Annotated in this window: 203 protein-coding genes, 5 tRNA genes, 2 pseudogenes and 1 riboswitch; of the genes and pseudogenes, 100 read left to right on the forward strand and 110 right to left on the reverse strand. The window is 73.3% G+C overall.

Features of this window, described 5'->3' with window-relative positions; genetic code table 11:
- Positions 1–433 precede the first annotated feature (433 nt).
- Together AC1C2W_RS10470 and AC1C2W_RS10475 are read right to left on the reverse strand one after the other, a co-directional pair.
- On the reverse strand, positions 434–1,480 hold the full coding sequence (locus AC1C2W_RS10470) for a beta-ketoacyl-ACP synthase III (protein WP_495413057.1): 1,047 nt from the start codon (positions 1,478–1,480) through the stop codon (positions 434–436).
- Positions 1,481–1,586: 106 nt separating this feature from the next.
- On the reverse strand, positions 1,587–3,464 hold the full coding sequence (locus AC1C2W_RS10475; protein ID WP_495388806.1) for a glycoside hydrolase family 2 protein: 1,878 nt from the start codon (positions 3,462–3,464) through the stop codon (positions 1,587–1,589).
- Positions 3,465–3,514: 50 nt separating this feature from the next.
- On the opposite strand from AC1C2W_RS10475, the gene AC1C2W_RS10480 reads away from it, so the two are divergent.
- Positions 3,515–4,546 carry a LacI family DNA-binding transcriptional regulator gene (locus AC1C2W_RS10480; RefSeq protein ID WP_495413058.1) on the forward strand — a complete coding sequence of 344 codons (1,032 nt, stop codon included), beginning with the start codon at positions 3,515–3,517 and terminating at the stop codon, positions 4,544–4,546.
- Positions 4,547–4,594: 48 nt separating this feature from the next.
- On the opposite strand, the gene AC1C2W_RS10485 is transcribed toward AC1C2W_RS10480, so the two are convergent.
- The 5 genes from AC1C2W_RS10485 to AC1C2W_RS10505 all read right to left on the reverse strand — a co-directional run bounded on the left by AC1C2W_RS10485 (position 4,595) and on the right by AC1C2W_RS10505 (position 11,016).
- Positions 4,595–6,994 carry a glycoside hydrolase family 31 protein gene (locus tag AC1C2W_RS10485; protein ID WP_495413059.1) on the reverse strand — a complete coding sequence of 800 codons (2,400 nt, stop codon included), beginning with the start codon at positions 6,992–6,994 and terminating at the stop codon, positions 4,595–4,597.
- A 49-nt stretch (positions 6,995–7,043) separates the two neighbouring features.
- A complete protein-coding gene (locus tag AC1C2W_RS10490; protein ID WP_495388809.1) occupies positions 7,044–7,946 on the reverse strand; it encodes a carbohydrate ABC transporter permease in 903 nt (300 codons plus the stop codon).
- Positions 7,943–8,896 (reverse strand): carbohydrate ABC transporter permease, encoded by a 954-nt coding sequence (locus AC1C2W_RS10495; protein WP_495388810.1) that lies wholly within the window; start codon positions 8,894–8,896, stop codon positions 7,943–7,945. Before AC1C2W_RS10495 ends, AC1C2W_RS10490 begins: the two co-directional genes overlap by 4 nt.
- A complete protein-coding gene (locus tag AC1C2W_RS10500; RefSeq protein WP_495413060.1) occupies positions 8,893–10,191 on the reverse strand; it encodes an ABC transporter substrate-binding protein in 1,299 nt (432 codons plus the stop codon). The genes AC1C2W_RS10495 and AC1C2W_RS10500 overlap by 4 nt, the downstream gene beginning before the upstream one ends.
- A gap of 120 nt (positions 10,192–10,311) precedes the next feature.
- Complete coding sequence (locus AC1C2W_RS10505; protein ID WP_495388812.1) at positions 10,312–11,016, reverse strand: FadR/GntR family transcriptional regulator; 705 nt, start codon at positions 11,014–11,016, stop codon at positions 10,312–10,314.
- A 190-nt stretch (positions 11,017–11,206) separates the two neighbouring features.
- On the opposite strand from AC1C2W_RS10505, the gene AC1C2W_RS10510 reads away from it, so the two are divergent.
- The 5 genes from AC1C2W_RS10510 (at position 11,207) to AC1C2W_RS10530 (ending at position 15,493) form a co-directional block, all read left to right on the forward strand.
- Entirely contained in the window at positions 11,207–12,013 is an 807-nt protein-coding gene (locus AC1C2W_RS10510; protein ID WP_495388813.1) for a (Fe-S)-binding protein, read from the forward strand.
- Positions 12,010–13,563 carry a LutB/LldF family L-lactate oxidation iron-sulfur protein gene (locus AC1C2W_RS10515; RefSeq protein WP_495388814.1) on the forward strand — a complete coding sequence of 518 codons (1,554 nt, stop codon included), beginning with the start codon at positions 12,010–12,012 and terminating at the stop codon, positions 13,561–13,563. Before AC1C2W_RS10510 ends, AC1C2W_RS10515 begins: the two co-directional genes overlap by 4 nt.
- Complete coding sequence (locus tag AC1C2W_RS10520; RefSeq protein WP_495413061.1) at positions 13,560–14,354, forward strand: LutC/YkgG family protein; 795 nt, start codon at positions 13,560–13,562, stop codon at positions 14,352–14,354. Before AC1C2W_RS10515 ends, AC1C2W_RS10520 begins: the two co-directional genes overlap by 4 nt.
- 97 nt (positions 14,355–14,451) lie before the next feature.
- Complete coding sequence (locus AC1C2W_RS10525) at positions 14,452–15,096, forward strand: uridine kinase family protein (protein ID WP_495388816.1); 645 nt, start codon at positions 14,452–14,454, stop codon at positions 15,094–15,096.
- 76 nt (positions 15,097–15,172) lie between these two features.
- Positions 15,173–15,493, forward strand: coding sequence for a hypothetical protein (locus AC1C2W_RS10530; protein ID WP_495388817.1), 321 nt, complete (start codon positions 15,173–15,175; stop codon positions 15,491–15,493).
- A 17-nt stretch (positions 15,494–15,510) separates the two neighbouring features.
- Here AC1C2W_RS10530 and AC1C2W_RS10535 read toward each other — a convergent pair whose 3' ends face one another.
- Positions 15,511–16,530 carry a LacI family DNA-binding transcriptional regulator gene (locus AC1C2W_RS10535; RefSeq protein WP_495388818.1) on the reverse strand — a complete coding sequence of 340 codons (1,020 nt, stop codon included), beginning with the start codon at positions 16,528–16,530 and terminating at the stop codon, positions 15,511–15,513.
- Positions 16,531–16,723: 193 nt separating this feature from the next.
- Here AC1C2W_RS10535 and AC1C2W_RS10540 point away from each other — a divergent pair, with 193 nt between their 5' ends.
- From AC1C2W_RS10540 to AC1C2W_RS10560, 5 genes are all read left to right on the forward strand, one after another.
- On the forward strand, positions 16,724–17,860 hold the full coding sequence (locus tag AC1C2W_RS10540; protein ID WP_495389131.1) for a Gfo/Idh/MocA family protein: 1,137 nt from the start codon (positions 16,724–16,726) through the stop codon (positions 17,858–17,860).
- 104 nt (positions 17,861–17,964) lie between these two features.
- Positions 17,965–19,212 (forward strand): dihydrodipicolinate synthase family protein, encoded by a 1,248-nt coding sequence (locus AC1C2W_RS10545; RefSeq protein ID WP_495389132.1) that lies wholly within the window; start codon positions 17,965–17,967, stop codon positions 19,210–19,212.
- A gap of 85 nt (positions 19,213–19,297) precedes the next feature.
- The gene (locus tag AC1C2W_RS10550; RefSeq protein ID WP_495413062.1) at positions 19,298–20,191 is read left to right on the forward strand and encodes a sugar phosphate isomerase/epimerase family protein; all 894 of its coding nucleotides are present in this window, start codon (positions 19,298–19,300) and stop codon (positions 20,189–20,191) included.
- Between the two features lie 72 nt (positions 20,192–20,263).
- Positions 20,264–20,413: a hypothetical protein gene (locus AC1C2W_RS10555; RefSeq protein WP_495388820.1), complete on the forward strand. Its 150-nt coding sequence runs from the start codon at positions 20,264–20,266 to the stop codon at positions 20,411–20,413.
- 14 nt (positions 20,414–20,427) lie between these two features.
- Positions 20,428–20,859 carry a hypothetical protein gene (locus AC1C2W_RS10560; RefSeq protein WP_495388821.1) on the forward strand — a complete coding sequence of 144 codons (432 nt, stop codon included), beginning with the start codon at positions 20,428–20,430 and terminating at the stop codon, positions 20,857–20,859.
- A 20-nt stretch (positions 20,860–20,879) separates the two neighbouring features.
- Here the strand turns inward: AC1C2W_RS10560 and AC1C2W_RS10565 are convergent, their stop codons facing one another.
- Together AC1C2W_RS10565 and AC1C2W_RS10570 are read right to left on the reverse strand one after the other, a co-directional pair.
- Positions 20,880–22,130, reverse strand: a complete 1,251-nt coding sequence (locus AC1C2W_RS10565) for a glycoside hydrolase 5 family protein (protein WP_495413063.1) — start codon at positions 22,128–22,130, stop codon at positions 20,880–20,882.
- Between the two features lie 65 nt (positions 22,131–22,195).
- Positions 22,196–23,209 (reverse strand): LacI family DNA-binding transcriptional regulator, encoded by a 1,014-nt coding sequence (locus tag AC1C2W_RS10570; protein WP_495413064.1) that lies wholly within the window; start codon positions 23,207–23,209, stop codon positions 22,196–22,198.
- 147 nt (positions 23,210–23,356) lie between these two features.
- On the opposite strand from AC1C2W_RS10570, the gene AC1C2W_RS10575 reads away from it, so the two are divergent.
- From AC1C2W_RS10575 to AC1C2W_RS10630, 12 genes are all read left to right on the forward strand, one after another.
- Positions 23,357–24,640 carry an ABC transporter substrate-binding protein gene (locus AC1C2W_RS10575; RefSeq protein WP_495413065.1) on the forward strand — a complete coding sequence of 428 codons (1,284 nt, stop codon included), beginning with the start codon at positions 23,357–23,359 and terminating at the stop codon, positions 24,638–24,640.
- Positions 24,641–24,665: 25 nt separating this feature from the next.
- The gene (locus AC1C2W_RS10580) at positions 24,666–25,604 is read left to right on the forward strand and encodes a carbohydrate ABC transporter permease (RefSeq protein ID WP_495413066.1); all 939 of its coding nucleotides are present in this window, start codon (positions 24,666–24,668) and stop codon (positions 25,602–25,604) included.
- Positions 25,605–25,644: 40 nt separating this feature from the next.
- The gene (locus AC1C2W_RS10585; protein ID WP_495413067.1) at positions 25,645–26,499 is read left to right on the forward strand and encodes a carbohydrate ABC transporter permease; all 855 of its coding nucleotides are present in this window, start codon (positions 25,645–25,647) and stop codon (positions 26,497–26,499) included.
- Positions 26,496–28,784: a glycoside hydrolase family 3 protein gene (locus AC1C2W_RS10590; protein WP_495413068.1), complete on the forward strand. Its 2,289-nt coding sequence runs from the start codon at positions 26,496–26,498 to the stop codon at positions 28,782–28,784. The genes AC1C2W_RS10585 and AC1C2W_RS10590 overlap by 4 nt, the downstream gene beginning before the upstream one ends.
- The gene (locus AC1C2W_RS10595) at positions 28,772–30,085 is read left to right on the forward strand and encodes a glycoside hydrolase family 125 protein (RefSeq protein ID WP_495413069.1); all 1,314 of its coding nucleotides are present in this window, start codon (positions 28,772–28,774) and stop codon (positions 30,083–30,085) included. Before AC1C2W_RS10590 ends, AC1C2W_RS10595 begins: the two co-directional genes overlap by 13 nt.
- Positions 30,086–30,118: 33 nt before the next feature.
- A complete protein-coding gene (locus AC1C2W_RS10600) occupies positions 30,119–30,454 on the forward strand; it encodes a PadR family transcriptional regulator (RefSeq protein ID WP_495388825.1) in 336 nt (111 codons plus the stop codon).
- Positions 30,454–30,936: an HAAS signaling domain-containing protein gene (locus AC1C2W_RS10605; protein WP_495388826.1), complete on the forward strand. Its 483-nt coding sequence runs from the start codon at positions 30,454–30,456 to the stop codon at positions 30,934–30,936. Before AC1C2W_RS10600 ends, AC1C2W_RS10605 begins: the two co-directional genes overlap by 1 nt.
- A 15-nt stretch (positions 30,937–30,951) precedes the next feature.
- Positions 30,952–31,122 (forward strand): hypothetical protein, encoded by a 171-nt coding sequence (locus AC1C2W_RS10610; RefSeq protein WP_495388827.1) that lies wholly within the window; start codon positions 30,952–30,954, stop codon positions 31,120–31,122.
- 206 nt (positions 31,123–31,328) lie between these two features.
- Positions 31,329–32,234 carry a Rho termination factor N-terminal domain-containing protein gene (locus AC1C2W_RS10615; protein WP_495388828.1) on the forward strand — a complete coding sequence of 302 codons (906 nt, stop codon included), beginning with the start codon at positions 31,329–31,331 and terminating at the stop codon, positions 32,232–32,234.
- Positions 32,235–32,257: 23 nt separating this feature from the next.
- Entirely contained in the window at positions 32,258–32,458 is a 201-nt protein-coding gene (locus AC1C2W_RS10620; protein WP_495388829.1) for a hypothetical protein, read from the forward strand.
- Positions 32,445–32,675, forward strand: coding sequence for a hypothetical protein (locus AC1C2W_RS10625; protein ID WP_495388830.1), 231 nt, complete (start codon positions 32,445–32,447; stop codon positions 32,673–32,675). Before AC1C2W_RS10620 ends, AC1C2W_RS10625 begins: the two co-directional genes overlap by 14 nt.
- A 10-nt stretch (positions 32,676–32,685) precedes the next feature.
- Positions 32,686–33,024 (forward strand): hypothetical protein, encoded by a 339-nt coding sequence (locus AC1C2W_RS10630; RefSeq protein ID WP_495413070.1) that lies wholly within the window; start codon positions 32,686–32,688, stop codon positions 33,022–33,024.
- On the opposite strand, the gene AC1C2W_RS10635 is transcribed toward AC1C2W_RS10630, so the two are convergent.
- Positions 33,021–33,962, reverse strand: coding sequence for an alpha/beta fold hydrolase (locus AC1C2W_RS10635; RefSeq protein WP_495413071.1), 942 nt, complete (start codon positions 33,960–33,962; stop codon positions 33,021–33,023). The two genes, AC1C2W_RS10630 and AC1C2W_RS10635, sit on opposite strands and share 4 nt — an antisense overlap.
- A gap of 61 nt (positions 33,963–34,023) precedes the next feature.
- Here AC1C2W_RS10635 and AC1C2W_RS10640 point away from each other — a divergent pair, with 61 nt between their 5' ends.
- Positions 34,024–34,485, forward strand: a complete 462-nt coding sequence (locus AC1C2W_RS10640; protein ID WP_495413072.1) for a MarR family transcriptional regulator — start codon at positions 34,024–34,026, stop codon at positions 34,483–34,485.
- 360 nt (positions 34,486–34,845) lie between these two features.
- Positions 34,846–35,364 (forward strand): ATP-binding protein, encoded by a 519-nt coding sequence (locus tag AC1C2W_RS10645; protein ID WP_495388834.1) that lies wholly within the window; start codon positions 34,846–34,848, stop codon positions 35,362–35,364.
- Here AC1C2W_RS10645 and AC1C2W_RS10650 read toward each other — a convergent pair.
- The 5 genes from AC1C2W_RS10650 to AC1C2W_RS10670 all read right to left on the reverse strand — a co-directional run bounded on the left by AC1C2W_RS10650 (position 35,349) and on the right by AC1C2W_RS10670 (position 41,699).
- Complete coding sequence (locus tag AC1C2W_RS10650) at positions 35,349–36,818, reverse strand: rhamnulokinase (protein WP_495413210.1); 1,470 nt, start codon at positions 36,816–36,818, stop codon at positions 35,349–35,351. The two genes, AC1C2W_RS10645 and AC1C2W_RS10650, sit on opposite strands and share 16 nt — an antisense overlap.
- Positions 36,819–36,823: 5 nt before the next feature.
- On the reverse strand, positions 36,824–38,890 hold the full coding sequence (locus AC1C2W_RS10655) for a bifunctional aldolase/short-chain dehydrogenase (RefSeq protein WP_495413073.1): 2,067 nt from the start codon (positions 38,888–38,890) through the stop codon (positions 36,824–36,826).
- A gap of 38 nt (positions 38,891–38,928) precedes the next feature.
- The gene (locus AC1C2W_RS10660) at positions 38,929–39,891 is read right to left on the reverse strand and encodes an alpha/beta hydrolase fold domain-containing protein (RefSeq protein WP_495413074.1); all 963 of its coding nucleotides are present in this window, start codon (positions 39,889–39,891) and stop codon (positions 38,929–38,931) included.
- A 2-nt stretch (positions 39,892–39,893) separates the two neighbouring features.
- Positions 39,894–41,075: an L-rhamnose isomerase gene (gene rhaI, locus AC1C2W_RS10665; protein WP_495388837.1), complete on the reverse strand. Its 1,182-nt coding sequence runs from the start codon at positions 41,073–41,075 to the stop codon at positions 39,894–39,896.
- 249 nt (positions 41,076–41,324) lie between these two features.
- Positions 41,325–41,699: an L-rhamnose mutarotase gene (locus AC1C2W_RS10670; protein WP_495413075.1), complete on the reverse strand. Its 375-nt coding sequence runs from the start codon at positions 41,697–41,699 to the stop codon at positions 41,325–41,327.
- A gap of 88 nt (positions 41,700–41,787) precedes the next feature.
- Between AC1C2W_RS10670 and AC1C2W_RS10675 the strand changes: the two genes are divergently transcribed.
- The 3 genes from AC1C2W_RS10675 to AC1C2W_RS10685 all read left to right on the forward strand — a co-directional run bounded on the left by AC1C2W_RS10675 (position 41,788) and on the right by AC1C2W_RS10685 (position 47,000).
- Positions 41,788–42,807 (forward strand): LacI family DNA-binding transcriptional regulator, encoded by a 1,020-nt coding sequence (locus AC1C2W_RS10675; protein WP_495388839.1) that lies wholly within the window; start codon positions 41,788–41,790, stop codon positions 42,805–42,807.
- Between the two features lie 138 nt (positions 42,808–42,945).
- Positions 42,946–45,069, forward strand: a complete 2,124-nt coding sequence (locus AC1C2W_RS10680) for a beta-galactosidase (protein ID WP_495413076.1) — start codon at positions 42,946–42,948, stop codon at positions 45,067–45,069.
- 221 nt (positions 45,070–45,290) lie between these two features.
- Positions 45,291–47,000, forward strand: coding sequence for an ABC-F family ATP-binding cassette domain-containing protein (locus tag AC1C2W_RS10685; protein WP_495413077.1), 1,710 nt, complete (start codon positions 45,291–45,293; stop codon positions 46,998–47,000).
- Positions 47,001–47,131: 131 nt separating this feature from the next.
- Here the strand turns inward: AC1C2W_RS10685 and AC1C2W_RS10690 are convergent, their stop codons facing one another.
- The 15 genes from AC1C2W_RS10690 to AC1C2W_RS10760 all read right to left on the reverse strand — a co-directional run bounded on the left by AC1C2W_RS10690 (position 47,132) and on the right by AC1C2W_RS10760 (position 65,547).
- Entirely contained in the window at positions 47,132–50,332 is a 3,201-nt protein-coding gene (locus tag AC1C2W_RS10690; protein WP_495413078.1) for a glycoside hydrolase family 2 TIM barrel-domain containing protein, read from the reverse strand.
- A 7-nt stretch (positions 50,333–50,339) separates the two neighbouring features.
- Positions 50,340–51,260, reverse strand: a complete 921-nt coding sequence (locus AC1C2W_RS10695; RefSeq protein ID WP_495413079.1) for a carbohydrate ABC transporter permease — start codon at positions 51,258–51,260, stop codon at positions 50,340–50,342.
- Positions 51,257–52,234 carry a carbohydrate ABC transporter permease gene (locus AC1C2W_RS10700; RefSeq protein WP_495388845.1) on the reverse strand — a complete coding sequence of 326 codons (978 nt, stop codon included), beginning with the start codon at positions 52,232–52,234 and terminating at the stop codon, positions 51,257–51,259. Before AC1C2W_RS10700 ends, AC1C2W_RS10695 begins: the two co-directional genes overlap by 4 nt.
- Complete coding sequence (locus AC1C2W_RS10705) at positions 52,231–53,565, reverse strand: ABC transporter substrate-binding protein (protein WP_495413080.1); 1,335 nt, start codon at positions 53,563–53,565, stop codon at positions 52,231–52,233. Before AC1C2W_RS10705 ends, AC1C2W_RS10700 begins: the two co-directional genes overlap by 4 nt.
- Positions 53,566–53,860: 295 nt before the next feature.
- Positions 53,861–54,127, reverse strand: a complete 267-nt coding sequence (locus tag AC1C2W_RS10710) for a hypothetical protein (protein WP_495413081.1) — start codon at positions 54,125–54,127, stop codon at positions 53,861–53,863.
- A gap of 75 nt (positions 54,128–54,202) precedes the next feature.
- Positions 54,203–54,928, reverse strand: a complete 726-nt coding sequence (locus AC1C2W_RS10715; RefSeq protein ID WP_495388847.1) for a hypothetical protein — start codon at positions 54,926–54,928, stop codon at positions 54,203–54,205.
- Positions 54,929–54,978: 50 nt separating this feature from the next.
- A complete protein-coding gene (locus AC1C2W_RS10720) occupies positions 54,979–55,944 on the reverse strand; it encodes a carbohydrate ABC transporter permease (RefSeq protein WP_495413082.1) in 966 nt (321 codons plus the stop codon).
- A complete protein-coding gene (locus tag AC1C2W_RS10725; RefSeq protein WP_495389134.1) occupies positions 55,941–56,894 on the reverse strand; it encodes a carbohydrate ABC transporter permease in 954 nt (317 codons plus the stop codon). Before AC1C2W_RS10725 ends, AC1C2W_RS10720 begins: the two co-directional genes overlap by 4 nt.
- An 11-nt stretch (positions 56,895–56,905) precedes the next feature.
- Positions 56,906–58,216, reverse strand: a complete 1,311-nt coding sequence (locus AC1C2W_RS10730; protein ID WP_495413083.1) for an ABC transporter substrate-binding protein — start codon at positions 58,214–58,216, stop codon at positions 56,906–56,908.
- Positions 58,217–58,418: 202 nt separating this feature from the next.
- Positions 58,419–59,930 carry a mannitol dehydrogenase family protein gene (locus AC1C2W_RS10735; RefSeq protein WP_495413084.1) on the reverse strand — a complete coding sequence of 504 codons (1,512 nt, stop codon included), beginning with the start codon at positions 59,928–59,930 and terminating at the stop codon, positions 58,419–58,421.
- Positions 59,920–60,873, reverse strand: coding sequence for an ABC transporter permease (locus tag AC1C2W_RS10740; protein ID WP_495413085.1), 954 nt, complete (start codon positions 60,871–60,873; stop codon positions 59,920–59,922). Before AC1C2W_RS10740 ends, AC1C2W_RS10735 begins: the two co-directional genes overlap by 11 nt.
- Positions 60,870–61,796 carry an ABC transporter permease gene (locus tag AC1C2W_RS10745; RefSeq protein WP_495388852.1) on the reverse strand — a complete coding sequence of 309 codons (927 nt, stop codon included), beginning with the start codon at positions 61,794–61,796 and terminating at the stop codon, positions 60,870–60,872. Before AC1C2W_RS10745 ends, AC1C2W_RS10740 begins: the two co-directional genes overlap by 4 nt.
- Positions 61,793–62,941 (reverse strand): ABC transporter ATP-binding protein, encoded by a 1,149-nt coding sequence (locus AC1C2W_RS10750; RefSeq protein WP_495388853.1) that lies wholly within the window; start codon positions 62,939–62,941, stop codon positions 61,793–61,795. Before AC1C2W_RS10750 ends, AC1C2W_RS10745 begins: the two co-directional genes overlap by 4 nt.
- A 289-nt stretch (positions 62,942–63,230) precedes the next feature.
- Positions 63,231–64,466, reverse strand: a complete 1,236-nt coding sequence (locus tag AC1C2W_RS10755) for an extracellular solute-binding protein (protein ID WP_495413086.1) — start codon at positions 64,464–64,466, stop codon at positions 63,231–63,233.
- A gap of 82 nt (positions 64,467–64,548) precedes the next feature.
- Positions 64,549–65,547: a LacI family DNA-binding transcriptional regulator gene (locus tag AC1C2W_RS10760; RefSeq protein WP_495413087.1), complete on the reverse strand. Its 999-nt coding sequence runs from the start codon at positions 65,545–65,547 to the stop codon at positions 64,549–64,551.
- A 281-nt stretch (positions 65,548–65,828) separates the two neighbouring features.
- Here AC1C2W_RS10760 and uxaC point away from each other — a divergent pair, with 281 nt between their 5' ends.
- From uxaC to AC1C2W_RS10780, 4 genes are all read left to right on the forward strand, one after another.
- Positions 65,829–67,247 carry a glucuronate isomerase gene (uxaC, locus tag AC1C2W_RS10765; protein WP_495413088.1) on the forward strand — a complete coding sequence of 473 codons (1,419 nt, stop codon included), beginning with the start codon at positions 65,829–65,831 and terminating at the stop codon, positions 67,245–67,247.
- 40 nt (positions 67,248–67,287) lie between these two features.
- Positions 67,288–68,403, forward strand: a complete 1,116-nt coding sequence (locus tag AC1C2W_RS10770) for a mannonate dehydratase (RefSeq protein WP_495389135.1) — start codon at positions 67,288–67,290, stop codon at positions 68,401–68,403.
- 134 nt (positions 68,404–68,537) lie between these two features.
- Positions 68,538–70,706 (forward strand): alpha-glucuronidase, encoded by a 2,169-nt coding sequence (locus AC1C2W_RS10775; protein ID WP_495413089.1) that lies wholly within the window; start codon positions 68,538–68,540, stop codon positions 70,704–70,706.
- 455 nt (positions 70,707–71,161) lie between these two features.
- Positions 71,162–72,646, forward strand: a complete 1,485-nt coding sequence (locus AC1C2W_RS10780) for a serine hydrolase domain-containing protein (protein ID WP_495413090.1) — start codon at positions 71,162–71,164, stop codon at positions 72,644–72,646.
- Here AC1C2W_RS10780 and AC1C2W_RS10785 read toward each other — a convergent pair.
- On the reverse strand, positions 72,595–73,272 hold the full coding sequence (locus AC1C2W_RS10785; protein WP_495413091.1) for a response regulator: 678 nt from the start codon (positions 73,270–73,272) through the stop codon (positions 72,595–72,597). The two genes, AC1C2W_RS10780 and AC1C2W_RS10785, sit on opposite strands and share 52 nt — an antisense overlap.
- Entirely contained in the window at positions 73,269–74,120 is an 852-nt protein-coding gene (locus tag AC1C2W_RS10790; RefSeq protein WP_495413092.1) for a sensor histidine kinase, read from the reverse strand. The genes AC1C2W_RS10785 and AC1C2W_RS10790 overlap by 4 nt, the downstream gene beginning before the upstream one ends.
- 210 nt (positions 74,121–74,330) lie before the next feature.
- On the opposite strand from AC1C2W_RS10790, the gene AC1C2W_RS10795 reads away from it, so the two are divergent.
- The 3 genes from AC1C2W_RS10795 to AC1C2W_RS10805 are packed head-to-tail and all read left to right on the forward strand — an operon-like array spanning position 74,331 to position 77,520.
- Positions 74,331–75,725 (forward strand): FAD-binding oxidoreductase, encoded by a 1,395-nt coding sequence (locus tag AC1C2W_RS10795; RefSeq protein ID WP_495413093.1) that lies wholly within the window; start codon positions 74,331–74,333, stop codon positions 75,723–75,725.
- Positions 75,722–76,684: an ATP-binding cassette domain-containing protein gene (locus tag AC1C2W_RS10800; RefSeq protein WP_495413094.1), complete on the forward strand. Its 963-nt coding sequence runs from the start codon at positions 75,722–75,724 to the stop codon at positions 76,682–76,684. Before AC1C2W_RS10795 ends, AC1C2W_RS10800 begins: the two co-directional genes overlap by 4 nt.
- The gene (locus AC1C2W_RS10805; RefSeq protein ID WP_495413095.1) at positions 76,681–77,520 is read left to right on the forward strand and encodes an ABC transporter permease; all 840 of its coding nucleotides are present in this window, start codon (positions 76,681–76,683) and stop codon (positions 77,518–77,520) included. The genes AC1C2W_RS10800 and AC1C2W_RS10805 overlap by 4 nt, the downstream gene beginning before the upstream one ends.
- Positions 77,521–77,702: 182 nt before the next feature.
- Here AC1C2W_RS10805 and AC1C2W_RS10810 read toward each other — a convergent pair whose 3' ends face one another.
- Complete coding sequence (locus AC1C2W_RS10810; RefSeq protein WP_495413096.1) at positions 77,703–77,909, reverse strand: hypothetical protein; 207 nt, start codon at positions 77,907–77,909, stop codon at positions 77,703–77,705.
- Positions 77,910–78,034: 125 nt separating this feature from the next.
- On the opposite strand from AC1C2W_RS10810, the gene AC1C2W_RS10815 reads away from it, so the two are divergent.
- Positions 78,035–78,628, forward strand: coding sequence for a substrate-binding domain-containing protein (locus tag AC1C2W_RS10815; protein ID WP_495413211.1), 594 nt, complete (start codon positions 78,035–78,037; stop codon positions 78,626–78,628).
- Between the two features lie 58 nt (positions 78,629–78,686).
- Here the strand turns inward: AC1C2W_RS10815 and AC1C2W_RS10820 are convergent, their stop codons facing one another.
- Together AC1C2W_RS10820 and eda are read right to left on the reverse strand one after the other, a co-directional pair.
- On the reverse strand, positions 78,687–79,793 hold the full coding sequence (locus AC1C2W_RS10820) for a sugar kinase (RefSeq protein WP_495388869.1): 1,107 nt from the start codon (positions 79,791–79,793) through the stop codon (positions 78,687–78,689).
- 5 nt (positions 79,794–79,798) lie between these two features.
- On the reverse strand, positions 79,799–80,476 hold the full coding sequence (gene eda, locus AC1C2W_RS10825; RefSeq protein ID WP_495413097.1) for a bifunctional 4-hydroxy-2-oxoglutarate aldolase/2-dehydro-3-deoxy-phosphogluconate aldolase: 678 nt from the start codon (positions 80,474–80,476) through the stop codon (positions 79,799–79,801).
- A gap of 70 nt (positions 80,477–80,546) precedes the next feature.
- On the opposite strand from eda, the gene AC1C2W_RS10830 reads away from it, so the two are divergent.
- From AC1C2W_RS10830 to AC1C2W_RS10845, 4 genes are all read left to right on the forward strand, one after another.
- Entirely contained in the window at positions 80,547–81,290 is a 744-nt protein-coding gene (locus AC1C2W_RS10830; RefSeq protein ID WP_495388871.1) for an IclR family transcriptional regulator, read from the forward strand.
- A 173-nt stretch (positions 81,291–81,463) separates the two neighbouring features.
- Positions 81,464–83,008: a M81 family metallopeptidase gene (locus AC1C2W_RS10835; RefSeq protein WP_495413212.1), complete on the forward strand. Its 1,545-nt coding sequence runs from the start codon at positions 81,464–81,466 to the stop codon at positions 83,006–83,008.
- A gap of 73 nt (positions 83,009–83,081) precedes the next feature.
- Positions 83,082–83,213 (forward strand): hypothetical protein, encoded by a 132-nt coding sequence (locus tag AC1C2W_RS10840; protein ID WP_495388872.1) that lies wholly within the window; start codon positions 83,082–83,084, stop codon positions 83,211–83,213.
- A gap of 70 nt (positions 83,214–83,283) precedes the next feature.
- Positions 83,284–83,967 (forward strand): HAD hydrolase-like protein, encoded by a 684-nt coding sequence (locus tag AC1C2W_RS10845; RefSeq protein WP_495413098.1) that lies wholly within the window; start codon positions 83,284–83,286, stop codon positions 83,965–83,967.
- A 12-nt stretch (positions 83,968–83,979) separates the two neighbouring features.
- Here AC1C2W_RS10845 and AC1C2W_RS10850 read toward each other — a convergent pair whose 3' ends face one another.
- The 4 genes from AC1C2W_RS10850 to AC1C2W_RS10865 form a co-directional block, all read right to left on the reverse strand.
- Positions 83,980–84,987, reverse strand: a complete 1,008-nt coding sequence (locus tag AC1C2W_RS10850) for a DUF2804 domain-containing protein (protein ID WP_495388874.1) — start codon at positions 84,985–84,987, stop codon at positions 83,980–83,982.
- Complete coding sequence (locus AC1C2W_RS10855; RefSeq protein ID WP_495413099.1) at positions 84,984–86,864, reverse strand: glycoside hydrolase family 2 protein; 1,881 nt, start codon at positions 86,862–86,864, stop codon at positions 84,984–84,986. Before AC1C2W_RS10855 ends, AC1C2W_RS10850 begins: the two co-directional genes overlap by 4 nt.
- Positions 86,861–88,204, reverse strand: coding sequence for an MFS transporter (locus tag AC1C2W_RS10860; protein ID WP_495413100.1), 1,344 nt, complete (start codon positions 88,202–88,204; stop codon positions 86,861–86,863). The genes AC1C2W_RS10855 and AC1C2W_RS10860 overlap by 4 nt, the downstream gene beginning before the upstream one ends.
- A gap of 228 nt (positions 88,205–88,432) precedes the next feature.
- Entirely contained in the window at positions 88,433–91,000 is a 2,568-nt protein-coding gene (locus tag AC1C2W_RS10865) for an ATP-dependent Clp protease ATP-binding subunit (RefSeq protein WP_495388877.1), read from the reverse strand.
- A gap of 202 nt (positions 91,001–91,202) precedes the next feature.
- Between AC1C2W_RS10865 and AC1C2W_RS10870 the strand changes: the two genes are divergently transcribed.
- Entirely contained in the window at positions 91,203–91,964 is a 762-nt protein-coding gene (locus AC1C2W_RS10870) for a hypothetical protein (protein ID WP_495413101.1), read from the forward strand.
- Between the two features lie 3 nt (positions 91,965–91,967).
- Complete coding sequence (locus tag AC1C2W_RS10875) at positions 91,968–92,978, forward strand: universal stress protein (protein ID WP_495413102.1); 1,011 nt, start codon at positions 91,968–91,970, stop codon at positions 92,976–92,978.
- Between the two features lie 73 nt (positions 92,979–93,051).
- Here AC1C2W_RS10875 and AC1C2W_RS10880 read toward each other — a convergent pair whose 3' ends face one another.
- The 5 genes from AC1C2W_RS10880 to AC1C2W_RS10900 form a co-directional block, all read right to left on the reverse strand.
- On the reverse strand, positions 93,052–94,275 hold the full coding sequence (locus AC1C2W_RS10880) for a cystathionine gamma-synthase (RefSeq protein WP_495413103.1): 1,224 nt from the start codon (positions 94,273–94,275) through the stop codon (positions 93,052–93,054).
- Between the two features lie 25 nt (positions 94,276–94,300).
- The gene (locus AC1C2W_RS10885) at positions 94,301–95,710 is read right to left on the reverse strand and encodes a cystathionine beta-synthase (RefSeq protein ID WP_495388881.1); all 1,410 of its coding nucleotides are present in this window, start codon (positions 95,708–95,710) and stop codon (positions 94,301–94,303) included.
- An 81-nt stretch (positions 95,711–95,791) separates the two neighbouring features.
- Positions 95,792–97,828: an ABC1 kinase family protein gene (locus AC1C2W_RS10890; protein WP_495413104.1), complete on the reverse strand. Its 2,037-nt coding sequence runs from the start codon at positions 97,826–97,828 to the stop codon at positions 95,792–95,794.
- A gap of 127 nt (positions 97,829–97,955) precedes the next feature.
- Positions 97,956–98,426 (reverse strand): hypothetical protein, encoded by a 471-nt coding sequence (locus tag AC1C2W_RS10895; RefSeq protein WP_495413105.1) that lies wholly within the window; start codon positions 98,424–98,426, stop codon positions 97,956–97,958.
- Between the two features lie 216 nt (positions 98,427–98,642).
- Positions 98,643–99,323 (reverse strand): pentapeptide repeat-containing protein, encoded by a 681-nt coding sequence (locus AC1C2W_RS10900; RefSeq protein WP_495413106.1) that lies wholly within the window; start codon positions 99,321–99,323, stop codon positions 98,643–98,645.
- A 114-nt stretch (positions 99,324–99,437) separates the two neighbouring features.
- Between AC1C2W_RS10900 and AC1C2W_RS10905 the strand changes: the two genes are divergently transcribed.
- Positions 99,438–100,019 (forward strand): alpha/beta hydrolase family protein, encoded by a 582-nt coding sequence (locus AC1C2W_RS10905; RefSeq protein WP_495413107.1) that lies wholly within the window; start codon positions 99,438–99,440, stop codon positions 100,017–100,019.
- Between the two features lie 207 nt (positions 100,020–100,226).
- On the opposite strand, the gene def is transcribed toward AC1C2W_RS10905, so the two are convergent.
- Positions 100,227–100,919: a peptide deformylase gene (def, locus tag AC1C2W_RS10910; protein ID WP_495413108.1), complete on the reverse strand. Its 693-nt coding sequence runs from the start codon at positions 100,917–100,919 to the stop codon at positions 100,227–100,229.
- Positions 100,920–101,088: 169 nt separating this feature from the next.
- On the opposite strand from def, the gene AC1C2W_RS10915 reads away from it, so the two are divergent.
- Both AC1C2W_RS10915 and AC1C2W_RS10920 read left to right on the forward strand, forming a co-directional pair.
- The gene (locus AC1C2W_RS10915; protein ID WP_495388887.1) at positions 101,089–101,814 is read left to right on the forward strand and encodes an ABC transporter ATP-binding protein; all 726 of its coding nucleotides are present in this window, start codon (positions 101,089–101,091) and stop codon (positions 101,812–101,814) included.
- Positions 101,811–103,217 carry an FtsX-like permease family protein gene (locus AC1C2W_RS10920; protein ID WP_495413109.1) on the forward strand — a complete coding sequence of 469 codons (1,407 nt, stop codon included), beginning with the start codon at positions 101,811–101,813 and terminating at the stop codon, positions 103,215–103,217. Before AC1C2W_RS10915 ends, AC1C2W_RS10920 begins: the two co-directional genes overlap by 4 nt.
- A 44-nt stretch (positions 103,218–103,261) precedes the next feature.
- Here the strand turns inward: AC1C2W_RS10920 and AC1C2W_RS10925 are convergent, their stop codons facing one another.
- Positions 103,262–103,576, reverse strand: a complete 315-nt coding sequence (locus AC1C2W_RS10925; RefSeq protein ID WP_495388889.1) for a DUF3467 domain-containing protein — start codon at positions 103,574–103,576, stop codon at positions 103,262–103,264.
- A 633-nt stretch (positions 103,577–104,209) separates the two neighbouring features.
- Here AC1C2W_RS10925 and AC1C2W_RS10930 point away from each other — a divergent pair.
- From AC1C2W_RS10930 to AC1C2W_RS10945, 4 genes and pseudogenes are all read left to right on the forward strand, one after another.
- Positions 104,210–104,854, forward strand: coding sequence for an ATP-binding protein (locus AC1C2W_RS10930; RefSeq protein WP_495388890.1), 645 nt, complete (start codon positions 104,210–104,212; stop codon positions 104,852–104,854).
- A gap of 404 nt (positions 104,855–105,258) precedes the next feature.
- A pseudogene (locus AC1C2W_RS10935) lies at positions 105,259–105,396 on the forward strand (leucine zipper domain-containing protein); the annotation flags it as partial.
- Between the two features lie 49 nt (positions 105,397–105,445).
- On the forward strand, positions 105,446–105,823 hold the full coding sequence (locus tag AC1C2W_RS10940; RefSeq protein ID WP_495413216.1) for a hypothetical protein: 378 nt from the start codon (positions 105,446–105,448) through the stop codon (positions 105,821–105,823).
- Positions 105,808–107,157 (forward strand): integrase core domain-containing protein, encoded by a 1,350-nt coding sequence (locus AC1C2W_RS10945; RefSeq protein ID WP_495413110.1) that lies wholly within the window; start codon positions 105,808–105,810, stop codon positions 107,155–107,157. The genes AC1C2W_RS10940 and AC1C2W_RS10945 overlap by 16 nt, the downstream gene beginning before the upstream one ends.
- Positions 107,158–107,845: 688 nt before the next feature.
- Here the strand turns inward: AC1C2W_RS10945 and AC1C2W_RS10950 are convergent.
- The 6 genes from AC1C2W_RS10950 to tmk all read right to left on the reverse strand — a co-directional run bounded on the left by AC1C2W_RS10950 (position 107,846) and on the right by tmk (position 114,131).
- A tRNA-Thr gene (locus AC1C2W_RS10950) sits at positions 107,846–107,921 on the reverse strand.
- Positions 107,922–108,001: 80 nt separating this feature from the next.
- A complete protein-coding gene (locus tag AC1C2W_RS10955; RefSeq protein ID WP_495413111.1) occupies positions 108,002–109,570 on the reverse strand; it encodes an alpha/beta hydrolase in 1,569 nt (522 codons plus the stop codon).
- Positions 109,571–109,770: 200 nt separating this feature from the next.
- Positions 109,771–110,346, reverse strand: coding sequence for a hypothetical protein (locus tag AC1C2W_RS10960; RefSeq protein WP_495413112.1), 576 nt, complete (start codon positions 110,344–110,346; stop codon positions 109,771–109,773).
- Positions 110,343–112,028, reverse strand: coding sequence for an enoyl-CoA hydratase-related protein (locus AC1C2W_RS10965; RefSeq protein ID WP_495413113.1), 1,686 nt, complete (start codon positions 112,026–112,028; stop codon positions 110,343–110,345). The genes AC1C2W_RS10960 and AC1C2W_RS10965 overlap by 4 nt, the downstream gene beginning before the upstream one ends.
- Positions 112,029–112,200: 172 nt before the next feature.
- Positions 112,201–113,364 (reverse strand): DNA polymerase III subunit delta', encoded by a 1,164-nt coding sequence (locus AC1C2W_RS10970; RefSeq protein WP_495388894.1) that lies wholly within the window; start codon positions 113,362–113,364, stop codon positions 112,201–112,203.
- A complete protein-coding gene (gene tmk, locus AC1C2W_RS10975; RefSeq protein WP_495389138.1) occupies positions 113,361–114,131 on the reverse strand; it encodes a dTMP kinase in 771 nt (256 codons plus the stop codon). The genes AC1C2W_RS10970 and tmk overlap by 4 nt, the downstream gene beginning before the upstream one ends.
- 115 nt (positions 114,132–114,246) lie before the next feature.
- Between tmk and AC1C2W_RS10980 the strand changes: the two genes are divergently transcribed.
- Positions 114,247–114,666 (forward strand): pyridoxamine 5'-phosphate oxidase family protein, encoded by a 420-nt coding sequence (locus tag AC1C2W_RS10980; protein ID WP_495388895.1) that lies wholly within the window; start codon positions 114,247–114,249, stop codon positions 114,664–114,666.
- A 194-nt stretch (positions 114,667–114,860) separates the two neighbouring features.
- On the opposite strand, the gene AC1C2W_RS10985 is transcribed toward AC1C2W_RS10980, so the two are convergent.
- Both AC1C2W_RS10985 and AC1C2W_RS10990 read right to left on the reverse strand, forming a co-directional pair.
- On the reverse strand, positions 114,861–115,925 hold the full coding sequence (locus AC1C2W_RS10985; RefSeq protein ID WP_495413114.1) for a Gfo/Idh/MocA family protein: 1,065 nt from the start codon (positions 115,923–115,925) through the stop codon (positions 114,861–114,863).
- A gap of 4 nt (positions 115,926–115,929) precedes the next feature.
- On the reverse strand, positions 115,930–116,442 hold the full coding sequence (locus AC1C2W_RS10990; protein WP_495413115.1) for a MarR family winged helix-turn-helix transcriptional regulator: 513 nt from the start codon (positions 116,440–116,442) through the stop codon (positions 115,930–115,932).
- A 63-nt stretch (positions 116,443–116,505) separates the two neighbouring features.
- On the opposite strand from AC1C2W_RS10990, the gene AC1C2W_RS10995 reads away from it, so the two are divergent.
- Entirely contained in the window at positions 116,506–116,718 is a 213-nt protein-coding gene (locus AC1C2W_RS10995; RefSeq protein ID WP_495388898.1) for a hypothetical protein, read from the forward strand.
- A gap of 244 nt (positions 116,719–116,962) precedes the next feature.
- On the opposite strand, the gene topA is transcribed toward AC1C2W_RS10995, so the two are convergent.
- Positions 116,963–119,737 carry a type I DNA topoisomerase gene (topA, locus tag AC1C2W_RS11000; protein WP_495413116.1) on the reverse strand — a complete coding sequence of 925 codons (2,775 nt, stop codon included), beginning with the start codon at positions 119,735–119,737 and terminating at the stop codon, positions 116,963–116,965.
- A 112-nt stretch (positions 119,738–119,849) separates the two neighbouring features.
- A complete protein-coding gene (locus AC1C2W_RS11005; protein ID WP_495388900.1) occupies positions 119,850–120,842 on the reverse strand; it encodes a phosphatase PAP2 family protein in 993 nt (330 codons plus the stop codon).
- 121 nt (positions 120,843–120,963) lie between these two features.
- Here AC1C2W_RS11005 and AC1C2W_RS11010 point away from each other — a divergent pair.
- Positions 120,964–121,104: pseudogene (locus AC1C2W_RS11010) on the forward strand (TetR family transcriptional regulator); the annotation flags it as partial.
- Between the two features lie 296 nt (positions 121,105–121,400).
- Positions 121,401–121,622: a hypothetical protein gene (locus tag AC1C2W_RS11015; RefSeq protein WP_495413117.1), complete on the forward strand. Its 222-nt coding sequence runs from the start codon at positions 121,401–121,403 to the stop codon at positions 121,620–121,622.
- An 82-nt stretch (positions 121,623–121,704) separates the two neighbouring features.
- On the opposite strand, the gene AC1C2W_RS11020 is transcribed toward AC1C2W_RS11015, so the two are convergent.
- The 4 genes from AC1C2W_RS11020 to AC1C2W_RS11035 form a co-directional block, all read right to left on the reverse strand.
- On the reverse strand, positions 121,705–122,250 hold the full coding sequence (locus tag AC1C2W_RS11020; RefSeq protein WP_495388902.1) for a hypothetical protein: 546 nt from the start codon (positions 122,248–122,250) through the stop codon (positions 121,705–121,707).
- A 136-nt stretch (positions 122,251–122,386) separates the two neighbouring features.
- A complete protein-coding gene (locus tag AC1C2W_RS11025) occupies positions 122,387–124,009 on the reverse strand; it encodes a DUF7059 domain-containing protein (protein WP_495388903.1) in 1,623 nt (540 codons plus the stop codon).
- Positions 124,006–124,593, reverse strand: a complete 588-nt coding sequence (locus tag AC1C2W_RS11030) for a hypothetical protein (RefSeq protein ID WP_495388904.1) — start codon at positions 124,591–124,593, stop codon at positions 124,006–124,008. Before AC1C2W_RS11030 ends, AC1C2W_RS11025 begins: the two co-directional genes overlap by 4 nt.
- Positions 124,594–124,644: 51 nt before the next feature.
- A complete protein-coding gene (locus tag AC1C2W_RS11035; RefSeq protein ID WP_495388905.1) occupies positions 124,645–125,187 on the reverse strand; it encodes a hypothetical protein in 543 nt (180 codons plus the stop codon).
- Positions 125,188–125,313: 126 nt separating this feature from the next.
- On the opposite strand from AC1C2W_RS11035, the gene AC1C2W_RS11040 reads away from it, so the two are divergent.
- Positions 125,314–125,856 carry a DinB family protein gene (locus AC1C2W_RS11040; protein WP_495388906.1) on the forward strand — a complete coding sequence of 181 codons (543 nt, stop codon included), beginning with the start codon at positions 125,314–125,316 and terminating at the stop codon, positions 125,854–125,856.
- Between the two features lie 21 nt (positions 125,857–125,877).
- On the opposite strand, the gene AC1C2W_RS11045 is transcribed toward AC1C2W_RS11040, so the two are convergent.
- Positions 125,878–126,114 carry a hypothetical protein gene (locus tag AC1C2W_RS11045; RefSeq protein ID WP_495413118.1) on the reverse strand — a complete coding sequence of 79 codons (237 nt, stop codon included), beginning with the start codon at positions 126,112–126,114 and terminating at the stop codon, positions 125,878–125,880.
- Between AC1C2W_RS11045 and AC1C2W_RS11050 the strand changes: the two genes are divergently transcribed.
- Positions 126,113–126,979, forward strand: coding sequence for a hypothetical protein (locus tag AC1C2W_RS11050; RefSeq protein ID WP_495413119.1), 867 nt, complete (start codon positions 126,113–126,115; stop codon positions 126,977–126,979). The two genes, AC1C2W_RS11045 and AC1C2W_RS11050, sit on opposite strands and share 2 nt — an antisense overlap.
- Before the next feature lie 6 nt (positions 126,980–126,985).
- Here the strand turns inward: AC1C2W_RS11050 and AC1C2W_RS11055 are convergent, their stop codons facing one another.
- Together AC1C2W_RS11055 and AC1C2W_RS11060 are read right to left on the reverse strand one after the other, a co-directional pair.
- Positions 126,986–129,643, reverse strand: a complete 2,658-nt coding sequence (locus AC1C2W_RS11055; RefSeq protein ID WP_495413120.1) for a M14 family zinc carboxypeptidase — start codon at positions 129,641–129,643, stop codon at positions 126,986–126,988.
- 147 nt (positions 129,644–129,790) lie between these two features.
- Positions 129,791–130,168 (reverse strand): MmcQ/YjbR family DNA-binding protein, encoded by a 378-nt coding sequence (locus tag AC1C2W_RS11060; RefSeq protein ID WP_495388910.1) that lies wholly within the window; start codon positions 130,166–130,168, stop codon positions 129,791–129,793.
- An 88-nt stretch (positions 130,169–130,256) separates the two neighbouring features.
- Between AC1C2W_RS11060 and AC1C2W_RS11065 the strand changes: the two genes are divergently transcribed.
- Complete coding sequence (locus AC1C2W_RS11065; protein ID WP_495388911.1) at positions 130,257–130,835, forward strand: DinB family protein; 579 nt, start codon at positions 130,257–130,259, stop codon at positions 130,833–130,835.
- A gap of 67 nt (positions 130,836–130,902) precedes the next feature.
- Here the strand turns inward: AC1C2W_RS11065 and AC1C2W_RS11070 are convergent, their stop codons facing one another.
- Complete coding sequence (locus tag AC1C2W_RS11070) at positions 130,903–133,191, reverse strand: sodium-translocating pyrophosphatase (RefSeq protein ID WP_495388912.1); 2,289 nt, start codon at positions 133,189–133,191, stop codon at positions 130,903–130,905.
- A 202-nt stretch (positions 133,192–133,393) separates the two neighbouring features.
- Between AC1C2W_RS11070 and AC1C2W_RS11075 the strand changes: the two genes are divergently transcribed.
- Genes AC1C2W_RS11075 through AC1C2W_RS11085 form a run of 3 tightly spaced genes read left to right on the forward strand, consistent with a single transcriptional unit; the run spans position 133,394 to position 136,810 of the window.
- A complete protein-coding gene (locus AC1C2W_RS11075; protein WP_495413121.1) occupies positions 133,394–134,044 on the forward strand; it encodes a sigma-70 family RNA polymerase sigma factor in 651 nt (216 codons plus the stop codon).
- Complete coding sequence (locus tag AC1C2W_RS11080) at positions 134,041–135,465, forward strand: hypothetical protein (RefSeq protein WP_495413122.1); 1,425 nt, start codon at positions 134,041–134,043, stop codon at positions 135,463–135,465. The genes AC1C2W_RS11075 and AC1C2W_RS11080 overlap by 4 nt, the downstream gene beginning before the upstream one ends.
- Before the next feature lie 31 nt (positions 135,466–135,496).
- On the forward strand, positions 135,497–136,810 hold the full coding sequence (locus AC1C2W_RS11085) for a M18 family aminopeptidase (protein ID WP_495413123.1): 1,314 nt from the start codon (positions 135,497–135,499) through the stop codon (positions 136,808–136,810).
- A gap of 34 nt (positions 136,811–136,844) precedes the next feature.
- Here AC1C2W_RS11085 and AC1C2W_RS11090 read toward each other — a convergent pair whose 3' ends face one another.
- Complete coding sequence (locus tag AC1C2W_RS11090) at positions 136,845–137,645, reverse strand: transglycosylase family protein (protein WP_495388916.1); 801 nt, start codon at positions 137,643–137,645, stop codon at positions 136,845–136,847.
- 194 nt (positions 137,646–137,839) lie between these two features.
- Between AC1C2W_RS11090 and AC1C2W_RS11095 the strand changes: the two genes are divergently transcribed.
- The 3 genes from AC1C2W_RS11095 (at position 137,840) to AC1C2W_RS11105 (ending at position 143,295) form a co-directional block, all read left to right on the forward strand.
- Positions 137,840–140,401 (forward strand): DEAD/DEAH box helicase, encoded by a 2,562-nt coding sequence (locus AC1C2W_RS11095; RefSeq protein WP_495413124.1) that lies wholly within the window; start codon positions 137,840–137,842, stop codon positions 140,399–140,401.
- Positions 140,398–141,267, forward strand: coding sequence for an HpcH/HpaI aldolase/citrate lyase family protein (locus AC1C2W_RS11100; RefSeq protein ID WP_495388918.1), 870 nt, complete (start codon positions 140,398–140,400; stop codon positions 141,265–141,267). Before AC1C2W_RS11095 ends, AC1C2W_RS11100 begins: the two co-directional genes overlap by 4 nt.
- 75 nt (positions 141,268–141,342) lie before the next feature.
- Positions 141,343–143,295 carry a CocE/NonD family hydrolase gene (locus tag AC1C2W_RS11105; protein ID WP_495413125.1) on the forward strand — a complete coding sequence of 651 codons (1,953 nt, stop codon included), beginning with the start codon at positions 141,343–141,345 and terminating at the stop codon, positions 143,293–143,295.
- 22 nt (positions 143,296–143,317) lie between these two features.
- Here the strand turns inward: AC1C2W_RS11105 and AC1C2W_RS11110 are convergent, their stop codons facing one another.
- From AC1C2W_RS11110 to AC1C2W_RS11150, 9 genes are all read right to left on the reverse strand, one after another.
- A complete protein-coding gene (locus AC1C2W_RS11110) occupies positions 143,318–143,797 on the reverse strand; it encodes an Rv3654c family TadE-like protein (protein ID WP_495413126.1) in 480 nt (159 codons plus the stop codon).
- Complete coding sequence (locus AC1C2W_RS11115; RefSeq protein WP_495388921.1) at positions 143,794–144,156, reverse strand: TadE family type IV pilus minor pilin; 363 nt, start codon at positions 144,154–144,156, stop codon at positions 143,794–143,796. Before AC1C2W_RS11115 ends, AC1C2W_RS11110 begins: the two co-directional genes overlap by 4 nt.
- Positions 144,156–144,359 (reverse strand): DUF4244 domain-containing protein, encoded by a 204-nt coding sequence (locus tag AC1C2W_RS11120; protein WP_495388922.1) that lies wholly within the window; start codon positions 144,357–144,359, stop codon positions 144,156–144,158. Before AC1C2W_RS11120 ends, AC1C2W_RS11115 begins: the two co-directional genes overlap by 1 nt.
- A gap of 113 nt (positions 144,360–144,472) precedes the next feature.
- Positions 144,473–145,171 (reverse strand): type II secretion system F family protein, encoded by a 699-nt coding sequence (locus AC1C2W_RS11125; protein ID WP_495413127.1) that lies wholly within the window; start codon positions 145,169–145,171, stop codon positions 144,473–144,475.
- Complete coding sequence (locus tag AC1C2W_RS11130; RefSeq protein ID WP_495388924.1) at positions 145,168–145,863, reverse strand: type II secretion system F family protein; 696 nt, start codon at positions 145,861–145,863, stop codon at positions 145,168–145,170. The genes AC1C2W_RS11125 and AC1C2W_RS11130 overlap by 4 nt, the downstream gene beginning before the upstream one ends.
- Complete coding sequence (locus AC1C2W_RS11135; RefSeq protein ID WP_495413128.1) at positions 145,851–147,005, reverse strand: TadA family conjugal transfer-associated ATPase; 1,155 nt, start codon at positions 147,003–147,005, stop codon at positions 145,851–145,853. The genes AC1C2W_RS11130 and AC1C2W_RS11135 overlap by 13 nt, the downstream gene beginning before the upstream one ends.
- Positions 147,002–147,826, reverse strand: coding sequence for a P-loop NTPase (locus AC1C2W_RS11140; protein ID WP_495413129.1), 825 nt, complete (start codon positions 147,824–147,826; stop codon positions 147,002–147,004). The genes AC1C2W_RS11135 and AC1C2W_RS11140 overlap by 4 nt, the downstream gene beginning before the upstream one ends.
- A gap of 90 nt (positions 147,827–147,916) precedes the next feature.
- Positions 147,917–149,245 (reverse strand): MFS transporter, encoded by a 1,329-nt coding sequence (locus tag AC1C2W_RS11145; protein ID WP_495388927.1) that lies wholly within the window; start codon positions 149,243–149,245, stop codon positions 147,917–147,919.
- A complete protein-coding gene (locus tag AC1C2W_RS11150; protein WP_495413130.1) occupies positions 149,242–149,898 on the reverse strand; it encodes a winged helix-turn-helix domain-containing protein in 657 nt (218 codons plus the stop codon). The genes AC1C2W_RS11145 and AC1C2W_RS11150 overlap by 4 nt, the downstream gene beginning before the upstream one ends.
- Before the next feature lie 92 nt (positions 149,899–149,990).
- Here AC1C2W_RS11150 and AC1C2W_RS11155 point away from each other — a divergent pair, with 92 nt between their 5' ends.
- A complete protein-coding gene (locus AC1C2W_RS11155; RefSeq protein WP_495413131.1) occupies positions 149,991–150,830 on the forward strand; it encodes an HAD family hydrolase in 840 nt (279 codons plus the stop codon).
- Positions 150,831–150,892: 62 nt separating this feature from the next.
- Here AC1C2W_RS11155 and AC1C2W_RS11160 read toward each other — a convergent pair whose 3' ends face one another.
- Together AC1C2W_RS11160 and AC1C2W_RS11165 are read right to left on the reverse strand one after the other, a co-directional pair.
- Positions 150,893–151,249: a hypothetical protein gene (locus AC1C2W_RS11160; protein WP_495413132.1), complete on the reverse strand. Its 357-nt coding sequence runs from the start codon at positions 151,247–151,249 to the stop codon at positions 150,893–150,895.
- Positions 151,250–151,498: 249 nt separating this feature from the next.
- Positions 151,499–152,068, reverse strand: coding sequence for a GNAT family N-acetyltransferase (locus tag AC1C2W_RS11165; protein WP_495388932.1), 570 nt, complete (start codon positions 152,066–152,068; stop codon positions 151,499–151,501).
- A 144-nt stretch (positions 152,069–152,212) separates the two neighbouring features.
- Here AC1C2W_RS11165 and AC1C2W_RS11170 point away from each other — a divergent pair, with 144 nt between their 5' ends.
- The 5 genes from AC1C2W_RS11170 (at position 152,213) to AC1C2W_RS11190 (ending at position 159,125) form a co-directional block, all read left to right on the forward strand.
- Positions 152,213–152,473: a hypothetical protein gene (locus AC1C2W_RS11170; RefSeq protein ID WP_495413133.1), complete on the forward strand. Its 261-nt coding sequence runs from the start codon at positions 152,213–152,215 to the stop codon at positions 152,471–152,473.
- Between the two features lie 122 nt (positions 152,474–152,595).
- A complete protein-coding gene (gene acs / locus AC1C2W_RS11175) occupies positions 152,596–154,611 on the forward strand; it encodes an acetate--CoA ligase (RefSeq protein WP_495413134.1) in 2,016 nt (671 codons plus the stop codon).
- Between the two features lie 72 nt (positions 154,612–154,683).
- Complete coding sequence (gene mshD / locus AC1C2W_RS11180) at positions 154,684–155,634, forward strand: mycothiol synthase (RefSeq protein ID WP_495413135.1); 951 nt, start codon at positions 154,684–154,686, stop codon at positions 155,632–155,634.
- A gap of 78 nt (positions 155,635–155,712) precedes the next feature.
- The gene (locus tag AC1C2W_RS11185) at positions 155,713–158,082 is read left to right on the forward strand and encodes an RNA degradosome polyphosphate kinase (RefSeq protein ID WP_495413136.1); all 2,370 of its coding nucleotides are present in this window, start codon (positions 155,713–155,715) and stop codon (positions 158,080–158,082) included.
- 47 nt (positions 158,083–158,129) lie between these two features.
- Entirely contained in the window at positions 158,130–159,125 is a 996-nt protein-coding gene (locus AC1C2W_RS11190) for an NUDIX hydrolase (protein WP_495389139.1), read from the forward strand.
- Between the two features lie 76 nt (positions 159,126–159,201).
- Here the strand turns inward: AC1C2W_RS11190 and AC1C2W_RS11195 are convergent, their stop codons facing one another.
- From AC1C2W_RS11195 to AC1C2W_RS11205, 3 genes are all read right to left on the reverse strand, one after another.
- Positions 159,202–160,206, reverse strand: a complete 1,005-nt coding sequence (locus AC1C2W_RS11195) for an inorganic phosphate transporter (RefSeq protein WP_495388937.1) — start codon at positions 160,204–160,206, stop codon at positions 159,202–159,204.
- A gap of 2 nt (positions 160,207–160,208) precedes the next feature.
- Positions 160,209–160,829, reverse strand: a complete 621-nt coding sequence (locus tag AC1C2W_RS11200; RefSeq protein WP_495388938.1) for a DUF47 domain-containing protein — start codon at positions 160,827–160,829, stop codon at positions 160,209–160,211.
- Between the two features lie 305 nt (positions 160,830–161,134).
- The gene (locus AC1C2W_RS11205) at positions 161,135–161,734 is read right to left on the reverse strand and encodes a hypothetical protein (protein ID WP_495413213.1); all 600 of its coding nucleotides are present in this window, start codon (positions 161,732–161,734) and stop codon (positions 161,135–161,137) included.
- A 130-nt stretch (positions 161,735–161,864) separates the two neighbouring features.
- On the opposite strand from AC1C2W_RS11205, the gene AC1C2W_RS11210 reads away from it, so the two are divergent.
- The 4 genes from AC1C2W_RS11210 (at position 161,865) to AC1C2W_RS11225 (ending at position 166,172) form a co-directional block, all read left to right on the forward strand.
- Positions 161,865–163,304: a sugar porter family MFS transporter gene (locus AC1C2W_RS11210; protein ID WP_495388939.1), complete on the forward strand. Its 1,440-nt coding sequence runs from the start codon at positions 161,865–161,867 to the stop codon at positions 163,302–163,304.
- Positions 163,305–163,495: 191 nt separating this feature from the next.
- Positions 163,496–163,939: a MarR family winged helix-turn-helix transcriptional regulator gene (locus tag AC1C2W_RS11215; RefSeq protein ID WP_495388940.1), complete on the forward strand. Its 444-nt coding sequence runs from the start codon at positions 163,496–163,498 to the stop codon at positions 163,937–163,939.
- The gene (locus tag AC1C2W_RS11220) at positions 163,936–165,573 is read left to right on the forward strand and encodes an MDR family MFS transporter (protein ID WP_495388941.1); all 1,638 of its coding nucleotides are present in this window, start codon (positions 163,936–163,938) and stop codon (positions 165,571–165,573) included. Before AC1C2W_RS11215 ends, AC1C2W_RS11220 begins: the two co-directional genes overlap by 4 nt.
- A 113-nt stretch (positions 165,574–165,686) precedes the next feature.
- Positions 165,687–166,172, forward strand: a complete 486-nt coding sequence (locus tag AC1C2W_RS11225; protein WP_495388942.1) for a MarR family winged helix-turn-helix transcriptional regulator — start codon at positions 165,687–165,689, stop codon at positions 166,170–166,172.
- A gap of 149 nt (positions 166,173–166,321) precedes the next feature.
- Here the strand turns inward: AC1C2W_RS11225 and AC1C2W_RS11230 are convergent, their stop codons facing one another.
- The 3 genes from AC1C2W_RS11230 to AC1C2W_RS11240 all read right to left on the reverse strand — a co-directional run bounded on the left by AC1C2W_RS11230 (position 166,322) and on the right by AC1C2W_RS11240 (position 169,055).
- Positions 166,322–167,095 carry a tyrosine-protein phosphatase gene (locus tag AC1C2W_RS11230; protein ID WP_495413137.1) on the reverse strand — a complete coding sequence of 258 codons (774 nt, stop codon included), beginning with the start codon at positions 167,093–167,095 and terminating at the stop codon, positions 166,322–166,324.
- Between the two features lie 18 nt (positions 167,096–167,113).
- Positions 167,114–167,518 carry a peptide-methionine (R)-S-oxide reductase MsrB gene (gene msrB, locus AC1C2W_RS11235; protein ID WP_495388944.1) on the reverse strand — a complete coding sequence of 135 codons (405 nt, stop codon included), beginning with the start codon at positions 167,516–167,518 and terminating at the stop codon, positions 167,114–167,116.
- An 88-nt stretch (positions 167,519–167,606) separates the two neighbouring features.
- Positions 167,607–169,055 (reverse strand): DEAD/DEAH box helicase, encoded by a 1,449-nt coding sequence (locus AC1C2W_RS11240; protein ID WP_495388945.1) that lies wholly within the window; start codon positions 169,053–169,055, stop codon positions 167,607–167,609.
- A gap of 218 nt (positions 169,056–169,273) precedes the next feature.
- On the opposite strand from AC1C2W_RS11240, the gene AC1C2W_RS11245 reads away from it, so the two are divergent.
- The gene (locus tag AC1C2W_RS11245; RefSeq protein WP_495388946.1) at positions 169,274–170,029 is read left to right on the forward strand and encodes a M50 family metallopeptidase; all 756 of its coding nucleotides are present in this window, start codon (positions 169,274–169,276) and stop codon (positions 170,027–170,029) included.
- A gap of 34 nt (positions 170,030–170,063) precedes the next feature.
- On the opposite strand, the gene AC1C2W_RS11250 is transcribed toward AC1C2W_RS11245, so the two are convergent.
- Both AC1C2W_RS11250 and AC1C2W_RS11255 read right to left on the reverse strand, forming a co-directional pair.
- Positions 170,064–170,891: a DUF1206 domain-containing protein gene (locus AC1C2W_RS11250; RefSeq protein WP_495413138.1), complete on the reverse strand. Its 828-nt coding sequence runs from the start codon at positions 170,889–170,891 to the stop codon at positions 170,064–170,066.
- A gap of 184 nt (positions 170,892–171,075) precedes the next feature.
- Entirely contained in the window at positions 171,076–171,360 is a 285-nt protein-coding gene (locus AC1C2W_RS11255; RefSeq protein WP_495388948.1) for a Fe-S cluster assembly protein HesB, read from the reverse strand.
- 271 nt (positions 171,361–171,631) lie between these two features.
- On the opposite strand from AC1C2W_RS11255, the gene AC1C2W_RS11260 reads away from it, so the two are divergent.
- A tRNA-Lys gene (locus AC1C2W_RS11260) sits at positions 171,632–171,704 on the forward strand.
- A 37-nt stretch (positions 171,705–171,741) separates the two neighbouring features.
- Here AC1C2W_RS11260 and AC1C2W_RS11265 read toward each other — a convergent pair.
- Entirely contained in the window at positions 171,742–172,215 is a 474-nt protein-coding gene (locus AC1C2W_RS11265) for a hypothetical protein (protein WP_495388949.1), read from the reverse strand.
- 82 nt (positions 172,216–172,297) lie between these two features.
- Here AC1C2W_RS11265 and AC1C2W_RS11270 point away from each other — a divergent pair, with 82 nt between their 5' ends.
- Both AC1C2W_RS11270 and AC1C2W_RS11275 read left to right on the forward strand, forming a co-directional pair.
- Entirely contained in the window at positions 172,298–172,942 is a 645-nt protein-coding gene (locus tag AC1C2W_RS11270) for a TetR/AcrR family transcriptional regulator (protein ID WP_495413139.1), read from the forward strand.
- A 153-nt stretch (positions 172,943–173,095) separates the two neighbouring features.
- The gene (locus AC1C2W_RS11275; protein WP_495413140.1) at positions 173,096–173,881 is read left to right on the forward strand and encodes a glycerophosphodiester phosphodiesterase; all 786 of its coding nucleotides are present in this window, start codon (positions 173,096–173,098) and stop codon (positions 173,879–173,881) included.
- On the opposite strand, the gene AC1C2W_RS11280 is transcribed toward AC1C2W_RS11275, so the two are convergent.
- Positions 173,878–175,446 (reverse strand): mechanosensitive ion channel family protein, encoded by a 1,569-nt coding sequence (locus AC1C2W_RS11280; protein ID WP_495413141.1) that lies wholly within the window; start codon positions 175,444–175,446, stop codon positions 173,878–173,880. The two genes, AC1C2W_RS11275 and AC1C2W_RS11280, sit on opposite strands and share 4 nt — an antisense overlap.
- A gap of 346 nt (positions 175,447–175,792) precedes the next feature.
- Between AC1C2W_RS11280 and AC1C2W_RS11285 the strand changes: the two genes are divergently transcribed.
- A complete protein-coding gene (locus AC1C2W_RS11285) occupies positions 175,793–177,031 on the forward strand; it encodes a M15 family metallopeptidase (protein WP_495413142.1) in 1,239 nt (412 codons plus the stop codon).
- A 77-nt stretch (positions 177,032–177,108) separates the two neighbouring features.
- Here AC1C2W_RS11285 and AC1C2W_RS11290 read toward each other — a convergent pair whose 3' ends face one another.
- The gene (locus AC1C2W_RS11290) at positions 177,109–177,471 is read right to left on the reverse strand and encodes a metallopeptidase family protein (RefSeq protein WP_495388954.1); all 363 of its coding nucleotides are present in this window, start codon (positions 177,469–177,471) and stop codon (positions 177,109–177,111) included.
- Between the two features lie 91 nt (positions 177,472–177,562).
- Here AC1C2W_RS11290 and AC1C2W_RS11295 point away from each other — a divergent pair.
- The 5 genes from AC1C2W_RS11295 to AC1C2W_RS11315 all read left to right on the forward strand — a co-directional run bounded on the left by AC1C2W_RS11295 (position 177,563) and on the right by AC1C2W_RS11315 (position 178,894).
- A tRNA-Glu gene (locus tag AC1C2W_RS11295) sits at positions 177,563–177,635 on the forward strand.
- 147 nt (positions 177,636–177,782) lie between these two features.
- Positions 177,783–177,856, forward strand: a tRNA-Asp gene (locus AC1C2W_RS11300).
- Between the two features lie 50 nt (positions 177,857–177,906).
- Positions 177,907–177,982: transfer RNA gene (locus AC1C2W_RS11305), tRNA-Phe, on the forward strand.
- Positions 177,983–178,160: 178 nt separating this feature from the next.
- Positions 178,161–178,580 (forward strand): phage holin family protein, encoded by a 420-nt coding sequence (locus AC1C2W_RS11310; protein ID WP_495388955.1) that lies wholly within the window; start codon positions 178,161–178,163, stop codon positions 178,578–178,580.
- Entirely contained in the window at positions 178,577–178,894 is a 318-nt protein-coding gene (locus AC1C2W_RS11315) for a DUF3618 domain-containing protein (protein ID WP_495388956.1), read from the forward strand. Before AC1C2W_RS11310 ends, AC1C2W_RS11315 begins: the two co-directional genes overlap by 4 nt.
- A gap of 27 nt (positions 178,895–178,921) precedes the next feature.
- Here AC1C2W_RS11315 and AC1C2W_RS11320 read toward each other — a convergent pair whose 3' ends face one another.
- Positions 178,922–179,128, reverse strand: a complete 207-nt coding sequence (locus tag AC1C2W_RS11320) for a BldC family transcriptional regulator (protein ID WP_344246829.1) — start codon at positions 179,126–179,128, stop codon at positions 178,922–178,924.
- A 402-nt stretch (positions 179,129–179,530) separates the two neighbouring features.
- On the opposite strand from AC1C2W_RS11320, the gene AC1C2W_RS11325 reads away from it, so the two are divergent.
- Positions 179,531–179,737: a DUF3073 domain-containing protein gene (locus AC1C2W_RS11325; RefSeq protein WP_495388957.1), complete on the forward strand. Its 207-nt coding sequence runs from the start codon at positions 179,531–179,533 to the stop codon at positions 179,735–179,737.
- Between the two features lie 75 nt (positions 179,738–179,812).
- On the opposite strand, the gene purM is transcribed toward AC1C2W_RS11325, so the two are convergent.
- The 10 genes from purM to AC1C2W_RS11375 form a co-directional block, all read right to left on the reverse strand.
- A complete protein-coding gene (gene purM / locus AC1C2W_RS11330) occupies positions 179,813–180,919 on the reverse strand; it encodes a phosphoribosylformylglycinamidine cyclo-ligase (protein WP_495388958.1) in 1,107 nt (368 codons plus the stop codon).
- Positions 180,920–181,007: 88 nt separating this feature from the next.
- Complete coding sequence (gene purF, locus AC1C2W_RS11335) at positions 181,008–182,555, reverse strand: amidophosphoribosyltransferase (protein ID WP_495388959.1); 1,548 nt, start codon at positions 182,553–182,555, stop codon at positions 181,008–181,010.
- A gap of 48 nt (positions 182,556–182,603) precedes the next feature.
- Positions 182,604–183,068: a hypothetical protein gene (locus tag AC1C2W_RS11340; protein WP_495413143.1), complete on the reverse strand. Its 465-nt coding sequence runs from the start codon at positions 183,066–183,068 to the stop codon at positions 182,604–182,606.
- Between the two features lie 79 nt (positions 183,069–183,147).
- Complete coding sequence (locus tag AC1C2W_RS11345) at positions 183,148–185,982, reverse strand: ExeM/NucH family extracellular endonuclease (protein ID WP_495413144.1); 2,835 nt, start codon at positions 185,980–185,982, stop codon at positions 183,148–183,150.
- Positions 185,983–186,200: 218 nt separating this feature from the next.
- Positions 186,201–186,575, reverse strand: a complete 375-nt coding sequence (locus AC1C2W_RS11350) for a sterol carrier family protein (RefSeq protein ID WP_495388962.1) — start codon at positions 186,573–186,575, stop codon at positions 186,201–186,203.
- 169 nt (positions 186,576–186,744) lie between these two features.
- A complete protein-coding gene (locus tag AC1C2W_RS11355) occupies positions 186,745–187,572 on the reverse strand; it encodes an ATP-binding cassette domain-containing protein (RefSeq protein WP_495413145.1) in 828 nt (275 codons plus the stop codon).
- Positions 187,569–188,489, reverse strand: a complete 921-nt coding sequence (locus tag AC1C2W_RS11360) for an ABC transporter ATP-binding protein (RefSeq protein WP_495388964.1) — start codon at positions 188,487–188,489, stop codon at positions 187,569–187,571. Before AC1C2W_RS11360 ends, AC1C2W_RS11355 begins: the two co-directional genes overlap by 4 nt.
- Entirely contained in the window at positions 188,486–189,532 is a 1,047-nt protein-coding gene (locus AC1C2W_RS11365; protein ID WP_495413146.1) for an ABC transporter permease, read from the reverse strand. Before AC1C2W_RS11365 ends, AC1C2W_RS11360 begins: the two co-directional genes overlap by 4 nt.
- Positions 189,525–190,517, reverse strand: coding sequence for an ABC transporter permease (locus AC1C2W_RS11370; RefSeq protein ID WP_495388966.1), 993 nt, complete (start codon positions 190,515–190,517; stop codon positions 189,525–189,527). Before AC1C2W_RS11370 ends, AC1C2W_RS11365 begins: the two co-directional genes overlap by 8 nt.
- A 130-nt stretch (positions 190,518–190,647) precedes the next feature.
- Positions 190,648–192,396 (reverse strand): ABC transporter substrate-binding protein, encoded by a 1,749-nt coding sequence (locus tag AC1C2W_RS11375; protein ID WP_495388967.1) that lies wholly within the window; start codon positions 192,394–192,396, stop codon positions 190,648–190,650.
- Positions 192,397–192,646: 250 nt separating this feature from the next.
- Here AC1C2W_RS11375 and AC1C2W_RS11380 point away from each other — a divergent pair, with 250 nt between their 5' ends.
- Positions 192,647–193,087: a YybH family protein gene (locus AC1C2W_RS11380; RefSeq protein ID WP_495413147.1), complete on the forward strand. Its 441-nt coding sequence runs from the start codon at positions 192,647–192,649 to the stop codon at positions 193,085–193,087.
- Positions 193,088–193,155: 68 nt separating this feature from the next.
- On the opposite strand, the gene AC1C2W_RS11385 is transcribed toward AC1C2W_RS11380, so the two are convergent.
- Positions 193,156–194,643 carry an RNB domain-containing ribonuclease gene (locus tag AC1C2W_RS11385; RefSeq protein ID WP_495413148.1) on the reverse strand — a complete coding sequence of 496 codons (1,488 nt, stop codon included), beginning with the start codon at positions 194,641–194,643 and terminating at the stop codon, positions 193,156–193,158.
- A gap of 150 nt (positions 194,644–194,793) precedes the next feature.
- Between AC1C2W_RS11385 and AC1C2W_RS11390 the strand changes: the two genes are divergently transcribed.
- Positions 194,794–197,025: an NADP-dependent isocitrate dehydrogenase gene (locus AC1C2W_RS11390; RefSeq protein WP_495388970.1), complete on the forward strand. Its 2,232-nt coding sequence runs from the start codon at positions 194,794–194,796 to the stop codon at positions 197,023–197,025.
- A gap of 138 nt (positions 197,026–197,163) precedes the next feature.
- On the opposite strand, the gene AC1C2W_RS11395 is transcribed toward AC1C2W_RS11390, so the two are convergent.
- Positions 197,164–197,562, reverse strand: coding sequence for a hypothetical protein (locus tag AC1C2W_RS11395; RefSeq protein WP_495388971.1), 399 nt, complete (start codon positions 197,560–197,562; stop codon positions 197,164–197,166).
- Positions 197,563–197,627: 65 nt separating this feature from the next.
- On the opposite strand from AC1C2W_RS11395, the gene AC1C2W_RS11400 reads away from it, so the two are divergent.
- Both AC1C2W_RS11400 and AC1C2W_RS11405 read left to right on the forward strand, forming a co-directional pair.
- On the forward strand, positions 197,628–198,104 hold the full coding sequence (locus AC1C2W_RS11400) for a hypothetical protein (RefSeq protein WP_495413149.1): 477 nt from the start codon (positions 197,628–197,630) through the stop codon (positions 198,102–198,104).
- 135 nt (positions 198,105–198,239) lie between these two features.
- The gene (locus tag AC1C2W_RS11405; RefSeq protein WP_495413150.1) at positions 198,240–200,060 is read left to right on the forward strand and encodes an FUSC family protein; all 1,821 of its coding nucleotides are present in this window, start codon (positions 198,240–198,242) and stop codon (positions 200,058–200,060) included.
- Between the two features lie 850 nt (positions 200,061–200,910).
- Here AC1C2W_RS11405 and gdhA read toward each other — a convergent pair.
- Positions 200,911–202,248: an NADP-specific glutamate dehydrogenase gene (gdhA, locus tag AC1C2W_RS11410; RefSeq protein ID WP_495388974.1), complete on the reverse strand. Its 1,338-nt coding sequence runs from the start codon at positions 202,246–202,248 to the stop codon at positions 200,911–200,913.
- A 321-nt stretch (positions 202,249–202,569) separates the two neighbouring features.
- Here gdhA and AC1C2W_RS11415 point away from each other — a divergent pair, with 321 nt between their 5' ends.
- On the forward strand, positions 202,570–203,055 hold the full coding sequence (locus AC1C2W_RS11415; protein WP_495388975.1) for a Dps family protein: 486 nt from the start codon (positions 202,570–202,572) through the stop codon (positions 203,053–203,055).
- 108 nt (positions 203,056–203,163) lie between these two features.
- On the opposite strand, the gene purL is transcribed toward AC1C2W_RS11415, so the two are convergent.
- Complete coding sequence (gene purL, locus AC1C2W_RS11420) at positions 203,164–205,515, reverse strand: phosphoribosylformylglycinamidine synthase subunit PurL (RefSeq protein ID WP_495388976.1); 2,352 nt, start codon at positions 205,513–205,515, stop codon at positions 203,164–203,166.
- A 277-nt stretch (positions 205,516–205,792) separates the two neighbouring features.
- On the opposite strand from purL, the gene AC1C2W_RS11425 reads away from it, so the two are divergent.
- Positions 205,793–206,311 carry a putative immunity protein gene (locus AC1C2W_RS11425; RefSeq protein WP_495388977.1) on the forward strand — a complete coding sequence of 173 codons (519 nt, stop codon included), beginning with the start codon at positions 205,793–205,795 and terminating at the stop codon, positions 206,309–206,311.
- Positions 206,312–206,347: 36 nt separating this feature from the next.
- Here AC1C2W_RS11425 and AC1C2W_RS11430 read toward each other — a convergent pair whose 3' ends face one another.
- A complete protein-coding gene (locus tag AC1C2W_RS11430; protein ID WP_495413151.1) occupies positions 206,348–207,244 on the reverse strand; it encodes a hypothetical protein in 897 nt (298 codons plus the stop codon).
- 26 nt (positions 207,245–207,270) lie between these two features.
- Between AC1C2W_RS11430 and AC1C2W_RS11435 the strand changes: the two genes are divergently transcribed.
- Both AC1C2W_RS11435 and AC1C2W_RS11440 read left to right on the forward strand, forming a co-directional pair.
- On the forward strand, positions 207,271–207,789 hold the full coding sequence (locus AC1C2W_RS11435; RefSeq protein WP_495388979.1) for a hypothetical protein: 519 nt from the start codon (positions 207,271–207,273) through the stop codon (positions 207,787–207,789).
- A 98-nt stretch (positions 207,790–207,887) separates the two neighbouring features.
- Positions 207,888–208,226: a hypothetical protein gene (locus tag AC1C2W_RS11440; RefSeq protein ID WP_495388980.1), complete on the forward strand. Its 339-nt coding sequence runs from the start codon at positions 207,888–207,890 to the stop codon at positions 208,224–208,226.
- A 74-nt stretch (positions 208,227–208,300) separates the two neighbouring features.
- Here AC1C2W_RS11440 and AC1C2W_RS11445 read toward each other — a convergent pair whose 3' ends face one another.
- Positions 208,301–210,394 carry an acyl-CoA dehydrogenase family protein gene (locus tag AC1C2W_RS11445; protein ID WP_495413152.1) on the reverse strand — a complete coding sequence of 698 codons (2,094 nt, stop codon included), beginning with the start codon at positions 210,392–210,394 and terminating at the stop codon, positions 208,301–208,303.
- Positions 210,391–211,167 carry a TetR/AcrR family transcriptional regulator gene (locus AC1C2W_RS11450; protein WP_495413153.1) on the reverse strand — a complete coding sequence of 259 codons (777 nt, stop codon included), beginning with the start codon at positions 211,165–211,167 and terminating at the stop codon, positions 210,391–210,393. Before AC1C2W_RS11450 ends, AC1C2W_RS11445 begins: the two co-directional genes overlap by 4 nt.
- An 88-nt stretch (positions 211,168–211,255) precedes the next feature.
- Between AC1C2W_RS11450 and AC1C2W_RS11455 the strand changes: the two genes are divergently transcribed.
- From AC1C2W_RS11455 to AC1C2W_RS11470, 4 genes are all read left to right on the forward strand, one after another.
- Positions 211,256–212,638 (forward strand): acetyl-CoA C-acetyltransferase, encoded by a 1,383-nt coding sequence (locus AC1C2W_RS11455; RefSeq protein WP_495388983.1) that lies wholly within the window; start codon positions 211,256–211,258, stop codon positions 212,636–212,638.
- A 14-nt stretch (positions 212,639–212,652) separates the two neighbouring features.
- Positions 212,653–214,017, forward strand: coding sequence for a 3-oxoacyl-ACP reductase (locus tag AC1C2W_RS11460; protein WP_495388984.1), 1,365 nt, complete (start codon positions 212,653–212,655; stop codon positions 214,015–214,017).
- A complete protein-coding gene (locus tag AC1C2W_RS11465) occupies positions 214,014–215,111 on the forward strand; it encodes a MaoC family dehydratase (RefSeq protein WP_495413154.1) in 1,098 nt (365 codons plus the stop codon). Before AC1C2W_RS11460 ends, AC1C2W_RS11465 begins: the two co-directional genes overlap by 4 nt.
- Positions 215,112–215,240: 129 nt before the next feature.
- Positions 215,241–216,161, forward strand: a complete 921-nt coding sequence (locus tag AC1C2W_RS11470) for an LLM class flavin-dependent oxidoreductase (RefSeq protein ID WP_495388986.1) — start codon at positions 215,241–215,243, stop codon at positions 216,159–216,161.
- A gap of 13 nt (positions 216,162–216,174) precedes the next feature.
- Here the strand turns inward: AC1C2W_RS11470 and AC1C2W_RS11475 are convergent, their stop codons facing one another.
- Entirely contained in the window at positions 216,175–218,286 is a 2,112-nt protein-coding gene (locus AC1C2W_RS11475; protein WP_495413155.1) for a CocE/NonD family hydrolase, read from the reverse strand.
- 41 nt (positions 218,287–218,327) lie between these two features.
- The gene (locus AC1C2W_RS11480) at positions 218,328–219,824 is read right to left on the reverse strand and encodes a peptide MFS transporter (protein ID WP_495388988.1); all 1,497 of its coding nucleotides are present in this window, start codon (positions 219,822–219,824) and stop codon (positions 218,328–218,330) included.
- A gap of 197 nt (positions 219,825–220,021) precedes the next feature.
- Here AC1C2W_RS11480 and AC1C2W_RS11485 point away from each other — a divergent pair, with 197 nt between their 5' ends.
- Positions 220,022–220,600, forward strand: a complete 579-nt coding sequence (locus AC1C2W_RS11485; protein ID WP_495413156.1) for a dienelactone hydrolase family protein — start codon at positions 220,022–220,024, stop codon at positions 220,598–220,600.
- 53 nt (positions 220,601–220,653) lie between these two features.
- On the opposite strand, the gene AC1C2W_RS11490 is transcribed toward AC1C2W_RS11485, so the two are convergent.
- Positions 220,654–220,818 carry a hypothetical protein gene (locus AC1C2W_RS11490; protein WP_495413157.1) on the reverse strand — a complete coding sequence of 55 codons (165 nt, stop codon included), beginning with the start codon at positions 220,816–220,818 and terminating at the stop codon, positions 220,654–220,656.
- 113 nt (positions 220,819–220,931) lie between these two features.
- Here AC1C2W_RS11490 and AC1C2W_RS11495 point away from each other — a divergent pair, with 113 nt between their 5' ends.
- Positions 220,932–222,401, forward strand: a complete 1,470-nt coding sequence (locus AC1C2W_RS11495) for an amidase (RefSeq protein WP_495413158.1) — start codon at positions 220,932–220,934, stop codon at positions 222,399–222,401.
- Positions 222,402–222,549: 148 nt separating this feature from the next.
- Positions 222,550–222,723: a CsbD family protein gene (locus AC1C2W_RS11500; RefSeq protein WP_495388992.1), complete on the forward strand. Its 174-nt coding sequence runs from the start codon at positions 222,550–222,552 to the stop codon at positions 222,721–222,723.
- A 72-nt stretch (positions 222,724–222,795) separates the two neighbouring features.
- Here the strand turns inward: AC1C2W_RS11500 and AC1C2W_RS11505 are convergent, their stop codons facing one another.
- The gene (locus AC1C2W_RS11505; RefSeq protein WP_495413159.1) at positions 222,796–224,283 is read right to left on the reverse strand and encodes an aminotransferase class V-fold PLP-dependent enzyme; all 1,488 of its coding nucleotides are present in this window, start codon (positions 224,281–224,283) and stop codon (positions 222,796–222,798) included.
- Positions 224,284–224,317: 34 nt separating this feature from the next.
- A riboswitch (SAM riboswitch) is annotated at positions 224,318–224,434 on the reverse strand.
- A 108-nt stretch (positions 224,435–224,542) separates the two neighbouring features.
- Between AC1C2W_RS11505 and AC1C2W_RS11510 the strand changes: the two genes are divergently transcribed.
- Both AC1C2W_RS11510 and AC1C2W_RS11515 read left to right on the forward strand, forming a co-directional pair.
- Positions 224,543–225,205: an RNA polymerase sigma factor gene (locus tag AC1C2W_RS11510; RefSeq protein WP_495413160.1), complete on the forward strand. Its 663-nt coding sequence runs from the start codon at positions 224,543–224,545 to the stop codon at positions 225,203–225,205.
- The gene (locus AC1C2W_RS11515; RefSeq protein WP_495388995.1) at positions 225,205–226,431 is read left to right on the forward strand and encodes a serine/threonine-protein kinase; all 1,227 of its coding nucleotides are present in this window, start codon (positions 225,205–225,207) and stop codon (positions 226,429–226,431) included. Before AC1C2W_RS11510 ends, AC1C2W_RS11515 begins: the two co-directional genes overlap by 1 nt.
- Positions 226,432–226,445 lie beyond the last annotated feature (14 nt).

Here is a 226,445-nt window from a genome sequence, read left to right on the forward strand (position 1 = left end):
AATCCCGCCACGCACCATCCGAAACACCCCATCCAGAATCAGGGTGTTGCGATGACCGGTTGAGACCGCCTCCCAGACCCGGCGAGGTAGTCCGAAACCCGGCGAGGTAGTTCGAAACTCGGTGAGGTAGTTCGAAACTCGGCGAGGTAGTTCGAAACTCGGCGAGGTAGTCCGAAACTCGTCGAGGTAGTCCGACCGCACGACGAAAGTGCCGAGCGAGGCCGGGCTTCGTGTCGCGAGGCTGGTCGGGTCTGGCGGGAGGTCGCGAGGAACGCCCTTCGACAGGCTCAGGACCCGCGGCCGGATGGCGCGCCTCGCGACACGAAGCCCGGCCTCGCTCCGCCCGACCCGAACTACCTCGCGGAGTTTCGAACTACCTCGCGGAGTTTCGAACTATCTCGCGGAGATTCGAACTACCTCGCGGAGATCGGGACTACCTCGACGGCGTCAGCACGACCTGGCCGGCCCAGGTGAAGCCGCCGCCGAAGCCGAAGAGCAGGGTGGGCGTGCCGGCCGGGATCTTTCCGGCGTGCCACCACTTGGACAGGCCCATCGGGATGGAGGCGGCCGAGGTGTTGCCCGACTCCGTGATGTCGGTGACGACGACGCGGTCCTCGAGGCCCAGCGACTTGGCCAGCGGCTCGATGATCCGCAGGTTCGCCTGGTGGGCCGCCAGGACGCCGATGTCGTCGAGCGTCAGGCCGGAGGCGTCGACGATGCGCCGTGCACGGTCGGCGGCGCGGGTGATAGCCCACTTGAAGACGGCGCGGCCGTCCTGGGCGAACTTCCCGGCGGGCTGCTCGATCACCACGGCGGGGGTCAGCTCCGGCTCGGAGCCCCACACCACGGGACCGACGGCGGGGGTGTCGGCCGCCTGGAGCACCACGGCGCCCGCGCCGTCGGCGGTGAGGATGCACGTGCTGCGGTCCGACCAGTCCGTGACGGAGGTGAGCTTCTCCGCGCCGATCACCACGGCCGTGCGCGCCGAGCCGGTGCGGATCGCCTGGTCGGCCAGGCCGACGGCGTAGGCGAAGCCCGAGCACGCGGTGTTGACGTCGATGACGCCCGGGCCGACGACGTTGCGCAGGTCCGGCTCCTCCTCGCCCTCGGGCGTGCTCGCTCCGGGCTGCACGCCGGTGCGCAGCGCGTACGCCACCCGCCCGGCGGTGTTCGGCGTCCGGTCCACCGCCGTCGTCGTGGCGACGATCACGAGGTCGACGTCGGTGCCCGCCACTCCCGCGTCGTCCAGCGCGTGCCGCGCCGCCGCCGTCGCCATGTCCGCGACGGTCACGTCGTCCGCCGCGACGTGCCGCGTGACGATACCGGTCCGCGAGCGGATCCACTCGTCGTTCGTCTCGACGAGGCGGGCGATGTCGTCGTTGGTCATGACCCGCTCGGGCTGATGGTGCCCGAGCCCGACGATGCGGGAGCCGGCTGCGCCGGCGGGGAGCGACAGTACGGGAGCGGAGGGCTCAGTCATAGGGGCGATCATCCCACCGCGCCGCGGTGGGATGTCACGCCCGCCCGCACGGCGAGAACGGGCGACGCCGGCACCTGATGAACGACGGCTCGGCGATCGACGCCGGCTACCCGGCCGCGCCGAGTACCGCGCGGCGGATCTGTTCGACGGGGACCTTGGGCTCGCGGTCGGCCGTCAGCAGGCCGTTGGTCTCCTGCATCGTGTCAGTGAGCTGCGTGTAGCAGGAGCCGGCGAGGAAGTCGCTGGCGCGCACGGCGTCGTAGAGGGCCCCGACGCGGGCGATCCAGTCGTCCCCGTCGTCCGCGGTGGTGTAGCCCCAGCCGTCGTCGCGGCGGGCGCCGGCCTGGAAGCTCACCCCGCCGAACTCGGTGAGCATGACCGGCTGCCCGGCGTCGCGCGCCCCGCCGACGAGCTGGCGGCGGTGGGACGGGGCGATCCCGCTGACGATCCGCGCGCGGGCGTCGGCGTCGGCGTAGGTGCGGGCGAGCGCGGCGCCGTCGCCCTCGTAGTCGTGCACGGTGAGGATGTCGGTGTTCTGCTGCTCCCACCCGTCGTTGGAGATCACGGGGCGGGAGGGGTCGAGCGCGCGCGTGAGGTCCGTCAGGCCCCGGGAGTAGGCCTGCTGCTCCACGTCGTCGGCGACGTGCTGGATGCCCCACGACTCGTTGAACGGCACCCACGTCACGATCGAGGGGTGGGACACGTCGCGGTCGACGGCGTCCATCCACTCGCGGGTCAGCCGCTGCACCGCGACGGACGAGAACTCGTAGGCGCCGGGCGTCTCGCCCCACACCAGGATCCCGAGGCGGTCCGCCCAGTACAGGAAGCGCGGGTCCTCGATCTTCTGGTGGATGCGGCAGGCGTTGAAGCCGAGCTCTTTGACGAGCTCGACCTCACGTCGCAGGGCCGCGCGGGAGGGGGCGGCGAGGTGGCTGTCCGGCCAGTAGCCCTGGTTGAGCACCGACCGGACGTCGCAGGGCTGGCCGTTGAGCAGGAACTCCCCGCCCGCGATGCCGACGGTCCGTACGCCCAGGTAGGAGCTCACCGCGTCGAGGGTGGCCCCGTCGGCGTCGTGCAGGGAGACCACGGCGTCGACGAGCCGCGGCGTCCGGGGCGACCACGTCAGCTCGTCCTCGGCCTGCCCGTTGCGCTGGCGCGGGATCGGCACGCTCACCTCCACGGTGGAGCGCGTGCCCCTCACGGACACCTCGATCGTGCCCAGGTCCTCGTCCCGCTCGTCGAAACGCAGCGCGACCCGCACGGAGGCCCCGGCCGGGAGCGGCCCGCGGAACCGGACCGTCAGGTCCGCCGCCGCCGGCCCCTGCGGCAGCCACCGCAGGTGCTCGATGCTCGTCGACGGCACGGCCTCGAGCCACACCGTCTGCCAGATGCCGGTGGTGCGGCGGTACCAGATCGCGTGCGCGTCCTCGTGCCAGTCCTGCTTGCCGCGGGGTTGGGTGAGGTCGTGCGGGTCGTCCTCGGCCCGCACGACGACGACGTGCTCGCCGTCGTCCGCCACGTGCCCGGTCACGTCGAACGTGAACGGGGTGTGCCCGCCCTCGTGCTCGCCGACGAACCGGCCGTCGATCCACACCGACGCGCGGTAGTCGACCGCGCCGAGGTGCAGGAGCACCCGCGGGGCGTCGGCGGACCTGCCGGCGGCGGCGAGGTCGCCCGGGCCGATGCTGCGCGCGTACCAGACCACCGGGTGGAACCCGGGCTCGTCGACGCCCGAGGCCGCCGACTCCGGGGGGAAGGGCACGGTGATGGGCCGGCTCCCCGGTGACGCCGCGCCCCACCCGGCGGCCCATCCGGCGTCGATGCCGACGCCGTCGTCGTCGTGCCGGAAGGACCAGGTGCCGTCCAGGTCGGCCCAGTCGCTCCGCAGCATCTGCGGGCGGGGATAGCTCCCGTCCTGCCGGGTCGCGAGCGGCAGGCGGTCGAGCGCTGGACGGGTGTCGGCGGAGGTCGCGGCGTGGGTCACGCGGCGAGTTTACAGCGCTAGAAATCACTGTCAACGGTACGGTTCGCGGTGTGAAGAGGGTGACGCTGCAGGACGTCGCGATGCGGGCCGGCGTCTCGATGAAGACGGTCTCCAACGTCGTCCGCGACTACCAGCACGTCAGCCCCCGGATGCGGGAGCGCGTGCAGGCCGCCATCGACGAGCTCGGGTACCGGCCCGACGCGCGCGGGCGCAGCCTGGCCACGGGGCGATCGAGCATGCTGGCGCTGGCGTTCCCCGACCTGCGTTGGCCCTACTTCACGGAGCTCGCCCACCTCTTCGCCCGCGCGTGCGCCGAGCGCGGATACCGGCTCCTGCTTGAGGAGACCGGCGGCACCACCGAGGGCGAGCTCGCCGTGCTGCGCGACCGCGACGCGGGCATCGTCGACGGCATCGTCCTGCACCCCCAGGCGCTCTCGGCCGAGCAGCTGGAGGCGCACGGCCTGGACACGCCGATGGTGCTCCTGGGCGAGGCGCCGCGACCGCCGGCCATCGACCAGGTCGCCATCGACAACGTCGCGGCCGCCGACGAAGCGGTGGCCCACCTCGTCGCCGACGGCCGACGACGGATCGGCTTCGTGGGCCACGAGGCCGGCGAGTGGTCGCACACGTCCCGGCTGCGTATCGAGGGCTACCACCTCGGCCTGGAGCAGGCCGGGCTCCCCGTCGCCGACGACCTGCTCGTGCCCCGCCACGCGGGCGACGCCCGCGGCGCGGAGGAGGCGCTCGGCGCCGCCCTCGACGCCGGCCTGCGTGTCGACGCGCTCCTGTGCCGCGACGACCACGCCGCGATCGGCGCGCTCCGCGCGCTGCACCTGCGCGGGGTCGACGTCCCGGGGGACGTCGCCGTCGTCGGCTGGGACGCCACCGTCCTGACGGCGAGCACGACCCCCAGCATCACGAGCATCGCGCCGGACACGCCCGCGCTCGTCGCGCGCACGCTCGACCTCCTGCTCGAGCGCGTGGACGGGTCGGACGCCGCGGGCCGCTCCGTGATCGTCGGACACCGCCTGCTCATCCGCGAGAGCGCGCCGGAGCCCGCCGGGACGTCCGGCCCCCGCTGAGGCGCGACCTCCGCGGGGGCCGGACGCACCGGGCTGGTGCCGGGTCGATCAGGCCGGGTCGTCCACCAGCGTGGCGAGGAGCTCGACGACCGCGCCGCGGACGTCCTCGTGCAGGTCCAGGCTGTCGAGGCCGGCGATCCCCTCCGCGGTCGCGCGCCCCGCGGAGACGACCTCCCACGCCGCGAGCTTGACCGCGTTGCCGGTCTGGGCCCGCTCGAGCACCTCGCGCACCGCCGCCCGCGGGTCGACGCCCAGCCGCAGGCGGCCCCCGACGACCACCACCGCCCCCGCGCCGGCCGCGGCCTCGAACGACACGCTCCAGCGGCCGTCCCGCCCGGTCACCGGCACGACCTCGCCGTCCACCGTGACCTCGCCCTCGGGGCGGCGGGCCAGGAAGGTGATCGTCCACTCCCGGACGGACGGGACGACATCGGCCCGGCCGGCGACGGCGCCCACCCGGAGCTCGCCGCGGTCCCGGTCCCAGCGCATGAGCGTGGTCGCGGCCGCGTCGGCCGACCCCTGCGCGTCGTCCTCCGAGTCCTCCGCGAGGTCGAGCTCGCCCGAGGCGCCGGGCGCGACGAGCACCTCGAGCGCCCGCGGGTTGCGGGTGGCGTCCCGCTCGTCGGGGCCGGCGAGCGGCAGGATCCCGCCGTCGCGCAGCAGCACGGGCACCGACTCGATCGGCCGGTGCAGCTCCACGTGCCGGTCCCCCGCGTAGACGGCCCCCGTGAACACGTCGGTCCAGCGGCCGGCCGGGAGCCAGGCCCGGGTGCGGCTCAGGCGGGAGACCTGGCTCCGCGCGGTCACGACGGGCGCGACGACCAGCTCGGTGCCGAAGGCGTACTCGTTCGGGACGCGGTACGCCTCGTCCCGGTGCGGCTCCAGGTGGTACATCGGGCGCACGAGGGGCGTGCCCGCCGCCGCTAGGTGGTTCATCGTGTGCAGGTACGGCACCAGGCGGTGCCGGAACCGCAGCGCCTCGCCCATGGCCTGGCGGTGCTCGGCCGGGAAGAGCCACGGCTCCTTGCGGATGAACGGGTTGTTCGCGGAGTGCAGCCGCATGATCGGTGAGAGGACGCCGAACTGCACCCACCGGGTCGCGAGCTCGTCGTCGCGGACGCCGCGGGTGTGCCCGCCGATGTCGTGGCTCCACCAGGCGTACCCGATGTTGGCCGCGGTGGCCGTGAACTCCGGCTGGAACGCCAGCGACTCCCACGACACCACGGCGTCGCCGGAGAAACCGACGGCGTACCGGTGGCTGCCCGGCCCCGCGTACCGCGAGAACGTCATTCCGGGGCCGCCGTGCCGGGCGGCGTCGAGGTGGTGGAAGTGGTTGAGCAGCCACAGCGGGTCGGCGCCGGGCAGGTTCGACGTGCCGCCCTGCTGCCAGTCGATCCACCAGAAGTCGACGCCCTGCTCCTCGAGCGGGTGGTGCAGCAGCTCGAAGTAGGCGCGCACGAAGTCGGGATCGGTGAGGTCGTGGGACACCGGCACCTCGGAGGTCGGGTCGATCCCCATCGCCTCGGCCACCGCCGGATAGGCGTCCTCGAACGCGCGCACGCCATCGGCCGGGTGCAGGTTGAGGGTCGTGCGCATCCCGCGCTCGTGCAGTGCGCCGAGGAAAGCCGCCGGGTCGGGGAACAGCGACCGCTCCCACGAGTAGCCCGTCCAGCCGTTGCCGTACTGCGGCGGCACGGAGCCGACCCGGTGCCAGTCCATGTCGATCACGGCGACGGACAGCGGGACGCCCTCGTCGTCGAACCGGTCCATCAGCTCCAGGTACGAGTCGGCCGAGTAGGGGTGGTACCGGCTCCACCAGTTGCCCAGCGCCCAGCGCGGCAGGCGCGTCGGCGCCCCGGACAGGGCGTACAGCTCGCGCACCGCGCGGGCGTAGTCACGACCGTGCGCGAAGACGTACAGGTCGCGGCGGCCGGCGGTCCGGGTGCCGAGCCGGCCATCGCCCTCGAAGAGGAACGAGTCGCTGTCGTCGATGGCCGCGATCCCGTTCGGGGACGCCACGCCCGGCTCCAGCTCCACGCGCCCGTCGACGTCGTCGAGGGTGCGCGCGGTGCCGCCGAGGTCGTGGGTGGCCTCCCCGTAGCGCCACCGGCCGGAGTCGGCGCCGACGAGCTCGACGACGAACCCGTGCGCGGACGGCTCGCGGCCGTCGAACCGCAGCCGCGCCCGCGACGTCGTGATCTCGATCCCGTCGCCGACGGGCCGGGCCGAGTACTCCGCCGGCCCGAGGTCGCGCCGGACGGCGAACGTCGACGCGCGGTCCTCGAACCCGCCGTCGGCGGACCACTCGACGCGGAACAGGCTGTCGGTCAGGACCGTCACCCGCCAGCGGTCACCGCGGACCTGCTGCTCGGCGCAGGCCTGCGGGGCCGCGCCGGGCAGGGGTCGGACGACGGGCAGCGGGTGTCGGGTGTCGACGACGTCGGTCACGGGTACTCCTCGGAGGTGGTGCAGGGTGGTCGGCGGGCCACGAGAGGGCTTAGCTCTTGACGGCGCCCTGGGTGATGCCGCTGATCACCCAGCGCTGCGCGATCAGGTAGACGACGACCGTCGGGGCCATCGCCATGAGGTACGAGGCGAACGCCACGTTGTAGTTCGTCCCGAACTGGCTCTGGAAGATGTTCTGCACCACGGGCAGCACCTGCAGCGTCGGGTCCGACACGATCATCGACGGCAGCATGAAGTCGTTCCACGACGCGAGGAACGCGAAGATGCCGACGGTGGCGATCATCGGGCCCAGCAGCGGCAGGATGATGCGCCAGAAGACCTGCCACGTCGTCGCGCCGTCGATGCGGGCGCTCTCCTCCAGCTCGACCGGTATCGAGCGCAGGTACGCCGAGAACAGCAGCACGCTGAACGCGAGCTGGAACATGGCGTGCAGGATGGCGACGCCCAGCGGGTTGTCGAGGCCCGTGAGCGCGGTGAGCTTGATCTCCGTCAGCGCGATCACGGGGAACGGCAGGAACATCGACGCGAGCAGGTAGACGAACGACCAGCGGAAGAACCGGTGCGACCAGTACCGCACGATCGCGTACGACGCGAGCGAGCTCAGCAGCAGCGTCAGGGCGACGGTGAGCGCCGCGACGCCGACGGAGATGCTGAACGACACCGGGAAGCGGGTCAGCTGCCACGCCTCGGCGAAGCTCTCCGGGTTGAACGGTGCCGGCAGCGCGAAGGCGTTGCCGGCCACCGACTGCTCGCTGGTCTTGAACGCCATCGTGAGGGTGACGTAGAGCGGCGCGAGCACGGTGAGGGAGCACAGGGCGAGCGCGACGGTGAGCGGCCAGCTCGTGCGGCGGCGGCCCCGGGCCGGACGACGGCGGGGCCGGTCGTCGGCCGGTGCCGGGGCGCGACCTTCGAGCGCGGGGGCGGTGGCGGTCACAGGCGGATGGTCCTTCCACGGGAGACGACGAGCTGGAGCACGGAGATGAGCACCGTGATCACGAAGAAGACCGTCGCGTTGGCCATCTGGTAGGCGTAGTCGCCGCCCGTGAAGCCGCCGAAGATCGTCATCGCGACGCTGCTCGTCGCATTGCCGGGGCCGCCGCCGGTGAGTCCGACGATGACGTCGTAGACGCCGAGGTACCCCTTGATCCCCAGGATCGTGTTGATGAGCACGAAGCCGGCGATGAGCGGCAGGGTGATGGAGCGGAACTGCCGCCAGGACCCGGCACCGTCCAGGGAGCTCGCCTCGTACAGGTCGCCGGGGATCGACGTGAGCCCGGCCGTGTAGACGAGCAGGGCGCCCGGGATGGTCTGCCAGGCGGACACGATGACGATGGCGAGCCAGGCCAGGTCGGGGTTGCCGAGGATGCTGTCGGTCAGCGGGTCGAGGCCGACCGCCGTGGCGAACGCCGGCAGGGTGTTCGAGAACAGGTAGTTGAACACGTACGCGACGACGATCCCGGAGACGACCATCGGGATCACGAAGATCGCCCGCAGCCCCGCCGCGAAGCGGATGCGCTTCGACAGCCCGATGGCGAGCACGAGGGCGATCGCCTGCGCCACGACCACCGTCACGACCGCGAAGCCGAGGGTGAACCCGTAGGCCTCGCGGACGCCCGGGTCGCCGAGGAGCGCCGCGTAGTTCCGCAGGCCCAGGAAGCTCCAGCCCCCGAAGCCGACGTAGTCGGTGAAGCTGTAGAAGATGCCCACCAGGGCGGGGACCACCACGAACACGGTGAACACGAGGAGGGCGGGGACGAGGAAGAGGTAGGCGATCGGCTCCGGTCGCCCATGGCGCCGTCGCCGGGTCCGGGCGGTCGGGGCGGTCGTCGCGGGCGTCGCGGGCGTCGATCGCGTGGCGGGCGCCGTCGTGGTCGAGGTGGTCATACCGTCGCCTCCCGGCTCGCGAGCCGGCGCCAGTCGGCGTCGAGCTGGTCGAGCATCGCCTCGAAGTTGCCCGACCGGATCGCGTCCTGCAGGTAGTTGCCCAGCGGGATCGACGTCGGGACGAAGGTGCCGGCCCCCTGGTAGAAGGCGGCGGAGTCGACGTACTGCTGCAGCCCGGCCAGCCGCTCGTCCTGCTGCGGGGGCCCGCCCTCGAGCGTCGAGTACGCGAGGTTGTCGGCGTTGTACGCGTTGAGGATCTCCGGGCGCATGAGGAACTCCACGAGCTCCTCCGCCTCCGCGCGGTGCGGGGTGGCGTCGGGGATGTACAGGCAGAGGTCGATGTTCACCCGGGCCTGGCGCTCGTCGGGGTTCTCGCTCACCGGCAGGACGAACGTCCCCACGTCGAGCTCCTCGTCCACCATGGCGATCTGGCTCAGCGCCCACGGGCCCTGGAGGTACATCGCGGCCCTGCCCTGACCGAAGGCGAGGTTGCCGTCGGCGTAGCCGCGCACGGCGTGGTCCGGGTTGAAGTACGACGAGATCGTCTTGGCCCGCTCCATCGGGACCGCCAAGGTCTTCGCGAACGAGACGTCCGAGTCGGGCCCGACGTCCGTCCCGAGCTCCTTCATCCGCCCGAAGAACTCGCCCGGGTCGACCAGGCTGCCGACGGAGTAGTCGAACAGTCCCTGCCACAGCGTCCAGGTGTCCCGGTCGGTCGCGTAGATCGGCGTGACGCCGGCCTTCTGCAGCGCGGTGCAGACGTCGACGAACTCGGACCATGTGGTCGGGACGGGGAGGTCGTGCTCGGCGAAGATCGCCTTGTTGTAGATGACCCCGGCGGCCGCCAACGAGTACGGCAGCACGCTCGTGCGCCCCGCATAGGTGGCGTACTGATCCGTGAGGCCGCTGATGTCCGTGCGCACGGTCGCCGCCGACGGCAGCCGCGACAGGTCGCCCATCTGGCCCCGGGAGACGTAGCGGGCCAGCTCCAGGTTGTCGTTGAAGCAGCCCACGTCGCCCGGCTGTCCCCGCACGAACTGGGGCGCGATCGCCGTCGTCGAGTCGTGCACGACGTGGAGGTGCGGCTGCTCCCCCTCGAAGCGTCGCAGCAGGTCGTCGAAGTAGGCGATGACCTCCTGCTTCTGCTCGTAGAACGTCAGCGTGGTGCGCCCGCCGGCATCCTGCGGCGCGGCACACCCGGCCAGCGGGACCGCCCCGAGGGCGAGGGTCCCGGCGGCCCCTGCGAGGAACGATCGACGACTCATCGCCGCGCCCCGCCGTTCGATCTTGCCCATATGTCGTCTCCTTCGACCACCATCGACTGCGACCGGAAACTTACAGCGCTGTAAAGCCTGGGTCAACCATGTCGCCGACGACCTGCTCGGGGACGAACCGGAACGGCCGGCGAGCGCCCGCTACACCCCTGCCTCGCGCGAGAAGCCCTCGATGTGGGCCTTCACCGCCTCCGCCGCGGCGTCCGCGTCGCCGGCGGCGACGGCGTCGAGCACCGTGCGGTGCTCGGAGCGCAGGCGGCCCGCCGTGCGCGGCCACGAGGGCAGCCGCTCGATCCCGACGGCGACGTACCCGCCGATCGCGCCGCGCAGGCCGGTCATGACGGCCTCGACCAGCACGTTCCCGGCCATCCGCACGAACTCGAGGTGGAACGCCTGGTCGAGCTCGAGGAACGTCGGCGGCGCGACGTCGGGATCGTCCATCAGGGCCAGGAGCCGCCCCGCCTCGTCGACGTGCGCTGCCGTGCCCGGCGCGCGGACGGCGACCCGGCCGGCGGCCTGGGCCACGGCCCACGACTCCAGCAGCACCCGGGTGGCGACCACGTCGCGCACCGGCAGCGTGCCCGTGGCGACGTGCAGCCGCACCGCGGCGCCCAGCCCGGCCGCCGGGCGGTCCACGACGATCGCGCCGGACTCCGGCCCCGACCCGACGCCGCTACGCACGATGCCGAGGGCCTCGAGGATTCGCATCGCCTCGCGCACGGAGGGTCGGGAGACGCCGAGATCCTCGGCGAGGGTCCGCTCGCCGGGCAGGCGGGCGCCGAGACCCCAGCGGCCGGCCGCGATGCCCTCCTCGAGGTGGACGAGGACGCGTTCATGGGTGCGCACCGGGCCAGCGTATCGGGCGTCCGTTATGTGGTCAGACCACATCGGGTACAGTGACCGACCGTGGTTCGGGCCCCGTACCGTCGTCGCCGCACCGAGGCAGCCGTGGCGACCTCGAGCAGGCCCGGCCATGCTGGACGAGCCGCACCGAGCCGCACCGCCGCCGCACCGAGAAGCCGCACCGAGGAGTCGAATGCGCATCGCTCTCGCCGCCACCTGCCTCGCCGACACCCTGTTCCCGGGAGCCCCGCGCGCCACCGTGCGGCTGCTGGAGCGGCTCGGCCACGAGGTGGTCTTCCCCACGGACCAGGCGTGCTGCGGGCAGATGCACGTCAACACCGGGTACTTCCGCGAGGCCGTGCCCGTGATCCGCAACCACGTGGAGACGTTCGCCCCCGTGGCCGACGGCGAGTGGGACGCCGTCGTCATGCCGTCGGGCTCGTGCACGGGCTCGGTGCGCCATCAGCAGGCGATGGTCTGCCGCCGCGCCGGCCTGGACGACCTCGCCGCCACCGCCGAGGCCGTCTCCGCCAAGACGTACGAGCTGTCCGAGCTGCTGGTCGACGTGCTCGGCCTCTCCGACGTCGGCGCCTGGTTCCCGCACCGCGTCACCTACCACCCCACCTGCCACTCGCTGCGCATGCTGCGCGTGGGCGACAAGCCACTGCGGCTGCTGCGCGCCGTCGAGAGCGTCGACCTCGTCGAGCTGCCTGCCGCCGACACGTGCTGCGGCTTCGGCGGCACGTTCGCGCTGAAGAACGCGGACACCTCGGCGGCGATGCTCGAGGACAAGGCGGCGAACGTGCGCGGCACGGGCGCCGAGGTGCTCACCGCGGGCGACATGTCGTGCCTCATGCACATCGGCGGCGGGCTGTCCCGACAGGGCACCGGCATCCGCGTGCTGCACCTGGCGGAGGTGCTCGCCTCCACCCGGGCGGAGCCCACCCCGCTGCCGGAGACGACCTTCAGCCGCCCCGAGCGGACGGAGGCGACCCGATGAGCCGCACCTTCCTGGGCCTGCCGCGCACGCTGCAGCGCCCCGACGACGCGGGCGCCGACGAGCCCTTCGGCCGGGTCCCGCACCCGCGGGAGCCCCTGCGCTGGGGCGACGCCTTCCCCGCCGCCGCGAAGCAGACGCTGGCGAACGACCAGCTGCGCCGCAACCTCGGCCACGCCACGCAGGTCATCCGCACCAAGCGGGCCGCCGTCGTCGGCGAGGTGCCCGACTGGGAGGCCCTGCGCGACGCCGGGTCGGCCGTAAAGCAGCAGGTCATGGCCCACCTGCCCGAGCTGCTGGCCCAGCTCGAGGAGAACGTCGTCGCGCGCGGGGGCGTCGTGCACTGGGCCCGCGACGCGGCCGAGGCCAACCGCATCGTCGCCGACATCGCGAAGGCCAAGGGCGCCGACGAGGTGGTCAAGGTCAAGTCGATGGCCACCCAGGAGATCGGGCTCAACGAGGCGCTGGCCGACGTGGGCATCGCCGCCATCGAGACCGACCTGGCCGAGCTCATCGTGCAGCTCGCCGACGACATGCCGTCGCACATCCTCGTGCCCGCGATCCACCGCAACCGCTCGGAGATCCGCGACATCTTCCTCGCCCGCATGGGCGACGCGCCGCCGGACCTGTCCGACGTCCCGCGCGAGCTCGCGATGGCGGCCCGCGCCCACCTGCGCCGCAAGTTCCTCTCCGCCAAGGTCGCCGTCAGCGGCGCGAACTTCGCCGTCGCCGACACCGGGACCCTCACGGTCGTGGAGTCCGAGGGCAACGGGCGCATGTGCCTCACGCTGCCCGAGACGCTCGTGACCGTGATGGGCATCGAGAAGCTCGTGCCCACCTTCGACGACCTCGAGGTCTTCCTGCAGCTGCTCCCCCGCTCGTCCACCGGCGAGCGCATGAACCCGTACACCTCCCTGTGGACGGGCGTGACGCCGGGTGACGGGCCGCAGGAGTTCCACCTGGTGCTGCTCGACAACGGCCGCACCGACGTGCTCGCCGACGAGGTCGGCCGCGCCGCGCTGCACTGCATCCGCTGCTCCGCCTGCCTCAACGTGTGCCCCGTCTACGAGCGGGTGGGCGGCCACGCGTACGGCTCCGTGTACCCCGGGCCGATCGGCGCCATCCTCACCCCGCAGCTCACGGCGTCGACGGGCGGCGTGTCCGGGCACGACGACCCCAACGCGTCCCTGCCCTATGCCTCCTCGCTGTGCGGCGCGTGCTACGACGTCTGCCCGGTGAAGATCGACATCCCGTCGATCCTCGTCGACCTGCGGGCGCGGGAGGTCGACGCCGACCGGTCCAAGCGCGGCGTCGACCCGTGGAAGGCGGCCATGAAGGCCGCGGCGTGGGTCATGACCGACGGCGACCGGTTCGCCCTCGCCGGGCGGGCGGCCACGCTGGGCAGCGGCCTGGGTGGTCGTGACCACGCCATCTCCCTGGCGCCCCCGCCGGCGTCCGCGTGGACCCGTTCGCGCGACCTGCCGGCGCCGCCGCGGCAGACGTTCCGGCAGTGGTGGGCGGCCGAGCACGAGACCGAGGAGGGCACACGATGAGCGACGCACGGGCCGAGGTGCTCTCGCGGGTGCGCGCGGCGCTGGGGCAGGCAGGCGCCGGTACGACGCCGTCGGGCGCGGTCGGGACGGCGCCCCACCCGGAGCCCGTGCCGCGCGAGTACCGACCGGCCGGGGAGCACGCGCCCGGCTCGGCGGAGGTGCTCGAGCAGCTCGTCGACCGGCTGGTGGACTACAAGGCGCACGTGCACCAGGTGTCCGCCGACGCCCTGCCCGCCACCATCGCGACCCTCGTCACCGAGTTGTCAGGACCACGCGCAGGTATTCATGCTCCTGGTCCTGACAACTCTCCGGCGCCCGAGTTGTCAGGGCCAGGAGAAGGTATTCATGGTCTTGGGCCTGACAGGTCGCGCGGGGCGCAGGTCGTGGCGCCGACGGGGCTCGACGACGGGTGGCTCGCCGCGCTGCCCGCGGGCACCGACGTCGTGCGGGACTCCCGCGAGGACCCGCACGCCGCGACGGAGCTCGACGCTGCGGACGCCGTCGTCACCGCCGCGCGGGTCGCGATCTCCGAGACGGGCACGATCGTGCTCGACGGCGGGCCCGACCAGGGGCGCCGCGCGATCTCGCTGGTGCCCGACGTGCACCTGTGCGTCGTGCTCGCCGACCAGGTGGTGCAGACCGTGCCGGAGGCGGTCCGGCTGCTCGGCGAGCACCCGGACCGCCCCCTCACCTGGATCTCCGGCCCCAGCGCGACGTCCGACATCGAGCTGGACCGGGTCGAGGGCGTGCACGGCCCCCGCACCCTGCACGTGCTGCTGGTCGCCGGCTGACGTCAGGGCGGGACGCCACCGGCGGGGGGGATCTGAGGCACCACCAGCCGCGCGGACGGTGCTCGGCGTCGGGCAGAGTCGGACAGAATGGTGTCCCGTGACCGACCCCGAGCCCCCGACGTCCGACGCCCTCTTCGACGTGCCGGAGGGCGCGCGCCGGCCCGGACGGCGGATCGTGCTGCTGACCGGGCCGTCGGGCTCGGGCAAGACGGCGCTCACGCGCCGCCTGGGCCTTCCCGTGATGAACCTCGACGACTTCTACCGGGACGTCGACTACCCCGGCATGCCGATGCGCTACGGCATCGTCGACTGGGACGACCCGCGCAGCTGGGACCGCGACGCGGCTCTCGACGCGCTTCGCGAGGTGGTGCGCACCGGCCGGGCCCAGGTGCCGGTCTACGACATCCCCACGTCGCGCCGTACGGGCGGCACGGTGCTCGAGACGGGCGACGCCCCGGTCGTCGTCGCGGAGGGGATCTTCGCCGCGGAGCTGGTGCGGGCGTGCCGCGCCGAGGGCTTCCTTGCCGACGCGATCTGCCTCACCCAGCCCCGCCTGCTGACGTTCTGGTTCCGCTTCCTGCGCGACGTCGCGGAGGCGCGCAAGCCGCTGACCACGCTGGTGCGCCGCGGCTGGGGGCTGCTCCGCGCGGAGCCGGAGCTGGTGCGCCGCTGGGTGTCGCTCGGCTGCCGCACGGCCACGCGCGCGCAGGCCGAGCGGGACATCCGGGCGCTCGCGCGCTGACCGACACGCCGCGGGCCGCTTCCCGGCCACCGCGCAACACCCGCAAGACGTCATGAAGTTGTCACACGCCGGCCATGTGCCTCACATCAACTCCCCTGATTCTGGCGGGAGGAGGTGGTCCCCATGGTCCGACCCCGAGCACCAGGGGTCGGGCCTGGGGCACCAGGGGTCGGGCCTGGGGTACCTGCTGCGCGCGGCCGACGCCGGCCGGCTCGCCGCGGTCGTGTGCTGCGCGGAGTCCACGCGCGCCGCCTACGGGGCCGCGGGCATGAGCCCCACCAACCCGGAGCTCTCGGCGGACCTCGCGGACGCCTTCGCCGACCGGCCGGACCTGCGCGGGCGGGTGCACCTGCTCGGCGTGCGGCACGACATGGAGCTCGTGCTCGCGCGCGCCTGACGTCGTACCGCCCGCCGTCAGCGGGTCGAGTCGCGCAGCAGCACCTCGAACTCCACTTCGGTGACGGTGCCGGGCGCGTCGTCGTCGTCGACGGCGGCCTGCACCGCGATGCGGCCCATGTCCTCGAGCGGGATGCGCACGGTCGAGAGCGCCGGGACGTGGTCGCGCAGCGTGGGGACGTCGTCGAAGCCCGCGACGCGCACGTCGCGCGGCACCTCCACGCCCAGCTCCCGCAGCCGCGCGATGAGCCCGATCGCCATGACGTCCGTGACGGCGAAGACGCACACCGGCTCGCCGCCGGCCCGCGCGTCCCGCACCATCGCCGCGACGTCGTCCCCGGCGGCGTACCCACCGTCGCGCGAGAACTCGGTGACCAGGAGCTCCTCGACGACGCCGCCCCCGGCCAGCGCGGCCTGCGTGAAGGCGTCGGCGCGCTCCCGCGACGTCACGACGCGCGACGGCCCGCCGAGCACCGCGAACCGGCGCTGCCCCCGGCCGAGCAGCGCCTCGGCGAGCGCGCGGGCGCCGGTCGCGTTGGGCGGGCGCACCACGGACCCCCCGCCGACCGGCTGGCCGACGATCACGGACCGCCCGCCCGCGGCGACGAACGCGTCGAGCTCGGCCGCGAGCGCGGCGTCCTCGTCGGGGGTCCACCGGGTACCGGCGACGACGACGGCGTCGACCCGGTGGGCGGCGAAGGCCGCGACGGCCTCGCGCTCCGCCTCGGGGTCGCGGCTCGTGGACGCCAGCAGCACGAGCCGGCCGCTCGCTCGGGCGGCGACCTGCGCCCCGGCCGCGATCGACGAGAAGTACGGGTCGGAGATGTCCTGCACGACGAGGCCGAGCAGGCCCGAGCGGGCGCGCGCCAGCGCCTGCGCCTGCGCGTTGACGACGTAGCCCAGCTCCGCCGCGGCGGCCCGCACCCGGCCGACCAGCTCGGCGCCGGGCTGCCGTGCCGACCCGTTGAGCGCCCGCGACGCCGTCGCCAGGGAGACCCTCGCGCGGTCGGCGACGTCCTGCAGCCTCGCTCGTGCCACCTGCTCCTCCAGCCCCGTCCGGCGGGACGCCTTGACGCGCTCGCCGGGGACACCCTACCGTGGCCTGGAAAGCGCATTCCTCAGCCTTCCCGCGGGTGTGTGCGCCCTGCCACCCGGCGCCACCGCACCCGCGGGGTCGCCGACGACGAAGGAGTCCCGAGTGAGCACATCCACGCGCACCCTGCGCATCGCGATGAACGGCGTCACCGGCCGTATGGGCCACCGCCAGCACCTCGGGCGCTCGATCCTGCCGATCCGCGAGCAGGGCGGCGTCGAGCTGGCCGACGGCACCCGCGTGCAGGTGGAGCCCGTGCTCGTGGGCCGCAACGAGTCCAAGCTGGCCGAGCTGGCCGAGCAGCACGACGTCGCCGAGTGGACCACCGACCTGGACGGCATCGTCACCGACGCCGCCACCGACATCGTCTTCGACGCGTCGATGACGTCGCTGCGGGCCAAGACCCTCACCAAGGCGATGCAGGCGGGCAAGCACGTCTACACCGAGAAGCCGACCGCGGAGACCCTGGCCGAGGCCGTCGAGCTGGCGCGGCTGCGCGACGAGACCGGCGTCACGGCCGGCGTCGTGCACGACAAGCTGTACCTGCCCGGCCTGGTCAAGCTGCGCCGGCTCGTGGACGAGGGCTTCTTCGGCCGCATCCTCTCGCTGCGCGGCGAGTTCGGCTACTGGGTGTTCGAGGGCGAGCACCAGGCCGCGCAGCGCCCGTCGTGGAACTACCGCAAGGAGGACGGCGGCGGCATGACCACGGACATGTTCTGCCACTGGAACTACGTGCTCGAGGGCATCCTCGGCTCCGTGAGGACGGTCTCGGCGCAGACCATCACCCACATCCCGACCCGCTGGGACGAGCAGGGCCGCGAGTACCCGGCCACGGCCGACGACGCCGCATACGGCATCTTCGAGGTCGAGACGCCGGGCGGCGACCCGGTCGTCGCGCAGATCAACTCCTCCTGGGCCGTGCGGGTGTACCGCGACGAGCTCGTGGAGTTCCAGATCGACGGCACCCACGGCTCGGCCGTGGCGGGCCTGCGCACGTGCGTCGCGCAGCAGCGGGCGCACACACCCAAGCCCGTGTGGAACCCGGATCTGCCCGTCACCGAGCCGTTCCGCGACCAGTGGCTCGAGGTGCCCGCCAACGCCGACCTCGACAACGGCTTCAAGCTGCAGTGGGAGGAGTTCCTGCGCGACGTCGTCGCCGGGCGCCCGCACCGCTTCGACCTGCTGTCCGCCGCGCGCGGCGTGCAGCTCGCCGAGCTCGGCCTGCGTTCGTCGGCCGAGGGTCGCCGCCTCGACGTCCCGGAGATCACGCTGTGACCGCCCGATCGCTGGTCGCCCTTCGACAGGCTCAGGAACCGCGTGGCGAGGCCCGACCCTTGAACCCGGCGCTCCTCCCTGCGCTCGAGCCCAGCGGCGTCACCGTGCGCCTCCCCCGGTTCGATGCAGACGGCCGCGCCACCGGCGTCGAGGTGCGCGAGCTGAACGCACCGGGCCCATGGACCACGCCGTCCGCCCCGATCGTCTCCCGCGTCGCGTACGCCGCCGCGCACGTGGTGCCGCAGGTCGGCGCCGAGAACGTGCCGGGCGCGCCCGCCGTCGTCGACTGGGACGCGACGCTCGCCTACCGGCACCGCATCTGGTCGGCCGGGCTCGGCGTCGCCGACGCGATGGACACCGCCCAGCGCGGGATGGGCCTGGACTGGGCCGCGACCCAGGAGCTGGTGCGCCGCTCGTCGGCCGAGGCGGCGTCCGTCGGAGCCCGCATCGCCTGCGGCGCGGGCACGGACCAGCTCGACCCCGCCGCGGTGGCGACGCGGGAGCCGGGCGACCCCGCCGCGCTCACCGCCGTCACCGACGCGTACCGCGAGCAGGTGCGCGTGGTGCAGGACGCCGGGGCGCAGGTCATCGTCATGGCCTCGCGCGCGCTGGCGCGGGTGGCCCGCTCCCCCGAGGACTACGCCCGCGTCTACGACGCGGTTCTCGCCGAGGCGGACCGGCCCGTCGTCCTGCACTGGCTGGGCACGATGTTCGACCCTCAGCTCGCCGGCTACTGGGGCGCCGAGGACCCCGGGGACGTCGACGCCGCGACCGCCGTCTTCACCGACCTCATCAAGGCCCACCAGGACAAGGTCGACGGGGTCAAGGTCTCGCTGCTCGACGCGCAGCACGAGATCGGCCTGCGCCGGTCGCTGGCCGCCCTCGACGGCTCGCCCGTGCGGCTATACACGGGCGACGACTTCAACTACCCGGAGCTCATCGCGGGCGACGACCAGGGCCACTCGGACGCGCTGCTCGGCATCTTCGCCGCCATCTACCCGGCGGCCTCCACGGCGCTGCAGGCCTTCGACGCCAGTGTGGCAGCGGGCGACGCGGCCTCGTCCCAGGAAGCCGCCGCCCGCGGGCACGCCATCCTCGCCTCGACCGAGAAGCTGGGGCGGCACATCTTCGCCGCGCCCACGTACTACTACAAGACCGGGGTGGCGTTCCTGTCCTGGCTCAACGGCTTCCAGCCGGGGTTCCAGCTGGTGGGCGGCCTGCAGTCGGGCCGGTCGCTGGCGCACCTCGTGGAGCTGGCCCGCCTCGCCGACGGCTGCGGCATGCTGCTCGACCCGGCGCTGGCGGCCCGCCGCCTCGACGCCTTCCTGACGACGAACGGGGTGGACGCATGAACGCGAGGAGCCCCCGCGGAGGTACGCCGAGGAACGAGGTGTGCCGGAGCGAGGCACCGCAGCGTTCATGCCAGGGAGGAGCCGCATGAGCACAGGAACTCAGGACCTGAGCCGCTGCTCCCTCAACACCGCGACGGTCAAGCACGCGACGCTCGCCGAGGCGGTCGACGCTGCCGCGTCGGCGGGGCTGGGCGCCGTGGGCCTGTGGCGCCACCAGGTGCAAGAGCACGGCGCCGAGAAGGCGGCGCGGATCGTGTCGGACGCCGGCCTGCGCGTCTCGTCGCTGTGCCGCGGCGGCTTCCTCACCGTGGCGGACGACCCCGGCATCGCCGCCGCGCTGGCGGACAACCAGCGCGCGATCGAGGAGGCGGCGGGCGTCGGGACGCGCGAGCTCGTGTTCGTCGTCGGCGGCCTGCCCGCCCTCAGCGAGCCCGGCGGGGGCCCGCGCCCCGACGCAGGGCCCGGCGACCGCAACCTCGTCGCCTCCCGCGCCCGCGTGGCCGACCGCCTCGCCGACCTCGCGCCGTTCGCGGCCGAGCACGGCGTGCGGATCGTGCTGGAGGCGCTGCACCCGATGTTCGCCGCCGACCGCGCGGTGATCTCCACGCTCGGGCAGGCGCTCGACCTGGCCGCGTCGTTCGCCCCCGAGACCGTGGGCGTCGTCGTCGACACGTACCACGTGTGGTGGGACCCCGACCTCCGCGGGTCGATCGCGCGCGCCGGGGCCGAGGGCCGCATCGCCGGCTACCAGGTGTGCGACTGGAACCTGCCGCTGGCCGCGGACCCGCTCAACTCCCGCGGGCACGTGGGCGACGGCTACATCGACTTCCCCACCATCTCGCGCTGGGTCGCCGAGGCGGGCTACGCCGGGGACGTCGAGACCGAGATCTTCAACGAGGAGATCTGGGCCGCCGACCCCCGCGACACGGCCCGCACCGTCGGCGAGCGCTACGCGCGGCACGTGCAGCCGCACGTCTGACGCCGTACGCCCACGTACACCCACGAGGGCGTGTCGCTCGGTCCGGGGTTGCGGCTCTCGAGATGGGCGAGCGTGGTGGCGACGATCGACCGGATCGTCGCGACCGCCGGCATCTCACGCCGCTCCTTCTTCCGCTACTTCCGCAACTGGTCAGGAACGAAGAAGCGCCGCGCCCGGGCGCTCTCTAGCCTGGGAGCGACGCGCAGGGAGCGCGCCACCTGAGCCGGGAGGGTCACATGGCCACGTCCGAGGGACTGAGCGCCGACGAGCGCGCGGCGGTCAAGCAGCGCGCCAAGGAACTGCGCGAGCAGGAGAAGGCGGGCAAGAACCGCGCCGCCGGCGAGCAGGCGGTGCGCGAGGCGATCGAGCCGCTCGAGGGGAGCGACCGCGACATCGCCGAGGGGATGTACCGGGTGGTCTCCGACGTCGCGCCCGGCCTCGTACCCAAGACCTACTACGGCATGCCGGGGTTCGCGAACGACGACGGCAAGATCGTGCTGTTCGTGCAGCCCGCCGCGAAGTTCGGCACCCGCTACGCGACGGTCGGCTTCGAGCCGACGGCGCCCCTCGACGACGGCGACTTCTGGCCGACGTCCTACGCCGTCCTGGCCTGGACCCCGGAGTTCGAGAAGACGTTCTCGGCGCTCGTACGCGCCGCGGCCGGCTGACCCGTCGCCCTCGTCCGGGCTCAGCGCACCTCGGCCCGCACGAGCTCGGTGACGCCGCGGGCCTCGAGAGCCGCGGGGTCGGCCGCGGTCGCGCTCGTCACGACGGTCACGTCCCCGCCTCGCTCGCGCAGGTCGTGCCAGAGCTCGAAGACGGCGCCGCCAGGGCCGAGCGACGGCCGCGAGAGCGGCAGGTCCGCGCCGTCGACGTCCACGACCACGCCGACCGTGCGCGGCTGCACGAGCGGCAACGCGCCGCGCCGGGCCTCCGCGACGACCTCGGCGAACCGGCGGCCGAGCGGCTTCACCCGGTTCTCGGTGTCGAGCAGGCCGAGCGAGTACTCGAGGTCCTTGTAGTCGGCGAGGTCGCGCGTGACGTCGTGCGAGCACCACCACGTGACGGCGAACAGGTCGCTCGTCGTGAGGGCTGCCTCGATCGTCCGGGAGCAGAACTCCGGCATCTCGGCCTCGGCGAGGTTCATCGACGGGGCGCCGACCTCCTGCAGCCACACCTGCCGGCCCGGGTCGGTCGCGAACGCTTTCGACAGCTCGATCATCCACTCCGCGTGCCGCACCGACTGCGGCGACAATGCGCCGTAGCGCGTGGCCGTGCCGTTGAAGATCCAGGAGTGCACGGTGGTCATGTCGCCGAGGCGGGCGGCGTGCTCGGGCAGGAACGAGTGGTCGTCCCAGTACCAGAGGTGGTCGTTCTCGCTGTGCACGACGACGTGGCGCGGGTCGCGGTCGCGCGGCGCCTCGAGCAGCGAGCGCAGCCAGTGGGTCACCTGGTCGGCCGTGGCGGGCATCGCCGCGGGGTTCGGCTCCAGGAACTGGTTGAGCTCGTTGCCGAGGGTGAGGCCCAGGAAGTTGGGGCGGTCGCGCACGGCGTCGTAGACGGCGGCGACGAGGGCGGCCTGCGCGTCGATCGCGCGCTGGTCGGCGAACATGTTGCCGTCGTGCCAGTTCACGAGCCAGGCGGGGACGAAGTCGAAGCCCGACATGTGCCCCTGGATGACGTCGACGGCGACGTCGAGGCCGAACTCGGCGGCGACGTCGGTCACGAGCGCGATGTCGTCGAGCGCGCGCCGCCGGATCAGCGTGCGGTTCGGCTGGAGCTCCGGCCACAGCGGGAAGACCCGGACGTGGTCGACGCCGAGCCCGGCGATCGCCTCGAAGTCGGCGCGGACGACGTCGGGGTCGACGGCCATCCACTGGAACATCCAGTCCTGGGACGGGGTGTAGTTGACGCCGAAGCGCGGCACGGTCGAAGTCAAGGGGCTTCCTCGCTGTCTCGGTGTGGCAGGTCTCGGTCTGGCAGGTCTCGGTGGTGCGGGGGTCGTTACCGGCGAGCCGGCGCCGTCGACTCGCGCACGACCAGACGGCGTCCGCTGACGGTCTGCGACGCGGCGTGCTCGCCGCGGACGAGGCGTTCGAGCAGCGCGACGGCGGTGCGCGCGCTCTCCTCCACGGGGGCGTCGAGGGCCGTGAGCCGGGGCCGCACGAGCGTCGAGACCCAGGAGTCCTCCCAGGCCACGACGGACAGCTGCTCGGGCACCCGGACGCCCACCTCGGGCGCGTGCGCGACGATCTGGGCGGCGATCGACTCGCTGTCCACGACGATCGCGGTGGCGGCGCCGAGCCGACCGAGGAGGTCGGCGACCGGGTCGTGGGCCGCCGGGTCCCACGCGGCGAACGAGGCGTCGATCCCCTGCTCGGCCGCGGCGCGCGAGAAGCGCTGGTCGCGGGACCGCGTGTGGGCCAGGCCGGGGGCGTCGGTGACGCGGGCGACGCTGCGGTGGCCGAGCCCGGCGAGGTGGTCGAGGACGGTGGCGAACGCCGTGTCGTCCTGCACCGTGACGGCCGGGACGCCGTCGTCGACGGGCGCGCCGAGCAGCACCGCGGGGGCGCCGAGGTGCTCGACGAGCCCGAGCCGCGGGTCGTCGTGGCGCACGTCGACCAGCAGGAACGCGTCGACGCGCTGCTCGCCCCACCACTGGCGGTAGACCTGCGCCTCCTCGTCGGCCTGCACGAGGGTCAGCGAGAGGGACCAGCCGATGTCCGCGAGCGGCTCGGTGAGGCCGGCCAGCAGCCGCATGAAGAACGGGTCGCGGCCGAAGGTGTCGCTCGAGCGCGCGATGACGAGGCCCAGGCTGCGCCCGCCCTGGCCGGAGACCTTGCGGCTCGCGTAGTTGGGCCGCCAGTTGAGCTCGTCGGCCGCCGCCCGGATCCGGGCGGCCGTCGCCTCGGACACGTTGGGCCGCCCGTTGAAGGCGTGCGACACCGCGGAGGGCGAGACGCCGGCGCGGCGGGCGACGTCCGAGATCGTCACGCGTTTCGGGCTCGTTGCAGTCATGGTGCGTCCGAGAGTAGGAGGTTGACCCCCTGAAGTAAAGCGGTATACGTTGCACGCCACTTGATGTGTACCGCTTTACAAGAAGCGGCGGCGGAGGCAGGTCTTCGCCCACCCCGAACGACGCACCGTAGCTCTCAGGGAGGCTCCGTGACCCAGGACGTCAGCCGGCGTGCCGTGCTCAAGGCCGCGATCGGCGCCGGCATCGTCACGCCGCTGCTCGCGAGCTGCGGCGCGCTCGTCCCCGCGTCGAACGGACCGCGGTCGGTGTCCGTGCACACCCAGCTCAGCGGCGCCGTCGCCGGCGCCCAGGTGTTCTCGGACGTCGTCGCCGCGTACCAGCGCAGCACCGGCCGCACCGTGGCCCAGCTCAAGAACGGCTCCGACCTGCCCATCGTCTTCGAGACGAGCACGCTGGCAGGGAAGGAGGCCGACGTCGCGATCGTCAACATGATGGGCCGCACCCTCGGGTGGACGGCCGCCGGCGCGACGATCCCGGTCACCGACCTGCTCGACGAGTGGGGCCTGCGCGACAAGATCGTCCCCGAGGCGGTCGCGGAGTGGACCGACGACGAGGGCCGCCTCCGGGCGTTCCCCTTCACGCGCACCAACTGGCCCGTCTCGTTCAACACCGGCCTGCTCGAAGAGGCCGGCGTCGAGATCCCCACCACCTCCGACGAGCTGATCGCGGTCGCGGACGCCCTGCGGTCGAAGGGGATCGGGCCCGTCACGGTGGGTGGCTCCGACTGGAGCGGCCAGAAGATGTTCCTGCAGGTGATCCAGGGCTTCGTCACCCAGGAGGAGGCCCGCACGATCTTCTCGACGGGCAAGATCTCCGAGAGCGCCGGCGCCGTCGCCGCCGTCGAGCACTTCATCGAGCTGCGGGACGCCGGCGTCTTCGTCGACGACGTGCAGGGCTACACGTCCGACTCCCAGCTGACCCAGTTCAACACCCGCAAGGCGGCCATCGTCCCCGCCATGTCGTCCGCGCTCGCGCTCGTGCCGGCCGAGCGTGCCAAGGAGGTCACGGTGGGCGGCTGGCCCGTGCCCTCGAGCGGCGGGGTGCTGGACCGCCCCAGCGTCATCAAGAGCTACAACGGCCACGGCATCTGGATCAGCGAGAACGGCGCCGACAAGCTCGACCTCATCAAACCGCTCGTCCAGCACCTCTACTCCGACGAGGTCACCGACGCGTTCATCCTGGGCTCCGGCCGCGACATGAACCGCGTCACCGACACCGTCAGCACGGACTTCCCGCTGGTCGCGCAGGCCTCCCGGCTCACGGACGACCAGGTCACGCCCGTCATGCTGCCCGACCTGCTCATCCCCGACTCCGTCTTCGAACCGATGATCAAGGTGACCGCGGCGGCCTACGGCTCCGCGTCCGCCGAGCGGATCATCGACGCCTTCGAGAAGGCCTACGCCGCGGCCTGACCGCCGGCGCCAGGAAAGGATCCCCATGACCGCGCTCGTCGAGGCAGGCACGGACGCCGCTGCCCGCCCCACGCCGCCAGGCGTCCCCGCGGGGGCGCGCCGCCGCGCGTCGCTCCGCGAACGCTTCCCCGGCCTCGCCCTGCCCGCGCTCGTCTGGTACGCGGTGTTCATGATCGGCCCGGTGGTGGCGATGTTCGTCATCGCCTTCCTCTCCTGGCCGGGCATGCTCACCACGCCGACGTTCGCCGGCCTCGACAACTTCGCCAACGTCTTCGCCGACGAGACCTTCTGGGCCGCGACGCGGAACTCGGCGGTCCAGATCGTCGTCGGGCTGCCGGTCATGATCGTGCTCGCCTTCCTGCTCGCGTTCTACGTCGTGCAGAAGCCGCGCGGCCATCGCGTGCTGCGGTACCTGCTCTTCATCCCGGCGCTCGTCTCGGCCCCCGCCACGGCGATGGTCTTCTACTCGATGCTCAACCCGGACGGCCTCGTGAACGGCGTCCTGCGGCCCCTCGGGTTCGAGGGCACGGCCTGGCTCGCCGACCCGAGCACCGCCCTCGGCGCGATCATCGCCGTCGAGCTGTGGAGCGGCATCGGCTACTCGGCCGTCCTCATCGCCTCGCGGCTCGACGGCGTCGACGGCGAGATCGTCTCGGCGGCGCGCATCGACGGCGCCGGGGACTGGCGCATCGCCTGGCGCATGTACTGGCCGATCGCCCGGGACTTCATCGGCGTCGTCACGATGCTGCAGTTCCTGTCGATGCTCTTCAACTCCGCGCAGAACGTGCTGCTGCTGACGCAGGGCGGGCCGGGAACCTCGACGACGACGCTCGCCTACCTGATCTACCAGAAGGCGTTCGTCGAGGCCGACCTCGGCTACAGCCAGGCCGTCGGCGTCATCCTCTTCGTGATCGGGCTGCTGGGCATGGGCGCCATCCGGCGCGTGCTCCGCGCGACCCACTGATCCCCGACCTTGCCCTGACAAAAAGCCCGAGGAGACCGCCATGGCCCGGCGCACCGCAGCCCTTCCGTTGCGCGACCGCATCGGCTCGATCACGAGCGGCACGCTCGCGTGGATCTACGCCGCCCTGCTGATCGTGCCCTTCTACTACTTCATCGTCTCGTCGTTCAAGGACAACGAGCAGATCTTCGAGTCGCCGCTGGCGCTGCCGACCACGTGGGACCTGTCGAACTTCTCGACGGCGATCCAACAGGCCGAGCTGGGCCTCGCGATCGCGAACTCGGTGTTGACCACCCTCGCCGCCCTGGCGCTCACGCTGCTGCTGGCGCTGCCGGCGTCGTTCGCGCTCGCCCGCGCCCGGGGCCGTGCCGGCAAGGTCGTCGAGGGCGTCTTCGCGCTCGGCTTCCTCATCCCGTCGTTCGCCGCGCTCTTCCCGACGTTCCTGCTCGCGGCGGCGCTCGGCCTCTTCCACACCCGCACGTTCGTCATCTTCCTGCTGCCCGCGACGGCGCTGCCGCTCTCGATCGTCATCCTCACCTCATTCATGCGGACCATCCCGCGCGAGCTCGAGGAGGCCGCGTCGATGGACGGCGCCACCTCGCTGCAGGTGCTGCGCCAGGTCTACCTGCCGATCTGCATCCCCGGCATCGCGACCGTGCTGCTGCTGAACTTCCTGTCGTTCTGGAACGCCTATCTGTACCCGCTGATCCTCATCGGGCCGGACACAGCGCAGCGCACCATCCAGGTCGCGCTGCCCACCCTCAAGGTCGACGCGGGCACCGACTACGGCGTCCTCATGGCGGGCACGCTGTTCACGCTGCTGCCGGTCTACCTCGTCTACACGGTGCTGCAGCGCCAGATGCAGCGCGCGCTGCTGTCGGGAGCGGTCAAGGGATGACGGTCGCGACACCCCGGGCATCCTCGCTGCCGCTGCGCACCCGCGTCGGCCAGGTCAACCAGCGGCTCAAGGGCTGGGAGGCGGTGCGCTGGATCGGCGGCGCGCCCCGCGTGACGGACGTGCTGCGGCGGGAGGTCGACCGCTGGGGCGGGCTCGGTGCCCTCTACGGCGTCCTGCGCGCCGACCCGTGGTCGGCCGCGCGCTGGGAGAACGGCATCCCGCCCGAGCGCAGCGCCGAGGCGTACGCCGCCGTGCAGGAGCACGTGACCCGGTACGGCGACGGCCTGCCCGTGCTGTTCGTCGAGGAGGCCCCGCACGGGCTCATGGCGCTCGGCGGCACGACGCTGCCGGTGAACCTCGCGCTCGGCGCGGGGATGGACGCGGAGCTCACCGAGGAGCTCGCCGCCGCCGTCGCCGCGGAGGCGCGTGCCCGCGGCACCCACGTCGCGCTCGTCTCGGGTCTCGACGTGCTCCGCGACCCGCGCTGGGGCCGCGCGGAGGAGTGCTTCTCGGAGGACCCGGCGCTGGCCGCGACGCTCGTCGAGGCGACCGTTCGCGGCATGCAGGGCACGGCTTCGTGCGACGACCCGATCGACGGCGGGCACGTCGCCGTCGTCGCCAAGCACCTCGCGGCCCAGGGCGCGGGCATCGGCGGTCGCAACGGCTCCGGCGCCCCGATCGGCCGGCGCGAGCTCGGCGAGATCCACCTGCGGCCCGCCTTCGCCGCGGCCCGGGCGGGCGTCGCCGGCTACATGGCCGCCTACAACGACGTCGACGGCGTGCCGTGCAGCGCGAACGAGGAGCTGCTCACCGGCACCATCCGCGAGCGGTGGGGCTGGCGCGGCCTCGTCATGGCCGACGGCACGGCGATCGACCGGCTGCGTGACAGCGCGCCCGACCCGGCGTCCGCCGCGGCGCTCGCGCTGCAGGCCGGCGTCGACCTGAGCCTGTGGGACGAGGCGTTCACGCACGTCGAGGAAGCGCTGGACCGCGGCCTGCTCGGCGAGGACGTGCTCGACCGCGCCGTCGACCGCGTGCTGGCCCTCAAGCACCGGCTCGGCCTGCTGGGCGAGCCCGCGCCTGCGACCGCTCCGTCGCCGGCCCCCGAGCGGGACGTCGTCGCTCTCGTCGACCGCGCGGCCCGGCAGTCCGTCGTGCTCGTGCACGACCGCGGCGTCCTTCCCCTGCCCGGCGGCGCGACCGTTGCCGTGGTCGGCCCCAACGCCGACGACCTGGACGCGCAGCTCGGCGACTACACGCCGCCGCGCCCGCCGGTCGACCCCGGGGCGTCCACCGTGCTCTCGGCCCTCGCGGACCGGCTCGGGGCAGGGTGCGTGCGGCACGCGGTCGGCAGCCGGTTGCGGGGCCCGCTCGACGGCCAGCTCGACGAGCCCCGCGCGCTCGACGCCGTACGCCGGGCGTGCGAGGCGGCGGACGTGGCCGTCGTCGTGCTGGGCGGCACCAGCCGGCGCAGCTACGACGACGAGTTCGCGGAGAACGGCGCCGTCGAGGGCCCCGCCCCCGACACGACCAACGGCGAGGGCGTGGACCTCTCGGCCGTCGCGCTGCCGCAGGCGCAGCTCGACGTCGCGCGCGCGGCGCGGGCGGCGGGCAGGCCGGTCGTCGGCGTCGTCCTCGACGGGCGCCCGCGGGTGCTGACCGAGCTCGGGCCGCTCGTCGACGCCCTGCTCGTGGTCCCTTTCCCGGGGCCGGGCGGCGGCGCGGCGATCGCGGACGCCCTCCTCTCCGGCGCGGCCTCCGGGAGGCTCCCGGCGACGTTCCCCGCCGCCGACGGTGTGCTGCCCGTCGCGCACGACGAGCGTCTGGAGACGGCCCGCGCGTACTCCGACAACCCGGTGCTGCGCGGGCTGCCGTTCGGCACGGCGCACACCCCCGGGATCACGACCACCGTGCGCGAGGCCACGTCCGTCCGCGCGGACGAGCTGGCCGGCGGCGAGGCCGCGACGCTCACCGTCGACGTCACGAACGACGGCCCGGCGCCCGCCACGGTGTCGGTGCCGCTCTACGGGCGGCGCCACGAGCGGGGGATCCGGCCGCGGCGTCGTACGCTCCTCGGCGTGCAGCGCGCGACGGTCGAGCCGGGCGCGACGACGTCGCTGACGTACCGGCTCGGCCTCGACGAGCTCGGCTCCTGGGCGACCGGCGAGCCCGTCGCCGTGCCCCTGACCGTCCGCGCGTGGTGCACCCCCGACACCGACGAGCCCGCCGGCGCCACCACCGTGCGCGTCACCGACCAGGAGGACACCACCCCGTGGGAACGCTGACCACCCACCACCTCGACCCGGCGATCGACGCCACCTTGCGGGACGCCGCCAACCGGGTGCGCGCCGCGGCGGGCGAGCGGATCGGCACGATGGTCGAGGCCGCGCTGCGGCGCACCCTCACCGACACGGTGACGATCGGGGCCGACGGCAGCGCGTTCGTCATCACGGGCGACATCCCGGCGATGTGGATGCGCGACTCGACGACGCAGCTCACGCCGTACCTGCGGTTGCTGGGCGAGTGCCCGCCGCTGGCGGACCTCGTGGCCGCCGTCGTGCGCCGCCAGCTCGCGTGCCTGGACCACGACCCGTACGCCAACGCCTTCAACGACGGCCCCACAGGCGCGCACTACGACCCCGACGACGTCTGCGACGACCCGCAGGTGTGGGAGCAGAAGTACGAGGTCGACAGCCTCGCCTACCCCGTGACGCTGGCGCACCGGCTGTGGCGCGAGACCGGCGCCACGGAGGTCTTCGACGGGTGCGCGCACCGCGTCCTGCGCGCCGTCGTGCGCCTGCTGCGCACCGAGCAGCGGCACGACGCGTCGCCGTACCGCTTCTCCCGCGACACGACCATCCCCACCGAGACGCTCGCACGTGAGGGCCGCGGCACGCCCGTCGGGTTCACCGGCATGACGTGGAGCGCCTTCCGCCCGTCGGACGACGCCTGCACGTTCGGCTACAACGTGCCGGCCAACCTCTTCGCCGCGCAGGCGCTGCGGGCCGTCGCGGAGATCGCCGACGAGGTCTACGCCGACGCCGCCCTGGCCGACGACGCCCGCGCGCTCTCGCGGGAGCTGGTCGACGGAGTCGCCGCGCACGGGGTGGCGCCCTCCCCTGCGGGCTCCACGGATGGCGAGCGCATCTACGCCTACGAGGTCGACGGGCTGGGCGGCGTGCTGTGCATGGACGACGCCAACACCCCGTCGCTGCTCTCGCTGCCGCTGAACGCCCCGGACGTGCTCGACGACGTCGTCTGGCAGGCCACGCGCCGGTTCGTGCTGAGCCCGGCGAACCCGTACTTCTTCACCGGCAGCGAGGCGAGCGGCGTCGGCAGCCCGCACACAAAGGCCGGCCGCGTGTGGCCCATCGCGCTCGCCGTCGAGGGGCTGACCGGCACCCCCGAGGATCGCGTGCGCCTGCTGCGGCTGATCGCCGACACCGACGGCGGGACCGGCCGCGTGCACGAGAGCTTCGACCCCTCCGACCCGACGGCCTACTCCCGGCCCTGGTTCTCGTGGGCCGACTCGATGTTCTGTGAGCTGGCCCTCGCCGTGGCCGAGGACGGCCGGCCGGCCCTCTAGCGTGCTGTGCAAGGTACTGCTACGTTGTGATGCATGGTACCGACTCCGGACATGGTCCTCACCCAGCTCCGCAAGGGAGTCGTGGAGTACTGCGTCCTGGCGTGCCTGCGCACGGCACCGGCATACGGGCTCGAGCTCGCCGAACGCCTCGGCGACGACCGGACCCTGCTGACCAGCGAGGGCACGCTGTACCCCCTCCTGTCCCGCCTACGGCAGCAGGGCTGGGTCACCACGACGCAGGTCGCATCCGCGGTGGGCCCCCCGCGCCGGTACTACGAGCTCACGGCCGAGGGGCGGGCGGCACTCGAGACCTTCACCGCCACCTGGGCCAGGTTCACCGCAGACGTCCACACGACCCTGGAGACCTGATGACCGCATCACCCGCCTTCCCGCCGCTGGTCGAGGCCTACCTCGCCGACCTCGACCGCGCCCTGTCGGCCGCCGACCCGCGCGAACGTGCGGAGACCCTGGCCGCGGTGCGTGAGCACGCGGCCGAGTCCCTCGCCGCGCACGGCACGGACGACGACTCTGCCCGCCGCGTGCTCGACGAGCTGGGCCCCGTCGACGCCATCGCCGCCGAGGCGACGCCCGCCACGCCCACGCTCGCGGCCTCCCCCGCCGCGCCGGCCCCCACGCCTGTCGCCGACGTCTGCCTCCTGGTCCTCTCCATCGTCTCCCTGGCGACGTACATCGTTCCCGTCCTGGCGGCGGCCACGGTCGTCTGGGCGATCTTCAGGCTCCGCGCCGGCGCGGGGAACCGTGCCCTGCAGCGGTTCGCTCTCGTGCTCGGCGCCATCACGCTCGTCGCATCCGCTGCCCTCTTCGTCTCCCACGTCCTCGCCGCTGGATAGCCGGGGCCCGGCCCGGTGGCCCGGTGGCGGCGGGCCGCCGCAACGACCTCCGGCATCGACGAGTACCTGCTGCTCGAGAGCGACACCCTGGGCCGCATCCTCGCGCGCGCCGGGCTGTCGGCGGAAGAGCTCACGGCGATCGCCGACACCAACCGCCGCATCGCCGAGCGAGGCGCGAACGGCTGACGCGGAGGGCCCCGTCGAGGCTGCCGACGTGCGTGCACACCACTCTTGCAGTGTCCTGGACCCAGGAGGCATGTCGCGGTAGCGGCGCGGTCGAGGTTGCACCGTGTCGGCGGGCAGGCCTCTGACTGCGGCGTCCTGAGCGGAAGGGTCGGCGGCTTCGGCCGCTACCGGTCAGGTCGACCACCCAGCGAAGCGAGGAGGAGTCGATGTCCAATCCGATGACGTGGTTGGGGCGTCAGGCCCGACGCGGCCTGACCGATCTTCCGCGCAACGTCCTGTGGGTGCTGGACGTGGCCGTGAAGGACCCGGTCAAATCGGCCGGCCACACCGCGCAGTCTGCGGGTCACAGCCTGCAGACCGCCGGGCAGCATGCCACGACGACCCTCGCGGACGCCAACCCGTTCGCCGACGGCTCCGACAGCCGGCTGAACCGCGTGGACGCGGCGATGGAGCGCGCGCACGAGCTCGAGACGCGCGCCCACCAGGCGGCCACGAACGCGAAGGAGCAGGCGGACGCCGCGAATGCCGCGGAGGTGGAGGGCGACCGGACGATCTCCGCGGTGCGCGACGAGGGGGACCGCAAGGTCGCCGAGGTGGTCGCGGACGCGCAGCGCGAGGCCGACGACTACGTCGCGGCGAAGCGGAACCAGGCGGAGCAGATCGCCGCCCGGCAGGTGGCCGCGGCGAAGGCTGACGTCGACAAGCGTCTGGAGAAGGCCCACGAGCAGGCCGAGAAGGCTCGCGCGCAGGCCGAGCAGGCGATCGAGCGTGCCCGTCAGCAGATGACGCGGGCCCGCGAGATGGCCGAGGAGGCGGCGGTGGCCGCACGCCAGGCGGCCGACGAGGCGCGTGCCCGGGCCGAACGCCTGGCGGACGAGGCCAAGGAGGACGCCCAGCACGCCCAGAAGAAGGTCTACGAGGCCGAGCGGCGACGGAAGGCGATGGCGTCGGAGGGGCAGCAGCTCGGCGCCGACGCCGACATCGACCCGTTGGACCTCGACGACCTGACCAAGGCCCAGCTGCTCGCCCTCGGGACGGAGATGGGCCTGGACCTCAACTCGTCCATGCGCAAGCCGGAGCTCGTCGCGGCGGTCCGCAAGGCACGCGGCTGACCACGATCGGAGACGGGAGCACCATGTTCACGATGTTCCGCAAGAAGTCGTTCATCGACCGGGTGGGCGCGGCGCTGGGCCGCAAGCCGAAGCACTCCGGCACCACGTCGGTGCGGTCCGGCCTGATCACGCTCGGGTCGGTGGTGGGGGTGACGGCGATCAGCGCGGCCGCGTCCGCGATCCGGGAGCGGAAGCACCGGGAGGACGAGGATGATCGGGAGTAAGACGCTCGGCCGCGCGATCTTCTTCGGCCTGGGCTACCTGGCCGGGACCCGCGCCGGCCGGGAGCGGTACGCCCAGATCGAGGCGGCCGCCAGGGCGGCCATCACCAGGCTCCGCGAGCGCTACGACGAGTCCGACGGAGTGTCGTCGTCGAGGACACCGACGACGACGACGCCGGACGCGTCCGACCTGTACCGCGACATCAAGCTCGGCGAGTAGCCAGGCGACCATGCTCATCAAGGTCCACCTCCTGGCACGCCTGCTCCGCATCCCCCTGCTGAGGGTCGAGGGAGTGGTCGCCATCAGCGACACGGACGGGCTGGGTGCCGGGGGCGGCATACCCCTCGGCATCGCAGACCTCGGCGCCGCAGGTCTCGGCACACCCGCGGACACCCGTGCCGGCAACGCCCCGTCCCTTCAGGGCGGGCCGGCCACGACCACGGCATTCGGCCGGAACCTGGCCGCCGCCGAGCACATCATGGCCGAGCTCTCTCAGCCCGATCAGCCCGACCGACCGGGCAAGACCACTGTCCCAGCGACGAGACGGAAGGCGACCACGACGAACTAAGCAACCCGATCCTCGACGCGGACCGGCCGAACCCGGACGTCGTCCGCGTCGGCGACGACTGCTGGCTGATCGCGTCGAGCTTCGACCGCGCCCCCGGGCTTGGTGACGGCCCCCATGGCGGTCGCCTCGTCCAGCACTTCCAGCAACCGGCGCGCGTAGGCGCGGGGGTGGCTCAGGTTGCCGTTGTGCCCGCCCGGGAAGAGCCGGACCGGGCCGGCGACGCGGGAGGCGAGCGCCTCGGCGCAGCGGCGGTCGAAGACGTCGCCGGAGGTCGCCTCCCCGGCCGCCGGGACCACCCGGGTGCGGAGCCCCACGAGCCGTGCCGGGTCGAGGCGGTCCTCGATCGCGGCGGTGAAGTCGTGGTGGATGAAGTGATCGAAGTTCGCGGCGCGGGCAGCATCCATCGGGAAGGGGGTCAGGTCCCGCTCGCTCTGCGACCCCGACGGGTCGATCCCCAGAGACCGCACGATGGCCGGGAGGGCGCTCGTGAGCCCGCCGGACCGGTACGCCTCCTGGATCTCGGCGAGCTCCCGGCGGTGCTGCTGCGCCTCGTCGTCCGGCAGCAGCCACGGTGCGATCGGCTCGTGCGCGACGAGGGTGCACAACCTGCCGGGCCGGGCAGCCGCGAGGTGCAGGCCGATCGCCGCCCCGAGGCTGCAGCCGAGCATCATCGCCGGCGCGTCGGTGACGTGCGCGAGGAGCCGGTCGAGGTCGTCGGCGTGGTCGGCGATCGCCGCTCCCCCGCGAGGTTCGTGGGGGCGGCTGCGGGACAGGCCCCGGCGGTCGTAGGTGAGCACGGTGAAGCGATCCGTCAGCCGCGGGACGAGGTCCGCGGTGCGGTCCGCGTCACCCTCCCCGCTCTGCGAGATCACCAGCAGCGGGCCGGACCCGACCGTCTGGAAGTGGATGCTGGCCCCGGGTACCTCGATCTGTGACATACGGGGAGATTACATCGTGTTCGATGCATCTTGCTAGATGTATCTCGAGTAGGCTGCCGGGATGAACGGAGTCGACCTCTTCCTGCTCGGCCGCGCCCTGATGAAGATCGGGGAGAACGCCCTGCCGGAGCCGCCGGGGGACGAGGCGAGCCATCCCGGCAGCGCGCGCGCAACCCTGATCGTCGCCGCGGACGTCGCCGAGCACGCCAGCTCGACCGTCGGCGAGATCGCCGCGCACACGGGCCTCCCCCAGAGCCAGGTGTCGACGGCGGTCGCTCGGCTCCGCGCCGCCGGCGCCGTGCGGACGGAGAGCGACCCGGCGGACCGCCGGCGCACCCGCGTCACCCGCGAGCCCGGCGCCTCGACCCGGCTCGCTGAGATCCGGTCGACGTCGGTCGTCCCCGCGCTGGCCCGCCACCTGGGCACCGACCAGAAGGACGCCGCGCACGTGGCCGCCCTGCTCGACGAGCTCGGCGGCGCCCTCCTGCCCGGTCGCATCCCCCATGGTGATGTGGCCCGCTGAACCATTGACGCGGGCGGTGGTGCCGTCGAGGCGTGCGGCTCACCGGCGACGACGGCTGGCGCCCGTGGCGTCGCTGGCCGACCACCGGTGTGTGGGCGTGAGAACGGGGTGATTTTCGCGGAGATTTGCCCCCTTCTCGCGCCCACAACGAGGGTCGCCCGCCCGCGCGCGCACCGGGCTCCCGGGCAGTAGGCTCGACGCCGAGCAGGGGCTGCACCGGCCCGGAGCGAGACTCGGGCGACGGACGCCAGGCGGCAGAGTCGCAGGTCAGGCGTCCCCCGAGGCAGCAGTCGCAGGACGACGGACACGACGTGGCGCCCCGGCGCCCGGGGGGCGGCGATGGGGCGGACGGTGGGTCGGGTGAGCCCGATCGAGGGGATGCCTCCCGAGCGGCTCGCCGTCATCGGGTCCTGGACGCTCGGCACGGCCGACGACATCGCCGACGTGCGCGCGGAGCTCGAGTGCCGGCTGACCCGCCACGGCGTCACGACCCGCGTGGAGCCCACGGACGACGTCGGCGGACTGACCGGCAGGCAGCGCATGGTGCTCGTCGCGAGCGAGCTGGTCGCGAACGCGCTCGAGCACGCCCGCCCGCCCGTCACGGCTCGGCTGCTGTGCGACGGGAGCGTCGCGGTGCTCGACGTCGTGGACCGCAGCCCGGAAGCACCGCCGGTCGTGCCCCTCGACCGGGAGCCCGGCGAGGGCGGGCACGGCCTGCGCCTGGCCAAGACCGTCGCCGACTGCGTCGGCTGGTACCGCACCGGCGGCGAGAAGCACGTCTGGGCCCAGTTCGCCATCCCCGTTCCGGCGCGCGTCGCGGCGCCCGACGGCGTGCCCGCCGGCGTGCGGACGGGCGGCGGGGGCTACCGGGGCCTGTAGCGCTCCGGGGTGAACGCGGCGGCCACGAGCGCGCGCAGCTCCTCCAGGTCGCCGTGTACCAGCCCGCGGGCGCGGGCCTGGACCAGCAGGTTCCCGATGGCGGTCGCCTCGACCGGCCCGGCCACCACCGGCAGCCCGGACCGGTCCGCGGTCGCCTGGCACAGCAGCGTGTTCTGCGCGCCGCCACCCACCACGTGGATGGTCGACACGGCGCGCCCGGCGAGCCGGGCCGCGGTGTGGACGGCGTCCGCGAACGCCTGCGCGAGGCTCTCCACGATGCTGCGCACGAGTTCGCCTCGCGTGGCGGGCACGGGCTGGTCGTGCTCGCGGCACCACTCGGCGATGCGCGCGGGCATGTCCCCCGGCGGCAGGAACCGCGAGTCGTCGACGTCGAAGACGGTGACCGGGGCGGTCACGTGCGCCGCCTCGGCGAGCAGCTCCTGCAGGGTGCTGGACCGCTGCGCGGCCGTCGACTCGCGCTCCCAGGCACGGATGGACTCCGACAGCAGCCACAGCCCCATGACGTTGTGCAGGAACCGGGTGCGGCCGTCGACGCCGCCCTCGTTGGTGAAGCCGGCGAGGCGCGCGTCGTCGGTGAGCACCGGGCCGTCCAGCTCGAGGCCGACCAGGCCCCACGTGCCGCACGAGACGTACGCGACGTCGCGGTCCGTGGCCGGCACCGCGACGACCGCGGAGGCGGTGTCGTGCGAGCCGACGGCCGTGACCTCGAGCGCCCGGCCCACCACCTGGGCGACGTCGGGAGAGAGGCTGCCCAGAGCCGTCCCGGGGTCGACGAGCCGCGGCAGGATCGCCGCCGGGATGCCGAGCGTGTCCGCCAGCGCGGTGTCCCACTCCCCCGTGCGGGGGTCGAGCAGGCCCGTGGTGGACGCGTTGGTGCGCTCGGCCACCTCCGCCCCGGTGAGCCAGTGCGCGAGCAGGTCGGGCACCAGCAGCATCCGGTCGGCCAGGCCGAGCAGCGGGCCCTCGGCGGCGAGCTGGAACACCGTGTTGAACGGCAGGTGCTGCAGCCCGTTGCGGCGGTAGAGCGCCGCGGCGTCCAACTGCGCGTGCACCCGCTCCACGCCCGCGGCGGTGCGCCCGTCCCGGTAGTGGTACGGCACGCCGAGCAGGCGGCCGTCGCGCAGCAGCCCGTAGTCCACGGCCCACGAGTCGATCCCGACGCCGAGAATCTCCCCCGGCGCCTCCCGCTCGGCCGCGGCGAGCCCTTCGACCACCTGCCGGTACAGCTCCAGCAGGTTCCAGTGCAGCCCGTCCGGCGTGCGGACCGGGTCGTTCGCGAACCGCGCGACGTGCTGCAGCCGCATCCTCTGCCCGCGGCGCCCTGAGCCTGCGCCGTCCTGAGCGTGTCGAAGGGTCGAAGGGAAGTGGCCCAGGATGACCCGGCCGCTCGTGGCGCCGAGGTCGACGGCGGCGAGCGTGCCCGACGCCCTCACCGACGTCACCGCAGGAATGCCTGCGCCACGCCCGCGTCGACGGGCACGTGCAGGCCGGTGGTGTGGGAGAAGTCCGAGGTGCACAGCGCGTAGACGGCGTTCGCCACGTGCTCGGGCAGCACCTCGCGCTTGAGCAGGGTGCGCTGGGCGTAGAACTCGCCGAGCTTCGACTCCTCGATCCCGTAGGTCTTGGCGCGGTTCGCGCCCCAGCCCGAGGCGAAGATGCCGGACCCGCGCACGACGCCGTCGGGGTTGATGCCGTTGACCTTGATGCCGTGCTCGCCGAGCTCGGCCGCGAGCAGCCGCACCTGGTGTGCCTGGTCGGCCTTGGTGGCCGAGTAGGCGATGTTGTTGGGCCCCGCGAACACGGAGTTCTTCGACGAGATGTAGACGATGTCGCCGCCGAGCCGCTGGTCCACAAGGATCCGCGCCGCGTTCTTGGCCACGAGGAACGAGCCCTTGGCCATGACGTCGTGCTGCAGGTCCCAGTCCGCCTCGGTGGTGTCGAAGAGCGACTTGCTCAGCGACAGGCCGGCGTTGTTCACGACGATGTCCACGCCGCCGAAGGCCAGGACGGCCTCGCGCAGCGCGGCCTGCACCGCAGCCTCGTCGGCGACGTTGGCCGCGAGCCCGACGGCGACGTCGGTCGAGCCGAGCATCTCGTTGATCTCGGTCGCGGCGGCCTCGGACTTCTCCCGGTCGAGGTCGGCGATGACGACGCACGCACCCTCGGCCGCGAGCCGGGTGGCGATGGCCTTGCCGATGCCCGACGCCGCGCCGGTGACGAAGGCGATGCGGGTGGCGAGCGGCTTGGGCTTCGGCCTGCGCTGGAGCTTGGCCTCCTCGAGCGCCCAATACTCGATACGGAACTTCTCCGACTCGTCGATCGGGGCGTACTGCGAGAGCGCCTCGGCGCCTCGCATCACGTTGATCGCGTTGACGTAGAACTCCCCCGCCACACGCGCGGTCTGCTTGTCCGCGCCGTAGGAGAACATGCCCACGCTGGGCACGAGGACGATTGCCGGGTCGGCGCCGCGCATCGCGGGCGGCTCCTCGCCCCGCGAGCGGGCCTCGGCGGCGCCCCGCTCGTAGTAGGCGGAGTAGTCCGCGCGGTAGGCCTCGTGCAGCCGCGGCAGGCGCTCGACGATCTCGTCGACCGTCGCCGTCGCGGGCAGGTCCACGACCAGCGGCTTCACCTTGGTGCGCAGGAAGTGGTCGGGGCAGCTGGTGCCCAGCTCGGCCAGGCGCGGGTGCTCCGTGCCCGCGAGGAAGTCGAGCACCACGTCCGCGTCCGTGAAGTGGCCGACCTGCGGCCGGTCCGCCGAGGCGATCGCGCGCAGGTGCGGCGCGAGGGCCGCCGCCTTGGCGCGGCGCTCAGCCTCGGGCAGTGCGCCGTAGCCGCCGAGGGCCGGGCCGAACGGCGCCGGCTTTCCGTGCTCGGCGATGTACGCGGCGGCGGTCTCGATGATCCACAGCGAGTTGGCCTCGGCCTCCTCGGACGTGGCGCCCCAGGCGGTGATGCCGTGCCCGCCGAGGACCGTGCCGACGGCGTCGGGGTGGGCCGCCTTGATCGCGGCGATGTCGAGGCCGAGCTGGAAGCCGGGCCGGCGCCACGGCACCCAGACCACCTTGCCGCCGAAGATCGTCTGCGTGAGCTCCGGGCCGTCCGCGGCGGTCGCGATCGCGATGCCGGCGTCCGGGTGCAGGTGGTCCACGTGCGCCGCGTCGACCAGGCCGTGCATGGCCGTGTCGATGCTGGGGGCGGCGCCGCCCTTGCCGTGCAGGCAGTAGTCGAACGCGGCGACCATCTCGTCCTCGCGGTCCACGCCCGGGTACACGTCGACGAGCGCGCGCAGCCGGTCGAGGCGCAGCACCGCGAGGCCCTTCTCTGTGAGGGTGCCGAGGTCGCCGCCGGAGCCCTTGACCCACAGCAGCTCGACGTCCTGCCCGGTGACCGGGTCGGTCTCCGTGCCCTGGGCGGACGTGTTGCCGCCGGCGTAGTTGGTGTTGCGCGGGTCGGCGCCCAGGCGGTTCGACCGCGCGACCAGGGAGGCGACGGTGTCGTTCGTCATCGGATGCTCCGGTTCGTGGTGCTGGGAGGTCGTCGACCTCACGGGAGGATGTCGGTAGTGAGCTCGGTCGTCAGCCAGGCCGCGAGGCGCGCGATGCTGCGCGCGCAGCCCGGGTCGGCGGGTTGGTTGAGGTGGCCGTGGTAGGTGCCGTCCTCGCGGACGACCATGACGTCGACCCCGGCGGCGACGAGCTCGGCCGCGTAGGCCTCGCCGCCCGCGCGCAGGGCGTCGTGGTCGGAGTTCACGACCAACGTGGGCGGCAGTCCGCGCAGGTCGTGGCCGCCGGGGAAGGCGTACGGCGACGTGGCGGGCCCGTCGTGGCCGAGGTAGTTCGCGTTCATGGTCCGGACGGCGTCCGGCTCGAAGTTCCGCTCCGGCGGCAGCACGGCGATCTTGGCGGCCAGCTCGGCCGTGGGCTCGGGCAGCACCTGGTGCGTGACCGGGTAGGCGAGCACGACGCTGCGGGGGGTGGTCGCCGCGGCTCCCCCCTGCCCGAGCGGCACGGCGCCGCGCCGTCTTGAGCCTGTCGAAAGGTCGCGCAGGCGCAGCGACGCCCCGGCGGCGAGGTCGCCGCCGGCGCTGGCTCCGCCCAGCGACCAGCGGCCGGCGGGGACGTCGAGGTCGGCGGCCTCCCCGCCCGTCGCCCAGACGAAGGCGAACGCGACCTCCTCGGACGGCACCGGGAAGCGGACGCCGTCCGTGCCGGGCGCCGCGGCCGGGTCGCGGTAGTCGATGGCGGACACCAGCCGGTACTCGACGCTGACCACGGCGACGCCCGCGGCGGCGAGCCCCCGCGCGACGCCGTCGGCCTCGTGCATGTCGAGATCGCCGTGCGCGAACGCGCCGCCGTGCGCCCACACGAGGCCCGCGACCGGCGTCGCCCCGGGCCGGTAGACGCGCACCCGCAGGTCGCCGTGCGGGCCGTCGAGCACCCGGTCGGCGACCGTCACGGCCGCGCCGTCCTTCGACGCGGCCGCGACGGACGTCGTCGTCGTGGTCATCGTCAGGCGCCCCAGCCCGCCTGCTGGCCGCCCACGCGCTCCGCCGCGATCTGCTCCGCGTAGCCGGAGGCGGCGAAGGCCCGCATCGGGTCGGCGGCGAGCCCCTGCTCGGTGCGCAGGTCGGCGAGCAGCCCGCGGACGTCCGTGTTGTAGGCATCCATGAGCACGCCGTTGGCGTCGAGCACGTCGCCGGAACGCTGTGCCGCGTCGAGCTCCTCGGCGTCGACGAGCAGCGCCTTGGCCGTGGCCTCCTGGACGTTCATCACCGAGCGGATCTGGCCGGGGATCTTCTCCTCGATGTTGTGGCACTGGTCGAGCATGAAGTTCACCCCCGACTCCGGGCGCAGCGCTTCGGCCTGCACGATCTCGTGCATGATCCGGAACAGCTGGAACGGGTCCGCGGCGCCGGCCATGAGGTCGTCGTCTGCGTAGAAGCGCGAGTTGAAGTCGAACGCGCCGAGCCGGCCCTGGCGCAGCAGCTGGGCCACGATGAACTCGATGTTGGTGCCGGGTGCGTGGTGGCCGGTGTCGAGGACCACGTTGGCCTTCTCGCCGAGGGCGAGGCAGTGCAGCAGCGAGGTGCCCCAGTCCGGCACGTCCGTGTGGTAGAACGCCGGCTCGAAGAACTTGTACTCGAGCACCATGCGGTGGTCGTCGTCGAGCTCCGCGTAGATCTCCGCGAGCGACTCGGCGAGCCGGTCCTGGCGGGCGCGGATCGAGTCCTGCCCGGGGTAGTTGGTGCCGTCCGGCAGCCAGACCTTCAGCTCCTTCGACCCCGTGGCCCGCATGACGTCGATGCACTGCACGTGGTGGGCGATCGCCTTGCGCCGCACCGCGGGGTCGATGTGCGTGAGCGAGCCGAGCTTGTAGTCGTCGTCCTGGAACAGGTTCGAGTTGATCATCCCGATCGTCACGCCCTGCTCCTTGGCGTGCCGTGCGAGGTCGGAGAAGTCGTCCACCAGGTCCCACGGCACGTGCAGCGACACGCGCGGGGCGATGCCGGTGTACGCGTTGACCTGCGCGGCGTCCGCGATCTTCTCGTACGGGTCGCGCGGCGTCCCCGGCGTGCCGAAGACCTTGAACCGGGTGCCCGAGTTGCCGAACGCCCACGAGGGCAGCTCGATGGCCTGCTCGCCGAGGGCCTTGCGCAGCCGTGCGTCGAGCACGGGCGTCGTCGCCGTCATGTCTCCTCCTCGTCCGCGCTCCCTCGCGCGATGATGGTGCGGGCGTCGTGCGTCCCGCGCTTTGAATCGTTTCATAGCCTAGGTGCGCGCCGAGGCCGCGTCAACCGACCGCCGGGTTCGAACCCATGCTCCCGAGTTGTCAGGGCCAGGACCGGGTATACGGGTTCGTGGCCCTGACAACTCCCCGCGGCCAGGAGTTGTCAGGGCCAGGAGCGCATATACGTCGACGTGAGCCTGACAGGTCGGCGGTCAGTCGGCGCGGCGGGCGGCCCCGAGCTGCGACTCGAGGTGGAAGACCTCCTCGAGCTGCACGAACCCCTCGTCCGGGCGGCCGTCGGCGGGCTCGAAGAAGTCCTTCATCTGCGCCTGCCAGCGGTCGTTGATCTCGCGCGCTGCCATGTCGCGCTGCGCGCGCTCGTAGTCGTCGGTGCGCAGGATGCCGACGAGCAGCCCGTCGGCCCCGAGGAACAGGCGGTAGTCGTGCCAGCCGGTCTCGGCCAGCGCCTCGAGCATCTCGGGCCAGACGGCGACATGGGCCGCGCGGTACTCGTCGAGGCGGTCGCGCCGCACCCGGGACACGAAGCAGACGTGCGTCGTTGCCGCGTCGTCGATGAAACGGTTCATACGATGAACGTAGCAAGCCCGTCCGGCGCACAGGAACCTCTACCCTGGAGCCCAGGCGCGACGAGGCGCCCTAACCCGAGGAGCACAGATGACGACGACCGCCCGCCGCCGCCGCGCGTCGATCAGCGATGTCGCGCGCCTGGCCAAGGTGTCGGTCGGCACCGTCTCGAACGTCCTCAACCGCCCCGACCGCGTCTCGCCCACCACCCGCGAGCGTGTGCTCGCCGCCATCGACGACCTCGCCTTCGTCCCCAACGGCTCCGCCCGCCAGCTGCGCGCCGGCACGATCACGACCGCGGGCGCCATCGTGCTCGACGTGTCCAACCCGTTCTTCACCGACGTGGCCCGCGGCATCGAGGACCGGCTGGAGGAGGCCGACTACACGCTCATGCTCGCCAGCTCCGACGAGAACCCGGAGCGCGAGGCGCGCTATCTGCGGCTGTTCGAGGAGCACGGCGTGCAGGGCGTGATGGTGGTGCCGTCCACCCCGGACGTCGAGCACCTGGAGACGCTCCGCGCGCGCGGGCTGCGGGTGGTGCTGCTGGACCGCCCCTCACCCGTCGACACGCTGTCGTCGGTGGCCGTCGACGACCGGGCGGGCGCCGGCGCGGCCGCCCGCCACCTCGTCGGCCTCGGGCACGAGCGCATCGCGTTCCTCAACGGCGCGCACACGATCCGCCAGTGCGCCGACCGCAGCGAGGGCCTGCGCGACGCGCTCGTCGACCTCGGGCTCGATCCCGGGAAGGCGCTCGTCGAGGTCACGATCTCCACGCTCAACGCGGACGGCGGGCAGGCCGGCGCCGAACAGGTGCTCGCCCTGACGGACCGCCCCACCGCCACGATGTGCGTCAACGACCTCACGGCCCTCGGGGCGCTGCGCAGCCTGCGCGCCGCGGGTGTGCCCGTGCCCTCGGGCATGGCCGTCGTCGGGTACGACGACGTCACCTTCGCCGGCGAGCTCGCGACGCCGCTGACGTCCGTGCGCCAGCCCACCCACCAGCTCGGCCACCGCGCCGCCGACCTGCTGCTCGACCCGGACGACTCCGTGGAGCAGGTGACGTTCCAGCCCGAGCTCGTGGTGCGGGAGTCCACCACCGGCGTCGGCTGACACCTTCGACCGCTGCCGAACAGGCAGTTGCGCGCGGATTGAGCCCCGCCCCCATTCCGTGCACAACTGCCCGTTCGGCGCCTGGACACGGGCAGCAAGCGCTTCTCGGTTACATCGATTCAATGGCAGACTCGTGCCATGCGACGACGCACCACACCGGAGTCCTTCGACCCCGCCCAGGTCCGCCCATGGAACGCCGGCATCACCGGCCTCGGCTTCGGCGGCGACTACAACCCCGAGCAATGGCCGCAGGATGTGCGCCTCGAGGACCTCGAGCTCATGCGCGAGGCCGGCGTCACCGTGCTGAGCGTCGCGATCTTCTCGTGGGCCACGATCGAGCCACGCGAGGGCGAGCTCGTCTGGGCCTGGCTCGACGAGACGATGGACCGCCTGCACTCCGCCGGGATCCAGGTGGCACTCGCCACCGCCACCGCGTCGCCCCCGCCGTGGCTGACGCGTCGGCACCCCGAGATCCTCCCCCGGCTCGCCGACGGGACGGTGCTGCACCAGGGCGGCCGCCAGTCGTACGCCGTCACGCACCCCGTGCACCGCGACTACGCGCTGCGCATGACCACCCGCATCGCGGAGCGCTACCGCGACCACCCGGCGCTCGCCCTGTGGCACGTGGACAACGAGATCGGCTGCCACGTGCCGCGCGACTACTCGGACGCCGCCGCGACGGCCTTCCGCGAGTGGTTGCGCGAGCGCTACACCACGGTCGACGCGCTCAACGAGGCGTGGGGCACCGCATTCTGGTCGCAGAGCTACGGGTCGTTCGACGACGTGCTGCCGCCGCTGACCGCGCCCACCTTCGCCAACCCCACCCAGCAGCTCGACTTCGACCGGTTCTCCTCCGACGCGCTGCTCGACTACTACCTCGACCTGCGCGACACCCTGCGCGAGATCACCCCGCGCGTGCCCGTCACGACCAACCTCATGGCCCACGGCACCACCAAGGGCATGGACTACTTCTCCTGGGCGCCCGAGCTCGACGTCGTCGCGAACGACCACTACACGGTCGCTGCCGATCCCGACCGGCACGTCGAGCTGGCGTTCTCCGGTGACCTGGCGCGCAGCATCGCGGGTGGCGACCCGTGGATCCTCATGGAGCACTCGACGTCGGCGGTGAACTGGCAGCCGCGCAACAGTCCCAAGCAGCCCGGCGAGCTGCTGCGCAACTCGCTGCAGCACGTGGCCCGCGGCGCGGACTCGGTGATGTTCTTCCAGTGGCGCCAGTCGAGGGCCGGCGCCGAGAAGTTCCACTCGGCGATGGTGCCGCACGCCGGCCGCGACTCCGACGTCTGGCGCGACGTCGTGACCCTCGGCCGCGCGCTGCGGGCGGTCGGCGAGGTGCGCGGCTCGCGCGTGCGCTCGCGCGCCGCCGTGGTCGTGGACTGGCCGTCGTGGTGGGGGTCGGAGCTCGACTCCCACCCGTCGCAGGAGCTGCGCTACATGGACCAGGTGCAGGCCTGGTACCGCGCGTTGTGGCGGCTCGGCGTCACGACCGACCTCGTGCCGCCGGGCGCCGACTTCGACGGCTACGACCTCGTCGTCCTGCCCACCACCTACCTGGTGAGCGACGCCGACGCCGCGAACGTGGCCGCCGCCGCCGAGCGGGGCGCGACCGTCGTCGTCACGTACTTCTCCGGCATCGTCGACGAGAACGACCACGTGCGCCTCGGCGGCTACCCCGGCGCGTTCCGCGACCTGCTAGGCGTGCGCACGGAGGAGTTCGCCCCGCTGCAGGAGGGCGAGTCGGTGCGCGTCGTGGGCAAGGCCGTGGGCGGCGGGGCCGTCGCGGACCTGTGGGCCGAGAAGACCCGCGTCGCGGAGGGCACCGAGGTGGTGGCGTCGTACGACGACCCTTCGACCCTTCGACGGGCTCAGGACGGCGCAGGCTCAGGACGGCGTGCCGACCTCGCGGGGCGGCCGGCGATCACCCGGCGCGAGGTCGGGGCCGGCCGCGCCTGGTACGTCGCGACGCGGCTCGACGAGCAGGGCCTCGGCGCGCTGGCCGAGCAGCTGGTGGCGGAGGCGGGCGTGGGCCCAGACGTCGTGGCGCCGGCGGGGGTGGAGGTCGTGCGGCGGTGGTCGGACGACGGCGCGACGTCGTGGCTCTTCGCGATCAACCACACCGACACCGACGTGACGCTCGGCACGGCGGGAGCTCCCGTGACGGGCACCGAGCTGCTCGGCGGGACCGTCGTCGACGGCACCCTCACCGTGTCGGCAGGTGCGGTGCGCGTGGTGCGGGTCGGCTGATGGCGCGACCTCGCCGGCGGCGGCGTGCTGGTGATCTCCTGACAACAATGAGGTTGCAGCCCTGCGCACCGAGTTCGTAGGGTGCACGGCAATGGGAACTCTGTGAGCACACCAGCGCCGACGCGCCGAGCAGGTCCGAAAGCACTGCTCCGCGTCGGCGTTCGCGCGCCCACCGCCGGTCACGTTCGTCGACGCCGACGACGACGGAAGGAGTCCCGCCCATGGACCCGTCACAGCTCACCCTCACCGACATCACCCTGCGCTACGCCGACCGCGTGGTGCTCGACCGCCTGTCCCTGACCGTCTCGCCGGGCGAGCGCGTCGGGTTGGTCGGCGACAACGGCTCCGGCAAGAGCACCCTGCTCGGCGTCGTCGCCGGCACGCTGGAGCCGCAGAACGGCAGCCGCGTGGTGCATGCGCCGGGCGGCACCGGCTACCTGCCGCAGGCGGTCGAGCTGCCGGCCGCGAGCACCGTCGCGGAGGCGATCGACCACCTGCTGGCCGACCTGCGCACCCTCGAGACGCAGATCTCCGCGCTCGAACGGACGCTCGGCTCGCTGGACGGCGCCGCGCAGGACGACGCGATCCGGCGCTACGGCGCCCTCACCGCGCGCTTCGACGCCCGCGACGGGCACGGCACGGACCACCGCGTCGACGTGGCACTGCACCGGCTCGGGCTGCCCGGCCTGGACCGCGGACGGCCGCTCGGCACGCTGTCGGGCGGGGAGCGCTCCCGGCTCGCGCTGGCCGCGACGCTCGCCGCCGACCCGGAGCTGCTGCTGCTGGACGAGCCGACCAACGACCTCGACGACGACGCCCTCGACTGGCTGACGGACCGCCTGCGCACCCACGACGGCACCGTCATCGCCGTCACGCACGACCGCGCCTTCCTGACCGACCTCACGACCACGCTCGTCGAGGTCGACGGCGGCATCGCGCGCCGGTACGGCGCCGGTTACGCGGGCTACCTCACGGCGAAGGAGGCCGAGCGCGAGCAGGCGCGGCTCGCGTACGAGCGCTGGCGCGCCGACCTCGGGCGTCAGCGAGGGGTCGTCGCCGCCAACGCGGAGCGGATGGACCAGACCCCGCGCAAGCTCCCCCTGGCCTCGTTCGGGTCGGGCGCGTTCCGGTCGCGGTCTCGCACCCACGGAGCCACCGGCCGCATCCGCAACGCCAAGGAGCGGGTGCGGCGGCTGACCGAGGACCCCGCGGAGCGCCCCGCCGATCGCGCGGAGTTCCGGACCGAGGTCGGCACCACACCGGGCGGCACCGACCGCCCCGGGGCCGACGGGTGGGCGATCGAGCTCCGCGACGTCGAGGTGCGCGGACGCCTCGACGTCCCGTGGCTGACCGTGGCGCGCGGCGAGCACGTGCTCGTGACCGGCGCGAACGGCGCCGGCAAGAGCACGCTGCTGGGGCTGGTCGCGGGAGAGGTCACGCCCGACCCTTCGACCCTTCGGCAGGCTCAGGACGGCGCAGGCTCAGGACGGCGCACCGGCACCGTTCGCGCCGAGGGAGAGGTCGGGCACCTGCGGCAGGCGGGCGCGTTCACCGCCCGCGACGCGCGCACGGTGCTGCACGGCTTCGCCGCGGGCCGCCCCGGGGACCTGGACCAGCACGCCGAGGCGCTGCTCGCTACGGGCCTGTTCCGCCCCGATGACCTGCCGCGGACGATCGGTGCGCTGTCCCAGGGGCAGCGGTCCCGCCTCGAGCTGGCGCGGGTCGTCACGACCACCACGGACGTGCTCCTCGTGGACGAGCCGACCAACCACCTGTCGCCCGCCCTCGTCGAGGAGCTGGAGCGCGCGTTCGCCGCGTTCGAGGGGACGCTCGTGCTCGTCTCCCACGACCGCACCATGCGCGAGCGCTTCCGCGGCCGCCGGCTCGTGCTCGACGGCGGCAGGGTCGTCGCCGACTCCCTCGCTGGTTGAGCCTGTCGAAACTGTCGCCGGTTGAGCCTGTCGAAACCATCGCCGGTTGAGCTTGTCGAAACCAAGGACCCGGGTTTCGACAAGCTCAACCAGCGGCAGCGGACAAGCTCACCCCGCGGCAGCGGACATGCTCACCCCGCGGAGATCGCTCGCCAGCGCAGCTCGAGCGTGCGAGCCTGCGGACGGAGCATCGCCGTCGGCCACACGTCCGGGCCGCAGGCGCGGGAGCCCAGGCCGTGCTGGGCGGCGTCCACGTACAGGTGGTGCTGCGTGGGCGTCGGCAGCTCGTACGGGTGCGCGGCGCGAGCGACCTCGTGCGCGGAGTGCCGGGCGAGCGTGAACCCGGGCAGGCGGCCCTGCGCGTCCCGACGGGCGGTGACCTGCAGCCACGGCCGGCCGTCGCGCTCGAGCACGAGCTCGCGCACCTCGGAGCGGTGCCCCGACTCCTGCGGCCGCGCGTACGGAACGGTCAGGTCGCCGATCCCCGCGCGGTGGCGGCCCACGACGACCGACCCGCGCACGTCGGGGTACGAGTCGTGCGGCCCGAGGCCGAGCCAGCCGGCGCCGTCCACGTCCGTGGGCAGCGCGACGTGCACGCCGACGCGCGGCCACACGTCGTCCCACGCGTCGTTCGGCGTGACGACGACCCGCAGCACCGCCTCGACGACGCCCTCCTTGGACCGCTCGGCCGTCCAGGTCTCCTCGACGTCGAGCGTCGCCCTGCTCTGGGCCGCCGACACGACCCGCCGCACGCGCAGGCGCTCGGGCGTCTCCTCGACGTCGACGGTGCGGTGCACCAGGCGGTCCAGGCCCTGGCGACGCCAGCGCTCCGCGACCGGCGGCGCGGGCGTGCCACGCCACGGCAGGGTGGTCGGGTCGTCCGCGTCGTAGCTGCTCATCGCGGAGCCCTCGTCGTTGTCCGTGGGCGCGCGCCACAGCTCGACGCGCGGCGCGGAGACCACGGCCCCCGCGAGCTCAACAAGCTCCGGCCCGCGGAACGCGACGGGCGCGTCCGCGAGCGCCACGACCGGACGCCGGTGCTCCCGGACGGCGGCGGGAGCCGGCAGCGCCCACTGGTCGCGCGCCACGACGTGCCCGGCGTCGGCCCACGCCGCCTGCTCCCGCAGCACGAGCTCGACGGTGAGGAAGGCCTCGGAACCCGGCGTCACGGCGGGCAGCGCGGCGGGGTCGAGCAGCGTCGTGGTCGCCCGCTCCCCCGCGGCGACCGGCCGCCCGGCGCGTCGACCTGAGCCGGCGCCGTCCTGAGCCTGCGCCGTCCTGAGCCTGTCGAAGGGTCGAAGGGCCGAGGGGTCGCCCTCGACGGCGGCCTTGCCCTCGGCCACCACCTCGCCGTCGTGCTCCACCCGCCAGCGCAGCTCGAGGTCCGCGGTGTCGGCCGTGTGTCGCCGGTTCCAGACCTCGACGACCCCGGAGCCGAGGCCGCCCTGGGTGGTCACGACGGGCCGCACGACGACCGGCCGCTCGACGTGCGCGAACTCCGTGAGGCCGGGGCTCGGCGTGTCGTCGGAGAGCACCATGCCGTCCATGACGAAGTTGCCGTCGTGCACGACCTCGCCGAAGTCGCCGCCGTAGGCGAAGTACTCCACGCCGCGCCGTCCTGAGCCTGTCGAAGGGTCCGGCGTGGTGGTATGCAGGCCGTGGTCGCGCCACTCCCACACGAACCCGCCGTGCAGGCGCGGGTGGGTGTCCACGAGCTCGCGGTACTGGTCGAGGGCGCCCGGGCCGTTGCCCATCGCGTGCGCGTACTCGCACAACAGGAACGGCTTGGAGCGCTGCCGGGCCGAGTCGGCGACGGAGCAGCCGAGCAGCGGGGAGAACGCGTCGTCGCTCCCGATCGACTCCGTCTCCGGAACCGTCGAGTACATCCGCGAGTAGACGTCGGTGTACTCGCCCGCGTAGTCGCCCTCGTAGTGCACGGGCCGTGACCGGTCGCGCCCGTGCACCCACTCCGCCATCGCCGCGAGGTTGCGCCCGGTGCCCGACTCGTTGCCGAGCGACCAGATCACGATGCTGGGGTGGTTCTTGTCGCGCTCCACCGTGCGCCGCACGCGATCCAGATAGGCGTCGCGCCAGCGCGGGTCGTCGCTGGGGTTGCCGACCCAGCCGCCGGCCTCGAAGCCGTGGGTCTCGAGGTCGGTCTCGAGGATCACCCACAGGCCCAGCTCGTCGGCGAGGTCGAGCACCTTCGGGTGCGGCGGGTAGTGGCTGGTGCGGATCGCGTTGACGTTGTGCCGCTTCATCCGCGCGAGGTCGGCCCGGGCGTGCTCCTCGTCGAAGACGCGGCCGCGGTCGGGGTGGGTCTCGTGCCGGTTCATGCCCGAGAAGGTCACCTGCCGGCCGTTGACGAGCAGCCGGTCGCCCACGATCTCGACCCGGCGGAACCCGACCCGCAGCGTGACGGTCTCGCCCGTCGACGTCACGGTCGCCTCGTAGCGCCTCGGCGCCTCGGCCGACCACGGCTCGACGTCGCCCGCCGCGACCGGCGCGACGTCGGCCGCCGTCTCCCAGGTCACGTCGACGCCGAGCTCCGGCACGCGCAGCCGCACCGGGAACGCCCCGTCGCCGGCCCGCAGCTCGGGCACCAGCGTGCCCTCCCCCGTGGCCGGGTCGGTGCCGGGCGTGAAGTCTGCGTCCAGCCACACGTCGTCGAGCGCGCCGACGGGCCGGTGCGCCAGCGTGACGTCCCGGAAGATGCCGGGCAGCCACCACTGGTCCTGGTCCTCGAGGTAGCTGGCCGCCGACCACTGCACCACCCGCACGGCGACCGTATTGACGCCGGGCCGGACCGCCTCGGTGACGTCCAGCTCGTGCGCCAGGCGGCTGCCGGAGGCGGACCCGACCTCCTCGCCGTTCACCCACACCGTGAAGAACGACTCCACGCCGTCGAACCGCAGCAGCACGCGCCCGCCCTCGGTCCACGACGCCGGCACGTCGACCTCGCGGCGGTAGTCGCCCGTGGGGTTCTCGTCCGGCGCGTGCGGCGGGTCCACCGGGAAGGGGAACTGCACGTTCGTGTAGATCGGGCGGCCGTACGCGCCGTCGCCCACCAGCACCCAGTGCGCCGGCACGGGGATCTCCCCCCAGCCGGCCCCCTCCGCGTCGTAGCCCGGCTGGGCGAAGTCGGCCGGCTCCTCGCCGGGGGGCAGCACCCCGTGCGCCCCCGGCGCGCCCGGCACCCCGGGCAGGAGCCGGAACCCCCAGGTGCCGTCGAGGGACAGCCGGGGCGCGTCGCTGGTGAGCGCCGCGCGGGGCGGGTCGACCCGCCCGGACCAGGGCGTCGTGGACTCGTGCGGAAGCGAGAGCAAGGTCATGCAGCCATCATGCTTTGACAGCACCTTCCGTCAGTCCGCCGCGCCAGAACCGCTGGAGCACGATCATGGCGACGGCGAGCGGGATGACCGAGAGCAGGACGCCCCCGGTGGTGAGCTCGTAGAACTCGGGCAGCCGGTCGGTCTGGCTGTTCCAGTTGTTGAGCCCGAGCGTGATCGGGTAAAGGTCCTGGTCGCTCAGCATGACCAGCGGGAGGAAGTAGTTGTTCCAGATGCCGACGATCTGGAACAGGAACACCGTCACGAGCGCGGGCGTCATGATCCGCAGCCCGATGGTGTGGAAGATGCGCAGCTCCCCCGCCCCGTCGATGCGGGCGGCCTCCACCAGCGACGTGTCCACCGTCGAGTCCGCGTAGATGCGGCAGAGGAAGAAGCCGAACGGCGACACGAGCGACGGGATGAGCACGCTCCAGTACGTGTTCGCGAGCCCGAGCTGGCTGAACAGCAGGAACAGCGGCAGCGCCGTCGCCGTCCCGGGCACGAGCACGCCCCCGAGCACGAGCCCGAAGATGAGGTTGCGCCCCTTGAACGCGTACTTGGCCAGGGCGTAGCCGCCGGCTGCCGCGAGGTACGTCGCGAGCAGACCGCCCACGCCCGCGTACAGCACGGAGTTGCCCAGCCAGCGCACGAAGACGCCGTCGCCGTAGGTGAGCACCGCGGCGAGGTTGTCGAAGAGCGCGAAGGTCTCGCCGAACCAGAACCCGTTGGTGCCGAAGAGGTCGTCGGTGGTCTTCGACGCGGCGACGACCACCCAGTACACGGGCACGAGGAAGTAGATCGCGACGACGACGAGGATGCCGGTGACGAGGATCGTGGTGGCGGGACGACGTCCGCCACGCCCGGCGCGGGCCATGCGTGGCGCGTCCACGGAGGGTTCTGCCGGCCGGGCGGAGACGGTGGTGGCGGTCATCGCGAGCTCCTGTTCGTCAGCCGGAGGAAGAGGAAGGACAGCGCGAACGCGACCAGCGCGATGAGCACCGACTGGGCGGCCGCCACGTTGTAGTCGTTGTACGCGAAGGCGGTCGTGTAGGCGGACAGGTTGGGCGTGAACTGCGAGTCGATCGCCGGGGAGACGCTCTTCAGCAGCTGCGGCTCCGCGAAGAGCTGCAGCGTGCCGATGATCGAGAAGACCGTGGTGAGCACCAGTGCGGGGCGGATGAGCGGGAGCTGGATGCTCCACGCCGTGCGCCACGGGCCCGCGCCGTCGACGCGCGCCGCCTCGTACAGCTCGGGCGGGATCGCCTTGAGCTGGGCGACGATGATGAGCATGTTGTAGCCCGCGTACGTCCACGTGACGATGTTCGCGATCGACCACAGCACCGTGCCGGCGCCGAGGAAGTCGGGCGTGAACCCGAACAGGGTCTCGGAGAGGTCGATGATCGGGCTCAGCCCGGGCACGTAGAGGAACGACCAGAGGATGGTCGCGATGACGCCGGGGATCCCGTACGGCATGAAGTACGTCGCCCGGAAGAAGCCGGGCCAGCGCGCCGACGCCGACTCGAGCAGCAGGGCCAGCACGGTCGCGGCGACGATCATCACCGGCACCTGCACGACGCCGAACAGCATCATCCGCCAGATCGACGCGATGAAGTTCCCGTCCTCCAGCGCGATCCGATAGTTCTCGAACCAGGCGAAGCCCGTGGTGACGCCCTGCTCGCCGAACAGGCCGGCGCGGGTGACCGTGGTGAAGCTCTGCCCGATCGCGACGATGATCGGCAGCACGAAGGTCAGGAGGAACAGCACGAGGAACGGGGACACCAGGAGCCAGGGCGCGCGGCCCACGCTGGTGCTGCGCTTGGTGGCGGGCCGCCGCGGGGAGGTGCCGGCATCCGCCGCCGGGCCGGTGGGTGCGGTCTCTGCAGTCTGTCGGGTCGGTGCGGTCATCGGTCCTCCGCCTTCCGGATCGTCAGGCCCTTCTGCCGGAACACCTCGATGGTCCGCACCTCGGCGGCGACGACAGCGTCCACGAGCGTGCCGCCCGTCGCCTTGCCCCGGAACCCGTCGCCGAGGATGTTGAACGTCTGCTGCGTGATGGGCCACCACTGCCAGTCGGGGTTCTGGTCGAGCGTGGCCGGCGCGAACACCTCGGTGTTGTAGCGCTGGCCACCGAAGAACTCGCTCGGTTCCTCCCGCGCGGCGCCGATGTAGTCGCGGGCCGGCGACCAGCCGATGCCCGAGTGCTCGATCATCGCGTCGATCCCCTCCGGGCTCGTCGTCATCCAGACGGCGAACTCCATCGCCTCCTTCGGGTGCGGGGAGTTGGCGAGCACCGCGGCCGTCGACCCTCCGATGAACGACGAGCCGAACCCGTGGTCCCAGCGCGGGGCGGGCGCCACGCGCCACTTCCCCTCGGCCCCGCTCACGCTCTGCAGCAGCGCGTCACCCCAGCTCGCGCCCACCAGGGACGCGATCTGGTCGTGCGCCGCGGCGGCGTACCAGCCGGGGCTGAAGGGGTTGGCGGCCGTGGTCACCAGGTCGTCGTCGATCGCCTTGTCGAAGAAGCGCGCGACGTCCAGCGTGACCTCGTTCGCCATGTCGATGACCCAGCCGTCCTCGGCGCTGTGGAGCCACGTGGCGCCGGCCTGCATCGCGTGCCCGGCGAACACCGACGTGTCGTCCAGCGGGAACGCGTCGATGTAGACGCCGGCCTCGCGGAACGCGGGCGCCACCTCGGCCCACTGCGCCCACGTGGTCGGGACGTCGGCGCCCACCTGGTCGAACAGGTCCGGGCGGTAGTACATCCCCACGGGGCCGGAGTCCTGCGGGATGCCGTAGACGCCGCCGGCGAAGCTCACCTGGCTCCACAGCGTCTCGTCGAACCGGTCGGCGTACTGGGAGACGCCATACCGCTCCAGGTCGACCAGGCCGTTCACCAGCATGAACTCCGGCACGGTCCGCATCTCCACCTGGGCGAGGTCCGGGCCGCCGCCCGCCGCGAGGGCGGAGTACATCTTCTGGTACCCGCCGTCGTTCCCGCCGGGGATCCAGGAGACCTCCACCTGCACGTCCGGGTGCTGGGCGTTCCAGACGTCGGCGACCTTCTGCAGGTCTTTGAGCCACGCCCAGTAGGTCAGCGTGATCTTCTCCCCCGCGGCCGGGACCACCGGCTGCACGTTCACCGAGGTGGTCCCCGGTGTGGCACACGCGGCGAGCAACGCCGTCGTGCCCCCTGCGAGCCCCATGCCGAGGAGCTGCCGTCTCGTGACCTCTTGCATCCGTCCCCACTTCGTCGTGACGTCCGGTCGAGGCGCATGCCTCGGGCTCTCGTGTGAGCGCGCTCACGCTAGCAGCGGGGCCGTCCGCGCGGTCAAGGCCGTCGCTGGTCGAGCTTGTCGAAACCAGCGACGGCCTTGACCGCGGACGGGAAGCCAGGGCGTGCCGGACCCGGCCATCCACGCGTGGAACGGGCCGGCCACGTCGATCTCTTCGGCGCGCACGGGAGTGCCGGTGAACGCGGACTTGTAGGTCGCCGCCGCCAGCTCCAGGCGCGCGTGTCCGCCACCGCCACCGTCAGCGGCGGCGTCCGGCCCTCGACCAGGGCGCGGCAGTGGGCACGAGCTGCGCGAGGTGCCCGCTCGGGCCGCTGTCGACCGAGCGCACGGCGTCGGCCACCCACGCCTCGGCGACGTCGTCGCGGCCCTCGACCGGGGTGACGGTCCAGCTCGAACCGTCGTACCCGTACAGGTGCTCGAGCTCGACGGTCGCGGCCTCGGCGTCGAACCGCAGCCGGGACGTCTGGCGCGGGGGAGATCGCGGAGTTCGTGATCGTCGCCCCACCTCGAAGTACTCCGGCGGCCGGAACCACAGGGTGTCGCACCTGGTTGAGCTTGCCGAAACCGGGTTTCGGCAAGCTCAACCAGCGGAGGTGCGGCGCGTCTCCACGCCCACCACCGCGAGCGCCAGGAGGCCGCCCACCACCAGCGCGAGCGGCGGCAGCATCCAGACGAAGACGACGCACAGGCCCGCCGCGGCGGCGAGCAGCACCGACCCGGTCAGGTCGTCCTGCGCCCGCCGCGCCCCGATCGACAGCGCCCGCCGTACTGTCGAGCCGTCGACGCCCGCCCCTGTGGCGGGCGGTGCGCCGGACCCAGAGGCGGACTCGGCCCAGGCCCCAGCCGCGCGCGCGAGGACGGCGACGACGGCCGCCGCAACGATCGCGACCACCACGGCCACGGCCTCCGCCCCCGGCAGCACCCCGGACCGGGCGAGCTGCCAGTCGAGCGCCAGCAGCAGCGCCACCCCGACGGCGGCCAGGCCCAGGGGCCACAGCGCCCGCACGGCGGCCCACCAGTCGGCCGCGAACCGGGCCACGCCGATGTCGTGACCGGAGACCTGGCGGCGGACGTGCGCCACGCCCGCCGCCAGCGACGGCACCGCGGTGACCAGCAGGACGCTGCCCAGGGCCACGAGCACCCCGGCGAGCACCACCTCGGCGAAGAGGCCGAGGGCCGCCCCGGTCCGCGTCTCGCCGACGCCGCCGGAGCCTCCGCGCCTCCGGCGGCCCTTGCCGTCGGTCGTGCGGTCGCCTCTGCCGTCGCGCCTGCCGCGCCCGTCGTCCCGCCCGGACCCTGTCGGCATCGCCGCTCCCTCCGTCGTCCTGCTCCGCTCCAACGTGCCGGGCGCCATCGTCAGCCCTTGAGGCCTTGGGTGGCGACGCCATCGACGATGTAGCGCTGGAAGAGGATGAAGAAGAGCATCACGGGCAGCAGCGCGAGGACGGCCATGGCCATCTGCGCGCCGTAGTCCGACACGCTGGTCTGGTCGACGTACAGGCGGAGCGCGATGGGCAGGGGGTACATGTCCGGCTTCTTCAGATAGAGCAGGGGGCCGAGGAAGTCGTTCCAGGACCAGATGAACGCGAAGATGCTGGAGGTGATGATCGCTGGGCGCATCAGGGGCAGCATGATCGCGGAAAAGATGCGCACGTGTCCGGCGCCGTCGATGCGTGCTGCTTCGTCGAGCTCTCTGGGCAGGTTGCGCATGAACTGGACCATGAGGAAGACGAAGAAGGCTTCGCCGGCGAGGAACTTGGGCGCGAGCAGCGGGATGAACGTGTTCACGAGGCCGAGCTCGTTGAACATGATGTATTGCGGGATGATCACGACGTGGAACGGCAGCAGCAGGGTGCCGATCATGATCGCAAAGAAGACCCCGCGGCCGGGAAAGCTGATCCGCGCGAACGCGTACGCGCTGATCGTGGAGGACAGCACCACCCCGATCACCGACGCCACGGCGAGGATCATGGAGTTGCCGAAGAAGGTCCAGAACCCGACCCCGCCGATGCCGGACAGGGCGGTGGCGAAGTTGTGGAAGGAGAAGTTGTCCGACCACAGGCTGATGTTCCCGATGATCTCGTTGCTGGGCTTGAACGAGCTGGTGAGCATCCAGGCTGCGGGGTAGAGCACCACGATCGTGGCCGCGATCATCGCGACGTGGAACCCGACCGACCGGGCACCCCGGCGCCGCTTGGCGGCCTGCCGCAAGGACTGGTCGATGTGGGGTCCCGTGGGCGAGCCGGGGATGCCCACGGCCGCGGCCTGGGCGCTCAGCGGCGCGGTGGCCACAGGAGTAGAGGTGTGGGGCGCCGCGCTCATCGGTTGTCTCCGGAGTAGTGGACCCAGACGTTGGAGGTCTTGAACAAGATCGCGGTGATGACTCCCACGACGATCACCAGGACCCAGGCCATGGCCGAGGCGTACCCCATGTCGAACTGGGCGAAGCCCTTGATGTACAGGTAGAGCGTGTAGAACAACGTCGAGTCCGCGGGGCCGCCGGTGCCGCCGGAGATGATGAACGCGGACCCGAAGACCTGGAACGCGCCGATGGTCTCCAGCAGCAGGTTGAAGAACAACACCGGACTCAGCATCGGGATCGTGATCCGCAAGAACTTCCGGATCGGGCCCGCGCCGTCCACCGCGGCCGCCTCGTACAGCTCGGCCGGGACCTGCTTGAGCCCGGCAAGGAAGATGACCATCGGGGCGCCGAACGTCCACACCGCGAGCAGCACGAACATCGGCATCGTCTTGGACGGATCCCCGACCCAGCCGCCGGCCGGGGCGCCGAACAGGTGCCCGATGCGGTCCACGATGCCGTCGTCGATGAACATCGCCTTCCACACGATCGCGATCGACACCGAAGCGCCGATCAACGACGGGGCGTAGAAGATCGACCGATACGCCCCCTGCCCCCGATGCCGCATGTTCAACAACATCGCCACAGCCAACGCCGCGGCGAGCTTGATCGGCGTACCGACCAGCACATAGATCGCCGTCACCCTCGCCGACGTCCAGAACCTCGGGTCGTCGAACAGCTTCACGAAGTTGTCGATCCCGACCCACGACGGCGGCCGGAACAGGTCATAGTCCGTGAACGCCAGATACAACGACGCCACCATCGGGAACGCCGTCAACACCACGAACCCCACCAACCACGGCGACAGGAACGCGAACCCCGCACCCGCCTCACGGCGGCGGCGTGCGCGCCCCCGCTCGGGGGACGCGGGCTGCGTCCCCCGAGGGGCGTCGATCGTCGAGCTCGTCGTCACTGCACTCACGACTACTTCACCGTGCTGTCGGCGAACGAGAACCACTGGGTGACGAACTCGTCCACGGTCAGGTTCCCGTACTGCAGCTCCTCGCTGAGGCGCTTGAACTCGGCCTCGATCTCGCCGAAGCCCTCGACCGGGACGGGCGCGGACTCGGTCACGACGTCCGCGACGTCACCCTCGAAGCCCACGACCTGCTCGTCGATGGAGCCCGGCTCGACGTCCATGGCGTCGATCTGCTCCTGCACCGCCGGCACGCCCTTGGAGGTGCCGAAGATCGTGCCGACCGCGGGGTCGTTGATGAGGAAGTCGATGAGCGCCGAAGCAGCCTCGGGCTGCTCGCTGTTGGCCGACGCCGAGAGCAGCATCGACGGCTTGTAGAACTGCTGGGGGCCGTTGTCGCCCGAGGGCATCGGCAGCATCTGGATGTCTTGGCCGGTCTCGGCGACGTAGCTCGCGAGGAAGTTGTCCCAGCTCGCCTCGCCCGCGACCTCACCCTTGGTGAAGCCGCTCAGCGGCTCGAGCTGCTTGGTCCGCTTGATCGGGAAGAAGGCCTCGGAGCCGCGCAGGTCCTCGCCGCGGTTCAGCCACTCGGTCATCTGGGCCTCGTCGAACCCGAGCTGGCCGTCCGCGGTGAAGGGCTCCACGCCCTGCTGGACGAGCCACTGCAGGAAGAACCAGAAGGTGCCGGTGTAGTCGCCGGAGCCGTAGATCACGGGCTCCTCGCCCGCCCCGCCCTTCGAGGCCTCGGCGATCCAGGCGTCGAGGTCGTCCCACGTGTAGCCCTCGGCGAGCGGCTCCAGGCCGAGCTTCTTCGCGAGGTCGGCGTTGTAGAACAGCGCGAGCGTGTTGGTGCTCGTCGGGATGCCGAACTGACCCTCCTCGATCTGGCCCGACGCCAGCAGCGAGTCGTCGACGCCGTCGAGGTCGAGGTTCACGCCCTCCTGGCCGTTGAGGTCCAGCAGCTGGCCCGTCGCGCCGTACTGGCGCAGGTACGACAGGTCCATCTGCACGACGTCGGGCAGGGCGCTGCCGGCGGCCTCGGTGGCGCGGGCCACCCAGAAGTCGTCCCAGGCCTGGAACTGCGTCTGGACGGTGATGTTGGGGTGGGCCTCCTCGAACGCGTCGACGGCCTCCTCGTACTTGCCGGCCCGGTCGTCGTCGCCCCACCACGCGAGGGAGATGGTGATGTCCTCGTCGGTGCTCACCTTCTCGGCGGAGCCCGGGTCCATGGCCTCGGGCCCGCTTCCGCAGGCCGTGAGGGTGAGGGCGACGGTGACCGCCGCCGCGGCCGCGCCGGCGGCCTTGCGCGTGATCCTCATGTGAGCCTCCTCGCTCGTCGATCGTCAATGATCGTCGGCGACGAGGACGCCTCGTTGACCCTCGCTGGCCGTCGACTGAATCGATAAAACACGACTGGGTAAGCGTTGTCCAGCCCCGGGGTGTTCCGGGTCTCATCACGATCCGGCAACGAGGGTACGTTTTCCCGCGTCGTCGCAGGTCATGCGTTCGCCGCCGGCGGGTTCAGGCCGCGGCGAGCGCCGGAACCTCGGCCACCACGGCGTCCACGAGGCGGGCGTCCGTGCCGATGCCGGCGGGTAGCAGGCCGGGCAGCGCGAGCAGCGCCCGCGCGACGTCGGCCGGCGCCGCCGCGGCGGCGTCACCCCCGCCGGCGCCCGCCACCACGGCGGCCAGCTCCTCCGCGCGCGGGTCGTCCACCAGCCGTCCCGCGGCGACCTCCCGGCGCACCACCTCGCACCACGCCGCCAGGGCGAAGGCTGCCCCGCCCGGCACCTCGCCCGCCGCGAGCCGGTCGGCGACGATGCCGCCCCACCGGATCGGGATCTTCTGCGTGCCGTCCATCGACACCTGCACCGTGGTGTGCCCGGTGGCCGGGTTCGCGAAGCGCTCCAGCAGCGACTCCCCGTACGCGCGCAGGTCGGAGCCGTCGGGCGGGGTGAGCGTGGGCAGCGCGTCGTCGAGCATGAACGCCAGGGCGCGCTCGTGCAGCGCCCGGTCCGTCACCGCCTCGGCGAGGGTGGCGTGCCCGGCCAGTCGGCCCGCGTATGCGAGCAGCGAGTGCGTGCCGTTGAGCATGCGCAGCTTGGCCCGCTCCCAGGGCGCGACGTCCGCGGTGAAGGTCGCGCCCGCGGCCTCCCACGACGGCCGCGGCCCGGCGAAGCTGTCCTCGATCACCCACTGCCGGAACGGCTCCCCGACCACGAGCCCCTCGTCGCGCGCCCCCAGCTCGCGCTCCACGTCGTCCCGCTGCGCGGGGGTCGTGGCGGGCACGATCCGGTCGACCATCGAGCACGGGAACGTGACGTCCGTGGCGAGCCACGACCGCGGCCCGTCGCCCTCCGGCCCCGGCAGGGCGGCGTCCAGCGCCGCGCCCACCAGACCCTGCAGCACCCGGCCGTTGTCCAGCATGTTGTCGCAGGTGAGCACGGTGATCGGCCGCCGCTCCCCCGCGACCTCCGCCGCTCGCCACCGCGCCGCGAGCCCTCGCACCAGCAGCCCGATGGCGCTCTCCGCAGGCCGAACAGACCCTTCCTGCGTGCCAGCCACCTCGGCGGCGAGGGCGTCGAGGTCGGGGCGGACGCGGTCGACGTCGAGCCCGCCGTCGGCGCCGCGCGCGTAGCCCTTCTCGGTCACGGTGAGCGTCACGACGTGCGTCGTGGGCGCCGCGATCGCGGCGAGCACCCGGGGCGTCTCCTCCGCTGGCCAGGCGACGTCGAGCACCGAGCCCACCAGGTCCAGCAGGTCCACCATCGGCCCGTCCGTGCCGGCGGTCAGCACCGAGTAGACGCCGCCCTGCGGCCGGAGCTGGTCGCGCACGGACGCCGAGCGCTGCGTGACCCCGAGGATCCCCCAGCGCAGGTCGCCCGTGGCCCGCGCGGCGAGCTCGGTGAAGACGGCCTGGTGCGCGCGGTGGAACGCGCCGATGCCGAGGTGCACCACGCCCACCTGCTCGGGCGTCACGGGGGCGGCGAGGCGCGCGGGCAGGGCGGATCGGTGCAGGCGATCAGTCGTCACGGGCTTCCTTCACTTGGGCGACCAGCTGGGTCGGGTTCACGAATCTCAGGGCGACCACGAGCATGACGAGCATCGTCGTCGTGTACATGACCGCCATGGCGGAGACGAGCTGGCGGGCCTCGCCGCCGCCCGCCGACGTCATGGCGCGGTAGATCGCCACGACGAGCGTGTCGGACTGCGGGCCCGACACGAGGAACGTCAGCTCGAACATGCCGACCGTGCGCACGAGCACCAGGATCGACGCCGCAAGGATGCCGGGCACCAGCAGCGGGGCCAGGATCCGCGTGAAGACCTGGCGCAGGCCGGCCCCGCACATGCGCGCCGCGGACTCGATCGCGGGGTTGATCTGCTCGATGAACGGCGTCATCGTCAGGATGACGAACGGCACCGACGGCACCAGGTTGACGAGGATCACCGCCACCACCGACCGGCCCAGGCCGACCGAGTACATCACCGTGGCGAGCGGGATTCCGAAGGTGATGGGCGGCATGAGGATCGGCAGCAGGAACAGCACGTTGACCAGCCGCTTGCCCGGGAAGTTCCGACGCGCCAGCAGGTACGCCGCGGGCACGCCGATCAGCACCGACAGCACCACGACGGCGAGCGCCACGCCCACGGTCACGCCCACCACGTGCGTCAGGTCGAACCGGTCCCACGAGCTCGCGTACCACTCGGTGGTCCACTCGAGGGGCAGCCAGGTGTCGAACCACTGCCGCCCGAACGAGTCGACCACGACGGCCACGATGATGCCGAGCAGGAACACCAGGAACGCGGCCATCCCGGCCCACACGAACCAGGCGGACGGCGACGCGGCGAGCGACCTCTCGCCCGGGGGTCGCGCCCCCGCGCTCCGGGGGCGCCTCGCCAGGTTGTCGGTGGCCGTGTCGGTAACCGTGTCGGTGGCCGTGCCCCGAGCGGTGTCGGGGGTCTCGAGCGCGCTCATCCCTTGCCTCCTGTCGTTCCCTTGTAGAGCAGCGACCGCCAGGCGAGCACGACCGCGACGACGAGGAGCTCGACGACGCCCATCATGAGCGCGATGGTCGAGGCCATCGGGTAGTCGTTCTGCTCGCCGAAGGCGCGGAACGCCATCAGCGACATCACGCGCGTGGAGCCCATCGCGTCACCGACGAGGCGGGCAGAGGGGAACACCGAGAAGGCGAGCACGAACGTGAGGATGAACGTGGTGGCCAGGCCCGGCGCGAGCAGCGGGAGCGTGATGCGCCGGAACCGCTGCCACCAGCCCGCGCCGAGGGTGCGGGCCGCTGACTCGAGCGACGGATCGATGCCGGACAGGTACGACGACACCAGCAGGAACGCGAACGGGAAGCCCGTGATGATCAGCGAGAACATCACGCCCACGTAGTTGTTCACGAGCTGCACCGGCTGGTCCACCAGCCCCGTGGCCAGCAGGAACCGGTTGAGCCACCCCTGCCGACCGGCGAAGATCAGCAGGCCCTGCGCGGTGAGCACCGTGCCGAGGGTGATCGGCAGCACCAGCACCGACGTCATGAGCCGCTTGAACCGGAACCGGCGGCGCAGCACGAGCGCCACGGGGATCGACGCGAGCACGTTGAACAGTGCCGCGGGCAGCGCCAGGCGCATCGTGATCCACACGGAGTCGAAGACGAACGGGTCGCGGAAGAACGCCACGTAGTTCGCGAGGACGCCCCCGCCCCACTGCTCCTGGGTGGCCAGGTTCGGCTGGAACGTGAGCCCGATCCCGTACGAGAACGGGTACACGAACAGCGCGAGCGCGAAGACGAGCGCCGGCACCATGAGCCACAGCGACGAGTCGATGCCGCGCTCGGCCAGCCGGTGGCGCAGGCTCGCGGTGCTCCGCCCCGGCGGGGCGGCGACGGAGGTCATGCCGCCACCGCCTCCGGCCGGACGGCGCCGGTCTGCGCCGTCAGGTCGGCCGGGAACACGAGCACCCGGTCGGCCGCCGCGGTGAGCCGTACGGCGTCGCCCACCGCCGGGGCGGACGGCGTACGCACGTGCAGCATCGTGCCGTCGGCCGCCTGCACCACCACGGCGAACTCGCGGCCGTGGTACTCCACGACGGCCACCGTGCCCGCGACCTCGTTGCCGTCGCGCGGCTCCTGCCCGTCGGCGAGGACCGTGAGGTCGTCCGGGCGGACCGCCACCCGCACCGCGTCGTCCCCCGCGGCCACGTCGCCCACCGGGCGGCCTCGCAGCGTCATCCCGCCGACCCGCACCGACGCGCCGCCGGACGGGGCGCCCGTGCCCACTGCACTGTCGAGGCTGCCCGCCAGGATGTTGCGGTAGCCCATGAAGTCGGCGACGTGCCAGTTGCGCGGGTGGTCGTAGAGCTCGTCGGGCGTGCCGATCTGCTGCACCCGGCCCTCGCGCAGCACCACCAGCCGGTCGGCCAGGGACAGCGCCTCCTCCTGGTCGTGCGTCACGTAGATCGTGGTGAGGCCCAGCTCCTGGTGCAGCCGGCGGATCTCCGTGCGCATGTCGAGCCGCAGCTTCGCGTCGAGGTTCGACAGGGGCTCGTCCATCAGCACCAGGGACGGCTCGAGCACGACGGCCCGGGCGATCGCCACGCGCTGCTGCTGCCCGCCCGAGAGCTGGCCGGGCAGCTTCTTCGCGTGGTCCTCGAGCTTGACGAGGCCGATCGCCTCCGCGACGCGCCGGGCGATCTCCGCCCGGGGCAGGCCCCGCATCTGCAGCCCGAAGGCCACGTTCTTCTCCACCGTGAGGTGCGGGAACAGCGCGTAGCTCTGGAAGACCATCCCGAAGCCGCGCTTCTCGCTCGGCACGGTGTCCACCCGCTGCCCGTCGAGCAGGATCTGCCCGTGCGTCAGCGGGAGCAGGCCCGCCAGGCAGTTCAGCGCCGTCGACTTGCCGCAGCCCGACGGGCCGAGCAGGGCGATGAACTCGCCCGCCCGGACCGTCAGGTCGAGGCCCGCCAGCGCCTGGTGACCGCCGAAGCTGCGCCCGACGTCGCGCAGCTCCAGCGACTCGAACGTGCCGGCCGTGATCGCCATCTGTCCCTCACTCCTCCGTTTTCACTGGTCGGAGCGAGCCTTCGCTCCGCGACCGGCGAGTGCCTCGCTCCGCTTCCGGCGAGTGCCTCGCTCCGCTACCGGCGAGTGCCTCGCTCCGCTACCGGCGAGTGCCTCGCTCCGCTACCGGCGAGTGCCTCGCTGCGCTCGGCCCTCACCATCCGGTGCGCTCCGGCTCACTCCTCCTCTTTCACTGGTCGGAGCGAGCCTTCGCTCCGCTACCGGCGAGTGCCTCGCTGCGCTCGGCCCTCACCGTCCGCTGCGCTCCGGCTCACTCCTCCGTGTACTTGCCGGCGCCGATCTCGCGGTCCCAGATGTCGAAGGCCTTGACCATCTCGTCGGGGGCGAGCGGCGTCGTGGACGGCGCGGACTCGATGAGGTCGTCGTACCAGTCGCGGCCGAACTCCTCGATGACCTGCTGCGACTCCTCGGGCGCCTGGTCGAGGGTCGCGCCCTCGACGGCGGGGCCGGGGTAGAAGTAGCCGTGGTCGTAGGCCTTGGCGTTCTGCTCGGGCGTCAGGACGTCCTGCAGCAGCAGGAGGATCGCGGAGATCTTGTCGGCCGACTGGCCCTTCGGGATCGCCGCGTAGTGGGCGTCCGTGACCCAGGTGAAGTCGTCGAAGGCCGACGCCTCGAGCGTGTTCGGCAGGCGGCCGTCGGTGCGCGGCTCGATCTCCCAGCCGGTCGTCGTCGGGATCATGCTCCACGTGCCGTCGCCGACGTTGGTGATGACCTGGCCCGTGCCGGTCGGGTAGTTGTCGACGTACTGGCCGAGCTCATCGAGGTACGCCCAGGTCTTGTCCCAGCCGTTCTCCGGGTCCTTCGGGTCCTTGTCGCCCAGGATGTACGGGAGCCCCATGAGGAACGTGCGGCCGGGGCCCGAGTTGGCTGGGCGCGCGTAGCCGAACTTGCCCGGGTTCGCCTTGGCCCAGTCGAGCAGCTCCTGCGGCGTGGACGGCGGGTCGGTGACGACCTTCGGGTCGTACTGCAGCAGCGGCCCCGACGGGTAGTACGTGACCACGACGCCGTAGCCCTCGGCCAGGTCCTGCATGGCCGCCGCAGGCTCGAGGTAGTTCTCCTGGTTGGACAGACGGTCGCCGAACTCGTCGACGACCGGCACCCACAGGTCCTGCGCGATGCCGGACGACAGCCCGTCGTTGCCGGTGAGCACCAGGTCGACGGACAGGTTCCCGGAGTCGACCTGCGGCTTGACGATGCCGGTCACGTCGGGGGCGCCGCCGGTCTCCCACGAGACGGACGAGATGACGTCGGGGTTCGCCTCGACGAACGCGTCGACCATGGGCTCGGTGAGCTTCTGGTTGCCCGCGACGTCGAGGATGTGCAGCTCGACGGGCTCGGACGGGGTCTCCGGCACGTCGGCCGCGTCGGTGGCGGCGGGGCCGCCGCCGCCCTCCGGCTCTGGCGGGGCGCACGCGGCCAGCAGGAGCCCCAGGGTGGTGGCGCCGACGACGGCGACGGCGCCGGCACGGGAGCGGGTGGTACGCATGACTGCCTTCCTTCCCCCGGGCGACGGTGCCCGGGAACGGTGCCTCGACGTCTGCGTCGGGGCGGGTGAGCCGAGGTGCTCGTTATGCCGGCGGGACCCCGGTGGAATCGCGGATCACGAGCTCGGCGGGTAGCCGGTGCCGGGCGCTCGCGAGGGCCTCTGCCTCGACGTGCCCGACGTCGAGCCAGGAGAGCAGGAGGTCGACGGCCTTGCGGCCCAGCCCGGTGCGGGGCACCCGCACGGTCGTGAGGGCCGGGGACACGAGCGTCGCCACGTCGACGTCGTCGAACCCGACAACCGACATGTCCTGGGGCACGCGCACGCCGCGGCCTCGCAGGCGGTCCAGGATGCCGAGCGCCATGAGGTCGTTGAACGCGACGACGGCGGTGGCGCCCTGGGCGACGGCGTGGTCGGCCGCGGCGACCCCGCCGGAGAAGTAGGGGCGGAAGGACCCGAGCTCGAGCAGTGTCACGTCCCCGAGCCGCTCGGCCGCCGCCCGCAGGCCGTCCACCCGCCGGAGGCCCGACCACGAGGTCGCCGGGCCCGCCGCCACCGCGACACGGCGGTGGCCGAGCGCGTGCAGGTGGCCCAGCACCTGCGCGATGCCGTCGGCGTCGTCCACCGCCACCGAGGGGACGCCGGGCACGTCGCGGCTCACGAGGACGACCGGCAGGTGCGCGACCGCGCGCAGCAGCGTCTCGTCGTCGGAGCGAGGCGAGGCGAGGATGATCCCGTCCACCCGCTGCGCGAACTGCGCGACGAGGCCGGGCTCGGCCGCGGGGTCCTCCTCGGAGTCCGCGACGAAGACGGGGTAGCCGGCGGCGCGGGCGCGCGCCTGCACGCCCTTCGTCACCGACGCGAAGTACGGGTTCTCCAGGTCCGGCACCAGCAGGCCGATGGTGCTGGTGCGCCCGAGCCGCAGCCCGCGCGCGGTGGGGTTGGGGGTGTAGCCCAGCCGGTCCGCGGCGGCGAGCACCCGCTCGCGCGTCGTCGCGGAGACCTGCCCGGGCGCCGTGAGCGCTCGCGAGACGGTGGACACCGAGACGCCCGCGAGCTCTGCCACGTCGTGTGCGTTCGCCATCGCGCCTCCCTCCGTGCCTGGTCGCCCCGTCGTCTGGGCGTCATTCTGCAAACGATCCCGGGACGCGTCAAGGCCGTCGGCAGATTCCATGCCCGCGACCCCCGCCGTCGTGCGCCTCGCAGCTCGGAGATGGCTCGCTACCAAGGGTTGCGCACCAGACGCCGCCACGGCACCATGGTCTGCAATCGATCCCAGGACATCCCGCGGGCGCTGCTCTACAGGTGCCCCGACAACCCGGGCCGCGACGTCGTCGTCCGGCCCGATCCGACGAGGAGACGCACGTGGACGAGGCCTGGACCCTGCACCCCGACCGGGCGTTGCCCGCCGACCCGGTCACCCGGCCGCTGGCCCGGGAGATCTACGCGGCGGTGCGCGACCAGCCGCTGGTCTCGATGCACGGCCACGTGCCGGTCGAGTGGTTCGCCGACGACACGGCGTTCCCGGACCCGGCCCAGCTCATGGTGGTGCCCGACCACTACCTCACCCGCATGCTGGTCTCCCAGGGCGAGACGCTGCCCCGCCTCGGCGTCGGCTCCACGCCCGACGAGGACGTCGAGACCGACCCGCGCGAGATCTGGCGCCGGTTCTGCGCCGGCTGGAAGCACTTCCGCGGCACGCCCACGCGCTACTGGCTGGAGCACGCGCTCGTCGAGATCTTCGGCGTCACGCAGCGCCCGTCGGCCGAGACCGCGGACGCGCTGTACGACCAGGTCGCGGCGCGCATCGCCGAGCCGGACTTCCGCCCGCGGGCCCTGCTCGACACCTTCGGGATCGAGGTCATCGCCACGACCGACCCCGCCTGGGCCACCCTCGACGCGCACGCCAAGCTCGCGGCCGACGGCCTCGGTGACCGGGTGCTGCCCACGTTCCGGCCCGACCCGCTGCTGCGCCTCGACCAGCCCGCCTGGCGCGACGACGTCGCCCGGCTCGGCGAGGCGGCGGGCGTGGACGTCACGTCCTACGACCGCTACCTCGAGGCGCTGCGCACCCAGCGTGCCCGCTTCGTCGCCGCGGGCGCGCGCGCCACCGACCACGGCCACCTGTCCGCCGATACCACCCCCCTCGACGACGACGAGGCCCGACGCCTCTTCGACGCCGCACTCGCCGGCACGGTCACGGCCGCCGAGGCGCAGGCGTTCAGTGGGCACATGCTGTTCCAGATGGCCGCCATGTCCGCCGAGGACGGCCTGGTCATGCAGCTGCACCCGGGCGTGCTGCGCAACCACGCGAGCGGCCCGTTCGAGGCCTTCGGGCCGGACCGGGGCTACGACATCCCCGTCGTCACCGAGTTCACCCGCAACCTCCGGCCGCTGCTGGACGCGTTCGGCCACCACCCCGGCTTCCGTCTCATCGCGTTCACCGTGGACGAGGACGTGTACTCCCGCGAGCTCGCGCCCCTGGCCGGCGTCTACCCGGCGCTGCGACTGGGCGCGCCGTGGTGGTTCCTCGACGCGCCGGACGCGATGCGGAGGTTCCGCGAGTCGGCCACCGAGACTGCCGGGTTCAGCAACATGAGCGGGTTCGTGGACGACACGCGCGCGTTCTGCTCCATCCCCGCCCGGCACGACCTGGCCCGGCGCATCGACGCCGGCTACCTGGCCCGCCTGGTCGCGGAGCACCGCCTCGACCTGGACGAGGCGCTCGAGGTCGCCGTCGACCTCAGCTACCGCCTGCCCCTGGCCGCCTACACCCACCCCTGACCGACGGACGAACGAGCACGAGGAGAGTCGCGCAGTGAAGATGGGTTTCCGCTGGTACGGCAACGGCAACGACACGGTCAGCCTCGACCAGATCCGCCAGATCCCCGGGGTCGAGACGATCGTCTGGGGCCTGCACCAGAAGCAGGCCGGCGAGGTCTGGGAGCAGGCCGAGATCGACGCGGAGGTCGTGCACATCACCGGCCTGTCCGCCGAGGCGCGGGCCCGCGGCGTGACCCGGACGCTCGACGCGGAGGTCGTGGAGTCGGTCAACGTGCACGAGTCGATCAAGCTGGGCCGCACGGTGCTGGGGCTCAGCCGTGACGAGGCGATCGAGAACTACATCACCACGATCCGCCGGCTCGGCCGCGCGGGCGTGAAGGTCGTCTGTTACAACTTCATGCCGGTCTTCGACTGGCTGCGCACCGACCTGTGGCACCCGCTGCCCGACGGCTCGACCGCGCTGTACTACGAGAAGGCCGTCGTGGACCGGATGACGCCGGAGGGTCTCATCGCCGACATGGCGGCCGACTCCCACGGCCTCACCCTGCCGGGCTGGGAGCCGGAGCGGCTGGCGGGCTTCACCGAGCTGAACGCTGCGTACGAGGGCGTCACCCACGACGACATGTACGCGCACTACCAGTACTTCCTCGACGCGGTGATCCCCACCTGCGAGGAGTACGACGTCAAGCTCGGCGTGCACCCCGACGACCCGCCGTTCGACGTCTTCGGCTGGCCCCGCGTCGTGTCGAACAAGGCCGACCTCGCCCGCGTGCTCGACCTGCACCCGAGCCCGCACCACGGCCTCACGCTGTGCCTCGGGAGCTTCTCCGCCAACCCCGAGCACGACGCCGTCGACGCCGTGCGCACCTTCATGGACCGCATCCACTTCACGCACGTGCGCAACATCAAGCACGACGACCACGGCAACTTCAGCGAGGTCGGCCACCGGGCGGTCGAGGGCGACGTCGACACGACCGGCATCATGCGGGCGTACGCCGAGGCGGGGTACGAGGGGTACGTGCGCCCCGACCACGGTCGTCACCTGTGGGACGAGAACACCACCAACAAGCCGCGCCCCGGGTACGGCCTGTACGACCGGGCCCTGGGGGCCCAGTACCTTCTGGGCGCCTGGGACGCGTTCCGCTACGCCGGCTGAGCTCGTCGAAACGCTCCGCCGGCTGAGCGCGTCGAAACGCTCCGCCGGTTGAGCGCGTCGAAACGCTCCGCCGGCTGAGCCTGTCGAAACCCTCCGCCGGTTGAGCCTGTCGAAACCCCCTGCGAAAGGCAGACATGCACGACGAAAGGGCGCCGTCGGCGTCGTCCGAAATCGTTGTCGACCACGACGTCCATCCCGCCTGGCTGCCTGACGGTGCGCTGGCCGCGGTCGGCCGGCGGCGCGTCGCCCTCCGCATCCCCGACCTGTCAGGGCCACGCGGAGGTATACGGGCACCTGGCCCTGACAACTCGCGGGAGGTGGCGTCTACCCTGCGCGCGGAGGCCACGCGCGCGACGTCGGCGCACGGCGGCGCCGTCGTCGACCTCGACGACTCACCCGACCTCCTGCTTACCCTCACCCCGGAGCTGTCAGGCCCAGGTGCGGGTATTCCGTCACGTGGCCCTGACAACTCGACGGGCGGGTTCCGGGTCGTGCGCGACGGCGGTCGGGTCGCGGTGTCCGCGGCGACGGCGACCGCGCTACTGCACGGCTGGTTCCACGTGGTGCGGCTCGGGGAGGCGGCCTTCACCGGGCCCGACGCCGACGAGCGGCATGCCCCGGCCGTGGCCCTGCGCGTGCTCGACCACTGGGACAACGTGGACGTGCACCCCGTGATGGGGCAGGTGGAGCGCGGCTACGCGGGCGGGTCGATCTTCTATGCCGGCGGCCGGGTCCGGGAGGACCTGTCCCGGGTCACGACCTACGCGCGCCTGCTCGCCGCGGTCGGGATCGACCGCGTGGCGATCAACAACGTCAACGTGCACGCCCGCGAGGCGCGGCTGCTCACCGACGACCTGCCCGAGGTGGCGCGGATCGCGGCCGCCCTGCGGCCCTACGGCGTGCGCACCCACCTGGCGGTGAGCTTCGCGGCGCCGATGACGCTCGGCGGGCTGCCGACGTCCGACCCGCTGGACGACGACGTGCGCGCCTGGTGGCGCGCGGCCGCGGACCGGGTGTGGGCGGCGGTCCCCGACTTCGGAGGGTTCCTCGTGAAGGCCGACTCCGAGGGCCAGCCCGGACCGTTCGCGTACGGGCGCGACCACGCCGACGGCGCGAACCTGCTGGCCGAGGTCGTGGCGCCGCACGGCGGCGTCGTGCACTGGCGCGCCTTCGTCTACGACCACCGGCAGGACTGGCGCGACCGCTCCACCGACCGCGCCCGGGCGGCGTACGACCACTTCGCCCCGCTCGACGGCCGGTTCGCCGACAACGTGGTGGTGCAGATCAAGCACGGGCCGATGGACTTCCAGACCCGCGAGCCGGTCTCCCCCGTGCTCGCCGCCATGCCGCGCACCCGCCTCGCAATCGAGCTGCAGGTGACACAGGAGTACACGGGCCAGCAGCGGCACGCGTGCTACCTCGCGCCGTGGTGGAGCGAGAACCTCGCCTTCCAGCCCTGGGGTTCGGGAGAGGGTGCGGGCGAGGGTTCGGGCGACGTCGAGGATGACGGGCGGGCCGTACACGACGTCGTCACGAACGGCGGGATCGCCGCCGTCTCGAACGTCGGCGACGACCGGTTCTGGACCGGCCACCCGCTCGCCCAGGCGAACCTGTACGCCTTCGGGCGGCTCGCGTGGGACCCGACGCTCGACCCGGCCGCGATCCTCGACGAGTGGATCTCCCTCACCTTCGGCCGCCCGGACGCGCCCGGCGAGGACCCGGTCGACCCGCGGGTGCGCGAGGTGCTGCACGCCGTCCTGGACGACTCGTGGCGCACGTACGAGGCGTACACGGCGCCGCTCGGCGTGGGGTTCATGGTGCGGCCGGGCCACCACTACGGCCCCGACGTGGACGGCTACGAGTACACCCCGTGGGGTACGTACCACTTCGCCGACCGCGACGGCATCGGCGTCGACCGCACCCGGGCCACCGGGACGGGGTCCACCGGCCAGTACCCCGCGCCCTGGCGCGACGTCTACGAGAGCGTCGAGACCTGCCCCGACGAGCTGCTGCTGTTCTTCCACCACGTGCCGTACACGCACGTGCTGCACAGCGGGGTCACCGTGATCCAGCACGTCTACGACACGCACTTCGCCGGCGTCGAGCGGGTGCGCGACATGGTCGCGGCGTGGGAGTCGCTGGCCGGGCTCGTCCCCGCGCACGTGCCCGCCGACGTCGACGCCCGGGTCCGCGGGCTCCTCGCGGAGCAGCTGCGGTCGGCCACCGAGTGGCGCGACCAGCTCACCACCTACTTCTTCCGCAAGTCCGGCATCCCCGACGTCCGCGGCCGGACCATCTTTTGACCCGTCGGAGCTGTGGGCGTGAGATCGGGGCTATTCGATGCCGGATAGTCCCCGATCTCACGCCCACAGCGCCTGCCGGCGGGTCGTCGCGGTCCGGGAACCGGTAGCCCGGGATGAACACGATCTCGGCCCAGGTCAGCACCTCCAGGCCGTGGGCCACGTGGTACGAGAGCCCGTCCCCGCCGGCGACCAGACCCGGCGACGACCCGCAGACCCGCACCTCATAGGGCATGCTTGGTCGCGTCGTGAACACCTGGGCGGGGATGCCGACGCCGAGGGGCTTCGCGCCTTCGAGCACGAGGACGGCGACGCGGTGCTGACGCGGTTCCGGCACGGGAGGCAGGCTAGACGCAGGCGCCCGGGTCCGTGAGCGCCCCGGGCCGCCGTCGACGACGCGACATGCCCGGCACCAGCTTCCGCACGTCCGCCCATCCCCCGAGGAGCACGCACCCCACATGACGTCCACGACACACCAGGCGCACGGCATCGACCCGGCCGCCGTCCTCGACCTGCTCCACGACCTGGAGCAGCCGGGCCTGGACCCGCACGCCCTGGTGATCGCGCGGCACGGCATGCCGGTGGTGCGCGGCACGTGGGCGCCGTACCGCGACGACCTGCCCGGCCTCGTCTACTCGGTGTCGAAGACGTTCACCTCGATCGCGATCGGGCATCTCGTGGCCGAGGGCCGGCTGTCGACGGGCGACCTGGCCGGCACGGTGCTGGGCGTGCCCGACCCGGCCGGGATCACGGTGCGGCACCTGCTCAGCATGAACACGGGCCACACGGTGGAGCAGGTCGCGCAGATCGGCTTCGACTCCCGGCGGCTGCTCGGCACGGCACCGGAGCACGCGCCCGGGACACACTTCGTCTACAGCTCACCCGCGTCGATGACGCTGTCGTCGATCGTCACGACGCTCACCGGCGAACGCCTCGCCGACTACCTGCGCCCGCGCCTCCTGGACCCGCTCGGCATCGTCGGCTCCTGGTGGATCCCGCTCCGCGACGGCGACCTGGACATCGACCAGGGTTTCTCCGGGCTGCACCTCACCGCCGAGGACGTCGCCCGGCTCGCCGTCGCGATGGCCGACGGCGGCCGGTACGGCGGCGTCCAGGTGATCCCCGCCGCGTGGGTCGCCGAGATGCCGCGGGCCTGGTCGGACAACGCCGTCGACCCGGACGCCCATCCGGACTGGCGGGCGGGCTACGGCTACCAGGTGTGGCGCAACCGGCGCGGGTTCCGGGCCGACGGGGCGTACGGGCAGTTCGGCCTCGCCGTGCCGGAGCTGGGCCTGGCCGTCGGCTACCTGGGCGCGACCCGGACGACCGACCGGGTGCTCGACGCGTTCTGGCGGTTCGCCGGCCGGCTGTCCGACGGCCCGCTCCCGACCGACGACGACGGTACGGCCGGTGTGGCCGCCGGCCCGGCCGCTCGCCTGGACGCCCTGGACGCCCGCCTGGACGCCCTGGACACGTGGCCCCGGCACATGGAGCCCGACCCGGAGCCGACCCCTGCCGACGTCATCAGCCCGGTGCCGTGGACGCTGGTGTCCCGCGACGAGGACGCCTGCACGTTTGCCGTCGGCGACGACGTCCTCACCGTCACCGACGGCTCCTGGACGACGCACGTGCTCTCGTGGCCGCACCGGACGCACGAGGTCACCGGGGGCGCTGAGTCGCAGGACGACGTGCTCGTCCTCTCCGTCCGGTCCCGGGCGGCGGGCGACGGGCGCACCGAGATCCACGCCGTCGTCCCCACCTCGCCCCACCGGCTCGTCGCGCGCGGGCTCCCCGGCGAGCGGCTCGACCTCGCCTGGCTGACGACGCCCCTGTGGCGACCGAGCCTGTCGACGCTGGCCGTGCCCCGCGCGCTCGCCGCGCGGGCCGGCGCCTACCGCGAGCCGGCGGGCCGCGTCCGCGCCGAGACGAGCCCCGACTCGTAGGCGAACACGACGAGCTGCGCCCGGTCCCGGGCCCCCAGCTTCGTCATCGCGCGGCTCACGTGCGTCTTCGCCGTCAGCGGGCTCAGCACCATCCGCCCGGCGATCTCGTCGTTGGACAGCCCGTGGGCGACCAGCGCCACCACCTCGCGCTCGCGCGGGGTGAGGAGCCCGAGCCCGTCCGCCCCGACCGCGTCGGGAGGGCGGGCGACGAACTCGCTGATCAGCCGCCGCGTGATCGCCGGCGAGAGCAGCGCGTCGCCGCGCACCGCCGCGCGCACGGCCTCCAGGAGGTCGGCCGGCTCCGTGTCCTTCACGACGAACCCGCACGCCCCGGCCCGCAGCGCCTCGAACACGTACTCGTCGATGCCGTAGTTGGTCAGCACGACCACGTGCACGTCGGCCAGCGCGTCGTCGGCGGCGATCTCCCGGGTGGCGGCGATGCCGTCGAGCCCGGGCATCTGCACGTCCATGAGCACGACGTCGGGCCGGTGCTCGCGCGCCACCCGGACGCCGTCGTGCCCGTCGGCGCCCTCGGCGACCACCTCGACGTCGTCCTCCGCGTCGAGCAGGGCCCGGATGCCGGACCGGATCAGCGCCTGGTCGTCGACCAGGCCCACCCGGATCACCGGCGACCCGCGGCGTCGGACGAGGGTTCCGGCGCGGCGCCGGGCGAGGTGTCGGGCGAGGTGTCGGGCGAGGTGTCGGGCGCTGCGCCCGGCAGCGGGAGGGTCACGCGGACGGAGAACCCGCCGGCGTCGCGCGGCGCGGCGCGCAGGCTGCCGCCGAGGGCGTCGACGCGCTCGCGCATGCCGGTCAGCCCGTGGCCGGGGTCGGGCGGGCCCGGGGCGCCGCGGCCGTCGTCGTCCACCTCCAGGGCGAGCTCGGTGGGGCCGAACCCCACGCGGACGGTCGCCGCCGCGCCGGGGCCGCCGTGCCGGGCGACGTTGGTCAGCGCCTCCTGCACCACGCGGTAGGCGGCCTCGTCGACGGTGGCCGGCAGGGTCCGCCGCGTCCCGGCGACCGTGACGGTGGTGGGCACCCCCGCCCCCTCGGCCCGCTCCACCAGCGCCGTGAGCCGGTCGAGCCCGTTGCCGTTGGGCTCCCCGTCGCGGCGCAGCACGTCGAGGGTGGACCGCAGCTCCCGGGCGGCGTCGGTGCTGGCCTCCTGGATCGCGAGCAGGGCGGGCGACGGCTCCTCGCCGCGTTTGCGGGCGAGGTGCGCGGCCACCCCGGCCTGCACCTTGATCACGGAGATGCTGTGGGTCAGCGAGTCGTGCAGCTCGCGGGCGATCCGCAGCCGCTCCTCGACCGCGCGGCGCCGAGCGGTCTCCTCGCGCGTGCGCTCGGCGTCGTCGGCGCGCTGCACCACCTCGCGCACGTACGCGCGCCACTGGAGGACCGCCACGGCGGCGGCCCCCAGCGAGACCAGCCAGCCAGCCGCGAGGATCCGCTGCCGCGCCCGTTCCGTCACCATCTCGGCAGCGTAGGCGTGCCCGGGCACGCCCCGCATCCGCCGCGGGGAGCAGCCTCCGCGTACTCCGAGCGCGGTACGCCCGACCGGCGCGCCCACCCGGGCCGGTACGCGCAGGTGTCACCGAGGGGCAGACGCGCTCCGACCCCGGCCCGCGAAGGATCGGGACCACGGCACGACGACCCGACAGGCCCCGCACCGGAGGAGACCAGCATGAGCATCCAGACAACGAGAGAGACCCCGCGCGGCCGGACGTCCGGCGCGCCCACCGCGATGGGCGACGTCCTCACGCCCGGTGACGAGGGCTACGACGACGCCCGCCGCACCACGTTCGCCACCGGCCGCCCCGCCCTCGTGGTCCGCCCGCACGACGAGCGGCAGGTCGCCGCGGCCGTCGCCCATGCGAACCACGAGGGGCTGGCGCTGTCGGTGCGCTCGGGCGGACACGGCTCGCTCGGCCACGGCACCAACGACGGCGGCGTGGTGATCGACCTGCGGCACCTGGACGCCGTCGAGGTGGTGGACGCCGGGCGGCACGTGGTCCGGGTCGGCGCGGGCGCCACGTGGGGCCGGGTCGCGGCCGCCCTCGCCCCGCACGGCCTCGGGATCACGGCCGGGGACACCGCCAGCGTGGGCGTCGGCGGGCTCACGCTGGGCGGCGGCGTGGGGTGGATGGTGCGCCGGTACGGGCTCGCGATCGACAACCTCGTCGCGGCGCGGGTGGTGGTCGCGGACGGCCGGACGCTCGTCGCGAGCGCCGACCAGCACGCCGGCCTGTTCTGGGCGCTGCGCGGCGGTGGCGGCAATTTCGGCGTCGTGACCGGCCTCGACTTCGTCGCCGCCCGCGTACGCGACGTACGGTTCGGCGCGATCACCTACGCGCCCGACGACCCCGCGCGGCTGGTCGCGGGCTGGCGCGACCACCTGCGCACCGCGGACGAGGAGCTGACCAGCACGCTGCTGCTCGTGCCGTCGATGTCCGGCCGCCCGGCGGCCGCGACGGTGCTGGTGTGCGCGTCGCACGACGACCCGGCGGCGGCCGACCGGGCGATCGAGCCGCTGCGGCGCCTCGGCCGGGTTACCGACGACTCCCTCGCGACCGTCCCGTACGCGAGCACCCTCGCCGAGGGCGGGCACCACCCGCCGGGCCTGCGCGTCGTCGGGCGCAACGTGCTCGTGCCCACCCTCGACGACGACGTCGTCGCGGCGCTCGTCGCGGCCTTCGAGGGCGACCGGCCCACCGTGCTGGCGGTCCGCAGCCTGGGGGGCGCGTTCTCCCGCGTGCTCCCGGACGCGACGGCGTTCGCCCACCGCGACGCGGAGGCGATGGTCGTGGGCGGCGCCCTCCTCCCCGCGGACGCGAGCGGCGCCGACGTCGAGCTCGCGCTCGGCGGCTGGGACGGCGTCGCCGCGCACGGCACCGGCGCCTACGTGAACTTCCAGGGCACGGCCACCGCGGCCGACCTGCACGCCGCGTACCCGCCGGCGACGCTCGCCCGGCTGCGGGCGGTCAAGCGCGCCTACGACCCGCGCAACCTCTTCGACCGCAACCTCAACGTCGCGCCCGGCACTGACGGCACCGCCCGCTCGGACGGGCCGGCGGCGTGAGGCCGGCGTTCGAGGTCGAGGGCCTCGTCAAGCGGTTCGGGGCGACGACGGCGCTCGACGGCATCGACCTGCACGCGAGGCCGGGCAGCGTGCTCGGCGTCCTGGGGCCCAACGGGGCCGGCAAGACGACGGCGATCCGGGTGCTCGCCACCCTGGTGCGGGCGGACGCCGGGCGGGTGGTGGTCGACGGCATCGATGTGACCCGCGACCCGGTCGCCGTGCGCCGGCGGATCGGGCTCACGGGCCAGTACGCCACCGTCGACGAGGACCTCACCGGCACCGAGAACCTGGTGCTGTTCGGACGGCTGCTCGATCTGCCCACGAGCGTGGCGCGGCGGCGCGCCGACCGGTTGCTGGACCAGTTCGACCTGACAGAGGCCGCCGGACGGCGCGCCTCGACGTACTCAGGTGGGATGCGACGGCGCCTCGACCTGGCGGCCAGCCTTATGGGCTCCCCGAGCGTCCTCTTCCTCGACGAGCCCACCACCGGCCTGGATCCCGGCAAGCGCGAGGAGATGTGGCAGAGGATCCGCGGCCTGGCCGACGACGGCACCACCGTGCTGCTCACCACGCAGTACCTCGAGGAGGCCGACGCGCTGGCCGACGAGATCTCCGTGATCGACCACGGCCGCGTCATCGCCCACGACACCCCGGCGGGGCTGAAGCAGCAGGCCGGCGGGCAGACCGTGGTCGTGCGCCCCCGAGACCCAGCGCGGACCGCCGGCGCGGCGGACGTCATCGGGCGGGTCACCGGCCGCCGGCCGGCCGGGCGACCCCGCAGCGGCGCCGTCACCGCCCCTGTGGCGGGCCAGCGCGAGTTCGCCGACATCGTGCGCGGGCTCGAGGACGCGGACGTCGCCGTCGCCGAGGTGGCGCTGCGGCTGCCCAGCCTCGACGAGGTGTTCTTCACGCTCACCGGCCGGCCGCCCGACGGCGCCATCACCAGGGAGGAATCATGACGGACACGCTGGGCACGACCCGCTCCGAGACCCCTCCGCGACCCCCGCAGGGCGCGGCCGACCCGCCGTCGCGGCGCTGGCCGCTGGCACGCCACAGCCTGGCGCTGGCGCACCGCGCACTCGTCAAGACCCTGCGCAACCCGGGCGAGCTGATGGACGCCGTCATCCTGCCGGTGGTGTTCCTCGTCCTGTTCGTCTACCTCTTCGGGGGAGCCGTCGCCGGCTCGACCCAGGAGTACCTGCAGTACCTGTTCCCCGGCATCCTCGTGCTGACCACGGTGCTCACGGGGCAGATCGCGACGGGCCTCAGCATCGTGCAGGACATGAAGAAGGGCGTCTTCGACCGGCTCCGCAGCATGCCCGTGCCGCGGGCGGCGATCCTGACCGGCTCTGTGCTCGCGGACGCCGTGCGCTACGTCATCGCCCTCGTCGTCCTGTTCGGCGTGGGGTACGCGATGGGCTTCCGCGTCGAGACCGACCTGGCCTCGACGCTGGCCGCCTGCGGCCTCGCGATCGGCCTCGGCTTCTCGCTGAGCTGGCTGACCGTGCTGATCGCCGTGGTGCTGCGCGACGAGATCATGGTGACGACCGTGGGGTTCCTGCTGCCGTTCCCGCTGGTCTTCGGCACCGGGATGACCGCGCCGACCGAGACCATGCCCACCTGGCTGCAGGCCTGGGCGGAGGTCAACCCCGTCAGCCACGCGATCGAGGCCAGCCAGGGTCTGCTGCTCGGCGGGCCCGTCGCCGGGCCGGCGGCGGCGACGCTCCTGTGGAGCGGGGCCTTCCTCGCCGTCTTCGGTACCGCGGCCGTGATCGCCTTCCGCCGGGTCGTGTGAGGCGCGCGACCCCGCGAGGTAGTTCGAATCTGCGCGAGGTAGTTCCAAATCGCGCGAGGTAGTTCGAAATTCCGCGAGGTAGTTCGAGACCGGCCGAGGTAGCCCACTACCTCGCGCAGATTCGCACTACCTCGCCGGGTCTGGAACTACCTCGCGGATTTTCGCACTACCTCGACGGGTCCTCACGGAGGAGGACGACGTCGGTCGCCTCGAGGTGCAGCTGCTCCCCTACCACGACGGCGCGACCGGTGAGCAGGTCGGTCCCGGACGCGTGGGCGACGACGTCGACGGGGCCGGTGCCGGATCCCGTGCCGGAGCCGCGTGACGGCCGGGGCGCCGGCGTAGAACTCCGACCCGTAGGTGCCGACGACGTCCGCCCCCTGTGGCACGAGGACCTCGAAGACGAGCGAGGCGTCCGACCGGGTCTCGACGGGCGCGGCGATCTCGACAGGCTCGACCAGCGTGACGGGGTTGGTGGCCCTCGGCGCAGCGGCGGCGCCTCACCACCCGCGCGATCCCCTACGTCGTCATCGACGCCGACGGCGAACCGCCGGACGTGCCCACCGTGGGCTCCGACAACTGGAACGGCGGCCTCGTCGCCGCCCGGCACCTGCTCGACCTGGGGCACCGACGCATCGCCGCGATCTCCGGGCCGGGCGACATGCTGTGCAGCCGGGCCCGCGTGGACGGCTACCGCACCGCGCTCGAGGACGCCGGCGTCGCCTTCGACCCTGCGCTCGTCCGGTCGGGGAACTTCGAGGTGCAGTCGGGGTACCGCTCCGGCAGCGTGCTCCTCGACCTGCCCGAGGCCCCGACGGCCGTCTTCGCCGGCTCCGACATGCAGGCGATCGGCCTGCTGCGCGCCGCCCAGGAGCGCGGGATCTCTGTGCCGCGCGACCTGTCCGTCGTCGGCTACGACGACCTGCCCCTCGCGACCTGGACCTCCCCGGCCCTGACCACCGTGCGTCGGCCCCTGCTGGAGATGGCCATCACCGCCACCACCATGCTCCTCGACCTCGCACGCGGCCACGTGCCGATGGTGCGACGCGTCAACCTCTCCACCGAGCTCGTCCTGCGCGAGTCCACCGCTCCCCCGTTCGCCGGTTGAGCCTGTCGAAACCAGCGAACGGGTTTCGACAGGCTCAACCAGCGAACCACTGCTGTCGTCAGCGCTGGACGCGGGCGCTGCCCCCGCCGGCGAGCTTGGCGACCTCGGCGAGGGTCGCCGTCGTCGTGTCACCCGGCGTGGTCATGGCCAGCGCGCCGTGCGCGGCGCCGTACTCGACGGCTTCCTGCAGCGACCCGAGCTCCATGAGGCCGTAGACCAGTCCGGACGCGAACGAGTCGCCGCCGCCGACGCGGTCGAAGATCTCCAGGTCGGCGCGGTGCGTGGCCTCGACGAAGCCCTCGGCGCGCGACCAGGCGATCGCGCCCCAGTCGTTGCGCGACGCAGAGCGCACGCCGCGCAGCGTCGTCGCGATGGCCTGGAAGTTCGGGTAGGCCTCGGCGGCCGTACCGATCATGGCCCGGAAGGCGCCGGTGTCGAGGTCGGTGAGGTTCTCGTCCACGCCCTCGACCTCGAAGCCGAGGGAGGCGGTGAAGTCCTCCTCGTTGCCGATCATGACGTCGACGTGCTGCGCCAGGCGGCGGTTGACCTCGCGCGCCCGCTCGACGCCGCCGATGCCCTTCCACAGCGACGGCCGGTAGTTGAGGTCGTACGACACGACCGTGCCGTGCCGGCGCGCGGCCGACATCGCGGCCTCGGCGACGTCGGCGGCTGACTCGGACAGCGCCGCGAAGATGCCGCCGGTGTGCAGCCAGCGCACGCCGGAGCCGAAGAGCGCGTCCCAGTCGACGTCCTCGGGCCGCATCTGCGAGATCGCGGTGTTGCCGCGGTCGCTGACACCGACGGCCCCGCGCACGCCGAAGCCGCGCTCGGTGAAGTTCAGCCCGTTGCGCACCGACCGGCCGATGCCGTCGTACTCGCGCCACCGCACCCACGACGTGTCGAGCCCGCCGGTGAGCATGAAGTCCTCGACGAGGCGGCCCACCTCGTTGTCGGCGAGCGCGGTGACGATCGCGCCGCGCAGGCCGAACGCGCGGCGCAGGCCCCGGGCCACGTTGTACTCGCCGCCGCCCTCCCAGACGTCGAACGAGCGGGTGGTGCGCACGCGGCGGTCGCCCGGGTCGAGGCGGAGCATGACCTCGCCGAGCGCGACGACGTCGTACCGGCACTCGGCGGCGGGGCGGGTGGTGATCGAGGGGTTGGTCATGTCGGTCACTTCTCCTTCGACGTGGGGGCGGCCAGGGCGACGGCCTCGGCGGTGCGGCGGGTGACCTCGGCCCAGTCCCCGGCGGCGACGAGCGACTTCTCGACCATCCACGAGCCGCCGACGGCGAGCACCGGGGCCAGGTCGAGGTACTCCCGCAGGTTCGCGGCGCCCACGCCGCCGGTCGGCACGAAGCGCAGGCCGGGGAACGGCGCGGAGAAGGCCTTGATCGCGGCCGGGCCACCGACCACGGACGCCGGGAAGAGCTTCACGACGTCGAGGCCCAGGTCCAGGGCCGCCATGATCTCGCTGGGCGTCGCGACGCCGGGCAGGATCGGCACCCCGTGGGACTGGGCCCGGCGCACGACGGCCTCGGACAGCCCCGGGGAGACGATGTAGCGCGCGCCGGCGTCGACGACGGCGTCGACCTGCGCGACGGTGGTGACGGTGCCCGCGCCCACGACGACGTCGGGCTGGGCGCTCGCGACCGCCCGGATGGCGTCGATCCCGCCCGCGGTGCGCAGGGTGATCTCGGCAACGGGGAGACCGCCGGCGACGAGGGCCTCGGCGAGACGCGCGCCCTGGTCGGCGCCGTCGACCACGACGACAGGGACGAGGCGCCGAGCGCCGAGCGCGGCGACGACGTCGCCGGAGGCGGCCTGGGTCGGGGTGTCGGGGGAAGACATTCGAGCTCCGTTTCGCTATGGTGAACGCCTGTTGTTCACTACGGAACACCATAGCGGACAGGACCAGACCATGGACGGGACACCGATGACCAACCCGAGCCCGCTCGGCAGCGTGGACAAGGCTCTGCTCACGCTCGACGCGCTCGCGCGCGCCGGGGCCGGCGGCGTCGCGCTGGCCGACCTCGCCGCCGAGGTCGGCGCCAACAAGTCGACCCTGCACCGCACGCTCTCCGCGCTGCGGCACCGCGGCTACGCGGACCAGACGCCCGACGGCGCGTACCGCCTCGGCCCCGCCGTGCTGTCCCTGGGCGCCGCCTACCTCGCCGAGGACAACCTGCCCGGCCTGCTACGCCCCGCGCTCGAGGCGCTGTGCGCGGAGGTGGACGAGCTCGTGCACCTCGGCACCCTCGCCGGCCAGGAGGTCGTCTACCTCGACAAGGTGGAACCGAAGCGCCCGCTGCGCGTGTGGTCGGCGGTCGGGCGACGCTTCCCGGCCGCGACGACGGCGCTCGGGCGCGCGGTGCTCGCGGCGGGCCCCGACGACGAGCCCGGCGTCGACGGCGACCCCTCCCTGCGAGCGGCCCTCGCCGAGGCGCGCGAGCTCGGGTACGCCGCCGAGACGGAGGAGAACGAGCCCGGCATCGCGTGCGTGGCCGTCGCGCTGCTGCGCGCGGACCGGCCGGTCGCCGCCGTGAGCATCACCGCCCCGGTCGAGCGCATGACGGGCACCGCGCGCGCCGAGCGGGTCGCCGCGCTGCGCGACGTCCTCCCGCGCTTCCTCCCGTCCGGGCTAAGCCTGCCGCCTCGCGGCTGAATCATCCGACGTATCTCCAGGTTGGGGCCAGACCTGGAGTGTGGCTCACCATTGGTCATCGCTATCCTCGCGTCGGATACCGATACATCCGATCACTCTGCCGTTCGACAGGAGCCCACACCGCCGTGCCCCCTCTCGCCTCGACCGTCTGGTCGCCCCCGCTCTCTCCCGTCGTGCCCGGCGGCCTCGCCCGCTCGCGCGTGGGCATCGCGGGCATCTCGATCGAGTCCTCCACCTTCTCGCCGCACGTGAGCGGCTGGGAGGCCTTCACGCTGCGGCGCGGGGACGAGCTGCGGGCCCGCTACCCGTTCCTCGACGTCGGCACACCCCGCGGAGACGCCGCCGAGTGGGTGCCGTTCGTGCACGGCCGGTCCCTGCCCGGCGGCGCCGTCGACCCCGACGTGTACCGGGCGATGCGCGACGAGATCGTCGAGCGCATCCGGGCCGAGGTCGCCGCCCGCGGCCCCCTCGACGGGCTGTTCCTCGACATCCACGGTGCGATGAGCGTGGTCGGCACGACCGACGCCGAGGGCGACCTGGCCGCCGCGGTGCGCGCGGCCCTCGGCCCCGACACGCTCGTCTCCGCGTCGATGGACCTGCACGGCAACGTCTCCGCCACGCTGTCGCGCGCCGTCGACCTCATCACCTGCTACCGGATGGCGCCGCACGAGGACGCGGCGAACACTCGCGAGCGGGCCGTGCATCACCTGCTCGAGCGCCTGCGGGGGCCGCACGGCGCCGACCCGGCGGCGCGCCGCCCGTGGCAGGCGTGGGTCCAGGTGCCGGTGCTGCTGCCCGGCGAGAAGACGAGCACCCGGCTCGAGCCTGCAACGAGCCTCTACGACCGCCTCCCGGGCGTCGAGGCCCTGGACGGCGTCGTCGACGCCTCGATCTGGATCGGGTACGCCTGGGCCGACGAGCCCCGCTGCCAGGCCGCCGTCGTCGTCACGGGCGACGACCCCGACCTGATCGCGGACCAGGCCCACACGCTGGCCCGGGCGTTCTGGGACGCACGCGACGGCTTCGAGTTCGTCGCGCCGACGGGCACGTTCGAGGAGTGCCTCGACCTCGCGCTCGCGCGCCGGGCCGACGCCCCGCGGCCCTTCGTCGTCTCCGACTCCGGGGACAACCCGACCGCGGGCGGCGCCGGCGACGTCTCCTGGTCGCTCGGCGAGCTGCTCGACGACCCCCGCTTCGCCGAGCCCGGCGGACCCGTCGTGCTGCACGCGTCGGTCTTCGACCCGGCCGCCGTCGCTGCCGCCGTCCGGGCCGGCGTCGGGGGCCGGGTCGACGCCGAGGTGGGCGGCCGCGTCGACGGGCGCGCCCGCGGCCCGGTCCGCCTGGAGGGAGAGGTCTTCTCGATCACGCCCGGCGACACCGACGCCGGGACGGTGGTCGTGGTGCGCCGCGGCGGCGTGCACGCCATCGTCACCGAGCGCCGCAAGCCGTACCACCACCTGCACGACTTCACGCGCCTCGGCCTGGACCCCCACCGCGCGGACGTCGTCGTGGTGAAGATCGGCTACCTCGAGCCCGAGCTCTACGACCTCGCCGCCGACTGGCGGCTCGCGCTCACGCCCGGCGGCGTCGACCAGGACCTGCCGCGCCTGGGTCACCACCGGATCGAGCGGCCCATGTACCCGTTCGACCAGGGCATGGCCGACCCCGATCTGCGCCCCGTGCTGCGCCGCCGCGGCGAGGCCGAGTGGCAGGCCTGAGCAGCAGGCGTCAGCGACAAGCCCGACCGCCAGCACCTTTCCGACGACCTTTCCGACGATCGAGGAGCCGACCGTGCTGAGCGTCGAGAGGCGCACCGGGCCCGACCTGGGCGCCGACGCCCCCGCCTACCCCGACGCGCAGGTGGTCGACGACGTCCTCGACGTCGCGTTCGACCTCCTGGTGGCGCAGGCGCGCGCGGTCTGACCGGCGGCCGTCCGGCCGGCGGCTGCCGTCGGTCGAGCCTGTCGAGACCACGTGCACGTAGCCTGCTGCCGTGACCCGCACCCCCGCACCGCTCGTCCTGCTCGACCTCGACGGCACGCTCACCGACTCCGCGCCCGGCATCGTGGCGGGCATCCGGCACGCGTACGGCGCGCTCGGGCTGCCCGTGCCCGACGACGCGACGCTGCGCACGTTCGTCGGCCCGCCCATCACCGACTCGTTCGCCGCCCACGGGGTGCCCGCCGAGCGGGTCGCGGACGCGGTGCGCGCGTATCGCGACGTGTTCGCGGCCGGCGGCATGTACGACAACCGGGTGTTCGACGGCGTCCCGGAGGCGCTGCGCGCGCTGCGGGCGGCGGGGTGCACGCTCGCCGTCGCGACGTCCAAGCCCGAGGTCTACGCGCGCCCCATCTGCGACCGCTTCGGGCTCACGGAGCTGGTCGACGGCGTCTTCGGCGCCCCGCTCGACGAGGGCACGTCCACCAAGGCGGACGTCATCGCCAAGGCCTTGGCCACGCTGGGGCGCACCTCCCCGGCGGACCCCGCCGAGGGGCCGGCGCTCATGGTGGGCGACCGCGAGCACGACGTGCACGGCGCCGCCGACCACCGCATCGGCTGCCTCGGCGTCACGTGGGGGTACGCCGCGCCCGGCGAGCTGGAGCGGGCCGGCGCCCTCGCGCTGGTCGACGACGTCGCCGACCTGGCCGACGCCGTGCTCGGCGTGACGACGGCATGAGCCCCATGGCGGTCACCAGCGGTTGTGGACCTCCTCAGCCCAGCCGGTGAGGCCGGAGAACTCGACCGGCTCGCCGCCCGGCGGCGCGAAGGTCCCGGACCAGTGGCCGAAGCACTGGTCGGTGGCCGAGGACAGGACCCCGAGGTTCGTGCGCGAGACCTTGTCGTAGTACGCCTCGAACGTCGCGTCGAGCCCGCCGCCACTGACCCGCCACGGGCGCCGCCACTCGGCGAGGTCGTAGTCCCAGGTCAGCGCCTGCGGGATGTGGTGCAACCGCCCGTCGACGACGACGGCGTTCTCCGTGGAGCCCGTGCCGTCGGTCCAGCGGCCGCCGACCTGGAGCCCGACGGTGCGCCCGCCGGACCGACCCGAGCCCGCGCCCCAGTTCCACCGGACGTCGTACGGCCACCGGCCACGCCCGTGGTCCAGCACCGCCCACGATTCCCCTGCTTCGAGCTCGTGCGTCACCCCCGCCGTCGTGACCGTGCCCCGCGCCGGCCGGGCGACGTCCTTGACGGTGTACTGGAACCGCGTGTCGCTCCACGGCACCACCACGGCGAGCCGCTCGTGGCCCTCGGGCAGCTCGGCGACGACGTCGAGCGCCGCGTCGGCGGTCCGGGCCCGCAGCCGCGTCCCGCCGGCCACCTCGTCGATCGCGACGTCCAGTCCCCGCGCCCGGGCGCGGACCGGGCCGGCCCCGAGCGTCCCGGGCAGGCGGACGCCGCGCGCCGGGATCACTGTCGCGGCGGCGCCGAAGCTCTCCTCGGTCGCCCGGTCCAGGACCCAGACCTCGTGCACGGCGGCGTAGTCGATCGACGAGACGGTGACCGCGAGCAGGTGCGTCGGCGTGACGACGCCCCAGTATTCCCACCGCTTGTTGCGGCCGAGGAACCGGCGCCCGTCGCGGGCGATGCCGTCGGTGTCCACCAACGGGCCGCGGGCCCAGCCGACCGCCCGTCGGTCCAGGCGTCCGTCGGGGCGGGTGAGCGGCAGGCGCTCGGTGAGCTCGGGGAGCGTCATGGGGTCCTCTCCTGTGCGCGGGCGGGCGCCGCGGCAGCCCGCAGGCGGTCGTTGATCTGACGCATGGCGTGCTCGGGCACCTTGACCACGCGGCGGTCGTACGTGACGAGGCCGTTCACCTCGTCCTCGACGTCCGAGAGCTGGGTGTACACGGTGGCGGCGAGCCCGCGCCGGATCGCCGGCACGATCTCGCGATCGTGCAGGCGCGCGATCGCGCGGGCCAGCGTGTCCTGCGAGCGGTAGCGGCGGTAGCCGAAGACCTTCGACCCCCACGCGTGCCCCGGCTCCGCCAGGCTGTACCCGCCGTACTCGGTGACCGCCAGCACGCGCTCGTCGCCGCCACGACGCCACCGCCGCGGCACGCGCACGGGCCGGAAGTACACGTGCAGGCTGCGCAGGTCTCCCGCGCCCTGGTCGTGCCATCCGCTGGCGTGGTCGACCGGGCGGGTCGGGTCCAGGCTCCGCACGAGGCCGGCCACCCGCGCGGCGTCGAACTGCCCCCACCCCTCGTTGAACGGCACCCAGAGCGCGATCGACGGGACGTCGCGCAGGTGCTCGATCATCTCGCGCAGCTCGGTCTCGAACTGCTCGCGGCCCCGGGCCGACGCACGCCCGAACCGGCGGTACCGGCCGTCGTCGAGGGCCGGGGCGCCGAGCACCGGCGCGGTGACGACCAACGGGTGGTACCGGCCGCCCCCGTTGACGGCGTCCTGCCAGACGAGCATGCCGAGCCGGTCGCAGTGGTGGTACCAGCGCAGCGGCTCGACCTTGATGTGCTTGCGCAGCATGGTGAAGCCGCTGCGGCGTGCGAGGAGGACGTCGAACTCCAGCGCCTCGTCGGTGGGTGCGGTGTACCCGCCGTCGGGCCAGTACCCCTGGTCGAGCAGCCCGACGGGCAGGTAAGGCTCGCCGTTGAGCAGCAGCCGCGGGTCGCCCGCCGCGTCCCGCCCGACGCCGAACGACCGCATCGCGACGTAGCTGGTGACCCGGTCGTCCCCGAGCGTCACCTCGACGTCGTACAGGAACGGGTCCTCGGGGCTCCACGGCCGCACGGGGCCCGCGAGCGCGACGCGCGCCGGCGCGCCCACGGGCAGCGCGGCCGTCGCGACGACGGCGCCGCCCGCACGCACGACGACGTCCGCCGTCGCACCCGGTGCTGCGTGCTCGCCGGCCACCGTCACCTCGACCGCGCCGGCGTCGAGGTCCGGGACGAGCCGGAGCCGGTCGACGGCGACCCGGGGCACGAGCTCCAGCCACACCGTCTGCCAGATGCCGGACTGCGGCGTGTACCAGATGCCGCCGCGCCTGCTCGACTGCTTGCCGCGGGCGAGCCACGCGGTGTCGGTGACGTCACGCACGGCCACGGTGATCTCGTGGCCGCGGAGCTCGTGGTCGGGTTGGTCGGCGTCCGGCCCCACGGCAGCGGTGACATCCAGCGTGAACGGCAGGTAGCCGCCGGTGTGGCCCCCCACCTCCACACCGTCGACGGCGACCCGGCACGACTGGTCGACCGCCCCGAAGTGCAGCAGCGCCCGCTGGCCCGGCGCCAGCGCGCGCGGCAGGGCGAAGCTGCGCCGGTACCAGAGGGACTGGTCCGGTCGCAGCGTGCGCCCGACCCCGGACAACGGGGTCTCCGGGGAGAACGGCACGACGATCCGACCGTCCCAGTCGCGCGGCGCATCGAGCGGGTCGGCGACGGCGCACGGGTCGGCGGCCGTGACCGGGTCCGCGGACGGGGCCGCGAACGGCGTCATCGCGTACTGCCACTGCCCGTTGAGGTTGAGCCAGTCCGGGCGCACCAGCTGGGGCCGCGGGTACTGGGGCAGCGGCGCGCCCGGGTCCACGGCGTCGGTCCACGGCGTGGTGAGCGGGGTCATCGCGGCACCTCCTGGCCTGTCTCTTGGCCTGCCTCCCGGTGTGCCGGCCGGCGCAGGAGCGCGACCGGCACGACGACGAGCACGGCCACGACCGCGGCCGCCGGGAAGATCCACGGCGTCGGCACCTGCTTGACCACGCCGAGGTCGACGTACGTCTCGTTCGCCCCCACGATGACCGACGCCCCGATGAACGGGCCGAGGACCATCGGGACCGCGACCATGGCGATCATCCGCAGGCCCTGCACCATGCCGACCCGGTCGGCGGGGGTCTCGTCGCGCACGCTCGCGGCGAGCGCGGCCGTCGACAACATGAACCCGCTCATCATGACGATGCCGGCGCCGATGACGGCCCCGGTCCCCCGGGCGACGAACATCCCGAGCAGCCCGACGACGAGTACCGCCACCGCGGGCAGGATCATGCGCTCCTTGCCCACCCGGTCGATGACCCGGCCGCCCAGCACGCTCACCACGGAGGCCGTCACCAGCACCGCGGCGAGCAGGAACGCGTACCCGTCGATCCGCAGGTACCGCTGGATGTAGATGATCAGGTACGGCAGGAACACCTGCGTGCTGGTCCCGACCGCAGCCCACGCGGCCAGCAGCAGGTAGAGGCGCGGGTGGCTGCGCATCGTGCCTGGCCGCAGGCCGTGGACCAGCGAGGCGAGATAGCCGTCCGTAGGCGGCCGGACCGCGGCCGGCTCACGCACGAGGAGCTGCGCGAGCACTCCGACCACGGCCGTGACGCCGCCGACGACGCCGAAGAACAGCTCCCAGTGCCCCGCCCGCGTCAGCCCGTCGAGCGCGCCGAACACGAGCAGCATCGCCACCAGGGGCATGATCGCCAGGACGCCGTCGACCCGTCCTCGGTTGGCGGGGGTGGTCGAGTCCGTGACCCAGGCGCTGAACGCCGCGTCGTTCGCCCCGGAACCGAAGACCGACATGGCGCAGTCCAGGACGACGATCGCCACGACGGCCGCGCCGACGGTGGAAACGACCTGCGCGCCGGCGGCGGGAGAGACGAGCCCGAAGGCGGCGGTGGTGGCGCCCCACAGCACGTACCCGACGGCGATGAAGGGCCGCCGTCGCGCGACCCGGTCGGACCAGGCGCCGACGAGGAAGGTGGCGACCGTCGCCGCGACCGCGGAGCTGGCGACCAGGACGGCCAGGACGTTCGGGTCGGTGGTGATCGTGTCGTAGACGAAGACGTTGAGATACATGTTCTCGACGGTCCAGGCGAGCTGGCCGACAAGGCCCACCACCACGACGGTGATCCAGGTCCGCGCTCCGAGCGGGTCGGTGCGGGTCCGCACCCCGGGGACGGCGCGGGTCGGTGTCGTCATCGGCTTCCTTGCTGACGTCGGGCGGGTCGGGCTGGCCTGATCCTAGGGCCCCGTGGCAACGCCCCCGACTTGACCGGCCCGTGCCGCCTCCGCGTCGGACACGCGCCTCGGCACGGCGAAGGCCCCGGACCCTGTGAGGGGGTCCGGGGCCTTCGTCACCGCCGGTCGACGCCAGGTTTCGACCCTTCGACGAGCGAAGGACGGCGCCGGCTCAACCAGCGGGTGCGGTCACTCCGCGCCGGCCTGCATCTGGCCGGTCGGGGGCAGGTCGTGCACCGACACGCCGGTCGGGGCGTCGAGCGCCGCGCTCGCGCCGACCGAGACCGGCCCGCGCTCGTGCTCGCCCTTGTCCACCCCGCGGAAGGTGAACTCCCCGAGGAGGCCCTCCCCCTCGCCGTCGACCAGCACCAGCTGGCCGGCCTGGAGCTCGCCGAACAGGATCTTCTCGGACAGCGAGTCCTCGATCTCCCGCTGGATCGCACGCTTGAGCGGGCGGGCACCCAGCACGGGGTCGTAACCCTTCTCCGCGAGCAGCGACTTGGCGGCGGGCGTGAGCTCGATGCCCATGTCCCGGTCGCGCATGCGCTTGTCCAGCTTCGCGATCTCCAGGTCGACGATCTCGATGATCTCGTCCTGGGAGAGCTGCGGGAAGACCACCACGTCGTCGACGCGGTTGAGGAACTCAGGCCGGAAGTGCTGCTTGAGCTCGTCGTTGACCTTCGCCTTCATGCGCTCGTACGACGTCACCAGGTCGCCGCCGGCGTTGAAGCCGGTCTGCAGACCCTTGGCGATGTCCCGCGTGCCGAGGTTCGTGGTCATGATGATCACGGTGTTCTTGAAGTCCACCACGCGGCCCTGCGAGTCGGTCAGACGACCGTCCTCGAGCACCTGCAGCAGCGAGTTGAAGATGTCGGCGTGCGCCTTCTCGACCTCGTCGAACAGGACCACCGAGAACGGCTTGCGCCGCACCTTCTCCGTGAGCTGGCCACCCTCGTCGTAACCGACGTACCCGGGGGGCGAGCCGAACAGCCGCGAGACCGTGTGCTTCTCCGAGAACTCGGACATGTCGAGCTGGATCAGCGCGTCCTCGTCCCCGAAGAGGAACTCGGCGAGCGCCTTGGCCAGCTCCGTCTTCCCGACGCCCGTGGGGCCGGCGAAGATGAACGAGCCACCGGGGCGCTTCGGGTCCTTGAGCCCGGCGCGCGTGCGGCGGATCGCCTGGGACAGCGCCTTGATGGCGGTCTCCTGGCCGACGACCCGCTTGTGCAGCTCGTCCTCCATGTGCAGGAGCTTGCTGGACTCCTCCTCGGTGAGCTTGACCACCGGGATACCGGTGGACATGGCCAGCACCTCAGCGATCAGCTCGTCGTCGACCTCCGCGACGGAGTCGAGGTCGCCCGACTTCCAGGCCTTCTCCTTGTCGGCCCGCTGGGCGGTGAGCTGCTTCTCCTTGTCCCGCAGCCCGGCAGCCTTCTCGAAGTCCTGCTCGTCGATCGCCGATTCCTTGTCGCGACGCGCCTCGGCGATCTCCTCGTCCAGCGCCTTGAGCTCCGGCGGGGCCGTCATCCGGCGGATGCGCAGGCGCGCGCCCGCCTCGTCGATGAGGTCGATGGCCTTGTCCGGCAGGAACCGGTCGTTGATGTACCGGTCGGCGAGCTGGGCGGCCGAGACGAGCGCGGAGTCCGTGATGGACACGCGGTGGTGCGCCTCGTAGCGGTCGCGCAGGCCCTTGAGGATCTCGATGGCCTGTTCGAGGGACGGCTCGTTGACCTGGATCGGCTGGAAGCGGCGCTCCAGGGCGGCGTCCTTCTCGACGTACTTGCGGTACTCGTCGAGCGTGGTGGCACCGATGGTCTGCAGCTCGCCCCGAGCCAGCATGGGCTTCAGGATGGAAGCTGCGTCGATGGCGCCCTCGGCGGCACCCGCACCCACCAGGGTGTGGATCTCGTCGATGAACAGGATGATGTCGCCCCGCGTGCGGATCTCCTTGAGCACCTTCTTCAGGCGCTCCTCGAAGTCACCGCGGTAGCGCGAGCCCGCCACGAGCGCGCCGAGGTCCAGCGTGTAGAGCTGCTTGTCCTTGAGCGTCTCGGGCACGTCGCCGCGCACGATGTCCTGCGCGAGGCCCTCGACGACGGCCGTCTTGCCGACGCCGGGCTCACCGATGAGGACGGGGTTGTTCTTGGTGCGGCGGGACAGCACCTGCATGACCCGCTCGATCTCCTGGCTGCGCCCGATGACCGGGTCGAGCTTGCCCTCGCGTGCGGCCTGGGTGAGGTTGCGGCCGAACTGGTCGAGGACGGCGGAGCCGGACGGCTGCCCCTCCTGCGGACCGCCGGCGGCCACGGGCTCCTTGCCCTGGTAGCCGCTCAGCAGCTGGATGACCTGCTGGCGCACCTTGTTCAGGTCGGCGCCCATCTTGGTGAGCACCTGCGCGGCGACACCCTCGCCCTCGCGGATGAGGCCGAGCAGGATGTGCTCGGTGCCGATGTAGTTGTGGCCGAGCTGCAGCGCCTCGCGCAGCGACAGCTCCAGCACCTTCTTGGCGCGCGGCGTGAACGGGATGTGTCCGCTCGGCGCCTGCTGGCCCTCACCGATGATCTCGGTGACCTGGGTGCGGACGCCGTCGAGCGAGATCCCCAGCGACTCAAGGGCCTTCGCGGCGACGCCCTCACCCTCGTGGATGAGGCCGAGCAGGATGTGCTCGGTGCCGATGTAGTTGTGGTTGAGCATCCTCGCTTCTTCTTGGGCAAGGACGACCACCCGACGGGCTCGGTCGGTGAATCTCTCGAACATATGCTGCTCCCTCACGAGCGGCGTTACCTGCACCCCGTCGGAAATGACGGCGGCAGCCTGACCGCTACGACTCTATGCGCTCACAACAGGCCGACACCCCCCGGTAAGCCCATGTTCGCCAGGGGCGTGACGGCGTGCCGGATTGCCACCGGTGCCCGGCACGTCCAGTCTCGGAGCAAGGGGCACCACAGAGGGGGTACCGATGGACGAGATCGAGCAGCCGACGGACGACCTCAGCAACGACGAGGCCCGCCTGGCCCGTTTCTCGGGCGTGGTCGGCGAGGTGAACGACCCGCTGATCTGGGGTCTGGACCTCGAGGACGAGACGCTCACGGGCCTCGCCGACGAGCACGACCCCACGTGCGAGCGGTTCGTGCGGTCCTACCGATGTTTCACGGGCGAGGCGCTCGAGGTCGAGACCCTACGCACGGCCGTGCCGGACGACGACGTCGAGGACGTGGTGCGCGCCGCGTGCAGCGGCGCACTCGCCGCTCCCCTGCACGCCGACATCGCGGCACCCGTCGAGCCCGAGCCGATCGACGCCGACGCCCCCGACGCCCCCGACGCCCCCGACGCCCCTGCCCACGGGCCCACGGTCGGGGGTTCGCCCGACTTCGCCGACGGCTTCCAGGACTACCGCAGCGCGATGCAGGCCCTCGTAGCCCGGGTCGACGAGGCCCCGCTCAGCGAGGGCACCTTCGTGGTGGACGGCGACGAGCTGCCGAGCGTGCGGGTCACGGCCCGGGAGACCTGCGCGGTCTACGTCCCGGTGGCCGGCCGTGCCCTCGTGGTCACCGGCCCGGCGGACCTCGTGGACGAGGTGGACGTCGTCACCCATCCCGTCCGCACGCTGCTCCCGGCACCCGGGCGCACCGGCGACGACGGAGGCGCTGCGCCGCCACCGCAGGAGCAGCAGGGCGGGGCCGGGCAGGCGCCCGACCCGAGCGACGACGGGGGGCGGTGACCGATGCACGGAGTCGTCGTCGGTGTGAACGGCGCGTCCGAGGCCGACGAGGCCCTCGACTGGGCGATCGGGGAGGCCGCCTCGCGGCGGGTGCCGCTCACGATGGTCATGGTGGCGCCGGGCAGCGCGCGCGACGCCGACCGCACCGCCCTCGAGCCCGTCCTCGCGCCGATCCGCGAGCAGGCCGGGGAGCTGCTGGAGGCCGCGCTCTCGCGCACGGGCGCCGGCGCGGACGTCGACGCCCGCGCGCACGTCGAACCCGGCCCCGCAGCCGACGCGCTGCTGCACGTGGGCGGCGACGCGGACATGCTGGTGCTGGGCCGGCGCCGGCGGGGCCGCTTCGGGCGGCGCATCCTCGGCTCCGTCTCGACGACGGTCGTGGAGCACGCCGGCGTGCCGGTCACGGTGGTGCGGCACGCCGACGCCGTCGAGGAACCGGAGGCGGAGCCCGGCCGGTCCCCCGGTACCGACAAGACCGGTACCGACAAGACCGGTACCGACAAGACCGGTACCGACAAGACCGGTGCCGACGCAACCGGTGCCGACGCGACCGGTGCCGACGGGTCGGGCACCGACGTCGACCCCACGCTGCCGCGCCTCGTGGTCGGCGTGGACACGTCCACCGCGAGCGTGGCGGCGTTGCGCCACGCGGGCGAGGTGGCGCACCGCACCGGCGCCGTCCTGGAGGCCGTGTTCGCGTGGCAGATCACGACGCTCGCCCCGCTGCCCGGCTCGTGGGGCTGGGCGCCGCCGATCGACGACTACGAGAACTTCGCCAGGGAGTCGCTCGCCGACGCGGTCACGACCGCCGGGGTGGGCCTCCCGGCGGACCGGCTGCGCGAGCGCGTGGTGCACGGCCAGGCTGCCAAGCAGCTCGTCCTCGCCGCCGTCGGGGCCGGCCGCCTCGTGGTCGGGGCGCGCGGGCTAGGCGGCTTCGACCGGCTGCTCCTCGGGTCGGTGAGCCGGCAGGTGCTCGACTTCGCCCCCTGCCCCGTCACCGTCGTCCGCGCCTGACCGCATCGTTGTGGGCGCGATATCGAGGACTATCCGAGGTCGGATAGTCCCCGATATCGCGCCCACAACAGCATCAGGCGAGCGCCTGGGCGAGGTCCGCGAGCAGGTCGGCGGCGTCCTCGATCCCTACCGAGAGGCGGACGAGGTCGTCGGGCACCTCGAGCGACGTGCCCGCGACCGAGCCGTGCGTCATGCGGCCGGGGTGCTCCACGAGCGACTCGACCCCGCCGAGCGACTCGGCGAGCGTGAAGACCTGCGTCCGCGCGCACACGTCGAGCGCCGTGGCCTCGCTGCCGGTGCGGAACGACACCATGCCGCCGAACCCGGTCATCTGGCGCGCCGCGAGCTCGTGCCCGGGATGGGACGCGAGGCCCGGGTAGATCACCTCGGTCACGGCGGGGTGCTGCTCGAGGAACTCCGCGACCGCGGCCGCGTTCGCCTGATGGCGGTCCATGCGCACGGCGAGGGTCTTGAGCCCGCGCAGCGTGAGCCACGCGTCGAACGGCCCTGCGATGGCTCCGGACGCGTTCTGGTGGAAGCCGACGGCGCCCGCAAGGTCGGTGCCGCCCGCGGGAGACTCGAGGCCGCCCGGGAGCTGGGCGCCCGCCGCGACGACGAGGGCTCCCCCGACGACGTCGCTGTGCCCGCCGATGTACTTCGTCGTCGAGTGCACGACGACGTCCGCCCCGAGCGCGAGCGGCTGCTGCAGGTACGGGGTCGCGAAGGTGTTGTCGACGACGAGGAGCGCGCCCGCGTCGCGCGCGACGCCCGCGAGCACGGCGATGTCGCTGACCCCGAGCAGCGGGTTGGTCGGCGTCTCGACCCAGACGGCCCTCGTCTCGGGCCGCACGGCCGCGCGGACCGCCTCGACGTCGGTGAGGTCCACCGGGGTGTGCTCGACGCCCCACGGGCCGAACACCCGGGCGATCAGGCGGTACGTGCCGCCGTACGCGTCGTCGGGCACGATCACGTGGTCGCCCGGGCGCAGCACCGCGCGCAGCAGCGTGTCCTCCGCGGCCAGCCCCGACGCGAACGCGAACGCGGACCCGCCCGACTCGGCCGCGGCGAGCGCCTCCTCGAGCGCGGTGCGCGTGGGGTTGGCCGAGCGCGAGTACTCGTACCCGCCGCGCAGGCCGCCCACGCCGTCCTGCTTGTACGTGGAGACCTGGTGGATCGCCGGGACCACCGCGCCCGTCGTCGGGTCAGGGTCCTGGCCGGCGTGGATCGCCCGGGTGGAGAAGCCGGTCGTCGTCCAGTCGGGGTGCTCGCTGCCGTGGTCGCTGCTCGGTGTGGTCACCCGGCCAGGGTACGCACGACCCCGCTCAACGGCCCGCGACGAACCCCAGCAGGTCGTGCCGCGTCAGGACGCCCACGGGGTCGCCGCCCTCGACGACCAGGAGCGCGTCGTCGTCGGCCAGCGCGGCCCGCACCGCCTCGACGCCCTCGCCGGCGCCGATGAGCGGGAAGGGCGCCTGCATGTGCGCGTCCACGCGGTGGGCGAGCGACGCGCGGCCGGAGAACACGGCGTCGAGCAGCGTGCGCTCGCTCACGGCGCCGGCGACCTCGCCGCTCTTCACCGGAGGCTCCGCGCCGACGACCGGCATCTGCGAGACGCCGTACTCGCGCAGGATCTCGATCGCGTCGCGCACGGTCTCGCTCGGGTGGGTGTGCACGAGGTCGGGCAGGCGCCCGTCCTTCGCCCGCAGGATGTCGCCCGCGGTCACGCCCTCTTCGTCGGGCAGGAAGCCGTACGACCGCATCCACGTGTCGGAGAAGATCTTCGAGAGGTAGCCCCGGCCCCCGTCGGGCAGCAGCACCACGATCACCGCACGGGCCGCGGCATCGGCGTCCTCGTCCTCGAGCCGGCGCGCGAGCCGCAGCGCGGCCTCGACCGCCATGCCGCACGACCCGCCCACGAGCAGGCCCTCCTCGCGCGCGAGGCGGCGGGTCATGGCGAACGAGTCCGCGTCGGTGACGGGGATGACCTCGTCGGGGACCCGTGGGTCGTAGGCCCCCGGCCAGAAGTCCTCGCCGACACCCTCGACGAGGTACGGGCGCCCGTCCCCGCCGGAGTAGACCGAGCCCGCCGGGTCCGCCCCGACGATGCGTACGCGACCGCCCTCGGCCGCCGCGCGGTCGGTCGAGACCTCCTTGAGGTAGCGGCCCGTCCCCGTGATCGTTCCGCCCGTGCCGACGCCCGCGACGAAGTGCGTCACGCGCGCGTCGGTGTCCGCCCACACCTCGGGGCCGGTGGACTCGTAGTGCGACAGCGGGCCGTTCGGGTTGGCGTACTGGTTCGGCTTCCACGCGCCCGGGATCTCGGTGGCCAGGCGGTCGGAGACCGAGTAGTAGGAGTCGGGGTGGTCGGGCGGGACGGCGGTGGGCGTCACGACGACGCGCGCCCCGTACGCCCGGAGCACGTCGCGCTTGTCCTCGCTCACCTTGTCGGGGCACACGAACACGCAGTCGTAGCCCTTGCGCTGCGCGACGAGCGCGAGGCCGACGCCGGTGTTGCCCGACGTGGGCTCGACGATCGTGCCGCCCGGCCGCAGCTCGCCCGAGGCCTCCGCGGCCTCGACCAACTTCAGCGCGATGCGGTCCTTGACGGAGCCGCCGGGGTTCATGTACTCGACCTTGGCGAGGATCGTCGCGCTCAGGCCTTCCGTGACACGGGACAGCCGGACCAGCGGGGTGCCGCCGACCAGCTCGGAGATGTGCTCTGCGTACCTCATGCCCTGATCATGCCCCCCGACGCCGCGCGCGTCGCCGTTTCGCGGGAACCTCGTCGCGGCCGCCTCGTCGTCGGCGAGCGCTCACCACCGGTCGCGCGGCGACCCACGGAACGCGAACACCAGCACGCGCACGGCGAGCACGGTGCCGACGAACGCGAGGGTGGCCCCGAGCACCGTGAACAGCGACAGGTCCGTCGCCAGCATCGGGCCGCCCTGGGCCACCAGCAGCACCACGGAGCCCACGACGGCGCCCACCGCGAGGAGCCCCGTGATCCCCTGCTGCACCAGGCCGGCGAGGAACGCGCGGTCCGCAGGGTCGGCGAACGCGCGCACCGTGACCGTGAAGCGTCCCTGCTCCAGGTCGCTGACGAGCCGGGTTACCCGGCGCGGCAGCCGCTCCAGCTCCGGCGCGAATCCCAGCAGCTGCTGCGTCACCTTGCGGCGCACGCCCCCCGGTGTCACCAGCCGCGACAGCAGTGGCCGCCCCTGGTCGCGGGCGGCGGCGACGAGGTCGTAGCCCGGGCTCAGCAGGTCGAGCGTGCCCTGGAGCGTAGCGAACGTGCGGAACGCCGCCGCCACCTGCGGCGGCACCGCCATGCCCGCCGCCGTGACCATCGGGACCAGCTTGGCGAACGCCGCGCCCGCGTCCGCCCCCGCACGGAAGCGCAGCAGGAGCTGCCCCACCTCCCGCTCGAGGCGCCGCACGTCCAGGCCCGGGGGCGGGTCGAGCAGCTCGAGGAGGGCGTCCGTCGCGGCGATCGCGTCGTCGCCGTCGACCGCGAGGAGCAGCGCGCCGAGGGCGATGCGCTCGGGCTCGCCCAGGCGCCCGACGGACCCCATGTCGAGCAGGCCGAGACCGCCCTCGGCCGTGACGAGCACGTTGCCTGGGTGCAGGTCGGCGTGGAAGGTGCCGGCCACGAGCAGCTGGTCGACCGCGGCGCGCAGCATCCGGTCCGCGAGCTCCGACCGGGTCGCGGAGTCGAAACCGGACAGGAGGTCCTGCGCCTGGCCCACCGGCGTCCCGTCCAGGCGCTCCTGCACCAGCAGCGTGTCGCTCGACGGCCCCTCCACGACCTCCGGCACCACGACCAACGGTCCCGACGACCTGCCGTCGCGCGTCACAACGTCCAGAGCCGCGCGCAGCGCCCGCGTGTTCTCCGCCTCGACGCCGTAGTCGAGCTCCTCGCGCAGGGAGGCCGCGAAGCCGTCCGCCAGGGCGATCACGCCGAGGCTGCGCCCCCAGCCCGTGTCCCGCTCGAGGCGGCGGGCCAGCTGGCGCAGGATCGCGAGGTCCACGGCCACCTGCTCGCGCGCCCCGGGCCGCTGCACCTTCACCACGACCTCCCGGCCGTCGAGGAGCCGGGCGGAGTGCACCTGCCCGACCGACGCGGACGCGATGGGGTCGGGTTCGAAGGCGGCGAAGACCTCGGTCACCGGGCGGCCGAGCGACGCCTCGACGACGCGCTCCACCCGCTCCCACGGCGCGGGCGGCACGTCGCTCTGCAGCGTGGCGAGCGTCTCCGTGATGGCGTCGGGCAGCAGGTCCCGCCGGGTGGAGAGCATCTGACCGAACTTCACGAAGGTGACGCCGGCGTCGCTGAGGGTGTCGCGCAGCGCGACGGCGAGGCGGCGCGTGTCGTGGCGGGACGTCGCCATCCGGTGCGTCTGGTGCGTCCGGCCGAACGCGCCGCCCAGCCCGTGCCGGACGGCGATCGCCACGACCTGCGCGTAGCGCCGCGTCTCGCGCCGCCCCTGCCGCAGCTGCCGGACGGCGCGCCACGGGGTGGGCAGCGTGCCGGTGGGCACCAGCAGCTCGAGCACCAGGAGCGCGCACAGGCCGAGCACGAACGCCCACGCGAAGGCGAGCGCCACCACGACGAGCCCCACCCACGGCGCCACCGTCAGCGTGCCGTCGTCTCCCCACCATCCCGCCGACTGCAGGGCGCCGGCGAGGACGCCCGACGCGCCGGTGATCACGACCAGCGACACGAGCGTCGCCCGGATCCACCCCACGGGCGCGCCCATCACGCGTCGTGACGTCCAGGCGAGCAGCACGATCATCACGGCGGTCGACAGGAACGCGAGGATCCCGCCGACCACGCCGGTCACCGCTGACATGGCGTCTCCATAGCGCCCACTCTCCCGGACACGACCGGCCCACGCCGTGCCGAACGGGCAGTTGCGCTCGTTCTCGGCGTTCAGAACGAGCGCAACGGCATGTTCGGCGTCGGGTGCGGGGGCTTTGTCAGGCGCGCGCGGCCCAGGTGGCGAGGCCGATCGCGACGACGTCCTCGGCGAGCGCGGCAGGCAGGTCTGGCCACCCGCGGCTCGCGACGGCCGACCGCCAGGCCGCTCCCGTCCCGGTGCCGACGGCCCCGCCTACGGCGCCCGCGACCACCGCGACGGCCGTGGATGCCGGCAAGGCGTGGTGCCGGAGCCCGAGGAGCAGGCCGCCGACTGCGCCGCTCACGACCCGCGCCTCGGGCCCGGGCCGGTCGAGCCGGCTCGGCGTGGCCGGCAGCTTGTCGCCGACCAGCTCCCCGGCCACCGCGAGCCCGGCGACCCACCGCGCGGTGGCTGCGGGCCGGCGGAGCCCGTGGTTGGGCAGCCGGTGGGCCGGGGCCGGGCCGACCAGCGGGGCGGCGATCCCGAGCGTGGAACGCGAGCCGGCGGCGAGGCCGAGCGCCAGGGCCCGGAGAGCGAGCGGAGCGGTCATGCGCCCACTCTGGCACCGCCCCGCCCGCACCGCCTTTCCGCCCCCACCCAGGTGCCGAACAGGCGGTTGACACCGTTATCGCGCGTTGTAGGCGCCGATAACGGTGTCAACCGCCTGTTCGGCGATCGGGTGCTGCTGCGCCATGACCTGCGACGACGGGCGAAGGTGTGAGACCCGCACCCGGCGGGCGGGCCCACCGGCCAGACGCAGGGCGGGTCAGTCGGTGACGACCACCAGGCCCAGGCGCTCCGCGAGCGCGATGGCCTGCGCCGGGTCCACGACCGCCCCGTCCAGCCGCGCGTTCAGCGGGTCGACGGCGGACAGGTCGCTGCCCCGCAGCGTGGCCCCGCGCAGGTCGGCGTCGTTGAGCATGGCGCCCGACAGGTCGACGCCCAGCACCGTGGCGCCCGACAGCCGCACCGCCTCGAGGTCCGCCTCGCGCATCCGCACGCCCTCCAGGTGCACGCCCTCGAGCGACGCGCACCGCAGCGACACGAAGGACCAGTCGCCGCGCTCCACCCGCACCAGGTCGAACCGGCAGTCGTCGAACCGCGACCCGACCAGCTTGCACCGCTCGAACGCCGCATCGAAGAGGTTCACCCGGCTGAACGTGCACCCGGTGAACGCGCACTCCGTCCACGCCGAGGCGTTGAGCCGCCCACCTCGGAACGTGCACGCGTCGAAGGTCGCGCCCGTCGCCGTCGCCTCCGTGAGGTCGACGTCCACCAGGTCGACCCGCTCCAGCACCAGCCCCGACAGGTCCCGGCCGTACCAGTCCGCGGCCCGCACGGTGCTCCCCGGCTCGATGTCGCCCGGATCAGTGCTGCCGGGACTGCTGCCGGGATTGGTGCCGGGGCTGCTGCCGGGATTGGTGCCGCCCCGCTCGAAGTCGCTCATCGCCCGCACGCTAACGGCCGCCGCCGACGCCCACCGCGAGGTAGTGCGAAATCCCGCGAGGTAGTCCGTAAAACTGGTAGCTCGCGGGGACTGCGGCCGGGTGACACTGGATCCATGTCGCAGCACCCCCGAGGCCTCCTGCTCACGCCGGGCGCGGGCGCGAGCCGCGACCACCACACGCTCGTCGCGGTGGAGCACGCGCTGGCCGCGCTCGACCCGCCCGTGGCGACGGAGCGGGTCGACTTCCCGTACCGCCTGGCGGGCAAGCGGATGCCGGACCGGCCGCCGGTGGCGGTCGCGCACCTGCGCGACGAGGCTGCCCGGTTCGCCGCGTCCCTCGACGTCGGCACCGACCGGCTGCTGCTGGGCGGGCGGTCGTACGGCGGGCGCATGTGCTCGATGGCGGTGGCGGAGGGCCTGCCCGCCGCGGGTCTCGTGCTGCTCAGCTACCCGCTGCACCCGCCGGGCAAGCCGGAGCGGCTGCGGGTGGAGCACCTGTCGGACGTCACGGTGCCGGTGCTGTTCGTCTCGGGCGACCGCGACCCGTTCGGCACGCCGGAGGAGCTGGCGGAGCACGCGGCCGCGATCCCCGGGCCCGTGACGCTCGTGACCCTGCCGGGGGCGCACGACGTCAGGGGCAAGGACCACGACGTCGCGGCGGCCGTCGCGGACTGGGTGCGTGCCCTCGTTGGTTGAGCCGCGCGCTGGTTGAGCGCCCTCGCTGGTTGAGCCTGTCGAAACCCCGCGACCTTGGTTTCGACAGGCTCAACCAGCGGACGAGTTTCGACAGGCTCAACCAGCGGACGAGTTCCGACAGGCTCAACCAGCGGACGAGTTCCGACAGGGCTCAACCAGCGGACGAGTTCCGACAGGGCTCAACCAGCGGACGAGTTCCGACAGGGCTCAACCAGCGGCCGGGGAGGGGGGCTGAGCCGGGTACTCGGCGGGCTTCTTGCCGAGCTCGACGGCGATCTCGTGCCGCCCCGCCAGGATGTGCGGCCGTTCCTCGTCGCGCTCGCGCAGGGCGTCGGCCTGCAGCTCGGGCGACAGGTGGTCCCAGTAGAGGGTGCCGTCCAGGTGCTGGCTCTCGTGGATGAAGCAGCGCGCCAGGAACCCGGACGCCGTGAGCTGCAGGGGCCCGCCGTGCTGGTCGACGCCGCGCACGGTCGCGGCGCCAGGCCGCTCCAACGGCTCGTAGGCGCCGGGCACGGACAGGCAGCCCTCGTCCTCGGTCACCGGCTCCGCGGTCGTGTCGATCTCCAGCACGGGGTTCACGACGTGCCCCACGTGCCGGTCACCGCGCTCGTCCGTGAGGTCGTAGACGAACAGGCGCAGCCCAACGCCGACCTGGGGTGCCGCGAGCCCTACGCCCTCGGCGTTCTCCATCGTGGCGAACAGGTCGTCGATCAGACGCGCGAGCTCGGGGGTGGAGAACGTCTCCACGGCCGCGGCCGGGGCGTGCAGCACCGGCTCACCGATCTCCGTGATCCGCAGCACGCGGCCCCGCCTGGCCTCCGGCGCCTGCGCCGGGTACGGGTCCACCGGCTCGCCCAGCAGATACGTGGTGGGCCGACGTCGACCGAAGCTCCAAGCCATGGCCTTGAGCCTACCGGCGGGCGATCGGCACACCCTCCGCCCACCACCGGCCACGCGGGACGCCCCGGGTCTCCCCTGACCGGCGTCATACCGCAGGTGGACCCCGCCGCGCCGCGAATCCACTCCTGGACCGACGCGCCGGCCCTGCCCCGCGGGAAGCCTGGGGGCCATGACTTCTCTGCTCAGCGCTCGCGGCCTGACCATGCAGTACCCCGGCGGCGGCACGCCCGCCCTCGACGGGGTGAACCTCGACATCGCGCCCGGCGAGTCCGTGGCCGTCATGGGCGCGTCCGGCTCGGGCAAGACGACCCTGCTGCACTGCCTCGCCGGCATCCTGCGCCCGACGTCCGGCTCTATCGCGTTCGCGTCGGCCAAGGGCCCGGTGCAGATCGAGACGCTCGACGACGCGGGTCGCTCGCAGCTGCGACGCGACGAGCTCGGCTTCGTCTTCCAGCAGGGCCTGCTGCTGGACGAGCTGACCGCCCTCGAGAACGTCGCGGTGGCGCGCATGCTCGCGGGAGTGCCGCGCGCCCAGGCCGAGACCGAGGCGGGGCAGTGGCTCGCGTCGCTGGGCCTCGGCGGGCTGGAGCACCGGCGGCTCGGCGAGCTGTCCGGCGGCCAGGCCCAGCGCGTCGCGATCGCGCGGGCGCAGGTGACCGGGGCCCGGCTGATCTTCGCCGACGAGCCCACGGGCGCCCTCGACTCCACCACGTCCGTCGAGGTGCTCGACCTCCTGCTCGGCGCCGTCGCCGGCGGGCGCACCCTCGTCGTCGTGACGCACGACGCGGACGTGGCGCGCCGCTGCGCCCGCACCGTCGTGCTGCGCGACGGGCGCGTCGTGTCCGACACGACTGTCGGCGAGGCCATCGCCCCGGCCGCCGGGGCCGCACGATGACCGCCGCCGTCGCGACCCCCCGCCCGCCTCTCCCGGTAGCCCGGCCCACCGGCCCGATCGGCACGGCCCTGCGCCTGGCCCCGCTGTTCGCCCGGCGGCGCGACGGCGACCGGCTCGCCCTCGCGCTCCCTGTCGCGGCCTTCGCCGTGGTCACGGCTCTGCTGCTGATCGTGCTGGGCGGTGCGCAGTCGTTCTTCGTGGGCGACGACGACCTCGCGTTCACGTACGAGGCGTTCGCGGTCATCGCCGTCGTGCTGCTGCTGGTGCCGCTCGCCACGGTGGGCGCCTCCGCTGCGCGGCTCGCGGCCCGTCGCCGCGACGAGCGGCTGGCGTCCCTGCGGCTGCTCGGTGCGACCACCGGGACCATCACCGTGCTCACCGTGCTGGAGGCCGCGGCGACCGCCCTGGTCGGGGCCGTCGTCGGCCTCGCCGGGTATGCGGCCCTCGCCCCCGTGGTCGGGCTGCTGCGGTTCCGCGGCGAAGCGCTCGGGGCCCAGATGTGGGTGCCGTGGTGGTGGCTGCCGCTCGTCGTGGTCGGTGTCGGGCTGCTCGCCGCGGCGAGCGCCGTCGTGGGCCTGCGCGCGGTCGTCGTCACGCCGCTCGGAGTGCGCACCCGGCAGCGGGCGGGCACCGCCCACTGGGTGCGGGTCGTGATCGCCGCCGGGGTGCTCTTCATCGGCATGATCCTGATGCAGATGCTCGGCGTGCTCGGGAACCTGGGCGGCGTGGTCGCGATCATCGCCACGCTGGCCGCGATCTTCGGTGGCATGCTCCTGGCCCTCGACGCGCTGGGGCCATGGTTCCTGCGGGTGCGCGCCCGCCGGCAGGCGCGCAAGGCCAAGACGGTGCCCCGGCTGCTCGCTGCGCGCATGGTGCTCGAGGACCCCAAGGCCGCGTGGCGGCAGGTGAGCGGCGTGGCGATGACCAGCTTCGTCGGCGTCTTCGGCGCCGTCGGCCTGGCCTTGACGGAGGTGACGTCGACCGAAAACATGCCTCAGGACGAGCGGTGGCTCATCCAGGACATCGCGACCGGCGTGCTCGTCACCGTCGCGATCTCGTTCCTCATGGTCGCGTGCTCGGTGGGTATCAACCAGGCCGCGAGCACCCTCGACCGCGCGGCCGTGCACGTCTCCCTCGACCGCCTGGGCGTGCCGCGCTCCGTGATGGGCGAGGCGGCCCGGCGCTCGGTGATGTCGGCCCTGTGGATGGTGGCCGGCGGGTCCGCCCTCTGCGCGGCCGTCCTGATCTTCCCGCTGGTCGGGATGGCGATCTTCGTCCAGCCGATCGCGATCGCCACCGCGCTGGCCGTGTTCGCGCTCGGGTTCCTCGCCGTGCGCGGGGCGGCGGCGCTCAGCGCACGCCTCGTGCCGGGCATCCTCGCCCGGCCTGAGCGCGTGCTCTGAGACATTTCGCCGGTTGAGCTTGTCGAAACCTGGTTTCGACAAGCTCAACCGGCGGCGCTGCCGTCGTTCTTCTTGCCCGTCTCGCGCTCCCACGCGTCGAGCTGCTGGGTGAGCGCCCGCGCGAGCTCGAACACCTGCTGCGGCGGGATCCGCACCCGCGACACCACCTTGCCGGGCACCACCCGGCCGGTGACCGTTCCCGTGTCCGGATCGGTCACCGGCTGCGGCGGCTTGGTGGCCGCCACGAAGTCGATGACGAACGACGTCGACGTGTGCCACAGGGACGCGAAGTCGGCCGGGACGCCCCCCTCCAGCTCGCTGGGGACGTCGATCTGGAACTTCACCTCGTTGCTCGCCATGGGCCCACTCTGGCACCGCTGCGCCGGGGAGCGGTCACCCTGGGTCTTCGTCACGTCCGGCAGGGATCCGACGACCTCGGGTTCCACCTGGCCGACTCTGGCATGGCCGATCGCCGCGCCGCCCTGACGCCGTGGTCGCCGCCGGCCTACGCACCCACGACGAAGGCCCGGAACGGCGAGGTTCCGGGCCTTCTGTGCTGAGCTGCCTATCGGAATCGAACCGATGACCTATTCATTACGAGCGCCTGTGGACGGAACCGAGGCCCGGAAATCGGCGTCATCCCGTGTATATCGGGTGCCCTCGACGCCGCTCCTCCACTGTTCGGGGTGCGCGGGGGGTGCGCGCGTGGAGAGGTGGGGACACTGGAGGCGCCGTACCGATAGCGGAGCACAAGAGGTCGTCCGAGGGCCGGGTCACGGGTGGCCGTAGGCCATCGCGCAGCGACGCCGTAGGCGCCCTTGACGCGGGGTGGAGACGGTCGGATGCTCGGCTGTCGGTGCGGGGCCGGACGGTAAGACGGGGCACGTGCTCGGCCACGGCTACGGGGACGACGACTGTGGGTTTTGGTTCCAGTCATGGAACGGGTGCGCCGGGCTCCTATAATCTTGGCCCTGACCAGCCATGCTGTCTCGATGCCGTTCGGACGGGGATTGGGTGCGGCGGTACCCGGATCGACCTCGAAGAGGAGGGTACGCGGCGGCCGCTCGACCGACAGCGACACGGATGGGGAAGTGATGCCGACACGACCGACCCTGTTCCTGACCGTAGGACTGCCGGGCACCGGGAAGACCACGGAAGCGCGGCGCATTGAGCTTGAGGAGAATGCGCTTCGCCTCACGAAGGACGAGTGGGTGAAGGCCCTTTACGGGCTCACGAACCCGCCGTCTGCGTCGGACGTGATCGAAGGACGACTCATCGAGATCGGGCTGCGCGCTCTTGAACTCGGTATCAACGTCGTCATCGACTTCGGCCTCTGGGGTCGGGACGAGCGATCCGCGCTACGGCAGGCAGCGGCTGACCACGGTGTGGCGGTGGAGTTGCGCTATTTCGAACTCCCACCGGCCGAGCAGCGGAGACGACTTGACCGTCGCCAAGCCGAAGAGCCCCACACGACGTGGCACATGTCCGACGAGGAACTCGCCGAGTGGGCGGCGGTCATCAGCATCCCGACGCCGGGGGAACTCGACGGCAGTGAGCCTTTCGATGGCCCCCCGGCAGGGTTCGCGACTTGGGACGAGTGGCGCACGCATCGCTGGCCAGTGGTGACCTCTCGGTAGCTGGGGCACATCGAGGCGGTTCCGGGGAGACTCGGTGCCGCCTTCTCGTGTGGGCGCGCGGGAGCTCGCGGGGGTGCGCGGCGGGGTGCGCGGAGCGAGCTTGCGAGAGGAGCGCGGGGCCCCGCGGCGCGGGCCCCGCGATCCGACGCCCGCGCGGCGAAGCCGCGCCTTGAAGTCAGTAAGGAAAGTCCTCACGCGAACTGCCGGCCATGCGTTGTCCTGTGCCGGGTGATGTGCGACCTGGCCACGCCGGGTGATGTGCGACATCGGGAGTGATCGGCACCCTGGAGCCGGACGTCGCCGCGGGCGTCCCAGTCTGCGGGGAGGCCGGATTGGCGCTGGTCGTTTTGTCGGTGGTGGAGCAACGTCTGGATGTCGTTCGTGCGGTGTTGGCGGGCGCAGAGGTGAACGAGGTAGCGACTCGTGCCGGGGTGCACCGCGCGACCGTGCACAGGTGGGTGACCCGCTACCTTGCGGGGCAGATCGGCGGCCTTGCGGACCGGTCGCACCGGCCGGTCTCGAGCCCGAGGAAGGTGGACGAGGCCGTCGAGGTGCTCGTGGCCGAGATGCGTCGCGAGCACCCGCGCTGGGGTGCCAAAGATCCGGTTGGAGCTGCTGCGCACGAAAGGCCCGTCGGTGCGCGAGGACATCGTGGTGCCCTCGGAGCGGACGATCGTGCGGATTCTGCACCGCCAGGGGCTGGTGCGGGCCCGCCCGCGCAAGCGGCCCAGGTCCTCGTTCGTGCGGTTCGAGCGGCCCGGGCCAATGCAGCTGTGGGGCATCGACATCGTCGGCGGGATCGAGCTGGTCGACACGACGACCGGGGTGCTGCGGGAGGCGAAGATCGTCACCGGCGTGGATGACCACTCCCGGTTCTGCGTGATGGCCACCGTGGTTGAGCGGGCTACCGGGCGGGCGGTGTGCTTGGCGTTCGCGAAGGCGCTGGCCATGGGGTGCCCGAAGAGGTGATCACGGACAACGGCAAGCAGTTCACCGCCCGGTTCGCCAAGGGCGGGGAGGTGTTGTTCGACAAGATCTGCCGCAACAACGCGATCACGCACCGCCTCACGCAGCCGGCCTCGCCGAATCAGAACGGGAAGGTGGAAAGGTTCCACGGCACGTTCCGGCCCGAGATCTCCGAGCAGGGCCCGTTCACGTCGCTGGCTGAGGCGCAGGGGGCGGTGGACGTGTGGGTGGCGCACTACAACGCCGAGCGTCCCCACCAGGGGCTGGACGAGAAGGTGCCGGTGGTGCCCGCCGACCGGTTCGCCCCGGCCCCGGCAGGCGAGCTGCCGTTGCGGGTCCCGCCCACGCTCGTCCAGGACCGGCCCGGAGGCGTCTTGCCCGGTGCTGATGACGACGGTGTCTTGGACGTCGACGACGCCCAGACGCCGATGGATGTCGTTGAGACTGCGGCGGCCCTCGTCGTGGCCGGTGGTGCGGTCGAGCTGGTCCGGGTCGTGCCGGCCTCGGGGAACCTGGCGCTGTGCGGCAACCAGTTCTGGCTCGGGCCGGACCGGTCCGGGCAGACCGTGCGGTTCTGGATCGACTGCGACTGGGTGCACCTGTCCGTAGCCGGGCAGCGGATCAAGTCATTGCGCTCCCGGTTCACGGACGCCGACCTGCGAATGCTGGCCGCCCGGGGCGCCACCGCCGCGGGGCCCGCGCCCGCCGCCTCCCGGAGCGGTCCCGGCGCCCGCGACGGGCTCACCATCGTGGAGGTCGAACGAACCGTGAGCCGCAACGGGACGGTCTCGCTCGGCAGTCATGTCGTGCTCGTCGCGGACGTGCTGGCCGGGCGCCGGGTCGGGATCTACATCGAGGACGGGTGCCCGCTGCTGTTCTTCGACCCGGGCACCCGCGAACTGCTGCGCTCACGCCCCAACCCGCTGAGTCCGGTCGCGGGCGTTCGTCTGCAGCGCACCCGGCCGCCCGGGCAACCGCCGCGCCCGTCCACCGAGCCGCCGGGTCCAGCGCCGCGTCTCGGCCACCGGCGTGATCGTCGTGGCCGGGCAGAAGGTCTCCCTCGGGCGAATCCACGCCGGGGCCACCGTGACCGTGCACGTCGCCGAGACGACCCTGGCAATCGAGCTGCCCGACGGCGAGACCACCATCGTCGCCCGCACCACCAACCCCGGTGCGGAGCGTCAAGGGCCAACGGCCCCGAACTGTGGCCTCGAACTAGTCCATCGACCAACGGTCAGTCGGATTCCTCTCGCCCCCGCAGGGCGGCGAGAACCCACTCGGACTGCGACGGCAACAGCGCAATCTCGATGATCGCCGCGCCGCTCTGGGCTCGGTAGATCTCAGCCCCGGGGTCCACGGACCAGGACTCGCGCAACCCTGGTGAACGCGACGAATCCCGCTCCAGCCCGGCAACCGGCACGACGACAGAGAAGTTGGTCAAGACCCCGGGGGCGACCGACCAGAGCGCCGGCATCCACTGCGACGACAACCCGCGAACAGTCCCTTCGACCAGCCGAACCGACGCCTCGGTGTTGCTCTCGGTCCGAAAACGATCATTCCGCCGCCCGACGGCACGTTGCCCCCACCGGTCACCCAGAAGCCAGCCGAACAGAAACTCGATCACGTCAGCCTCCAGGTGCTCGACGCGCAGCGGGGAACCCAGCGCTCCGCGACGAGAGGATACTCACGCGACCAGCGCAACCGATGACGCGCGCCCTCGGAGTCCCCCGGGGACCGTCAGCGGGGGCGGCGACTGCACGATCTTCGGCACACCGCGGCGTGCCTGTGGCTGGCTCGTGGGTGGACCCGGGAACGGTCCAAGCGTGGTGCGGTCACGAGTCGATCGCGACCACGAATCTGTACGTCCACTTCCTCGGGACGGGGGCCGATCGGGCCGGTCTGGACAGGCTGAATCAGGGCCCGGGGAGCGCCGGGGGTGCGCGAGATGGCCAAAAGGGTGCCTGAGACGCGAGAAACCCCCGCCGACTCCGGACTGTTCGTCCAGGTCAGCAGGGGTTTCCTTGCTGGAGCCGCCTATCGGAATCGAACCGATGACCTATTCATTACGAGTGAATCGCTCTACCGACTGAGCTAAGGCGGCGTCGCTGTCGCCCGGCTTCCGCCGGATCAACGAGCGCGCCTACAGTACCTGACGCTCAGGGCGGACTCCAAAAGGGCCGCTCAGCAGGTCAGGCCGCCCTTCGGCACGACGCCGTCCACGAGGTAGGACTCCACGACGTCCGCGACGCACGTGCGCGTCGGGGAGTACGCGGTGTGCCCCTCGCCCTCGAAGGTGAGGAGCACACCGGAGTCCAGCGTCTCGGCCAGGCCCTCCGCCCACACGTACGGGGTGGCCGGGTCGTTGGTGGTGCCGATGACGAGGATCGGCGGCGCGCCCTTGGCGTGCACGTCGAACTCCTGCTCCGCCACCGGCGCCGGCCAGTCGGTGCACGACGTGCCTCCGTAGGCGAAGAACTTGCCGACCGTGGGGGCCTCCTTCTCGATCGCCGCGGCCTCGGCACGCATCTCCTCGAGGTCCGCGGTTCCTCGGTCGTCGAGGCAGCCGATCGCGCGGAAGGCCTCGTTGGAGTTGGTCGAGAAGGTCCCGTCCGCGCTCCGGTCGTTGTACTGGTCGGCGAGGTAGAGCAGGACGTCGCCCGTGCCGCCGTTGATCGCCTCGTCCAGGGCCTGCGTGAGGGCCGGCCAGCTCTCCTGGTTGTAGAGCGTGACGGCCACGCCGTAGAACGCGAGCGTCTGCGTGACCGACCGCTCGGCGTCCGACGTGGGCAGCGGGCGTTCGTACGCCTCGTCGAGCACCTGCCGGATCTGGCGCATCCCGTCGTCCACCGACCCGTCGAGGGGGCACTCCGGCCCCGCCTGGCAGTCGGCCACGTAGGCGCGCAGGGCGTTCTCGAACCCGACCGCCTGGCCCTTCGAGATCTCGTCCGACGAGAGCGTCGTGTCGATCGCGCCGTCGAGCACCAGCCGGCCCGCGCGGTCGGGGAAGAGCCCCGCGTACGTGGCCCCGAGCTGGGTGCCGTAGGAGTATCCGAGGTAGTTCAGCTTCTCGTCGCCGAGCACCGCGCGCAGCATGTCGAGGTCCCGCGCCGCGCTCTGGGTGTCCACCTGGCCGAGGAGCTCTCCGGTGTTCTCGGCGCACGCCTCACCCATGGCACGCGCCTCGGCGGCCATCGCCTCGAGGCCCTCGTCGGTGCTGGTGTCGAAGTCCTTGGCCAGCGACTCGTCCTTGCGGGCGTCGTCGAAGCACGTCACGGGCGTCGAGTCCTGTACGCCGCGCGGGTCGAAGCCGACGATGTCGAACGCGTCCTGCAGCTTCTTGCCGAAGGTGGACCCTTCGTTCTGCGCGTCGCTCCGGACGAATTCGACCCCGGACGCCCCCGGCCCGCCCGGGTTGACCAGGAGGGAACCCTCCGGATCGCTGCCGTCGGCCGGGTTGCGCACCAGCGCCAGCTCGATGCTGCCCGCGTCCGGGTCGTCCCAGGACAACGGGGCCTGCGCCGTCGCGCACTGCAGCCCGTCCTCGCAGTCCTTCCACTCGAGCGCCTGCCCGTAGTACTGCTCGAAGCCCTCCGGCGCCTGCTCCGCGGCCGGGCCCGTGGTGGACCCCACGGGCGACTGCTCCTTGGAGGGCGCCGTGCACCCCGCGAGCAGCAGGGCCCCGGCGACGAGGGCGGCGGCGATGCCTCGGGTCGTGCGGCGGGCGGTCGGGCGGCGCTCGTCGGAATCCACCCGCCCAACCTACCGTCGCGCGACACCACAGACCGCCGCGTCCGCCACCTGTCGGTCGGGCCTGGTTTCGACAGGCTCGACCAGCGGCGGACCTGGTTTCGACAGGCTCAACCAGCGGCGGACCTGGTTTCGACAAGCTCAACCAGCAGGCGGTCGGGCTTGGTTTCGACAGGCTCAACCAGCGGCGGGTTTCGACAAGCTCAACCGGCGGCGGGAGCGACCCACGCGACCGGGCCCGTCGCGCCGGCGCCGTCGCGGGGCGGCACCTCTACGGTGCCGAGGTCGCCGAGCTGCACCGTGATCGGCGCCCCGGAGTCGGCGTCCTCGGGCAGCTGGGCGGCGCTGGTCGTCGGCGTGTAGTCCATGGTGCACGGCCCGGGATCCGGCTCGGCCACGGTGACGACGACGGTCTCGTGCGCGTCGTCCCACTGCGCCTGCGCCTGCGCCACGCGCGGGCACGAGCCCGACCCGTACGTCACCACGTAGAGCAGGTCCGGGGTGGGCGACCAGCCCGCACCGGCCGGGCTGTCCATCGTGCCCTTCGCGCCCTCGGGCAGGCCCCGCACCGCCTTCCCCGCCGCCGGCGAGACCGCGTCGGCGGCGGGCACCGACTCCGACGGCGATGGCGAGGGCGGGGAATCGGACGTCTCCGGGGCCGATGACGACGCCCCTCCCGACGGCTCGCCAGTGGCGCACGCCGAGACCAGCAGGGCGATCGCCGCGACGGCTCCCGCCAGCAGGCTCCTCGTCAGCGCTCCGGTCACGATGGTCGTCACCGTGCGACCGTCTCGCGCACGTCCGCGAACCGCAACCTCTCGGGAGTCTCCCGCGGCGCCGCCTTGCCCAGGAAGTCACGGCGCTTGGCCGCGAACCCCCGCCGATCGTCGAAGAGGTCGCGCGCCATCTCCGCCAGCTCGATCGTGCGGTGGTACGACAGCGGGCGTCGCGGTGCGCGGACCGCGGCGACAGCCTCGGCCTCGCCCTCGCCCTCCGGCGTGGTCAGCGCGGCGGCGCGGTCGGCGACCCACGCGGCGAAGCGATCGGGGTCGCGGGGGCCGATGCCGTCGACCAGGCCGATCGTCGCGGCCTCCGCGGCCGACACCGGCAGCTTGGAGCTGAGCAGCCGGTCGGCGTCGACCTCGCCGAGCCGGGCGGCCACCGTCCAGGTGTGCAGCTCAGAGCCGAAGATGCCCATGTCGTAGTACGGGTTGAGCACCACGCCGTCGCGCATCAGCACCACGTCTGCGCACAGCCCGGCCATGACGCCGCCGGCGCCCGCGTTCGCCGTGAACGCCGCCACCGTGAGCTGGTCGGCGCGGGCGATCGCCTCGCACAGGTCGTCGATGGCCCGGATGTTGGCCCACGCCTCCGTCGCCGGGTCCGCCGCCGCCTCGATCGCCCCCAGGTGGATGCCGTTGGAGAACGCGTGCTCGGTGCCGCGCACCACGAGCACGCGCGTGTCCTCGGTCAGGGCCTTCTCGACGGCGGTGGTGAGGCGGCGGCACTGCTCGGTGTGCATGGCGCCGCTGTACGACCGGATCGTCAGGAAGCCGACGTCGCCCTCCCGCTCGTAGGTCGACTCGGCGAGCGCGGCGGGCGCCGGGTGGTAGGACACCCCCGCCACGTCGAGCACCCACGCCGCCGGCAGCTTGATGCCGCGCTTCTGGGCCAGCGTCGCGGCGTACCCGACCCAGAGGGTGCCGGCACCGGTCGCGACGGCCACGGCGTCGTCGTCGCGGCCGACGACGGTGCCCGGCGCGGCGCCCGGGTCGATCGTCTCGTCGCTGGCGACCGCGTCGAACAGGCAGAAGCGGGCACCCTGCACCGTCGTCGGTGCCCCGGGCGCGCCGTCGGCCGCCGCGATCGTGCGCGCCAGCTCGGCCGCGGGGCGCGCCAGGTCCAGCTCGAACGCGGCCCGCCGCAGCAGCGGCAGCTCACCGGTGCCCGGCACCTCGTGGTCCTGCTCGGCCGCCGCGACGGGCGCCTCGCCCGCCGAGAACTTGCGCAGCACCTCCGCGACGCACGCCAGCGCCGCGTCGGCCACGAGGCCGTTGTACAGGGCGCTCTTGGCCACGGGGGTGGCGGGCAGCGCGAACGTCGACGTCGCCCACACCGGGCCGGCGTCCATCTCCTCGACCGTGGACAGCGCGGTCACACCCCACCGCCTTCGGCCGTCCAGGATCGCGTGGTCCAGCGACGACGGGCCCCGGTCTCCGACAGGCCCGGGGTGCACGACGACGGTGGTCCAGCGCCGCCAGACCTCCTCGGGCACGCGATGCTTGAGGAACGGCGCCACGATGAGGTCCGGGCCGATCTCCTCGACGCGCGCGGTGAGGTCCTCGGGCGACGCGAAGGTGGGCGCCAGCTCCACGCCCACGTCGTGCCCTCGGTCCACCAGATGGCCCCACACGCGCTGTGTGAGCCCGTTGAACGCCGAGACGAGCAGCAGGATCCTCATGGCAACCCCCAGTCAGGTTGCGGGGGCCACCATGGCCCCCGCCGCGGAACACCTCACAACATGAAGGGGTCATCAGGCAACTGTCGCCCCGACACATCCGGTGGCCGGACCAGCGGGGATGCGCCCGGCGCCCCGTCGGAGGAGCCCGGATCAGTGGTGGATCAGCCTCGGGTCAGCCCTGCGGGCGCAGCGCGACGGTCATGGCCTCGAGCGCCAGTAGCGGCGCCACGTTGCCCTCGAGCCGCTCGCGCGCGATGCCGATCGCGTCCATCCGGCGGATCGTCTGCTCGGGAGTGGAGTCGGCCGCCAGCGCCCGCACGGTCGCGTCGTGCTCAGCGTTCACCAGGTCGACGGTCGCGCCGAGCTGCACCACGAGCACGTCCCGGTACAGGGACAGCAGGTCCACCATCGACCGGTCGAGGACGTCGCGCTGGCGCCGCGTCGCGCGCCGCTTCTGGTCGTCCTCGAGCTGCTTGACCTGCGAGCGCAGGCGCGGCGGCAGCGTGTCGCCCTCCTGGACCCCGAGGCCGCGCATCAGCTCCGCGCGCTCGACGGCATCCCGCTCCGTGGTCGCCGCCACCGCCTCGGCCTTCGCGACGTCCACGAGCTCGCCCGCGGCGAGGACGGCGTCGCCCACGCCGCGGATGCGGCGCGCGATCTCCAGCACCGCGTCGCGACGCTCGCGGGCGTCCGCGTCCCGGGCGAGCCGGCGCGCCAGCCCGACGTGCGACTGCGCCGCCCGGGCGGCGGTCAGGGCGAGGTGCGGGTCCACGCCGTCCCGGCGCACCAGCAGGTCGGCGACGTCCTGGGCGGGCGGCACCCGCAGCACCACGCCCCGACAGCGCGACCGAATCGTGGGCAGCACGTCCTGCGCGCTCGGGGCGCACAGCACCCACACGGTGTGCGGCGGCGGCTCCTCGATCGTCTTGAGCAACACGTTCGTGGTGCGCTCGGCCATCCGGTCGGCATCCTCCACGACGATCACCCGGTACCGCCCCGACGACGGCGTGCGCGCGGCCGTCATGATGAGGTCGCGCACCTCGTCGATGGTGATGACCACCTTGTCGGTGGCCACCACCGTGAGGTCCGGGTGCGTGCCGGCGAGCGTCGTCGTGCAGGCGTGGCATTCCCCGCAGCCGCCGGCTTTGCCGCCGGGCGTGTCCCCGGGCGCGGTGCACTGCAGCGCCGCGGCGAACGCGCGCGCGGCCACCGAGCGGCCCGAGCCGGGCGGGCCGGTGAGCAGCCAGGCGTGCGTCATCGCGGCCGGGTCGGTCGCGGCGCGGCGCAGCAGCGCCACGGCGTCCGGCTGGCCGACGACGTCGTCCCAGACGCTCATCGGTCCTCCTCGGGGGCTGGTCGAGCTGGGCGGAACTCGGTTTCGACAGGCTCAACCGGCGAGGTCTCGACAGGCTCTACCAGCAAGGGCGTCAGGTCGAGCCGCGCGGCGACGTCCACGCGCACCTGCGCCTGCACGTCGTCCAGGGGCGCGGACGCGTCCACCACCACCCAGCGGTCCGGCTCGGCGGCGGCCCGCCGCAGGAACGTCTCCCGCGCGCGCCGGTGGAACTCGTCGCCCGCCCGCTCCAGCCGGTCGGGCTCACCGGACAACCGGGCGGCCGCGACGACCGGGTCGAGGTCGAGCAGCACGGTGACGTCGGGCAGCAGGCCGGCCGTGGCCCACAGCGAGAGGCCCTCGACCTCCTCCTCGGAAAGCTCCCGCCCGCCGGCCTGGTACGCCACCGACGAGTCGAGGTAGCGATCCGTCACGACCACCGCGCCGCGCACCAGCGCCGGCCGCACCACCGTCGCGACGTGGTGGGCCCGGTCGGCCGCGTAGAGCAGCGCCTCGGTGCGGGGGTCCAGGTCCCCGCCGTGCAGCACCTCGCGGCGCAGGGTGAGCCCGAGCTCGGTGCCGCCCGGCTCCCGCGTCACGACGACCTCGCGGCCCGTCACCTCGCTCAGCCATTCGCCAAGCCGGAGCACGTGCGTGGACTTGCCGACGCCGTCGCCGCCCTCGAACGAGACGAAGTACCCGGGTGCGCTGCTCACTCGCGACACCCTAATCGCGCCCGCCCACACCCTCGGACCGGAGCGGTGGCTCATCGACGAGGTGCGCCCGGGCGTGACCGACGACACCCCCTCCGGACGCCGCTCGGCGTCGCGCCGGGCACCGCCCGGAGGCACCATGGCAGTGGTCCCTCACGACGCAGGAGGTTCGATGTCCACCTTGCCCGAGCCCGCACGCGACTCGTCCCGCGCGCTTCTCACCGAAGACGAGTGCTGGGAGCTCCTCGCCTCGCAGTCCGTGGGCCGGATGGCCACGGCCGTGGGCGGCGACCCGGAGATCTTCCCGGTGAGCTACGCCGTCACCGGCCGCCGGATCTTCCTGCGCACCAAGCCCGGCACCAAGCTCGTCGAGGTGACGATCGGCCCCCGCGTCGCGTTCGAGGCCGAGGACGTGGGCGCCGAGGTGGCGCGCAGCGTCGTCGTCAAGGGCACGGCCGAGGTGCTCGAGCGGGACGCCGACCTCGCCGAGGCCGAGGCCACGGGGCTGGTCAGCTACACCGAGGACGGAAAGGCCGTCTGGATCCGCATCACGCCCACCCAGGTGAGCGGCCGCCGGCTCCAGCGCGGCTGACGCCCACCGGTCGAGCCGTTCGAGACCGGTTTCGACAGGCTCAACCAGCGGTGTCGACAGGCTCAACCAGCGGTGTCGACCGGCTCAACCAGCGGTGTCGACCGGCTCAACCAGCGGTGTCGACAGGCTCAACCAGCGGTTTCGACAGGCTCAACCAGCGGTTTCGACAGGCTCAACCAGCGGTGTCGACAGGCTCAACCAGCGTCGGGGTAGACCATGCCCACCTGGCGCCGCACGGCGTCGAGCGTGTCCATGACCTCGAGCGTGCCGTCCCAGGACATGCGCGGGCTCTGCGTCTCGCCCGCCGCGACACGGCGCGCCACCTCGGCGGCCTGGTACTGCTTGCCCTCGCCGCGGAAGCCGTCGTAGGCCCAGGTGGCGCCGTCGTGCCGCTCCACGGTGAACGACGTCGGGGCGTAGAACGTGCGGGCCACCTCGATGCGGCCCTCGGTGCCCGCAATCACGGCCGTGTTCGCGGTGCGCGACCAGAGCGTCGTCGAGAGCAGGGCTTGGACCCTGTCCGGGTAGCCGAGCACCATGCCGATCTGCCCGTCCACGCCCGTCTCGGTGAGCTCCCCGGCGGCGGTGACCGACCCGGGGGCGCCGAGCAGGTCGTGGGCGAACGAGACGGGGTAGACGCCGAGGTCCAGCAGCGCGCCGCCCGCGAGGCCGGGCGCGTAGAGCCGGTGCGCCGGGTCAAGGGGGAAGAACTGGCCGTGGTCGGCGATCAGGCTGATCACGCGGCCGATCTCGCCGCGCGCGATCACGCCGCGCAGGGCCGCGACGTGCGGCAGGAAGCGCGTCCACATCGCCTCCATGACGAAGACGCCGGCCTCGCGCGCGGCGTCGAGCACCTCGCGCGCCTGCGCGGCGTCCTGCGTGAACGCCTTCTCCACCAGCACGTGCTTGCCGGCGCGGATCGCGAGCAGCGCGTGCTCGTGGTGGTGCGAGTGCGGGGTCGCGACGTACACGACGTCGACCTCCGGGTCGGCCACGAGCGACTCGTAGTCGCCGTGCGCCCGCGCGCCGGGCGCGTGCGCCGCCGCGAACCCCTCGGCCTTGGCGAGGTCGCGGGAACCGACGGCCACGACCGACGCTGCGGTGTGCTCGCGGACCCCGTCGGAGAACGACCCGGCGATGTTGCCGGCGCCGAGCACGCCCCACCGCACGGCCGGCGCCGTCCGGGGGTCCGGGACGGTGCCCGCGATGTCGTCGGGGGTGAGTGCGGGCGCGAACGAGGCGGGCGTGACGTCGGTCATGCCCTCACCGTAATGGGACGGGATCCCCGGCGTCGGCAGCGTCCGGGAGCCCCGGCAGGTCCGGGCCCTGCGCGAGGGCCGCCGCGACCACGCGGTCCGACGCCGCCCGCACCTGCTGCAGCTCGGCCAGGTCCAGCCCGCTCGCCGCGGCCACCGCGGCCGGCACCTTCTCCGCATCGACCCGGAGGCCGCGCCCCGCGTCGGTCAGGTGCAGCTCGACGACGCGCGCGTCCCCGCTGGCCCGCCGACGCTCGAGCAGCCCCTGCCGCTCCAGCCGCTTGAGCAGCGGCGACAGAGTGCCGGGGTCGAGCAGGAGCCGCGTGGACAGGCCGGTGACCGTGGTCGTCGTACCCGCCCGGTCGTCCTGCCACAGGCCGAGCATCACGAGGTACTGCGGGTGCGTGAGGCCCAGCGGCTCCAGGATCGGCCGGTAGATCGAAACCATCGCGCGGGCCGCCGCCGAGAGGGAGAAGCACACCTGCGCCTCGAGGCGCAGCGGGTCCACGGGCAGGTCCATGCGGACAGCCTACGATTTCTGCCTATAGTTGGTGCACCAAGTGTTTGGACACCAAGGAGTTTGATGGGACGCCGACGCCGCGAGGACGACGACCGGACCTGGGGGATGCGGGTCACCGAGTGCTTCCTGCCTTTCTTCGGGCCGGCGTCGATCCGCCGCACCCCGCCGATCCCGCCCACCGAGGAGGACATCGCCCGGGACACCCAGCTGCGGCGCACGCTGGAGCGCGTCACCCGGCCCGACGGGCACGTGTACCTCGTCGAGCGCGAGAGCTGATCCTGTCGCCGGCTGAGCACTCGAACGCTGGTTGAGCCTGTCGAGAACGCTGGTTGAGCCTGTCGAGAACGCTGGTTGAGCCTGTCGAGAACGCTGGTTGAGCCTGTCGAAACCAGGTTTCGACAGGCTCAACCAGCGAGGAGCAAGGCTCAACCAGCGGGCGGAGGCTCGACCGGCGGGCGACAGGCTCAACCAGCGAGGAGCAAGGCTCAACCAGCGGGCGGAAGGCTCGACCGACGCGGGGCTACTTCTTCGCGGCGGGCTTCTTCGCGGCGGGCTTCTTCGCGGCGGGCTTCTTGGCGGCGGGCTTCTTGGCGGCGGTCGTCGTCGTGCGGCGCTTCTTCGCCGGTGCGGCCGCGCGCTTCTCGGCCAGGAGCTCGATCGCGCGCTCGGCCGTGATGCTCTCCGGCGTGAGGTCGCGCGGCAGCGTCCGGTTCGTCTCGCCGTCGGTGACGTACGCGCCGAAGCGGCCCTCCTTGACGACGATCGGCTTGCCGCTGGTCGGGTCGTCACCCAGCTCGCGCAGCGGCGGGGTCGCCGCCCGCGCGCCGCGGCCGCGCTTCGGCTCGGCGTAGATCTTCAGCGCCTCGTCCAGCGTGATCGTGAAGAGCTGCTCCTCCGAGGCGAGCGTGCGCGAGTCGGTGCCCTTCTTCAGGTACGGCCCGTAGCGGCCGTTCTGCGCCGTGATCTCGTCGCCCGACTCCGGGTCGGTGCCCACCACACGCGGCAGCGACAGGATCTTGAGGGCGTCCTCAAGGGTCACCGTCTCCAGCGTCATGGTCTTCAGCAGGGACCCGGTGCGCGGCTTCGGCTGGGCAGCCTTCGCCTTCTTCTGCGCCGCCGCCGACAGGTTCGGGTCGATCTCCGGCAGGTCCAGAACCTCGGTGACGAACGGCCCGTACCGGCCCGACTTGGCGATGATCGTGTTGCCGGACACGGGGTCGACGCCGAGCTCCTTGCCGTCATCGGCCCCCGCGGCCAGCAGCTCCCGCGCCGCGGCGACGGTGAGCTCGTCGGGGGCGACGTCCTCCGGGATCGACGCCCGCGGCGGGTTCTGGCCCTCCTCGACCTCAGCGCCCAGGTCCTCCACGTACGGTCCGTACCGGCCCACGCGCACCCGGATGCCCTCGCCGATCTCGACCGAGTTGATCGCCACCGGGTCGATCTCGCCGAGGTTCTCCACCAGGTCGTGCAGGCCCGAGCCCGAGCTCTCGCCCGAGCCGTCGCCGAAGTAGAACCGCGACAGCCAGGCCACGCGATCGCGGCTGCCCGACGCGATCTGGTCGAGGTCGGCCTCCATCTCAGCCGTGAAGTCGTAGTCCACGAGCCAGCGGAAGTGCTCCTCCAGCAGCCGCACGACGGCGAACGCCAGCCATGTCGGGATCAGCGCCTGGCCCTTGGTCCGCACGTAGCCGCGGTCCTGGACGGTCGAGATGGTGGCCGCGTAGGTGGACGGGCGGCCGATGCCCCGCTCCTCGAGGGCCTTGACCAGCGACGCCTCCGTGTAGCGGGCGGGCGGCGAGGTGGAGTGCCCTTCTGCGGCGAGGCCGTCCCCGCGCATCGGGTCGCCCTCCGCCATGCGCGGCAGCCGGGCCTCCTTCGCGGACGCGTCCGCGCCCTCCGCGACATCGGTGCCCTCCTCGTACGCGGCGAGGAAGCCGCGGAACGTGATGACCGTGCCCGATGCGGAGAAGACGGCCTCCCGGCCCGCGAGGTCCCCGGCGGCGGCCGACAGCGTGGCCGCGAGGCGCACCGACGCGGTGGAGCCCTTGGCGTCCGCCATCTGCGACGCCACCGTGCGCTTCCAGATCAGCTCGTACAGCTTGAACTGGTCGCCGGAGATCTCGCGCGCCACCTGCGCGGGGGTGCGGAACGAGTCGCCCGCGGGGCGGATGGCCTCGTGCGCCTCCTGGGCGCCCTTGCTCTTGGACGTGTACAGCCGCGGAGCGCCGGGCACGTACTCGGGCCCGTAGAGCTCGGCCGCCTGCCGGCGGGCGGCGTCCGTCGCCTCCGAGGACAGCGACGGCGAGTCGGTCCGCATGTAGGTGATGTAGCCGTTCTCGTACAGCGACTGCGCCGTACGCATCGCCTGTCGCGAGCTCATGCGCAGCTTGCGCCCCGCCTCCTGCTGCATCGTGGAGGTGGTGAACGGCGCCGCGGGCTTGCGGGAGTACGGCTTGGTCTCGAGCGAGCGGACGGCGAACGATGCGTCCGCGAGCCCCTCGACGACGGCGCGCGCCGACGCCTCGTCGAGGTGCGTCACCCCGGTGCGGACCTTGAGCCGGCCCCGGTCGTCGAAGTCACGGCCCGAGGCGACGCGCTCGCCGGCCAGGCCGGAGAGCCGGGCGCGGAACGCCTGCCCGGCGTCGTCCCCCGTCGTCGGGGCGAACTGGCCGGAGACGTCCCAGTAGTCGGCGGTGACGAACGCCATGCGCTCGCGCTCGCGCTCCACCACGAGCCGCGTCGCGACGGACTGCACGCGGCCCGCGGACAGGCCCTGGCGCACCTTGCGCCACAGCACGGGCGACACCTCGTAGCCGTAGAGACGGTCGAGGATGCGCCGGGTCTCCTGCGCGTCGACCAGGTCGGTGTCGAGCTCGCGCGTGTTCTCCAGCGCCCGCAGGATCGCCTCGCGGGTGATCTCGTGGAAGACCATCCGCTTCACGGGGACCTTGGGCTTGAGCTCCTGGATCAGGTGCCACGCGATGGCCTCGCCCTCGCGGTCCTCGTCCGTCGCGAGGTAGAGCTCGTCGGCCTCCTTGAGGGCCTTCTTCAGCTCGCGGACCTTCTGCTTCTTGTCCGCGTGCACCTCGTAGTACGGGTCGAACCCGTTGTCGACGTCGACGGCGAACTTGCCGTACGGGCCCTTCTTCATGTCCGCAGGCAGGTCACGCGGCTGCGGCAGGTCGCGGATGTGCCCGACGCTCGCCTCGACCTCGAAGTCGTCGCCGAGGTAGCCCTGGATCTTGCGAGCCTTGGTGGGCGACTCGACGATCACGAGCTTGCGTGGCTGGGGCATCCGTTCCTGCTTTCCCTGTTGCTAAAGCGGTGCTGGCGGCTGGCAGCCGGCCGGTCATGTCACGGTACGACATCCGCTTGACACTCCCCGTCACGGGCCGACGGGCGGCACTCTACCGAGGGGGGCGGCGACGCTGCGCGGTGAGCTGACGCAGGACGAGGAGGACGGCGAAGGCGGCGCCGGTCACGGCGAGGACGCCTAGGGCGCCCGCCGCGTACGCGGTGACGTCGGGAGCGAGGGGCACGGGGTCGCCCTTCGTGACGAGGCCCACGAGCGTCGCGCCCGAGACGACGCCGGCCACCAGCGAGGCAAGCAGCAGCAGGCCCGCCACGACGTGCGACCCGAGCGCGGCATACGACGCACCGCCGCGCCGCGGCTCGTCCGTCGACGACGCCGGCGTGAGGGCGCACACCGCCGCCCCCCAGGCGAGCACGACCAGCACCGCCGCAACGACGTCCGACGGCCGGTGCCACTGGCCCACCAGCGTGGAGACCCCGGTGGCGCCCGTGTAGGCGGCGCCGAGCACCGCGACGACCGGCCGCCACACGCGCGGCGTGACGAGCAGCAGCGCCACGGAGACCGACGCGGCCACCGTGGTGTGCCCGCTGGGGAGCGTATTCGCCCCGGTCCAGTCCGACAGCACCTCGGGGCGGCCGAGCACCCCGTGCTTGAGCACCTGGGTGGTCACGTTGGCGCCGCCCACCAGCACCGCGACCTGCAGGGCGAGCACCCAGCGCCGCCGCGCCACCGCGACCAGCACGGCGGCGGCCACGCCCGCGACGACGAACGCCACGGACACGACGTCGAGCACCGGCTCGGCGACCTGCCACAGCCGGCCCTGGCCATAGGCGGCGCCCCGGAACGCGAGCTGGTCGACCGCCTGCCCGGTGGGCGTCGCGACGAACAGCCGCCACGTCAGCCACACGCCGACCGCGGCCAGCACCGCCACGACCCCGGCGACCACGCGGGGGGCTGTGCGCGCCTGCGGGGCCGCCCCCGGCCCGCGCCAGGCGCCGACCGGGAGGATGGGCGCGCCGACGCCCGTCGGCCCCGGGTCGGGGACCGGCGGCGTCTCGGGGCGCGGGTCGGCTAGCACAGAGGTCACGCTACCGACCGGGTGTGACGAAAACGTACGCGGAACGTGGGGACATCTCCCCTCCCGTACAGGGCGAGGCACCGGCGACTGACGGCTCAGTAGCCCGAGATCATCCCAGTATCGTGACGCCATGGCAGACGGCAGCCCCTCGCGACGGCCCCGCCCCTCGCGCGCCGAACGGCGCGAGGAGATCCTGGGCGCGGCGACGCGCGTGTTCGGATCGAAGGGCTACCACGCGGGGTCCCTCGTGGACGTCGCCGAGCAGGTGGGCATCACGCACGCGGGGGTACTCCACCACTTCGGCAGCAAGGACAAGCTGCTGCGGGCAGTGCTCGAGTACCGCGACCGGGTGGACGTCGAGCACCTCGAGGGCAAGCACATCCCCGGCGGCCTCGACCTGTTCCGCCACCTCATGACGACGGCCCGCCTCAACATCGAGCGCCGCGGCATCGTCCAGGCCTACGCCGTGCTCACCGGCGAGTCCGTGACCGACGGCCACCCCGCCGCCCCTGGGTCACCGAGCGCTTCGCCGTCCTGCGGGCAGAGATCACCACCGCCTTCCTCCAGGTGGCCGAGGAACGCGGCACCCCGCTCGACGAGGCCCCCGCGCGCCGCGCCGCCAGCGCCGTCGTCGGCGTCATGGACGGCCTGCAGGTGCAGTGGCTGCTCGACCCCGACGCCGTCGATCTCGCCGAGGACACCGCGTTCGCGATCGAGGCGCACCTTGCGTCCGCCCTCGCCGGGCCGGACGCCCCGCGCGCCGTCCCCGTCAGCTCGTCACCAGCGTGAGGTCGTAGGCGTCGAGGATCTCGCCCACCGGCTGGAAGAACGTCTCGCCACGCGGCCAGGCCGGTATCAGGTAACGGTGAGGTCAGCAGTTCTCCGCGGTGTACGTGCCGACCGCCTGCCCGGCCTCCTGGAAGGACTCGTCCGTCATGGCGGTCATCGCGTCGGCGATGTTCGACTGCGCGTCGGCGGCCTCGGGGTCCGCCACCGCCTTGCCGAGCGCGTCGGTCGCGGTGCGGAACGCCGTCGTGAGGGTCCCCCAGTCGTCCGCGATCTCGGCGGGCGGCTCACTCACGCCCTCGAGCGTGCCGGTCAGCTCCTCGAGCTGGTCGATCGTGGGGTCCAAGTTCGTCGGGTCCACGTCGCCCAGCGCGGACGACGTCTCGGTGAGGACCTGGACGGCGGAGCAGACGTCGCCGCCGGTGGCCGCGTCGTCCTCGGCCGGCGCATCCTCGGTGGGCGACTCCTCGCTGGGCGTCTCCTCGGTGGCCGACTCCGCAGGGGCCGACTCGTCGGCGGAGGCGCCGGCGTCGCCGTCGGAGCCCGAGCCGCTGCATGCAGCCAGGCTGAAGGCGATCAGGGCGCTCGCGGCCACGGCGGTGGCCCGGGAGATGGTCTGTCGGTTGCGCATACCACCCATGGTGACGGACGAGTCCCGATCGTGTCGAAGGGACGAACCAACCCCGCTGGTTGAGCTTGTCGAAACCAGGTCGACGAGTCAGGTCGACGAGTCAGGTCGACGGGTCAGGTCGACGGATTCGACGAGCTCAACCGGCGATAGGGCGCAGGAACCCGTCGCGCACCAGGCCGCGGACGGCGGGCAGCAGATCGGCCCGCAGGTCGTCGGTCGGCACGTCCAGCAGTGCGGACAGCGCCCCGACGATCTGCCCGACGGCGAGCTCTCCGTCGCACACGCCGACGAACGCGGCGAGCCCGGTCGAGGCCTGCACCCCGCGGCCCAGCCCGTCGCCCTGCCGGATCACGACGACGTTCGGGTCGCCCTGGCCCGGCGTGTGGAACCGCTCCTCGGTGACGTCGTCGGCCATCACGAGGTGCGCGCCCGCGAGCGCGGCGTCGTCGCGGGCGGCGAGCCAGTCGTGCGCGGCCAGCGACGCCGCGAGGTGCGCGCCCAGCGGCTGGCGCACCGACCCGGTGTGCTCCTCCAGGCGGCGCAGCGTCGGGCGCGTGCCCTCGGCGGGGCCCTCGGACGGGCGCCGCAGGGTGACGATGCCGAAGCCGACGGCCTCGACGTCGCGGGAGGCGAAGTCGTCGAGCCACGCCCCGTACGCGGCGGCCCAGGCGGCGGGCTCCCGCTCCACGGTGGTGCCGCCGTCGCGGATCCACGTCTCCGCGTACTCGGCGGGGTCGAGCACCTCGCGCTGGATCACCCAGCCGTCCAGGCCCGACGCGTCGAGCCAGGCGCCCACCCGCTCCGCCCAGCCCTCGCCGCGGCGGTGCTCCCAGTTGCCGAGGAGCTGCGCGACGCCGCCCGGGGCGAGCACCTGGCCCACCTCCCGCACGAGGTCGCGCACCAGGTCGTCGCCCGACCGGCCGCCGTCGCGGTACTCGTAGTCGCCCAGCGCCTGCGCCAGGGCGGCGCCCGCCGCGCCCGCGTGCGGCGTGATGACGAACGGCGGGTTGGACACCACCAGGTCGAAGCGGTCGTCGGCCACGGGCTCCAGCAGGGAGCCGTGCCGCAGCTCGACGTCGGCCGACGGCGTGTTGAGCGCAAGGTTGAACCGGGCGAAGCCCAGCGCCCGCCGGGAGAGGTCCGTGCCCACCACGCGGCGGGAGTGGCGCGTGGCGTGCAGCGCCTGGATGCCGGAGCCGGTACCGAGGTCGAGCACGCGGTCCACGGGGTTGCGGATCGTCACCTGCGCGAGGGTGGTCGAGGCGCCACCCGTGCCCAGCACGTGGTCGGTGGCGAGCCGGCCGCCCGTGGCCAGCTCGGCGAGGTCGCTGGCCAGCCACCACGACGCCTCGCCGCCGGCGTCGACGGCCGCGTACGGGCGCAGGTCAGAGGCGGCACGCACGGCGTCGTCGGCGCCCTCCCCCGCGGTTCCCACGAGGCCGAGGCGCCGGGCCCCGTCCGCCCCGAGGCCTGGCAGCGCGCGATCGAGGGCCGCTCGCGGGACCTCGTCGCCGAGCAGGAACAGCCGGGCCAGCACGGCGCGGGGCTCCAGCTCCGCGCCGAGGGCCGCCAGTGCCCGGCGGGCGGGCACGGTCTGCTCGCGGTCCAGCGCCGCCGACGCGACGCCGCCCAGCGCCTCGCGGACGCCGTCGACGGTGTAGGCCGCCGCGTCGAGGTCCGAGCGCAGCGCGTCGACGAGCGGGGCGACGCCGGCGGCGCTGCCGGGCACGGGCGCCGAGGCCGACGGCGAGCCGCTCATCGGTCCGCGCAGGACGTCGAGAGGAAGCTCGTGACGTCCTTGGCCGCCGTGGTCGCGGCCGCCGTGTCGTCGGCGCCGATCGCCTTGGCCATCGCGGAGCTCACCGCGTTCGCATCGTCCTCGTCCACGTCCTCGAACGCCGTCACCGCGCTGCCGAGGTAGTCGGACATGGCGCCCCACGCGGACGCGACGTCCGCGGGCGGCTCCACCGACGTCATCGCGCGCTCCCCGGTGCGGAAGCTCTGCACCAGCGCGCGCGGGTGCTCGGGGCTGAGGTCGACCAGCGCGCGGTTGGTCGACGCCCACGCCTGCTGCAGCGCCGAGCACTGCTCCGCGTCCACCGCGTCGTCCTCCGCGCTCGGTGCCGGGGACGCGCTCGGCTCCGACTTCGGCGCCGAGCGCGACGGCTCGCCCTCGACGCCCATCCGCAGGTCACCGGGGATCGTCACCGCCGGGGCGGGCTCGGCGACGGGCTCCGCGCCGCCGTCACCGGCCTGGCTGCACCCCGCCAGCACGGCGCCCGTCAGGAGCATCCCCACGACGACGACCGGGAGATGACGGGACACGGGGCGGGCTCGGCGCATCCACCTATGGTGAACCACCGCTCGCGCGCGCGGAAATCTGGCCTCGCAAGCTCAATCAGCAGGTTCGTCGGTCGCGTCGTCGGCCGTGTCGTCCGCATCGGCGCAGCCGTTCTTGAGGAACGTCGTGACCCGGTTCGACGCCGCCGTCATCGCCGCGGTGTCGAGGTCGGCCAGGGTTTCCGCCACCACCGACGCCGCCTCGCCCTCGTCCGCGCCCTCGACCTCGCCCGCCACGGCGCCCACGTAGGTCCGGACGACCTGCCAGTCGTCCGCGATCGCCTCCGGGGGGCTCGCCTCCGCGAGGGCGTCGCGCGCCCCGACGAAGCCGCGGCGCAGCGTGGCGGGGTCCTCCGCCGACATCCCCAGCTGGAGGGTCGCGGAGCGCGACCAGGCCCCCTGGACCACCGTGCACTCGTCGGCAGGGCCGGACGCGGCCTCGGGCGGCGCGGGCCCATCCGTCCCCGACACGAGGCCGGACGCGAACCCCGCGCAGATGCCCGCCATCAGCGCCACCGCGCCCGCCGCACCCAGGGTCGACCGACGACGCCACGCCCCTTCCACCGGCCGCATCAGACCGCGACGGGTGCGTCGCACGCGAGCTCGTGTCCTGCTGGCCCTCATGTCCGCGAAGGGTACCGGCAGCACCTGGAACCACGGCACATCGACGCAGGTCACCGGGCGCCGCTTGACCCAGGGCGACCGTTCGTACAGATTACGCGCGTGACCTCTACCACGCCCGGCCTCTGGGTGCATCCCGACCATGACCCCCGTGCGTCAGGCGTGGACCCGGTGGGCGAGAAGGAAACCCTCTGGGAATACCTGTGTCGCTACCGCATGACGCTGGTCATGAAGTGCGAGGGCCTCGACGCCTCCCAGCTCGCCCGCCGTGCCGTGCCGCCGTCCACGCTCTCGCTGCTGGGCCTGGTGCGGCACCTCGCGAACGTCGAGCACCACTGGTTCCGACGGGTGCTGCAGGGCCACCCCGAGCGCGGCCCGTTCGAGCTGCCGGGCTACCCCGACGTCGACTTCGACGGCGCGCTGCCCGACGCGACCTGCGTCGACGAGGCGTGGCAGGCCTGGCACGCGGCGGTCGAGGTCGCCGACAACTGGTTTACCGGCGAGGACATGAACCGCGAGGTGCCCTACGACGGCGGCACCGTCGAGGCGCGCGACGTGCTGCTGCACGTGCTCGAGGAGTACGCCCGCCACATGGGTCACGTGGACCTGCTCCGCGAGTGCGTCGACGGCCGCACCGGCCTCTAGTCTGGGCGGGCCGTCGACGGTTCAGGCGGTGTCGTCGGCTTGCTTCACCGCCTCGATCAGCCGTTGCAGAAGCGCGCGAAGGGCGTCGACATCTGATTCAGGGAAGTGCTCGAGCATGCGGCGACGGCTCTCGTCGGCGACCTCGTTGATGCGGGACAAGGTCTCCTGGACCGCGTCCACGGGCGCGCCGCCGTCGACGACGGCGCCGGGCTCGGCGCGGTGATGGCCACCGGCCGCGCCGCGTAGCGTGCCCATCATGCGGAGCTTCCTCAGCGGCGTCCTGGTCCTGCTCGCCGTGCTCGCGGCGGTCGTCACCGTGCCGGCGCGGTACGTGGAGAACACCGTGCTGGACACCGACGCCTACGTGCGTGCGACGGCGCCGCTGGGGTCGAAGTTCGTCGTGCAGGACGCCGTCGCCGAGGCGTTGACCCGCGCGGTCACCGACCAGGTCGACTCGGGGGCTCTCTCCGCGGCAATCCGTCCGGTCGTCGGCGAGGTCGCCGAGCTCTTCGTGCGGTCGGACTCGTTCCCGTCGGTCTGGACGGAGGCGAACCGGCAGGGGCATGTCGCCGCCGTGACCCTGCTCCGCGACGAGGGCGCTGTGGTCGACGCCTCCCAGGGCGTGGTGACCGTGCCGCTCGACCCGTTCCTGGAGCGCATCGCGCAGGCGCTGCGCGACCGCGGGCTGCCCGTCTCCGAGGGCTTCGCGAGCACAGGGAGCGAGATCGTGATCTACGACTCGGCCAACCTCCGCGCCGCGCAGGAGGCGGTCGGCCTGCTCGACCGGGTGACGCCCTGGCTGGTGCCCGCCCTCCTCGTCCTCGCCGCGGCGGCCGTGCTGGTCGCCAGGCCGGGGCGCCGCCTGCGGACCGCCGCCGTCACCGCCGGGCTCGTCGCCGTCGCGATGCTGCTGCTCCAGCTGCTCGTCCCGGTGGCGGTGGAGCTCGGGCTCGGCGGGCTGGACTTCGGGTCGTCCGGGCAACAGCTGCTCGACGCGGCCGCCGACGCCCTGGTCGTGCCGCTGCGCACCCAGCTCTGGTGGGCCTTCGGCATCGCGGCCGTGCTGAGCGTCGGGTTCGGCGTCGCGGCCGCGGCGACGCGCCGCGGCCGCGACGCCGGCTGACCAGGCTCAATCGCCGGACGTCGCCCAGAAGAGGGCCTGCGCGGCCTGGCCCATGCCGCCCTTGGGGTGGGTGCGGAAGAACACCGAGGTGCCGAACACCACGGCGCGCGCCCCGGACCCGGCCTCGCCCGACACGACGGCCGCCTGCCCGGCCGCGGCGTCCGGCCCGTCCGCCCCCGAGCCCGACGGCGCCCAGTGGCCGGCGAGGAACGGCTGCTCGCGGTCGTAGGTCTGCTCCACCGTGGTGCCCTCGCCGAGGTCGGTGAACCACGTCGCCGGGTAGACGAAGGACTCGTCCTGGGGGTGCGCGGCGAGCAACGAGGAGCGCGGGGTGTCGACGTCGACGATCCCGTTGCCCGCCCGGTTGCCGCTCACGGCCGCGCCCTCGACCAGCCCGTACGCCGCGGCGACGGCGAACGCCGCGGCGGTGCGCCCGACGACGGAGCCGCCGTCGTCCACCCAGTCCTGCACGGCGGCGCGGCCCGCGCCGCCCGCCGGCAGGTTCAGCGACGTGCCGACCCACAGCACGTCCGCGCCCTCCAGCCCGGTGCTGTCGGTGCCGGCGCCGGCCTCGATGCCCTCGGCCGTCACGCGGACCAGGTCGTCGAAGCCGAGCTCGGTGAGGGAGAGCAGGTCGTCCTGGCCGCCCGCGTACGCGACCGTGAGGTCGTCGAGCTCCGTCGCGTCGTCGAGCGCCGCGACGTCGTGCCGGGACGCCCGCTCGAACGGGACGTCGTGCTCCTCGGCCGCCTCCCGCGCCGCGCGCAGGCCCTTCGGCCCCACCACCGCGCGGCCGTCGTCGAGCAACCAGGCGGGCGCGTCGTCCTCGAGCAGCGCGTTGAGCGCCCGGTAGTCCTCGACGCCCGCGACGTCGAACGCCACGTACCCCGCGCCGCGCGGCAGCCCGCCGTCCGACGGCTCCCCCCGCAGCGCCACCACGCCGCGGATCGCCCGGTCGGTGGTCGAGCCCACGCGGTCGACCGTCGCGCCCCACAGCGACGACAGGCTCCACGCCGAGATGTCGTACATCGACGGCACCTTGTCGGAGATGTCGGTGCCCACGTCGAGCATCGCGTTCGCCAGACCGCGCAGCGGCTGGTGCAGGTCGACGACGAACGAGCCCCTCGGGTACGTGGTGCCGTCGACGCGCGTCGCGCGCGTCAGCGTGCCGACCTCGACGCCGTGGAACAGCAGCTGGTCCACCAGCGCCTCGGCGTCGGCGGCGGAACGCTGCCCGTCGCCGGCCGGGATCACGTAGGCGCGGGGCAGGTCCACCGGGTCCTGGTCGTCCGCGACGTCCCAGTGCTGCTTCCACTCGTCCGGCCCGGGCACGGCGGCGACGTCCTCGGCCGTGAGGGCGGCCTTCGGCCCCCCGGCGACGCCGCGTCGGAACACCTCGATCTGGTCGGCGAGCATCGCGTCGTCGTGCTCCGCGACGTAGCCGATCATCGACGTCATGGTCCGCTTCGCCACGGCGGTGTTGATGACGGCGTCCTCGGGCGTGGTCGTCGGGCCGGTGCGGCCCTTCGGCAGCTCGACCGTGCTGGTGGTGGCGCCGTGGAACGCCGCGTACTGGGCGGTGAAGATCGGCGGGTAGTCGTCCCAGCCCGACGGCGTGTCGCGGTACGGGATCTTGATGAACCCGGTGTTCTCGTCGACCGCCTCGTCGGTGGCCGGGTCGTAGTACGTGTTGCCGGGGATCTCCGCGGCGACAACGTCGTCCTCCACCTGCCGCGCGAGCGCGTAGCCGTGCGGGATGAAAAGGTCGTACTCGTAGTTCTGGCCGTGCGGCGGCCCGCACGGCTCCACCTGCAGCACATCGGTGTACCCGTGGAAGTCCGCCGCGTAGAGCGGCTGCAGCGCCTGCGCCGTCGCGACGAATGACCGGGACTCCGGCGTCGCCCCGGTGATCATGTCCCGGTTGGCGTCGAGGCGCAGGCTCGTGGCGCGCTGGCCGATCGTCCGCCCGTCGGGGTTCAGCGTCAGCGAGAAGTACAGGCGGTGGTCGTCGAGCAGGTCGGCCACGTCGGCGTCGTCGGACGTCGCGAGATCCTCGATGACCTGCATCGCGGCGTCGGTCCCCTCCCACTCGTTGCCGTGGATGTTCGCGCTGATCCACAGCGGCGTCTTGTAGCCCTGCTCGAGCCGGTGGTCGCGGGCCGCCCGGTCCGGCGCGGTGCGGATCTCCTCGCGCCACCGGGTCTGCTGTGCGGTCTCCTTGCGCGACTCCGGCTCGGTCAGCGTCACCAGGTACAGGTCGCGCCCGGCGGTGGACTGCCCGACCACCTGCGTCGACACCCGGTCGCTCGCGGCCATGAGGTCCGTCAGCCGGGGGGCGATGTCGGCGTGGCTGATGGTGCCGTTGAGGTCGGTGGCGTCGTCGTCGTTCGGCGGGAACACCGTGAGGTCGGGCTGGGACGGGTAGGCGCGGGGCACGCCGATCGCGCCGCCCGTCGTGCCGCCGTGGCCCTGCCCGGACGGCTGCCCCGTCTGCTGCGCGGCGCGCGCCAGCTCGGCGAACGACGCCGCGCCCGCCGTCGTCGCGTCCTGCTCCGGCCCGCGACCGGGACGGTCGGGGCGGTTGTCGGCCGCGGCGGCGCCGGTGAAGGCCGTCGCCGCGAGAGTGAGGGTGCTGAGCACCGCGACGGTGCGTGGGAGCTTCATGGGTCTCCTTCTCCTCGTCGTCGGCGCGGACTCCGTCGTCCCACCGTGGGCTCGCGCCGAAGCACCGACCCGCGCCCCAGCATGACGCGCCGGAGGCGGCTCGGCACGGCCAGAGACAAAGATTTCACCGGAGCCCGCCGCGGGGCGTCACGACCGCCCGGCGGCCTCGTCGAGCGCTGCGACGAGGCGTGCGGGCGCCACCTGCCGGTAGGCGTCTGCGACGATCCCCGCCATCTCGCCCCAGTCGACGTCGCGGTCGAGCCGGACGCCGAGCCACCCGCGCACGCCCACGTACGGCGGTCGGAAGAACCGCTCCGGCTCCCTCTCCGTCTGCTCCTCGAGCACCCCCGGCGCGGCCGCGCACCAGGCGGCCAGCGGACCGCCGTGGTGGTGGTCGGAGTACATGACGAACGACCGCCCCACGAACCAGGTGGGCTCGCCGTGGCTCAGCCGCTCGGTGGCCTCGGGCAGCGCGAGGCACAGCGCGCGCACGCGCTCCAGCGGGTCGACCTCGTCGTCGGGCACACCGCGACGCTAGCCGAAGCCGACTCCCCCGGTCGACGCTCCGCCGAATTCCCTTGCATGCTCGCGGTGGGCGGGGTCGGATAACGGCATGACAGACCCCGCGAGCACCCCCGAGACGCGCCGATTCCCCGACATGTGGGTTGACCCGGAGGACGACCCGCGCGAGCAGTGGGCCGACCCGGTCGGCGAGCTGCAGACCCACTGGTCCTACCTGCGCATCTACCGCGCCACCCTCGAACTCAAGTGCGACGGCCTGGACGCGGAACAGCTCGCCCGGCGCTCCGTGCCGCCGTCGACCCTGTCCCTGCTGGGGCTGGTGCGCCACCTGACGAAGGTGGAGCACTCCTGGTTCCGCCGCGTGCTGCAGGGCCAGCCGCAGCTGCCGAAGCTCTACGTCGCCGACGGCGGCCCGGACGCGGACTTCGACCTCGCCGTCGCCGACCCCGCCGTCGTCGACGAGGCATGGGCCGCCTGGCGCCGCGAGACCGCCGCCGCGGACGCCTGGCTCGCCACCCAGACCGACGCCAACATGGGCCGCGAGGTCGAGCGCGACGGCGAGCAGGTCCCCGTCCGCGACGTCCTCGAGCACCTGGTCGAGGAGTACGCCCGCCACCTGGGCCACGCCGATCTGCTGCGCGAGTGCATCGACGGCCGCACCGGCCAGTAGCCCATCAGCGGCAGGTTGAGCCCGTCGAAACCGGTCGCTGGTTTCGACAGGCTCAACCGGCGGGGCATCACCTCGCGGGGATGCTGGCGACCTCGTCCGCCTGCTCCCGGTCGACGCGCGCGGCGCGCAGCCGGGACATGATGACGGCCCCGAACGCCACGGCCGCCGCGGCGACGGCGATGGCGATGCGCAGCACCTGGTTGGCGTCGGCGGGCACGCTCAGCATCACCACGGCGGGCGCGATGAGCAGGGACACCAGGTTCATCACCTTGATGAGCGGGTTGATCGCGGGGCCGGCGGTGTCCTTGAACGGGTCGCCCACGGTGTCGCCGATCACGGTGGCGGCGTGCGCTTCCGAGCCCTTGCCGCCGAAGGCACCGTCCTCGACGATCTTCTTCGCGTTGTCCCACGCCCCGCCGGAGTTGGCGAGGAAGACGGCCATCAGCACGCCGGCCCCGATCGCCCCGGCGAGGAAGCCGGCGAGCGGGCCGACGCCGAGGCCGAAGCCGACGGCGATCGGCGCGAACGCGGCCAGCAGGCCGGGCGTCACGAGCTCGCGCAGCGAGTCCCGGGTGCAGATGTCGACGACCTTGCCGTACTCGGGCCGCTCGTCGAACGTCATGATGCCGGGGTGCTCGCGGAACTGGCGGCGCACCTCGAAGACGATCGCCCCGGCGGCGCGGGTCACGGCATCGATCGCGAGGCCGGAGAAGAGGAACACGGTGGCCGCGCCAAGGATCACGCCCACGAGGGTGACCGGCGAGACGATCTCGAAGCTGAGCATCGCGGGCACCAGCCCCGCGCCGACCTCCTTGACCTCGCTCAGCGCCCCCGCCACGGCGTCCGCGTAGGCGCCGAAGAGCGCGGTGGCCGCGAGGACGGCCGTGGCGATCGCGATGCCCTTGGTGATGGCCTTGGTGGTGTTGCCGACCGCGTCGAGGTCGGTGAGGATCTGCGCCGCCTCGCCGTCGATCTCGCCCGACATCTCGGCGATCCCCTGGGCGTTGTCGCTCACGGGCCCGAACGTGTCCATCGCGACGATGACGCCGACGGTGGTGAGCAGCCCGCAGCCGGCGAGCGCCACGAGGAAGAGCGAGAGCCAGATCGAGCCGCCCGCGAGCAGGAAGACGCCGCAGATCGCGGCCGCGATGACGCCCGCCGTGTAGACGGCCGACTCGAAGCCCACGCCGATGCCCGACAGGACGACGGTGGCGGCGCCGGTGCGCGACGTGGCCGCGACGTGCAGCGTCGGCTTCGACGTCGTGCCCGTGAAGTAGCCGGTGATCCACAGGATGATCCCGGCGAGGACGACGCCGATCACCACGGCGAGGGACGCGACGACCCGGGGGTCGGACGTGACGTCACCGAGCTCCGCGGTGCCCGTGAGCTCGGCGAACGAGGACGGCAGGTAGAGGAAGGCCGCCACGGCGGCCAGCAGTGCGCCGACCAGGGCGGACAGGTAGAAGCCCCGGTTGATGGCCTTGAGCCCGTTCTCGCTGCCGCGCACCCGGGTGACCAGCACGCCCAGCAGCGCGACGAAGGCGCCGACGGCGGTGACGATCAGCGGGAAGACGAGGCCCTGCTCGCCCATCACGGCCTTGCCGAGGATGAGCGCCGCGACGAGCGTGACGGCGTACGACTCGAACAGGTCGGCGGCCATGCCCGCGCAGTCGCCCACGTTGTCGCCCACGTTGTCGGCGATCGTGGCGGCGTTGCGCGGGTCGTCCTCGGGGATGCCCTGCTCGACCTTGCCCACGAGGTCGGCACCGACGTCGGCCGCCTTGGTGAAGATGCCGCCACCGACACGCATGAACATGGCCAGCAGCGCGGCGCCGAAGCCGAAGCCCTCGAGCACGGCGGGCGCTTCCGTCCGGTAGACGAGCACCACGAGGGCCGCGCCCACCAGGCCCAGCCCCACCACCGACATGCCGACGACGCCGCCGGTGCGGAACGCGATCCGCGCGCCCTCGGCCCGCCCGTCCTTGCGGGTGGCGGCCGCGGCCACGCGCACGTTGGCGCGCACGGCGAGCCACATGCCCAGGTAGCCGATCGCGGCGGAGAACCCGGCGCCCACGAGGAACGCGATCGAGCGACCGACCCGCACCCCGCCGTCCCCGGGCAGCAGGAACAGCAGCGCGAACACCACGACGGCGAACAGGGCGAGGGTGCGGAACTGCCGGCTCAGGTACGCGGACGCGCCCTCCTGCACCGCGCGGCCGATCTCCTGCATCCCGGGTGTGCCGTCCGGGGCGGCGAGCACCTGCCGACGCAGGGCGGCCGCACACACCAGGGCGGCCAGCCCGATCACCCCGATCACCGCGACGATCGTGATGCTGCTGGATCCGAACGTGAGCATCCGTCCTCCTTGACGTGCTTCCTCGATCCGGCGGGGACGGCGGTGACCGCCCGTCGGTAAAGGTCCCGCCGTCGCCGTTGACGGCGGGATGTCGGGGAGTCTACCCATATGTGACGCCCGTCACGAACCGCCACCCGTTCTCGACCCAACGGTTCGCGCCCGCCGGGCGTCTGGGTGGGTGAGGACGGCACGGGAGGCGACCATGACGCGCTGGGAGGACGAGCTCGCCGAGCTCGCGCGGGCACGAGGACGTGCCCTGGTGGGGTACGCGTACGTGCTGTGCGGGGACCAACGGCTGGCGGAGGACCTGGTCCAGGACGCCCTGGTCAAGGTGTTCGCGCGGCTGCGGCGGGGCACGGGCGAGCGGACCGGCGGCGCGCCGGGCGGGTCGGACGTGCACCCGCTCGAAGGCGGCGGGACGAGCGAGGCGTACGTGCGGCGGGCGATCCTCACGCTCTTCCTCGACGAGCATCGGCGGAAGAAGCGCTGGGCGTCGGCCCGGCACCTGGTGGCGACGGACGACCGGGTCCGCGGTGCGGCGTCCGGGGCGACGGCGCGCGCCGACGTCGCCGCGGCGCTCGGGCGGCTCGCGCCGCGCGAGCGGGCGTGCGTCGTCCTGCGCTACCTCGAGGACCTCACCGTGCCGCAGGTGGCCGAGGCCCTCGGCCTCGCGCAGGGCACGGTCAAGCGCTACCTGGCCGACGCCACCGCGACCCTGCGGGACGTGCTGCGGGTCCCGGACGACGGGATCGTCGGCCCTGCCCTGAGGCCGCCAGGACCGGCGAGGACGACGAGAACGACGGGCACGACGGGCACGACGGGCACGACGACGGAGCGGAGGGCCGTGCGATGACCACCGACCACGGACGCAGCCACGCGCGCGACGATTGGGCGGACTCCCGCACCGACGAGGCGCTGCGCCGCGAGCTCGACACGCTCGCGGGCGTCGGCGCCGCGGCATCGGGGCTGGAGGGCGCGCTCGGAGCGGTGCGCACCCGGGTGCGGCGGCGCCGCACCGCCAAGCAGGCGGGGATCGGCGCCACGACGCTCGTCGTCGCCGCGGGCCTCGTGCTCGGCGGCGCCGCGCTGCTGCCCGACGCCCCGCAGCCGCTGCCCGGGCCGGCGAAGTCTCCGAGCGCCACGCCGACGTCCCGCGCCGAGGCCGATCCTGACGTGGCCTTCGCTCCCGTGGAGGCCGGTCACCAGCCGGCATGGTTGGCCGGCACCGGGCTCACGTGCGGCATGGCTGCCGACGAGGTCGCACCGGCCAGCGGGGACACCTACCGCATGACCCTCGTGCCGAGCGGCACCGACCTCGGCGGCGCTTACTCGGCCTCCGGGGTCGGCGAAGGGGCGAGCACGATCTCGATCACGACGTCGACCCGAGTGGACGGGTCGGTGCCGGCGGACGCCGCTCTCCTCGGGCCCAGCCTGGTGTGGGTGCAAGACGGGCGAGTCGTCGACCTCGGCACGAACCGCTCCGAGACACCTGTCGACCTCGTGGCGGGCCCGCTCGAACGCGCCGCCACCGACTCCCCGACGACGACCTGCGCCCCGGACGGGCAGGCAGAAGGCCGCACCGCGTACCCGCACCGCCTGCCCGACGGCCGCTACCAGGTGCGCGCCTTCGGCGTGGCGTGGTCGGACGACTTCACTCGGCCCACCGTGGTGGCCTCCCCGTCGTGGGTCGACGTCGACCTCGATGCGGACGGGCTGCATGTGGTCCCCGAGGACCGAGGCGTCCTCGGCAGCGACGACTGCTCGGCCGCCGGGCTCACCGTGCCGGTCCAAGACCTGTCCGACGTGCCGGAGCCGGCGCGCAGCACGGCCTCCACGCTGCTGACGGCAGCTCTTGAGTGCAACGACGACACCCTGACCGCCATCGCCGAAGAATCCGGCCGCATCGACCTCAACTGGGGAGGGCACCCGCCCCGCGAGCACCTGGAGCTGCCCGGCGCCGAGCAGGACCAGGACGTCTACGCGATCCTTGCGCGGCTGCTGGCCGGGACGATGCCCTGCGTGATCGAGGCGGTCGGAGACGACGGTGTCGAGCGGGCGTACAGCTGGCCGCGAATGAGCGGCGACGCCTGCGAGGCGACGACCGACGACTGGCAGGACGCCGTCGACGCCGGAGCGATCACCGCGCAGGAGGCGGAGAAGGCGTCCGCGGAGTCGCGGCCCGACTACGAGGGGTGGCGGCTGACCATCGACGAGGACGGCCAGTGGATGCAGTTCGTCGACGGCTACCTCGGCCCGCCCCGCGGCGACTCCTGATCGCCCGCCCGGGCGTGGAAAGATGACCCTCATGCCCGACGTCGTTCCTGCAGCCGCCCGCGCCCACGCCGAGGACCTCGGCGCCTTCGTCACCGCCTCGCCGTCCTCGTACCACGCCGCCGCGGAGGTGGCCCGCCGCGCCGAGGCCGCCGGGTTCGTGCGGCTGGACGAGACGGCCGCGTGGGAGGTCGTGCCCGGCGGCCGGTACGTCGTCGTGCGCGACGGCTCGGCGATCGCGTTCGCGCTGCCGCCGTCGGCGGGCGCGACGACGCCGTTCACGATCCTCGGCACGCACACCGACTCGACGGGCTTCAAGCTGAAGCCGAAGCCCACCACCGGGCGCGACGGCTGGGTGCAGGCCGGCGTCGAGGTGTACGGGGGGCCGCTGCTCAACTCGTGGCTGGACCGCGAGGTGGAGCTCGCCGGGCGCGTGGTCACGGCCGACGGCTCGGGCTCGACGATCGAGCACCTGGTGCGCACCGGCCCGTTCGCACGCATCCCGCAGCTCGCGATCCACCTGGACCGGTCGGCCAACGAGGGCCTGACGCTCGACAAGCAGCGGCACACCCAGCCCGTCGTGGGGCTCGGCGACGTCTCGCAGGCCGACGTGCTCGCCGAGCTCGCCGCCACGGCGGACGACGGCGCGGGCGTCGACGCCGCGGACGTCCTGGGCTACGACGTCGTGCTGGCCGAGACGCAGCCGCCGCGGGCGTTCGGTATCGGCCAGGCGCTGTGGGCGTCGCCGCGGCTGGACAACCAGCTCTCGACGCACGCCGCGATCACCGCGCTGCTGGGCGTCGCGCCCGAGGACCTCACCGGCATCGGCGTGGTCGCGGCGTTCGACCACGAGGAGATCGGCTCGGGCTCGCGCTCGGGCGCGGCCGGCCCGTTCCTGGAGGACGTGCTGCGGCGCGTCTCGGCCGGGCTCGGTGCCACCGAGGACGAGCGGGCGCGCGCGTTCGCCGCGTCGCTGTGCGTGTCGTCCGACGTCGGGCACGCCGTGCACCCCAACTACCCGGAGCGGCACGACCCGGCCAACCACCCGCACGCGGGCGGCGGGCCGATCCTCAAGATCAACGCGAACCAGCGCTACGCCACGGACGCGCACGGCGCCGCCCGCTGGCAGGCCGCGTGCGCGGCCGCCGGGGTGCCGAGCCAGGAGTTCGTCTCGAACAACACCGTGCCCTGCGGCTCCACCACCGGCCCGATCACCGCCACGCGCCTCGGCATCCGTGTGGTCGACGTCGGCGCGGCCATCCTGTCGATGCACTCGGCGCGCGAGCTCACCGCCGTCGTCGACCCCTGGTACCTGTCGCGGGCGATGGGCGCCGTGCTCGCCGGCTGAGCGCCGCGGGATCGTCGACCAGCGGACGTCGTGCTCAGCGCAGGCCGAGCTTGCGGGTGCAGTGCGGCCACTGACCCCAGCCGGCGCGGTCCTGCAGGATCTGCGCCCGCTTGGTCTGCTCCGCGCTGCTGTGGCGGTGCGGCAGACCCTTGCCGCCGACGGAGCGCCACGTGCGGCCGCTGAACTGGTACAGGCCGTAGAACCCGTTGCCGCTGTTGGTGCGCGGGTTACCGCCGGACTCGCACCGGGCGAGCTTGCCCCACACGTTGCGCTGGGTGATCCGGTTCGTCGAGATCCAGCCGGTCTTGCCGCCGGACACGCGCACCTTGACCCGGTTGACGTCGCGGCCCGTGGTCCGGGCCAGCACCGTGAGCTTGGTGCCCAGGTGGACCCGCTTGACCACCTTCGACCCCGAGCTGATGTCCTTGGTCATCGCGACACGCTTGGTCGAGTAGCGGGTGCCGGAGACGTCCTTCAGCTTGACGGCCGTCACTGCCTTCTTGGAGACCCACCCGACCTTGCCGCCGGCGGCGCGCACCTTGAGCCGGTACGTGCCGCGGTCGAGGACGCGCAGCCTGGTGCCGTCGTCGGGCCGGGAGACCGTGCGGGACTTGCTCGACTGCGTCTTGGTCAGGGGCGCCTTGTTCCACTTGACCCAGCGGACGCCGCCGCCCGCGCTCGCGGTGCGGACCGAGGAGGTGACGGCGGTCGAGGTCGAGGCGGCCACATGGGCGGGGGTCGCCGACGCCGCTGCGGCGGGCACCACCATGGCGGAGGTGACGAGCGCGCCGGCGACTGCGGCCACGAGGGAACGACGGGCGGTGGTTCGAGGCATGCGTACCAGGGAACGATGTCACGAACGGATAACAAAGCCGGATCGGGAACGCTCACACATTCTTCACGGAAACGGGGTGTCATTCCCGCTCAAAAACCGATAGCGCACCCGTTCTGCGCAGATATCCCATCGGCGGACATGCCCGACGTGTACCCCGCTCTGGAGGTGCCCCGCGCGGTGCGAGACTGTCGCCCGTGCCCGCCGACCCCGCCACCGCGCCCGAGCAGCACCCGCTGCTGGACGTGCTGACCGCGCACGGGGCGCGGGCGGACCGGCTCACCCACGTGCGCACGTTCCCGGCGCGCGCCGGCGTCACCGCGGACTGGCCCGACTGGGCGGACCCGGCCCTCGTGGCCGGCTACCGCGAGCTCGGGGTGGAGCGGCCGTGGGCCCACCAGGTCGAGGCCGCCGAGGCGGCGTGGCGGGGGCGGCACGTGGCCCTGGCGACGTCGACAGGCTCCGGCAAGTCGCTCGCGTTCTGGCTCCCGGCCCTCACCGCCGTGCGCCGGGAGGCGCCCGCCACGGTGCTCTACCTGTCCCCCACCAAGGCGCTCGCCGCGGACCAGCTCGCGGGCCTCGAGCGGCTGGTCGCCACGATGCCGCGCGATGCCGGCCCGGCCGGCGGCCCCGCACCGGCGCTGCCACGCGTCGCGACGTGCGACGGCGACACCCCGAACGACGAGCGTCGCTGGGTGGCCGAGCACGCCGACGTCGTGCTCACCAACCCTGACTTCCTGCACTTCTCGATGCTGCCCGGCCACCGTCGCTGGGCGCGGCTGCTGCGCGGGCTGCGCTACGTCGTCGTCGACGAGGGGCACGCGTACCGGGGCGTGTTCGGCGCCCACGTGTCACTGGTGCTCCGGCGGCTCGCCCGGCTCGCTGCCCACTACCGCCCGCCGTCAGACGCACGGTTCGCCCCGGCGGGCCCCGGGTCTGACAAGTCGCTCGTGTTCGTGGTGGCCAGCGCGACGACGGCCGAGCCGGCCGTGAGCACGGCGCGGCTCGTGGGCACGACGCCCGACGACGTGCTCGCGGTCACCGCGGACACGTCCCCCGCGGGGCGGCGCACGTTCGCGCTGTGGCAGCCGCCGGAGGTCGCGGGGTTCGAGCGCTCGCGCGCCGCGCAGGGCGAGGCGCCGCCGCGCGACGACCCGTGGGCGCTGCCCGACCCGCTCGACCCCACCCACACCGAGCAGGAGGCCGAGCCCGTGCTCACGACGCGCGGCGCCGCGGAGCACCCCCGCAGGTCCGCGACGGCCGAGACCGCGGACCTGCTCGCCGACCTCACGGCGCACGGCGCCCGGACGCTCGCGTTCACCCGGTCGCGACGCGGTGCCGAGTCGGTGGCGCAGCAGGCACGCGACCACCTGCGCCCGGTGGCGACCGAACTCAGCGAGCGCGTGGCCAGCTACCGCGGCGGTTACCTGCCCGAGGAGCGTCGTGAGCTGGAGCAGGCGCTGCGCACCGGGGAGCTGCGCGGGCTGGCCACCACCAACGCGCTCGAGCTGGGCGTCGACATCTCCGGGCTCGACGCCGTGCTCGTCGCCGGCTGGCCGGGCACCCGCGTGTCCCTGTGGCAGCAGGCGGGGCGCGCCGGCCGCGCCGGGGCGGACGGGCTCGTCGCGTTCGTCGCCCGCGAGGACCCGCTGGACACGTACCTCGTGACGCACCCAGAGGCGGTGTTCGACGCCGGCCTGGAGGCCACCGTCTTCGACCCCGCGAACCCGCACGTGCTGGCGCCCCAGCTCTGCGCGGCGGCGCAGGAGGTGCCGCTGCGCGGCGACGACCTCGCCGCGTTCGGCGACCCCGCCGCGGTGCGCGAGGTGCTCGGCGTGCTGGTCGAGCGCGGCGCGCTGCGCCGTCGTCCATCCGGCTGGTACTGGACGCACGCGCAGCCCGCGGCCAGCATGGCGGACCTGCGCGGCTCCGGCGGGCGGCCCGTGCGCGTGGTCGAGGCGACCACCGGCCGGCTGCTCGGCACCGTGGACGCGGGCTCGGCGGACGGGCAGGTGCACGACGGCGCGGTGTACGTGCACCAGGGGGCGACGTTCGTCGTCGACCACCTGGACCTGGCTGAGCACGTGGCGCTCGTGGTGCGGCGGGACGTGGAGCACGGCACGTGGTCGCACGAGGTCATGGAGATCGCGATCGACGACGACGCGCCCCGGCCGGTCGTCGAGCGCGAGTGGGGCCCCGTCACCTGGGGACTCGGCCAGGTCGAGGTGACGAGCCAGGTGGTGAGCTTCCAGCGGCGGCGGCTGCCCGACATGCAGGTGCTCGACACCGAGCCGCTCGACCTGCCGTCCCGCACCCTCGCCACGACGGCGGTCTGGTGGTCGGTGCCGGACTTCGTGCTGCGGGCGGCGGGAGTCTCGCCCGAGGAGGCGCCCGGCGCGCTGCACGCAGCCGAGCACGCGTCGATCGGCCTGCTGCCGCTGCTGGCGACGTGCGACAGGTGGGACCTGGGCGGCGTGTCCACCGACCTGCACCCCGACACGGGCGAGGCCACCGTCTTCGTGTACGACGCGTACCCCGGCGGGGCCGGCTTCGCCGAGCGCGGGTACGCGCTGGGCGCGCGCTGGCTGCAGGCCACCCGGGATGCCATCGCAGCATGCTCGTGCGCCGAGGGCTGCCCCGCCTGCGTGCAGTCGCCCAAGTGCGGCAGCGACAACGCGCCCCTCGACAAGTCCGCGGCCGTGCGCTTGTTGGATGCGGTACTGGCCCATGCGCCTGTGGAAACTACGATCGACGGGTGACTATCGAGATCGACCTCCCCGAACGCCGCCGTTCCCGCGAGGAGACGCGCGTCGACCCCGCCAACTCCCGTTCGTGGCTGCTCCTGAACGCGTTGCGGGACGACGTGTTCGACGACGCCCAGCTGTCCCGCGCCGACCAGGTGATCCTCGACTGCGAGGACGCCGTCGACGACAGCCGCAAGGACGAGGCCCGCGCCAAGGTGACCGAGTGGTTCGCCCGGGGCGGGCGCGCCTGGGTGCGGATCAACGAGCGCGGCTCGCGGGCGTGGGCCGACGACGTGCGCGCCCTGTGGGACACCGAGGGCCTGTGCGGCGTCATGCTCGCCAAGACCGAGGCGCCCGACCAGGTGGTCGACACGGCGCAGCGCCTCGGCGGCAGCGTGCCGGTGATCCCCCTCGTGGAGTCCGCGCTCGGCATCGAGGATGCGGTGAGCATCGCGCGAGCGCCCGGAGCCTTCCGCCTGGCGTTCGGCTCCGGCGACTACCGTCGTGACACGGGCACCGCCAACGAGTCGCTCGCGATGGCGTACCCGCGCTCCCGCCTCGTGACCGCCAGCCGCATCGGCGGGCTTCCGGGCCCGATCGACGGCCCCACCGTCGGCACCAGCCACGCGCTGCTGCGCGAGCAGTCCGCCGACGCCGTGGCGCTGGGCCTCACCGGCAAGCTCTGCCTGGACCTGGAGACCCCGGCCGTCATCAACGAGTCCTTCAGCCCGTCCGGCGCGGACGTCGCCTGGGCGCTGGACTTCCTCGCCGACTTCGAGGCCTCCGGCTCCGTCATCCGCGACGGCTCGGACAAGCCGCGCCTGGCGCGCGCCCGCAAGATCAGCGAGCGCGCCGCGCTGTTCAACGTCAACCCGACCTGACGGCGGTCCCGTGGCGGTCCTCGCCGAGTGCCGATACGTTGCGAGCGCGCATCGGCCCGTCGGAGGGGAAAGCACATGGGAGTGTTCCGAGGTTCTCGCAGACGGTCGGCCCGCGCCGTCGTCGTCGCAGCGTTCACCGGTATCGCCGTCGCGGCAAGCGGCGCGGTGCCGGCCCTCGCGGCCCAGGTGGCACCACCACCGGGCGCGGACGAGCCGGCCTACGTGTTGGGCGACGACGGCACCACCGAGCCCGTCTACTCCTACGGCGACGCGATCAAGGAGTCCGTGTGGGTCGACGCACCGGACCTCGACGGTGACGGTCAGGGCGAGCGCGTCGCCGCCGACCTGATCCGCCCGGCCGAGCTCGACGGCGAGGCCGAGGTGCCGGTGGTCATGGACGCCAGCCCGTACTACTCCTGCTGCGGGCGCGGCAACGAGAGCGAGCTCAAGACCTACGACCAGGACGGGACCATCGAGTCCTTCCCCCTGTACTACGACAACTACTTCGTGCCGCGCGGGTACGCCTTCGTCGCCGTGGACATGGCGGGAACCGGCCGCTCGACCGGTTGCACCGACCACGGCGGCCGGTCCGACATCCTGTCGGTCAAGGCGGTGGTCGACTGGCTGAACGGCCGGGGCACGGCGTCCTACGCCGACGGCACGCCGGCCGAGGCGTCCTGGAGCACGGGCGCCACCGGGATGATCGGGAAGTCGTACGACGGGACCCTGGCCAACGGGGTCGCTGCGACCGGCGTCGAGGGCCTGGAGACGATCGTGCCGATCGCCGCGATCTCGTCCTGGTACGACTACGACCGCGCGCAGGGCCTGCCGTTCTCGGACGGGTACCCCGTGTGGCTGTCGGAGTACGTGGCGGGCGACCGGCACGAGACCGTCGACTGCTCCGCACGGCTCGAGCAGATGACGGTCGACTCCGCGGACGACACCGGGGCGCACAACTCCTTCTGGGACGAGCGCGACTACCGCGCCGGCACGCTCGGCGACGCCTCGCAGGTGACGGCGTCCGTCTTCGTCATGCACGGCCTGCAGGACACCAACGTCGACACCCCGAACTTCTCGCGGTGGTGGGACGCGCTCGGTGAGAGCGGCGTGGAGCGCAAGATGTGGCTCACCCGGCTCGGCCACGTCGACGCCTTCGACTCCGACCGCGCCGCGTGGGTGGACACCCTGCACCGCTGGTTCGACCACGAGCTGTACGACATCCGCAACGGCGTCGACCGAGAGCCTGCCGTCCGGGTCGAGATCGCGCCGGGCGAGTGGGTCGAGCAGGACGACTGGCCGGCGGCGAAGCGCCCCATGAAGCTCCGCCCGAAGACCGACGGCGCCCTCACGCTCGGCGCCGGCGGTCACGGTGGCGGCCATGGCCGCGACGCCACCTGGGTCAACGACCCGACGCAGCGCTTCAGCGACGCGCTCGGGGCCGGCGACGACCCGAACCGACTGTTGTTCACCACCGGGACGCTGCGCCACGCGGTGCGGGTCTCCGGGACGCCGTCGGTCTCGACGAAGGTCACCAGCTCGGCCCCGACCGGGCAGGTCACGGTGGGGCTCGTGGACTACGGACCGGCCGAGCGGGTGCTGCCCCCGGGCGACGGGGCGGTGACCCTCGAGACCGAGTCCTGCTGGGGCGCGGCGTCCGACGTGGACGACGCGTGCTACCTCGACGTCGAGCGCCGGACCGGGACCACGGACCTTCAGGTGCTCGCCCGGGGCTGGGCACGCCTCGACGGCGCGGGGACCCATCGCCTGACGGTCGAGATGCAGGCGAACGACCTGGTCGTCCCAGCCGGTCACCAGCTCGGGCTGGTAGTCATGGGCGTGGACCGCGGCGCCACCGTCACGGTGGACCCGGCCGGCTCCGACTACGCGATCGACCTCGGCGCCACGACGCTGAACCTGCCGGTCACCGGCCCGCGGGCGAGCTTCGCCCCCGGCACGTCGCGGGTCCCCGACGCCGACGAGATCGACCCGTCGGTCGTGCCGCGCACCCGCATCGTCGTCCCCGAGTAACGACTGCCTCGCCCGCGCAGGCTCAACCAGCGGGTCTCGGCCCGGCGCGCGCCCCGGCGCTCGCGTCTCCGATCAGCCCCGCCCACGGCCCCACCTCGGGGCCGAGGGCGGCCCGCGACGCCCGCACGCCGAGCGTCCCGCCGTCCTCGGGGACGCACGCGACCACCTCGCCGCCGTTGCGGCGCACGGCCTCGGCGGCGGTGGCGCACGGGTCGTCGCCGCGGCGCCACGCGGTGGCGCCCGCGAGGGCGCCCAGGTCCGACGCGGCCTGGGCGGTGCCCCGCGCGCGCTGCGCCGAACCCAGCGCCCCCACGGCGAGCGCCAGCAGGACGACCACCGCGGCGAGCGCCAGCACCACCACGGTGCCGGCGCCCTGCTCGTGGGCGCGCCCGCGGCGACGCTCGCCGTCCCGGGAGGCGGACCGGGAGGCGGACCGGGAGGCGGACCGGGAGGCGGACCGGGAGGCGGACCGGGAGGCGGACCGGGACGCGGGCCGGGTCACGGCTCCACCCACGCCGTCGCGTCCCCGGAGGCCCGCACCGGGGCACCGGCGAACCAGCCGCCGACGACGGGCCGGCTGACCGTCACCCGCACCCAGGTGTCGTCGCGGCTGACGCTCAGCTCGGCGTCGTCGCCGCCCACCTGCGCGACGGCCTGCCGCACCGCGGCGTCGTCCTCCCCGATCGCGTAGGCGCGGGCGCCGGCGCGAGCCGCGTCCAGGGCACGCATCTGTGCCGTGGACGCGGCCGCGAGGCTGAGCACCGCGACCAGCAGGAGCACCACCACGGGTAGCCCGACCGCGAGCTCGGCCGTGACCGCACCCCGCTGCCGGTCGGGCCTGCTGCTGCGGTGCGGCGCCATCAGATCGACAACGCCGAGCTGATGATGTTCTCCAGCAGCCCACGCACGGTGTCGCTCTTGAGCACCGCGATGAGCAGGCCGGCGAACCCGACGGCCGCCACCGTCGCGACGGCGTACTCCGCGGTCGCGAGCCCGGCCTCGGGGTCGGGTCCGTCCGGCGTGGCCTCCTCGTGCGGGCCGTGGCCCGTGTCCTCGTTCGTCATGTCTCCTCCGCTTCTCGGTGACCGCCGGGACACGTCCCGGTCGGTCGTCGTGCGCCCGGCCGGTCGGCCGGGCGCCAGTACCCAGGCGTCGCCCGGGCCGTCGTGGTCCGGCGTCATCCGGACAGCAGGTCGATGCCGAGCGCGAGCAGCACGGGCACCAGCCCGACCAGCACGAACGCGGGCAGGAAGCACGCCCCGAGCGGCAGCACCAGCCGCACCGCCAGGCGGGCGGCCGCGGTGCGGGCGGCCGACCGGCGCTCCCGCACCAGCTCGTCCCCCGCCGCGCGCAGCGCCCCGGACGGGGACGCCCCGTCCGTCCACGCCCCGCGCAGCGACCGGTGCAGTGGGGCGAGGCGCGGGGGCGCGAACTGCCACGCGCCGTCCCAGTCCGCGCCCAGCCGCAGCGCCGAGGCGGCGGCTCGGAGCGCGGCGCCGTCGCCGCTGGGCCCGACGTCGCGCACCGCTGCCGGCCCGCCGTCGGACGCCGTGCCGTTCAGGGGCGATCCATTCGGCATCGCGCCGTCGAGGGCCGCTCCGGTCGCCTCGAGCGCGCGCAGCACGCCGGCCCCGGCGCGCAGGGCAGCGCCCAGCAGCTCGAGCACCACGGGGACGTCGACGCGCTCGCTCATGGGCAGGTCGAGCGCACCCGACCCGGCAGGCGGCCCGTCGGTCGTGAGCCGCGACGCGCGTCGGCGGACTGCGGCGCGCGCCGCCCACCACGGCAGCCCGGCGAGCAGCATCACCGCCGCGACCGCCCCCGCCACGGCGGCGGGGGGCGCGCCCGCCACCCCTTCCCAGGGCCCACCGCTCATGCCGGTGCCTCCCCCGCGGTGCGGGCCGCCGCGACGAGCCGACCCGTCCACACCTGACCCAGCGCCAGCAGCATCAGACCCAGCCCGACCGCCGCCGTACCGGCCCCGCCGTCGAGCGCGGTGGCGAGCGGGTCGGCTCCGAGCACCCAGCCGAGCAGCGCGCCGAGCGCCGGCAGCCACATCAGCACGCGGGCGGTGGCACGCGGCCCCGCGAGCGACGCCTCCCGCTCCGCGCGGGACTCCGCCTCGGCCACCAGCGCCCCGGACACCGCGTCCAGCGCCCCGGCCAGCGGCGCCCCCACGTCCCGCGCGAGCACGGCCGCCGCGACCACCGACCGGGCGTGGCCGGTGCCGCCCACCATCGGGGCGAGCGCGCCGACGTCCGGCACGCCGGTCGCGTCCACGGGCACGCCGAGGGCGCGCGACCACGCCGCCGCGGGCGGCGCCCCCGCACGCAGCAGCGCGACGACCTGCGCGACGGCCACCCTGACCGCCTGCGCCCCGACGGCCCCGTCCGGCGTCCAGCGGCGCAGCAACCCGGCCACCCGGAGCCGGCGCGGCGGACCACCCGCCCGCACGAGCGCGCGGGCCCGTCGGCCTCCGGGGGCCAGCACGAGCCACACCGCCACGGCCAGCCAACCCCCGGCGGCGAGTCCCGGCATCAGGGTCGCGGCGCCGGTCACGACGCCCACCGCCCCACCAGCTCGTCCCACGCCGTGTCGGGACGCGGCGCGCCGTCCGCCGCCCAGGTGGCGGCCCGACGCACGACCAGCCGGCCGTCCTGAGCCCGGTCGACCAGCCCGATCTCGGCCAGGTGGCGGCGCGCGCCGTGGCGGCGCAGGTGCAGCACGACGTCGAGGGCGGCGGCCGCCTGCGCGGCGACGGCCTCCCGCGGCATGCCTGCGAGCGCCGCGAGCGCCTCGAGCCGCGCGGGCACGTGCTCGACCGCGTTGGCGTGCACGGTGGCCATGCCGCCGTCGTGACCGGTGTTCATCGCGAGCAGCAGCTCGCGCACCTCGGCCCCGCGGCACTCGCCCACCACGATCCGGTCGGGCCGCATCCGCAGCGCGCCGCGCACCAGGTCGGTGAGCGTCACCTCGCCCACTCCCTCGACGTTGGGGCGGCGGGCCGCGAGCGGCACGACGTGCTCGTGCTGCGGTGCGAGCTCGCGCGCCTCCTCGACCACGAGCACCCGCTCCGTGGGCGGCACCAGCGACAGCAGGGCGGCGAGCAGCGTCGTCTTCCCCGTGCCGGTGCCGCCGGTGATCAGCAGGTTGGCCCGCCCGGCCACCAGGGACCGCAGCGGGGGCTCCCACTGCGGGGGCAGCCCGCCGGCGGTCACCAAGGCGTCCAGGGAGTGTGCCGCCTGGCGCAGCACCCGCAGCGCGATCACCGCCCCGGCGGGCGCGACGGGCTCGACGACGGCGTGCAGCCGGGTGCCGTCGGGCATGCGGGCGTCCACGGTGGGGGCGGCGTCATCGAGCCGCTGCCCGGCGACAGCGGCCATCCGCACGGCCAGCGCGCGCACCGCCGCGGGCGTGCCGAGGTCGAGGTCCACGCGGTGCAGCCCGTCGCCGCGGTCCACCCAGACGTCGCGGGGGCCGTTGACCAGCACGTCCGTCACGTCGGGCGCGTCCAGCAGCGCCTGTAGCGGCCCGGCGCCGGTGAGCTCGGCGCGCGCGGCGCGGGTCAGCTCGGTGAGCGCCGCCGAGCCGATGACGCGCCCGGTGGCGCGGAGCGCGTCGCGCACCGCCGAGTCGTCGAGCGCGGCGCCGGCCGCGCCCACGCGGGACCGCACGTCGTCCAGCAGCGCCCGGTCCACGAGGGCGGTCACGACGCGACCGCCAGCGCCGCGACCAGGCTGTCCACGGCCCGTCCGAGCGGCGACCGCCTCCCGACCGGCGGCCCCTCGCCACGGTCCACGGCGGCGGCCAGGCGCGGCTCCCACCGCGCGATCACCACCTGCAGCCCGAGCGCGGCCTCCAGCGCCGCGGCGTCGACGCGGCCGGGCACCGGCCGCCGGGCGACCACCCACGGGTCGCGCACCCCGACCTCGGCGAGCCCGGCGCACGCGGCGAGCGCTCCGGCCACGCCCGGCGCGGTGCAGGGGGTCACCAGGAGCGCCGCGTCCGCGGCGGCGACGAGCATCCTCGTGGCGGCGGTCCAGGCGCCGGGGCGGGGCAGGTCGAGCACCACCGTCTCGCCGCCGCGCAGCAGGCCGGTGCACACGTCCACCACCACGGCGTCGTCGGGCCGGTCCGGGCGCAACCGGGCGCCCGAGAGCACCGGCACCGAGCGCCATCGCGGCAGCGCGGCGAGCAACCCGACGCCGTCGACGTCGCCCCGGGCGGCCGCGAGCTCGGGCCAGCGAGCGCCGGCCTCGTCCTCGATGCCGAGCAGGACGTCGGCGCCCGGCCCGGGCAGGTCGAGGTCGACGAGCACCGCGCCCTCGCCCGAGCGCCGCAGCCCGTGCGCGAGCACCGCCGCGAGGGTGCTGACGCCGGCCCCGCCACAGGCGCCGACGACGGCGATGGTGCGGCTGGCGTTCCCCGGCGGCCAGGCCTGCCGGGCGGGGAGCCACGGGGCCCGATCGTCCGTCGGGCTGCCGCGATCGGGCGCCGCCGGGCGGCGCAGCGTGCTGGTTGCCTCGTCCATGCGCCCAGGCTGGCGCGCCCTGCGGTCGTGGCGGCGCGTCGCGCCGAGATCTGTGGACGGAGCACGCCTGGGGGCGGGCTCCCGGCCGCGTCAGCGCGCCGGTGCGACCTCCGTCCCGACGGCCACCTGCCGTGCCCGGTCACGCTCCGCACGCAGCGCGGGCAGGAAGCAGAGCACGCCGAGCACGCTGAACCCGCCGCCGAGCATCATCGCGAGCGGGGTCGACGCCGTCTGCGCGATCCAGCCGAGCGTCGGTGACGCGATCGCGAACGACGCGAACCCCGCCATCGACGCCATGGACAGGACGGTCGACCTGTTGTCACGCACCGCCTCGCGGTGCAGCAGCGCGTTGAACCCGGGTCCGGAGCTGCCGTGCAGCCCGTAGGTGACCAGGTACGCGACGATCAGCATGACCGGGCCGCCGGCCAGGCCCATCCACACGGCCCCGAGCCCGTTGAGGACGCGCGCCGCCATGGCCGTGCGGGCCACGCCGAACCGGCGCGACGCGACGCCGCACAGCGCCGCCCCGAGCGCGAAGGCGCCCCACCCGACGGACGCGACGGGCCCCATGATCGCGCCGGCCTGTGCCTCGCCACCGAGCAGCTCCGCGAGGCGCACGGGCTGCAGCGACTCGAACACGACCATCGCCGCGGACGCGAAGATCTCCACGAGCAGCAGCCCGCGCAGCACGCGGTTGTCGCGGGCGAGCCGCAGCCCGGACGCGATGCTCGCCGGCGCCTGCCGCGCGGCGTCGGCGGTGGTGCGCAGCGCCGTCGCCCACCGGCGTCGACCCCGGGTCCCGACAGGCTCACCGGGCGATGCCTCGGCGTCCACCGGGACGCGCCGCGGCGTCTCGCGCACGAGCAGCGTGACCATCACCAGGTGCGCGACCGCGAGCACCGCGTACACGGCATAGGGCAGCGCGAGCGCCGACCACGCGGTCAGCGGGTGCCACCAGACCAGCCCGCCGGAGACGAGGGCGCCGAGCGCGATCGACACACCCAGCACCGTGCCCTGGTGCGCGAGCGTGCGGTCGACGTCCGCACCCGGGTGCTCGGCGTGCACCGCGTCCACGAACCACGACTCGAGCGGCCCGGAGTCCAGCGCGCGGAACAGGCCCATCAGCGCGGCAGCGGCGGCGAACGCCCAGATCGACTGCGCGATGAGGAACGTACCGGCCGCCAGTACCTGTGCCGCGGCGGCGGCGATCAGCATCGGCCGACGTCCGACGGCGTCGGCCGTGCCACCCGTGGGCAGCTCGAGCGCGAAGACGACGAACCCGGTGACCGAGGCGAGGGTGAGCGTCTGCCCCACGGTGAGGCCCCGTTCGAGGGGCAGCAGCGTGGTCACGGAGATGACCAGGCCCACCGGGAACCAACGGGTGGCCGTGAGCAGGAGGAAGACGCGCTGCGGGCTCACGCGGGGTCGCCTTCCTGCGCGGGACCGCCGGTCGCCTCGTCGCCGGGCGCGGGGAGGTCCTCGGGCCCAGGGATGTCGTCGGCGTCGAGCGGGAAGGTGAACCGCCACTGGTGCAGGCGGCGGGCGCGCGGGTCGCCGGTACCAGCGCGCAGGTAGCGGTTGGCCACTGCCTCGAACTCGTCCTGCATGGCCCGGGCCTGCTCGGGCGTCACCTCGAGCCAGGTGTCGGTCATCCCCGAGACGTGCTGCCACTCGGCCGGCCACTCGTCGGCGACGTCGAGCCAGTGGCTGTAGTTCGTGTCGAACTGCCGGTGGTAGTCGCGCACCAGCCAGCCGAGCGCCGTCTGCGCGTCCTCGTCGCCGCGAAAGTCGGACTTCCGCCAGCCGTGGCTCTGGGTCGCCGCCTCCCAGATGCGCTCCTTGCCCCGCCCGTCCCCGGTGTCGGCCACGAGGCCGACGGACTCCATCTTGCGCAGGTGGTAGCTGGTGGCGCCCGTGTTCGTGGACAGCTTGGTCGCCAGGGCGGTCGCGGTCGCCGGCCCACCGCGGCGCAGTGCGCTGAGCAGCCGGGAGCGCAGCGGGTGCGCCAGCACTTTCGCCGCCTCGGCGGTGAGCTCGAGGTGGGTGTACGGGCGGTCCGGGGTCGGGTCCATGCGTGCACAGTAGCTCTGCACGACTCTTGTGCACAAGAGTTGTGCATGAGACTGGATGAGCCGGGCGGGCTGGCCCGGATAGGCTCGGGCCCGTGACCGACCAGCGACCGGACCCCCGCAGGGCGGCTCCGGCGACGACGCGACGCGGACGGGCGCGCGTGGCCGCGTTCTTCGACCTGGACAAGACGATCATCGCGACCAGCTCGTCGGCCGCGTTCTCGAAGCCGTTCTACGCCGGCGGCCTCATCACCCGCGGCGACGTGCTGCGCAGCGCGTACGCACACCTGCTCTTCTACGCCGGCAACGCCGACGCCGACCAGACGGAGCGGATGCGCAAGCACCTCAGCGAGCTCGCCACCGGCTGGGAGGTGAGCAAGGTGCAGCAGATCGTCGCCGAGACGGTGCACGACCTCATCGACCCGTACGTCTACGCCGAGGCCGTGGACCTCATCGCCGAGCACCACGAGCTCGGGCACGACGTCGTCATCGTGTCCGCCTCGGGCGCCGAGCTCGTGGAGCCCATCGCCACCGTGCTCGGCGCCGACCACGTGATCGCCACCCGGATGGCGGTCGAGGACGGCCGGTACACCGGCGAGATCGACTTCTACGCCTACGGCGAGCAGAAGGCGGAGGCCGTGCTGGAGCTCGCCGCCACGCGCGGGTACGACCTCGAGCGCAGCTACGCCTACTCCGACTCCGTCACCGACGCCCCGATGCTGGGCGCCGTCGGTCACGCGTTCGCCGTCAACCCCGACAAGACGCTGCGGCGCGCGGCCGCCGAGAACGGGTGGGGCGTGCTCACGTTCTCCCGGCCCGTGGCGCTGCGCTCGGCGCTGCGCCCGCCCACGGTCGCGCTCGCCGCCGGCGGCGTCGCCGCGGCGGGCTTCGCCGCCTGGCTGCTGCGGCGCTGGTGGGTACGCCGCCAAGGCTGACCATCGCTCAAGCGGTGCAGGGTGATCGGCTTGCCGTGGCGACGGACCCTGTCGACTGGTCGCTACCGGACGCGGCGTGCGCTCGCATATTCAGGAGCGAGACTCATCGAACTCCCTCCAGCCGGGTTCGTCATCGCCAAGATGTCCATGAGCTGATCGGCCTCGGCATCCGAACGCCCCGGCAGGGTCAGCAGGTCTGCCACGACGAGCGACGGCGGTACCACACCGTTCCCACTTCGGGGAAGGATCCCGCTGCCTTGGGGCTCGGCAACGAGGATGTTCGCCGACGTCGGGGCGGCGTCAGACCCAGGTTTCGTGCGAGCTCTCTGGGTCTGGCGCATAGATCCCGTCGTGTCCGCATCGCTAAAACCTTCGTCGGCCAGCTGCTCGCGCAGCGCCGGGCCGATGTAGTCAGACACGAAGAGCACCGGCAGCTCGCTACGCCGGCCGGCGCACTTCCCCTTGCGCCCACGCCCCTTCGGACGTTCCATGAAGAGAGACAGCCGGACGCGGGACCCACGCACAGGAAGTCCACGGTTGAGGACCCACTCGGTGGGAATGGACCCACCCAGTGATCGGATCAAGCGCCTGATACCCGCGTCCGGACTGGCGAGCACGGCGCTCGGTCGACACGTCTCCTGGGCGCCGTCTTCGTGCCCGCTCGTTCCTCAGTTCTCGCGCCACTCCCGGGCGAGGATGCCGTACGTGTAGCCGTCGATCCAGCCCAGCTCGGCGTGCCACGAGTCTTCGACACCGTGCTGCTCGCGCCGCATGCCGAGCTTCTCCAAGACGCGCCACGACGCCTCGTTGGCCGCGAAGCAGCCCGCGGTGACGCGGTGCAACTTCAGGTCGTTGAACGCGACCTCGAGCAGCGCGCCCGCGATGGCGGTCGCGAACCCGCGCCCCGCGTACGCCGGGTCGATCAGGTAGCCGAGCGAGCCCTCGGCGTCGCGCCAGTCGTCGCCGTGCGACTGCCCCATCCCGTCGTGCACGGACAGTCTCGCGGTGCCGACGACGGCGCCGTCCAGGTCGGCGACGACGGAATGCTCGCGCGGGTCGTCCAGGTCGCGGCGCCACCTGTCCCGGAGGCCGTCGGCGTCCACCGCGGTGCGCAGGATCCAGCGCGTCTCCTCGGGCAGGTTGCGCCACGCCAGCACGCGGTCGAGGTCCCGGCTCGTCGGCTGTCGCAGGCGCAGGAGTCCCGCCTCGCGCGGCCAGGTCACATACGGAGTGGTCATGGTGGAGGTCTACCAGCACGCGTCGTGACACCCCAAACGCTGGTTGAGCCTGTCGAAACCCACTGCCCGGCGAGGCTGTTCACCCTCGGTAGCCCCCCCTCAGTACCGGCCCCGCTACTGCACCACGCGCGACGACGCCGACCCATGGTGTTCATGTCCGGCGCAGACATACCGGCCGCGATCGAGGACCACGTCGCCGTCACTTCCGACCCGACGCCGATCAAGGGCACCGCCTCCGACGCCGATGGCGGCCAGGACGTCACGCTCGTCCTCCCCGTCACCGCCGACGGCAGCCTTCCGTCGGGAGCGCAGACCATCGGCCTGTCGAAGCTCACGGGGTCGTCCACCGCAACGCTGTCGACGGCCCTTTTGCGAGGACCACGGCCAAACCTTGGGACGGCGTGACCCCGGTCACGCGCGAGGTCTAGACTCCCGACGGCGAGGCCCCGCGGGGCCTGCCGTCCCCCGGGCGCGACGCGTCACGCCCACGGGACCGCACCAGCGACGATGCGCAACCGGAGGTAAGCGTGCCAGAGAACGAGACCACCGCCCCCAGCCTCGAGAACCTGCTGCACGAGACGCGAGCGTTCCCGCCGAGCGCCGCGTTCGCGGCACAGGCCAACGCCCAGCCGTCCATGTACGACGAGGCCGCGGCCGACCGGCTCGGGTTCTGGGCCGCCCAGGCGCGCGAGCTCGTCTCCTGGTCCACGCCGTTCACGCAGACGCTCGACTGGTCCGGGGCGCCCGTGGCGAAGTGGTTCGCCGACGGCAAGCTCAACGCCGCCTACAACGCCGTCGACCGCCACGTCGAGGCCGGCCTCGGCGACCGGGTCGCGATCCACTTCGAGGGCGAGCCGGGCGACACCCGCACGGTGACGTACGCCGACCTGCAGCGCGACGTCTCCCGCGCGGCCAACGCCCTCACGGCGCTCGGCGTCACCAAGGGCGACCGCGTGGTGATCTACCTGCCGATGCTCGTCGAGTCGGTCGTCGCGATGCTCGCGTGCGCCCGCATCGGAGCCCCGCACTCCGTCGTCTTCGGCGGCTTCTCCGCCGACGCGCTGCGCAGCCGCATCGCCGACGCCGAGGCCAAGCTCGTCATCACCGCCGACGGCGGCTACCGCCGCGGCGCGCCCTCGGCCCTCAAGCCCGCCGTCGACGAAGCGATCGCCCCCAAGGACGGCGCGCCGGCGACGACGATCGAGCACGTGCTCGTCGTGCGCCGCACCGGGCAGGACACCGCCTGGACCGAGGGCCGCGACGTGTGGTGGCACGACGCCCTCGAGCACGCCGACACGATCCACGAGCCGGTGGCCGTGGACGCCGAGCACCCGCTGTTCATCCTGTACACCTCGGGCACCACCGGGAAGCCCAAGGGCATCCTGCACACCACGGGCGGCTACCTCACCCAGGCGGCCTACACCCACAAGAACGTGTTCGACCTCAAGGCCGAGACCGACGTGTACTGGTGCACGGCCGACGTCGGCTGGGTCACCGGGCACACGTACGTCGTGTACGGCCCGCTGGCCAACGGCGCCACCCAGGTGCTGTACGAGGGCACGCCCGACTCCCCGCACCGCGGCCGCTGGTGGGAGCTGGTCGAGAAGTACAAGGTCTCGATCCTGTACACGGCGCCCACCGCGATCCGCACCTGCATGAAGTGGGGCGAGGACATCCCCGCCGGCTTCGACCTCTCGAGCCTGCGCGTGCTCGGCTCGGTCGGCGAGCCCATCAACCCCGAGGCGTGGATGTGGTACCGCCGCGTCATCGGCGGCGACGCCGCCCCCATCGTCGACACCTGGTGGCAGACCGAGACGGGCGCGATCATGATCAGCCCGCTGCCGGGCGTCACGGCGACCAAGCCCGGCTCGGCGCAGGTGGCGCTGCCCGGCATCGTGGCGGACGTCGTCGACGACGAGGCACACTCCGTGCCGCACGGCGGTGGCGGATACCTCGTGCTGGCCGAGCCGTGGCCGGCGATGCTGCGCGGCATCTGGGGCGACCCGCAGCGGTTCAAGGACACCTACTGGTCGCGGTTCGAGGGCCTGTACTTCGCCGGCGACGGCGCCAAGAAGGACGAGGACGGCGACATCTGGCTGCTGGGCCGCGTGGACGACGTCATGAACGTCTCCGGGCACCGGCTGTCGACCACGGAGATCGAGTCCGCCCTCGTCTCGCACGACATCGTGGCCGAGGCCGCCGTCGTGGGAGCGAACGACGAGACCACCGGGCAGGCCGTGGTCGCCTTCGTCATCCTGCGCGGCGAGCACGCCGACCGCGGGGCGACGCCCGAGGGCGCGGCCCAGGTACAGGAGGAGCTGCGCGGGCACGTGGCCAAGGAGATCGGGCCTATCGCCAAGCCCCGCCGCATCCTCGTGGTCCCCGAGCTGCCCAAGACGCGCTCGGGCAAGATCATGCGGCGCCTGCTGCGCGACGTCGCCGAGAACCGCACCGTGGGCGACGCGACGACGCTCGCCGACTCCTCGGTGATGGACCTCATCTCGGCGGGCCTGGCCTCCACCGCGCCCGGCTCCGAGGACTGACGCGACAAACCTCGCACCCACCAGGGCGGCCGCCTCCGCACGGAGACGGCCGCCCTCGGCGACAATGGGGCCGTGCCCACCTCGATCCCCCTCGCCATCGGCCCCCTCGACCCCGCCGCGCAGGACGCCGTCCGCGCACTCGCCGCGGCTGCGACGGACTCCGACGGCGTCGCGCCGCTGTCGGAGCAACCGCTGCTGCACCTGGGCACCGACTCCGACTGGCTGACGCACGCCGTGGCGCACGACGAGCACGGCGCGGCCGTCGGCTACGTGCAGGTGGACCGCGGCGGCGAGGACGCGAGCGCGGAGCTCGTCGTGCACCCGGAGCACCGCCGCCGGGGCGTGGGGAGCGTGCTGCTGCGCACGGCGGAGCGCGACGCGCGGCTGCCGATGTTCTCGGGTGCGCCAGGGCAGCGCGGCAAGCCGCTGCGCGTGTGGGCGCACGGCGACGTCCCCGCGGCGCGGGCGTTCGCGGCGGCCCGCGGCTACGCGGTGGTGCGGGAGCTGCTGTTCCTCGCCCGCCCGCTCGGCCCCGACGACGCGGCTGCCCCCGCCCCCGAGCTCCCGGGCCTGACGGTGCGCCCGTTCCGCCCCGGCGCAGACGACGAGGCCTGGGTGCGCCTCAACGCCCGCGCGTTCGCCGACCACCCCGAGCAGGGCCGCCTCACGGTGGACGACCTGCGCGACCGTCAGGCGGAGCCGTGGTTCGACCCCGCGGGCTTCTTCCTGGTCGAGTCGGACGACGGCCTGGTCGCGTCCCTGTGGACGAAGGTCGTGGAGCCTGGCCCGGGCGAGCCGCGCGACGGCGAGATCTACGCCGTCGGGGTCGACCCGGCCGCGCAGGGCCGCGGCCTGGGCCGCGCCCTGACCGCGACGGCCCTCGCGCACCTGGCCCGCACCGGCTGCGACCGCGCGGTGCTGTACGTGGACGGGGACAACGCCGCCGCCCTCGCGACCTACGCCGGCGCGGGCTTCAACCGCGCGGCCGTCGACGTGCAGTACGCCCGGGCGGAGACGCCGTAGTCCGCCGGGCGCCCGCCGCTCGGTTCTTACGCTCGGTTCGGTCACCCGCCGTTCACCCCACGGTGTCAGGATGGGGGCATGACAGCGTCACGCCCTCGACCGACCCGGAGCCGTGACGGCCGGGGCCGGTTCTCCCCCGCCGAGCCCGCCTCCGTGGCGGCCGCCGAGGTGACGGACAGCCGTCCCCGCACCACCGCCGCCACGCCGCCCCGCACCATCGACCCGCAGCTCGCGGCGCACATCGCCGAGCACATCGCGGAGGACCCGGACGCCGAGGGCGCGGTCGCAGCGCGCGACGTCGTGCCGCTCCCCGAGGACCGGTTCGCGGAGCGGGAGCTGAGCTGGCTGGCGTTCAACGAGCGCGTGCTGGAGCTGGCGGAGGACACGACACTGCCGCTGCTGGAGCGGGTGCGGTTCCTGGCGATCTTCGCGTCCAACCTGGACGAGTTCTTCATGGTGCGGGTGGCGGGCCTGAAGCGCCGCATCGCGACCGGCATCGCGGTGACGACCGTGTCGGGCATGAGCCCCTGGCAGGTGCTGGAGGCCATCGGGGACGGCGCGCACCGCCTGATGGAGCGGCACGCGACGGTCTTCCGTTCCGACGTGCAGCCGGCTCTCGACGCCGAGGGCATCACGATCGTGCACTGGGACGAGCTCGAGCAGCGCGAGCAGGAGCGGTTGCACAAGTTCTTCCGCAAGCAGATCTTCCCGGTGCTCACGCCGCTGGCGGTGGACCCGGCCCACCCGTTCCCCTACATCTCGGGGCTCTCGCTCAACCTGGCGGTCGTCGTCGCGAACCCCCTGACGGGCAAGGAGCACTTCGCCCGGGTCAAGGTGCCGCCCCTGCTGCCGCGCTTCATCGCGGTCGACGACCGCGGCCGGCCCAGCGCCCCGACGCCGACGCAGAAGGGCGGCACGCAGCGGTCGTTCGTGCCGCTGGAGGAGGTCATCGCGCAGCATCTCGACCACCTGTTCCCCGGGATGGAGGTCCGCGAGCACCACACGTTCCGCGTCACCCGCAACGAGGACGTGGAGGTCGAGGAGGACGACGCCGAGAACCTGCTGCAGGCGATGGAGAAGGAGCTGCTGCGCCGCCGCTTCGGCCCGCCCGTGCGGCTCGAGCTCGCGAACGGCATCTCGGCGCGCATCCGCGACCTGCTGGTCCGCGAGCTGGGCGTCGAGGAGGAGGAGGTCTACGAGCTGCCCGCCCCGCTGGACCTCATCGGCCTCAACGTCATCGCCGACATCGAGCGCGCCTCGCTGCACTACCCGCCGTTCGTGCCGACGACACACCGCCAGCTCGCGGAGGTCGAGTCCGCGACGGCGCGGGACGTGTTCGCCGCCATCCGCGAGCGCGACGTGCTGCTGCACCACCCGTACGACTCGTTCTCCACGTCCGTGCAGACGTTCCTCGAGCAGGCCGCGGCCGACCCGGCCGTGCTGGCGATCAAGCAGACGCTGTACCGCACGTCCGGCGACTCCCCCATCGTCGACGCCCTCATCGACGCCGCCGACGCGGGCAAGCAGGTGCTGGCCCTGGTGGAGATCAAGGCCCGCTTCGACGAGCAGGCCAACATCTCCTGGGCGCGCAAGCTCGAGGAGGCGGGTGTGCACGTGGTGTACGGGATCGTGGGGCTCAAGACGCACAGCAAGCTCTCGCTCGTCGTGCGCCAGGAAGCCGACGGGCTGCGCCGCTACTGCCACATCGGCACCGGCAACTACCACCCGAAGACGGCGCGGATGTACACCGACCACGGGCTGCTCACGTGCGACCGCGACGTCGGCCAGGACCTCACCCGCCTGTTCAACCAGCTCTCCGGGTACGCCCCGCAGTCGCGGTTCCACCGCCTGCTGGTGGCGCCGCGCACCGTGCGGCCCGGTCTCATCGAGCGCATCGAGCGCGAGGCCGACGCGGCGCGGGCGGGGCACGAGGCCTGGGTGGGGATCAAGGTGAACTCGGTCGTGGACGAGGCCACGATCGACGCCCTGTACCGCGCGTCCCAGGCCGGGGTGCAGGTGGATCTCGTGGTTCGCGGCACCTCCGCGCTGCGGCCCGGCGTGCCCGGGCTGAGCGACAACATCCGGGTGCGCTCCATCCTGGGCCGGTTCCTGGAGCACTCGCGGATCTACGCGTTCGCGAACTCCGTGGGCCCCGCCATCGGCGAGGGCCCCGAGTCCGGGCCCGAGGTGTACATCGGCTCGGCCGACCTCATGCACCGCAACCTGGACCGTCGCGTCGAGGCCCTGGTGCGGATCACCGACGAGGGCCAGGTCGCCGAGCTGCTGGAGCTCATGGACCGCTCGATGTCGGACGAGACCTCGACGTGGCACCTGCAGCCCGACGACACGTGGGTGCGGCACGCCGTCGGCCCCGACGGCGAGCCGCTGGAGGACCTCCAGGCCAGCCTCGTCGACCACCACCGCCGCCGGCCCGAGCGGGCCCGGTGACGGCGGGGAATGCGCGGCGGTCCCCTGTCGCGGCGGCAGCCCCGCTCGTGGACGCGCTGGGGGCGACGACGGTGCAGCACGCACCGGTGATCGAGTCGGCGGGGGCGCTCGTGTGGCGGGAGCGCGAAGGGCGGCTCCAGGTGCGGCTCGTGCACCGGCCGCGCTACGACGACTGGTCGTGGCCGAAGGGCAAGCTCGAGCCGGGCGAGGCGCTGCCGACGACGGCGGCGCGCGAGGTCGCGGAGGAGACGGGCAAGCCCGTGGTCCTCGGGATCCCGTTGCCGGGCCTGCAGTACCTGACCCCCGAGAGCCGCGTGAAGCGCGTGCACTACTGGGCGGCCCGGCGGGCGTCCCGGGCCGACGACGCGCGGGCGCTGACGGCCCGGTTCCCCGTGGAGCCGCCCTCGCCCGACGAGGTCGACCAGAAGGCGTGGCTGGACGTCGACGACGCGGCGGACCGGCTCACCCGCGACGCCGACTGCGGGCCCCTCGACGCCCTCGTGGAGGCGCACGCCCAGGGGCGGCTCGCCACCCACGCCGTCGCCATCGTGCGGCACGGGAAGGCCGTGCCCCGTGCCGCCTGGCACGGCGGGGAGCAGGACCGCCCGCTCACCCCGGTGGGCCACGCGCAGGGCGCCGCCCTCGTCCCGGTGCTCGCGTCGTACGGCGTGACGACGGTGCTCTCGAGCCGGTGGGAGCGGTGCGCCGCGACGATCGAGCCCTACGTGCGGGCCTCCCAGGCCCGGCCGGAGCTCAGCGACCAGCTCGGGGAGGCGGAGCACGAGCGCTCGCCGTCCCGCGTCGCCGCGACCGTGCGGGACCTGCTCGAGGGGGGCCGGTCGTCCGTGCTGTGCACCCACCGCCCGGTCCTGCCCACGGTGCTGGACGTGCTGGGGCAGCACTCGCGCCGGGCAGTCGCGAACGCGCTGCCCGCGCGCGACCCGTTCCTCGAGCCCGGCGACATGCTGGTGGCGCACGTCGCCACCACGGGCAAGGGCCCCCGCGTCGTCGCCGTCGAGAAGGTCACCCCGCCCGTCTACTGACCCCGGGCCTCTCGCCGGTCGAGCCCGTCGAGACCCTCGTGTGGGCTCGACAGGCTCGACCGGCGAGAGAGCCGGGTCAGGTGAGGAACGGGTGCAGGATCAGGGTGGTCAACGCCGCGACGAGCGCGGCGGCGGGGATGGTCAGCACCCACGCGACGCCGATGTTCTTCGCCACGCCCCAGCGCACGGCCGACAGCCGCCGGGTGGCGCCGACGCCCATGATCGCGGACGTGATCGTGTGCGTCGTGGAGACCGGCGCGTGCAGGATGAACGCGTTGGCGTACAGCACCAGGGCGGAGACGGACTCCGCGACGAAGCCGCGCGCCGGGTCGAGCTCGATGATGCGCCGGCCCAGCGTGCGCATGATCCGCCAGCCGCCCGAGTACGTGCCGAGCGAGATCGCGGCGGCCGCGCCGAGCTTGACCCACAGCGGGATGCCGGCGTCCGGGTCGGCCCAGCCGACCGTGAGGAGGGCCATGAAGATGACGCCCATGGTCTTCTGCGCGTCCTGCAGGCCGTGGCCGAGGGCCATGGCCGCGGCGGACGCCGTCTGCGCGAGCCGGAATCGGCGCGTCACGCGCGACGGCGCGGCGTTCCGGAAGATCCACAGGACGGCGACCATCACGGCGTAGGCACCGATGAAGCCGACGAGCGGTGAGAGCACCATCGGCAGCACGACCTTGTCGACGATCGCCTGGCCGTAGATGGGCAGCCCGGCCGCCAGGCCGGCCCCCACGAGGCCACCGATCAGCGAGTGGGTCGAGGACGAGGGGAGCCCGAACCACCACGTGATGAGGTTCCAGGCGATGGCGCCGATAAGCGCACACAGCACGACCACGAGAGCCGTGTGGTTCGAGGCGTCCTGCAGGTCGACGATCGACGTCGCGATGGTCTCCGCGACCTCCGTGCCGAGCAGCGCACCGACGAAGTTCATGACCGCCGCCATCAGCAGCGCGACACGCGGCGTCAGCGCCCGGGTCGAGACCGAGGTGGCGATCGCGTTGGCGGCGTCGTGAAAGCCGTTCGTGTAGTCGAAGCCGAACGCGATCGCGACGACGAGGACGACGAGAGCCGCCTCCACCGTCAGGACTCCTTGAGCGCGATGGTCTCGACCATGTTCGCGACCCGCTCGAAGGCGTCAGCACCCTCCTCGAGCATGTCGACGATCTCCTTGAGCTTCATCAGCAGGATCGGGTCGGTGAGCTCGTCGAAGAGCTGGGCGATGAGCTCGCGGTGCAGCTTGTCGCCCTGGTTCTCCAGGCGGTTGATCTCGATCCAGTACTCCGAGAGCTGGTCCATGGAGCGCAGCCGCGGCATCGCCTCGGCGGTGAGCTCGGCACAGCGCTGCAGCACCTGCACCTGCTCCGAGACCCGCGGCGGGAGCTCGTCGACCTTGTACAGGACGATGAGGTCGCCGGCCTCCTCCATGGCGTCCATGCAGTCGTCCAGGGCCGAGGCCAGGCCGTAGATGTCGTCCCGGTCGAACGGGGTGACGAACGTCTGGTTCAGGCGCCGCATGATCGAGTGCGTGGCGTCATCGGCGACGTGCTCGGCATCCGAGAGCCGACGGACGATCTCCTCCCGCTCCTGCCGGGACGCTCCGAGCAGCTCCGCGAGGAGGGAGGCCCCGGTCACGTTGTGCTGCGCGAGCGTCGCCAGCATGTCGAAGTAGGTGGTGTCGCGCGGTGTCAGGCGCAGGCGCACGTGACGCTCCTGGGGTTGAGGTCGTGAGACGTTACTCAGACTAGAGGTGGCCATCATGGCGCGACCAGTTGAACATGCGCTGAAAGATCACATGCCACGACCTGGGATCTGCCCTGGTGGTAAGCGACGCCGGACCGGGAGCGCCTCTCGGCGCGTGGCCGCTCGTAGCGGCTGAAGATGGAGCCCGGGGCTACCGCGGCCCGACGTCGCGCAGCCATCGTAAGCCCCCGCGTCGCCGGGTTCCGAACCTGCTGGTTGAGCTTGTCGAAACCCAGGCCCGTGGTCTCGACGGGCTCGACCGACGACTACTCCAGTGCGCCCGCGCGCCAGAGCGCGGCGCCGTGCTCCAGCTCCTCGGCCGTGCGGACCAGATCGGCCGCGCCCCGGGTCATCCGGGTGGCGCCGTCGGGGTCGGCGACCTCGCGCGCGTCGGCGTCGAAGGCGGCCCCGGTCGCGAGGATCCGGCAGAACGACCCCGCACGCTCCAGGGCGACCGCGAGGTCCCCGGCGAAGACGCCGGACAGGACGTCGTCCACGAGCGCCCGCAGGTCCTCCGGTGCGGGCGGGCGCGGCACGCCGGCGACCGCCTCGTGCACGGGCGCCGCGTCGACGCCGAGGCGGTAGCGCAGGGTCACGGTGCGGGGGTCGCGCCGCACCCACTCCCGGAGCACGTACAGCCGCCACAGCGCGCCGGGCAGCGAGGAGGGCGCGGCGTCGGACCACAGCGCGGCGACGACGTCGAGCCCTTCGCGCTCGACGAGCCGCACCAGCCGGTCGACCACCTCCGGGTCCTCCGCCGCCCGGGCCTGGTGCACGACGGCGCGGGCCGTCGTGTGCGCGACCTCGTCGCGCAGCGCGGGGTCGAGGTCGCCCGGCAGCTGCTCCGCGTCCTGCGGGTCGAGCATGGCGGGGCGGCGATGCCGGCGAGGTTCGGGTGCGTCGTTCACCCGCCCCAGTCTGCCCCCGACGCGCCGACCTGCGATGTCGGACCTAGCATCGAGAGCGAACGTCTCCTGCGCAGAATCGAGGACGATCATGACGAGCTCGGCTCCGATGTCGGCAGCGGCGCACAGCGCCCACCGCAAGGCGACGGGACTCGCCGTCGCGGCGGCCGTCGGCGGCTTCCTCTTCGGCTTCGACTCGTCGGTCATCAACGGCGCCGTCGACGCGATCCAGGGGCAGTTCGACCTGAACTCGACCGTCACGGGCCTCGTGGTCGCGATCGCCCTGCTGGGCTGCGCCCTCGGCGCCTGGGCCGGCGGCAAGCTGGCCGACCGGTGGGGCCGCACCCACGTCATGGTGCTCGGCGCGGTGCTCTTCTTCGCCTCGTCGATCCTCTCGGCGATCGCGTGGAGCCCGTGGGACCTCGCCCTCTGGCGCTTCATGGCGGGCGTGGGCATCGGCATCGCGTCCGTGATCGCCCCGGCCTACATCGCGGAGATCGCGCCCGCTGCCATGCGAGGTCGCCTCGGCTCGCTGCAGCAGCTCGCGATCACCGTCGGTATCTTCGCGGCACTGCTGTCGGACCAGATCCTCGCCACGTCGGCCGGCAGTGCGGCGAACGAGCTGTGGTTCGGCTGGGAGGCGTGGCGCTGGATGTTCCTCGTCGCCGTGGTCCCGGCGGCCGTCTACGGCTTCCTGGCGCTCGGGATGCCGGAGTCGCCACGCTACCTGGTGACGAAGGGCAAGGACGACGAGGCGCGACGAGTGCTCTCGAGCGTGCTCGGCCCGGACGAGGACGTGGGAGAGCGGATCACCGAGATCCAGCGTTCGATCCACATGGACGAGGAGAACGCCTCGCTGGGAAGCCTCCGGGGCGACCGGTTCGGCCTCAAGCCGATCGTGTGGGTCGGCATCGTGATGGCGATCTTCCAGCAGTTCGTCGGCATCAACGTGATCTTCTACTACTCCACGACGCTGTGGCAGGCAGTCGGCTTCGAGGAGTCGCAGGCGTTCCTCGTGTCGACCATCACGGCCGTCACCAACGTCGCGGTGACGTTCATCGCCATCGCGCTGATCGACAAGGTCGGTCGCCGGCCCCTGCTGCTGGTCGGCTCCGCCGGCATGGCCGTCGCCCTGGGGCTCATGGCGGTCGCCTTCACGCAGGCGACCGGCAGCGGCGAGAACGTGTCGCTCGACGGCGCCTGGGGCATCGTCGCGCTGGTGGCCGCGAACGGGTTCGTCGTGTTCTTCGGCGCAACGTGGGGTCCGCTGATGTGGGTGCTCCTGGGCGAGATGTTCCCCAACCGGATCCGCGCGGCCGCGCTCGGCGTCGGAGCAGCCGCGAACTGGATCGCCAACTTCGCCATCACGCTGACGTTCCCCCCGATGCTCTCGTCCTTCGGCCCGGCGATCCCGTACCTCATGTACGCGGTGTTCGCGGCGCTGTCGTTCTTCTTCGTGCTCAGCAAGATCCCGGAGACCAAGGGCGTGGAGCTCGAGGACATGGAGGGCGAGGCGCACCACCGCGCCTGAGCGCGCCCGCCGGGCCGCCGTCCGCCCCCTTCACCAGGACAGTTGCTTGCTGCAAGCACCAGACGTATAGTTGTGCTCTGCAAACAGTCGACCCCGTCCGCGGGCCGCACCCGCCGGGCGTCGCCCGGCCCCCACCCCCTTTCACCGAAGGCCCCCGTATGCCCATTGCCCGCACGTCAGCCCGAGAGCTCGTGCAGACACTCGAAGAGCTCTCCCGCGCCCAGCGCGAGGCCGCCACGCGAGTGGCCCGCGAGCTCGACCTCCCCCGCGCCGGCCTCGGCGCCCTCCACCTGCTCTCCCGGTGCGGTCGCGTCCAGCTCACCGACCTCGCGGCCAAGCTCCGCGTCGACGTGTCCGTGGCGAGCCGTCAGGTCAGCGCCCTCGTCGACGCCGGCCTGGTCCGTCGCACGGTGGACGACGACGACCGGCGCGCCCGCACGCTCGAGCTCACGGACGCGGGCCGGGACTTCGCGGAGGAGTCCTTCCGCAGCATCGACGACCTCATCTCCGAGGCCTTCTCCGACTGGTCGGACCAGGACTTCGCCGATGCCATCACACGGATCCGCAGCGTCGCGGCCGCCCTCACCACTACCCACGACCGCGCACAGATGTTCGAGGAGATCCCCGCCCGATGAGTCAGTCCCCCACCCCGGCGCCCGCAGCGCAGGGCGTTCTCGCCCCGGCCGCGCCGGCCATGTCCCGCCGGGAGGTGCTCGAAGCGCTCTCGGGCATCCTGCTCGGCGTCTTCGTGTCGCTGCTGGCCACCACCATCGTCTCGACCTCGCTGCCCAAGATCGTCAACGAGCTCGGCGGCTCCCAGCACTCGTACACCTGGGTCGTCACGGCCATGCTGCTGACGATGACGATCTCGACCCCGCTGTGGGGCAAGCTCGCCGACCTGACGAACCGCAAGGTCCTCATGCAGGTCGGCCTCGGCATCACGGTGATCTCCGCCGCGGCGGCGGGCCTCTCGCCGAACATCGAGACCCTCATCGGCTTCCGCGCCCTGCAGGGCATCGGCGCCGGCGGCCTCACCGCACTGGCCACGGTCCTCATGGCCGACATCATCAGTCCCCGTGAGCGCGGCAAGTACATGGGCCTCATGGGCGGTGTCATGGCCGTCGCGCAGATCGGCGGCCCGCTGCTCGGCGGCGTGCTCACCGATTCCGTCGGCTGGCGGTTCACCTTCTTCGTCGGCGTGCCCTTCGCGATTGCTGCGTTCGTCGTGCTGCAGAAGACCCTGCACCTGCCCGCCGTGGTCAAGCGCGCCGTGAAGATCGACTACGCGGGCGCCGTCCTCATCGCGGTCGCTGTCGCGCTGCTGCTGCTGTGGGTCACCTTCGCGGGCGACCAGTTCGAGTGGGCGTCGTGGCAGACCGCCGCGATGGTCGGCGGCGCCGTGGTCGCGCTGATCGTCGCGGGCTTCGTCGAGCGCGCCGCCGCCGAGCCGATCATCCCGCTGCACCTGTTCAAGAACCGCACCTTCGTGCTCGCCGTGATCGCGTCCGCCTCCGTGGGCGTCGCCATGTTCGGCACCGCGGTCTTCCTCAGCCAGTACTTCCAGCTCGCGCGCGGCAAGACGCCGACCGAGTCGGGGCTGCTCACGATCCCGATGGTGATCGGCACGATGGCCGCCGGCATCGTGCTCGGCCGGATCATCTCCAACACCGGTCGCTACAAGGCGATCATGGTGAGCGGCGCCGGTCTCCTGACCGTGTCGCTGTTCGGCCTGTCGACCATCGAGGTCGACACGAGCTTCGTGCTCATCTCGGTCTACCTGTGCGGTCTGGGCCTGTCCGTGGGCGCCCTGATGCAGAACCTGGTGCTCGCCACGCAGAACACGCTGGACGTGCACGAGATGGGCGCCGGCACCTCCGGCGTCGCGTTCTTCCGCTCCCTGGGCGGCGCCATCGGCGTCTCGGCCCTCGGTGCGGTGATGGCCGCGCAGGTCAAGACGGACCTGGTCTCCGGACTCGCGAAGCTCGGCGTCCCGGCGGACGCGCTCGCCTCCGGCTCGGGCGGTGTCCCCGACCTCTCGAAGGTGCCCGCCCCCGTGCAGGCCGTGATCGAGGGCGCGTACGCGCACGGGATCACGACGATCTTCCTGTACGCCGTGCCGATGGCCGTCATCTCCCTGATCGCGGTGCTGTTCATGAAGGAGATCCCGCTGGGTCAGCGTTCGGGCATCGAGCAGGTGCTCGACGAGGAGCAGCAGGACGAGACGCAGCCGGACGAGACGCGTCGGGACGCGGTCGTCGAGCGGGCCTGAGTCCTGTGCATCACACGGACGGGGCCGATTTCACCCGCTCTGGCCCCGTCCGGGCGCAAATCCACCCTTCGCTGCCACTCCCGTTTGCCTCGGCGAAGCCTCATGATGGGCGCATGCACGACGTAGCCGCCCAGCCCCTGCCCGACCCGGCCACCGATCCGTTCGGTGCTCTCGAGCGCGAGATCCGGGTCCTGATCCGCCGCGCCCAGTCCTCGGCCGCCCAGACGGCCCGCCGGGTGCACCCGGAGCTGGACGCGTCCGCCTACCCGTTGCTCGCACACATCGACTCCCACCCCGGGATCCGCGGGTCGGACCTCGCCTCGCACTTCGGTGTGGGGCGGGCGACCGTCTCGCGGCAGCTGAGCCGGCTCGTCGAGCTGGGTCTGGTGCACCGCGAGGTGGACCCGGAGGACACCCGCGGGCAGCGCATCACACTCACCGCCGACGGGGCAGGCCGGTTCGCCCGGGCCCGTGACAGCCGGATCGAGATGTACAAGGACGCGTTCGGCGACTGGCAGGAGTCCGATGTCGCGGAGCTCGCCACACTGCTGCACCGTTACTCGGACGACTTCGTCCGCTGGCGCGACGCGCGTTCCTGACACGTACTCGCTGGTTGAGCCTGTCGAACACGTACTCGCTGGTTGAGCCTGTCGAACACGTACTCGCTGGTTGAGCCTGTCGAAACCCAGGTCTCGACAGGCTCGACCGGCGATGTCCCGACAGGCTCGACCAGCGATGTCCCGACGGCTCAACCCACGAGCAGGCGACCTCGGAGCGTCTCGAGGGTCTCCGCCGTGCCCCCGTGCGCCAGGAACCAGCCGACCGCGCTGCCATCGTGGGCGCCCAGATGGTCGAGCACCGCCTCGATCGCCCAGCCTGGGGCGGTCACGAGCTCGGGCGGCAGCGCGGCGAGGACGTGCGCGCCGGGCACGGCGAACTTCGCCGTCGCTGCCGCCCGCACGACCACCTGCGCCATGTGCGGCCCGGTCCGCTCGTAGTCGGCGACGATCGCTGCCCGGTCGACCCCCAGCAGCGACAGGACCAGCGCGACCGCGACACCCGTCCGGTCCTTGCCGGCCGTGCAGTGCACAAGCACCGGCGCCTCGCCCGTGGCGATCAGGCGCACGACCTCGACCAGGTGGCCCGCGCCGGGCTCGTCGAGCATCTGCAGGTACAGCGCCCCGAGGCCGGGGACGGCGGCGGGTGCTCCGGCGCTCGCCATCGCCGTGCCGTCGAGCATGGGCAGAGTCACGACACGGGCATCCGCAGCGAACGGGTGTGCCTCCCCGCTCTCCCCCGGGTCGCGCAGGTCGAGCACGGTGCGCGGGGGCCAAGCGATGTCGTCAGGTTCCCGGTCGCCCGAGCGCGGGGCGTCGGAGCGCAGCAGCACTCCGGCCCGCAGCCCGGGCGTCGAGGACGCGACGTCGCGCAGGTTGACGAGATGATCGGGGACGGGCCGCGTGGTGGCGGCCAGGATCTCGGTCACCGCGTCGGGCAGGGGGTCGGGTGCTGAGTCGGGCACCCGACGACCCTAGCCCGGTCAGCCCTCGACGGGCTCGAACGTCAGGCTGAGCGAGTTCATGCAGAACCGGTCTCCGGTGGGCGTCTGCGGCGCGTCGTCGAAGACGTGCCCCAGGTGCGAACCGCAGCGGGCGCACCGCACCTCGGTGCGGTCCATCCCGTGCGTCCGGTCCTCCAGCAGCTCGACTGCCTCGCCGGCCAGCGGCGTGTAGAACGACGGCCAGCCGCAGTGCGAGTCGAACTTGGTCTCGCTGCGGAACAGCTCGTGACCGCACGCGCGACAGCGGTAGACGCCGACGCGCTTCTCGTCGAGCAGCTCACCGGTCCAGGGCCGCTCCGTGCCCGCCTGGCGCAGCACGGCGAACTCCTGCGGGGAGAGCTCCACCTGCCACTGGTCGTCGGGCTTCCTCACTTCGTAGGTCATCCGTCACCTCCGTGAAACACAACCCAGTTCCGGTCGCGGCTGTTCCGGGTCACCGGGCGGGCGGGTCGCCGCCCGCCCGGTCCAGGGGTCAGGCTGCGGCCGGGCCGTGACCGCGACCGCCGCGACCGCGCCGACGGCGCGCCGGCGCGGCGGTGCCGTCCGCGCGGACGGTGCGGTGGGCCTGCTCGCCGTACGACGGGCCGGCCTGGCCCACGGTGCGGCCACGCTGGCTCTGGCCCTGCTGGCCCTGACGCTGGCCCTGACGACCGCCCTGGCCGCCCTGAGGGGACCGGGGGGTGCCCTTCTGGCGCGGAGCCGGCGGGGCGACGGGAGCGGGCGGCGTGACGTACGGCGCGACCTCGCCCACGAGGGCGGACACGACGGCGTCGCCGGCCACGACCTGCTGCGGGCGGGCGGAGATCTTCGCCTTGCGGGTCAGGTCACGCACGTCGCCGCGCTCCTCCGGGAGCATCACGGTCACGACGTCGCCGCCCGAGCCGGCACGGGCCGTACGGCCCGAGCGGTGCAGGTACGCCTTGTGCTCGGCGGGCGGGTCCACGTGCACCACGAGCTCGACGTCGTCCACGTGGATGCCACGGGCCGCGATGTCGGTGGCCACGAGCACCCTGACGGCGCCGGACGAGAAGGCCGCGAGGTTGCGCTCGCGCGCGCCCTGGCCGAGGTTGCCGTGCAGGTCGACGGCGGGCACGCCCGCACCGGTGAGCTGCTTGGCGAGCTTCTTCGCCTGGTGCTTGGTCCGCATGAACAGCACGCGTCGGCCCGTCCCGGAGGCGAGCTGGTGCACGACGTTCTTCTTCGCGTCGGCGTCGGCCACCGCGAGGATGTGGTGCGTCATCTGGGGCGGCGGGGCCGCCGCGTCGTCGACCGAGTGCGTCACCGGGTTCTTGAGGTAGCGCTTGACCAGGACGTCGACGCCGTTGTCCAGCGTCGCGGAGAACAGCAGGCGCTGCCCCTCGCGCGGGGTGCGGTCCATGATCCGCTTCACGCCGGGCAGGAAGCCGAGGTCGGCCATGTGGTCGGCCTCGTCGAGCACGGTGATCTCGACGTCGTCGAGCGTGAGGTGCTTCTGGCTGAGGAGGTCCTCGAGCCGGCCCGGGCAGGCGATGAGCACGTCGACGCCCGCGTTCAGCGCGGTCACCTGGCGGGACTGGGCGACGCCGCCGAAGACGGTCGTCGTGACGAGCCCGAGGGTCTTCGCCAGCGGCTCCATGACGGCGTTGATCTGGTTGGCCAGCTCGCGCGTCGGGCACAGCACGAGCGCGCGGGGGCGGGCGGCGCGGCGGCGCGGCCGGCCGGCGGCGGCGGCCTGGGCGGCCGAGGTCGCGAGCCGGGTCACGACCGGCAGCGAGAACGCGAGGGTCTTGCCGGAGCCCGTGCGGCCGCGGCCGAGCACGTCGGTGCCGGCGAGCGTGTCCAAGAGGGACGCCGTCTGGATGGGGAACGGGGCAGTGATGCCCTGGCCCGTGAGCTCACGGACGACAGGGGTGGGCAGGCCGAAATCGGCAAAGGTAGTCAAGAAAGAGGGCCTCTCGGGCTGGGACGTCAGAGACGTCGAAGGTCGGGGTCCGCCGCACGCAATCCGGGGGGATCTCCACGACGTGGGGCGCGCGGACGCGCGGCCACCTCAAGCATTGTCGCACGTCCGGCGGCGTCACCCCCAAGCCCGCACGCGAGTCGTGCGTCACCCTGACGCGCGGCGGGCGCCTCGGCCGGCTCTCAGGTCGTCGTGGTGGAATGTCCGCCGTGGACGACTTCCTCGCGACCGCCGGCGACGTGCTGACGCAGATCTGGACGGCCGCCACGACCCCCGTGCCGCCCCCGCCGCAGGCGGTGGTGCTGGCCGTCGGCCTGGCCGCCCTCGCCGTCGTGCTCGCGACCCCGGTGTGGCGGGTGGCCCGCCACCTCGTGACCATCGCGCACGAGGGCGCCCACGCGGTGGCGGCCATGCTCACCGGGCGGCGGCTCGACGGGATCCGCCTGCACTCGGACACCTCCGGCCTCACGGTCTCCGCCGGGCGCCCCCGCGGCTTCGGCATGATCGTGACGGCGTTCGCGGGCTACGTCGGGCCGGGGCTCACCGGCCTCGGTGCGGCCTGGCTGCTGCGCCACGGGTACGCCGTGGGCCTGCTGTGGCTGCTGGTGGTGCTGCTCACCCTGCTGCTGCTCAAGATCCGCAACTGGTTCGGCCTGTGGTCCATCCTGGTGAGCGGCGCCGCCCTGGTGGCGGTCTCGTGGTGGCTGGACCCGGCCACCCAGTCGGCGGTCGCCTACGCCGTGACGTGGTTCCTGCTGTTCGGGTCGGTGCGGCCGGTCCTCGAGCTGCAGGCCCAGCGGACCCGGGGCCGGGCCAGACGGTCCGACGCCGACCAGCTCGGGGCTCTGACGCACACCACCGGGATCCTGTGGGTGGTGGTCTTCCTGCTGGTCACCGTCGGCTGCCTGGTCCTCGGGGCGGGCTGGATCGTGGGGCCCGCGACGGCCGGGGCCTGAGCGCGCGCCGTCGGACGACGCGGGTCGTCGCGCGTCAGAGCCGCGCGTACCGGGCCCGGGCGAACGAGTACGCGCCGTAGGCGGCGATTCCGACTCCGGTGACCACGAGCAGCACCGTGCCGTACGGCTGGTCGCGGATGGTGCGCAGGGCGTCGTCCAGGCCGCCGGCCTTCTCGGCGTCGGACGTCCACGCCGCGGCGACGAAGAGCCCGCCGAGCACCCCGAGCGCGACCCCCTTGGCCACGTAGCCCACCTGGCCGAGGGGCACGACGGCGGTCCCCACGGCCGCGCCGCCCGTGCCCCACAGGTCCTCGAGGAACTTCTTGCGCCATCCCTTGACGACGTGGAACACGCCCACGCCGACGACGACGAGGCCCACCGCCGCCACGAGCCAGCGCCCGGCCGGAGCCTTCATGAGCTCGGCAGTCAGCCCCTCCTGCTGGCCGCTGCCACCACCCGAGCCGCCCTGCGCGTAGCGAACGGCCGCACCGGCCAGCACGGCGTACAGGAGGGTCTTCGCCGCTGCCTTGCCCCGGGCCGCCAGCTGCTTCGCCGCGTCGGCTCCCGGCACGCCGAGGAGCGCCTCGACGAGCTGCCAGAGGGCCAGGGCACCGAAGCCGACGGTGACGGCCCAGAGCAGCAGCGCGCCACCCGGGGCGCTCGCCAGCTGGTGGAACACGCCGTCCTGGTCGGCGCTCCCCCCGGGCGGCGACCCGAAGGCGAGGCGGACGGCGAGGTATCCGAGCAGCAGGTGCACGAGGCCGGACGCGGCGTAGCCCGACCGGGCGAGCATCTGCAGCGCGGTGCTGCGGCGGGCGCGCCGGGCGGCATGCTCGGCAGTACGAGCGGGGGCGGACGACACGGGTGGCCTCCCAGGCGGATGGACGGCCCGCGGCACGGGCACCGGGTCACCGTCGACCCCGGGCCGGAGCCGGGGGCCCTTGAGTATGGCGGAGAATGCCGTCGCCCGGGAACGAGCGACGGTCGGCCGCGGGACGATTCCCGCGACCGGCCGTCGTGTACGCCGGGGACCTTCTACAGCGTGCTCACCCCTGCGGCGTGAGCACGAAGCCCGGGCCCTGCGCCGCCGGGTCGGTGTCGAGCGTCAGGGTGTCGAGCGCAGGGGCTGCCTGCGCCTCGACGAAGACGTGGGTCTCACTCTCCTCGTCGACCACCTGGTCGTCGGGCTGGGGCGCCGGGACGAGCGCGAGCTCGAAGTTGCCGGGCTGGCCGGCGGACTGCGCGATCCGCAGCCCACCCTCGTCGGGTACCCCGGCCTCCTGCGCGAGATCCTGGACGGCGGTGCGGGCGTTGTCGGTCACGGTGAGCATGGACGCTCCTCTCGTCGGTCCTTGCGAACCTGTCCACCGAAACAGGAACGGGGGGCGAAACGCAACGCTGAGACGCGATCGGGACGATATCTCCCGGTAGGTGAGACCCCGCGTGACAGCCGCGTCGTCACGCGGATAGGTTGCCCCCGTGACCGGATCGTGACCTCGCGGGTGCCGGGTGAGCAACGCCGGGCCGGACGCGGGCGGGTCCCCACGTGCTCCCGCGTACGCTGTCCGCAGCCACCGACCGCCCCTTCCGGCGGACGGCGGCGGGCCTCTAGCTCAATTGGCAGAGCAGCGGACTTTTAATCCGCGGGTTCCGGGTTCGATCCCCGGGGGGCCCACCCCCGCGGCGCCACGTCGCCGCACCTCACCAGCGCATCACCGACGCGGCGCCGTCCAGGCCGCCACCACGGCCGCGAGGCCGGGCAGCCCCGGCAACAGCAGCGTCAGGCCGAGCCACAGCGGCACGACGAGGTCGTACTCGCCGCCGCTCAGGGAGGCGCACCAGCCCAGCACGCCGATGCCGACGACGAAGAGCGTCGTGACCGTGCCGCGCACCCGCCGGCCGCGGCGCACCGCGCGCAGCGCGAACAGCCAGGCGCCGACGCCCAGGACGGCGACCCCGACGAGGGCACCGATGATCGCGCCGCGGTCCAGCGAGACGTCGGCGCCGCTCCACTGCGGGTAGGCGGCGCGCACGCCGGCCTCGACGGTGCCCAACACCCAGAGGTCCAGCAGCGGGAGCATCAGGCAGGCGACCTGCAGCGCGAGCCCGACCTGCAGGGCCTGGGTCACGAGCGTCCAGCGCCCGCCATCGGTGACGACCGGTGCGGCCGTACGGGTCTCGGTCATGAGGATCCCTCCTGTCTTACGATGTAAGAGAACTCTTCTGACGGTAGCCTTACGGCGTAAGACAAGCAAGAGATACCCGGGGGTGACCGTGACGGACCAGCGCGCGCAGGGCAGGCATGCCGGCCTGACGAGGGACGACGTCGTGCGGGCGGCCGCCCGCCTCGCCGACCGGGACGGGGCCGCGGCGCTGTCGATGCGCAAGGTCGCGCGAGAGCTGGGCGTCGAGGCCATGACGCTCTACCACTACGTGCCGAGCAAGCAGGCCCTCGAGGACGCCGTCGTCGAGCACGTGGTGTCCACGCTGGTGCGCGCGCCCGACCCGACGGCGCCGTGGGCGCAGGTCGTCTCCGACTTCGCGCAGGAGCTGCACCACACACTCCTCGACCACCCCGGTGCGGTCCCCCTCTTCGCCACCCGCCCCGCCGTGACCGAGCGCAACATGGCCGAGCTCGACGAGCTGCTCCGCATCCTGCACGACGCCGGGTTTGCGCCGCGCACCGCGCTGCTCATGGTGTACGCGGTCGCCGGAGCGGTGATCGTGCAGCACCTCGCGCCGACCTCGTCCGGCCTCGCCCCCGACGAGCTGCTCGCACGAACCTCCACCGGCTCCGACGTCCTCGCCGCGGCCTTCGCCGAGGGCCCGGTCACCGCCGACGCCCGGCTCGAGTTCACGGTGACCGCCCTCGTCGCCGGCTTCGAGGCCCTGCGGGACGGGACCGCCGGCTGACACCCCAGCCGCCGCCCTACCGGCATCCCGACCGGCATCCCGACCGGCAGCCCGACCGGTCCGCGTGCAACGATGCTCGGTGCGCCGTGGCCCGCCGCGTGCGCACCTGCCCGCCGGCCGCCGGCCCGGACGCCGGCCAGAACGGAGAGTGACGTGCCCACGATCCCCGCGCCGACCCGGGACGCGCGAGCCCACGGGCGCCACCGTCCCGTCGTCATCGCCCACCGCGGGGCGTCCGCGGACGCCCCGCAGAACACGCTCGCCGCGTTCGACGCGGCCGGACGCGCGGGCGCCGGCCTGCTCGAGATCGACGTGCACCTCAGCGCCGACGGCGTCCCCGTGGTGATCCACGACGGCACGGTGGACGCCACGACCGACGGGTCGGGCGCGGTCGGCGGGCTCACCACCCACCAACTGCGGTCCCTCGACGCAGGCTCCTGGTTCTCCCCGGAGTTCGCCGGGCAGCGCATCCCCACGCTCGCCGAGGTGCTCGACCTGATCGCGGCCCGCCCCGGGCTGGACGTGCTGTGCGAGTACAAGGGCGCCTGGTCGCCCGAGGACGTCGCCGTGACGATGCGCGTGGTGGCGGACGCCGGCCTCGAGGACCGCCTCCTGGTGCAGGGCTTCGACCCGACGACGGTCGCCGCGCTGCGCGACGTCGCGCCGCAGGTGCCGCGCTCCCTGCTGGTCGAGAACCCCCGCGACGACCTGGCCGACCTTCTCGCCCGGCTCGACGCGGCGGCGGTCAGCCCGTCCGCCGCGATGATCGCCGCCGACCCGGCGCTCGTGCCGGCCAGCCACAACGCAGGGCTCCAGGTCTTCGGGTGGACGGCGAACGACGAGCCCACCTGGGAGCTTCTGGCGGGCGCCGGGGTCGACGGGATCATCACCGACCGCCCCGCGGAGCTCCGGGCCTGGCTCGACGGCGCCGTCGGCTAGCTCTTCTCGACGTCGTGCGTCTCTTCGCGCTCGGCGTCCCGATGGTCGTCCGGGTCATCCTCGTCGTTGTCGTCCTCGTCGTTGTCGTCCTCGTCGCCGAGCTGCAGCAGCGCCGTGTGCTCGCGCTCGTCGATGACGTCCTGGCCCGGGCCTTGGAAGTACGTGGACCGCTCCTCCGCGTCGGCGCTCCCGCTGTAGAGCGCCGACCGCGCCGCGGAGCTCACCTCGTCCTCAGCGACGGGCAGGATCACGGTCGCGTCGGCGTCGTCCCGGACGGTGGTCGGCAGAGCAATGGTGCGGTCCTGGCTGCCCGCCGGCGGCGCGGGCCGCACGCTGGACCGGGCCGGAGCCGGCAGGACGCGGCGTCGCACGGGGGCGCGGGCCGGGACGACGGCGGGCGCGGCCATGGCCGTACCTGCGCCCTCGGCGCCGCCCTCGTCGGGCTCGGCATCGTCCGCCGCCCCCGCGTCGCCGACCGGCCGCGGCCCGTCGACACCCGTCTCGTACCGCGTGCGGGGCAGCGCCTCGGGCGCCTCGCGCTGCACCCACTCGACGAGTCCCTCGCGCACGAAGCAGCGCAGGTCCCAGAGCGTCGGCGCGTCGGCGGCGCTCACCAGCGCGCGCATCCGCACCGCCCCGCCGACGGCGTCGGTCACCTGGAGCACCCCCGTGCGGTGGTCCCACAGCGGCGTCGCGGCGAGCAGGCGGTCGAGCTCGGCGCGCACCGCCGTCATCGGCACCTGGAAGTCCAGGTCGATCTCGACCGTGCCGAGCAGGTCCGCCGCGCGCCGCGTCCAGTTCTCGAAGGGGGTGGTCGTGAAGTAGGTGCACGGCAGGATCAGCCGCCGGTCGTCCCAGGCGTGCACGACGACGTAGGTGAGCGTGATCTCCTCGATGCGCCCGAACTCGCCGTCGAGCACCACCACCACGTCGTCCACGCGGATCGCGTCCGTGAACGCGATCTGCATGCCGGCGAACGCGTTGGCCAGCGATGACTGGGCTGCGACGCCGAGCACGATCGACAGCAGGCCGGCCGATGCGAGGATGCTGGCGCCCGCCGCCTGCATGGTCGGGAACGTCAGGAACACGGCGGCGATCGCGCAGACCACGAGCACCGCGACCGTGACACGCCGCACCAGGTTCACCTGCGTGCGCACCCGCCGTGCGTGGCGGTCGTTCGCGTGCTCGCCGGAGAACCGGGCCAGCGTGCGGTCCTCGACGACGAACGCGACCGCCCCGACCAGCCACGCCACCGAGAGGATCGTGGCGATCAGCAGCGCATGGCTGACGGCGTCGAACCACGGCTCCCCCTGGTCGGCCGTGAGGTGCACGGCGATCCAGACCGCCACCACCATGAGCACCACCCGCATGGGGCGACGCATCCGCAGCCCCATGTCGCGCACCAGCGGGTTGCGACGCCCGAGGCGCCGGATGAGGACGGACGCCACGGTGGCGAGCACGTACGCGACGACGAGGGCCCCGACCGCCCAGGCGAGCGTCACCGCCAGGCTGGCGGTCGCCTCTGCCGTCTCCTCGAGCCCGGACTGGTCGTCGGTGCGGAGCATGCGTCCAGACTAGGGAGGACCGGCCGGGACGGCCTCGCGGGCGGCCGCACGTGCTGCCTCACGTGCAGTCAGGACGTCAGCCGCGCAGCCAGCCGGAGAGCCTCCTCCACGCATCCTGAGGTGCGCCGAGGCCCGTCGTGGCGACGATCACTCCCGCGGGAGGACGCGTCCCAGCATCCGGATCGCGCGGGACGCACGGTGCGCAATCGCCCCGGGATGTCCCGGTCTTCACATCGCGTCCCCGCGGTCCGCACGGGACTTCTGTTGATTGGTCAACCAAATCGTCCGGGGCACCCGTCGGCCACCCCGACGATGGAATGAGCCCCCCTACCCAAGGACCTTTGACTTGACTCAGCACGACCTGCCGACCGTTTCGCTCGCCCCGGCGTCGCCCCCCAGGCGCCGCGACATCCACTGCCCCGACCGTACCGAGCAGTGCACCGACCGTCACGCCGGTCGCGCACGACGGACCGGCCGCGACGCGCAGCAGCGCACCCGCCGCCGTTCCTTGCGGTCCGGCGTGCCGGTCGCGCTCATCGTGATGGCCCTGACGACCGGCGTCGCGACGGGACTGGCCCCGGCGTCCGGCGCGACCCGCACGGAGGCGACCACGCCTGCGGCGAGCTCGGACGGCACCATCGCCGCCGCGAGCGCCTTCGGCACGACGACCCCGGCCGCCAAGGCGATGGCGAGCGCCTCCCTCATCGGCGCGGCGTCGGCGGCCGCGGGCGCCGTCGGCTCCACCGCCTCCGGCACCGGGAGCGAGGCTGCCGCCGCCGACGCGACCGCCGCCGCCACGTCCGCCGACGAGGCCGTGGCGTCCGCGCAAGTCGTCCTGGCCCGCGCCGAGCAGGTGACCACCGAGTCCCGTGCGGTGCCCGCCGACAACCGCATGGCGGTGGCGAAGAGCGCCGCGGAGCTCAAGGAGCTCGTCGTCGAGCGATCCGGCGACACCGCGTCCCGCGCGGGCGAGCGCACCGCCCTGACCGAGCGCGGCGGCGCCGCGGACGCGCCCGGCATCACCGACGCGACCACGTCGCTCACCACGCTGCTCGACAAGGCCGAGACCAGCGCGGTCAGCATCAAGCCCGCACCGGCGACCCCCGGCGAGATCCTGCACGTGCAGGGGGCCGAGGCCCGCAAGGCCGCGGCGGCGCTCGCGAAGCACGCGACCGACACCGACGCCCACGACAACGGGCGGATCCCGTCGGGCGACCTGTGCGAGGTGTCGTTCGCCTCGGGCGAGACGCTGCGTTGCGACGCCGCCGATCAGCTCAAGCGGCTCGACATCGCATACCGCGCACGCTTCGGCAAGCACCTCAGCATCCGCGACTCCTACCGCTCGTACGACTCACAGGTCGCCACCAAGGCCTCCCGCGGCTACTTCGCCGCGGTGCCCGGCTACTCCAACCACGGCTGGGCCGTGGCCCTCGACATCAACGGTGGCGTGGAGAAGTACGAGTCCGCCCAGCACGAGTGGCTCGTCGCCCACGCCGCCGGCTTCGGCTGGGAGAACCCCGACTGGGCCAAGGCCGACGGGCGCAAGCCGGAGGCGTGGCACTGGGAGTACAGCCCGCTCGGCTGACGCCACCACGTCGACGCAACCCGGTGGTCGAGCCTGTCGAGACCCAGGGTTTCGACAAGCTCGACCAGCGAACTTGCTCAGGCCCAGCCGAGCTCGTGCAGCCGGTCGTCGTCGATGCCGAAGTGGTGCGCGATCTCGTGCACCACGGTGATCGCGACCTCCTCGACCACGTCGTCCCGCGTGTCGCAGATGGCGAGGGTGGGGTTGCGGAAGACGGTGATCCGGTCGGGCAGCGAGCCGGCGGCCCAGTGCAGGTCCCGTTCGGTGAGCGGGACGCCCTCGTACAGCCCGAGGAGCTCGGGGTCGTCGGCCGGGGCGTCGTCCTCGACGAGGACGACGACGTTGTCCATCATCGCCGCCAGCTCGGCCGGCACCTGGTCGAGGCCGTCCCGGACGGCGTCCTCGAACTCCTCGCGCGTCATCTCCACCACGGGACCCATCCTCGCCCACCCCGGCTACCGCGCCCGCCCCGGTGCGCCCCGCCGTCGGTCACGGACCGGGCGCGACGGCTGGGTATGCTTGCTCGGTCCAGCCCCCATCGTCTAGCGGCCTAGGACCCCGCCCTTTCACGGCGGTAGCACGGGTTCGAATCCCGTTGGGGGTACGTCTGCGAGTCGGCGAGTGCCGTCGGCCCGCGACCTGAGGCCGTTCTTCCTGGTCAGGATTCGATTTCAAGATCCCCTCGACCATGGGGTACGCTTCTTCTCGGCTCGAAACGAGCTTCCTGGTGAGGGTTTTTCTCCCCCACCATGGCCCTGTAGCGCAGTTGGTTAGCGCGCCGCCCTGTCACGGCGGAGGTCGCGGGTTCAAGTCCCGTCAGGGTCGCGCATGATGCGCCCGGTTCGTCGGCAACGGCGCCCGGGCGTTCGTGTCACGGCTCTGTAGCTCAGTTGGTAGAGCGTTCGACTGAAAATCGAAAGGTCACCGGATCGACGCCGGTCGGAGCCACCACCGAAACCCTCGTGCCCCAGGCCCGGGGGTTTCGTCGTTCCCGGCCCTCTTTTGACCGTCCCGGGCCCACTTCGGACGTCCCTGGCCGGGCCGGACGCCGTAGGAATTGCCTGGACCAGCAGGTACCGGTTGAGTGGGACCGCACGCACGATCGAAAAGACGGGGATCGGAGCAGCCGATGACGGACTGGGACGACGGACGGACTCCACCGCCCACCGAGCAGCCGCCCACCACGGGGCGCCTCATGGAGCAGTTGTCGGAACAGGCCACGCGGCTCGTCCGCGCCGAGCTCACGCTCGCGAAGGCCGAGGCCACGGAGAAGGCGAAGCGGTCCGGCATCGGGATCGGCCTCATCACGGCGGCGGTCGTCATCCTGCTCTACGCGGTGGGCGTGCTGATCTGGGCCGGGATCATCGGCCTCGCCGAGGCGTGGCCGTTGTGGTTGTCGGCCCTCGTCGTCGGCGTCGCCATGCTGCTCGTGGCAGCGCTGGCCGCCGCCATCGCCGTCAGGCAGCTCAAGAAGGCGGCGCGCCGGCCCGAGACGATCGACCGGGTCAAGGACGACGTGGAGACGATCAAGAAGGGGGTGCGCCGGTGACCGAGCCCACGACGCCGCAGAACGGGGTCCCAGCACCGACCGAGCGGGAGCTCAAGGACGAGGTAGCACGTTCCCGCGCGGAGCTGGGAGCGACCCTCGACCAGCTCACCACCCGACTGTCGCCGTCGTACCAGGCGAACCAGTTCGTACGGGCGACCAAGGAGGCCGCGTCCGATGCCGGCACCTTCGTGACCGGTGGCGGCCTGCCGGCCGCCGAACCGCGTCGCCGGCTCAACGCCCAGGTGCTCCTCGGCGTGGCCGCGGCAGGTCTCGCCCTGGTCGTGATCGTCGTCGTCCGCGCCCGCCGCCGCTGACCGGCCCCGGTCGACAGCGGGGGCCGGCTACTTGTCCGGCGTCGCCTCCTCGGAGGCGGCGCCGAGCAGCGCGCGCACCTCCGACTCCTTGTAGCGACGGTGCCCACCGAGGGTGCGGATCGACGAGAGCTTCCCCGCCTTCGCCCAGCGCGTCACTGTCTTCGGGTCGACCCGAAAGAGGCTGGCCACCTCGGCAGGCGTCAGCAGAACCTCGGACTCTCCGTGGAGCGACATCCCCTGCACCTCCTGGTGCGCGACCGGCCCGGGCGGCGCCCAGAGTGCTACACGGTCTCGCTCATCCATTGTGGGCAGAAAGCGGGATTGAGGCGACTTGGGAGAGGATGAAATCGTCCGGATCCTGTCCTGATGGCCGAGACGTCCCGTACGTCCGTTCTGCCCGGTCCACGTCGCCGCGCCGCCCGATCGGGCCGCTGCACCGCCGGTCGCGCCGTGACCTGCGACACGATCACACCGCCCGTCCGCGCTCCGACGTCCTCGGTTGCGACCGGCACACCCTGCGGAGTGGAGGGAATGGCGCGCGAGCATGTACCGTTGGCATCTGAACAGACTACTTACGCACGGGGCCGCCGTCTGGGACGTCGCCTGCCCCGCTCCTACGTTGAGGGGGTCTCAGCCATGGGCCGCGGCCGTCAGAAGGCAAAGCAGACTAAGGTCGCTCGCGAGCTGAAGTACTTCAGCCCCGAGACGAACTACCACGCGCTCGAGCAAGAGCTCAAGGGCAGCGAGGGTGGTCGAACGGACGTCGCGACGGAGGATCGACACCTCTCCGCCGAGGACAGTGAGTACGACAATCAATACACGGGGTGGAACGACGACCGCTGACGCGGTCGGGCTGAGTTCTCGCACCATGCAGAAAGGGCCGGACGGCAGTCGCCGTCCGGCCCTTTCGTGCGCTCGTCAGCGGTAGTCGCCGGTCATCCGCACGGCGCCGCCGTGCACGCCCTTGGTGCCGGCCACCAGGTCCTCGGCCGACCCGGCCGGGTCCAGGTCCGCCACGGACCCCAGCACCCACGCCGGGACGCCGCGGGCCGCGAGGGTCGCCAGGGCGGCATCCACGCCGTCGGCCCCGACCACGGCCACCATGCCGACGCCCAGGTTGAGGGTGTTCTCGAGGTCGCGGCGCGGCACCGACCCGAGCTCGCGCACGGTGCGGAACACGGCGGGCACCTCCCACGACCCGCGGTCCACGGTCGCGACCGTGCCCTCGGGGAGCACGCGCGCCAGGTTCGCGGCAAGCCCGCCACCGGTGACGTGCGTGAACGCGTGCACCTGGGCGGCCTGGTTCTCGGCGAGCGCGAGCACGTCGCGCGCGTACACGCGGGTCGGCTCCAGCAGCTCCTCCCCCAGGGTGCGGCCGAACTCCTCCACGTTCCGGTCCAGCGCCCAGCCGGCGTGCTTCACGACGGCGCGCACCAGCGAGTAGCCGTTGGAGTGCAGGCCGCTCGAGCCCATCGCGACCAGCACGTCGCCGGCCCGCACCCGCTCCGGGCCCAGGACGGCGTCCGCCTCCACGATGCCTGTGGCCGCGCCCGCGACGTCGTACTCGTCCGGCTCGAGCAGGCCGGGGTGCTCGGCGGTCTCGCCCCCGACGAGGGCGGTGCCCGCCACCTCGCACGCCTGGGCGATGCCGCGCACGATGTCGGCCACCCGCTCGGGCACGACCTTGCCCGTGGCGATGTAGTCCGTCATGAACAGCGGCTCGGCGCCCACCACGACGATGTCGTCCACGACCATGCCGACGAGGTCGAAGCCGATCGTGTCGTGCTTGTCGAGCGCCTGGGCGATCGCGACCTTGGTGCCGACGCCGTCGGTCGACGTCGCGAGGAGCGGACGGCGGTACTCGCGGATCGCGGACAGGTCGAACATGCCGGCGAACCCGCCGACACCCCCCAGCACGGCGGGGCCGTGGGTACGGCGTACCGCGTCCTTCATCAGCTCAACGGCCTTGTCGCCGGCCTCGGTGTCGACGCCGGCCGCGGCGTAGGTCAGGGGTTCGTTGGTCACGTTGGCTCCCAGGCCGGTGGTCGATCTCGTCGAAACCACCATCGGTCGTCGGTCGGTGGTCTCGACACGTTCGACCACCGGGATCTGATCAGGGGTGGTCGAGGGCGGTCGACGCTCCGGCGCCGACGGAGACCTGGGCGAGGCCGTCCTCCGGGGCGCCGAGCGGCAGCTCGGCCTGCTCGAGCAGGTGCTTGCCGAGCTGGTCCGCGGTGGGCAGCTCGATCGGGTACTTGCCGGTGAAGCAGGCCGCGCAGAGCTGCGAGGCCGGCTGTTCGGTCGCGGAGATCATGCCCTCGACCGAGATGTAGCCGAGCGAGTCGGCCCCCAGGGTCTGCCCGATCTCGTCGGGCGAGAGGCCGTTGGCGATGAGCTCGGCCCGCGAGGCGAAGTCGATGCCGTAGAAGCACGGCCACCTGACCGGCGGGGACGAGATCCGCACGTGCACCTCGGCCGCACCCGCCTCGCGCAGCATCCGGACCAGGGCGCGCTGGGTGTTGCCGCGCACGATCGAGTCGTCGACCACCACGAGCCGCTTGCCGCGGATGACTTCCTTGAGCGGGTTCAGCTTGAGCCGGATGCCGAGCTGGCGCAGGGTGTCCGACGGCTGGATGAAGGTGCGGCCCACGTAGGCGTTCTTCGTCAGGCCCTGCCCGAACGGGATGCCGGACTCCGCGGCGTAGCCCACGGCCGCCGGGGTGCCCGATTCCGGTGTCGGGATGACCAGGTCCGCGTCGACCGGGTGCTCTCGGGCCAGCGTGCGACCCATCTCGACGCGCGACGCGTGCACGGAGCGACCGTTGATCGTGTTGTCCGGGCGGGCGAGGTACACGTACTCGAAGACGCAGCCCGCACGCTCCGGCTCGGCGAACCGGTCGGAGTGCAGGCCGTCGGCGTCGATCGTGATGAGCTCGCCCGGCTCGACCTCGCGCACGTACGACGCGCCGACGATGTCGAGCGCCGGCGTCTCGGAGGCGACGACCCAGCCGCGATCCAGCCGGCCGAGGACGAGCGGGCGCACGCCCTGCGGGTCGCGCGCCGCGTACAGCGTGCTCTCGTCCATGAAGACGAGCGAGAAGGCGCCGCGCAGCTGCGGCAGCACCTCGAGCGCCGTCTGGGCGAGGGTGTGGTCGGCATCGCCGGCGAGCAGGGCCGTGATGAGCGCCGTGTCCGTGGTGTTGCCGCGCGCGAGCTCGCCGCGGCGCTGCGCGCCGTAGCGCTCGGCCACGAGGTTGACCAGCTCGGCGGAGTTGGTGAGGTTGCCGTTGTGCCCGAGGGCGACCGTGCCGCCCGCCGTCGCACCGAGGGTCGGCTGAGCGTTCTCCCAGGTGACCCCGCCGGTCGTCGAGTAGCGGCAGTGGCCGACGGCGAGGTGTCCGGTCAGCGCGTCGAGCGCGGTCTCGTCGAAGACCTGGGACACGAGCCCCATGTCCTTGTAGACGAGGATCTGCTCGCCGTTGCTGGTCGCGATGCCGGCGGACTCCTGGCCGCGGTGCTGCAGCGAGTACAGGCCGAAGTAGGCGAGCTTGGCGACCTCCTCGCCGGGGGCCCAGACCCCGAAGACGCCGCATGCGTCCTGTGGGCCCTTCTCGCCGGGCATGAGGTCATGGTTCAGGCGGCCGTCAGGGCGCAAGGGCATGGCCCGAGTATCCCACAGGCCCCCGGTCTGACGACCTGCGCCGACGGGTCAGCGGCGACGCAGGCTGCGTCGGTCCGCGATCACCGCGAGCAGGCCAGCGACACCGAGGCCGAGCGCGATCCCGCCGAGCACCGTCGCGCCCACGTAGACACCGGGCTTCATCAGGGTCTCGGCGGAGTCGGTGGCGGCGATGAGCCACGTGGAGAAGATCAGCCCGGCGACGGCGCCGACCAGCGCACCCACCCACAGGAAGACCGGGTACTTCGGAGCGCGGCGGATCCGGTCCGGGTCCACGAGCAGCGTCACGTCCTGGGGCTCGTCCTCGCGCTCGTCGTCCGCCTGCGCCCCGTCGGCCGGCGCATCGGCCTGCGGCGCATCGGTCTGCGGCGCCGGGTCCTGCGGCTGCTCGGTCCGGGCGTCGTCGTCGATCGGCGTGCCCGTGGGCGCGTCGTCGGCCGCGGCGCGCGGTGCGGGGTCGGGCGTCGCCGGGCGGTCGGGGGTGGGGCTGCTCACCCCTCGAGCGTAAGCCACCTCCCGGCGCTGTCCGGGCACTGTCCGGCCGCCGCTCCTCGGGTCGCGTGAGCACGGTCACTCAGGCGGCGCCGAGGTCGCTCCACGGGCCCCACGGCGTGGCACCCGGCTCGTCGTGGCGGGAATACCACCGCGCCTCCCAGCGGTGCCCGTCGTGCACCGCGACGTCGCCCTTGCCGTACACCCAGGTGTCCGTCCAGGTGGCGAACGTGCCGTCCGCGGTGAGCACGGGCGAGCCGACCTCCGCCCATGGCCCGTAGCCGGACGCGCCGGGCTTGTCGCCGCGCGACCACCACAGCGCCTCGAACAGGCCGCCGTCGGACGCGACGCGGTCGCCCTTGGCGTACGTGGCGGCCGCCTTCCAGGCCGGCGCCGACGGGACCAGGTCGAGGCCGACGAGCAGCGGGTCGTGGTCGGAGGACCGGAACGGCGACTCGTCGTACAGGATCGTGGCGTTGTAGTTGTAGCGGCTGTACTCGTTCGCGATCGGCTCGACGGCGTTGATGTTCCAGATGTCGGTGCCGGTCACGCGCTCGAGCAGGGCCGGCGACGCGAGGGCGTGGTCGAGCGAGCCCACCATGCCCTCGAACAGGTAGGAGTACTCCCCCGTCGTGGGCCCGAGGTCCGTGTACCCGGCGTCGGTCAGCACGACGATCGGGTCCTCCTGCTCGTAGGAGTTGAGGTCGCCCACCAGCAGCACCGCGTCCGTCCCGGCGTCCGCCGCGACGTCGTCGGCGAACTCCGTGAGCGCGGTCGCCTGGCGCACGCGCGACTCGTTGGAGGCGCCCTGGCCGTCGCCGGTGTCCTCGTCGCCAGGCCAGGGCCCGGCCGAGCCCTTGGACTTGAAGTGGTTGGTGATCACCACGACGTCGTCGCCCGGGTCGGCGGCGACGCCTCCGGCGGGCTGGAACGCCTGCGCGAGCGGCTGACGTGCGTTGCCGAACGCCTCCGGGTCGTCCAGGATCCGGGAAGCCCCGACGGGGTCCGCCCCGGCCGTGCGGTAGACGAACGCGGTGCGGATCACGTCCTCTTCCGCCGGGACCGCCGTGGGCGAGGGCACGAAGGCCCAGGTGCCGGCGCCGTCGTGCGCGTTGAGCGCGTCCACCAGGTCGGACAGCGCCTGGTCTCGGGCCTTGCCGAAGGCCGCCGAGTTCTCGATCTCCTCGAGCGCGACGACGTCGGCGCCGAGGGCGGAGATCGCGGCGACGATCTTGGTCTGCTGTCGCTCGAGGTCCTCGGCCTCGGCCGCGCCGCGGGCGTCGCAGCCGTCACGGACCGTCACCGGGTCGCCGGCGCGGTCGGTATAGAACGTGCAGCCGGTGGGCCGGTCACCGGTGGTGGTGAAGTAGTTGAGCACGTTGAACGTGCCGACCTGCAGCGTGCCACCGACGTCTTCGGGCGTCGTCTCGCGGGTGTCCTCGACCGTGGCGGGCTGCACGTCGTCCGCGACGTCGGGCGTGAGGCGGTGCTGCGGCTGCAGCCCCCAGGCGTCGTAGCGGTAGTCGAGCACGACGGGGCGCATGAACGTCACGGCCGCGCCGACCCGCACGGGTGCCCCGCCTGTGAGCCACGGCAACGGGCTGCCGGAGTTCGCCGACGAGCTGTAGTTGACCGACGACCCGTCGTCGAGCAGGACGGCGCGCGCGGCGTTGTCCTCGGCCTGCTCCTTCGCCTCCGGCGAGCCCGGACGGCCCACCGACGTGGGCTGCACCAGCGGCGACGGGCCCGCCGCCAGCCCGATCGTGCCGTAGTAGTTGGTGCTGTAGTTGTCGGTGACTGTGAAGTCGCCCTGCGGGGCGAGCAGCATCCCCTCGAGCGCCTCGCGCTCGGCCTCGTTCGCGGGCCAGGTGGTCCGCAGGGGCTCGACCTCGCCGGGCTCGCGCCGTCCTGAGCCCGTCGAAGGGTCCAGCGCCGTCCAGGAGTCGGCGGTGACCTCCGTCAGCCCCTCGTGTTCGCTCACCTTGCCGGTCACCTCGACGTGGTCGCCCACGGTCAGCTCCAGCGCCGCCGCTCGCGAGTAGACGAAGACGGCGTCGGAGGCGCCGGGCGTCGCGTCGTCCGCCGGGTCGCCCCCCGTGCCGGCCGTCTGCAGGTAGAGCCCGTCGAAGCCACCGGTGGGGTAGGTGGCGGTGACGACGCCGGTGGTGGTCACGGTCTTCCCGGCCAGCGGCGAGGCCGCCGCGGTGCCCTGGATCTCGGCGATGGTGGCGTCCTCGCCGGGCCCCGGGTCCGGGTCGGGGTCGGGGTCGCTCGCCGTCGGGGTCGGCGCGCCCGCCGCGAAGTCGGCCGCGTTGTCGGCGGTGTTCGCGTGGTCGGTGCGGGCGACCGACGTGGCGTTGGTCGTGGCGGGCGCGGGGCCGGAGCCCGCGTAGGTGTTCGCCGTCGCGCCCCACCCGACGAGGTCCACGACGTCCTCCACCTCGCCGCACGCGGCGCCCGAGCAGGCGAGCCGCGTGGTGGAGCGGACGAGGGCGATCTTGGCGCCCGTGCCGGACATCGCGATCGTGCCCGTGGCGTCGGGCGGCGGCAGGGCGGGCAGCGACGTGTTCGCGCCCGTCGCCTGCGCGACGAGGAACGACCCGCCCGCGGGAACCTCCCCGCTCAGGTTCGTCTGCGCCCCGTTGGCCCACGCGCCGGTCGCGGACGCGTACTGCACGGACCAGCCGTCGAGCGACACGGCCTCGTCGGTCGGGTTGTACAGCTCGACGAAGTCCTGGTTGAAGGCACCGCCGCTGTTGCCCCCGCCCCCGTACATCTCGTCGATGACGACCGGGGCGTCGGGTGCGACTTCGGCCGCCGCAGGGCCGGCGAGGGCCGCGGTGGCGGGGAGGACGAGCACGGCAGCGACGGCGGCCGAGAGCGGCCCTCGACGTCGGGCGGGGCGAGTGCTGCTCACGGTGGCTCCTTCGCGGCTGACGTGCAGGTATGGCCACCCAAGCAGGTTCGTGTGAACCGAGGTTGAACCCCAGGTCACCGGACGACACCGTCCGCCGACCCGCGCGCACCTGTCGGGTGTCGCCGAACGTAGCGGACGGCGCCGACACGCGCGCGCCGCACGAACTACCTCGCCGAGTATCGAACTACCTCGCCGAGATCCGGACTACCTCGCGGGGGTCAGGAGCGCGGGCGGGCGGCCTGCAGCGGGAGCAGCTCGGAGAGGTCGGCTCGTTCCCCCGACGCCCGCACCCGGCCGTCGGCCACGGCGTCGACCCAGGAGACCCGGCCGGTGGCCAGGCCGAGCCAGGTCTCGACGTCGGTCTCCACCACGTTGGGTGGCGTGCCGCGCGTGTGCCGCGGCCCGGTCACGGCCTGCACGGCCCCGGCGGGCGGCACCCGCACCTCCACCGAGTTCCCGGGGGCCACGTCGGCGACCTCCTCGAGCGTGAACCGCACGGCCGTCGTCGTCACCGCGCGGGACGAGTCCCCGCCCAGCCAGGAAGCCACGGCGGCGCGCCCAGCGGCCGGGTCGGTACGTCGTCGAGCAGGCATGCCGCAACTTTAAGACGGCGACGACCGGTTGGTCTCGACAGGCTCGACCGACGAACACGGTCGCGACAGGCTCGACCGACGACACCGTCGCGACAGGCTCGACCGACGAACACGGTCGCGACAGGCTCGACCGACGAACACGGTCGCGACAGGCTAGACCGACGAACGACTAGGAAGCAGCGAGCTCCGCCCGCACCTCCTCGCGCAGCAGCCCGTGCCGCGACGGCTCAGGAGCAGCGGCGAGCAGCGTCTTCGTGTAGTCGTGCTGCGGGTTGAGGATGACCTCGTCGGACGGCCCCCGCTCCACGATGTCGCCCCGGTACATGACGAGGATCTCGTCGCTGAAGTGCCGCGCGGTGGCGAGGTCGTGGGTGATGTACAGGACGCCGAGGTTCTCCTCGCGCTGCAGACGGGCCATCAGGTTGAGGACGCCGAGGCGGATGGACACGTCGAGCATGGACACGGGCTCGTCGGCGACGAGGAACCGCGCGCCGGGTGCCAGCGCCCGGGCGATCGCGACTCGCTGCCGCTGCCCGCCGGACATCTCGTGGGGCCGCTTGGCGGCGTACACCTCGGCCGGGGTGAGGTTCACACGCTCCAGCAGCCCGTGCACGGCCGCGTCCGTCGCGCTACCGGTCGCGACGCCGTGGATCTTCAGCGGCCGCTCCAGGTGGTGCGCCACCGTGTGGTACGGGTTCAGGGACGCGAACGGGTCCTGGAAGACCATCTGCACCTGGTGCCGGTACCCCGACAGCGCCCGGCCGCGGCGGCCGATGGGCGCGCCGTCGAGCAGGATCTCGCCGGAGGTCGGCGTCTCGAGCTGGGAGATCATCCGCGCCACGGTGGACTTGCCGGACCCGGACTCGCCGACGAGCGCGATGGTCCTGCCCGGCTCCAGGGTGAACGACACGTCGTTGACGGCACGCAGGATGCTGCTGCTGAGCCCGCTGCGGACCTTGAACTCCTTGACGAGGTTGCGGACCTCGAGGCTGGTCATGACGTCTCCCCCTCTGCGTCGTCCTGAGAGACGCCGGTGCGGACGAACGAGCCACGGTCGCCCGTGAGGCTCGGGAACGAGGCGAGCAGCTGCTTGGTGTACGGGTGCTGCGCGCGGGCGTAGATCGACTCGGCGGTGTCGAGCTCGACGATCTCGCCTTCCCGCATGACGGCGATGCGGTCGCTGATCTCGAGGAGCAGGGGCAGGTCGTGGGTGATGAACACGACGGCGAAGTTGAACCGCTCGCGCAGGCGCATGATCTCGCGCAAAATGCCACGCTGGACGACGACGTCGAGGGCCGTCGTCGGCTCGTCCATGATCATGACCTGCGGGTTGAGCGCCATCGCCATGGCGATCATCACGCGCTGGCGCATGCCCCCGGAGAGCTCGTGCGCGAAGCTCTCGAGCCGCGACGGGTCCACGCCGACGAGCTCCAGCAGCTCGGCCGAGCGCTCGGCCCGCTCCTTGCGGCCCACCTGCGGCCGGTGCGTGGTCAGCACGTCCTCGAGCTGCTTGCGCACGCTGATCACCGGGTTGAGCGAGTTCATCGCCCCCTGGAAGACCATCGACACCTTGTCCCAGCGGAAGGCACGCAACGAGTCGCCGGTGAGGCCGACGACGTCGATTTCGGTGCCGCCGGCGTCGTGGAAGGTGACGTCGCCGGAGCGCAGGATCGCGGGCGGCTTGAGCAGCCGGTTGAGCCCGTAGGCGAGCGTGGTCTTGCCGCAGCCGGACTCCCCGGCGAGGCCGAGGATCTCGCCCCGGTGCAGCGTGAGCGACACGTCGCGGACGGCCTCGACGGGCGGGTCCACCTCGTACTCGATGGAGACGTGGCGGGCGGTGAGGACCGGTTCGAGCCTGGCCACGTGCTCCGCGTGCGTGGCGGAGCTGAGCGGGGCGGTGGTGGTGGCGGTCATACGTCGACCCTCTCCTTCTGGTCGGCCTGATCGGCCTGATCGGCCTGATCGGCCTGGTCGGCCTGGTCGACCACGGCGGCCCGCGCCGCGGCGGCGCGGCCGAGCTTGTCCTTGCCGGCCTTGCGGGCCTCGCGGACGCTCTTGGCCGCCGCCGGCGCGAGGCGCAGCTTCGGGTTGACGATCTCGTCGATCGCGAAGTTGAGGAGGGACAGGCCGGTCCCGAACGCGGCGATCATCACGCCCGGGGGCACGAACCACCACCAGGCGCCGCGGGTCAGCGCGCCGCCGCCCTGTGCCTCGTTCAGCATCGTGCCCCACGTGATCGAGCCGTTCGGGCCGAGGCCGAGGTAGGAGAGGCCGGCCTCGCCGAGGATCGCCAGCACGATCGCGAAGAGGAACTGCGCCGCCAGCAGCGGCAGCAGGTTCGGCAGCACCTCGACGAGGATCACCCGCGGCGTCTTCTCCCCCGCCACGCGGGCCGCGGCGACGTAGTCGCGCACCCGCAGCGAGCGCGCCTGCGAGCGCAGCACGACGGCGGGTCCGGCGAACGCCGTGATGCCGAGGATCAACGCCACCACCCACAGGCTGCGCACCTGCAGGTAGCTGGCGACGACGATCATGAGCGGCAGGCCGGGGATCACGAGCATGATCCCCGTGATCAGGGACAGGACCTCGTCGGTCCAGCCCCGCACGTACCCGGCGACGACGCCGAAGAACAGCGCGAGCACGATCGCGACGAGGCCCGCGGAGACGCCGACGATCAGCGAGCCCCGGGCGCCCTCGGCGAGCTGGGCGAGCACGTCGTAGCCGAGCGAGGTGGTGCCCAGCCAGTGGCCGGGCTGCGGGGGCAGCATGGCGTCGTTGCCCGAGCTGCGCGGGTCCTGCGTGATCCACGGCCCGACGACGGCGAAGAGGACGATCGCGCCGACCAGGATCAGGCCGGCGAGCAGCTTGCCCGACATCGAGGGCAGCATCTGACGGGCGCCGGAGCGCGCGGGCGTCGACTGAGGGGGCGTCGACGTGACGGTCTGCGGGTCAGTCATTGTGCCGGGTCCTCGGGTCGATGAAGCCGTAGACGAGGTCCATGAGGAACAGAGCCGCCAGGACCGCGAGAGTGATCACGAGGAACACGCCCTGCATCAGGGCGTAGTCGTTGTTGCGCACCGCGGTGATCATCAGCTTGCCGACACCGGGGTAGGTGAAGACCTGCTCCATGACGAGGGCCCCGGCGACGACGAACCCGAGGGACACCCCGAAGCCGGCCACCGACGGCAGCGCCGCGTTGCGCACGGCGTAGGTCATGAAGACGCGGCGCGGGCGCAGCCCCTTGGCCTCCGCCGTCGTGACGTAGTCCTCCGACAGCGTCGAGACCATCATGTTGCGCATACCGAGCAGCCAGCCGCCCACCGACGAGATGACGATCGTCACGGCCGGCAGGAACGCGTGGTAGATGACGGAGCCGACGAACGCCCAGCTCAGCTCCGGTCCGTTGAAGTGGAAGACGTCGTAGGCACCGATGATCGGGAACCACTGCAGGCTCACGCTGAACGCGAAGATCAGCACGAGGGCGACCCAGAAGTACGGCAGCGACTGCAGCATCGTGGTGCTGGGGACCAGGCTGTCCACCCACGTGCCTCGCTTCCAGCCGGCGAAGGCGCCGAGCCCGACGCCGAGCACGAAGGAGATGAACGTGGCGGTGCCGACCAGGCCGAGGGTCCACGGCAGCGCGTCACCGATGAGCTCGGTGACCGGGGTGGGGAAATTCGTCACCGAGACGCCCAGGTTGCCGCGGAGCAGGTTGCCCCAGTAGGTGACGTACTGCTCCCACAGGGTCTGGTCCTCGGCCGCCCCGAGCAGGAGCCGGATGCTGTTCTCGACACCCGCCGGGATCTCGCCGGCGCGCTGCATCTTGGCCATGAGGATGGTGAACGGGTCACCGGGCAGCAGGCGCGGGATGAAGAAGTTCAGCGAGATGGCGGCCCAGAGCGTGACCGCGTAGAAGGCGATCCGCCTCAGGTAGAACTTCATGGGGTCGGGCCGCCCTTCGGTGTCCGGGGCATGCGGCTCCTCCTCGGTCGGTGCGTCACATCGTCGTGGTGCGGGCGTGCGGGTGACCGGCGGGCTGGGGCGCCCGCCGGTCACCGGTGTGGGACGGCCGTTACTCGGTGCCGCCGAGCTTGCTGAGGACGACGCCCGACGACGGGCCCTGCCAGGACGGCGGGAACATGTACATGTCCTCCTCCGTGGGCCAGCCCGTGAACTTCGTCGTGTTGAAGAACGTCTGGGTCGCGTTCACCACGATCGGGATGTACGGCAGGTCCTCGACGATGTTCTCCTGCACGGTGGCGAACGCCTCGGCCTTGGCGGCCTCGTCGTTCGTCTCGGACGCGGCCTGGACGGCCGCGTTCACGTCGGCGTTGTCGTAGCGGGAGATGTTCCACTCGCCCGGCTCCAGCGCCGTGCCGACCTTCTGCGTGTAGTCGCCGCTGAACCACTCGCGGTAGATCTGGAACGGGTCCGCGATCGAGGTGCCGACGAGGCCGCCCATGATCATCTCGAACTCGCCGGACACGCGGGAGTCGGCGAACTCGTTCCAGGAGATCGTCGACGCCGTGACCTTGAGGCCGGCCGCGCGGGCCTGCTCCTCGATGAGCTTGGCGGCGTTGTTGAAGTCCGACCAGCCGTCCACCGACGTGAGGGTCAGCTCGATCGGCTTGCCGTCCTTACCGTAGAAGCCGTCGGCGTCCTTGGTGTAGCCGGCGTCCTCGAGGAACGTCGCCGCCGCGGCGGTGTCGGCGGTCTGCGGCGACTCCTTCGGCATGCCGTCGGCGATCCACTTGTCGTCACGACCGAGCAGCGCGTACGTCGGCGAGATGGGCGTGGCGAGGCCGACGAACGCCTTCTCGGTGATCGCCGAGCGGTCGATCGCGGCGTCGAGCGCCTGCCGGACGGCCACGTCCGTCTGGGCGCCCTTGCAGCCGAGCTCCGTGTTGGAGCAGGTGTAGAGCACCACCGGGTCGACAGGGGTGTTGACGTAGCCGAACCCGCCCGTGGAGGTGACGCGCTCCGGGTCGGGCACGAACATGGTGGTCCAGTCGATCTCGCCCGTAGTGAGCAGGTCCTCCGCGGACTGGTTCGCGTCGATGCCGACGTAGCGCAGCGCCGCCACCTTGGGCTCGCCGCCCCAGTACTCGGGGTTGGCCTTGGCGGTGTACGCGGCGTTGGACGCCGTGTCGAGCATGTAGGGACCGGTGCCCACGGGGGCCTCGGCGTTGTCCCAGGCCACGAGGCCCGTGAGGGCGTTGCCCTCGGCGTCCTCGGCGGAGTCGCCCTCGTGCTCGGAGAACACGTGCTCCGGCACGATGTACGTGCTGCCCAGGATCGCGAACTCGTTCGCGTACGCGGGCCCGTCGAAGGAGAACACCACGGTGGACTCGTCCGACGCGACGGCGTCCTTGAGGTACGCCGGCTTGGCCGTCTCGTTGGTGAACGAGTAGACGACGTCGTCCGCGGCGAACGGCTCGCCGTCGTTCCACGTCACGTCCGGCCGGATCTTGACGGTCAGCTCGGTGCCGTCCTCGTTCCACTCGAACGACTCGGCGAGCAGCGGCGTGGGGTCGACGTCCTGCAGCTTGTTGTAGGCAAAGAGGGTCTCGTAGATGCCGCCGTTGGCCAGGTGCAGCACGCCGACGGAGTAGGGGTTGAAGTTGGGGGTGATCGGGGTCTGGGAGCCCGCCCAGACCACGAGCTCCTGGTCGGTGGCCTTGCCCTCGGCCGCGGGGGCGCCGGACTCGCCACCCTCGCCGCCGCCTCCCTCGGACCCGGAGCACCCGGCTGCCAGGAGGGTCACGCTCGTCAGCGCGGCGGCCACCATCAGCCACCGGCCTCGCGTCGTACGTCGGTTCATCGTGGGTCCTTCCGGTCGGCGGCGCCCCGTCGCGCCGCGGTGGTACCGCAATGGCCGTAGGGAAGGCACCCTAACGAATAGGCCCGGGGTCGCCGCTAGAGGTTGAATCGTTATAAGGCAGGAGTGTTATCAAAACGTCATCTCGGATCCGGCGCGTCGCCGTGGCACGCGGGGGCGTCACACCCCGCGGGGCTGCGTCGTCATCCGGGTGAGGACCCGCACCACCACCCGAGGGAAGGGACGAGCACCGATGTCTGTGCAGCACGAGTCCGACGAGGCCGCGATCCGCCAGCAGGTCGACGCCATCGCCGAGGGCCTCCGGGCCAAGGATCTCGAGGCGCTGCGGGCGCTCTACGCGCCCGACGTCGTCTCGTTCGACATCGAGCCGCCCCTGCAGCACGTCGGCATCGACGCGAAGCTGCGGAACTGGGCGAACGTCTTCACGGCCTTCCAGGACGTGCGCTACGAGGTCCGCGACCTGACCCTCGCCGTCGACGGGCGCGTCGCCTTCGGGTACGCCTTCGGCCGCCTCAGCGGCACCCTGCAGGGCGGGACGACGACCCCCGGCATGTGGGTCCGCGCCACCTTCGGCTTCCGCAAGGTCGACGGACGCTGGCTGATCGCACACGACCAGGTCTCCGTGCCGTTCGACCTCCGGAGCGGCGCGGGCGTGACCGACCTCGAGCCCTGACCTTCGAGAACTCGATCGGAGGTGGGACGAGGCCCGATGGCGCGAGAGGTCGCGCTCTGGAAGAGCGGTCAGCCCAGGGTGAAGAGCACCCGGCGCTCCGGCACGGACGCCTCGGCCAGGGTCGCGCGGACGCGCTCCCCCAGCGGCAGCTCGGCGCCCTCCACCCGGGCCCGAACGGCCGGCTCGCGCAGCATCACCTCGCCGCGCTGCGCGGCGCCCTCCTTCTTGCTCTCGTGCACGTCGACGACGACGCCGTCGAAGGCCTCGCCCTCGTGACCGGCGAGCAGCGCCGCCTCGACGATGTCGACGCACCCGCGCTCGAACGCGCCGGCCGTGCGCCCGGCCTCCGTCATCGTGGCGGGCAGACCCGGCAGCGCGTCCGTCACCCAGCCGGGCACGTCGCGGCCGGCGGCGTGCCCGAGGCACACCTCGGTGGCGTACCGGTCGGCCAGACGACGCAGCGGCGCCGTGACGTGGGCGTACTCGGCGGCGATCGCGGCGTGCCGCGCGTCGGCGGGCAGCGCGACCGGCGCCCCGCCGTCCGGCCCCGGCACACCGAACGCCAGGTAGCCCGCGCCGCGGAACAGCGTGGTCGCCTCGGCGAGGAAGGCCGCGTGGGCGGGTCGTCGCGTCTCGAGCGTGGGGATCAGCTGCGCGTAGGGGACGTCCTCGAGCCAGTCGATGCCGAGCGCCGCGGCCGTCCGGCGCAGGCGCGCGATGTCGCGCTCGTCGGCCGGGGGCAGCGTGCGCAGGAGGCCGATCCCCGCCTCCCGCATCATCGCCGCCGCGGCGATCCCGGTGAGGAGCGAGATCTGCGCGTTCCACCCCTCGACGGGCAGCGTGCGGCGCAGCTCCAGCGAGAACGAGCCGTCCTTCTGCGGCAGGATCTCCTGCTCGGGCACCTCCAACGACACCCCGCCACGGTCACGCTCCCGTGCCTGGCGCAGCCGCCCGACGTCGGCCAGCAGCGCCAGCGACTCCGTGGCCTGCCCGGCATCGAGCGCGGCCTGCGCCTCGCCGTAGGTGAGCCGGTCCCGGGACCGGACCGTCGCCCTCGTCACCGAGGCACTGGTGACCTCCCCGTCCCCGTCCAGGCCGATGGTCCACAGGACGGCGGGGCGGTCCTCGTCGGGCAGCAGGCTCGCCGCGCCCTCCGAGAGCACCGTCGGGTGCAGCGGTGTACGCACGTCCGGGCCGTAGACCGTGGCGCCGCGGCGATGGGTCTCCTCGTCGAGGGCGCCGCCCGGCCGCACGAACGCGGCGACGTCGGCGATCGCGTACCGCACGATGTAGCCGCTACCCGACGACGCGACGTGCACGGCCTGGTCGAGGTCCATCGAGCCGGGCGGGTCGATCGTCACGAGCTCGACGTCGCGCCGGTCCTGCTCGGCGCCCTCGACCGGCGCAGATCCCCCGGCGGCCGCCGACTCCTCGGCCTCCTCCCGGACGGCGGTCGGGAACATCGCAGGCAGGCCGACCTCGGCACGGAGAGCGGCGAGGGCGTCGGCGACCTCGGCCGGCCCGGCGAGGGCGAGATGGAGCTGACGCGTCGGCACGGCTCGACGGTAACGGCGCACCGCCGACGGCGCGCGGCGGGGCGCGACGCCGTGTGCGCGACCCGTTTTCGACAGGCTCCGCCGCCGACAGATATCTTGATGTCAAACAATCTCTCGTCCACCACTGCCCTGCCTAGGGAGCATCGCCGCATGACCACCGAGTCCCGGCCCGAGGCCGCCACGATCATCTACACCCACACCGACGAGGCGCCGCTGCTCGCGACCTACTCGTTCCTCCCGATCGTCGAGGCGTACGCCGCCCAGGCCGGGGTCCGGCTCGAGACGCGCGACATCTCGCTCGCCGGGCGCATCCTCGCCCAGTTCCCGGAGCGCCTCGCCGACGACCAGCGCGTGCCCGACGACCTCGGCGAGCTCGGCGCGCTGGCCACCACCCCCGAGGCCAACATCATCAAGCTGCCGAACATCTCGGCGTCGACGCCGCAGCTCAAGGCCGCCGTGGCCGAGCTGCAGGCCCAGGGCTACGACATCCCGGACTACCCGGAGGACCCGCAGACCGACGCCGAGAAGGACGTGCGCGCCCGCTACGACAAGACCAAGGGCTCCGCGGTCAACCCGGTGCTGCGCGAGGGCAACTCGGACCGCCGCGCCCCCGCCTCGGTGAAGAACTACGCCAAGGCGCACCCGCACCGCATGGGCGCCTGGTCGGGCGAGTCGAAGACGAACGTCGCGACGATGGGCCACGACGACTTCTTCGCCAACGAGAAGTCCGTCGTCATCCCCGCCGACGACACGCTGACCATCCGCCTCGTCACCCCCGCGGGCACCACGGTGCTCAAGGACGGGCTGAAGGTGGAGGCGGGCGAGGTCGTCGACGCGACGTTCCTGTCCGTGGCCGCGCTGAACACCTTCCTCGCCGAGCAGATCGCCCGGGCCAAGGCCGAGGGTGTGCTGTTCTCCGCCCACCTCAAGGCCACGATGATGAAGGTCTCCGACCCGATCATCTTCGGCCACGTGGTGCAGGCGTTCTTCCCCGCCCTCTTCGCGCAGTACGGCGACCAGCTCAAGGCCGCGGGCATCTCGCCCAACGACGGCCTCGGTGGGCTCCTCGCCGCCGTCGACAAGCTGCCCGACGGCGCGGCGATCAGGGCCGCCGTCGAGCAGGGCCTCGCGGACGGGCCGGCGCTCGCCATGGTCGACTCCGACCGCGGCATCACCAACCTGCACGTGCCGTCCGACGTCATCATCGACGCGTCCATGCCGGCGATGATCCGCGGCGGCGGCCACATGTGGGGCCCGGACGGCAAGGAGCACGACACCCTCGCCGTCATCCCCGACTCGTCGTACGCGGGCGTCTACCAGACCGTCATCGACGACTGCCGCGTGCACGGCGCCCTCGACCCGGCCACGATGGGCTCGGTGCCCAACGTGGGCCTCATGGCCAAGAAGGCCGAGGAGTACGGCTCGCACGACAAGACGTTCGAGATCCCCGCGGACGGCACGGTCGAGGTCGTGAACGGGGCCGGCGACGTGCTGCTGAGCCACGACGTCCAGGCCGGCGACATCTGGCGCGCCTGCACCACCAAGGACGTCGCGATCCGCGACTGGGTCAAGCTCGCCGTCACGCGCGCCCGCGCCACCGGCGACCCCGCCGTGTTCTGGCTGGACGCGCGGCGCGCCCACGACGCGCAGCTCATCACCAAGGTGGAGGAGTACCTGGGCGACCACGACACCGACGGCCTGGACATCCACGTCATGGCGCCGGCCGAGGCGACCGCGTTCTCACTCGCGCGCATCCGCAAGGGCCTGGACACCATCTCGGTGACGGGCAACGTGCTGCGCGACTACAACACGGACCTGTTCCCGATCCTCGAGCTGGGCACGTCGGCCAAGATGCTGTCCGTGGTGCCGCTGATGAACGGCGGCGGCCTGTTCGAGACCGGCGCGGGCGGCTCGGCCCCGAAGCACGTGCAGCAGCTCCTCGCGGAGAACTACCTGCGCTGGGACTCGCTCGGCGAGTTCTTCGCGCTCGCCGCGTCGTTCGAGCACCTCGCCGGAGCCACCGACAACCCGCGCGCCCAGGTGCTCGCGGACACGCTCGACCGCGCCACCGGCACGTTCCTCGACCGGGACAAGTCCCCGACGCGCCGCGTGGGCGGCATCGACAACCGCGGCTCGCACTTCTACCTGGCGCTCTACTGGGCGCAGGAGCTGGCGGCGCAGTCGGACGACGCCGAGCTGGCCGCCGCGTTCGGCCCGCTGGCCGCGGCGCTCGCCGAGCAGGAGTCCACGATCGTGGACGAGCTCGTCGGCGTGCAGGGCTCGCCCGCCGACGTGGGCGGCTACTACCGCCCCGACCCGGCCAAGGCCACCGCGGTGATGCGCCCGTCCGCCACGTTCAACACGGCGCTCGAGGCCATCTGACGCCGAGATAGAGAAGGCGGACCCGCGAGATAGAGAAGCTCGGACGCGACCCCAGCCGGCTGGGGTCGCGTCCGAGCTTCTCTATCTCGCGGGTCCGCCTTCTCTATCTCGGCGTTCCGGGTTCTCTATCTCGGCGGGTCACCAGTTCCAGCCGCGGGAGCTGAGCTCGAGCTCCTCCCGGAGCCGCTCGGCCGCCTCGGCCCGCTGGTCGGCCCGCAGCGGCGGGTCCTGGACGGTGAGACCGGACAGGCGGCAGGCCTCGCGCAGGAGGGCGTCGTAGGCACACTGCACCGCCCGCCAGTGGTGCGCCCGGGCGAAGACGTCGGGGTCGTCGGTCAGCCGTCGCAGCTCCCCGGCCAGCTCGCCGAGCCGCACCTGGAGCGCCAGCGTGACCAGCGGGTCCGCGGTCGCGGCTCGACGGCGCAGGTCGCGCCGCGCCACGGCCTCGCGGTGGGCGTCCGAGCTGGTCCACGACCGTGCGGCGACCGCCGCCACGAGCACGGTCGCCACCACCAGGAAGACCAGCTGCCACGTCATCGGAGCACCCCCACCGCTCGATTTCAGCCTAGGCCGGGAGCGCGCCGCACGCGACAATCTGCGACATGTCCGTGACCCGCCGGATCTGGGCGGCGCTCGCCGGGCTCGCGACGCTGCTGCTGTCCGCGTGCGCGTCTCCCATGCCCCCGCACGCCCAGGGGCCGGCGCCACTGCTCGCGGCACCCGCGGCGGGCGTCTCGGGCGGCGTGGAGATCGGTGGCCGGCGGGTCGAGGTCCACGTCCCGCCGGCCTACGACCCGGCCGACCCCGTGCCGCTGCTCGTGGTGCTGCACGGCCTCGGCTCCGACCCGGTCCGCGTGGACGCCCAGCTCGGGCTCCAGGACGAGGCCGCCGACCGCGGCATCCTCTACGCCCTCCCGGTCGGCACCCGAGGCAGCGACGGCCGCCGGTTCTGGGACGCCACCGACGCCTGCTGCAACACCGTGCTGCCCGAGCTCCGTCGTGGTGAGCGGGCCACGAGTGGTGAGGGCGTGCAGGATCTCGGTCCGCGCACGGTTGCCGATCGTCTCAATGGCTCCTGACACCTCCTCGGGCATTCCTGGTGGCTCGATGAGGCGGGGCATGGCCTCAATGAGCCGGATGCCGCGCATGGCGGCCCCTGCACTTCCGCCGTACCTTCGAGGGATGACCGGCACAAACACCTCCGAGGAGGGCCCGTGAAGGGTTCTGGCAAGACCGAGACGCCCAAGCGCCCCCCAGGCAGCCCGATGCTGATCGTGCTGATGATCATCGTGGTCCTCCCGTCCGTGCTGCTCGCCGATTCGTGGGGGGCTGGCTCGGTGGGGATCATCGGCGGCCTGACGGGCATGTTCGCACTGGTGGCGTTCATGGGCGGTCCGCTCCGGGCCGACCTCCGCATCGCTGCGGTGATGGGCCCGCTGCTGATCTTCGCCGCGGCCGTCCCGCGCCTGGTGGCCGAGACCTCGCGCCCCGCGGCGATCGCGCTCGTCGTGGTGCTCGTGTTCGTGGCCGCACTGCTTCCCCTGCTCGGCCCACGCTTCGGCAACGCGGGGATGGGGCTGGGGATGGCCACGGTGTTCGGCTACGGCTACGCGCCGATGGGTGGGGCCGATCATCGGCAGGTGTTCGCGGCGGCCGTCGCGGGGGTCGCCGTGGCGCTCCTCCTGCGCATCCTGATGGGGATCTCGGACCCTTCCAAGCAGACCCGCGAGCAGGTCGCCGCGGTCCTCGTCGCCGACGATCCGAGCGCCGCCACCGCCACCGCGTTCGGCACCTGGCTCAGCGACGGCAGGCAGCGCTGGCTCGCGGACGCGCTCGAGGGGGCCTCGCGCTACCGCCTGGCCCTGCACACGGCAGGCCTCGCGGCGGCGGGCGGCCCCGACGACGCCGCGCTCCGAGGGCGGGCTCACGAGCTGGCCGAAGAGATGGGGGCCAAGCCCCGGCGGGACAAGCCCGTCAAGGCACCGTTGCCCTCGCCGGCATCAGCGGTCACCGAGACCCCCTTCACCGACGCCTCGCGTGCCCTGGACTCCGTCGAGCAGGCGATCCAGAAGCGCGACACCACCAGGGTCACGCTCGATCGAGACCGACGCCACCAGCTCCAGGACGCGGTGCTGCACCCCACGGCCAGGCTGCAGTCCATCCAGGTCCGGCACGCGTTCCGCACTGCGCTCGCAGTGCTGCTGATGCTGCTGATCACGTCCGGCCTGGAACGGGGCGACCCCCTGGTTTCCACCGTGCTGCTGACCACCTTCAGCATCCTCCAGGCCAGCTGGGGCGGCACCGTGACCAAGGCGAGGAACAAGATCATCGGCCTGGTCTCCGGCTCGCTCACGGTCGCGGTGGTCCTGCTGGTCGTCCCGTCGCAGTACCTCACCCTGGTCGCGGTCATCGCCCTGTGCCTGGGGCTGTGGTACATCGTCACCCGCCCGGCGCTGGGCAGCGCATTCATGGTCGTCGTCAGCGTCGGCTTCAACTCCGTGACCCGTGACCTGAACGCGGTCGACCTCCTCCTGCAGTACGTGGGGCTCACCCTGAGCGCGGTGCTGGTCGGACTGGTCCTCGGTTTCGCCGTGATCCCGGGCTTCCGGCCCCCGCCCCTGCGACGACGTATCGAGACCGCGACCGAGGCCACCGCGACCGCGCTCCGTGCCTCGTCGGGAAGGACCGGTCCACAGCAGCCTGAGGAGATCACCTTGCTCCGGGACGCCGTACGCCTGCAGGACGAGCTGGTGCCTGACCGCGACCAGCTCGACGACAAACAGCTCTCCGAGCTCGACACGCTGCGCAACGGGTTGCGCGACCTGACCGTCCTGGCCGACGCCACGGAGCTGACCCGCGGCGAGCTCGACCAGGTCCTCCAGGCGTTGAGCCCCGATGACCCGACGGGCGGGAACGAGCCCGACGGCACGGCCCCCGAGACCTCGGGCGCAGCGTCCTCGACCCTGTGGGACCTGGCCCAGCGGGCCGGCTCGGCCGAGCGGTACCTGCTGCGAACGCTGCCGGTCCACGCCTGAGCCGGCTCTCGCGGTCTCGCCTCACGGGCGAGCGACCGCCTCCTCGACGGTCACACCCCCTCGAGGCGGTCCAGCAGCTCGACCTGCCCCGCGACCACCAGCTCGCGCGCCCGCGCGAGCGGCACCCACGCGACCCCGGTCGAGCTCCAGGAAGGTCGCCGTCCGCCCCGAACGCGGCGGCCACTCCATCTCGAACGTGTTGCTCGTCGGCTGCTGCTCGCCGAGGCGGCCGGCGACGGGCTCCGCACCGGAGTCACCGTCACCGGGCTGGGCGACGACGTCGGGGGACGCCCGACCGTGCTGCTCTCCGACGGCACCAAGGAGACAGGTGACCTCGTCGTCGGGGCCGACGGCGCCCACTTGGTCGTGGCGCAGCACCTGGCCGGGGGGCCGACCAACCACCCCGCCGGGATCATCGGCTCCTCGGGCCGCACCTCGAGCGCCGACCTCAGCGCCGGGGAGCGTGCCCGGCTCGGGCCCCGGTCGAGTATGGCGATGGGCCCCCACGGGGCGGGCCTCTACGTCGGCTTCCTCGACCCCGCGGGCAACGCGGTCCTCGACGCCCTGCTCGACCGGTTCACGCGGGAGGGCTGGCGACCTCCTGGACAGGCTCCGGACCGTCCGCAGCGGGGACACCGCCCTGCGCGTCGCGATCAGCGACTACGAGGCCGGCCTCCGCACGCGCAGCGCGTAGGTCCTCACCCTCGCGATGAAGACCGTGCGGTGGATGCTGGCCACCGACGGCCGGTTCGGAGCGCCGGCGACCGTCGCCGCACTCCCGCCCTCGCGGCGCTCCACCGGGTCCGCCGAGCAGGATGACGCCCGGCGCGGCGACCGCTTCGCCGTCGGCTCAGACGACGCCGAAGGCGATCATCGCGTCGGCCACATGCGTGAAGCCGGCGATGTTGGCCCCGGCCACGTAGTCGCCGGGGGCGTCGTACTCGTCGGCGGTGGCGAGGCAGCGGTCGTGGATGCCGGTCATGATCTCGGCGAGCCGGGACTCGGTGTGCTCGAAGCTCCAGGAGTCGCGGGAGGCGTTCTGCTGCATCTCCAGCGCCGACGTCGCCACGCCGCCCGCGTTCGCGGCCTTGCCCGGGCCGAACAGGACGCCGGCCTCCCGCAGCAGGGCGACGGCCTCGGGGGTGGTCGGCATGTTGGCGCCCTCGGCGACGGCGCGCACGCCGTTCGCGACGAGCCGCTTGGCGTCGGCCTCGGTGAGTTCGTTCTGCGTGGCGCACGGCAGCGCGACGTCGGTCGGGATGTCCCAGAGGCTGCCCCCGGTGACCAGGCGGGCACCGGGGCGGCGGCCCACGTAGTCCGACACACGGCCGCGCTCGACCTCCTTGATCTCCTTGAGCAGGTCGAGGTCGACGCCCGCCTCGTCGACGACGTACCCGGACGAGTCGGAGAAGGTGATGACGCGGCCGCCGAGCTGCCGCGCCTTCTCGGCCGCGTAGATCGCGACGTTGCCCGACCCGGACACGGACACGCGGCGGCCGTCGAGGCTCTCCCCCGCGGTGCCGAGCATGCTCTGCGCGAAGAGGACCGCGCCGTAGCCCGTGGCCTCACGCCGCACGAGCGATCCGCCCCAGGTGAGGCCCTTGCCGGTGAGCACGCCGGACTCGTACCGGTTGGTGATGCGCTTGTACTGGCCGAAGAGGTAGCCGATCTCGCGGGAACCCACGCCGATGTCGCCGGCGGGGACGTCCGTGTACTCGCCGATGTGCCGGTAGAGCTCGGTCATGAACGACTGGCAGAACCGCATGATCTCGCCGTCGGAGCGGCCCCGCGGGTCGAAGTCCGACCCGCCCTTGCCGCCGCCGATCGGCAGACCGGTGAGCGCGTTCTTGAAGATCTGCTCGAAGCCGAGGAACTTCACGATCCCCAGGTACACCGACGGGTGGAAGCGCAGGCCGCCCTTGTACGGGCCGAGCGCGGAGTTGTACTCGACGCGGAAGCCGCGGTTGATCCGCACGCGGCCCGTGTCGTCCACCCACGCGACGCGGAAGATGATCTGCCGTTCGGGCTCGCAGATGCGCTCGAGGACGGCGGCCTCCACGTACTGCGGGTTCTTGCGCAGCACCGGGCCCAGCGACTCGAAGACCTCCCGGACCGCCTGGTGGAACTCCACCTCACCCGGGTTGCGGCGCAGCACCTCGGCGAACACGGGCTGCAGACGGTCTTCCATCGTTCCTCCTCAGGATCGGCCTCGTCCGGGCCGCCCGGCGCCCGTCGCGGGCGCGGCAGGGCACGGGGTAGCCGTCGCAGCCTAACCGGGGAGCGAGAACCCATCTCACCTCGTGGTCACCGGTGGGCACCGGTGGGCACCGGTGGGCACCGGTGGGCACCGGTGGGCACCGCGACACCGCGGGCGAGGCCCCACCAAGGATCGCCTCGCCTTGCTGGCGGACGTGCAGGGCGACACCTAGTCTGGAATGGTTCAAGAAAATCGGCCCCGGGTTCCTGCCGCGACACGTCGCGGCATCCACCCGAGAGAGTGAGGAGCATCATGTCCGCACCGACGATCCGCCGCGAGACGCCCCGTGTCGAGGCCTCCCAGAAGCTGCGCGCCCACCTGCAGCGCGTGCTCGTCGCCCTGGTCGACCTGCACGTCCAGGGAAAGCAGGCGCACTGGAACGTCACGGGCCGAGGCTTCCGCGACCTGCACCTGCAGCTCGACGAGCTGGTCGACGTCGCGCGCGAGCACAGCGACGCCGTCGCCGAGCGGCTCCGCGCCCTCCAGGCCGTGCCCGACGGCCGCACCGAGACCGTCGCCACGACGACCGACCTCTCGCCGTACCCGGCCGGGCTGGTGTCCGTCTCGGATACGGTCGACGCGATCGTCGAGCGCGTCGCGCAGACCGTCGAGGTGGCCCGCGAGGTCCACGACGACGTCGACGCCGAGGACCCGACCTCGGCCGACCTGCTGCACGAGATCATCACCGACCTCGAGAAGCAGGCGTGGATGATCTCGTCCGAGAACGACGAGGTCTGACAGCAACGAGGTCTGACAGGAACGCCAGGCCCCAGGCCTGGAACACGACGGCGCGGCCCCCGGACGGGGACCGCGCCGTCGGCGTCTCGGCGGCCGCAGCCGCCGTCCTCAGCCGAAGATGCGGGGCAGCGTGGCCTCGTGCGCGTCGCGAGCCTCGGTGAGCGGGATCGCGAAGGTCTCGCCGTCGAACCCGCCCGCCACGACCAGCTCCGTGCCGCCCGTGTGCCCGAGCCTCAGCACCGGCACGCCGGCGGCCTCGGCCACCGCGACCAGCTCGGTCTCGTTCTCGGCGTCCACGGCCACGAGGGCCCGGGCGGTCGTCTCGCTGAACAGCGCGGCGAACGGCGAGACGCGGTCGCGCCCTGTGACGCCGTCCACGGCGACCGACGCTCCGACGCCGAAGCGCAGCGACGCCTCGAGCAGGGCCTGCACGAGGCCGCCCTCGGACAGGTCGTGCGACGCGGCGCCCAGGCCCTGCTCGCGGGCCACGATCAGCACGGACGCCAGCGCCCGCTCGGCAGCGAGGTCCACGCGCGGCGGCAGCCCGCCCAGGTGCCCGTGCTCGACGTCGGCCCACGCGGAGCCGTCGAGCTCGTCGGCGGTGGTGCCGAGCAGCAGGATCGTCAGGTCCCCCGCCCGCCAGCCGGAGGGCACGGCGGTGCGGACGTCGTCGAGCACGCCGAGCACACCGACCACGGGGGTCGGGTGGATCGAGGAGTCGATCTGGCCCGGCTCGCCGGTCCCGTTGTACAGCGACACGTTGCCGCCCGTGACCGGCACGCCGAGCTCCTGGCACGCGTCGGCCAGGCCCTCGATCGCCTCGACCAGCTGCCACATCGAGTCCGGGTGCTCGGGCGAGCCGAAGTTGAGGCAGTCGGTCACCGCGAGCGGCGTGGCGCCCGCCGTGGCGACGTTGCGGTACGCCTCCGCGAGCGCGAGCTGGGCGCCCGCGCGCGGGTCGAGCTTGCCGTAGCGGCCGTTCGCGTCCGTCGCGAGCGCGACTCCGCGGCCGGTGGCCTCGTCGACGCGCACCACGCCGCCGTCGTCGGGCTGGGCGAGCGCGGTGTTGCCCTGCACGAAGCGGTCGTACTGGTCGGTGACCCACGCCTTCGAGGCGAGGTTCGGCGAGGCGAGCAGCTTCAGTGCGGTGGCGCGCAGCTCGACGGCGGACGTCGGGCGGGCCAGCCCGGCGGCCACGGTCGTGTCCGCCTGCAGGCCGTCCTGCCAGGCCGGGCGCTCGTACGGGCGCTCGTAGACCGGGCCCTCGTGCGCCACGGTGCGGGGGTCGACGTCGACGATGCGCTGGCCGTGGTGGTCGATCGTGAGCCGGCCGGAGCCGTTGACCTCGCCGACCACGGCCGTCTCGACGTCCCACTTGCCGGTGATCGCGAGGAACTCGTCGAGCTTCTCCGGCGTGACGACCGCCATCATGCGCTCCTGCGACTCCGACATGAGGATCTCGCCGGCGTTGAGCGTGGGGTCGCGCAGCAGCACGTCGTCGAGCCACACGTGCATGCCGCCGTCGCCGTTCGAGGCCAGCTCGCTGGTGGCGCAGGAGATGCCCGCCGCGCCGAGGTCCTGGATGCCCTCGACCACCTGGGCCGCGTAGAGCTCCAGGCAGCACTCGATGAGCACCTTCTCCATGAAGGGGTCACCCACCTGCACGCTCGGCCGCTTGGCCGGGACGCCGTCCTCGAAGGTCTCCGACGCGAGGATCGACGCGCCGCCGATGCCGTCGCCGCCCGTGCGCGCGCCGAAGAGGATGACCTTGTTGCCCGCGCCGGTCGCGTTGGCCAGGTGGATGTCCTCGTGCCGCAGCACGCCGAGGCACAGGGCGTTGACCAGCGGGTTGCCCTGGTACGAGGCGTCGAAGACGAGCTCGCCGCCGATGTTCGGCAGGCCCAGGCTGTTGCCGTAGCCGCCGACGCCGCTCACCACGCCGTGCACGACGCGCGCCGTGTCGGGGTGGTCCACGGCGCCGAAGCGGAGCTGGTCCATGACGGCGACGGGCCGCGCGCCCATCGAGATGATGTCGCGCACGATGCCGCCGACGCCGGTCGCGGCGCCCTGGTAGGGCTCGACGAACGACGGGTGGTTGTGCGACTCGACCTTGAAGGTCACTGCCCAGCCGTCGCCGACGTCGACGACGCCAGCGTTCTCGCCGATGCCGACGAGCAGGTGCTCCTTCATCTCCTCGGTGACCCGGTCACCGAACTTCTTCAGGTGCACCTTGGACGACTTGTACGAGCAGTGCTCGGACCACATCACCGAGTACATGGCCAGCTCGGCGGCCGTGGGGCGACGCCCCAGGAGGTCGCGGATGCGCTGGTACTCGTCCGGCTTGAGGCCGAGCTCCGCGAACGGCTGCGCCTCGGCGGGCGTGGACGCGGCGCGCTCGACGGTGTCGAGCTGCGGGCGGTCGGCGGACACGGCTTCGGCGCTCTCGGCAGCGGTGGTCATCAACTTCCCTCGGGTCGCGCGAGTACTCAATGCTCAAGCCTCGGACCGGGTGATCACCGCACCGCGAGGGTGCCGGCATCCGGCGTCGGTCTGGGCGGGGGCGCCATTCGGCGCGCGGTCAGTCTACCGGCGTCGGACGACGCCCCGGACGGCGCCGATAGTGTGCGCGCATGACCGCTCCCGTGCGGCATGAGCCGCCGCACGGGAGCGGGGCTGCCCTGGTGGGGGCCCGGCACCCGCCCCTCGCACTCGCGCCTCCTGCGGCCAGGATGGGTGTATGACGATCCTCCCGACCGAGCGTGACCCCCGGCTGATCACCGTGCGCCGCGGCGGAACCCTGACCGACGACCACCACCGGATGCTGGCGGAGTGGGCCGTGGCCTGCGCCGACCACGTGCTGCCCCTCTTCGAGCGGGAACGGCCCGACGACGCGCGGCCCCGCGAGGCCCTCGACGTCGCCCGCGGCTGGATGCGCGGCGAGGTGCCGATGCGCGAGGCGCACCGCACCGCCTTCGTCGCGAACGCCGCCGGCAAGGGCCTGCCCGACCCGGCGCGGTTCGCCGCCCTCGCGGCCGGGCAGGCGGTGGCGGTGGCCCACGTCGCGGCCCACGACCTCGGCGCCGCCGCCTACGCCATCCGGGCCGCGAGCGCCGCGGCGCCCGACGGCGAGGCCGGGGCCGCGCGGCTCCGGGAGCGCGACCGGCAGCGCGAGCAGGTGCCCGCCGAGCTGCTCAACCTGGTCCTGGAGGACCAGCGGAACCGCAGCGCGATCTGCTGGCACGTCTTCGACGACTGATGAGGCGCCCCTGCCGCGGGCCGTCAGGCGGCGCCGTCAGGCCGCGCCCGGTGCGGAGCCGTCGCCCAGCGCTCTCCGGCCGGCCGAGGGGTCGACGGCGGTCGCGACCGCGGCCAGCGCCCCGAGGACCAGCCCGACGCGGGTGTGCGGCAGCCGCAGCCCTCGCTCGCGCCACCTCTCCCCGCGCCGGTAGGCCCACTTCTCCCCTGCGACCGCCACGGCCGCGACCAGCGCGACGGCGCCGAGCACGGCGGAGCCCAGCGCCCCGGACGGCGGCGCGCCGGGCGCCGACCCGAGGTCGCCCGCCAGGACGTTGTCGTCACGGAGGTCGGCATCGAGGTCGGCATCGAGGTCGGCATCGAGGTCGGCATCGAGGTCGGCCCCCGCGCCGGAGTCACCGTCCGGTCCGTCACCCGGGAGCGCGGCACCGGGCGCGCGTCCCGGGTCGCGGAGCCCGTCGCGCACCTCCCGCACGCCGTCGACCGCCTGGCGCCCCTCGCTCGTGACGGCGAGCCCGAGGGCGAGGCCGCCGGCGAGCACGCCTGACTTCACGAGGGCGCGAGCCCACCGCGGCCGGACGACGTCCGGCACCGCGTACCAGGCGAGCGTCGTGAGGCCGGTGATCGCGACGCTGCGGGGGTCGACGCGCCGCAGCGCGTCCTGCATCTCCATGGTCGCCTCCAGGTCTTCCCGGTCGTGGCCGGGTCGTGTGCGGGTCGTGTGCGGGACGACGGGCACGGTCGAGCGCCCGTCCCGGAGACAACGGACGGCCACGAGCCGGTGTTCCGCCCCGTGGGCGCGCGTCACCACGGCCTGCGCCGATAACCGATTCTTGACCTCACGGCCCTCGAACTTGACCGTCACCTCGACGTCGTGACGCTTCTCCGTGAGCGAGGCCACGCCGCACCCCTTGTTGCCTGGGGGTTTTGTCATTTACCACAAGGTGGTTTGATGCGCACGTGGAACTGCTACGAACTTTCCCCCCCGGTGCCTTCGCGTACGGGCTGGCCTCGTGGTCGTGGCTGGGGGTCCACGGCAAGACCCCGCGCTTCACCACCGCGTTCGGCGACGTCTTCCTCGAGTCGCTCGAGGGCTGGTGGTTTCTCGACACGATCGAGGGATCGCTCGAGCTGCGCTGGCACACGGCCGTCGAGATGTACACCGAGCTGGACTCCTCGGACGGCCGGGACGACCTCCTCCTCGAGGACCTCCACCGGGAGGCGCTCGACGCCGGCACCCTGCTGCGCCCCGACGAGGTGTTCGCGCTCTCCCCCCACCCGGCGGTCGGCGGCCGCCTCCATGCCGACTTCGTGGAGCCGGTCCGCTTCGAGCTCGCCCTGCGGCTCGCCGGGGAGATGCACCACCAGCTGCGGGCCACCCGCGACGCGTCCCCGTCGCCGCTGCTGATCGGACACGCCGACGCACCGCGACCGGAGCCCGCGCTCCCGTGGGACCGGGGCGACGCCGGGCGACCGTGACGCACCTGTGACCTCCGTGCTCCGCCCAGCGGATGCACGACCGCCCGACGTGTCGTCTCCTGGAAGGGCACGGATGAGGCGGACCGTGGGAGGTTGGCATGAGACGAGTGCTCGTCATTGGGCTCGTCGTCGGGATCGTGGACGGGTCACTGCTGGGCGCGGCAGCGGCGCTGGGCTGGGCGTGGGTGGCGTGGCTCGCCCTCGTCGCAGGCCTGGTGGGCGCAGCGTTGGTGGCGAGGGCCGCCCCGCCGCCCCGGGTCGCCCGGCCGGCCACCGTGACCCTCGGGCTACCGCTGCGCGACGAGCAGGCGGTCCCCGACGCAGCCCTTGCCCCCGCGACCGATCCTGCGCCGGACGGCGTCGCGGCACAGCCCGTCGAGGCCTACCCCCTGGCGCTGCCCGCCCGCACGGGCGAGCCCAGGCCCGCCGCGGCCTGACGCAACACGCCGAGACAGAGAAGGCGAACCCGCGAGATAGAGAAGCTCGGGGGTTCGCCTTCGGTATCTCGGCGTCAGGAGCGCTGCTTCTTCTTCAGCGACTTCTCGCTGACCGGCGCGGACCCGTCGGCGCGCTGCTGCGCGTAGTACGCACGCGCCTCGTCCTGCCGCTCAGCCTCGATGCCGGACGCGATCACGGCACGCAGGTGGTCCTGGCCGTAGCCCCACGCGTCCACCAGGTCGACGGCGTGCGGGCGCAGGCGGTCCAGCAGCCGGTCGACGTACGACGTGACCGTGCGGGCGCGCTGCGCCGACAGCCGCCCGTGGATGAGGTACCAGGCGAGGTTGCGCTCGATGAGCGTGAGCCCGAAGACGTCGCGCAGCCAGGTCATGACCCGGCGCGTGCCCGGGTCCTCGACCTGCTCCAGCGCCTCGGTGAAGGCCGACCAGCGCAGCAGGTCCGCGTGCGCCTTGGCGGCCTCGACCAGCTGCACCTGGTTCTCGTCGAAGATGCGCGCCGCGGTGACCGGGTCGGCCTTCTGCGCCGGGCGCAGCGCCAGCGCGACCTCCTCGACGATCGTGGCGACGCGGTCGGCCAGCAGCTCGCGCTGGGTCTCGGCGTCGCGCAGGTGCCCGGCCGCGCGGCGCGGGTCGCCGGCATCGGCAATGGCCTGCCCGAAGCGGCGCAGCCCCGTGCGGTGCAGGGCGGCGTCGGTCGCCTGGTCGACGACGAAGCGCGCCAGCCCGGCCGGGGTCTTCGTGGCGCCCTGCAGGTGCTTGGCGTAGTCGCCCACGAGGCGCTTGGCCACGAGCTGCAGCAGCACCGTGTTGTCGCCCTCGAACGTGGCGTACACGTCCATGTCGTGGTGCAGGCTCGTGATGCGGTTCTCGGTGATGAACCCGGCGCCGCCGCACGCGATCCGGCACTCCTGCAGCGTCTCGAGCGCGAACGTGGTGGACGTCGACTTGAGCGCCGCCGCCATCGTCTCGAGGTCCTCGCGGTTCTCGGGGGTGTCCTTCTGGCCGGAGAACACGTCGTCGAACAGGTCGAGCAGGCGGTCGTGCGCGAAGTGCGTCGCGTACGTCTCGGCGATACGCGGGAAGAGCCGGCGGCGATGCGTGGCGTAGTCGAGCAGCACCGTCTCCTCGACGGGCGAGGCAGACGTGAACTGCCGGCGCTCTGCGCCGTACTTCACGGCGATGGCGAGGCCCAGCTTGGACGCGGTCGACGCGGCGCCGTCGAGCGAGACGCGCCCCTGGACCAGTGAGCCGAGCATCGTGAAGAAACGGCGCCCGGGACTGTCGATCGGCGACGAGTAGGTGCCGTCGCTCGCCACCGCGCCGTAGCGCGCGAACAGGTCCGTGCGCGGGATGCGCACCTGGTCGAAGGCCAGGCGCCCGTTGTCGACGCCGCGCAGGCCGCCCTTCAGGCCGTCGTCGTAGCCGCTGATCCCCGGCAGGAACTCCATCGTCTCCGGGTCGCGCACCGGCACGTAGAAGCAGTGCACGCCGTGGTTGACGCCGTTCGTGACCAGCTGCGCGAACACCGTCGCCGCCGTGGCGTGCACGGCCGCGTTGCCGAGGAACTCCTTCCACGCCGCGCGGAACGGCGTGTGGATCACGAACTCCTCGGTGTCCGGGTCGTAGATGGCGGTCGTGGCCACCGAGGCGACGTCGGAGCCGTGCCCGATCTCCGTCATCGCGAACGCGCCGGGCACCGACAGGTCCATCGCGCCCGGCAGCAGGCGGTCCTGCTGCTCCGGGGTGCCCAGGTGCAGGATGGCCGAGCCGAACAGGCCCCACTGCACGCCCGCCTTGATCTGCAGCGACGGGTCGGCGACGACGAGCTCCTCGAAGCCGGCGAGGTTCGCGCCCGGGGAGTCCGCCCCGCCGAGGCGCGTCGGGTACCCGAGCCACACCTGGTGCTTCGGGTCGCTCGCGAGCAGCTTCATCTGCTCGAGCACGCGCTCGCGGTGCTCGGCCATGGACAGCGACTCGTCCTTCCAGAAGGTCGGGTCGGTGGCGCGGTCCCGCGCGTTGCGGCGCCACTCCGGCCAGCGGCCGAGCAGCTGCTCGGACAGGCCGGCGACGTCGACGCGCGCGGTCGCCTTGGGGGCCGGGGCGCCGGCTGCGTGCGTCGTCGCGGGACGGTCGGACGTCGTGGTCATCGGTTCTCCTGCGGGGATGCGGGGATGGGGTTGGTCGTGGGGGCATGGTGGGAGACGTCGAGGTGCGGGTCGCCGTCGTGGTGCAGGACGCCCACGGGGCCGGTCCACAGCCAGAGGGTGACCTGCTCCGTGAGCTCCTCGCGGGTGAGGCGGCCGGCGCCGTCCGGTTCGGCGTCATGGCCCAGCCACCACTCGCCGGCGCCCCGGACGAATCCGACCGCACCCGCGGCCCACGCGGCCGCGAGCGCCGGCGGCGCCTGGACGGCGCGGGCGAACGGCTCGGCCACCAGCTCGATGACGGAGTCGAGGTAGGCGCCGAGCGCCTCGGCCTGGCCCGTGCCGCCGGCGCCCGGGGCGGGCTCGTTCCCGCCGATCGCCGTGCGCGTCACGAACCAGTAGACGTTGGGCGAGTGCTCGATCATCTCGAGGTAGACCCGCACCATCGCGCGGAGCGCGGCGTGCGGGCTCGGCGCGGCCTCGGCCGCCTCGCGGAGCGCGTCGTGCATCGTCGCGACGACGTGCGACGCGACGGCGACGCGCAGCCCTGCCTTGTCCTCGAAGTACCGGTACACGATCGACTTGGAGGTGCCCGCCTCGGCCGCGATCTCGTCCATCGAGACCCCGGGACCGCCCCGGTGCACGGACTTGCGGGCGGCGTTCACGAGCTGCGCCCGGCGCGCGGCGCGGTGGTCGTCCCATCTCGTCGAACGCCCGTCGCTCGCGCGAGCGACCTCCGTCGCGCGACCATTGAGCTGCTGCCCCGCGGCCGTCATCGGCCGCACCATGTGACTCGTCTCACGGGACTGAGAGTATCAGGTACTGTGAGTCCTACCTGACCGACGGAGTGAAGGATCTAACGCTGTGGCTACACGCAAGCCGTCCGACGGCTCCTCCCGGAGCATCCCGACCGCCACCCGCGCCGCGTCCGAGCCGGCCCCCGCGAGCGTGCGGGACGCCGTGATCGTGGGCGGCAACCGCATCCCGTTCTCGCGCGCCGGCAAGAAGTACGCCGACGCCTCCAACCAGGAGATGTTCACCGCCGCCCTCGAGGGCCTCGTCGCGCGCTTCGGCCTGCAGGGCGAGCGGATCGGGGAGGTCGTGGGCGGCGCGGTCCTGAAGCACTCACGCGACTTCAACCTGGTGCGCGAGTCCGTGCTCGGCTCGTCCCTGTCGCCCCAGACGGCCGCGTTCGACCTCCAGCAGGCGTGCGCCACCGGCCTCGAGGCCGCGATCACCGTGGCGAACAAGATCCGCCTCGGCCAGCTCGACTCCGGCATCGCGGGCGGCACGGACACCATCTCGGACGCCCCCGTCGCCGTGAGCGAAGGGCTGCGCCGTGCCCTGCTCGACGCCTCGCACGCCAAGACGCTGCAGGCCCGGCTCAAGGCGTTCGCCAAGGTGCGCCCGGCCGACCTCAAGCCGCTCACCCCCTCCACGGACGAGCCCCGCACCGGCCTGTCGATGGGTGAGCACCAGGCGATCACCACGGCCCGCTGGGGCATCGCCCGCGCGGCCCAGGACGAGGTCGCGCTCGCCAGCCACCAGCACCTCGCCGCCGCGTGGGACGCCGGCTTCTTCGACGACCTCGTGACGCCGTTCCGTGGCCTGACCCGCGACGACAACCTGCGCGCGGACACGTCGATCGAGAAGCTCGCGAGCCTCAAGCCGGTGTTCGGCCGCGGCCTCGCCGAGCCCACCGAGGCCACCATGACCGCCGGGAACTCGACCCCGCTGACGGACGGTGCCTCGACCGTGCTGCTGTCGTCGGCAGCGTGGGCCGCCGAACGTGATCTGCCGGTGCTGGCCCGGCTCGCGGACGCCGAGACCGCCGCGGTGGACTTCGTGCACGGGCACGACGGCCTCCTCATGGCCCCGGTGCACGCCGTGCCGCGGCTGCTCGCCCGCAACGGCCTGGGGATCGGCGACTTCGACTTCTACGAGATCCACGAGGCCTTCGCGTCGACCGTCCTCACGACGCTCGCCGCCTGGGAGGACGCCGACTACTGCAAGGCGGAGCTCGGCCTCGACGCGCCGCTCGGCAGCATCGACCGGGCACGGCTCAACGTGAACGGCTCGTCGCTCGCCGCAGGTCACCCGTTCGCCGCCACCGGCGGCCGGATCCTCGCCACCGCGGCCAAGCTGGTCGCGACCAAGGCCGCCGAGACCGGCAGGCCCGCCCGCGCGCTGATCTCGATCTGCGCCGCCGGCGGCCTCGGTGCCACCGCCGTCGTCGAGTCCGTCTGAAGGAGGAAGCACCCATGACCGACTCGTACGGCAGCGACTCCTACACCAAGGCAGTGAACTCGGGCCTCACCAAGACGCTCGCGAAGAAGCTGGGCCTCCCCCGCCCGGCCGTGCTCCGCCGGTTCCGCGCGGGCGACCCGCTCACCGTCGGGCCGGTGCTCGTCGTCTCCGACGACGCGTCCACCGGCGACGCCGACACGCTCGCCAAGGAGCTGCTCGGCTGGGGGCTCGACGTGCGCCGTCAGCCCACCGACGACGCCCGCTGGGGCGCAGTCCTGCTCGTACTCACGGAGGCCGCCCGACCCACCGACGTCTCCGGCGCCGTGCTCGCGGTCGGGTCGGTGCTGCGCCGGCTGGCCTCCAACGGCCGGGTCGTCACCGTCTCGCGCGCCGCCGCGGACGGGGACGCGCCGGCGCTCGCCGCGGTCCGCACCGGCGTGGACGGCTTCCTGCGCTCCGTCGCCAAAGAGCTGCGCGCCGGGGCCACCGGCAACGGGATCGTGCTCACCGACGATGCCGCTGTCGACGGCGTCTCCGCGCTGGCCACGCTGCGCTTCTTCCTCTCGGCCCGCTCGGCGTACGTGGACGGGCAGCTGCTGCCGGTGGGCGGCCCGGTCGCCGACGCCGCGCTGCCCGCGGACTGGGACCACCCGCTCGCCGGGAAGGTCGCGGTCGTCACCGGCGCCGCACGGGGCATCGGCGCGGCGATCGCCAAGACCCTGGCCCGCGACGGCGCCACCGTGGTGTGCGTGGACGTCCCCGCCGCCGGCGAGGGCCTGGCGCGCACTGCCAACGCCGTGGGCGGCACCGCCCTGCAGCTCGACGTGACGGCGGACGACGCCGGGCACCGCATCCTCGAGCACGCGCGCTCGCGCCACGGGCGGCTCGACGTCCTCGTGCACAACGCGGGCATCCTGCGCGACAAGCTGCTGGCCAACATGTCGCCCGCGCAGTGGGACGCCGTCATCGCCGTCAACCTCGAGGCGCAGCTGAGCGTCAACGCCCAGCTGTTGGAGGCGGGTGTGGACGGCCTGCGGATCGTCTCGCTCGCGTCGACCTCCGGCATCGCGGGCAACAAGGGGCAGTCCAACTACGGCTTCTCCAAAGCGGGCGTCATCGGGCACACCCGGGCCACCGCCCCGCTGCTCGCGGCCCGCGGCGGCACCGCGAACGCCGTCGCGCCCGGCTTCATCGAGACCGAGATGACGGCGTCGATCCCGTTCGCCACCCGCGAGGTCGCGCGTCGCGTGTCGTCGCTGCAGCAGGGCGGGCAGCCGGTCGACGTGGCCGAGGCGATCGCCTTCCTGTGCTCGCCCGCGGCCGCCGGCGTCAACGGCCAGGTGCTGCGGGTGTGCGGGCAGAACCTGGTGGGGCGGTGACCGCCGCCCCGGGGGCCGGGCCGGCCACCAGCGCCGGCGACCCGCTACGCGTCGAGACCCTCCCGACCCTGCCCGGGCTCGGGGGTCTGTACGCGCGGGGCGCCGCCACGTCCGGGCGCATCGCCGCGGGCCGGGCCATGCCCGGCCTGCCCGGCATCGGCCAGCCACGCGGCAACGACGGCTCCCTCGAGGAGCCGGCGCTCGTGCTCCCCGAGGTCGCCTTCCGCGTCGCCGGGGTGCCGACGGCGGGCCTCGCCCGGCACCTGCACGAGTACCAGCGGCTGCTGCACGAGCCCGTCACCGACGTGCTGCCCGCCGGGTACCTCCACGTGCTGGCGTTCCCGCTCGCCACGGCGGTCATGGTGCGGGGCGACTTCCCGCTGCCGCTGCTGGGCATGGTGCACCTGGCGAACGACGTCGAGGTGCGCGGCCCCGTGCGCCTGGGCGACGTGCTCGAGGTGCAGGCGTGGGCGGAGAACCTGCGCCCCCACAAGCGCGGGGTCCAGGTCGACCTCGTCGCCGAGGTGCGCCGGCAGGCCGAGCCGACCGGCGCTCCCGTGTGGCGCGGCGTCTCGACGTACCTCGCCAAGGGCTTCCACCTGCCCTGGTCGGACGGGTCGAACGGGTCGGATCCGTCTGACGCCGCAGGCGCGAAGGGCGTCTCGGAGGCCACGGCCGCCGAGGAGCCGACCGCCACCGACGAGGGCGAGGACCGCGCGCCCGCGGGCACGTGGACGCCGCCCCTGCCCACGGGGCGCTGGGCGCTCGGGCCCGGCACGGGCCGCGCGTACGGCGCGGTCTCGGGCGACCGGAACCCGATCCACCTGTCGGCCCTGTCGGCCAAGGCGTTCGGCTTCCCGCGCGCCATCGCGCACGGCATGTACACGGCCTCCCGCGCCCTGGCCGACGTCGGGCAGTCGCGCGGCGACGCGTACCGGTGGACCGTCGAGTTCGCCGCACCCGTGCTGCTGCCCAGCACGGTGGACGTCGCGGTCACGCCGGACCCGGGGCCCGACAGCTCCGGCTTCGCGTACGTCGGCTGGAACGGCGGGCGCCGGCGCCAGCACTTCCGCGGCACCGTCACCCCGCTCTGACCCGGCCATCGCAGGACCCCGGCTGCCGAACAGGCGGTTGACCCCGCTATCGCCTCCTTGGAGGCCCGATCACGGTGTCAACCGCCCGTTCGGCACCGTGGCACCGGGAACCTGGGGCAGGATCGGCGCATGACGACTCTCGGCTGCATCCTCGCGCCCTACGGCAACCCGCCCTCGCGGTTCGCGCCCTTCGCCCGTACCGCGGAGGCCGCCGGCCTCGACGAGGTGTGGCTCTGGGAGGACTGCTTCCTCGAGTCCGGGCCCGCCGCCGCGTCGGCGATGCTCAGCGCGACCGAGCGGCTGCGCGTCGGGATCGGCGTCATGCCGCTGCCGCTGCGCAACGTGGCGCTCACCGCGATGGAGACCGCGACGCTCGACGGCATGTTCCCCGGCCGCTTCCTGCCCGGCGTCGGGCACGGCGTGCAGAACTGGATGGGCCAGGTGGGCGCCCGCGTCGCCTCGCCCCTGACGCTGCTGCGCGAGCAGGTCACAGCGCTGCGGGCGCTCCTCGCCGGCGAGCGCGTCACGACGTCCGGCCGGTACGTCACGCTCGACGACGTCGCCCTCGACTGGCCGCCCGCCGTCGCCCCGCCCGTGGTCGCTGCGGCGAAGGGACCCAAGACCCTGCGCCTGGTCGGCGAGGTCGCGGACGGCGTGGTCATCGACGGCGACTCCGGGGTCTCCGGGGCGCGGCGGGCGATCGCGCTGGTCGACGAGGGTCGCGCCGCGGCCGGGCTGCCGCCGGTCGCCGAGTCCGGGCCGGAAAGCGAGCACCCGTTCCGGGCGGTCGCCTTCGCGCAGACCGCCACCGGCGCCGGCGCAGCCGACCGGCTGCGCTCCTCCCTCGCGCACTGGGACGTCGACGCCTCCTCCGACGAGGCCCTCGCCGACCACGCCAGCTGGGGCTCCGCGGAGGAGGTCGCCGACGGGCTCCGCCGGTTCGCCGCGCTCGGCGTCTCGACGGTCGTGGCACAGCCGACCGTCGACGAGCCCGACCTCGACGGCTTCGCCGCGTTCCTCGGCGGGGAGGTCGCGCCGCTGCTGCGCTGAGCCGGCGGCGGAGTCAGCCCGCGGTGCGCGGGATGGTCCGCGTCCACCGCCGCTCGAAGACCACCTCGTCGCCGTCGCGCGCCACCACCTCGTTGTCGGTGAAGAAGCTCTCGGCGTCGCAGGTGATCTCCGACCGCGTGCGGATGCTGGCGTCCCAGCCGGTCATGCCGGCCGGCAGGGGGTCGCCCGCGCCGCGCCGCAGCCGGACCGTCCAGTCCGAGCGGGTGCGAGCGCTCGTGGCGTCCGTCCCGATCCAGTACCGCTCGAGCGCGTCCTCGGTGAACTCCAGCCCGTCCGGGTAGGTGCGCGTGCCGCCGTACCGCGGGTCGACCTCGAGCAACCAACGGCCCTCGGCGACGTCCCGCACCACCCGGCGCTCCGGCCGCGCCTCGTCGCCCGCGCCGAAGACGACGCCGAGCGGCGGCGCCTGCTCCGGCTCCTCGAAGCCGACCGGCGGGTGCTCGGCCGCCCGGTCGTGCACGGGCAGCTCGAGCGCGCCGTCGCCCACCGCCACCGCGAGCACCGCGTCGCCGGGCTGCGGCCAGACCCACGGCCAGTACGCCGAGGACACCGCGAGCCGCAGCCGGTGCCCGGGCGCCAGCGCGTACCCCGTGCCCGTGAGCTCGAACGACACCTCCTCGGTGGCGCCCGGCTTCCATCCCACCGCGCGCTCACGGCCGTCCCGCGCGGAGAGGTTGAGCGCGCCGCGCGTGACGAGGGTCGACGACCCGTCGGACCCTACGTCGCACAGCCGCGCTACGACCTGCCCCTTCGCCGCAGAGCAGGTCAACCGCAGGCGCACGCGGGCCCGCCCGAGGATCTCCAGGGGCGCGGTCAGCGGCGCCGAGTCGAAGCAGACGGACCGCCCGTCCTCCTCCCGCTGGTCGGGCGGCAGGTCGGCGTCGTTGCCGAACGGGAAGAACCGGCCGGCGTCCACCCCGGTGTGCGACGGCGACGCCACGACCCACGACGTGGGCATGGGGTGGCCACCGGCGAGGACCTCGACCGTCGGTGCCGTCGTCGCCAACGCGCCCTCGGGCCGGTCCTCCGGCCCCGCCTCGACGAGCGGCAGGTCGCGGGTGAACACGTGCGGCGACGGCCAGGACGGCTCGCCCACCCAGCGGCCGGGCAGCTCGTCGTAGACCGTGGCCGGCGGAACCGACTCGCTGATCCACGCGCGCAACGGCGGGTCGTCGAGGACGCCGCGGTCGGCGCCCTTGAGCCAGTGGTCCCACCAGCGCAGCGTCTCCTGCAGGAAGCCGATGGCCGGGCCGGGCGGCAGCCCGCGGTCGGGGTACTGGTGCGACCAGGGCCCGAGGATGCCGCGCACGGGGGCACGCAGCGAGCCCTCGTCGCCGGCCGCCGCGAGCCGCAGCACGGTGTCGCGGTAGGGGTCGTTCCAGCCGCCGACGGCGAGCACGGCCGCGGAGATCGTCGAGTAGTCCTCGATGACGCTGCCGTGGCGCCAGTAGTCGTCGCGCGTCTGGTGGCGCAGCCAGGTGTGGACGAACGGCTCGGTGTGCTCCAGCCGGTCGAGCCACTGCTCGCGCCAGCCCTCGCCCACGTACGCCGGGTCCGGCGGGCGCGAGCAGAAGGCGAGCATCGTGGCCGCCCACGCGTGCATGTCGACGGCGAGCACGGCGCCGCCGGTGAAGTGCACGTCGTTGTCGTACCGGTCGTCGGTGGAGCACACCGTGACGATCGCCTTGAGCGGTTCCGGGGCGAGCGCCGCGATCTGCAGGGAGTTGAAGCCGCCCCACGAGATGCCGAACATCCCGACCGACCCGTCGCACCAGTCCTGCGCGGCCAACCACTCGACGACGGCGACGCCGTCCGCGAGCTCGGTGGGCGAGTACTCGTCGTCCTGGTGCCCGTCGGAGTTGCCGCTGCCGCGGATGTCCACCCGCACCGACGCGTAGCCGTGCCCGGCGTAGTACGGGTGGCGCTGCGCGTCGCGCGGGGCCGTCCAGTCCGACAGCCGGTAGGGCAGGTACTCGAGGATCGCCGGGACCGGCGCCGGGTCGACCGGCCGCCAGACGCGGGCCGCGAGCCGGGTGCCGTCGGCCAGCGGGATCCAGTGGTCCTCGACAACGGTCTCGTACGGTAGGTCGGTGACGTAGCGCATGGGGTCCCTCCGACGCTCGGGAGATCAGTGGACGGGTGCGATCAGTGGACGGGGTGCATGGTGCGCTTCATCCACGGCGACAGGGCCAGCACCACCAGGGCGACGACGACCGGGACCGCGCCGTTCACCGCGAAGTACACGCCGTCCGACACCTCGCCGTAGAAGCGGACCGTCTGCGCCTGGATGCCGTTGGCCAGCGCGATGGACAGGAACCACACCGCCATCGCCTGGCTGGAGAACGCGAGGGGGGCGAGCTTGGTGGTGGCCGACAGGCCGGTGGTCTGCAGCAGGACGTCGCCCAGGCCGAGCAGCAGCAGCGAGACCAGCATCCACCACACAGCGATCCGCCAGTCGCCGGACTGCCCGCTCACCGCCGGCACGAGGACGAGGTACGACAGACCACCGAGGAGCGCACCGAACGCGACCTTCTTCGAGGCGTGCGGCTGGCGCGGCCCCAGCCACGTCCACAGGGCGGCGACGAAGGGCGCGACGAGCACCTCCGCGGCGCCGAGGTAGGAGCTGAACCAGGCGGACGGGACGTCCCAACCGAAGATCGTGCGCTGCACGTGGTCCTCTGCCAGGAGGATCAGCACCGTGTACGCCTGGAACAGCACGAAGTTGAACGCGACCGACGCGAGCCACAGCACGAGGAACGGGCGCAGCCGGCCGCGCTCCTCGGTCGTCACGCGCGGGCTGCGGAACATTACCGTGAAGTAGACGATCGGCGCGACCATCGCGATCACGGTGAGCGCGTCCACGACGCCGGCGATGCTGAGGCGGTCCAGGAGGGCGAGCACGCCGAGGGCGACGACCACGACCGCCCCGACGCCGGCGAGCATCCAGCGCGTGCGTCGCGCGGCGTCCGGCGGCAGCGGTGCCTCGGCGGGCCGCCCGTAGCCCGGGATGCGGCGCCGGCCCACGACGTACTGGATCAGCCCGGCCGTCATGCCGATCGCGGCGGCGGAGAAGCCCCAGTGCCAGCCGACCTCGGCGCCGAGCCAGCCCGTGATGAGCGGGCCGACGAACGCGCCCACATTGATGCCCATGTAGTAGAGGGCGAACCCGGCGTCGCGCCGGTCGTCGTCGGTGGAATAGAGCTTGCCCACCAGGGTGGAGACGTTGGGCTTGAGCAGCCCGGTGCCGAGGCTGATCAGCACCAGGCCGATCCACGTCGAGATCTCCACCGGGATCGCCATCGTGTAATGGCCGGCGGCGATGAGGATGCCGCCCCACAGCACGCCGCGGTAGGAGCCGAGCACCCGGTCGGCGATCCAACCGCCGCCCACGGACACGAGATAGACCATGGTGCCGTAGCCGGCCGCGATGGACGCCGCGTTGCCGGGCTCCATGGCGAGCCCGTTGTCCGCGACCGACGCCGTGAAGTACAGGACGAGGATCGCCTGCATCCCGAGGAAGGAGAACCGCTCCCAGACCTCGAGGCTGAAGAGCGTCGCGAGGCCGCGGGGGTGCCCGAAGAACGCCCGGTCGTCGTGGGCGTCGGGGGCCGGGTCGACGGCGGGCGCGTCCTCGGTGGTCACGTGTGCCTCATGTGCCTCATGTACCCAGGCTGCCACCGGCGACCACTCCTCACCTTCCGTACGGCCCACCGGGTGGCCCGTCGGGTGACTCGTCGGGTGGCTCGTCGTCCGAGAACGCCCCACGACCGTGCGTGCCACGGGTGGGGCTGGAAGACTGGCCGACGGTCGTGACGAGCTGGTCGTGACGGGGAGGACGCATGGCCGAGATCCTGCTGTTCCACCATGCCCAGGGGCTGACACCCGGGATCGGCGACTTCGCCGAGCGCCTCCGGAGCGCCGGCCACACCGTGCACACGCCGGACCTGTTCGACGGCCGCTCCTTCGACTCGATCGACAGCGGGATGGCGTACGTCGAGGAGCTGGGGTTCAGCGAGATGCTCGAGCGGGGCACGCGGGCGGCCGAGGCATTGTCCGCCGAGCTGATCTACGCCGGGTTCTCGCTGGGAGTCCTGCCGGCACAGAAGCTCGCCCAGACCCGGCCCGGTGCCCGGGGCGCCGTCTTCTGCTACTCGTGCGTCCCGACGTCCGAGTTCGGCGGCTGGCCGGCCGGGCTGCTGGCGCAGATCCACGGCATGGACCACGACCCGATCTTCGTCGGCGAGGGCGACCTCGAGGCCGCGCGGGCGCTGGTCGAGGAGTCCGGGACGGCCGAGCTCTTCCTGTACCCGGGAGACCGGCACTACTTCGCCGACAGCTCGCTGCCCGGCTACGACGCTGACGCCACCGCGCTGATGACCGCCCGCATCCTCGAGCTCGTGGAGCGCGCGGACCGGTGAGCGCTCCACGACGAGGCGCCGGCGGCCGGCGCGCAGTCGGCGAGGTGGTCGCGCTACTGCGCCCGGAGGCGCTCTTCCAGCCCCTTGCGGACCTCGGGCCATTCGTCGTCGACGATCGAGAAGTACGCGGTGTCGCCCACGGTGCCGTCGGCGGCGACGCGGTGCCCGCGCACCTCGCCGTCGTCGCCCAGGACGGCGAGGACGAGGTCGTGGATCACCCGCACATGATCGCCGAACAGGCGGTTGGCACCGGAATGCGTCCACGATCCGCGCGATCACGGTGTCAACCGCCTGTTCGGCAGCCCCGGGGTGGGTGGGTAGCGTGCGGGGCATGGATGCCCTGCACGAGAAGACCGCAGTCGAGCTGCGCGACCTGCTGCGGTCCGGCGAGCTCACGCCCACCGAGGTGGCCGACCACTTCCTGGCGCGGATCGAGCGCGCCAATCCCGGCCTGGGGGCGTTCGTCTCCGTCACGCCGGAGGCCGCGCGCGAGCGGGCGGCGCGGCTCGAGCGGGACGGCGGGCCCGCGACGCTGTGGGGCCTGCCCACCGGGGACAAGGACCTCTGGGCCCGCGCGGGGGTGCCCGCCGGCTTCGGGTCGCGCGCCTTCGCGGGCGACGCTGCGATCGTGCCGCCCGTGAGCGACGAGATCGTGCAGGTGCTCGACGCCGCGGGCATCGTGAGCCTGGGTCGCACGACGGCGCCCGAGCTCGGCTTCCCCGCGTACACCGAGCCGCTCGCCGGGCCGGTGGCGCGCAACCCGTGGGACCCCACCCTCGGCGCGGGCGGGTCCAGCGGCGGCGCGGCCGTGGCGGTCGCGGCCGGGCTGCTCCCGTTCGCCCCCGGGTCGGACGGCGGCGGGTCGGTGCGGATCCCGGCGGCGGCCTGCGGGGTGGTCGGGCTCAAGCCCAGCCGCGGGCTGATGCCTGCGGGGTCGGGCCAGGAGTCGATGGGCGGCCTGGTGGTGAACGGCCCCCTCGCCCGCACCACGCTGGATGCTGCCCTGCTGCTCGAGGGGATGCTGACCTGGACGGCCGACGGCCGGGTGGCCCACCCGCTGACCCTCCGCGCACCGTCGGCCCGCGCCGGGGAGTACCTGGCGGCCGCGCGGCGCGGCGAGGTCGGCGGCAGCGGCGGCGAGGACGTGCAGGGCCGGTTCCACGTGGCGGTCACGACCGACTCGGCGTGGGACCACTTCTACGAGATCACGACGTCCCCGGAGGCCCGCGCGGCGCTCGACGTCGGCGTCACGACGCTCAGCGGCCAGGGTCACGACGTCGAGCCGGTGCGGCTGGAGCCCGACCCCGCGTACGGCCCCGCGTTCCGCACCCTGTGGATCGCGGGCGCCTCGGCCGTCCCCCTCGACGACCCCGCGCAGCTCGACCTGCTGGAGCCGCTCACCCGCTGGCTGATCGGCCGCGGCCGGCAGGTGCCGGCCCGCGAGGTCGCCGAGGCGCTGCGGGCGCTCACCGCGTTCGAGCGTCGTCTGGTGGCGCAGGTCTCGCGGTACGACGCCGTCATGACGCCCGCGCTGGCCATGACCCCCCGCCCGCTCGGCTGGTTCGACCCCGAGGACCCGGAGCGCAACTTCGAGCAGCAGTGCCAGTACACGCCGTGGACGTCGATGCTCAACGTGGCGGGGCTGCCCGCGATCAGCGTCCCGACGCACATGACCAAGGACGGCCTGCCCATGGGCGTGCAGCTGATCGGCCGCCCGGGCGGTGAGACGACGCTGCTCGCTCTCGCGGCCCAGCTCGAGGACCGCCTGCGGTGGGCGGACCGGCACCCGCCGGCCTGGTGAGCGGCGACGCCCACCCGGTCATCGCCGTGAGCGCGGCTGGCCGGCGTGGGCGCCACACAGGGAACGGATTAGTACGCCCGGGTGCGAACGGCCGCGGGCTCGCCTACGGTCGACGTTCGAGGTCGTTCGTGCGACGGAAGGAGCCCCGATGGGACTCGCAGACAAGGCCAAGCACCTGGCTGACAAGGGTGAGGGCAAGGCCAAGGAGACAGCGGGCAAGCTCACCGACGACGAGAAGAAAGAGGCCGAGGGAAAGTCCCAGCAGGCCGGAGCGGACCTCAAGCAGGCGGGCGACAACGTCAAGGACGCGTTCAAGCGCTGACCTGCCCACGACGACGGGGGCGCCACCAGCGGTGGCACCCCCGTCGTCATGTCCGGAAGTTCTCTCGAGCGGTCAGACGTCGTCGGGCAGGCAGCCGAACGCCTCGTCGGCGCCGAGGGCGGCGGTGGCCAGCAGACCCTCCAGGCCGGAGCCCGGGGGCACGGGGCGCGGGTCCTCGACCACGACCCACAGGGAGTCCACCACGTCGTAGCGCGCCTGCGGCCCATCCGTGACGAGCGACCGGACGGCGGCGACGAGCCGCTCGACCTCCTCGCCCGCCGTGCCGAGGCCGACCGACGCCCGCACCGCCCCGGCGTCGAACCCGAGGCGCCCGAGCAGCGGGTGCGCGCAGAACCGGCCGTCGCGCACGCCGATGCCGTGCTCGGCCGACAGGTAGGCGGCGACCAGGCCCGGGTCGTAGCCGGAGACGGTGAACGTCACGACGCCCACCGGGTCGACGGCGTCGTCCCACACGTGCACGACCTCGACCCGGTCGACCTCCTCGAGGCCCGCGACCAGCCGGCGCCGCAGCACGTCCTCGTGCGCGCCCACGACGCGCGGGTCGAGGGCGGCGAGCTCGTCGCACGCGGCGGCGAGCGCCACCGCGCCGATCACGTTGGGCGACCCGGCCTCGTGCCGCGCCGGCCCCTCGTGCCAGTCCGTGCCCGCCGTGCGCACCCGGCGCACCGCGCCGCCGCCGGCGAGGTACGGGGTGCCGCCGTCCAACCAGTCGCGCCGCCCGACCAGGGCACCGGCGCCGAACGGCGCGTACGTCTTGTGCCCGGAGAACGCGACGTAGTCGACCCCGGTCTCCTCGAGGGAGAAGCGGCGGTGCGGCACGAGCTGCGCGCCGTCGAGGACGACGCGCGCGCCCGCTCCGTGCGCCGCGGCGACGACGTCGGCCACCGGCAGCGCCTCGCCCGTGACGTTCGACGCGCCGGTGAGCGCGAGCAGCGCGTACGGCCGGCCGGTGGCGACCCCCGCGGCCAGCTCCTCGGTGATCTCCGCGAGCGTCGCGGCGACCGACGGGCCGCCGGTCACGACGGTGGCGTCCGTGGACCGCTGCCAGGGCAGCAGGTTGGCGTGGTGCTCGATGTCGAGCACCAGCATCCGTCCCGGCTCGCCCGTCACCGGGTCGACGGGCACGCAGCCGGCCAGCAGGTTGAGGGAGTCGGTGGTGTTGCGGGTGACGATGGTCAGGTCGTCGTCGCGTGCGCCGACGAAGGCGCCGATCGTGCGGCGCGCCGTCTCGTAGAGCGCGGTCGAGACCTGCGACAGGTACCCGGCCCCGCGGTGCACGCTCGCGTACAGGGGCAGCACCTGGGTGACGCGGTCGGACACCGCCTGCAGGGCGGGCGCGGACGCGGCGACGTCGAGGTTGGCGTACGGCACGTAGCGGCCGTCGACGAGAGGCACGAGGGTGTCGGCGCCGACGACGGGCAGCACGGGGGCGACGTCGTGCACCGGCGGGGCGGCGTCGGTCGCGGCCACGCCGTCAGTGGGGGCGTTCTGCGGCCGGTGGAGCTGCGGCCGGTCGAGCTGCGTGGTGAGCGTAGTCATGGCTGGTCCTCCTCGGTGGTGCCGGGGAGGTACCTCCCCGCGCTTGCCCTGGCGCCGGACGGCGCAGAGCCTGGTCGTCACCCGGGGCACCCCGCCGCGAGAGGAGGGTTGCCGGCCAGCGAGCCGGGGCTTGTCGCTGGCGCTCTTGACCTGCCGCCCATCGTGCGGTGACCGGCCCACGTCGTCAAGCGCTGGGACGGGCTTCTCACGATGCGGGCACGGGCTGGCCCCGGCGCCCGGCGCCCGGGAGAGTCCGTGCATGGTCTCCGTCCGCCGCGCCACGACCCTCGACGTCGACGCGCTCCTCCCCGGCGCGGAGCTCGACGTCGCGCTCCGTACCGGTGACGCGCACGCCGCCCGGCGCGCCGTGGCCGAGGCCGTGGCCGCCGCCGGGCCGGACGACGTGCTCGACGTGCTGGGCCGGCACGCCGCCACCGGCTCCGCGCTCTGCACCGAGCTGCTGGTCGAGCTGCTCGACGAGTCGGGTGTGGTGGGGCGGTTCGTGCGCGGCGCGCTCCTCGACGAGTCGGCGGTGGACGACGTGTGCCAGGACGTGCTGATCTCCGTCGCGGGGTCGGTGAGGTCGTTCGCCGGCGCCTCGAAGGTCACCACGTGGGTGCACGGCATCGTGCGCCACCGCGTGGTGGACCACCTGCGGCGCCAGCGGGCCACGTCCCCCCTGCCCGACGACGACGCCGCCCCCGGCACGCGGATGAGCTCGTTCATCGCCACGCGCGCCACGGTGCGCGACGCGCTCGTCGCCCTGCCGGACCTCTACCGTGAGCCCGTGACGCTGCGCGACATCGAGGGCCTGCCGTACGCCGAGGTCGCCGACCGGCTGGGCCGCAGCCTCGGCACCGTGAAGTCCCAGGTGTCGCGCGGCCGCGCCCTGGTCGCCGCCGCCCTCGGGGGCGCACTCTGATGGCCGGTCAGGAGCTGATGGGGCGGTACCGGGTCGGGGACGTCATCGGCGTCGGGTCGTTCGCCACCGTGCACCGCGCCGTCGACGAGCGGCTCGACGACACCGTGGTCGTGAAGGTCCTCGCGGAGAATCACAGCCTCAACCCGGAGATCCGCGAGCGCTTCATCGCCGAGGGCCGGGCGCTGCGCCGGGTCGCGAGCCCGCACGTCGTCACCGTCTACGACATCGGCGAGAGCGACCGCCAGCAGCCGTACCTCGTGCTCGAGCACGCCGACCGCGGCACGCTCGCCGAGCGGGTCGCCAGGCTCCGCGCGGACGGCTGGACGGCGAGCCCCGCGGACGTGCTCGCCGTCGCCCGCGGGCTGGCCGCCGCGGTCGAGGCGGTGCACGCCGCCCGCCTGGTGCACCGCGACCTCAGCCCGGGCAACGTGCTGCTGCGCACCGGGCCCGACGCCCCCGCCGACGGCCCGGCGCCCGGCGAGGCCCCGTTCGCCGTCGTGCGCCCCGACGAGCGGCTCGTCGTGGCCGACCTCGGCATGTGCAAGGACCTGGCCCGCAGCTCCGGGCTCACCGTCGCGGGCGGCACCAGCGGGTTCCGGCCGCCCGAGCAGGACGGCCCCGGCACGGTCGACACCCGCGCGGACCTGTGGGCGATGTCGGCGCTGCTCGGCTGGCTCGCCGAGGGCGCCGACCTGCCGCGCGGCCTGCCGCGGGCGCTGCGCCGCAGCCTCGCGGACTCCCCGTCGAGGCGGCATCCCGACGTCGCCGCGTGGCTCGCGGACGTGGAGGCCACGCTCGCGCCCGCGGACGAGGCGCACGGCACGCCCGCCGGGTCGGCGGCCCCGGGGGCTCTCAGCCGACGGCGCCGCACGACGACGACGGCCGTCGTCGCCGTCGTGCTGGGCGCCGGGGTCGGCCTCGGCGCGGGGCTGGGCGCCGCCGCGTGGCTCGACGGCCAGCCCCGCGCGAGCGCCGGCGCCGCCAGCGTCGCGATCTCCGGGCCGGAGTCCGCCGTCGTCGGGGAGCCCGTCACGCTCACGGCCCGGGTCACCGGGGCCGACCACTGGGTGTGGACCCTGCCCACCGGGGCCTACACGGCCGACGACGGCACCGTCGAGCTCAAGGCGACCAGCGCCGGGCGCGCCGAGGTCGTGCTCGAGGCGCGGGCCGCCGACGGCACGGCCGTCATGGCCGTGCACCACCTCGACGTGGCCGACCCGGGCTGACACCACGGCGACCG

This window comes from Isoptericola sp. Y581 (assembly GCF_059445475.1).

What these genes read in the sequence shown, in the direction of transcription:
- AC1C2W_RS10470 (WP_495413057.1), bottom strand. Translation starts at nt 1,480, where the DNA reads ATGACTGAGCCCTCCGCTCCCGTACTGTCGCTCCCCGCCGGCGCAGCC.
- AC1C2W_RS10495 (WP_495388810.1), bottom strand. Translation starts at nt 8,896, where the DNA reads ATGACCACCTCGACCACGACGGCGCCCGCCACGCGATCGACGCCCGCG.
- AC1C2W_RS10500 (WP_495413060.1), bottom strand. Translation starts at nt 10,191, where the DNA reads ATGGGCAAGATCGAACGGCGGGGCGCGGCGATGAGTCGTCGATCGTTC.
- AC1C2W_RS10510 (WP_495388813.1), top strand. Translation starts at nt 11,207, where the DNA reads ATGCGCATCGCTCTCGCCGCCACCTGCCTCGCCGACACCCTGTTCCCG.
- AC1C2W_RS10515 (WP_495388814.1), top strand. Translation starts at nt 12,010, where the DNA reads ATGAGCCGCACCTTCCTGGGCCTGCCGCGCACGCTGCAGCGCCCCGAC.
- AC1C2W_RS10520 (WP_495413061.1), top strand. Translation starts at nt 13,560, where the DNA reads ATGAGCGACGCACGGGCCGAGGTGCTCTCGCGGGTGCGCGCGGCGCTG.
- AC1C2W_RS10540 (WP_495389131.1), top strand. Translation starts at nt 16,724, where the DNA reads ATGAACGGCGTCACCGGCCGTATGGGCCACCGCCAGCACCTCGGGCGC.
- AC1C2W_RS10550 (WP_495413062.1), top strand. Translation starts at nt 19,298, where the DNA reads ATGAGCACAGGAACTCAGGACCTGAGCCGCTGCTCCCTCAACACCGCG.
- AC1C2W_RS10560 (WP_495388821.1), top strand. Translation starts at nt 20,428, where the DNA reads ATGGCCACGTCCGAGGGACTGAGCGCCGACGAGCGCGCGGCGGTCAAG.
- AC1C2W_RS10570 (WP_495413064.1), bottom strand. Translation starts at nt 23,209, where the DNA reads ATGACTGCAACGAGCCCGAAACGCGTGACGATCTCGGACGTCGCCCGC.
- AC1C2W_RS10580 (WP_495413066.1), top strand. Translation starts at nt 24,666, where the DNA reads ATGACCGCGCTCGTCGAGGCAGGCACGGACGCCGCTGCCCGCCCCACG.
- AC1C2W_RS10585 (WP_495413067.1), top strand. Translation starts at nt 25,645, where the DNA reads ATGGCCCGGCGCACCGCAGCCCTTCCGTTGCGCGACCGCATCGGCTCG.
- AC1C2W_RS10590 (WP_495413068.1), top strand. Translation starts at nt 26,496, where the DNA reads ATGACGGTCGCGACACCCCGGGCATCCTCGCTGCCGCTGCGCACCCGC.
- AC1C2W_RS10600 (WP_495388825.1), top strand. Translation starts at nt 30,119, where the DNA reads ATGGTACCGACTCCGGACATGGTCCTCACCCAGCTCCGCAAGGGAGTC.
- AC1C2W_RS10605 (WP_495388826.1), top strand. Translation starts at nt 30,454, where the DNA reads ATGACCGCATCACCCGCCTTCCCGCCGCTGGTCGAGGCCTACCTCGCC.
- AC1C2W_RS10615 (WP_495388828.1), top strand. Translation starts at nt 31,329, where the DNA reads ATGTCCAATCCGATGACGTGGTTGGGGCGTCAGGCCCGACGCGGCCTG.
- AC1C2W_RS10620 (WP_495388829.1), top strand. Translation starts at nt 32,258, where the DNA reads ATGTTCACGATGTTCCGCAAGAAGTCGTTCATCGACCGGGTGGGCGCG.
- AC1C2W_RS10625 (WP_495388830.1), top strand. Translation starts at nt 32,445, where the DNA reads ATGATCGGGAGTAAGACGCTCGGCCGCGCGATCTTCTTCGGCCTGGGC.
- AC1C2W_RS10630 (WP_495413070.1), top strand. Translation starts at nt 32,686, where the DNA reads ATGCTCATCAAGGTCCACCTCCTGGCACGCCTGCTCCGCATCCCCCTG.
- AC1C2W_RS10635 (WP_495413071.1), bottom strand. Translation starts at nt 33,962, where the DNA reads ATGTCACAGATCGAGGTACCCGGGGCCAGCATCCACTTCCAGACGGTC.
- AC1C2W_RS10640 (WP_495413072.1), top strand. Translation starts at nt 34,024, where the DNA reads ATGAACGGAGTCGACCTCTTCCTGCTCGGCCGCGCCCTGATGAAGATC.
- AC1C2W_RS10655 (WP_495413073.1), bottom strand. Translation starts at nt 38,890, where the DNA reads ATGACGAACGACACCGTCGCCTCCCTGGTCGCGCGGTCGAACCGCCTG.
- AC1C2W_RS10660 (WP_495413074.1), bottom strand. Translation starts at nt 39,891, where the DNA reads ATGACCACGACGACGACGTCCGTCGCGGCCGCGTCGAAGGACGGCGCG.
- rhaI (WP_495388837.1), bottom strand. Translation starts at nt 41,075, where the DNA reads ATGACGGCGACGACGCCCGTGCTCGACGCACGGCTGCGCAAGGCCCTC.
- AC1C2W_RS10670 (WP_495413075.1), bottom strand. Translation starts at nt 41,699, where the DNA reads ATGAACCGTTTCATCGACGACGCGGCAACGACGCACGTCTGCTTCGTG.
- AC1C2W_RS10675 (WP_495388839.1), top strand. Translation starts at nt 41,788, where the DNA reads ATGACGACGACCGCCCGCCGCCGCCGCGCGTCGATCAGCGATGTCGCG.
- AC1C2W_RS10680 (WP_495413076.1), top strand. Translation starts at nt 42,946, where the DNA reads ATGCGACGACGCACCACACCGGAGTCCTTCGACCCCGCCCAGGTCCGC.
- AC1C2W_RS10685 (WP_495413077.1), top strand. Translation starts at nt 45,291, where the DNA reads ATGGACCCGTCACAGCTCACCCTCACCGACATCACCCTGCGCTACGCC.
- AC1C2W_RS10690 (WP_495413078.1), bottom strand. Translation starts at nt 50,332, where the DNA reads ATGACCTTGCTCTCGCTTCCGCACGAGTCCACGACGCCCTGGTCCGGG.
- AC1C2W_RS10695 (WP_495413079.1), bottom strand. Translation starts at nt 51,260, where the DNA reads ATGACCGCCACCACCGTCTCCGCCCGGCCGGCAGAACCCTCCGTGGAC.
- AC1C2W_RS10700 (WP_495388845.1), bottom strand. Translation starts at nt 52,234, where the DNA reads ATGACCGCACCGACCCGACAGACTGCAGAGACCGCACCCACCGGCCCG.
- AC1C2W_RS10705 (WP_495413080.1), bottom strand. Translation starts at nt 53,565, where the DNA reads ATGCAAGAGGTCACGAGACGGCAGCTCCTCGGCATGGGGCTCGCAGGG.
- AC1C2W_RS10715 (WP_495388847.1), bottom strand. Translation starts at nt 54,928, where the DNA reads ATGCCGACAGGGTCCGGGCGGGACGACGGGCGCGGCAGGCGCGACGGC.
- AC1C2W_RS10720 (WP_495413082.1), bottom strand. Translation starts at nt 55,944, where the DNA reads ATGAGCGCGGCGCCCCACACCTCTACTCCTGTGGCCACCGCGCCGCTG.
- AC1C2W_RS10730 (WP_495413083.1), bottom strand. Translation starts at nt 58,216, where the DNA reads ATGAGGATCACGCGCAAGGCCGCCGGCGCGGCCGCGGCGGCGGTCACC.
- AC1C2W_RS10740 (WP_495413085.1), bottom strand. Translation starts at nt 60,873, where the DNA reads ATGAGCGCGCTCGAGACCCCCGACACCGCTCGGGGCACGGCCACCGAC.
- AC1C2W_RS10745 (WP_495388852.1), bottom strand. Translation starts at nt 61,796, where the DNA reads ATGACCTCCGTCGCCGCCCCGCCGGGGCGGAGCACCGCGAGCCTGCGC.
- AC1C2W_RS10750 (WP_495388853.1), bottom strand. Translation starts at nt 62,941, where the DNA reads ATGGCGATCACGGCCGGCACGTTCGAGTCGCTGGAGCTGCGCGACGTC.
- AC1C2W_RS10755 (WP_495413086.1), bottom strand. Translation starts at nt 64,466, where the DNA reads ATGCGTACCACCCGCTCCCGTGCCGGCGCCGTCGCCGTCGTCGGCGCC.
- AC1C2W_RS10760 (WP_495413087.1), bottom strand. Translation starts at nt 65,547, where the DNA reads ATGGCGAACGCACACGACGTGGCAGAGCTCGCGGGCGTCTCGGTGTCC.
- AC1C2W_RS10770 (WP_495389135.1), top strand. Translation starts at nt 67,288, where the DNA reads ATGGGTTTCCGCTGGTACGGCAACGGCAACGACACGGTCAGCCTCGAC.
- AC1C2W_RS10775 (WP_495413089.1), top strand. Translation starts at nt 68,538, where the DNA reads ATGCACGACGAAAGGGCGCCGTCGGCGTCGTCCGAAATCGTTGTCGAC.
- AC1C2W_RS10780 (WP_495413090.1), top strand. Translation starts at nt 71,162, where the DNA reads ATGACGTCCACGACACACCAGGCGCACGGCATCGACCCGGCCGCCGTC.
- AC1C2W_RS10790 (WP_495413092.1), bottom strand. Translation starts at nt 74,120, where the DNA reads ATGGTGACGGAACGGGCGCGGCAGCGGATCCTCGCGGCTGGCTGGCTG.
- AC1C2W_RS10795 (WP_495413093.1), top strand. Translation starts at nt 74,331, where the DNA reads ATGAGCATCCAGACAACGAGAGAGACCCCGCGCGGCCGGACGTCCGGC.
- AC1C2W_RS10805 (WP_495413095.1), top strand. Translation starts at nt 76,681, where the DNA reads ATGACGGACACGCTGGGCACGACCCGCTCCGAGACCCCTCCGCGACCC.
- AC1C2W_RS10820 (WP_495388869.1), bottom strand. Translation starts at nt 79,793, where the DNA reads ATGACCAACCCCTCGATCACCACCCGCCCCGCCGCCGAGTGCCGGTAC.
- eda (WP_495413097.1), bottom strand. Translation starts at nt 80,476, where the DNA reads ATGTCTTCCCCCGACACCCCGACCCAGGCCGCCTCCGGCGACGTCGTC.
- AC1C2W_RS10830 (WP_495388871.1), top strand. Translation starts at nt 80,547, where the DNA reads ATGGACGGGACACCGATGACCAACCCGAGCCCGCTCGGCAGCGTGGAC.
- AC1C2W_RS10850 (WP_495388874.1), bottom strand. Translation starts at nt 84,987, where the DNA reads ATGACGCTCCCCGAGCTCACCGAGCGCCTGCCGCTCACCCGCCCCGAC.
- AC1C2W_RS10855 (WP_495413099.1), bottom strand. Translation starts at nt 86,864, where the DNA reads ATGACCCCGCTCACCACGCCGTGGACCGACGCCGTGGACCCGGGCGCG.
- AC1C2W_RS10860 (WP_495413100.1), bottom strand. Translation starts at nt 88,204, where the DNA reads ATGACGACACCGACCCGCGCCGTCCCCGGGGTGCGGACCCGCACCGAC.
- AC1C2W_RS10865 (WP_495388877.1), bottom strand. Translation starts at nt 91,000, where the DNA reads ATGTTCGAGAGATTCACCGACCGAGCCCGTCGGGTGGTCGTCCTTGCC.
- AC1C2W_RS10870 (WP_495413101.1), top strand. Translation starts at nt 91,203, where the DNA reads ATGGACGAGATCGAGCAGCCGACGGACGACCTCAGCAACGACGAGGCC.
- AC1C2W_RS10875 (WP_495413102.1), top strand. Translation starts at nt 91,968, where the DNA reads ATGCACGGAGTCGTCGTCGGTGTGAACGGCGCGTCCGAGGCCGACGAG.
- AC1C2W_RS10885 (WP_495388881.1), bottom strand. Translation starts at nt 95,710, where the DNA reads ATGAGGTACGCAGAGCACATCTCCGAGCTGGTCGGCGGCACCCCGCTG.
- AC1C2W_RS10890 (WP_495413104.1), bottom strand. Translation starts at nt 97,828, where the DNA reads ATGTCAGCGGTGACCGGCGTGGTCGGCGGGATCCTCGCGTTCCTGTCG.
- AC1C2W_RS10895 (WP_495413105.1), bottom strand. Translation starts at nt 98,426, where the DNA reads ATGACCGCTCCGCTCGCTCTCCGGGCCCTGGCGCTCGGCCTCGCCGCC.
- AC1C2W_RS10900 (WP_495413106.1), bottom strand. Translation starts at nt 99,323, where the DNA reads ATGAGCGACTTCGAGCGGGGCGGCACCAATCCCGGCAGCAGCCCCGGC.
- AC1C2W_RS10905 (WP_495413107.1), top strand. Translation starts at nt 99,438, where the DNA reads ATGTCGCAGCACCCCCGAGGCCTCCTGCTCACGCCGGGCGCGGGCGCG.
- def (WP_495413108.1), bottom strand. Translation starts at nt 100,919, where the DNA reads ATGGCTTGGAGCTTCGGTCGACGTCGGCCCACCACGTATCTGCTGGGC.
- AC1C2W_RS10915 (WP_495388887.1), top strand. Translation starts at nt 101,089, where the DNA reads ATGACTTCTCTGCTCAGCGCTCGCGGCCTGACCATGCAGTACCCCGGC.
- AC1C2W_RS10920 (WP_495413109.1), top strand. Translation starts at nt 101,811, where the DNA reads ATGACCGCCGCCGTCGCGACCCCCCGCCCGCCTCTCCCGGTAGCCCGG.
- AC1C2W_RS10925 (WP_495388889.1), bottom strand. Translation starts at nt 103,576, where the DNA reads ATGGCGAGCAACGAGGTGAAGTTCCAGATCGACGTCCCCAGCGAGCTG.
- AC1C2W_RS10930 (WP_495388890.1), top strand. Translation starts at nt 104,210, where the DNA reads ATGCCGTTCGGACGGGGATTGGGTGCGGCGGTACCCGGATCGACCTCG.
- AC1C2W_RS10965 (WP_495413113.1), bottom strand. Translation starts at nt 112,028, where the DNA reads ATGAGGATCCTGCTGCTCGTCTCGGCGTTCAACGGGCTCACACAGCGC.
- AC1C2W_RS10970 (WP_495388894.1), bottom strand. Translation starts at nt 113,364, where the DNA reads ATGAGCGTCTGGGACGACGTCGTCGGCCAGCCGGACGCCGTGGCGCTG.
- tmk (WP_495389138.1), bottom strand. Translation starts at nt 114,131, where the DNA reads ATGAGCCACCGCTCCGGTCCGAGGGTGTGGGCGGGCGCGATTAGGGTG.
- AC1C2W_RS10980 (WP_495388895.1), top strand. Translation starts at nt 114,247, where the DNA reads ATGTCCACCTTGCCCGAGCCCGCACGCGACTCGTCCCGCGCGCTTCTC.
- AC1C2W_RS10985 (WP_495413114.1), bottom strand. Translation starts at nt 115,925, where the DNA reads ATGACCGACGTCACGCCCGCCTCGTTCGCGCCCGCACTCACCCCCGAC.
- AC1C2W_RS10990 (WP_495413115.1), bottom strand. Translation starts at nt 116,442, where the DNA reads ATGGACCTGCCCGTGGACCCGCTGCGCCTCGAGGCGCAGGTGTGCTTC.
- AC1C2W_RS10995 (WP_495388898.1), top strand. Translation starts at nt 116,506, where the DNA reads ATGGGACGCCGACGCCGCGAGGACGACGACCGGACCTGGGGGATGCGG.
- topA (WP_495413116.1), bottom strand. Translation starts at nt 119,737, where the DNA reads ATGCCCCAGCCACGCAAGCTCGTGATCGTCGAGTCGCCCACCAAGGCT.
- AC1C2W_RS11020 (WP_495388902.1), bottom strand. Translation starts at nt 122,250, where the DNA reads ATGCGCAACCGACAGACCATCTCCCGGGCCACCGCCGTGGCCGCGAGC.
- AC1C2W_RS11025 (WP_495388903.1), bottom strand. Translation starts at nt 124,009, where the DNA reads ATGAGCGGCTCGCCGTCGGCCTCGGCGCCCGTGCCCGGCAGCGCCGCC.
- AC1C2W_RS11030 (WP_495388904.1), bottom strand. Translation starts at nt 124,593, where the DNA reads ATGCGCCGAGCCCGCCCCGTGTCCCGTCATCTCCCGGTCGTCGTCGTG.
- AC1C2W_RS11050 (WP_495413119.1), top strand. Translation starts at nt 126,113, where the DNA reads ATGCGGAGCTTCCTCAGCGGCGTCCTGGTCCTGCTCGCCGTGCTCGCG.
- AC1C2W_RS11045 (WP_495413118.1), bottom strand. Translation starts at nt 126,114, where the DNA reads ATGATGGGCACGCTACGCGGCGCGGCCGGTGGCCATCACCGCGCCGAG.
- AC1C2W_RS11055 (WP_495413120.1), bottom strand. Translation starts at nt 129,643, where the DNA reads ATGAAGCTCCCACGCACCGTCGCGGTGCTCAGCACCCTCACTCTCGCG.
- AC1C2W_RS11065 (WP_495388911.1), top strand. Translation starts at nt 130,257, where the DNA reads ATGACAGACCCCGCGAGCACCCCCGAGACGCGCCGATTCCCCGACATG.
- AC1C2W_RS11070 (WP_495388912.1), bottom strand. Translation starts at nt 133,191, where the DNA reads ATGCTCACGTTCGGATCCAGCAGCATCACGATCGTCGCGGTGATCGGG.
- AC1C2W_RS11075 (WP_495413121.1), top strand. Translation starts at nt 133,394, where the DNA reads ATGACGCGCTGGGAGGACGAGCTCGCCGAGCTCGCGCGGGCACGAGGA.
- AC1C2W_RS11080 (WP_495413122.1), top strand. Translation starts at nt 134,041, where the DNA reads ATGACCACCGACCACGGACGCAGCCACGCGCGCGACGATTGGGCGGAC.
- AC1C2W_RS11085 (WP_495413123.1), top strand. Translation starts at nt 135,497, where the DNA reads ATGCCCGACGTCGTTCCTGCAGCCGCCCGCGCCCACGCCGAGGACCTC.
- AC1C2W_RS11090 (WP_495388916.1), bottom strand. Translation starts at nt 137,645, where the DNA reads ATGCCTCGAACCACCGCCCGTCGTTCCCTCGTGGCCGCAGTCGCCGGC.
- AC1C2W_RS11105 (WP_495413125.1), top strand. Translation starts at nt 141,343, where the DNA reads ATGGGAGTGTTCCGAGGTTCTCGCAGACGGTCGGCCCGCGCCGTCGTC.
- AC1C2W_RS11115 (WP_495388921.1), bottom strand. Translation starts at nt 144,156, where the DNA reads ATGGCGCCGCACCGCAGCAGCAGGCCCGACCGGCAGCGGGGTGCGGTC.
- AC1C2W_RS11120 (WP_495388922.1), bottom strand. Translation starts at nt 144,359, where the DNA reads ATGACGAACGAGGACACGGGCCACGGCCCGCACGAGGAGGCCACGCCG.
- AC1C2W_RS11125 (WP_495413127.1), bottom strand. Translation starts at nt 145,171, where the DNA reads ATGAGCGGTGGGCCCTGGGAAGGGGTGGCGGGCGCGCCCCCCGCCGCC.
- AC1C2W_RS11140 (WP_495413129.1), bottom strand. Translation starts at nt 147,826, where the DNA reads ATGGACGAGGCAACCAGCACGCTGCGCCGCCCGGCGGCGCCCGATCGC.
- AC1C2W_RS11150 (WP_495413130.1), bottom strand. Translation starts at nt 149,898, where the DNA reads ATGGACCCGACCCCGGACCGCCCGTACACCCACCTCGAGCTCACCGCC.
- AC1C2W_RS11165 (WP_495388932.1), bottom strand. Translation starts at nt 152,068, where the DNA reads ATGACCACTCCGTATGTGACCTGGCCGCGCGAGGCGGGACTCCTGCGC.
- AC1C2W_RS11170 (WP_495413133.1), top strand. Translation starts at nt 152,213, where the DNA reads ATGGTGTTCATGTCCGGCGCAGACATACCGGCCGCGATCGAGGACCAC.
- AC1C2W_RS11185 (WP_495413136.1), top strand. Translation starts at nt 155,713, where the DNA reads ATGACAGCGTCACGCCCTCGACCGACCCGGAGCCGTGACGGCCGGGGC.
- AC1C2W_RS11205 (WP_495413213.1), bottom strand. Translation starts at nt 161,734, where the DNA reads ATGCTCGACCCGCAGGACGCGGAGCAGCTGCCGGGCGACCTCGACCCC.
- AC1C2W_RS11210 (WP_495388939.1), top strand. Translation starts at nt 161,865, where the DNA reads ATGACGAGCTCGGCTCCGATGTCGGCAGCGGCGCACAGCGCCCACCGC.
- AC1C2W_RS11220 (WP_495388941.1), top strand. Translation starts at nt 163,936, where the DNA reads ATGAGTCAGTCCCCCACCCCGGCGCCCGCAGCGCAGGGCGTTCTCGCC.
- AC1C2W_RS11225 (WP_495388942.1), top strand. Translation starts at nt 165,687, where the DNA reads ATGCACGACGTAGCCGCCCAGCCCCTGCCCGACCCGGCCACCGATCCG.
- msrB (WP_495388944.1), bottom strand. Translation starts at nt 167,518, where the DNA reads ATGACCTACGAAGTGAGGAAGCCCGACGACCAGTGGCAGGTGGAGCTC.
- AC1C2W_RS11245 (WP_495388946.1), top strand. Translation starts at nt 169,274, where the DNA reads ATGTCCGCCGTGGACGACTTCCTCGCGACCGCCGGCGACGTGCTGACG.
- AC1C2W_RS11255 (WP_495388948.1), bottom strand. Translation starts at nt 171,360, where the DNA reads ATGCTCACCGTGACCGACAACGCCCGCACCGCCGTCCAGGATCTCGCG.
- AC1C2W_RS11265 (WP_495388949.1), bottom strand. Translation starts at nt 172,215, where the DNA reads ATGACCGAGACCCGTACGGCCGCACCGGTCGTCACCGATGGCGGGCGC.
- AC1C2W_RS11280 (WP_495413141.1), bottom strand. Translation starts at nt 175,446, where the DNA reads ATGCTCCGCACCGACGACCAGTCCGGGCTCGAGGAGACGGCAGAGGCG.
- AC1C2W_RS11290 (WP_495388954.1), bottom strand. Translation starts at nt 177,471, where the DNA reads ATGGGTCCCGTGGTGGAGATGACGCGCGAGGAGTTCGAGGACGCCGTC.
- AC1C2W_RS11310 (WP_495388955.1), top strand. Translation starts at nt 178,161, where the DNA reads ATGACGGACTGGGACGACGGACGGACTCCACCGCCCACCGAGCAGCCG.
- AC1C2W_RS11320 (WP_344246829.1), bottom strand. Translation starts at nt 179,128, where the DNA reads ATGTCGCTCCACGGAGAGTCCGAGGTTCTGCTGACGCCTGCCGAGGTG.
- AC1C2W_RS11325 (WP_495388957.1), top strand. Translation starts at nt 179,531, where the DNA reads ATGGGCCGCGGCCGTCAGAAGGCAAAGCAGACTAAGGTCGCTCGCGAG.
- purF (WP_495388959.1), bottom strand. Translation starts at nt 182,555, where the DNA reads ATGCCCTTGCGCCCTGACGGCCGCCTGAACCATGACCTCATGCCCGGC.
- AC1C2W_RS11350 (WP_495388962.1), bottom strand. Translation starts at nt 186,575, where the DNA reads ATGCCTGCTCGACGACGTACCGACCCGGCCGCTGGGCGCGCCGCCGTG.
- AC1C2W_RS11355 (WP_495413145.1), bottom strand. Translation starts at nt 187,572, where the DNA reads ATGACCAGCCTCGAGGTCCGCAACCTCGTCAAGGAGTTCAAGGTCCGC.
- AC1C2W_RS11360 (WP_495388964.1), bottom strand. Translation starts at nt 188,489, where the DNA reads ATGACCGCCACCACCACCGCCCCGCTCAGCTCCGCCACGCACGCGGAG.
- AC1C2W_RS11365 (WP_495413146.1), bottom strand. Translation starts at nt 189,532, where the DNA reads ATGACTGACCCGCAGACCGTCACGTCGACGCCCCCTCAGTCGACGCCC.
- AC1C2W_RS11370 (WP_495388966.1), bottom strand. Translation starts at nt 190,517, where the DNA reads ATGAAGTTCTACCTGAGGCGGATCGCCTTCTACGCGGTCACGCTCTGG.
- AC1C2W_RS11375 (WP_495388967.1), bottom strand. Translation starts at nt 192,396, where the DNA reads ATGAACCGACGTACGACGCGAGGCCGGTGGCTGATGGTGGCCGCCGCG.
- AC1C2W_RS11380 (WP_495413147.1), top strand. Translation starts at nt 192,647, where the DNA reads ATGTCTGTGCAGCACGAGTCCGACGAGGCCGCGATCCGCCAGCAGGTC.
- AC1C2W_RS11390 (WP_495388970.1), top strand. Translation starts at nt 194,794, where the DNA reads ATGACCACCGAGTCCCGGCCCGAGGCCGCCACGATCATCTACACCCAC.
- AC1C2W_RS11395 (WP_495388971.1), bottom strand. Translation starts at nt 197,562, where the DNA reads ATGACGTGGCAGCTGGTCTTCCTGGTGGTGGCGACCGTGCTCGTGGCG.
- AC1C2W_RS11400 (WP_495413149.1), top strand. Translation starts at nt 197,628, where the DNA reads ATGTCCGTGACCCGCCGGATCTGGGCGGCGCTCGCCGGGCTCGCGACG.
- gdhA (WP_495388974.1), bottom strand. Translation starts at nt 202,248, where the DNA reads ATGGAAGACCGTCTGCAGCCCGTGTTCGCCGAGGTGCTGCGCCGCAAC.
- AC1C2W_RS11415 (WP_495388975.1), top strand. Translation starts at nt 202,570, where the DNA reads ATGTCCGCACCGACGATCCGCCGCGAGACGCCCCGTGTCGAGGCCTCC.
- purL (WP_495388976.1), bottom strand. Translation starts at nt 205,515, where the DNA reads ATGACCACCGCTGCCGAGAGCGCCGAAGCCGTGTCCGCCGACCGCCCG.
- AC1C2W_RS11425 (WP_495388977.1), top strand. Translation starts at nt 205,793, where the DNA reads ATGACGATCCTCCCGACCGAGCGTGACCCCCGGCTGATCACCGTGCGC.
- AC1C2W_RS11430 (WP_495413151.1), bottom strand. Translation starts at nt 207,244, where the DNA reads ATGACAAAACCCCCAGGCAACAAGGGGTGCGGCGTGGCCTCGCTCACG.
- AC1C2W_RS11440 (WP_495388980.1), top strand. Translation starts at nt 207,888, where the DNA reads ATGAGACGAGTGCTCGTCATTGGGCTCGTCGTCGGGATCGTGGACGGG.
- AC1C2W_RS11445 (WP_495413152.1), bottom strand. Translation starts at nt 210,394, where the DNA reads ATGACCACGACGTCCGACCGTCCCGCGACGACGCACGCAGCCGGCGCC.
- AC1C2W_RS11450 (WP_495413153.1), bottom strand. Translation starts at nt 211,167, where the DNA reads ATGACGGCCGCGGGGCAGCAGCTCAATGGTCGCGCGACGGAGGTCGCT.
- AC1C2W_RS11460 (WP_495388984.1), top strand. Translation starts at nt 212,653, where the DNA reads ATGACCGACTCGTACGGCAGCGACTCCTACACCAAGGCAGTGAACTCG.
- AC1C2W_RS11470 (WP_495388986.1), top strand. Translation starts at nt 215,241, where the DNA reads ATGACGACTCTCGGCTGCATCCTCGCGCCCTACGGCAACCCGCCCTCG.
- AC1C2W_RS11475 (WP_495413155.1), bottom strand. Translation starts at nt 218,286, where the DNA reads ATGCGCTACGTCACCGACCTACCGTACGAGACCGTTGTCGAGGACCAC.
- AC1C2W_RS11485 (WP_495413156.1), top strand. Translation starts at nt 220,022, where the DNA reads ATGGCCGAGATCCTGCTGTTCCACCATGCCCAGGGGCTGACACCCGGG.
- AC1C2W_RS11495 (WP_495413158.1), top strand. Translation starts at nt 220,932, where the DNA reads ATGGATGCCCTGCACGAGAAGACCGCAGTCGAGCTGCGCGACCTGCTG.
- AC1C2W_RS11500 (WP_495388992.1), top strand. Translation starts at nt 222,550, where the DNA reads ATGGGACTCGCAGACAAGGCCAAGCACCTGGCTGACAAGGGTGAGGGC.
- AC1C2W_RS11505 (WP_495413159.1), bottom strand. Translation starts at nt 224,283, where the DNA reads ATGACTACGCTCACCACGCAGCTCGACCGGCCGCAGCTCCACCGGCCG.
- AC1C2W_RS11510 (WP_495413160.1), top strand. Translation starts at nt 224,543, where the DNA reads ATGGTCTCCGTCCGCCGCGCCACGACCCTCGACGTCGACGCGCTCCTC.
- AC1C2W_RS11515 (WP_495388995.1), top strand. Translation starts at nt 225,205, where the DNA reads ATGGCCGGTCAGGAGCTGATGGGGCGGTACCGGGTCGGGGACGTCATC.